Genomic DNA, 180,395 nt, shown 5'->3' with positions numbered 1-180,395 from the left:
CCCCGAAGGACCCCACCGGCGCGTCGCGCATCAAGCGCCCACACTTATCGGCTGTTAATTTTTAAAGATCGATTCCGCATTCACCACCAAACCGGTACCGCGCTGTTGACATCCCAACCACCCGGCACCGCTTCGTTCTGCGTCGCTGCATCAGCAGCAGAGAAACGAGATTATGAAGAACTTTCGCTACGCCGTCAACAGGTTTTTCCAACTTCCTGAACCTGCCCGCTTCGCTGAAAGCCTTGCCACTGCTGGCTCTCCCGCCTCCCGCGCCCCGTTCTCCGAGGCACGAAAGAGCGAGATTCTAGCGACCCGCACCCCGCCTTGCAAGCGTTATCTGGAATTTATTCAAGGCACCTTTTTTACGGGGCCCGGCTCATCGACAACAAGCGCCTTCACGTCGGGCGTCAAGGCGCGCGCAGCCGGCGCGCCGATCGTCCAGTCGTGGAGCACGGTATATGCGACCGCCAGCAAAGTCGGTCCGATGAAAACCCCAAGGAAGCCGAACGCAAACGCACCGCCCAAGATACCGAGCATCACGAGGATCAGCGGCATGTCGCTATTCTTGCCGATCAGGATTGGCTTGATGACATTGTCCGACATGCCGACCGCCAGCACGCCCCACACCACCAGGAAGATCGCCCATCCCGTCGCGCCACCGTGGTACAGCCAGATTGCCGCGGGCAACCAGACGACAACAGGACCGCCCGGTATCACCGACAGGAAGAATGTCGCCAACCCCAGCAGCGCCGGCGCCGGAACCCCGGCGATCCAGCAGCCGAAACCGGCCAGGATACCTTGAACGAGCGCCGTGCCGAGAATTCCATAGACAACACCTTTCACCGTGCTGCCAGCCAGTGCCAGCAGATAATCGGCACGCTCGCCGGCAATACGCCGCATGCCCGCATTCAGCCAGGCAGCCGCTCCCTCTCCCCCTGTATAGAAGAAGAAAGCCAGCACGATGCTCAACGCCAGCAGCCCGAGACCATGCGTAACAGCAATCGCGGCCGCCAGAATCCACTTGCCGGCAGGCGCCGCGAGCGTACGCAATTGCGCGATCAGTTCCGAATTGCTACTTGTGAGCCGCTCCCAGAATGCCTCGATGTTCGAGCCCACCAGCGGAATTCGGGCAACCCACGGCGGCAAATCCGGCAAGCCGGCCTCGAAGAGCCGCTGCACCAGCGCGACGATCTCGTGCACGTGCGCCCCAAAGGCAAAGCCCGCGTAGACGAACGGTCCAAGCACCACAATCAGAATGATCAATACGATCAACGTGGCGGCCCCTTTGCGACGGCCGCCCAAGGCTGCGGTCAGCCGCCGGTACAAGCCCCACGAGCTATAACTGAGAATCGCGCCCCACAGCAGCGCGGTCGTGAAAGGCGCCAGCACCAGCAGCGACCCGCCCACCAGAATAATTAGCGCGAACACTGCGGCAAGACGTTCGATCAGTTGGTCCGATTTCACGATGAATCTCCTGTTGCACCAAACTCCGGTGTCGAGCGGACGTAAGTTTGTAGAGCGCTTTCTGAAAGGGTCAGTATAGAAGCGAGGCATGCGCCCGGGGCGTCTTATATCATCAAGCCAGGTCGCCTAGCAAAGGCCCGACGGGTCCGCTCAATAGTGCTGATTTTCCCTGTAGAAACGTCCCAATTCATCCGGCATTGCCGGCCAAACAATATGGCGGCATATAAAAGACTAGAATATAAGGTTCTGTGCACCCCAATATCCGGATTTATGCGCTCGCGAATCGCCAAACGTCTCCCCCCCGATGCCGACAAGCTTGTCGGTCTCTCGCTCGCGCTTTTCGCGTCGGGCAGCCGCACCGAGGACCGCTTCTGGGAAGCGAAGCTCGATGCGCTGCTGGCCAAAATCGTCCGCAACGCCAACCAGACTACGCTGGACGCCGCGCTCGATCATCTGCAGCAAAATCATCCCGATGCCTACGGCGCGCTCGCCGATATGGCGGAAACCCATAGTGAATCGTTCACCGTCGAACATGAAGGCGTGCCTTACGAGGCGCTGCTGATCGCCGCGCCCGTGCTCGCCTGGACGCGCTACATGATCCCGTCGGGCCCGCTCAAGGCCGACGCCGCCGACGCCCTGCGCGCGCATCTGCAGGCGCATGTGCTCGCGGCCAACACGCGGGTCGCCATGGCGCCGTTCCTGTACAGCATCGATCAACTGCCGCGCCATCATGTCGAAACCTGGCGTATCGCCCAGCAGCTCGCGCAGGCAGCGATGGCTGGCGGCAACGCCAAACTGAATTTCGGCGAGTTGCCGGAAACCTCGCCGATTCTGGCCGACCCGCGCTTCCTGCTGGCCGTGGTCGCGTCGCCGGTCGGCGAACCCACGTTCCGCTGGCAGGAAGAAGAACACGGCAACCGGATTGAACGCGGGCAATGCCTTGAACAATGGGCTACGCAAGGTGGCGCCAATCTGTCGCTGGTGTTGCCGGGCTGCGAGTTCGAGTGCCTGCTGCCAGATGCCTATTACTCGGCCTGCCGCGACGCCGACGAACGCGTGCGTCCTCACACGGTGCGCACTGCCGTGCGCTATCTGTTCGACACGATCGGCGCGGCGCCGCAGGAGTTGCGCGCCGTTGTCGCAGGCTTCGGCGAGCGCCGCATCGACGAATACCGCGTCGGCTTCACGCGCCGCGGCAGCAATGATGTGATCTACGGCGTCGTGTGGCCGCTGTACGGCCGTGAGAACGGCGAACCCGGCATCGACGAAGAGCCGCAGGAAACCGCCGCGTCGGACGATCCGCTCGAAGAAATCGTCGCGTTGCTCAAGGAAACCGGCGTGACCGAAGTGCGCCGCCATGCAGGCCGCTTCGAGCCGGAATATTGCGACGACTGCGGCGTACCGCTGTATGCCGATCCGCTCGGCGAAATCGTCCACGCCGAAATGCCGGAGGACGCGGAGCCCGCGCAACCGCACTTCCATTGACCATCTTCGCCGGCGCATTTTGCGCGTCGGAGTCGACTAAAAAAGCCTCGCCGTGCGCGGGGCTTTTTTGTGCCCGTTCAGTTTTACGTCATTCCTCTTATGCCTTTTGGACAGGCCGTCAAACTGAAGAGAATTTGTCATCATAGGCATGGCCGCGCATCACAAACGCATCCGGCTCTCACGCGCCGTGCGCACACATCGCGCCACTTCGCCCGACTCATCTGGAGACATGCATGCGATTCTCGATACTCAACTCAGACGCCGAACGACGTGACGGGCTCAAAGCACTGCTGCGGCAAATCGACCGTTTGGCGCGCTTCAACGAGGCACAAGACTGGCGTCAGGTCGAACGCACGCTGAAGCGTCAGCGGCCCGATCTGCTGCTGGTCGACTGGCAGGACTGGATGTCCATCGCGGATGTTCGCCATCTGCTCAGCCATTACCCTGATCTGCGCATTGCCGTGCTCTCCGATCAGATCTCGCCGGCCGCCGTGCGAGACCTCATGGACGAAGGCGTGCTCGGCGTCGTGCCGCGCGACACCGATCCTTGTTTGATCGTGCGCGCGTTCGAAATGGTGCTGCTGGGCGGGCACTACGTACCGCCTGGCGCACTGGCGCTCGATCCTCCGCTGCCGCCGGACATCACTATCCGGCCGTTCGACGAAAAAAGCCCCCCGCCGCGCCGCGCCAGACTGGCCAACGTACTGTCGCCCCGTCAGCAGCAGATCATGCGCTGCGTCCATATGGGGAGCACCAACAAGATGATCGCGCGCACGCTCGGCATCAGCGAAGGCACCGTCAAGATCCATCTGACCAGCATATTCCAACAGCTGGGCGCGCCGAATCGCGCGGCCGCGGTCGCGCTCTATAACGGTTGGCTGTCGAACCATCTGCAAGTGCTGCGCAATGGCGGTGACGGCCCGGTGCGCCCAATCATGGGCCAGCCCGGCGTAGTGCCGTTACGGCGTCGCGCGCGGCGGCGCTTTCAGTATCCGTTGCCGGCTAACGACACCGCCGCACTGTTGCCCATGGCGGCAGAACCAGGGGCATCGTATGGCGACACACCGTCCACCGGGCCCGCATCGGACCCGCTCGCACAAGGTCCTGCATGAACACAGCCGGCGCGCGCAACAGAATCCGGGCGAGCACTTTCCGGCAGCGTTTGCGGCTGCTGGCATGGAATCCGCTCACACCTTTTGTCGTCCAACGAGTAATATGAGACTCATGGGTTTCCTCTACACACCGCTTCCGTTCTGGGTCGCTGTCGGTGGCTGGATCGCCACTGCGATAGTGGTCGCGCTCGCGCTGTGGAAAAATCCTTTCAAACGACTTCAGGACGGCACACTGCAGCATGTCTGGCTTGCGATCATCGTCGCAGTGTCGGTGCTGTGGGCAAGTAATGCGTGGCTCGACGACGGCACGGTCATGCATCTGCTCGGCGCCACGTTAGTCGTCACGTTGTTCGACTGGGCGTTGGCGCTGATCGCCATGGCGGTGGTCACGGGTCTTGCCGCCGTAGTCTTCGATGCGCCATGGCAGGGCCTCGCACTCACGTTCCTCGTGTACGGTGCATTGCCGGTCGGCATTTCCACTTTGCTCCAGCGAATCAGCATCGCGTGGCTGCCACGCAATCTGTTTATGTTCATCCTCGGCCAGGGCTTTGTCTCGCCTGCCATCGCCGTGTCGCTCACGGCAGCCGCCGCCCTCGGCATTCATATCGCGCTCGCCGACGGTTCGATGACCGTGGTGCCCGCCGGCTACGCGTTCAGCGTGTTCCTGCTTGCCACCGGGGAATCCTGGTTCACCGGCATGTCGACGGCGTTGATCGCGGTCTACCGTCCTGCGTGGGTCACCACTTATGATGTGCGGAGATACCGACTGGGCGGACCACGCACCTGACACTCACGCGGGCCGAACGCGTACTAACGGCGATCGGCGGCTCGGCCACGTCGAGCCGCCCGTGCCCACACACTACCAACGGGACAAAATATTTGTGTCAGGATTGAACTCCACCCTCTTGCCGGGCATCTTACGTGCCTCATGTCTGATTAGCGTCTAACTACCTAGATGGATCGCACCAACGTACCGCGCCGATTGCTGCGGATGGTCGGCCGGTTGGCAACATGTGCGGCGAGTCTCTCGCTCATATGCTCTGCTCCCGCATTCGCCGATCAACTCGAACAGCACAACGATCTCGTCAACAGATTTGTCAATGACCTGCACGCGGACCCGCTCGTTGCGGACTGCGCGGCTCATGGCAACTTTGTCGCCAGCACGTCGACCGCCTTCGACCATGTCGAATTTCCACCTAGTTCGTTCGACAGCGCGCATGCGTCGGTCACGCCGTGGAACGATTCGTTCGACGAAGGCAAGCAGCGCGTCAAGGTAGACAATATTGTCACCGTCGAAGGGCTCGGCATCCGCCAGAGCGGCGGCGGCGATCCTGCCGATCTCAAGTTCCGCTGCGGCTACGTCGGCGCGCAGATGCTGGCGTTCAGCTGGAACGATCCGGTGCCGCCGGCCCGTGCGCGCAGCTCGGAACCTTCGGGGTCGCATGCATCGTCGGGCAAACATAAGAGCGCCAAAGGCAAGCATTCGGCGAGCGGCAAGACGACCAGGAAAGCCACCACCAAGTCCTCCAAACCGAGCTCGGGCAAGTCGTCGCGAACAAGCTCGAACAAAGCAACTGCCAACAAGACACCGGCGAAGAAGAAAACTCAATAGCGGCTCGCGCTTGCGGCAGCCCCGCCAGCGCGGCAGATCAACCACGCGCCCCAATGAAAACGAGGCACACACCGTGAAGTGTGTGCCTCGTTTTTATGTGCAGCGACGTTCAGGCAAATGTTTCCACGTGCCGCAAGATCGCCTGCAGCATCGCCGCGCCGAGCGCCGCGCTGCGCTCGCCGTTCCAGCCTACTCGTTCGTCGGGCAGATTGGCGTTGTCTTTGAACGGCATCTCCAAAGTCAGCGACAGGCAGCCGAATTCGTTGCCGATGTACTTCGACGCCAGCTTCAGTGCGTCCTCGCGATACTTGCTCGCAGCGTAGCCATACTTGTCCTGGAAATCAGGGCTCGCCTGCTTGAATGCTTCGATGAACGCTTTCTGCTCCTGCCCTTGCCGTTCGGTGAAACCGGGCAGCATTTCGGAGCCGGCCACGAACACATAGGGCAGCGCCTCGTCGCCGTGGATATCGAAGAACAGATCGCAACCAGTGGCATGAATCGCGTCGCGCACCGCCAGCACCTCGGGGCTGCGCGCGGCATCCGGCTCCATCCATTCGCGATTCAGATTCGCGCCGGCCGCATTCGTGCGCAGATTGCCGTGCACGCTGCCGTCCGGATTCATGTTCGGCACGATGTAAAAGACCGCGTGATCGTAGAGCTTGCGCGCGACCGGATCGCCCGCCCAATCGCCCCAACCTGCGAGCCGCTTTACGAGACCCTCGATAAACCATTCGGCCATCGTCTCGCCTGGATGCTGGCGCGCGATCAGCCAGATCTTCTTCTTGGGCGTGTCGCCAGTTTGCGGCGTGCCGAGTGTGAGCAGCGACATGGGCCGGCCTTCGACGGTCGTGCCCAACTCGGTGAGCGTGGCCTGCGGCATCTGCTGCACCGCGCCGAGAAACTCCGAGTGACGCTCTTCGCTGTACGGCTCGAAGTACGCGTAGTAAATGCGGTCGAAATCCGGCGTGTGATCGATCGTCAGCACGCGCCCGTCGTACGAGGTAGGCACGCGAAACCAGTTCACGCGGTCGTAGCTCGCCACTGCCTGATAGTCGCGCCAGCCTTCGGCAAAGGCACACGCGGCCGCATTCTCGAAAGTCATCACGCAGCGTTCGCCAGCGGCGCCCGACAAGCGGAAATAAAACCATTGCGCGAACTCGGCATGGCTGTCCGGCCGCACGCGTAAGCGGATGTTGCCTGCTTCTTCGCAGGAGAGCACTTCGATCGCACCCGCGTCGAAGTTGCTTGTAATCGATAACGTCATGATGTTCTTCCCTGCTTGTCCGCGCGGCGACGCTTATTCAGCGACGCGGCGGCGGAATACGTAAGTGGAATCGTTCGAGGCTTCGGCGTCGAACGCGTAGCCGTCGGCGTCGAAGTCCTTCAGTTGTTCAGGCCTGTCGAGGCGGTTTTCCACTGCATAGCGCGCCATCAGGCCACGCGCGCGCTTTGCATGGAAGCTGATGATCTTGTAGCGGCCGCCCTTCCAGTCTTCGAAAACGGGCGTGATGATCGGCGCTTCGAGCAGCTTCGGCTTGACCGATTTGAAATATTCGCCCGATGCGCAATTCACCAGCACGCGCGACGCGACCGTGTTCTTCTTCAATTGCGCATTCAACGCCTGCGTGATCCGCTCGCCCCAGAACGCATATAGATCCTTGCCGCGCGGATTAGCGAAACGCGTACCCATTTCGAGCCGGTAAGGCTGCAGCAGATCGAGCGGACGCAGCAAACCGTACAGGCCGGACAACACGCGCACGTGATTCTGCGCATAGTCCAGATCCGCCGACGACAGCGTCTTCGCGTTGAAGCCCTCGTACACGTCGCCGTTGAACGCCAGCACCGCCTGCTTGGCGTTGTGCGTGCCGAACTTGGGCGACCACTCCGCGTAACGCTGGCAATTGAGGTGCGCGAGCTGATCCGAAATGTCCATCAGGGAGGCGATCTGCTGCGGCGACAAACGGCGCAATCCGCCGATCAATTCGGCCGCGTCGTCGACAAAATCGGGGATCGTGTGCTTTTTGACGTGAGGCGGGGTTTCGTAGTCGAGCGATTTCGCCGGCGACAGAACGATTATCATAGAGGCTTGCAGGCACGCCGTGCCTGGCGGTCAAAGACGAAAGCCAGATTGTAACGAATGCCCGGTTCCCATGCCTCACCCGACGCTTTGCGCGTCGTCCTCGATTCCAATGTGTGGATCGACATTCTCGTGTTCGACGACCCGCACACGCGGCCGATCGTGGCCGCGCTCGAAAGCGGCGCGCTGACCGCGCTGATCGACGCGCGCTGCCTCGCCGAATTGACCTACGTGCTCGACTACCCGCAATTCGTGCATCGGAATGTGGACAAGGCCGTGGCATTGGCGGTCGTTTCACGGCTCGCGCAGCTGGTCGAACCCGAGGTGCAAGCGGAAGATGCCAAGCCCCTGCCCAAATGCAAAGACCGCGACGACCAGAAGTTCCTCGAACTAGCGCACGCCGCGCGGGCCGACTGGCTGGTCTCGAAAGACCGTGCCGTATTGAAGCTGGCCAAGCGGATCGCGCGTGACTTCGGCTTTCAGATCGCCCAGCCGGCGCCGTTCGTTGCCGCCGTCGGCATGGCCCTGAGCGCCGCCGGCGAGCCTTTAAGCGCATGACCCTCGAGCCGCATGGCCCTGGCCAGACGGCTAACGTGAACTCCGCGGCGCGCACACGGCGCCGCGATTCCCTACAATCAGGCTTCGCCCGTTTCAAACGACGCCTTCGTCTAACCCATTTGCCCACGCTCCGGACAGCGCCATGAATGCACCGCACGACACGCCATCGAGTCCGACGTTTCCGTCTCGCCTGCCGGACGTCGGCACGACGATTTTCACCGTGATGAGCGCGCTCGCCGCCGAAAAAGGCGCGGTGAACCTGGGTCAGGGCTTTCCCGATTTCAACTGCGATCCGCGGATCGTCGATGCGGTCGCGAACGCCATGCGCGACGGCCACAACCAGTACCCGCCGATGGGCGGCGTCGCGCCGCTGCGTCAGGCGATCTCGGACAAGATCGAGAGCCTGTACGGCCGCCGCTACAACGCCACCACCGAAATCACGGTGACAGCGGGCGCGACGCAAGCGTTGCTGACCGCGATTCTCTGCACAGTCCATCCGGGCGACGAGGTGATCGTGGTCGAACCGACCTACGACAGCTACTTGCCGTCCATCGAACTGGCCGGCGGCAAGCCGGTGTTCGTCACGCTCGACGCGCCCGACTACGCGATCCCGTTCGACAAGCTCGCTGCCGCGATCACACCGAAAACGCGGCTGCTGCTGATCAACACGCCGCACAATCCGACCGGCACGGTCTGGCGCGCGGAAGACATGCGCAAGCTCGAGGAGATCGTGCGCGGCACTAACGTGCTGATCCTGTCTGACGAGGTGTATGAACACATGGTCTACGACGGCGCGCCGCACGAGAGCGTGGCACGCTATCCGGAACTGGCGCAGCGCAGTTTCGTGGTGTCGAGCTTCGGCAAGACGTATCACGTGACGGGCTGGAAGGTCGGCTATGTAGCCGCGCCCGCCGCGCTCACCGCCGAGTTCCGCAAGGTGCACCAGTTCAATGTGTTCACAGTGAACACACCGATGCAGATCGGCCTCGCCGACTACATGAAAGATCCCGCTCCGTATCTCGATCTGCCGGCGTTTTATCAGAAAAAGCGCGACTTCTTCCGCGCCGGCCTCGCGAACTCACGCTTCAAGCTGCTGCCATGCACGGGCACGTACTTTCAGTGCGTCGACTATTCGGCGATCAGCGACTTGCCCGAAGCCGAATTCGCGCAATGGCTGACCGGCGAGATCGGCGTCGCCGCCATTCCGGTTTCGGCCTTCTATCACGAGGCCCATGAATCGGGCGTGGTGCGCTTCTGCTTTGCCAAGCAGGAAAGCACGCTGGCCACCGCACTCGAACGGCTGGCGCGCCTCTAGCATGTCCCGCGCGATGCTGCGAACGAACCAACGTTCCTCGCCATCGCGCGCAGCGGCCCCGGCGTGCGCGGCACGCCCCGGTCCGCCTGCTTCCGGGCAGCGCCCGTCAAGCCGGGCGCGACGCCGCGATATACGCCTTGCGGTCCTCGGTCACACGCTGCGCGGCCGGCCTCGCGTTGATCGCTTTCACATAGCTCTTCCAGTCGATCCCGGCGTCGAGCAGAAAATCACTGCCGTAGATGGTCTGCGTCGCCATGCCCACCAGCGGCAAGCTCACATAGCCGGCCGTATCCGCGACGCTGAAGCGCTCGCCCCTCAGATACGGCCCGAACTTCGCGATCCGTTTGAAGCCGGCAATGTGATGCCTGAGCAATTTCTCGACACGCCCTTTGGTCGCCTCGGTCACGGTGCCGCCAAAGAATGCCTCCTTGTAGAGATTGCGCACAGTCAGTTCGAGATGCACGTCGACGAACATGATCAGTTCACGCTCCTTGGCCGCTTCCCAAGGGTCGGCGGAAAAAATCGCCTTATCGGGAAAACGCGCCGCCAGATACTCGACAATGCATTGCGATTCGCACAGATCGCCGTCTTCAGTTTGAAGATAAGGCACTTTGCCGAGCGGCGAGTGCTCGAGCATGGCCTCGTCCTGGCTGGGTTTCACGGACACTTCCTCGAATGGAATGCCGTGTTCGAGCAGCACGAACTTCACTTTGTTGTAATAGTTAGAGAGCGCGAAACCGCACAGCTTGATCATTGGGTGTCTCCTTCCTTCGAGTTGTATGCGACCGCTCATCGACTTCACAGCAGCGGCCTTCGATCAATCATCCAGTAAATTGCACGATCGTGCTATTCTAAAATAACCATGGAGTCGAGCCTTCCAATGACCTCTCGCAATTTCAGCATCGAGACTATCGGCATTGTCGGAACCGGAGCAATGGGCCGCGGCATCGCCCAGATCGCCGCGCTGGCCGGCCTCACCGTGCGCCTGTACGACACCAACCCTGCCGCGATCGGCGCCGCGCGCGACTACCTCGCCGAGACTTTCGCCAAATTGACCGCCAAAGGCAAGCTCGAGCACGCCCGCTCGCTCGCGGCGCTCGCGAACGTGAGCGGTGCGCAGAGCATCGGCGAGTTGGCTGGCTGCGATCTGGTCGTCGAGGCGATCGTCGAGAAACTCGACGTGAAGCAGGCGCTGTTCCGCGAACTCGAGACCGTCGTGAGCGGTCACTGCGTACTGGCCTCCAACACGTCTTCGCTGTCCATTACGGCGATTGCCGCCGGCTGCAGTGACCCGTCGCGCGTGGTCGGCTATCACTTCTTCAATCCCGTGCCCTTGATGAAGGTCGTCGAAGTGATCGACGGTCTGCGCAGCGACCCCGCAGCAGGCGACGCGCTGATGGATCTCGCGCGCCGCATGGGACACACGCCGGTGCGGGCGAAAGATATGCCCGGCTTCATCGTGAATCACGCGGGCCGCGGCATGAATACCGAAGGCTTGCGCGTGGCCGGTGAAGGCGTGGCGAGCTTCGCCGACATCGACCGCATCATGCGCGAGCAGGCGGGCTTTCGCCTCGGCCCGTTCGAGTTGCTCGATCTGACGGCGCTGGACGTCTCGCATCCGGTGATGGAGTCGATCTACCACCAGTTCTACGAAGAGCCGCGCTTCACGCCGTCGCCCATCACCGGTACGAGGCTCGCGGGCGGACTGATCGGCCGCAAGACGGGCGAAGGCTTTTATCGCTACGAAGACGGCAAGCAGCAAGTGCCTGCCGAAGCGCCCGCGCCGACCGAGTTGCCGGTCAGCGTGTGGGTCAGCAAGCGTTATCCGCAAGCTCACGACGCGGTCGTGCAACTCGTCGAGAAAGCCGGCGTGAAGCTCGACGACGGCGCCGCGCCCGCGACGAATTCGCTGATCGTCGTCACGCCGTTCGGCCACGACGCGACCACGGCCGCAGTCGATGAAGCGCTCGACGCAACCCGCGTCGTCGCAATCGATGCGCTCTTCCCGCTCGTCGGCGCACAACGCCGCACGCTGATGACAACGCCCGCCACCACGCGCAGCGCGCGTGACACGACGCATGCGCTTTTCGCCGCCGACGGCGTGCCCGTCACCGTGATCCGCGACTCGACCGGCTTTGTCGCGCAACGCGTGGTGGCGACCATCGTCAACATCGGCTGCGACATCGCGCAAAAACAGATCGCCACACCCGAAGACATCGATCTCGCCGTGACACTCGGCCTCGGCTATCCGCGCGGCCCGCTAGGCCTCGGCGACGCGCTCGGCTCGACGACCATTCTCACGATCCTGCGCAACATGTTCAGTGTGCTTGGCGATCCGCGCTATCGTCCTTCGCCTTGGCTCGCGCGGCGAGCGCAACTTGGCATGTCGTTGACCCAACGCGATGCAGCCGACATCGAAACGAAGACTCAGGAGACACAACAATGAGCGCCGAACTGCTGACCTCGCGCCCTACCGAAAGCGAATCGACGCTGGTCCTTACGCTCTCGAACCCCGGCGCACGCAACGCTTTGCATCCGGACATGTACGCCGCCGGCATCGAGGCGCTGGACTCGGTGGAACGCGATGCGTCGATTCGCGCCGTCGTGATCACCGGCGCGGACAACTTCTTCTGCGCGGGCGGCAATCTGAACCGCCTGCTGGAAAACCGCGCGAAAGATCCGTCCGTGCAAGCGGAGAGCATCGATCTGCTCGGCGAATGGATTTCCGCGGTGCGTCTTTCGTCGAAGCCGGTGATCGCCGCGGTCGATGGCGCCGCCGCCGGCGCGGGATTCTCGCTCGCGCTCGCGTGCGACCTGATCGTGGCCGCGGACGAAGCCAAATTCGTCATGTCGTATGCACGCGTCGGCCTGACGCCCGACGGCGGCGGGTCATGGTTTCTTGCTCAAGCCCTGCCGCGTCAATTGGCCACTGAAGTGTTGATCGAAGGCAAACCGATCGGAGCCGCACGTCTGTATGAGCTCGGTGTCGTCAACAGACTGGCGAAGACCGGCGCCGTGCGCGACGCCGCAGTCGCCTGGGCCGACGAACTCGGCAAGATTTCGCCCAACTCGGTCGCGCGCATCAAGGGGTTGATCAGCGCAGCCGGCGCGCAGCCGCTCGCCGATCATCTCGTGGCGGAGCGCGACAGCTTTGTCGCCTCGCTGCATCATCGCGAAGGGCTGGAAGGGATTTCAGCATTCCTCGAAAAACGCGCACCGGTCTATAAATGAACGAAGGGACGATGCCTGACTATCAACTGCCCAAGCGCCGCCGCATCTTTCTGATGCGTCACGGCGATGTCACCTACTTCGACGACTCCGGCCGCGCGATCGATCCCGAAACCGTGCCGCTGAACGCTAACGGCCGCGAGCAGGCCAGCGCGGCAGGCCGCGTGTTCGCCGAACAGCAGGTCCGTTTCGACCGGGTGATTGTGAGCGGCCTGCCGCGTACCATCGAAACCGCTCGGCGTGTGTTGGCCGAGACCGGCCAGCAGATCGAATTCGAAATCGAGCCCGCCTGGGAAGAGATTCGCGGCGGCAAGCTCAGCAATATTCCGGTGCAGGATATCGAAGCCGCGTTTCTCGGCGTGTTCGACGGCATCGTGCCGGAAAGCACGCGCTTTCTCGACGGCGAGACCATCGGCGCGCTGTTCGATCGCGTCTTGCCCGCGGTCGCGGCGCTGCGCGAGGACACGTCGTGGGACACTGTGCTGCTCGTTCTGCATGGCGGCGTGAACCGGGCGATCCTGTCGCATGCGCTCACGGCCGGCGGCCGCACGTTCTTCGGCCATCTGGCGCAAGCCACCGGCTGCATCAACGCGCTCGACGTGGGCGCCGCGCCGCGCGACTGGGTCCTGCGCACGATCAACTATTCACCGCCGTCGCCGCTGCATCGCGACGTCCGCAACACCACGATGGAAATGCTCTACGCGCAATTTACCCAATACAAGCGTAGCTGAACCCCGAACTGGAGGAGACAGATGGTGCAAGCCACACAGACCGGCGAACCAGAACATCAGCCGGATTATTCTGATTTCGAAGGCACGCGCCCCGTCAGCGAGCGGCAACGCTTCAACGCCGACGCGCTCGCCGCCTGGCTGACCCAGCATGTCGATGGATTTTCCGGACCGCTCACGCTGGAGCAATTCGCCGGCGGCCAGTCCAATCCCACGTTCAAACTGCTCACGCCATCGCGTTCCTATGTGATGCGCGCCAAGCCTGGACCGGCGGCAAAACTGCTGCCGTCGGCGCACGCCGTCGAACGCGAATACCGCGTGATGCACGCGCTCGCCGACACCGACGTGCCGGTCGCGAAAATGCTCGCCCTGTGCGAGGACGAAAGCGTGATCGGCCGCGCGTTTTATGTCATGGAGTTCGTCGAAGGCCGCGTGCTGTGGGATCAATCGTTGCCCGGCATGACGCCCGCCGAACGCGCCGTCATCTACGACGAAATGAACCGCGTGATCGCGGCGCTGCACAGCGTCGACGTCGCGGCCGTGGGTCTCGCCGACTATGGCAAGCCAGGCAATTATTTCGCGCGCCAGATCGGTCGGTGGAGCAAGCAGTACATCGCATCCGAGACCGAACCGATCGACGCAATGCAGCGCCTGATCGAATGGCTGCCGCAGCATATGCCGGCCGAAACGGGCGAACGCGCATCGGTCGTGCATGGCGACTATCGGCTCGACAACCTGATCTTTCACCCCGAGGAACCACGCGTACTTGCCGTGCTCGACTGGGAGTTGTCGACGCTCGGCGATCCGCTCGCCGACTTCGCGTATCACTGCATGGCTTGGCACGTCGACCCGGCGCAATTCCGTGGCATCGCAGGCCTCGATTGGGCGACCCTCGGCATTCCGGACGAGCAACAGTACGTCGCGCGTTATTGCCAACGCACCGGCTTCAAGATTCACGGCGACTGGAATTTCTACCTGGCCTACAACATGTTTCGCATCGCCGCGATCCTGCAAGGGATCATGAAACGCGTCGTCGACGGTACAGCAGCCAGCGCTCAGGCGCTCGATGCCGGCCGCCGCGCGAAGCCGATGGCCGAGCTCGCCTGGCGCTACGCGCAGAAAGTGCGCTGACTGGCATCGCGTGCTGAATCGCGCGTCCGGTTGTGCGTTCTGCCGCGCTTTGAACAAACGTCGTCCGTTACCCGTCATCCGCGAGGTCTTATATGAATTTCGATTACACCCCGAAGGTTCAAGCGTTGCGCGAGAAACTGCTCGCATTCTTCGACGAGCACATCTATCCGAACGAGCAAGCGTTCTACGCCGAAATCGCACGCAATCGCCATAGCGGTAACGCCTGGCTGCCGACCGAACTGATCGAACAGCTCAAGCAGAAAGCGCGCGACGCCGGCTTGTGGAACCTGTTCCTGCCCGACTCCGTGCGCGGCGCCGGCCTGACGAATCTCGAATATGCGCCGTTGTGCGAGATCATGGGCCGCGTGCCCTGGGCGCCTGAAGTATTCAATTGCAACGCGCCCGACACCGGCAACATGGAAACGATCGAGCGCTACGGCAGCGACGACAACAAGCGTGCGTGGCTCGAACCGCTGCTGCAAGGTCAGATCCGTTCGGCGTTTCTGATGACGGAGCCTGAAGTGGCGTCGTCGGATGCGACCAATATCCAGACCAGCATCGTGCGCGACGGCGATTACTACGTGATCAACGGCCACAAGTGGTGGTCGTCCGGCGCGGGCGATCCGCGCTGCAAGATCTATATCGTCATGGGCAAGACCGATCCGGAAGCACCGCGCCACCAGCAGCAGTCGATGATCCTCATTCCCGCCGACGCCACCGGCATCACCGTGCATCGTCCGCTCACCGTGTTCGGTTACGACGACGCGCCGCACGGGCACATGGAAATCACGCTCGAGAATGTGCGCGTGCCGGCCGGCAACATGCTGCTCGGCGAAGGCCGCGGCTTCGAGATCGCGCAGGGCCGGCTCGGGCCGGGACGCATCCATCACTGCATGCGTCTGATCGGTCTTGCTGAACGCGCGCTCGAACTCATGTCGAAACGTTCGCTGCAACGTGTCGCGTTCGGCAAACCGGTCGCTGCGCAAGGCGTCACGCAGGAACGTATCGCCGAAGCGCGCTGCATGATCGAGCAGGCGCGTCTTCTCACGCTGAAAACGGCTTACATGATGGACACCGTCGGCAACAAGGGCGCGCGCGGCGAGATCGCGATGATCAAGGTCGTCGCGCCGAACATGGCGTGTCAGGTGATCGACTGGGCGATTCAGGCTCACGGCGGCGGCGGTGTCAGCGACGACTTTCCGCTCGCGTATGCCTATGCGTCGGCGCGAACGCTGCGTTTCGCCGACGGTCCCGACGAGGTGCACCGCAACGCGATCGCCAAGCTCGAACTCGCGCGTTATATGGATGCGGGCGCGGCGGCTCGTGTGGAGACGCCGATCACGCGGGTTTGATGCAGAGCTGAGCCGAGCCCAGAAATTCAGCCCGGCGCCGCGAGGTCGCGACTGACTCGCAGCGCCGCAAGCAGCATCGTGCGATCTATGCTCTAATTTTCGTTAACAGCGGCGCCCTTCGAGGCGCCGCTTTCACGAGACGAAGGAACTACGATGATCGATGTCTATAGCTGGGCAACCCCGAACGGCCACAAGATTCACATCATGCTCGAGGAGACGGGCCTCGCGTACAACGTACACGGTGTGAATATCGGCGCGGGCGACCAGTTCAACCCCGAGTTTCTCGCCATCAGCCCGAACAACAAGATCCCGGCAATTGTCGATTCCGAAGGCCCCAAGGGCGCAGACGGCCAGCCATTTGCCCTGTTCGAATCCGGCGCAATTCTGATTTATCTCGCCGAGAAAACCGGCAAGTTTCTCCCGACCGATCCGGCTGCGCGCTATTCAACACTGCAATGGCTGATGTTCCAGATGGGCGGTCTCGGTCCGATGCTCGGTCAAACGCACCACTTCCGCAATTACGCGCCGGAGCAGATTGAATACGCGGTCAACCGTTACACGAACGAGACGAAGCGCCTGTATGGCGTGATGGACACGCAACTCGGCAAGACGCAATATCTCGCGGGTAACGACTATACGATCGCGGACATCGCCGCCTTCCCGTGGACACGCTCGTGGCAAAACCAGGGCTTGGAACTCGACGCGTTTCCGAATGTGAAGCGCTGGCATGAAGAGATCGCCGCGCGTCCTGCGGTCGTGCGCGGTGTGGAAGTGCTGGCGTCCGCGCGTCAACCGCTCATGGACGACAAGGCGAAGGAAGTGTTGTTCGGTGCGACGCAATACGCGAAACATTGAATTCGCAGCTACGGCTGAATCTGACACTGCTTCTGTAGAAAGCGCGAGCCGGCATGAATGCCGCTCGCGCTTTTTTCTCCCTACGCCGCGGCTAGAAATAATGCCGCGTGATGAACTCCGCGACACACACCGGCCGCTCACTGCCCTGCCGCTCCAGCGTCACGTTCCACACCACTTGCACGCCGTTGTTATCGACTTCCATAACGGACTCGACCGCGAATTTAGCGCGCAACTGTGAGCCGACCGGTACCGGCGATGTAAACCTCACGCGATTCAATCCATAATTGACGCCCATGCGCTGCTCGAGCGCCACCGTCTTACCGAGTAGCGCCGGGATCAACGATAGCGTCAGGAAACCGTGCGCCACCGGAGCGCCGAACGGCGACTCGCGCCGCGCCCGCTCCGGATCGACGTGAATCCATTGATGGTCACCGGTCGCTTCGGCGAAACGATCGACGCTCGCCTGATCCACCGTCAGCCATTCACTCACGAGCGGCTCGCCGCCCACCAACGCGCCCAAAGCCGCAGCGCTGCGGAAGATTGCGGCGGGCGCCGCGTTGCCCGTCATGCCGCGGCGCCTGGGTTGCGCAGCCCGAACAGTCCCTTCGAGCGCACCGTGATCACCGTTTCGCCATGCTGATTGATGCCTTCCCACTGCGTCGACACGATGCCGCGATCCGGCTTGCTCTCCGAGATGCGCTTGTCGAGCACGGCGTTCATCATGGTGATCGTGTCACCGACACGCACCGGCTTCAACCAGCGGATATTGTCGATACCGGGTGAGCCCATCGACGTGGAACCCGCGAACGCGTTGCGCACCAGCATGCCCATCATGACCGAACAGGTATGCCAGCCACTCGCGACCAACCCGCGGAACGGCGACTCGGCGGCTGCGGCTTCATCCAGATGGAACGGCTGCGGATCGAACTTCTGTGCAAACTCGACGATCTCTTCGCGCGTGAACGTGTGCTTGCCGATTTCAGTGCTTGTGCCGACTATCAAGTCCTCGTAACTCAAACCCATCGTCGCGCCTCCTTGTATCCGATTCGAATGTCTGATCAGGCTTCGGCAGTCACGAAGCCGGGTAGCGCGGCGAACCGCGCGAGATGGTGATCGACATCGCCTAACGTGGTTTCGATGATAGCAAGCCGCTTGAACAGATGCGCCGCGGCCACTTCGTTCGTGACGCCCATGCCGCCATGCAACTGAACCGCCTGCTGGCCAACGAAACGCGCGGCCTGACCGACCCGTGCCTTCGCGGCGGAAACCGCGCGGCGACGTTCGTCCGCATCCATGCTCGTGTAGCGCATCGCGGCCAGATACGTCACCGAGCGCGCCTGCTCGGCGTGGATCAACATCTCGACCATGCGATGCTGCAAGGCCTGAAACCGCGCGATCGGCTGGCCGAACTGCTGACGCGTCTTGGTGTAATCGACGGTGGCGAGGTTCAAGGCGTCGAGCGCGCCGATTGCCTCAGCACACAAGAGCACCGTGCCGTAATCCGCGATATGTTCGAGCGCGGCCGCACCGGCGTGTTTGCCGGCAAGCCGGCGCGCGGGCGTGTTGTTGAATTCGAGTGTGGCGGCACGTTGGCCGTCGATGGTGCGGTAGTCCGTAATCTTGACGCCCGCCGCATTGCGCGCCACGACGAAGAGCGCGATCTCGCCGTTCAGCCGAGCCGGGACGATCCAGTGATCCGCTTGCGCGCCGTGCTGCACCACCGACTTCGTGCCGCTCAGTGTCTGCTGCTCGCCCTGCCCGCTCGCGCTTGTCTTGACCGCAAACAGATCGTAACGTGCATGCGGTTCGTGAAATGCCACCGCCAGTTTGATCTCGCCCTGAGCAGCGCGTTCGAGCAGCGACGCGTCTTCGCCCTGGTCGCTACCCGCGAGGCGCAATGCCTCGATGCCGACCGCAGTCGCCCAATAAGGCTCGACGACCAACGCGCGGCCGAGTTCCTGCATGACCACCAGCATGTCGATCGGGCCGCCGTTGAAACCGCCTTGCGCTTCCGGCACCGGCAACGCTGTCAGACCCAGTTCGGCAAACGCGGCCCAATGCGCGTCCGACACGCCGGTTTCCGATCGCACAACCGCCTGGCGCGCTTCGAACCCGTAGCTCTTGTCCAGATAGCGGCGCAACGCGTCGGCGAATTGCTGCTGTTCGTCGTTGAAAGTGAAGTCCATGCGCCGCTCCTCAGAGTCCGAGAATCATCTGCGCGATGATGTTCTTTTGAATTTCGTTCGAGCCGCCGTAAATCGACGTCTTGCGGAAGTTGAAGTAATACGCGGCGAGAGGCGCGGCGTCGTCGTCGCCGGCGAGGCTGTGTTCGCGTTCACCTTCGAGGAACGGAACGTCGAACGGTGCTGCAAGCGGCCCGACTGCTTCGAACATTAGCTCGGTCAGCGCTTGCTGGACTTCCGTGCCCTTGATCTTCAGCATCGACGCTTCCGGTCCCGGTCCGCGTCCGCCTGTCTCATTGGCGACGACGCGTTGCACGGTGACTTCGAGCGCCATCAACTCGATCTCGAGGCTCGCGACTTTCGCGGCGAACACCGGCTCTTGCAGCAGCGGCTTGCCGTTCTTTTTCTGATTCAGCGCAAGGCGTTTCAGAAAAACGAGTTCGCGCTTCGACTGGCCAACCCGCGCGATGCCGGTGCGCTCGTGACCGAGCAGATATTTCGCGTAAGTCCAACCGCGATTCTCTTCGCCAACCAGATTGTCGACCGGCACCTTCACGTCTTCGAAAAAGACTTCGTTGACTTCGTGGTCTTCGTCGAGCGTAATGATCGGCCGCACAGTGATGCCCGGCGTTTTCATGTCGATCAGCAGGAACGAGATGCCCTCCTGCTTTTTGGCGCCGCTGTCCGTGCGCACCAGGCAGAACATCATGTCGGCGTATTGGCCGAGCGTGGTCCAGGTTTTCTGGCCGTTGACCACGTAATGGTCGCCGACGCGCTCGGCGCGTGTGCGCAACGAGGCCAGATCCGAACCCGAGCCCGGCTCGGAATAGCCTTGGCACCACCAGTCCGTACCGTCGAGAATGCGCGGCAAGTAGTGGCGCTTCTGCGCCTCGTTGCCATACTTCATCAGCACGGGCGCCACCATGGAAACGCCGAAAGGCAGCACGGACGGCGCGCCGATGCGCGCGCACTCTTCGTCCCAGATGTGCCGCTGGGTCGCATCCCAGCCCGGGCCGCCGTATTCCTTCGGCCACGCGATTACCGACCAGCCACGCGTGCCGAGCAGTTTATGCCAGCCTGCGTAGTCTTCGCGGGCAAGACGCTTGTGATTGAGTACCTTGTCGCTCAGCTCGCGTGGCAGATTCGCTTCGAGCCAGGCGCGGATGTCTGCGCGGAACGCGTTATCAGCGGGGGAATAGTCCAGATCCATGTGTCGTGCCTCCTGGCCGCCACCACCCGCCGCCAGTGAGCCACTGCGCTATTGCAGCGGTTCCTTCAAGGCAACCGGGACCGGCAGCGGCATCACTTCGATGCCTTCTTCGACCAAGGCTTTCGCGTCTTCCGGTGTCGTGACACCGCGAATATTGCGTGCGGGCGCTTCATTGTAGTGAATGCGCCGTGCTTCCTCGGCGAAGCGGTCGCCCACGTTCTCGGTCTTTTCCAGCACCTCGCGCAAGGCGCGCATTACACGCGCCTGCATTTCCCCTGCGCCCGCTGGCGCTTTCGTTTCGGTCGCACCCGACAGGTTCAGGCGCGGGGCCGACGGCAAACGGCTCACCTCGTTCGCACCGCAGATCGGACATTCGACGAGCTTGCGGGACTGCTGCGATTCGAAGTCATCAGCCGAAGCGAACCAGCCTTCGAACCGATGGCCATGCGGACACTGTAAATCGAGGACCTTCATGTGGAATCAGGGCTTGCGTGCCAGTTTAGCGCAAAACATAAATTTGTGAACGGTCGTTCGTAAATTTTTACGGACGAAGGTACCGACGCCGGAAGTTGCTGACAATTCGAACGCGGTGGGCGATTTTAACGCTTTGCGCACACGCTTGCCGGCGGTGCTCCGGGAGGCGAACAGGCCTGCCAATCACATACGCTTGCGCCGCTTCGCACGCTGCATGCCGCACTGTGTCTACGCGACAAGACGCTCCAGTTGACGGCCAAGCCGTGGCTCGAGTTCGCGTGCCTCTTTCGCGAGGTTGATCTGCTTGACCGCTCTCGCAATGTCGAACACGTCTGCCTTGATTTCATAGCCGCCGCGCGCAGCGAGCCAGTCAAGGACGTCCGACAGATGCCACACCGACGCACTGCCCTCGTGGACCGGCGGCGGAAAGTCGATTGCGTGGCTCAGCATGAGCTTGCGCATGTTTTGCCGCGACACGCCGGCGACTTCGGCGACGTCGGTCAGGCCGACGAAATCGGGGCCGGCCTCGACAAGACGCGCGGATGGCACCACCCCTTTGACGTCCCGCAGAGCGCTGAGCAGCGCCTCGAATGCGGACGAGCCTTCGCGAGTGAAAAACAGCGCGATGCGGCCCGGCTGCCCGATACCAACGGTGGCGTCGTCGCACCCGGCTTCGCCCAGACGCTCGACGATCGCGTCAAGATCGCAGTCTTCAGCCGCGAGCCGGTATTTCAACGTGAACACATATTCCATAAGTTACTCCTGCCCTCATTCAGTCCCAAGGCTTTCGCCGAAAGAACGGATTTGCTACCGCCGCGCCGTGCAGTTGTCGACGATGCGCCGCAGATGTCTGGCGTGGTTGCCGGGATTCTTCGGCGTGCTCCAGACGCTCGATATGCAGAACTCGCCGCACCGACATTCCGCGTCTTTATCAGGACAGTACATTTTTCCCCAAGCGTGACCTTTGCCACCGCCCTGAACACGCCAGCCATTTTTCTCGGCATACGCCAACGCCGCCTCGACCTCTTTCTTAGAATGGGTTCCTCGAACCATCTAATGCCCTCCAATTTAGCGAGTGGCGATCTGGTTGTCAAGTGACAACTCGCTCGCCACCCGTAATCAAATGCGGCCGCCACAACTTCGTCATCCGAAACAAAACGAGTAGTGGCAGTCGCTCTCAAAGGTCGATACTAGAGGGACAAAGGCCGCGGGGCGAGACTGTCGAATGGCATAAGGCAAACGACACACTTTTGAGACGTCGGCCAACATGCCAGCAACTGCCCGATTTCGCACGCGTCGCAATGAGAAAAGCCCCTGCCGGTCTTAGACCAACAAGGGCTTTTCTCAGACTTCCTAAGCGGCACGCAGCGCGCGCACCCTCTTCGCTGCCAGCGCTATTCGGGCTCCGCCAACGGCCACGCACCCGACAACACCTTCTCCAGCCAGAACGTGCCGATCACTGTCTTGACATCAGTGACCTTGCCAGTGCGCACCCACTCGGACATCTCCGGCACAGTCGCCGTGAACAGTTCGAGAAATTCGCCTTCGTCAAGCTTGCGCTCGCCGGCGGTCAACCCCCGCGCGAGGTAGATATCGATGAATTCGGTGGAGTAGGAAATAATCGGGTGAATGCGCGTCAGATAAACATACTCGCGGGCGGTATAACCCGTCTCTTCCCGCAACTCGCGTATCGCGCAAGCCAGCGCGCCTTCGTTCGGATCGAGCTTGCCGGCCGGATACTCGACCATGACCTTGCCCATCGGATAGCGATACTGGCTTTCGAGCAGCACGCGGCCGTCGTCGAATAATGGAATCACCATCACGGCGCCGGAATGCTGAACATATTCGCGCGTGGCGTGCTTACCGTCCGGCAGGCGAACGGTATCGCATTTGAGCGTCAGAAACGGTCCCTGATGGATCGTTTTGCTCTCGATGCAGGTCTCTTTGAGCGCGGCGTCGTGATCGGGAAGTTCAGCCATATGCGGACCTTGGGGACAGGGTGCGCCGACGGCGAGACGCCGTCAGCGGCGTTTGACAAGATACTGGAAGGTGAAGCCAGGGAACGCAAACACCACGAACAGCGCAAACGTGATCGCGTAGAACTGCCAACCCTGTTCGAAGCGGTTACCCGCGCGCGCTTCCAGCAGAAAACCAAGCGCGCCGACCACGAAGTACAGCACGATCAATTCGGCAATCCGGATCCAGGCGCTTTTCTTCACCGCTTTCAACGGCACGGCGGCGAAGAGGCGCTGATTCAGGAACGGCAGGTTGGCGCCGACCAGCGCCAACAGCACGATAAACCAACCCGCAGCGGACATCAGAGCAGCAGCGTGTGCTGGATCGCCTGCAGGCAGGCCTTCAACAACGGATCCGGCACGATACCGAGCACCAGTACGGCCACACCGTTGAACGCGAGCAACGCACGCGTGCTGGTGTCGGCGAGAATGGGCGACTTGTCTTGCGGATCGTCGAAATACATCAGCTTGACGATACGCAGGTAGTAAAACGCGCCGAACAGCGAGGTGATCACGGCCAGCACCGTCAGCCAGGTCAAACCGGCGTTCATGGTGGCCTGCAGCACCGCGAGCTTCGCGTAGAAACCGACCGCGGGCGGAATGCCGGCGAGCGAGAACATCATGATCATCATCACGAACGCGAACACCGGGCTGCGCTGATTCAAGCCCTTGAAGTCCTCGAGCGTGTCCGCTTCGAAATCGCGGCGCGCCAGCAGCATGATGACGCCGAACGTGCCCATCGTCGTGATCAGGTAGACGATGCTGTAGTACATCGCCGAGCCGTATGCGTTAGCCGCGCCCGTGGTCTTGCTGTCGACCACGCCGGCCAGCAGACCCAGCAGCACGAAGCCCATATTCGAGATCGCCGAATACGCGAGCATGCGCTTGACGTTGCGTTGCACGATACCGGTAATGTTGCCGACGATCAGCGACAGTGCAGCAAGGATCACCAGCATTTGCTGCCATTCCACCGCCAGCGGCAGCAGGCCCATCACCAGGAAACGCAGGCCCCAGGCGAACGCGGCAACCTTCGGACCGCCGCCCACCATCAGCGTCATCGCCGTCGGTGCGCCTTGATAGACATCGGGCACCCACATGTGGAACGGCACCGCGCCCATCTTGAACGCCACGCCCGCCACGATGAAGATCACGCCGAACAGCAACACGCTCGGGTCGTAGTGGCTCGTACCGATCGCCTTGAACACTTCGTTCAGGTCGAGCGAACCGGTCGCGCCGTACAACATGGAAATGCCGTACAACAGAAAGCCGGAAGCCAGCGCGCCGAGCACGTAATACTTCATGGCCGCTTCGTTCGACGGCGCTGCGTCACGACGCAGGGCGATCGCGCCATACAGCGACAGCGACATCAGTTCCAGGCCGAGATACAGCGTCAGGAAGTTGTTGCCGGAGATCATGACAAGCTGGCCAAGCAGCGAGAACATGCCCAACAGGAAGAATTCGCCGCGGAACAGACCGCGATCTTCCAGGTAACGTCGCGAATACACGATCGACACCGCGTAGCCAAGCGTCACCACCGCTTTCATCACGTTGGCGAACGAATCCACCACGTACATGTGGCCGAAGTAGTAGCGCACTTGCGGATCGAACGCGTTCATCGCGAACCAGACGCCGGCGACCAGCGTCGAGAAGAACGCGATGAAGTACGTGGTACGGCGACCGGCCTGGCCGACGAACGTATCGTTGAGCCACGCGACGACAACGGCGAGCATCACCAGCGCGTCGGGCAACAGAGCAGTCATAGGGGCGTTTTGCATGGTCTTGAATTCCTCGCTCTGCGTTACTGAGGCAACGGCAGCTTTGACTGCGCAACGTGGGCGAGGAGGTTTTCCACGGATACGTGCATCACATCGGTAAAGGGCTTCGGATACAGGCCCATGAACAGCGTCAGTGCGGCAAGCACTGCCAGCATGAAAAATTCGCGACGGTTGATGTCGAGCAGGCCCTTCACGTGATCGTTGGCGATCGCGCCGAAGTACACGCGCTTGTACATCCACAGCGTGTAGGCCGCGCCGAGAATCAGCGTGACCGCCGCGCCGCCCGCGATCCAGAAGTTGTACTGGACAGCAGCCAGAATCACCATGAATTCGCCGACGAAACCGGAGGTGCCCGGCAGGCCGCAATTCGCCATGGAGAACAGCATGACGAACGCCGCGAACTTCGGCATCACGTTGACGACACCGCCGTAATCGGCGATCTGGCGCGAATGCATACGGTCGTACAGCACGCCGATGCTCAGGAACATCGCGCCCGACACGAAACCGTGCGAGATCATCTGCACGATCGCGCCTTCCACGCCGAGTTGGTTGAAGATGAAGAAGCCGAGCGTCACGAAACCCATGTGCGCGATCGACGAATACGCGACCAGCTTCTTCATGTCCGTCTGCACCATCGCGACGAGACCGATGTAGATCACCGCGATCAGTGAAAGCGTGACGATGACCGGCGCCAGAAAGTGGCTGGCGTCCGGCGTGATGGGGAGCGAGAAGCGCACGAAACCATATGCGCCCAGCTTCAGCATGATCGCGGCCAGCACGACCGAGCCGCCGGTCGGCGCTTCCACGTGGGCGTCAGGCAACCACGTGTGAACCGGCCACATCGGCACCTTCACGGCGAAGGCCATGAAGAACGCTATGAATATCAGCACCTGTGGCGTCATGGCGATCTGCGCATGCTGCCACGTGGCGAGGTCGAACGTGCCGGTCTCGATGTACAGGTACAGCAACGCGACCAGCATCAACAGCGAGCCCATCAGCGTGTACAGGAAGAACTTGAACGCCGCGTAGACGCGGTTTGCCCCACCCCATACGCCGATGATGATGTACATCGGAATCAGCGTCGCTTCGAAGAACACGTAGAACAGCATGCCGTCGGCCGAACTGAACACGCCGACCATGATGCCCGACAGGATCAGGAACGCGGCCAGGTACTGACCCACTTTCTTCGTGATTACTTCCCACGCGGCGATCACGACGATCACCGTGATCAACGCGGTCAAGACGACGAACCACATCGAGATGCCGTCGACACCCAGGTGGTACGTAATGTTGAAGCGCTCGATCCAGTTCGCCTTTTCGACGAACTGCAGATCGGCGGTGCTCGAATCAAAACCGGTAATCAGCGGGATCGTCACGAGGAAGCTGACGACCGAACCGATCAGCGCAATCCAGCGCGCGGGAGCCGGGTTCTGGTCGGAACCGATGGCCAGGACCAGGAGGCCGACGAGGATCGGCAACCAGATCGCAATACTGAGAATCGGATAAGCGTGCATTAGTGTCCCTCGCCTTATTTGCCGCCGAGCGTTACAAACAGGGTCAGGAGCCCCAGCATGCCGATAATCATGGCGAACGCGTAGTGATAGATGTAGCCGGATTGGAGGAAGCGGATCACGCCGGCGAACCAGCCGATAAAGCGTGCGCTGCCGTTGACGATGCCGTCGATCACCACGACGTCGCCTTCCTTCCAGAGACCACGGCCAATCGCCACGGCGCCCCGTGCAAACACGACTTCGTTGATCTTGTCCATGTAGTACTTGTTATCGAGCAGCGTGTAGATCGGACCGAACGCGCGCTTGATGACAGCAGGCAAATCCGGACGAACCAGGTACAGGAACCACGCGACCACCACGCCCGCCAGCGCCAGCCAGACCGGCAGGCCCGCGACCGAGTGCAGACCCATCGACGCCCAACCCCGGAACTCTTCGGCCATCTCATGCAGCGCCGGATGGTTTTCGCCGATGAAGATCACCTTGTCGAAGGCCACGCCATGCTGGAAGAAGTCGCCGTACAGCATCGGACCGATGCCGATCGCGCCGATCACCACCGACGGGATTGCCAGCAGCACCAGCGGCAGCCACACAACCCACGGCGTTTCGTGCGGCTCGTGAGCGTGGTCGTCGTGACCGTGGCCGTGCGCATCGTGACCGTGACCATGTGAATCGTGGCCATGCGCGTCATGTGCATGCGCGGCCGCTTCGATGCCCATCGGCGATTCCGGATGCTTCGGACCACGGAAGCGCTCCTCGCCGTGGAACACCAGGAAGTACATACGGAACGAATACAGCGCGGTCACGAAGACGCTCGCCACCACTGCGAAGTACGCGAAGCCCGCACCCGGCAGATGCGACAGCTTCACCGCGTCGATGATCGAGTCTTTCGAGTAGAAGCCCGAGAAGAACGGCGTACCGATCAGCGCCAGCGAGCCGACCAGCGACGTGATCCACGTGATCGGCATGTACTTGCGCAGGCCGCCCATGTTGCGGATGTCCTGATCGTGATGCATGCCGATGATCACCGAACCTGCGCCGAGGAACAGGAGCGCCTTGAAGAACGCGTGCGTCATCAGATGGAACACGGCGACCGAGTATGCCGACGCGCCCAGCGCGACCGTCATGTAACCCAGTTGCGACAGCGTGGAATACGCCACCACGCGCTTGATATCGTTCTGGACGATCCCGAGGAAGCCCATGAACAGCGCGGTAATCGCACCGATGACCATGACGAACGACAGCGCCGTATCCGACAGTTCGAACAGCGGCGACATGCGCGTGACCATGAAGATACCGGCCGTCACCATGGTTGCCGCGTGAATCAGTGCGGAAATCGGCGTCGGGCCTTCCATCGAATCCGGCAGCCAGACGTGCAGCGGGAACTGCGCCGACTTACCCATTGCGCCGATGAACAGGCAGATACAGGCGACCGTCAGCAGACCCCAGTCCGTACCCGGAAAGCTCAGTGCCGCGAGTTCGGTGCGCTTTGCGAACACGTCGCCGTAGTTCATCGAACCGGCGAATGCGAACAGCAGGCCGATACCCAGCAAAAAGCCGAAGTCGCCGATGCGGTTCACGATGAACGCCTTCATGTTGGCGTAAATCGCCGTGGGACGGGTGAAGTAGAAGCCGATCAGCAGATACGAGACCAGACCCACCGCTTCCCAGCCGAAGAACAGTTGCAGGAAGTTGTTGCTCATCACGAGCATCAACATCGAGAACGTGAACAGCGAGATGTACGAGAAGAAGCGCTGGTAGCCGTCTTCGCCGGCCATATAGCCGATCGTGTAGATGTGCACCATGAGCGACACGAAAGTCACCACGCACATCATCATGGCCGTCAGCGAGTCGACCAGGAAGCCGATCTCGAACTTCGTCTTGCCGATTGACATCCATTCGTAGACGGTCGCGTTGAAGCTCGCGCCGTTCAGTACCTGGAAGAAGACGATGGCCGACAGGATGAACGAGATCGCGACGCCGAGGATCGTGACCGAATGCGCACCGGCTCGCCCTACCGCTTTTCCGGCCAGACCGGCAACCAGACAGCCGGCCAGCGGTGCCAGCGGGATCGCCAGCAGCAGGTTTTCATTGAGTATCGTGGACATAACCGCTTTTCCTGAAATTAACCTTTGAGCTGATCGAGATCCTCGACATTGATCGTGTCGAGACTACGGAACAGGGTCACCAGAATCGCGAGGCCGATTGCCGCCTCCGCTGCTGCAACCGTCAGCACGAAGAAGACGAAGATCTGGCCATGCACGTCGCCGAGGTAATGCGAGAACGCGACGAAATTGGTGTTCACCGCGAGCAGCATCAGTTCGATCGCCATCAAAATGATGATGACGTTGCGACGGTTCAGGAAAATGCCGACGACGCTGATCGCAAACAGGATCGCGCCGAGGACAAGGTAATGGGCAAGGGTCAACATGATTTCTATCTCCTGTCCGCTCAGCTGTTCTTAGCCGGCGCCGAGTCGGCCGCTGCTGCTGCCGCTGCCGCGGCTTCTTCCGCCGCGACGGTTGCCGCGGTCTTTTCCGATTTCATCTTCACGACGCGCACACGGTCTTGAGCACGCACCTTGACCTGCTCGCTGACGTTCTGACGCTTGCTGTCTTTCTTGTGGCTCGTGGTCAGCGCAATCGCGGCGATGATCGCCACCAGCAGCACCAGGCCGGCCACTTCGAACGCGAAGATGTAGTCGGTGTAGATGACCTTGCCGATCAGGCGCGTGTTCGACCAGTCGCCCATGCCGTTCGCGGCGGCGGTCGTGTCGCGCAGCGCCGTGGCGGTCGCGCCGTAACCGTGCCAGAGAATCAGCGCGGTTTCGATCACGATGATCGCGCCCACCAAAGTGGCCATCGGCACGAAACGTTTGAAGTCTTTACGCAGCACGTCGATGTTGATGTCCAGCATCATCACGACGAACAGGAACAGCACCATCACCGCGCCGACGTAGACCAGCACCAGCAGAATCGCGAGGAACTCGGCCTGCAGCAGCATCCAGATCGCGGCTGCGTTGAAGAACGCCAGCACCAGAAACAGTGCGGACGACACCGGGTTGCGCGAGGTGATCACCTTCAGCCCTGAAACCACCAGGAGCAGCGCGAAGATGTAGAACAGTACGGTCGTGAATTCCATGATTACCGGTTCATCGTTAGGCCATCGTCAGGCATTGTTCTTTGGCACTTGTGATGCCGTACAACTGGCGTATTGCCAGCACAGCCACACAGGTGCGCCGTACCGCGGCGTTCAGGCCGCGGCGCCCGGCCTGACAACAGGCCGTGATTGCTGCTTTTACTGCCGCATTGACTAATTTATTAACTGAAGCGCTTCAACGATACGGTGCGTCCGCTGCCTTGTTCGCCGCGATCTCCGCTTCATAGCGATCGCCCACGGCCAGCAGCATGTCTTTCGTGAAGTACAGGTCGCCACGCTTCTCGCCGTGATACTCGAGAATGTGCGTTTCGACGATCGAATCGACCGGGCAGCTCTCTTCGCAGAAACCGCAGAAGATGCACTTGGTCAGATCGATGTCGTAACGCGTGGTGCGGCGGGTGTTGTCCGCGCGCGTTTCCGACTCGATGGTAATGGCGAGCGCCGGGCACACTGCTTCGCACAGCTTGCAGGCAATGCAGCGCTCTTCGCCGTTTTCATAGCGGCGCAGCGCGTGCAGCCCACGGAAACGCGGCGAAATCGGGGTCTTCTCTTCCGGGAACTGCACGGTCACCTTGCGCTGGAACGTGTAACGTCCGGTCAGCGCGAGGCCTTTGAGCAGTTCCGTGAGGAAGAAGGTCTTGAAAAAGTTTTGGATTGCGGTCATAGGTTCATCCGCCCTTTATTTCCAGATGTTCAACGGCGACATGATCCAGAAGCCGACCACCACCAGCCATACCACGCAGACCGGAATGAAGATCTTCCAGCCCAGACGCATGATCTGGTCATAGCGATAGCGCGGGAACGTGGCACGCGCCCAGATGAACACCGACAACAGGAAGAAAACCTTGGCGACGAGCCATACGATGCCCGGGACGAACGACAGGAAGCCGAACGGTGCACTCCAGCCGCCGAGGAACAGTGTTGCAGCCAATGCCGAGATCACGATCATGTTGATGTACTCGGCGAGGAAGAACAGTGCGAACGCCATACCCGAGTAATCGATCATGTGGCCCGCGACGATTTCCGACTCCCCTTCCACCACGTCGAACGGGTGACGGTTCGTTTCGGCGATGCCCGAGATGAAGTACACGACGAACATCGGCAGCAGCGGAAGCCAATTCCACGACAGGAAGTTCAAGCCGTACGAGGCGAAGATGCCGTGTTCCTGCGAAGCGACGATGCCCGACAGGTTCAGCGTGCCAGCGGTCATCAGCACGACGACGAGCGCGAAGCCCATCGAGATTTCGTACGAGACCATCTGTGCCGCGGCGCGCATCGCGCCGAGGAACGCGTACTTCGAGTTCGACGCCCAGCCGGCCAGGATCACGCCGTACACGCCAATCGACGAGATCGCCATCGCGTACAACAGACCCGCGTTGATGTCGCCGAGCACCGCGCCTGCCTGGAACGGAATCACCGCCCAGACCGCGAAGGCCGGCACCACCACCATGATCGGCGCGATCAGGTAGATCCAGCGGCTCGCCTGCGCCGGCTGAATCACTTCTTTCAGCAAGAGTTTCAGCACGTCGGCGATCGGCTGCAGCAGACCTGCGGGGCCGACGCGGTTCGGGCCGAGACGCACGTGCATCCAGCCGATCAGCTTACGCTCCCACAGAATCAGGTAAGCCACGCACAGCAGGATCACGACGGCCACCACCAGGATGCGCACCAGTGCCCACACCGTGGGCCATGCCACACCGAGAAGCTGGGTGCCGCCCGAGTTGATCGTATCGAACAAGCTCATTTACGCCTTCTCCACCACCAGTTCACCGAACAGGCTGCCCAGCGCTGCACCGGCAGGCGTAGCCGCCGATACGCGGACGACCGTCTCCGCAAGATTCGCGTCGCGCACGGCCGGCAACTGCACCGATTGCTCGCCCTGGCGCACGCGCACCGCGTCGCCTTCCTTCAAACCCAGTTTGTCGAACAGACCGGCCGGCAAACCGACCGAGTTCGCCGCACGTGCCGCCGCGGTCAGATGCAATGATTCGGCGCGACGCACCAGCGCATCGGCGTGATAGATCGGCACGTTCGCAATACGCTCGAACTTGCCTTCCACCGCCTTCGCCGCCTTGCCGCGTGCAACCGTGGCGCTCGTCTTGTTCGACAGACGCGAGTTCAGTTCGCCGTCGCCGAGAGCGGCCGCGCGCACTTCTTCCGAGGTGTCGAATTCGAAGCCGGGCAGGCCCAGCAGGCTGCCCAGCACGCGCAACACTTTCCACGCCGGACGCGTGTCGCCGAGCGGACGCACGACGCCGTTGAACGTCTGCACCGTACCTTCGGCGTTGACGAACGTGCCGGCCGTTTCCGTGTACGGAGCGATCGGCAGCAGCACGTCGGCGTATTCCGCACCGGTCTGGAACGGCGACATCACGACAACCATTTCAGCCTGCTTCAGCGCGGCCAAAGCCTGCGCCGGATTGGCCGTGTCGAACTCCGGTTCGACGTTAAGCAGCACATAACCCTTGCGCGGTTGCTCGAACACTTCGCGAGCGTTCAGACCGCCCTCGCCCGGCAACGCGTTCACGAGATGCGCGCCGACCGTGTTGGCCGCTTCGGTCAGGAAGCCCAGCGTCGCGCCGGTCGCGTCCGCGATCCATTGCGCCGCGGCGTGAATGACGGCGAAGTCCGGATGACGGACCGCGCTGTTGCCGAGTAGCACGAGGCGACGTTCGCCCGTGGCGAGCGACTTCGCGACTTTCTTGTTGGCGTCCGTCGGCTGCGTGCCGGCGAAAGCTTCCGGCAGTGCCACGCCGCTGGCTTCCGACACAGCACCCGCGATACCTGCCAGTGCGTCAAGCCATGCCGACGGCGCTGCCACCACGCGCTCCGCTTGCGGAATCAGCGCGTCGTCGCTGGTGGACTGCACGAGCGTGAGCTTCGCGCCGCCCTTGGCGGCTTGACGCAGACGAGCGGCGAACAGCGGGTGATCGCGGCGCAGATCCGAACCGATCACCAGTGCGGCGTCGACGTTCGACAGATCGGCGATCGCAGTGCCGAGCCACGGCGTACCGTTGACCGGTGCCGAGAAATCCGACTGACGCAGACGGAAGTCGACGTTAGGCGTGCCGACCGCTTGCGCCAGTTGCTTCAACAGGAACAGTTCTTCGACGGTGCTGTGGGCGCTGCCGAGTGCGGCCAGCGCATTCGCGCCGTGGTCGCCCTTGATGCCCTTCAGCCCCTTCACCACGTATTCGAGCGCGGTTTGCCAGTCGGTCTCGACCCACTTGCCGCCTTGCTTGAGCATAGGCTGAGTCAGACGCTCGGGGCTGTTCAGGCCTTCATACGAGAAGCGGTCCTTGTCCGAAATCCAGCATTCGTTGATGGATTCGTTTTCGAACGGCAGAACGCGCATCACGCGATTGTTCTTCACCTGCACCACGAGGTTCGCGCCGACGGAATCATGCGGGCTCACCGACTTGCGGCGCGACAGTTCCCACGTGCGGGCGCTGTAGCGGAACGGCTTGCTGGTCAGCGCGCCGACCGGGCACAGATCGATCATGTTGCCCGACAGTTCCGAATCCACCGTCTTGCCGACGAACGACGTGATTTCCGAATGCTCGCCGCGGCCCAGCATGCCGAGTTCCATCACGCCGGCCACTTCCTGGCCGAAACGGACGCAACGCGTGCAGTGAATGCAACGCGACATTTCTTCCATGGAGATCAGCGGGCCGACGTTCTTGTGGAACACCACGCGCTTTTCTTCGCTATAGCGCGATCCCGACTTGCCGTAACCCACGGCCAGATCCTGCAACTGACACTCGCCGCCCTGGTCGCAGATCGGGCAATCCAGCGGGTGGTTGATCAGCAGGAATTCCATCACGGCTTGCTGGCCTTTCACCGCCTTGTCCGACTTGGTGCGCACGATCATGCCGGCCGATACCGGCGTGGCGCATGCAGGCACCGCCTTCGGCATCTTTTCGACATCGACCAGACACATCCGGCAGTTGGCCGCAATCGACAGCTTCTTGTGATAGCAGAAGTGAGGAATGTACGTGTCGACCTTATGCGCAGCCTGGATCACCATGCTGCCTTCAGGCACCTCTACTTTCTTGCCGTCTATTTCAAGTTCAACCATGATGGTCAATCTTCCTTAACCTGTTACCGCTCAATCGTTCGCCCGTTCATCGCCCGTTTCAGGCGATGAATCCCGCGGATGACGTGTTCTTTTTGCGTGCTTATCTGCTTATCGATTCGCAGACTCAAGCCGCTACGGTTTCCGACGCCGCCGCTGCGCCGGCATGACCGCCGACGAGGCAATGCTTATGGGCGACGTGATACTCGAATTCGTCCCAGTAGTGCTTGAGCATGCCGCGAACCGGCATGGCCGCTGCGTCGCCGAGCGCGCAAATCGTGCGGCCCATGATGTTTTCAGCGACCGAGTTCAGCAGATCCAGATCTTCCGGACGGCCGAGCCCGTGCTCGATACGATGCACGACGCGGTACAGCCAGCCCGTGCCTTCGCGGCAAGGCGTGCATTGACCACACGATTCTTCGTAATAGAAATACGACAGACGCAACAACGAGCGCACCATGCAACGCGTCTCGTCCATGACGATGACCGCGCCCGAACCGAGCATCGAGCCGGCTTTGGCGATCGAGTCGTAGTCCATGTCGGTCTGCATCATGATGTCGCCCGGAATTACCGGTGCCGACGAGCCGCCAGGAATCACGGCCTTGATCTTCTTGCCACCGCGCATGCCGCCGGCGAGTTCCATCAGCGTGGAGAACGGCGTGCCGAGCGGAATTTCATAATTGCCCGGACGTTCGACGTCGCCTGCGACCGAGAAAATCTTCGTGCCGCCGTTGTTCGGCTTGCCGATTTCGAGGTAATTCTGCGGGCCGATCGCGAGCAGGAACGGCACGGCGGCGAACGTCTCGGTGTTGTTGATCGTGGTCGGCTTGCCGTACACGCCGAAGCTCGCCGGGAACGGCGGCTTGAAGCGCGGCTGGCCTTTCTTGCCTTCCAGCGATTCGAGCAACGCGGTTTCTTCGCCGCAGATATAGGCGCCGTAACCGTGGTGCGCATGCAGTTCGAATGAGAAGCCCGAACCCATGATGTTTTCGCCGAGGAACCCGGCGCGGCGAGCTTCGTCCAACGCCTGTTCAAAGCGTTTGTAGACTTCCCAGATTTCGCCGTGAATATAGTTGTAGCCGACCGTGATGCCCATCGCATACGCGCCAATGGCCATGCCTTCGATCAGCGAATGCGGATTAAAGCGCAGGATGTCGCGGTCTTTGAACGTGCCCGGCTCGCCTTCGTCCGAATTGCAGACGAGGTACTTCTGGCCGGGGAATTGACGTGGCATGAAGCTCCACTTCAGACCGGTCGGAAAGCCTGCACCGCCGCGGCCACGCAGACCCGACGCCTTGACGTCGGCAATCACCTGCTCGGGCGGAATCTTCTCTTCCAGAATACGGCGCAGCTGGGCGTAACCGCCGCGCGCCACGTAGTCTTCGAGATGCCAGTTGTCGCCGTTCAGGCCGGCAAGAATCAGCGGTTTGATGTGACGATCGTGTAAAGACGTCATTTCGAAAGTTCCTCGAGCAGCTGGTCGATCTTCGCGCGGCTCATGAAGCTGCACATGCGATGGTTGTTCACCAGCATCACCGGCGCGTCGCCGCACGAACCCATGCACTCACCTTCTTTCAGGGTGAACTTGCCGTCGGCCGTGGTTTCGCCGAAGTCGATGCCGAGCTTCTGCTTCAGGTATTCAGCAGCGCTGTCCGAGCCGCCGTCCGGGCCGAGCTGGCACGGCAGGTTGGTGCAGAGCGTGATCTTGTATTTGCCGACCGGCGAGGTCTCGTACATCGTGTAGAAGGTAGCCACCTCCTGCACGGCGACTGCCGGCATGCCGAGATAGTCCGCGACGAACTGCATGAGTTCGGGCGTCAGCCAGCCATGCTCTTCCTGAGCAGTGGCCAACGCCGACATCACGGCGGACTGTTTCTGATCGGCGGGATACTTCGCGATCGCGCGATCGATTTCTTTCAGGCCTTCAGCTGAGATCATTTTCAGACACGACTCTTTCAATTCCTACCGAACGAAAACCTGTCGCGCGCTGCATGATGCGACAGACCCGGCGTTCCTTTGCTTGACGCGCGCTTCGGTGCATTCTGAAGGCGCGCTCTGATGAATACGTCCTAGCGATCCACTTCGCCGAACACGATGTCCTGCGTGCCGATGATCGTCACGGCGTCGGCGATCATGTGACCGCGCGCCATTTCATCCAGCGTGGACAGGTGTGCGTAGCCCGGCGCGCGGATCTTCAGGCGATACGGCTTGTTGGCGCCGTCGGAGATCAGATAGATGCCGAACTCGCCCTTCGGATGCTCGACCGCGGCGTATGCCTCGCCTTCCGGAACATGGAAGCCTTCCGTGAAGAGCTTGAAGTGGTGAATCAGCTCTTCCATGTTCGACTTCATACCCACGCGCGACGGCGGCGCAACCTTGTGATTGTCGATCATCACGGGGCCGGGATTCTTACGCAGCCACTCAATGCACTGTTTCACAATGCGTGTGGACTGGCGCATTTCTTCGACGCGTACCAAATATCGGTCATAACAGTCGCCGTTGACCCCCACCGGGATGTCAAAATCGAGCTTGTCATAGACCTCGTACGGTTGCTTCTTGCGCAGATCCCATTCGATACCCGAACCACGCAGCATCGCGCCGGTCATGCCGAGATTCAGCGCGCGTTCCGGGCTGACCACGCCGATACCGACGAGACGTTGCTTCCAGATCCGGTTATCGGTAAGCAGCGTTTCGTATTCGTCGACGCACTTCGGGAACCGCGTGAAGAAATCGTCGATGAAGTCGAGGAGCGAACCCTGACGGTTCTCGTTCATCTTCGACAATGCCTTGGCATTGCGAATCTTCGACGCTTTATATTGCGGCATTGCGTCAGGCAGATCGCGATAGACGCCGCCCGGACGATAGTAAGCCGCGTGCATCCGTGCTCCGGACACCGCTTCGTACACGTCCATCAAGTCTTCGCGCTCACGGAATGCGTACAGGAACACCGCCATTGCGCCGACGTCGAGCGCGTGCGCGCCGATCCACATCAGGTGGTTCAGCACGCGCGTGACTTCGTCGAACATCACGCGAATGTATTGCGCGCGCACCGGCACTTCGATGCCGAGCAGCTTTTCGATCGCCATCACATAGCCGTGCTCGTTGACCATCATCGACACGTAGTCGAGACGGTCCATGTACGGCACCGACTGGATGAAGGTTTTGGTTTCGGCGAGCTTTTCAGTCGCGCGATGCAGCAGACCGATGTGCGGATCGGCGCGCTGAATGACTTCGCCGTCGAGTTCGAGCACGAGGCGCAGCACACCGTGCGCTGCCGGGTGCTGAGGGCCGAAGTTGAGCGTGTAGTTCTTGATCTCTGCCATGGCGTTCTCTTAGTGTTTCAGACCGCCATAGCGATCTTCGCGGATCACGCGCGGCGTGATTTCTCGCGGCTCGATCGTCACAGGCTGATAGACGACGCGCTTCTCTTCCGGGTCGTAACGCATTTCGACATAACCGGAGACAGGGAAATCTTTGCGGAACGGGTGACCAATGAAACCGTAGTCGGTGAGGATGCGGCGCAGATCCGGATGGCCTTCGAAGACGATGCCGTACAGGTCGAATGCTTCACGCTCGTACCAGTTGACTGAATTCCAGATTTCGACGACAGACGGCAGGATCGGCACTTCGTCGTCCGGCGCGAACACGCGCAGACGCAGACGCCAGTTGTTCTGCACCGACAACAAATGCAGCACGGCCGCGAAACGCGGACCGTCGTAAGCGCCTTCAGCGTAAGTCTGATAGTCGACGCCGCACAGATCCACACATTGCTCGAAGCCGAGCGAGCGGTCGTCGCGCAGACGCGTTGCCACGTTGAGGTAGTCGCTAGCCTTCACGACGATCGTCAACTCACCGATTGCTTCGCTGAGGTTCAGCAGGAGGCCGCCAAAGGCCGCCTCGAGGTTCGCTTTCAGGGTCTCGAGTTTGCTTGCCATATTGTGGGGGAGGCGTTGGCCTTATTGACGGGCGATTGTGTTGGTGCGGCGAATCTTGGCCTGGAGCTGGATCACGCCGTACACCAGCGCTTCCGCAGTGGGCGGACAACCCGGCACATAGACGTCGACCGGCACGATCCGGTCACAGCCGCGCACCACCGAATACGAGTAGTGGTAATAGCCGCCGCCGTTCGCGCACGAACCCATCGAGATCACCCAGCGCGGCTCGGCCATCTGGTCGTAGACCTTGCGCAGAGCCGGCGCCATCTTGTTGCACAGCGTGCCGGCGACGATCATCACGTCCGACTGACGCGGACTCGGACGAAACACCACGCCGAAACGGTCGAGGTCGTAACGGGCAGCACCCGCATGCATCATCTCGACCGCGCAGCACGCAAGACCGAACGTCATCGGCCACAACGAGCCGGTGCGCGTCCAGTTGATCAGTTTGTCAGCCGTGGTGGTGACAAACCCTTCCTTCAAGACCCCTTCGATACTCATTTGCTTTCCACTCCAGACGGGGCGGCAAGCCTTGGCCACCCACGCAAACCGGCGATTAATCCATCATTCCCAGTCGAGGCCGCCTTTCTTCCAGATATAGGCGAAGCCCAACAGGAATTCGAGCAGGAAAATCATCATTGCCATGAAGCCAGGCCAGCCGATGTCGCGCAGGGCAACGCCCCACGGAAACAGGAACGCGGTTTCAAGATCGAAAATGATGAAAAGAATGGCGACGAGGTAATAGCGCACGTCGAACTTCATGCGCGCATCTTCGAATGCTTCGAAGCCGCACTCGTACGGTGCGTTTTTCTCGGTATCGGGCTTGTTGGGACCGAGGATCTTGCCGATACTGACCAGTGCTACGCCTAAACCGGTGCCCACAACGAGGAACAACAAGACGGGGAAATAGGCTGCGAGGTTCAAGACTATCCTCAATCGGTTGGTTCTGAGTGCCGTCAGGAGCATAGCACTCCTGACGCGAAATCACTTCCGAAACGCACATGCCGCAAGCCCAACGCAAGCCGCACGCCAGAAGTGAAAATGCCAGCCGAAGCGAAGCAAGCGGCTGGCATTTAGATAACATTTTGGTGCCGACGGCGAGACTCGAACTCGCACAGCTTTCGCCACTACCCCCTCAAGATAGCGTGTCTACCAATTTCACCACGTCGGCACTGCATGCAATCCGGGAAAACAACTTATAAAACCCGCGAATCGCTTCAAGACTTAGATTGTAACTGGTCTAAACAGATTGTTCAACGCACAAAAGCACGTTTGAACGAAAATTTATTTCGGCACGTCGGTTGCCGGGACGGACGCAGCCGAGGCAGGCAAAACAGCCGAACCAGCTGCCGGTGCGGACGCAGCCGAAGCCGCGACCGGTGCAGTGACAGCCGCGCCCAGCACGCCTGCGGAAGGTTTCGCACGATACGCGCCGAGGTAAGTGAGCGTCAGCGTGGTGACAAAAAACACCGCTGCGAGCACAGCCGTTGTACGCGACAAAAAGTTCGCCGAACCGGTCGCGCCGAACAGACTGCCCGACGCGCCGCTACCAAAAGCCGCGCCCATATCGGCGCCTTTGCCGTGTTGCAGCAAGACGAGGCCGATCACCCCGAGTGCCGACAACAGCTGAACGACGATAATCAATGTTTTCAAATACAGCATCACACTCACCTGAGTCTTTATTTAACCGCGCTACACACTGCGTGTTGCGCGGGATGGGGTCATCCTCGCCAAGGCGCCCTGCTTAACCGGCGACGCTCGTTGCGGCCGCCGCCTTGCAGATCGCCAGGAAATCCTGGTCTTTCAACGACGCGCCGCCGATCAGGCCACCGTCGATATCCGGCTGGCGGAACAATTCTTCCGCGTTCTCCGGTTTCACACTACCGCCGTACAACAGCGGGACATCCGCCACCGCCGCGCCCTTTGCCGCCAGACGCGCACGCAGAAACGCATGGACCGCCTGCGCCTGCTCCGAGCTCGCGCTCTTGCCGGTACCGATCGCCCAGACCGGCTCGTACGCGACGACAAGCCGCGCCGCCTCTTGCACCGACAATTTCGCCAGCACTTCGTCCAGTTGCGTGCCGACCACCTGCTCGGTCGAACCAGCTTCGCGCTCTTCAAGCGTTTCGCCGACACAGACGATCGGCGTCAAGCCTGCTTCCAGCGCGCGCTGCGTTTTCACCGCAACCAGTTCAGCGCTTTCGCGATGATAGGCACGGCGTTCCGAGTGCCCGACGATCGCGAGCGTGGCGCCGAAATCCACCACCATCGGCGCGGCCACTTCACCGGTATAGGCGCCATGCGTGAACGCAGACACGTCCTGCACGCCCCATACCACCCGGCTGCCTTCCAGCAACGATTGAGACTGCGCGAGATACGGACTCGGCACGCAGACGCCGACGCGCACGTCGGCCGGCAATTCGCCCGCGCCTTGCGCCACCGCTTGCAGCAGCGTGGCATTTTCGGCGAGGCGCCCGTGCATCTTCCAGTTACCGACTACCAGCTTGGCTCGTTGTTTCGACATCGTCTCGTCTTGTCTTGGCGGCGGACTTCGTTTGCGCTTACAGTCCGCCTTTCGGTTTCATGCGGCGTGCGCAAAACGCGCAATTTTACTGCGTGGGGTGGATCGGGTCAAACCGACCGTGTCAAGCGTCCTGACCCCAAGACAGTACGATCTTGCCGACATGCGTGCTGCTCTCCATCAGCGCATGCGCGTCGGCAGCCTGCGCCGCCGGAAATACGCGATGCACCACTGGCTTGATGCGGCCAGCTTCGAGATGTGGCCACACGTGCTCTTTCAACTGCGCGGCAATCTTCGCCTTGAATTCGATCGGCCGCGGACGCAGCGTCGAACCGGTCACCGTCAAACGGCGGCGCAATACTTCGTTCAGATTCAGCTCCGCTTTCGCGCCGCCAAGCAACGCGATCAGCACGATGCGCCCACCGTCCGCCAACGCCGTCAGCTCGCGCGACACATAACTGCCGGCCACCATGTCGAGGACCACGTCGACACCGCGATCGTTGGTCAGCGACTTGATCACTTCGACGAAATCTTCAGTCTTGTAGTTGATCGCGCGTTCGGCGCCCAACGCTTCACACGCGCGGCACTTCTCGTCCGAGCCGGCAGTCGCGAACACGCGAAAACCGAGCGCATGCGCAATCTGGATCGCCGTTACGCCAATGCCGCTCGAGCCACCCTGCACTAGCAGCGTTTCGTTCGGGCCGCCTTCGCCCTTGCCGAGTTGCGCACGGTCGAACACATTGCTCCAGACCGTGAAGAACGTTTCGGGCAGCGAAGCAGCTTCGACGTCAGACAAACCGGCCGGCACCGGCAGACATTGCAGCAACGGCGCGACCGCGTATTCCGCGTAGCCGCCGCCGGCCAGCAACGCGCACACGCGATCGCCTACCTTCAGACCGAACGGGTTGTTCTTCTCGTCGATCGACCCTTCGACGATTTCGCCCGCCACTTCAAGCCCTGGCAGATCCGACGCGCCCGGCGGCGGCGCATAGCCGCCTTTGCGCTGGAACACGTCCGGACGATTGATGCCGGATGCGGCCACCTTGATCAGCACCTCGCCTGCTTTAGGCTGCGGCGTGGGCCGCTCAGCCAGTTTCAGGACGTCCGGCGCTCCGAATTCGGTGATTTCGATCGCTTTCATCTGCGTCAACTCCAAGATTGGATTGCGTTGCATGCCGGGATGAACAAGTAGAGTACCCGTTTCTAATTACCTGCAACGCAATCCACCCTGAACCCTTCATAAAAAACGGCCGGCGCGCATTCGCGCTGCCGGCCGTTGTCCTGCTACCGCATTACTGCGGCGTCGGCTCGCCTTGCGGCGCGCCGCTTGCGCCATTCGCGCCTTCGTTCAGCAACGCCTTGGCCGACAAACGCACGCGGCCCTTTTCGTCCGTCTGGATGACCTTGACCTTCACTTGCTGGCCATCCTTCAGGTAGTCGTTGATGTCCTTGATACGCTCGTTGGCGATTTCGGAGATGTGCAGCAGACCATCCTTGCCCGGCAGGATGTTCACGATCGCGCCGAAATCGAGCAGCTTGAGCACGGTGCCTTCGTACACCTGCCCCACTTCGACTTCCAGCGTGATGTTTTCGATACGCTTCTTCGCTTCGGCCATGCCTTCGCTGCTCGTGCTGGCGATGGTGACGACGCCGTCGTCCGAAATATCGATCGTCGTGCCGGTTTCTTCGGTCAGCGCGCGGATCACCGAACCACCCTTGCCGATCACGTCGCGGATCTTTTCCGGATTGATCTTGATGGTGATCATGCGCGGTGCGTAGTCCGACAGCACCGTGTTCGCGCCCGAGACCGCCGAGGTCATCTTGCCCAGGATATGCAAACGGCCTTCCTTCGCTTGAGCGAGGGCGACCTGCATGATTTCCTTGGTGATGCCCTGAATCTTGATGTCCATCTGCAGCGCGGTCACGCCTTGTTCCGTGCCCGCCACCTTGAAGTCCATGTCGCCGAGGTGATCTTCGTCGCCGAGGATGTCGGTCAGCACGGCGAACTTGTTGCCTTCCAGGATCAGGCCCATGGCGATGCCGGCGACGTGCGCCTTCATCGGCACGCCGGCGTCCATCAGCGCGAGGCAGCCGCCGCACACCGAAGCCATGGACGACGAACCGTTCGATTCCGTGATTTCCGACACGACGCGAATCGAATAGCCGAATTCGTCGGCGCTCGGCAGGCACGCAGCCAGCGCGCGCTTGGCCAGACGGCCGTGACCGATTTCACGGCGCTTCGGCGAACCGACGCGGCCCGTTTCGCCGGTCGCGAACGGAGGCATGTTGTAGTGGAGCATGAAGCGTTCGCGGTACTCGCCTTCGAGCGCGTCGATGTTCTGTTCGTCGCCCTTCGTGCCCAACGTCGCCACCACCAGCGCTTGCGTTTCGCCGCGCGTGAACAGTGCCGAACCGTGAGTACGCGGCAGCACGCCGGTACGGATTTCGATCGGGCGCACGGTGCGCGTGTCGCGGCCGTCGATACGCGGCTCGCCGTTCAGGATCTGCGTACGGACGATCTTCGCCTCGATATCGAACAGCACGTTGCCGACGGTTGCCTTGTCGGCCGCCACCGTGCCGCTTGCTGCAGCGTCTTCTTCCAGCTTGGCCGACGTCGCTGCGTAGACTTCCTTCAGCTTGGCCGAACGGGCTTGCTTGTCGCGCAGCTGGTATGCCGCGAGCAGGTCGGCTTGCGCCAGTTCCGCCACGCGTGCGATCAGCGGCTCGTTCTTCGCGGCCGGCTTCCAGTCCCATTCCGGCTTGCCGCCTTCACGAACCAGATCGTGGATCGCGTCGATCGCGATCTGCATTTGCTCATGACCGAACACCACGCCGCCGAGCATGACTTCTTCGCTCAGCTGCTGCGCTTCCGATTCCACCATCAGCACCGCGCGTTCCGTACCGGCGACGATCAGGTCGAGCGCCGATTCCTTCATTTGCGGACGCGTCGGGTTCAACACGTATTCGTTGTTGATGTAGGCCACGCGTGCTGCGCCGACCGGGCCGTTGAACGGCAGACCCGACACGGCGAGCGCCGCCGACGCGCCGATCAGCGCGGGGATGTCAGCGGGAATTTCGGGGTTCAGGGACAGGACGTGGATCACGACCTGGACTTCGTTGTAGAAGCCTTCCGGGAACAGCGGACGCAGCGGACGATCGATCAGGCGCGAGATCAGCGTTTCGCCTTCCGACGGACGGCCTTCACGGCGGAAGAAGCCACCCGGAATCTTGCCGGCGGCGTAGGTCTTTTCGAGGTAGTCGACGGTCAGCGGGAAGAAGTCCTGACCCGGCTTGGCCGTCTTGGCGCCGACCACGGTGGCCAGCACCACGGTATCTTCGACGTCGACGATCACGGCACCGCTCGCCTGGCGAGCGACTTCGCCGGTTTCGAGGCGAACCTTATGTTGTCCCCACTGAAATTCTTTGACGATCTTATTGAACATAGTCATTGCTTTTCCTCATCGTTATGCCGCGCGGACCAGAAGCGGCGCGGCAACGCCAGGACCGGCGCCGCATGGGAAGAGTAGTGTTATGCCATTCCAGAGAACCACGCCTTACGATAAGTACGCGCGCGAACCGCTGGAATGACACAAAGCTCCGCCCCTGAAGCCCGGCCATGAATCTCTTCTTTACTGCTTGCTCTACTGCTTGATTACTGCTGCTTGATTCCTACTACCTGCTCCCGCCGCATGAACCGGCCACGCCACTGCGGGGAACAGCCGGCGCGCATCACATGAAGCGCACCGTGCAAAAACAAAATGCCTGTATCAGTGGAACTGACACAGGCATCTTGCTGAACGACTGGCCGATTACTTACGCAGACCCAGCTTCTCGATCAGTGCGCGGTAACGATCCGCGTCCTTACCCTTCAGGTAGTCGAGCAGCTTACGACGGCGGCTCACCATGCGCAGCAGACCGCGGCGGCTGTGGTGATCTTTCGTGTGTGCCTTGAAGTGAACGGTCAGTTCGTTGATGCGGGTCGTGAGCAGCGCGACCTGAACTTCGGGGGAGCCGGTGTCGTTAGCTGCGCGTGCGAATTGCGCAACGACTTCGGACTTCTTGCTTGTTTCAACTGCGGACATGTCGATTTCCTTAAGAACTAGACAGGCGGTCACGGAAGAAAGGCCGTGCCGTGGGTTACCCGTGTGCTTTAAATATTGCCGACGCACCTCTGATACAGGTCCGCCTCACAACGGGACGCGTATTGTAGCACAGCCGATTCTGGCCGCGAAGCCCGCTGCACCGGGCGATGACGCGCGCCGCCCGCGTCAGGGCCGCTTCATCTTGCAGACCGTCGGCAGGGCCGTGCGCTCGGGCGGCAGCGCCAGTACCGTGCGAAAACCGTAGCCGGAGCCTTCGTTATCGAAATGCACACCCGGCGTACCGGCCTTGTCCATCTCCATCACGTAAAGGGGCTGAATCAGTTGATGGTCGTCGGCGCGCATCCGCGAGGCGTGGAAGCCGTTGTCGAAACGGATTCCTTCGAGGGCTTTCGCTACCGCCGTCGGGTCGGCGCTGCCGGCGCGGGTCATCGCCGCGGCCAAGGTCTCGATCATCAGCGGCATGCGCAGCACCGGGTAATCGTCCTGCGCGGCCGGGAAACGGGTCCGGAAGGCGGCGTACCAGGCGTCGGATTGCGCGCCGCCGGCGTTCGGGTGCCAGTCGGCCACGGCGATCACGTGGCCGACGCCGGCGTCGCCCAACGCGGCGGGCGCGCCGAGGCTGTTGCCGTAGAACGTGTAGAACTTCGTGTCCAACCCCTGTTCGCGCGCGGCCTTGACGAGCAGCGTCAGGTCGTTGCCCCAGTTGCCCGTGATCACGGCGTCCGCCCCGCTCGCGCGGATCTTCGCGATGTACGGCGCGAAGTCCTTCACGCGCCCGATCGGATGAAATTCGTCGCCGACCACGGCGATGTCCGGACGCTTCGTCGCCAGCGTCGAACGCGCGAGGCTGCTGACGTCGTGGCCGAAGCTGTAATCCTGGTTCAGCAGATAGACCTTCTTCACCGCCTTGTCGCGCTGGATCACGTCGGCCAGCGCATCCATGCGCATGCCCGCGTGCGCGTCGAAGCGGAAATGCCAGAAGCTGCAGTTGGCGTTGGTCAGCGCGGGGTCGTCGGCGGAATAGTTGAGAAACAGTTCGCGGTTGCCCGGTTCGCGGCTGTTCTGCTTGTCGATCGCGCCGATCAGCGCGGCGGCGACCGCCGAACTGTTGCCCTGCATGATGTAGCCGATATGGCGGTCGGCGGCCGCGCGCAGTTGCGTGAGCGCTTCCTCGGTGCCGCCCTTGCTGTCGAGCACGACCAGCTCGAACGGATGCGCGCCGTCGGCCAGTTTCACACCGCCATGCGCATTCACCTGCTCGATGCCGAAGCGCAAGTTGCGCTCCACGGCGGCGCCCGCGTTGGCGAACGGGCCGGACATCCCTTCGATCAGCGCCAACTGGATCGGCGCGCCGGTGGGCTTGCTCGCGGACTTCGCCGCCGCTTTAGCTACGAGGTTAGGCGCCAGGCTAGTTGCCGGGCTAGCTGCGGGGTCGACCACGCGATTAGTCGCGGTCGCACCAGGCTCGCTCGCTGCATACGCTACCGCGGCCACCGCCGCCATCGACATCGCCGCCAGCGCCACTGCCGCGCTCCGTTGCCACTTCGCCATCGTCATCGCCCCACCTGTTAGATGAAAGCGCGGATCATAGGTCGTTCATGACGGAATAAGCAAGCCGGCGCGGGCGTTATCGTAGTGCCCGGCCGGCTCTTCACGAAGCGCAAATCTTTTGCCACAGCGCGTGTCAAAATAATGCGTCTCGATGATAAAAACCGCTACTCAAACGCCATCGGAGGAATACATGTTCAACCGCCATCACACCACGGCGGCCTCGATCGGAGCGCCTGCCGCAGGGCGCCTGCGCCGCGCGGCGCTCGTCTGCCTGGGCGCGCTGGCGCTCGCCGGCTGCGCGCAGCCGTGGCAGCAATACCAGCAAGGCGCGGACGAATCGACCATTGTTGCGCGCCTCGGTCCGCCGCGTGAAAGCTACGACTTGCCGAACGGCGGCAAGCGGCTGATGTGGCCGACCCAGCCGATGGGCGAAACCACCACCGCGGCCGACATCGACTCGGCCGGCAAAATCGTCAACGTGCGCCAGGTGCTGCAGCCCAACGAGTTCTATCGTGCGGAAATCGGCAAATGGACCAAGAGCGACGTGCTGGTGAACTTCGGCCGTCCGGTCGAAACGTCGTACTTCCCGTTGATGAAGCGCGAAGTCTGGACCTATCGCTATCTGGAAGACAATGTCTGGTACATGATGTACAGCTTTTATTTCGACGAGCAGGGCATCGTGCGTCTTACGCAAAAAACGCCCGACCCGTTGCACGATCCGGATCGCCGCAGCCTGTTCTGAGCGCCATTCAAGCCGTTTCGCATATGTCTACAAAGCCGCCTTCCCAAGCGGCTTTTTTTTATTTATTGCGCATGACGGCGAATTTTATTTCGCGCACAGCGGATTTATTTTTTGATAGAAAGGCATTCGTAAGGATTGATTCGGTGCTGGCCTCCCATGAGGCCGCACGCGCGTAGCCGTGAATTCGACGCCGAATGAATTCGCCACACTTACGGAGCCACTATCGATGAACCGTCCCAAACGCCTGCTGGTCGCCAACGTCGCCTGGGCGCATGAAACCGCCGTGCGCAATCCCGAGTTTTTTCGCGATCTGGTGCGAGGTCAAAATCCCCACGTACTGTGGATCGGCTGCTCGGACAGCCGCGTGCCGGCCGAGACCATCACCCACTGCGAGCCAGGCGACCTGTTCGTCCACCGCAATATTGCCAACCTTTTTCAGCCCGACGACGACAATTCGGCGAGCGTCCTCGAATATGCGGTGAAGGTGCTGAAGGTCGGTCATGTGATTGTCTGCGGCCACTACGGGTGCGGCGGCGTGCGCGCCGCGCTGCTGCCGCCCGAGCCGAGCCTGCCGCACGTGAATCGGCGGATCGCACCGCTTTGCACGCTCGCCAAAGCGCATCGGGAAGAACTGCAGGGTCACGAGGGCGAGCGTGAGCGCGTCAACCGTCTCGCCGAACTGAACGTGCTTGAACAGGTGCGCGGGTTACGCGCGCACCCCATCGTGCGGGACGCCGAAGCGGCGCCGCTCGTGCACGGCTGGATCTTCGCGCTCGAAGACGGGCGCATCAAGGTCCTCACGTCCGGCTACGACGCCGACGACGCGATGACCTGCGCGACCGCCGCCCACAGCGCCGCCTAGCACGACACTGCGGCGACACTTCGGCGACACCTCATGCGAATCCGATCCGGTTCAGCTTTCGCCGCATTCCAGGCCCCACTCCTCACGGCACCGACACCATGAACCTTCGAGCTTTCTTCTCCACGTTTCAGCGCGACCTGCTTGCGGGCACGGTCGTTTTTCTGGTGGCCCTGCCGCTCTGTTTAGGCATCGCCAACGCATCGGGCGTCGAACCATTTGCCGGGCTCGTCTCGGGCATCGTCGGCGGCCTGGTGGTGGCCGTGCTGAGCGGCTCACGCTTGAGCGTGAGCGGGCCGGCGGCGGGCCTCGTCGTGATCGTCGTCGACGGGATCGCGCAGCTCGGCAGCTTCTCCGCATTCCTGCTGGCCGTGCTGCTGTCCGGCGCGATCCAGTTCGGCTTCGGCATGCTCAAGGCCGGTCGTTTTGCCGCCTATGTGCCGTCGCCGGTGATCAAGGGCATGCTCGCGGCCATCGGCGTGCTGCTCATCGTCAAACAGTTTCCGCTCGCGCTCGGGTTATCCGGCGTGAATTCGGTGTCGGGCACGCAAAGTGTCGCGCAGGCGGCCGGCGCGGTCGCCACGCCATTCGGTTCGATCTCGCTGGCGGCCTGCGTGATCACCTTGCTATCGCTAGCAATTCTGATCGGCTGGGAAACCCGCGCATTTCGACGCTTCGCACTGGTGCGCCGCGTACCGGCGCCGCTCGCGGTCGTTCTGCTAGGAATCGGCGCGACGTTGCTGCTCAGCGTGCTGGCGCCATCGCTTGCGCCGCTCGCCGAACATCGGGTCGCCCTGCCGCCGCTGGAATCGTTCGCCGCGTTGCAACTCGCACTGGAGTGGGCCGACTTCGGGCCGCACTTCGCACAGCTCGTCAATCCCGATGTCTGGCGCGTCGCGATCACGCTGGCCATCGTCGCGAGCCTGGAAACGTTGCTGAGCCTCGAAGCCGTCGAGCAGATCGATCCCGAACGACGCGCCGCGCCGCCGGATCGCGAACTGAAGGCGCAAGGCGTGGGCAATCTGATTGCCGGCGCAATCGGCGGATTGCCGATCACGTCGGTGATCGTGCGCAGTTCGGCCAACGTGCACGCGGGCGCGCAAAGCCGGCTCTCGGCGATCATTCACGGCGTGCTGCTGCTCGTCAGCGTGTTTGCGCTCACTAGCGTGATCAACCTGATTCCGCTGGCCTGTCTCGCGGCGATTCTGATTTTCACGGGACTGAAGCTCGCCAAGCCGTCGCTGTTCGTCGCCGTCGCGAAACAGGGTTTTGCGCCGTTCGCGCCGTTTATCGTCACCCTCGTCGGCGTGCTCGCGACCGACCTGCTGATCGGTATCGTGCTCGGCATTCTGTGCAGCGTGCTGCTCGCGCTGTATGCGAATCTGCGCAGCCCGATCGTGCTCGCGCAACACGGCGATCACTATCTGCTGTCGTTTCGCAAGGACGTGTCGTTTCTCGGCAAGGTGCCGCTCAAGCACTACCTGCAGCAGATTCCCGACGGCGCCACCTTGATCGTCGATGCAACGCGCGCCGATTTCGTCGACCACGACGTGCGCGAACTGCTCGACACGTTCGTGGCCGATGCGCCGCGGCGCGATATCGCCGTCGAAGTGCGGCACCAGGTCCAGGCGCAAGCGCGCGCGTCACGTGGCTGGACGATGCGACGCACGGCAACGGAATAACGCCGCTCACAATGAACAAAGCCCCGCGCCAATCAAGGCACGGGGCTTTCTTAACTCATACGACAACGGTGAACGGTGGCCACGCAGCCGCGCCGTCAGCGCGCTGCGACTGCGCCACTTACTCCGAACGTTGCGGATTCAGCTTGTCCGCGTTCGAATACAGCTTGTTGAGCGCCGAGATATACGCCTTGGCCGAAGCGGCGACGATATCCGGATCGGTGCCCACGCCGTTGACGATACGTCCGCTTTTCGACAGACGCACGGTCACTTCGCCTTGCGCCTGCGTACCGGTGGTGATCGCGTTCACCGAATACAGCAGCAGTTCCGAGCCGCTGCCCACTTCCGTTTCGATCGCGTTCAGCGTGGCGTCGACGGGACCGTTGCCACGCGCTTCGCCGGTCACTTCCTTGCCTTCCACCGAAAACACGATTTTCGCGTGCGGCTGCTCGCCGGTTTCCGAGTGTTGCGACAGCGACAGGAACTTGTAGTGCTCCCTCTCCTGCGCCTCGGCCGACTCTTCCGTGACGATCGCGATAATGTCTTCGTCGAAGATTTCCGACTTGCGGTCGGCCAGTTCCTTGAAGCGCGCGAACGCCGTGTTCAATTCCGCTTCGCTATCCAGCGCGATACCCAGTTCCTGCAGACGCTGCTTGAACGCGTTACGGCCCGACAGCTTGCCGAGCACGATCTTGTTCGCGCTCCAGCCCACGTCTTCGGCGCGCATGATTTCATAGGTGTCGCGCGCCTTCAGCACGCCGTCCTGGTGAATGCCCGACGCGTGCGCAAAAGCGTTCGCGCCGACCACCGCCTTGTTCGGCTGCACGACGAAACCGGTGATCTGCGACACCAGCTTGGAAGCCGGCACGATCTGCGTGGTATCGAGACCGATATCGAGCCCGAAGTAATCCTTGCGGGTCTTCACGGCCATCACGATTTCTTCGAGCGACGTGTTGCCCGCGCGCTCGCCGAGCCCGTTGATCGTGCACTCGACTTGACGCGCGCCGCCGATCTGCACACCGGCCAGTGAATTCGCCACCGCCATGCCGAGGTCGTTATGGCAATGCACCGAGAACACCGCTTTATCCGAGTTCGGAATGCGCTCGCGCAGCGTTTTCACGAGCTGGCCGTACAACTCCGGCACGCCATAGCCAACCGTATCCGCGATATTGATGGTGGTCGCGCCTTCGGCGATCACCGCTTCCAGCACGCGGCACAGGAAATCCATATCCGAGCGGCTGCCGTCTTCCGGCGAGAACTCGACGTCGTCGGTGAATTTTCGGGCGAAACGCACGGCCAGCCTGGCTTGCTCGAACACCTGGTCCGGCGTCATGCGCAGCTTCTTTTCCATGTGCAACGGCGAGGTTGCAATGAACGTGTGGATGCGGAAGTGATCGGCGGGTTTGAGCGCGTCGGCCGCGCGCTGAATGTCCTTGTCGTTCGCGCGGGCGAGCGAGCAGACGGTGCTGTCCTTGATCAGGCCCGCGATCGTGTGAATCGAATCGAAGTCGCCGTTCGAGCTTGCCGCGAAGCCCGCTTCGATCACGTCCACTTTCATCCGTTCGAGTTGCTTGGCGATACGGATTTTTTCTTCCTTCGTCATCGACGCGCCGGGCGATTGTTCGCCGTCTCGCAACGTGGTGTCGAATATGATCAGTTTGTCGGACATGTCGGGTCTCCTGCGGAGTCGTTCAATTGTGGGGATGGGATATTGGAATCTGGCTGTCTGCGCCACCGCTGGCGACGCTCGATCACGGACGAGGTGAACCGAGGGTAAAAACGATCAGCGTGGCCAAAAGCGTGACGGTCGGCGCGACGATCCGCGCGGCAGACGCTCCAGCATTGGCACGCTCCGCGGCTCGCCGCCTGTCGAGACTTGTTGCGCGGCTTGGCAAGGAACGTGAACGCATTGATCCAACGACTATAGCGACATTCCCGCCGCCGTGCAATTAGCGCCGGACCTGCCTGCGACGGGCCGCAGGGTGCCGCCGGACGGGCTCGCCGAATGAAAAAACGGCGGCCCGAAGGCCGCCGTTTTTTATGTCGTGCCTGGCAGCGCAGACAAACGAACCGCTACCTGTCTACCGACACCGATCTAGCCGGATTCGCCCTGCCCCGCACCGCCTGATAACCCCAGAAAACGTAGCCGGACAGGCCGTACAGCACGAACAGGCCGAACAGCATCAACGGCGGGTCGGAGGACACCAGCACGAACGCGACCACCACCAGCAGAATCACGCCGAACGGCACGCGATGCCGCACGTCGAGCGCTTTGCCGCTGTAGAACGGCGCGTTCGACACCATCGTCACGCCGGCGTAAATCGTCAGCACGAAAGCGACCCACGGCAACCACACCAGCTTGAGCGGCACGCGGTTGTCCGTAGCGAGCCACACGAAACCAGCGATAAGCGCCGCCGCGGCCGGGCTTGGCATGCCCTGGAAGAAACGCTTGTCGACCACGCCGATGTTCGTGTTGAACCGCGCGAGACGCAATGCCGCGCCCGAACAGTAGACGAACGCCGCGAGCCAGCCCCAACGGCCGAGGTCCTTCAGAATCCACTCGTACATGACCAGCGCCGGCGCCACGCCGAACGACACCATGTCCGACAGGCTGTCGAACTGCTCGCCGAACGCACTTTGCGTATGCGTCATGCGGGCGACGCGGCCGTCCATGCCGTCGAGCACCATGGCTACGAAGATCGCGATGGCCGCGACCTCGAAACGCACATTCATGGCCTGCACCACGGCAAAGAAGCCGCAGAACAAGGCGGCCGTGGTGAAGGCGTTCGGCAGCAGATAAATGCCGCGCTTTCTCAGGAACTGCTGACGCTGCGCACGCCGGCTGTCTACCGCCGCCTCCGTCACCATCGGCTTGTTGCGGCGGAACGGACGCGGAAGCGGTCCGCTATTACGGGGTCGACGCGGTTTGAATGCGGCCATTCGGAAAACCTCCTTGGTGCCGCTTTATAGTTCAGCGAGGATCGTGGACGACGCCGAAACCTTCTCGCCGATCGACACACGCGGACGGCTGCCCACTGGCAGATACACGTCGACGCGCGAACCGAAGCGGATAAATCCGTAACGTTGACCACGGGTAAGCGGCTCACCTGCCCGTACGTAGCAAAGAATGCGCCGCGCGATCAAACCGGCGATCTGCACCGAAGTCACCGTCTGGCCGCCGGCCATTTCGATCACCACCGCATTGCGCTCGTTTTCGGTCGAAGCCTTGTCCACGGCGGCATTCAGGTACGCACCCGGAAAATATTCGACCTTGGAGATCGCGCCATCCACCGGCGAACGTTGCGAGTGGACGTTGAACACGTTCATGAACACGCTGATTTTCAGCGCTTCACGATTGGCGTACGGATCATGCGCGGTTTCGACAGCGACGATGCGGCCGTCGGCCGGGCACAGCACGGCATTCGCCTGCGTGGGGATCGGGCGCGCGGGATCGCGGAAAAATTGCACGACGAAGATCAGGAGGAGCCAGAACAGCCATGAAAAGCCGAACCCCGCGATGAAGTGAACCAGCAGTGCAACGACGGCCGCGATGGCAATGAACGGCCAGCCTTCTCGCGCGATGATCGGATGAGGGTAATTCATGAATGGCTTCTGTGTTTTTGTAAAACCGTAGGATAGCAAAAGCCGCCCAGGGTTCAGCACCCTTGGGCGGCTTTTTGATCTGTCCGGCTGTTACGGCATGACGCCGCACCGGACATCAGCTACAAGCAGCTTAGTTCTTCGACTGGTCGACCAGCTTGTTCGCGGCGATCCACGGCATCATCGAACGCAGCTTTGCACCGACCGTTTCGATCTGGTGTTCAGCCGTCAGACGGCGGCGCGATTGCAGCGTGGGTGCGCCAGCCTTGTTTTCGATGATGAAGCTCTTCGCGTACTCGCCCGTCTGAATGTCGGTCAGCACGGCCTTCATCGCCTTCTTCGTTTCAGCCGTCACGATACGCGGACCCGTCACGTACTCGCCGTATTCGGCGTTGTTCGAGATCGAGTAGTTCATGTTCGCGATGCCGCCTTCATAGATCAGGTCGACGATCAGCTTCAGTTCGTGCAGGCATTCGAAGTACGCCATTTCCGGCGCGTAGCCTGCTTCCACCAGCGTTTCGAAGCCGGCCTTGATCAGGTCGACCGTACCGCCGCACAGCACGGCTTGTTCGCCGAACAGGTCGGTTTCCGTTTCTTCGCGGAAGTTGGTTTCGATGATACCGGCACGGCCGCCGCCGTTCGCTGCTGCGTACGACAAAGCGATGTCACGTGCTGCGCCCGACTTGTCTTGCGCGACGGCGATCAGGTGCGGCACGCCGCCACCTTGCGAGTAGGTGCCGCGAACCGTGTGGCCCGGCGCCTTCGGCGCGATCATGATCACGTCGAGGTCGGCGCGCGGAATCACTTGACCGTAGTGAACGTTGAAGCCGTGCGCGAAGGCCAGCGCAGCGCCTTGCTTGGCGTTGGCGTGCACTTCTTTCGCATAGACTTCGGCGATCTGCTCGTCCGGCAGCAGCATCATGACCACGTCTGCGCCCTTGACGGCTTCCGCCACTTCCTTGACTTGCAGGCCGGCGTTCTCAGCCTTGCTCCACGATGCGCCGCCCTTGCGCAGACCGACCGTGATGTTCACGCCGCTTTCCTTCAGGTTCAGCGCGTGCGCATGGCCTTGCGAGCCATAGCCGATGATCGTGACTTGCTTGCCCTTGATGAGGGAGAGGTCAGCGTCCTTGTCGTAGAAAACTTTCATGTCGGTTCCTTGGCTAAATTCGATGATTCAATGAAATTCAAATACTGCAAATAGTGTGTTGCTTGGCCGGGTTGGTGCAGGCACGGCCCGGCCTGGATCGAGACGGTTGAGCGCTCGCGCGTTACACCTTCAGAATGCGCTCGCCGCGACCGATACCCGAGCCGCCCGTGCGGACCGTTTCGAGAATCGCCGTAGCGTCGAGCCCTTCGATAAAGGCATCGAGCTTGTCGCTCGCGCCCGTCAGTTCGATCGTGTAGGTCTTTTCGGTGACGTCGATGATGCGGCCGCGGAAAATATCCGACATCCGTTTCATCTCCTCACGTTCCTTGCCGACCGCCCTCACCTTGATCAACATCAGCTCGCGCTCGATGTGGGCGCCCTCGGTAAGGTCGACCACTTTCACCACCTCGATCAGGCGGTTCAGATGCTTCGTGATCTGTTCGATCACGTCGTCCGAGCCAATGGAGACGATGGTCATGCGCGACAGCGAACGGTCTTCGGTCGGAGCCACCGTCAAGGTTTCAATGTTGTAGCCGCGTGCCGAGAAGAGACCAACCACGCGTGATAACGCGCCCGGTTCGTTTTCCAGCAGGACGGAAATGATGTGTCTCATGATTCGCTTCTTCCAGATGTTTTGTCGATGTCCACGAACGGCTTCGCGCCGCTTGGTCCGCCCTCGCCTTTCATGAAGGCGCGCATGACGAAGCCGGCACCGATGCCGTCGTTATAGATCTTCCGAACCCATGAGCATCTCGGTGATGCCCTTGCCGGCCTGGACCATCGGCCAGACGTTTTCGGTCGGATCGGTCTGGAAATCGAGAAACACCGTGCGATCTTTCAGGCGCAGCGCTTCCTTCAGCGCCGGCTCCACATCTGCCGTACGCTCAATACGCATGCCGACGTGGCCGTACGCTTCGGCGAGCTTCACGAAATCCGGCAACGCATCCATGTACGAATGCGAATAGCGCTTGCTGTATTCGATCTGCTGCCACTGGCGCACCATGCCCAGATAGCGGTTGTTCAGCGAAATGATCTTCACCGGAGTCTCGTACTGCTTACAGGTGGAGAGCTCCTGGATGCACATCTGGATCGAGCCTTCGCCCGTGATACAGAGCACGTCGTCGTCCGGGTGCGCCATCTTCACGCCCATCGCCGCCGGCAGGCCGAAGCCCATCGTGCCGAGACCGCCGGAATTGATCCAGCGGCGCGGCTTGTTGAAGCGATAGAACTGCGCCGCCCACATCTGATGCTGGCCGACGTCGGAACACACGAAGGCATTGCCGTCGGTCAGTTCCCACGCCTTTTCCACCACGTACTGCGGCTTGATGATGTCGCTCTTGCGGTCGAACTTGAGGCAGTCTTTCGCGCGCCAGGCTTCGATGTCCTTCCACCAGTCGGCGAGCGCCGCGGTGTCCGGGCCATGCTCGGCCGTTTGCAGTTGCTCGATCAGTTCCTTCAGCACTTCCTTCACGTCGCCGACGATCGGAATGTCGACCTTGACGCGCTTGGAAATGGAGGAAGGATCGATGTCGATATGGATGATCTTGCGCGGACGCGACGAGAAGTGCGCCGGGTCGCCGATCACACGGTCGTCGAAACGCGCTCCGATCGCGATCAGCACGTCGCAGTGCTGCATCGCCATGTTGGCTTCGTACGTGCCGTGCATGCCGAGCATGCCGAGGAATTTCTTGTCGCTCGCGCGGTAGCCGCCCAGGCCCATCAACGTGTTGGTGACGGGATAGCCGAGCAGATCGGCGAACTGGTTCAGCTCACGCGATGCATCCGCGAGAATGATGCCGCCGCCGGTGTAGATGTACGGGCGCTTGGCCGACAGCAACAGCGAGACCGCTTTGCGGATCTGGCCGGAGTGGCCCTTCGTGACCGGATTGTACGAGCGCAGCGAAACGGTCTTGAGCGGTTCGTACTGGCAAGGCGCTTTCGACACGTCTTTCGGAATGTCGATCAGCACCGGGCCGGGACGGCCGGTACGGGCAATGAAGAACGCTTTCTTGACGGTAGCGGCGAGGTCGCGCACGTCCTTCACGAGGAAGTTGTGCTTCACGCAAGGACGCGTGATGCCGACCGTGTCGCATTCCTGGAACGCATCCTGGCCGATCGCGGCAGTCGGCACCTGGCCGCTGATCACCACCATGGGAATCGAATCCATGTACGCGGTGGCGATGCCGGTCACCGCATTGGTGACGCCGGGGCCGGAGGTCACGAGGCACACACCGACCTTGCCGGTGGAACGCGAATAAGCGTCGGCGGCGTGGACCGCGGCCTGCTCGTGGCGCACGAGGATATGCTGGAACTTGTCCTGCTTGTACAGCTCGTCGTAAATGTAGAGTACCGAGCCGCCGGGATAGCCCCACACAAACTCGACGTCTTCGTCGGCCAGTGCCTTCATGAGCACGGTGGCGCCGATAGAGTCAGCTTCGGGATGGGGTGTCGTATCCGACGTGGAGAATTCCGCGCTGGGCATATTCATTAATTCACCTTTCGAAATTTCGGCAAAAATTTGATCGGGTGCTCTCTGCCGGGCTTGTGGCTCGGGTTCAAGCGGCGCGTCCAGTTGACAGGTGAGCTTCTTGGGCCACACCTCAATTGAGACAAGTCACTTATGTTGCGAACCAGCGACGATATCTGCAGACGCCCGCGCGGTCAAGCAAATATTGCCGTGGCGCCATCAGCCAAATCTGGCCAACTAGCCGAAAGCGACCGAAAGCTTGTTATAAAGATGCAAGGTGCATCACGTTTCGCCCCAGCGGCGCAAAAGTTTGTTAGCATCCGCGAGTTTTACGACATTTTTCGACCGATTACGCGCACGCTCGCTGCGCCGACCCCCAACGGATGGCATCAGACAAGGAACTCGCCGATTTTCTGGCGGGCGTCGAAAGGCGCGCATTCAAGCAGACGGTCTACGCCGTGCGGGACGACGACGCCTCGCTGGATATCGTGCAGGACGCGATGATCAAGCTCGCCGAAAAATACGGTGACCGTCCGGCGGCCGAACTTCCGCTGCTGTTTCAGCGTATTCTGCAGAATGCGATGCACGACTATTTCCGTCGTGCCAAAGTACGCAATACTTGGGTCAGTCTGTTCTCCTCGCTCGGCAACGCCGACGACGAAGATTTCGACCCGCTCGAGACCTTCGAGGCCCAGCAGGGCTCGGCGGGCTCAGAGAGCAACGAACAGAAGCTCGAACGCGAACAGGTCCTGCAGTTAATCGACGACGAGATCCAAAAGTTACCGGCACGTCAACGGGAGGCGTTTCTCATGCGTTATTGGGAAGATATGGATGTCGCCGAGACTGCCGCCGCCATGGGCTGCTCCGAAGGCAGTGTGAAAACGCACTGCTCGCGGGCTACCCACACGCTGGCGCAAGCGCTCAAGGCCAAAGGAATCACGCTATGAGCTCCCTAGAAACCAAAGAACTCGAGTTCGCCCGCCAGGTGCGCCGCGCGCTCGACGAAAACGCCGCCAGCATTCCGTCCGCCGCCGTCGATCGACTCGCCGCGGCGCGCCGTGCCGCGCTTGCCCGCAAGAAGCCCGAAACCGTGAGCGCGCCGGTGTTCGTGCCGGCCTTCGCCGGCGCGGGCATGGCAACCGGCATGCCGCCGGTCGAACTGCCTCAGCGCCGCCGTTCGCCGCTGCGCCGTTTCGCGCTTGCGTGGCCGCTGGCCGCGCTGGTCATCAGCCTCGTGGGTATTGCCTACTGGGAAGACCAGCAACGCACCGCTGAACTTGCCGATATCGATGCCGCCATGCTAAGCGACGACCTGCCGCTCAATGCCTATCTCGACCACGGTTTCAACGCGTACCTTTCACGCGCCCACTGAGCGGGAGATTCTTCGGGTGAGTTACAAGCGCGGCCTGGCCGTTGTTTTCGGATGCACGATCGCGGCCCTGGTGTCGTTTGCCGCGACTTATCCGCGCTTTTATCCGAGTCCGTCGCCCGTCAGCGCGCGTGCCCCGGGCGCCAACGTGACCGCCAAGGCGCCCGCGCCGACGCTCGCCGTCGAATTGCCCAGCCTGCCCGGCAGCAACAGTCCGATGGCGTGGTCGCGACTGACCTCAGCCGAGCATATCGCGCTCGCGCCGTTCGAAGCGCAATGGGATTCCTTCAGCGAGGAACGCAAGCGAAAATGGGTCAAGATCGCGTCGCGTTATCCGAAGATGTCGGCAGATGCGCAAAAACGCTTGCATGACCGGATGACTGAGTGGACCCGTATGACGCCCGATCAGCGGCGCGTCGCGCGTGAAAACTATCAGGTGTCGAAGGAATTGCCGCGCGAAGCCCGCCAGAACGCGTGGAAGGCGTATCAGCAGTTGCCCGAAGAGCAGAAGGAACGGCTCGCCGCCAGCGAACGCAAGCGCCGGCCCAGTGTGGTCAGCGCGCCGCCTTCGGGCCGCAGCGAGATCAAGGGGCTCGATCGTCTCGTCAATGCGCGTGAGCACGGCGCAAGCGGCACGGCAGCGGCCAGCGCCGCAGCCGCGGCTTCATTGCCGAGCCCAGTCGTCGCGCCGTCGATTCCCGCCGCCGGCAGCTTCGTGCCCGCTACGCCGCTGCCGGTTTCGCCGGGCGAAGCGCCGTCGATCTTCAACGGCTCCTGAGCCCGGCGCCGCCGCCGTGTCCCAACCGCTCGCGTCCCATGCCATCGCTGCCGACAGCAACAACGGCAACGCACCCACCGTCCGGCGGCGCCTCGCTGCGCTGCTCTACGAAGCGCTGATCCTGTTCGGCGTGGTGTTCGTCGCGGGGTATCTGTTCAGCACGCTGACGCAGCAACGCAACGGCTTGACCCATCACAACCTGCTGGCGACATGGATCGGCCTCGTGGTCGGCGTGTACTTCGTCTGGTTCTGGACCCACAGCGGCCAGACCTTGCCGATGAAAACCTGGCGCCTGCGCGTGGTCGCCGCCAACGGCGCGCCGCTCTCCACCGGCCGCGCGATCGCCCGCTACGTGCTTGCGTGGCTGTGGTTTTTGCCGCCGCTGGCGCTACATCCGCTACTCGGGCTCAAACTGCCGCAAACGCTCATGATCGCCGGCATCTGGTTCGTGTTGTGGGCGGCTACCGGTCGCTTCGATCCGCAGCGCCAATTCCTGCACGACCGCCTTGCGGGCACTCGAGTCGTCAGCGTTTCGCGCTGAGCTGTCGCGCCTCAGCCGGTCGTTTATTTCGCCCTCCTGCCGAGTAGCCATCGTTTCCCGCGGGCCTCGCCAGACGCGCTGCCGCACTAGCCGCCAAATTATTTCGCGCCGCTGTAGGGCCGCTACCACACAACGTGCCTCACGCGATCCGCGGCTTAGGTGACCTCTCAATTACTTCGCCCTACCGTCGGTCCGTCACCAATCCGCGCGAGTCAAGCCTGTCGCGGGCAATCTGCGTTCCGAGCTCCGCCCTTCACGCCGACCAGATCCTCTCCCGCCCCCCCGTAGTAATAAGAACTTCTCATGACTGTCACGGCACAGTCACGCACACTTGGCCCAATACGGGCACCGCAACTCGACGCGTGAGCCATGGACCCCAAAACGTCCGCGACTTCCCTGTTCCGCCAGACCGGCCCGAGCGTCGACCCAGTCGCGTTCCGCCCGGAACCCAACCACAGTCACGGCTTGCCGTTGCCCGTGGCGCCACTGCCGCTCGACGCCAACGCCAGTCATCACGACGACGATCACGCCGAGCCGCATCGCTACCGCACCATCTGGCTGTCCGACATCCATCTCGGCTCGAGTGGCTGCCAGGCGCCCTATCTGCTCGACTTCCTGCGTCACAACGAGTCGGAGTATCTGTACCTGGTGGGCGACATCATCGACGGCTGGCAGTTGAAGAAAGGCTGGTACTGGCCGCAGGCCCACAACGACGTCGTGCAGAAGGTACTGCGCAAGGCGCGCAAAGGCACGCAAGTGATCTATGTGCCCGGCAATCACGACGAAGCCGCGCGCCAGTTCTGCGACCTCGCGTTCGGCGACATCCACGTGCGCGGCGAGGCGTTTCACACCACGCTCGCCGGCAAGCGTCTGTGGATCGTGCACGGCGATCTGTTCGACGGCGTGATTCAGCACGCCAAGTGGCTCGCCTATCTCGGCGACACGCTCTACACGATGATCCTGATCCTGAACCGCTGGTTCAACCGGATCCGCAGCCGGCTCGGTTTTCCATATTGGTCGCTGTCGCAGTACCTGAAGCACCAGGTGAAGAACGCGGTCAATTTCATTTCCTCGTTCGAACGCGTGATGACCGACGAAGCGCGCCGCCGCGGCTGCGACGGCGTGGTCTGCGGGCACATCCATAAAGCCGAGATACGCGATATCGACGGCGTCCTGTATTGCAACGACGGCGACTGGGTCGAAAGCCTGTCGGCCCTCGTCGAGACGTATGAAGGCGAACTCAAGGTGATCTACTGGACCGTGATGCGCTCTCCGGAAATGGGCGTGCAAAAGGCCCGGGCGACCGCGTAGTCCCTGCTTGTCAACTCCTCTTATGGGCCGAAACCGATGAAGATCATGATCGTCACCGACGCATGGGAACCGCAGGTCAATGGCGTCGTGCGCACGCTGAAAAACACCACGCGCGAACTCAGCGCGCTCGGCCATCACGTCGATCTGCTGACGCCGCTCGAATTCAAGACGATCCCTTGCCCGACTTATCCGGAGATCCGCCTCTCGCTGCTGCCGCGCCGCAAACTGCGCGAGCGTATCGACGCGTTCTCACCCGACGCGTTGCACATCGCCACTGAAGGTCCGCTCGGCATGGCCGCGCGCGCCTACGCGATCCAGCACAAGCTGCCGTTCACCACCGCTTATCACACGCGTTTTCCGGAGTACGTGCAGGCGCGTTTCGGCATTCCGCTCGCCGCGACCTACAAGTTCCTGCACTGGTTTCACAAGCCGTCGCTGGCCGTGATGGCGCCCACGCCGGTCGTCAAGAGCGACCTCGAGAAATTCGGTTTCACCAACGTCGTGCTGTGGACGCGCGGTGTCGACCTGGACATCTTCCATCAGATGGACTCGAAGGTGCTCAATAGCGCGCGGCCGATCTTTCTGTACGTCGGACGTGTGGCAGTCGAGAAAAACGTCGAGGCGTTTCTGAAGCTCGATCTGCCCGGTTCGAAGTGGGTCGCAGGTGAAGGTCCGGCACTCGCCGAACTGAAGTCGCGCTATCCGCAAGCGAATTATTTGGGTGTGCTGACGCAGGCCGAGTTGGCGAAGGTCTATGCGGCGGCGGATGTCTTCGTGTTCCCGAGCCGCACCGACACGTTCGGGCTCGTGCTGCTCGAAGCGCTCGCCTGCGGCACGCCGGTCGCGGCGTATCCGGTCACCGGCCCGATCGATGTGCTCGGCGACGGCGGCGCGGGCGCGATGCATGAAGATCTGCGTGAAGCCTGCCTCGAAGCCTTGAAGATCGATCGCAACCATGCGCGCGCGTGGGCCGAACGCTTCTCGTGGGCGGCGGCCTCCGAGCAATTCGCCGCGCATCTGAAGCCGCTGCCGCGCGCCTCGTATCGCGAGGAAAGCGCCGCCGCGTGATGCGGCGTGCCGAGCCGTCCATGCGAACCAGACCATCCACCGTGGGACGCGCGTCGAACGGCGCGCTGCGTGCCGTCGATACCGACAACGACAACCACACCGCGAGCATCGAACCGTTCGACGACGTACACGAGCCAGGCACGCCGAATCATGCAGATCACGCGCATGGTTTGAACGGCGCGAATGGGGCGAACGGGGCGAGCATTGCGAACGGCACGCAACACGACACGCAGAACGAACCCCTCAGTCCCGACGATCCGCTCGCGCCGCTGCCTTTCAATCCCTACAAAGGCAATCGCGGCCTCACGCGCGCCTGGCACGCGATGAAAAATTCGCTCGCCGGCTTTCGCGTCGCGATCCGCGAGGAAAGCGCATTTCGCCAGGAACTCACGCTTGCCGCGATCCTGATTCCTTGCGGTGTGCTGGTGCCGGTCGAGCCGGTGTCGCGCGTGTTGCTGCTCGGTTCAGTGCTGCTCGTGCTGATCGTCGAGTTGCTGAATTCGAGCGTGGAAGCGGCCATCGACCGGATTTCACTCGAACGCCATGAACTCTCGCGCCGCGCGAAGGATCTCGGCAGCGCGGCCGTGATGGTCGCGCTCGGCATGTGCCTGATGACGTGGCTGCTGATCGTCGGGCCGCTCGTCGTGCACTGGGTCGAGGCATGGCTGTGAAGGCGCGCGGCAGGCTGTTTTAGCGCCGTACGAGCGCATTCGATCAGCGCGCGAAAGCGTCGCGAGGAATGAAAACCCTGACTATCCGCTTGGTATTAGAACGCTCGGTTTATAATCGTCCGATACACCAACCGCGTCCGGGCGGATCACGCAAAGAGCGGCATGCCGCCGTGTGCCCCAGCCCGGCGTAACCAGGGCCGGACGACATGGAAGCCAAACCTCCCCGCCGCACGCGCGAACGGATTCTTGAGCTGTCGTTGAAGCTGTTCAACGAAATCGGCGAGCCGAACGTCACGACGACGACGATCGCCGAGGAAATGGAAATCAGTCCAGGCAACCTGTACTACCACTTCCGCAACAAAGACGACATCATCAACAGCATCTTCAGCCAGTTCGAGCAGGAGATCGAAAAGCGTCTACGTTTCCCCGAGGACCATCGCGCGACCATCGACGAAATGTGGTCGTATCTGCAGTACATGGTCGATTTCACCTGGCGTTATCGTTTCCTGTATCGTGATCTGAACGATCTGCTGGCGCGCAATCGCACGCTCGAAACGCACTTCAAGCAGATCATCAGCCACAAGGTGCGTTTCGCAAGCCAGTTCTGCGAACAACTCGTCGCCGACGGCGAAATGGTCGTCACGCCGGAAGAACTGCATGTGATCGCCACCAACGTCGGCGTGATCGGCACGTACTGGCTCTCGTATCAGTTCGTGATGAACCCGCGCAAATACAACGAGCAGGAAGCGATTCGCGCGGAGCTGCATCAGGTGAGCGTGCAGATCGTGTCGCTGATGGCGCCTTATCTGCGCGGCCGCTCGCGGCAGATTTTCGACGACCTCGTGTCGGGCAAACTGCCCAAGCGCGAGTTTTACGACTACCTGCCGCCCAAGGAAGGCGCCGCGCCCCGCAACGAACCGAAGGACGTTTGAGCATGAAGTCGGTGTGTGTGTATTGCGGCTCCTCCAACGGAGCTAAACCGTTGTATGCGGAAGCGGCGCGCGCCTTCGGCCGCGCGCTGGTGCAAGCCGATCTCGCGCTGGTGTACGGCGGCGGCAAGGTCGGCTTGATGGGCGTGATCGCCGACACGGTGATGGCCGAAGGCGGCCGCGCGATCGGCGTGATTCCCGAGCTGCTGGTTAACAAGGAAGTCGGCCATAACGGCCTGACCGAATTGCACGTTGTGCCCGACATGCATCATCGCAAGAAGATGATGGCCGACCTGTCCGACGCGTTCGTCGCGATGCCGGGCGGCGCGGGCACGCTCGAAGAGCTGTTCGAAGTCTACACGTGGGCGCAACTCGGCTATCACCAGAAAGCGGTGGCACTGCTGAATATCGACGGCTTCTACGATCCGTTGATCAACATGCTTCAGCACACGGTCGACGAAGGTTTCATGCGCCAAACCTATTTCGACATCCTGCAGATCGACGCCGATCCCGCCGGGTTGATCGGCAAGCTGCAACGCTACCAGCCGCCCGTCAGCGACAAGTGGGCGATCAGGCGCGACGCGGTCTGACTTTTCCGAACCTAGAGGTTGCTGAGGTTGCGATGACGAAAGCCGTTCTGATCACCGGTGGCAGCCGCGGCATTGGCCGCGCGACCGCGCGTTTGCTGGGTGCGCGCGGTTGGTCCGTCGGCGTGAATTACGCGCGCAATCTCGCTGCCGCGCAAGACACCGCCGCTGAAGTGGAGCGCGCCGGCGGCCGCGCGTTGACCATCGCCGGCGACGTCGCGAATGAAGCCGACGTGCTCGCCATGTTCGACGCGCTTCAGCAGAAGTTCGGCCGGATCGACGCGCTCGTCAATAACGCCGGGATCGTCGCGCCGTCCAGCCAGCTTGCCGACATGGACCTCGCGCGCCTGAAGCGCATGTTCGACGTCAACGTGCTGGGCGCGTACCTGTGCGCGCGCGAAGCCGCGCGGCGCATGTCGACCGACCGCGGCGGAGCGGGCGGCGTGATCGTCAACGTGTCGTCGGCGGCTTCGCGTCTTGGTTCACCGAACGAATACGTCGACTACGCTGGCTCGAAAGGCGCTGTCGATACGATGACGCTCGGCCTCGCCAAGGAACTCGGCCCGCGAGGCGTGCGCGTGAACGCGGTGCGCCCTGGCCTCATCGACACCGAGATTCATGCAAGCGGCGGCAAGCCCGAGCGCGCCGCGCAACTCGGCGCGACCACGCCGCTGGGCCGCCCCGGCACGGCCGACGAAGTGGCCGAGACCATCGTATGGTTGTTGAGTGATGCCGCCTCGTATGTGACGGGCGCGCTGCTCGACGTGTCTGGCGGACGCTAGGCGCCCGCCCGCTTCTCGCTTTTCCCGTTAGAACCGGCGGCATGCATGCACGAGCGGCCGCTTTGCCTTTCGCGAGTGACGCGAACGAACCGGCGTGATTTGCGTGCTTACGCCGAGGGCCGCGAGAGCGGTGATCGACGAATAGTACGGGCGCCGCGCGCCTAGAACGATGAGCCGGGCGTGCGCAGAAAAGCGATTTCTTCAGCCGTCGAGGTACGCCCGAGCGTCGCATTGCGATGCGGAAAGCGCCCGAAACGCTCGATGATTTCCGCGTGCCGCACCGCGAACCGGTAATACGATTTACCGCCCGGCTCCGCTTTTAACTGTTCGAATAGACGCAGCGACTCACGCTGGCTCTCAGGTGTTTCGTCGTGCTCGAACGGCAGATAAGCGAACGCACGATGATGCGCGGTAGGCAACAAGCGGTCAGCCCCGCTCGCAATCATCTGCTGCGCGATACGCAAGGCTTTCTGGTCAGCCGCAAACGCGCGCGCCGTATTGCGATGACAATTGCGCGAAAACTGATCCAGCACGATGACGAGCGCCAGCGCGCCGAGCGGTGTTTGCGTCCAGCTATCCAGCATGGATTCGCGCGCCATGTCGATCAACGCACCGAAGCGTTCCCGCAGCATCGCGTCGAAGGCCGCATTGCGTGAAAACCAGATTTTGCGCTCGGTGTCGTACTCCGGCGTGCCGGGTACACCGAACCAGCAGTCGAGAACCTCGCGCGCTTCCTGAGGCAAACTAGCGTACTCAGCGGAAAGCTGAGCCGAGTCCAACCCGTTAGCCATTCCGGTTGCGCATCCAGTCAGCCGTTTCGAAGAACGAGCCGAGCAGGCGCTCCCTCAGCGGCTCATCGAGACCGACATCTTGCATCGCCCACGCCATGCATCTGAGCCACTGATCGCGCTCGCTGGACGCGATCGCGAACGGCAGATGCCGCGCGCGCAAACGCGGATGACCGAAGCGGCTGATGTAATGATCGGGGCCGCCCATCCAGCCGCACAGAAACCAGAAAAACTTGTCGCGCGAACCGTCGAGCGATTCGGGATGCAACGCGCGGATTCCGGCGAAGTCCGCTTCGAGATCCATCAGATCGTAAAAGCGGTCGACCAGTTCGCGCACACGCGCTTCGCCGCCCACCAGTTCGAAGGCCGTCGGCTGCACCGCGGACACCTCGTCGTTCAAATCACTCATACCTGCTCACCAACCGATAAGAAAAAATTCACGCGTCCCGCAACGATTGCAACGCCGGCCGCGCCAGCACATGCCGCAAGCTCAGCCAGCCACCCACACCGGCACACGCGATGCCGGCGGCAATGCCCGCCGGCAACAACCAGGGATCGAAACTCAGATAGAACTCGAACACGCGCGTCGCCAGCACATAGCCGATGGCCTGCGCGCCGGCCGCCGCCATCAAGCCCGCCAATGCGCCCACCGCGACGAACTCGGCGATCTGCACCGCCCGCACCTGGCGATGCGATGCGCCTAGCGCGCGCAGCAGCGCGGATTCTCGCATACGCTCATCGCGCGTGCCGGCGAGCGCCGCGTACAGCACCAGCACGCCCGCCGCGAGCGTGAACGCAAACAGGAATTGCACCGCGCCGATCACCTGCTGCAACACGCGCTGCACCTGCGCGAGAATCGGACCGGTGTCGATGGCCGTGAGGTTCGGATAGGCGGCGATCAGGCCGTCAATGGTCGACTGTTTTTCCTGCGGCAAATGGAAACTCGTGATGAACGTCGCCGGGAAATCCTGCAGCGCGGCAGGCGGCATCAGCACGAAAAAGTTGACCTTGAACGAACCCCAGTCGAGCTTGCGCACACTCGTGACCGGCGCATCGATCTGCAAGCCGGTCACGTCGAAACGCAGCATGTCGCCGGGCTTCACGTTGATCAGCTTGGCGAGTCCCTGCTCGATCGAAATTTGCGGCGTTTTCGTGTCGCCGTACCAGGTGCCGGCTGCGAGGCGGTTGTCGTCGGGCAGCTCGGTCGTGTACGACAGATTGAATTCGCGATCCACGAGACGCTTGGCGTCGTCGCCCTTGAACGAATCGGGGTTGACCGGCTTGCCGTTGATCGCGGTCAGCCGGCCCCGCACCATCGGCGCGAGCACCGTGCCGGGCACGCCGTGCGTGTTCAGATACTGCGTGACGGCGTCGCGCTGGTCGGGCTGGATGTCGATGATGAATTCGTTCGGTGCATCGGGCGGCGTCGATTTGCGCCAGCCGGCCACGAGGTCGTTGCGCGTCATCGCGATCAGCAACAGGCACATCAGGCCGATGCCGAGCGCGGTGATCTGCAACGCGCTCGCGCTGCTGCGCCGTTCGAGCGACGCCAGCGCATAACGCCAGCCGATGCTCGCATTCACGCGCTCGCTGCGCACGATGCGCGCCGCGCCCCACAGCGCCAGCCGCGCGATGCACGCGAATACCAGCATCCCGCCCGCAAAGCCGCCCGCCACGATTCCGCCGAGCTTCAACTCGCCCGCCGCGATGATCAGCAGCGCGGCGAACAAGGCGATGCCGAGCGCGTAGGCCGCCCACGCCGTGCGCCCCGCTTCGCCCCATTCGCGGCGCAGCACGCGCACCGGCGGCACGCGCGTGAGCGGCAACAGCGGCGGCAATGCGAAGCCAAGCAGCAGCACGAGACCGGCCGCGATGCCTTCGAGTGCCGGCCACGCCGTCGGATAAGGGAGCGCGACATCGATCAGACTGCCGAGCCACGTGAGCAACGCGAGATGCCCCAGAAAACCGAGCGCCACGCCAAGCGCGCCGCCGATCAAACCGAGCCCGACGAATTCGAGCGCGAAGAGCGCACGCAAAGTCGACTGGCTGACGCCGAGGCAACGCATCGCGGCGCAGCCGTCCAGATGCCGGCGCATATACCGATGCGCGGCCATCGCAATCGCCACGGCCGCCAGCAACGCGGTGAGCAGCGAGACGAGCGTGAGGAAGTGGCTCGCGCGATCGAGCGTCTGGCGCACTTGCGGCTGGCCGTCCTGCAACGATTCGAGCGCGACGCCGCGCATCTTGCCGCCGTCCACACGCTCATGCGCGAACTGCGCGAAGCGCGCCACCGACTCGTCCGTGCCCGCGACCAGCAAGCGGTACGTTACGCGGCTGCCGTAGGTGACGAGGCCGGTGGACGGCACGTCGTCGGCACGCAGCATCAGGCGCGGCGAGAAATTGACGAACGAGAAACCGCGGTCGAGTTCGCGCGTAATCACCGCGCCGATCGTGAAGTTGCGACCGCCGACTTTCACGCTATCGCCGACACGCACCTTCAACGCATCGAGCAGCGCCTGATCGACCCACACGACGCCCGGCGGCGGAATCGACTGCGCCGGGTGGTCCGCCGCGCCCGGCGCCGACGCAATGCGCAACGCGCCGCGCAACGGATAACCAGGCGACACCGCCTTGATGGCGGCGAGCCGCGAGGCCGGCTGCGCGCCGGTCGAATTGATCATGCTGGGAAAGATCGCCGTGTTGGCGGTATTCAGGCCGAGCGCCTTGGCTTGCCCGGCGAATTGCGGATCGACCGGATGATCGGCTCGCACGATGAAGTCGGCGGCGATCATGCGCCGCGCGTCGCGCTCGAGCCCTTGATGCAGACGGTCGGCCAGAAAGCCGACACTCGACAAAGCCGCCACGGCCAGTACCAGCGCCAGTAGCAGCATCGTCAGCTCGCCCGCGCGCCAGTCGCGCGACGTCATGCGAATGGACTGGCGCACCAGATCCATGCCGCCAAACCGGCGCGTCGTCGTCGGTAAAGCTCTGCGCGCCGTGGAACCCCGTACCGTATCGCTCAATCGTGCCTGCTCCTGGCGAAGCGCGACACCATGTGCGTCGCCATGCCGCGAAAACCGCCCTGCACCCCACGCCAAAGCCGCGGCAACGCCCAGCCGGCCAGCATCAGGAAACCGATCATCAACACCAGAAAAACGAGCGGCACGAAGAGCGCGAGCAGCATGCCGCCGAACACGAGTCCGTCTTCAGCGGTCGAGGTCACCACGTTCGACACCGGTTCCGGCGACAGATTGATCAACGCGCGTGTGCCCGCTTTCGCGAGGTGCGCGGTGCCCGCCAGCGTGCCGCCCGCGAGCGCGGCCACTGTCAGCAGCGCCGGATCGGCATGGCCTAGCGCTCCGGCTGCCAGCACGGCACCGGCCGGAATACGGATGAAGGTATGGACCGCGTCCCACAGCGAATCGAACGCGGGGATCTTGTCGGCGAGAAATTCGGTGACAGTGAGCACGCCCGCCACGCCGATGACCCACGGCGAGGACAACGCGGACAGCGTATCGGGAAGATGGACAAGGCCGAGCCGGGCGAACACGCCGGCCAGCAGGACCGTCAGGTAGAGGCGCAGGCCGCTGCCCCATGAGAGGCCCGCCGCGAGCGAAAGTGATTCAAGCATGGCCGCCTCCAGGCGCGCTGTGCGTGCCGGGCGCTTCGACGGGCCACGAATGGGGCCGCGCATCGAAGTCGTCAGACCCGCGCCAAGCCGGTCGCGCCAAATGGGCCGCGGACAATTTCAGGTTGGATTCGATCTCATTATAGCCACCTTAATTCGCAGAACGCAGAGCGGCGAATAAATGGGCGGCTTGAATGGAGGCGCGAGCCGGGCGCACGCGGATTGGGTAAAAGACGCCCGGCAACGGGTTGAAATGCGGGGCTCAATGCCCGGAAGACAGCTTCAGGCCGATCAATCCGATCACGATCAGCGCCGCGCTGGCGACTCGCGCGACGGTCAACGCCTCGCCCATCATCACGATTCCGAAGATGAACGCGCCGACCGCGCCGATCCCCGTCCATACCGCGTACGCCGTGCCGAGCGGCAGCTGACGCATGGCCATGGCGAGCAGCACGAAGCTGCCGAGCGCCGTCACGATCGTGAATACGGACGGCCACAGGCGGGTAAAACCTTCGGAGGTTTTGAGACCGGCCGCCCACGCGACTTCGAGCAAACCGGCAATCAACAGAAGAATCCAGGACATGAGACAGCTCCATGGTCAGATGGGGCCGTCCCCGTTTGTGAAACCGCAAGGTCGTCCTTACGAACTGTAATTATAACAAAACAGCTCCAGGCCGCCGTCGGGCGCTCGCTGCCAGGACGCGCGTCGCGGCGCGGCGAATTGCCGCCAGGTGCTCAAACCGCGCCCACCAGCCGGTATCCGACACCCGTTTCCGTGATGATGTGCTCCGGTTGCGCCGGGTCGCGCTCCAGCTTGCCGCGCAGATGCGCCATATAGATGCGCAAATAGTGATGGCTCTCGACATGTGACGGCCCCCACACCTCGCGCAGCAACTGGCGATGCGTCAGCACGCGGCCGGCATGACGCACCAGCGTCGCGAGCAGCCGGTATTCGATCGGCGTCAGATGGACGACCGCGCCCTCGCGGCTCACCTGCCGCAGGGCCAGATCGACGGTCACCGTGCCGAAGCGCACCTGCGGCGTTTCGTTGGCGCCGCCCTGATTGCGCCGCCGCATATGCGCGCGAATCCGCGCCAGCAACTCGGACACGCCGAACGGCTTGGTGAGGTAGTCGTCCGCGCCGGCATCGAGCGCGGCGACTTTTTCGCTTTCCTGGGTACGCGCCGACAGCACGATCACCGGCAATTCGCTCCAGCCGCGCAGTTCGCGGATCACGTCGAGACCGTCGGTGTCGGGCAGGCCGAGATCGACGATCACCAGATCGGGCTTGCGCGTCGCGGCTTCGACGAGACCCTGCTTGCCGGTTTCGGCGTCGTGCACGACGATGCCCTCGCCTTCCAGCGCCGTTCGCACAAAGCGGCGAATCTGCTTTTCGTCTTCGATCAGGACGACGGTGATGCTCGGGTCACTCATGGCTAGGCTTGGAAAGCGGGTTAAGAGTTGAATCGCCGCCGGTGTCGGCGTGGGTCAAGGAATCGGCGCCTTCGTTTTCCAGTGCATCCGGTGCGTCAGGCGGCGTGTCCACCGGCAGCGTGAACCAGAAGCGCGCGCCTTCGACACGGCCGTCCGCCGACATGCGATTGAGCGCGCCGATTGTACCGCCGTGCGCTTCCACGATCGCGCGGCAGATCGCCAGTCCCAAGCCGATGCCCGGCTTGGCCGACTCCTTCTCGCCGCGCGTGAATTTCTCGAACACGCGCGCTTCCATGCCGGCGGGCAGACCCGGGCCGCTATCGTCGACGGTCACGCGAACGAACGACTTGCCGTCCGCATCGAGACGCTGCGCGCCGATGGTCAGCGGCGTGGCCGGCGCGGTGTATTTCGCGGCGTTCTCGAACAGGTTGGAGAAAAGGCGTTCCATCAGCACGGCGTCGAGCTGCAGGAGCGGCAGATCCGCGGGCAGTTTCACCTGCACCGGATGATTCGCCAGCACGCGTTTGCAAGCCCGCAACGCGGCGCCTACCGTCTCTTCGAGCAGCGTCCATTGCTGGTTCAGTTGCAGACTGCCCGCCTGCAGACGCGCCATGTCGAGCAGATTCGTGACGATGCCCGTCATGCGCAGCGCTTCCTCGTGAATCGCTTCGACCAGCTCGCTGTTGGGCTGCGCCTCGGGCGCTTGTGCGAGCATCGACGAGAAGCCGACGATGGTCGTCAACGGCGTGCGCAGATCGTGCGAGATCGCCGATAACAAAGAGTTGCGCAGGCGCTCCGACTCCATGTTGACGAGCGCATCGCGCGCGATGTCGACGTAATGCACCCGCTCCAGCGCGAGCGCGATCTGCGCGGCGAACGCGTCGAGCATGCGCTGCTGCTCGGGCACGTCGAGTTCGCCCTCGTCGCGCATCACCACAGCGAGCACGCCGCGCGTGCGCATCGGCGCCTTGAGCGGCAGGTAGAGCGCGGCGGCGGCCGGCAGCGTGTCGGTGCCGTGGCCGGCCGGCTTCTGCTGGTCGTAGACCCATTGGCCGACATCGCTATCGAGCAGTTCGCCTTCGAGCGTGATCGTCGCGTCGGGATCCTCGATCTTCTGCTTCACCTGATCGGCGCTGTCCGGCAACAGAATCGCGACACGCGCGCCGAACACCTCGCTCACATGCCGGCTGCCGATACCGACGATCTGTTCCATGGTCAGCGCCGCGGCCAGTTCGCGCGCCATGGCGTACATCGCGCCTGTGCGCTGTTCGCGACGCCGCGCCACGCTCGCCTCGCGGCGCAGGCTCGAAGTGAGATGGCTGATCACCAGCGAGGTCAGCAGCATGCCCAGAAAGGTCAGCAGATATTGCGTATCGGAGACCGACAGCGACATGCGCGGCGGCACGAAGAAGAAATCGAACGCGGCCACGCTCAGGAACGACAACACCACGCCGGGCCCGCGCCCCAGCTTCACCGCGGCGAAGATCACGCCGAGCAGATACAGCATGACGAGATTGGTCAGATCGATATGGTCGATCAACTGGCTCGCCAGCAGCGTGATGGCCGCGCAGATCAATAGGGCGAAGCCGTAGGCACGCGGCGGCGAGCGGCGTTCGCGCGCCGCGCTCAGCGCCTCGCGCCATGCATTTGCCGTGGTGTTCAACAGATGGCGATGCTCGCCGCCGTCGCGCTCGGAGGACGCGCGAATCAGCGTGAGATCGAGATCGGCCGCCTTCTCGGCGATCCGTTCGCCGAGCGGACGACGCAGCCAGCGCTTCACGCCCGTGCGTGCCGACGCGCCGGCCACCAGCTTCGACACGTTGCGGGCCTGCGCGTAGCCGATCAACGCGACGGCCGCGTCGGCGGCCGCGAGCGTCGCGGTTTCGGCGCCGAGTTCTGCGGCGAGCTTCAACGCGTTCAGCGTGCGTTCGCGACGCGCGTCGGGCAGACGCTGCAGCGCCGGCGTCTCCACATAGACGGCGATCCAGTCGGCCTTCAGGCTGGCGGCGAGGCGCGCCGCCGCGCGCACCAGCATCGGTGCTTCCGGGCCGGGGCCGACGCACACCAGCAAACGCTCGCGCGCCTGCCAGATGCGCTGGATCGAACGGTCCGCCCGGTACTCGTGCATTTGCGCATCGACGCGATCCGCGGTGCGGCGCAACGCCAGTTCACGCAGCGCGATGAGATTGCCTTTGCGAAAGAAGTTGCGCACCGCGCGCTCGGCCTGCTGCGGCATGTACACCTTGCCGTCGCGCATGCGGTCGAGCAGTTCCTCGGCGGGCAGGTCGACCAGCGTGACTTCGTCCGCGCGATCGAACACGCGGTCCGGCACCGTCTCCCAGACACGAATGCCGGTGATCTGGCCGACCACGTCGTTCAGGCTTTCGAGGTGCTGGACGTTGACCGTGGTATAGACGTCGATACCCGCGTCGAGCAGTTCATACACGTCCTGCCAGCGCTTCAGATGCCGCGCGCCCTGCACGTTCGAATGCGCGAGTTCATCGACGAGAATCAGTGCGGGCTTGCGGGCCAGCGCGGCGTCGAGATCGAACTCGCCGAGCTTGCGGCCGCGATATTCGATCTGCGCGAGCGGCAGCACGTCGAGACCGTCGAGCAGCGCCGCGGTTTCAGTGCGGCCATGCGTTTCGGCGATGCCGACCACCACGTCCGCGCCTTCGTCGTGACGGCGGCGCGCGGCCTGCAACATCGCATAGGTTTTGCCGACGCCCGCCGACGCGCCGAAAAAAATCTTCAGCCTGCCTCGCTGACGTTTTTCTTCGTCGCGTTGCAGCTTGTCGAGCAACTCATCGGGATCGGGGCGGTTCATGCTCAATGGTTTTCATCGTTGGGCGAGCTTCGGTTTCTGCATGGTGGCACGGCGGCGGGCCGGCCGCAAATGACGGCACTCTTGCTTATATTGCGTCGCGCCGTCAAAAGGCAAAGGCGGAGTCGCGTGGACGCCGCCTTTGCGAAGCGAAGCGCTACTGCGTTTCGTCGATCAGCCGTGCTTCATCTCGTCCAGCGCCAGGTTCAGCTGCAGCACGTTCACGCGCGGCTCACCGAGAATGCCGAACTGACGGCCGCTGGTATAACGATCCACCAGCGCCTGCACGTCGTTCGCTGCGAGCTTGCGTGCCTTGGCGACGCGCTCGATCTGATAAGCCGCTGCGGCGGGGCTGATCTCCGGATCGAGACCGCTGCCCGACGACGTCACCAGATCCACCGGCACCGGCTTCGACATATCCGTGCCGGCCGCTTTCAACGCTTCGATTCGGCCTTTGATTTCATCGAGCAACGCCGGGTTGGTCGGGCCGAGATTCGAACCGCTCGAACCCTGCGCGTTGTACGGCATCGGGCTGGTGGCCGACAGGCGGCCCCAGAAGTACTGCGGCGCATCGAACTGCTGGCCGATCAGTTTCGAGCCGACCACCTTGCCGTCCTGTTCGAGCATGCTGCCGTTGGCCTGATTGCTGAAGGCCGCCTGACCGACGGCGGTCATCACCGCGGGATAGGCAAGCCCGGTCACGGCGGTGAGCACCGCGAAAATGACGATCAACGGACGGAACAGATTTTTCATGATGAATGATTCCTTGTGAACTGGCGCACTGGCGCACTGGCGCTTAAACCCAACCGAATGCGGCCAGCACCATATCGATCAGCTTGATACCGATGAACGGCACGATGATCCCGCCCAAACCGTAGATCAGCAGATTGCGGCGCAGCAGGATCGCCGCGCCCAGCGCGCGATAACGCACGCCCTTGAGCGCCAGCGGAATCAGCAGCACGATGATCAGCGCGTTGAAAATCACCGCCGACATGATCGCCGAGGCGGGCGTGGCCAGATGCATCACGTTCAGCGCGTTCAGTGCCGGATAGGTCGTGGCGAACGCGGCCGGAATGATCGCGAAGTATTTGGCGACGTCGTTGGCAATCGAAAACGTGGTGAGCGAGCCGCGCGTCATCAGCATCTGCTTGCCGATCTCGACGATCTCGATCAGCTTGGTCGGATTCGAATCGAGGTCGACCATGTTGCCCGCTTCCTTCGCGGCCTGCGTGCCGGTGTTCATCGCCACCGCGACGTCTGCTTGTGCGAGCGCCGGGGCGTCGTTGGTGCCGTCGCCGGTCATCGCCACGAGCCGGCCTTCAGCCTGGTGCGCGCGGATCGTGGCGAGCTTCGCTTCCGGTGTGGCTTCGGCGAGGAAATCGTCCACGCCGGCTTCCGCGGCAATCGCCGCCGCCGTCAAGCGGTTGTCGCCCGTCACCATGATGGTCTTGATGCCCATCTTGCGCAGTTCGGCGAAACGTTCCTTGATGCCGCCCTTCACCACGTCCTTCAGCTCGATCACGCCGAGCACGCGCGCGCCCTGCTCGCCTTTCTCGGCGACCACCAGCGGCGTGCTGCCGCGCCGCGCGACTTCGGCCACGGCGTTGCTCACTTCATTTGGGAAACGGCCGCCGTTGGCCTCGACGTAGTTCTTCACCGCGTCGGCCGCGCCCTTGCGAATTTCGCGGCCCGGCAGATCGACGCCGCTCATGCGCGTTTGCGCGGTGAACCCGAGGAACGTGGCATGCAGCGAGGCCATGTCGCGTTGACGAATGTTGAAGCGCTGCTTCGCCAACACGACAATGCTGCGGCCTTCCGGCGTTTCGTCGGCGAGCGACGATAGTTGCGCGGCATCCGCGAGCGCTTCTTCCGTCAAACCCGGCGCCGGCACGAATTGCGAAGCCTGGCGATTGCCGAGCGTGATGGTGCCGGTCTTGTCGAGCAACAGCACGTCGACGTCGCCGGCCGCTTCCACGGCGCGGCCCGAGGTGGCGATCACGTTCGCCTGCATCATGCGGCTCATGCCGGCCACGCCGATCGCCGACAACAAACCACCGATGGTCGTCGGAATCAGACACACCAGCAGCGCGACCAGCGCGGTAATCGTCACCACGTGGCCCGCTTTCGCGGCTTCGACCGAGAACATCGAGAACGGCAGCAGCGTGGCGGTGGCGAGCAGCATCACGATCGTCAACGCAACGAGCAGAATGGTCAGCGCGATTTCATTCGGCGTCTTCTGACGCTTTGCGCCTTCCACCATCGCGATCATGCGGTCGAGGAACGCTTCGCCCGGATTCGCGGTGACACGCACCACGATCCAGTCCGACAGCACGCGCGTGCCGCCCGTCACCGACGAAAAGTCGCCGCCCGACTCGCGGATCACCGGCGCGGATTCGCCTGTGATCGCCGATTCGTCGACCGACGCGACACCGTCGATCACGTCGCCATCGGCAGGAATCACATCGCCGGTTTCGACCAGCACGACGTCGCCCTTGCGCAAATCGGAAGCCGTCAGAATGCGGATCGGCGACTTCGGATGCGGCTCGTTCAACTTCTTGGCCATCACGTCTTTCTTCGCGCTGCGCAGCGACGCGGCCTGGGCCTTCGAACGGCCTTCGGCGAGCGCTTCCGCGAAGTTGGCGAACAGCACCGTGAACCACAGCCACAAGGTGACCGCGAGAATGAAGCCCGCGGGCGCCTCGGCCTGGCCGCCGAGCGCGGCGATCCAGAGAATGGTCGTGAGAATGCTGCCCACGTACACGCAGAACATCACCGGATTGCGGAACTGCGTGCGCGGCGTCAGCTTCTTGAAGGAGTCCACGATCGCCGGGCGCAGCAGCGCTGGGTCGAACATGGACCGGGTTGCATTATGTTCAGTCATTGAATCCTCGAATTTCCCGTTTGCGCCTGGTCAGTCATGGGTCGCTTGTGTCATCTCATTCGGTCATCTCATTCGGTCATCTCGTTGGGCCGCCTCAATGGGCGCCCATCATGATCAGATGTTCGACACCAGGACCGAGCGCGAGCGCGGGCACATAAGTCAGCGCGCCGACCAGCAACACCGTGCCGAGCAACAGCACGACGAACAGCGGTCCATGCGTGGGCAACGTGCCGCCCGTCACGCCGATGCGCTTTTTCGCGGCAAGCGAACCGGCAATCGCGAGCACCGGAATGATCGTGCCGAAGCGGCCGAACCACATCGCGATCGCGGTGAGCCAGTTGTAGAACGGCGTGCTCACAGTGAGACCCGCAAACGCGCTGCCGTTGTTATTGGCTGCCGAGCTGAACGCGTAGAGGATTTCGGAGAAACCGTGCGCGCCGGGGTTGGCGATGCCCGCCTTGCCCGCGTCGCTCAACACGGCGATCGACGTGCCGACCAGCACCAGCAGCGGCGTCAGCAAAACGACGATCGACACCATCTTCATCTCGTACGCTTCGATCTTCTTGCCGACGTATTCCGGCGTGCGGCCGATCATCAGCCCCGCCACGAACACGGCCAGCATCGCGAACACGAGCATGCCGTACATACCGGAACCCACGCCGCCGAAGATCACTTCGCCGAGTTGCATCAGCAGCATCGGATAGAGACCGCCGATCGGAGTCAGCGAGTCGTGCGTGTTGGCAACCGCACCGCACGAAGCCGCGGTGGTCGCGACCGTGAAGATGCCCGACTGCGCGATGCCGAAGCGCGTTTCCTTGCCTTCCGCATTGCCGCCCGACTGCAACGCATTCGCCGACTGATCGACATGCAAGGCGGCGACGGCCGGATTGCCGGTCTGCTCGGCGCCAATCTCGCCGAACACGCAGACGGCAAACGCGATCGTCATGGCGGCGAGCACGGCCACGCCCTGCCTGCGGTCCGCGATCATGCGGCCGAACACCAGCGCCAGCGCCGCGGGAATGATCAGGATCGAGAAGATCTGCAGGAAGTTCGAGAACGGCGTCGGGTTTTCATACGGATGCGCCGAGTTGCCGTTAAAGAAGCCGCCGCCGTTGGTGCCGAGCATCTTGATCGCTTCCTGCGACGCGACCGGGCCCATGGCGAGAGTCTGCGTCTTCACGGGCGTATCGACCGTCACCGGATTGCCCTTGGCGTCCTTCACCGGGTTGCCTTGCGCGTCGAGCTTCGGCGCGGCGTACGTGGTGGTTTGCAGCGTCGGCACGTCCTGATAGGCCTTGAAGTTCTGCACCACGCCCTGGCTCATCAATAGAGCCGCGACGATCGCCGACATCGGCAGCAAGACGTAGAGCGTCACGCGCGTGAGATCGACCCAGAAGTTGCCGATGGTTTGCGCGGTGTGACGCGCAAAGCCGCGAATCAGCGCGATCACCACCACGATGCCGGTGGCCGCCGAGAAGAAGTTCTGCACCGTGAAGCCGAGCATCTGCGTCAGATAGCCGACCGTCTGCTCAGGCGTGTAATCCTGCCAGTTCGTGTTGGTCACGAAACTGACCGCGGTATTGAACGCACCGTCCACGGTCATCGGGCCGAACTGCTGAGGATTGCCCGGCAGCCAGCCTTGCACGCGCAACAGCACATACAGGAACGCCACGCCGAGCACGTTGAACGCGATCGTGGCGATCGCGTAGTGCTTCCAGCTCATTTCCTTCGACGCGTCGACGCCCGCGATGCGATACAGCAGACGTTCGACGGGACCGCCGAAGCGGACCACGCGCGAGCTGCCGTCCATCACGGCGCTGAGATAGCGGGCCATCGGCACCGCGGCTGCCAGCAGCACGACGATGAAGAGGCCTGCTTGCAGGACATTGTTCGAGTTCATTCAATGTCCTCCGCGCGCAACAGCGCATAGACCAGATAGGCGAACAGCAGCGCGGTGGCCGCGCCCGATAACCACAGAATCCAGTTCATGAGCGCGCTCCCTGGCCACGACGGAACTGCATCAACTTCTCGCAGCCGGCAATCAATGCAAAGGTCAGCGCGGCAAACAGCACCAGCCCCCCGACATACAGCACATCCATTTTTGTTCTCCATTACACGGACTTTGGATAGCCGCAACGTTATGCCGAACCGTGTAAAGGCCTGGTCAAAGATGGAGTGGCGGATATAAAAATCGCGTAAACGGACGAAGCCGTTCCATCCTGCAATGGAACGGCCTCGGGTTGGCTGGGCCTCGTTTTGCGGCGTGCGGCGCCGGTTTGACTACGGCTTTGGCGCGTCCTTCAATGAGCTTCGTTTTTATACGGCCGTCACTGTCGCGCTCAGGCCATCGTTGTGCGTTACGGCAGGAGCACCGTCGAGCCCGTCGTGCGGCGCCCTTCGAGATCCGCATGCGCGCGGCCGACGTCCGCCAAAGCGTAGCGCTGATTGATGCTCGTCTTGACCTTGCCCGACACCAGCACGTCGAACAACTCGGTGGACGCCGCCTCGTAGTCGCTGCGTTTGGCGATGTAGGTAAAGAGCGTCGGGCGCGTGAAGAACAGCGAACCACGTCCGGCGAATTCCGACGAATCGATCGGCGGCAACGGCCCCGACGCGTTGCCGAAGCTCACGAACAGGCCGAGCGGCGCGAGGCAATCGAGCGAGCCCGTAAACGTGTCTTTGCCGATCGAGTCGTACACCACCGGCACGCCCGCGCCGTTGGTGATCTCGCGCACGCGTTTGGTGAAGTTCTCGCGCGTGTAGACGATCGCGTGATCGCAACCGTGCGCCGTGGCGATCTCCGCTTTCTCATCCGAGCCGACCGTGCCGATCACCGTCGCGCCGAGCGCCTTCGCCCACTGGCACACCAGCAGGCCGACGCCGCCCGCCGCGGCCTGGATCAGGATCGTGTCGCCCGCTTTCACGGGATACGTGCGGCGCAGCAGATAATGCGCGGTCAGGCCTTGCAGCATCACCGAGGCGGCCTGCTCGTCGCTCAACGCGTCGGGTACTTTCACGACTTGCGCCGCCTGCAGCACGCGTTCCTGCGCATACGCGCCGGGCGGACGTCCCACGTACGCGATGCGATCGCCCACTTTCAGACCGGTCACGCCCGGGCCGAGCGCCGTCACTTCGCCGGCCGCTTCCATGCCGAGGCCGCCGGGCAACGGCAGCGGATAGAGACCGGTGCGGAAGTACACGTCGATATAGTTCAGCCCGACCGCCGTCTGCCTGACACGGACCTCGCCCGCGCCCGGCTCACCGACTTCGACGTCGACCCACTTCATCACTTCGGGACCGCCGGTTTTATCGAATCGGATTGCTTTGGTCATCACGTCTCCTTAAGATTGGTTTTGATTCAGGCGTGCCGGGAGCGAAAGCTCAAACCTGTTGCGTGAGTCGCAAGGTCAGCGAGTCGAGCACCATGCGCGCCGTCGAAATGTTGGTCGCGCACGGAATGTTGTGCACGTCGCACGCGCGCACGAGCGCGTTGATGTCCGGCTCGTGCGGCTGCGGCGTCATCGGGTCGCGCAGGAAGATCACCATGTCCACGCGCCCTTCCGCGAGCTGCGCGCCGATCTGCAGATCACCGCCGTGCGGGCCGGACAACATCCGCTCGACCGCGAGGCCGTGCGCGTCGGCAATGCGCCCGCCGGTCGTGCCGGTCGCCACGATGTCGCAGCGCCTGAGCGTGTCGACGTATTCGCCGGCCAGTTTGACGATATCGTCCTTCTTATGATCGTGTGCGATCAGCGCGATGCGGGTGGTCATGACGTAAGACTCCTGAAACCGTTGTGATTGTCGTTGTTGTGGTGATGCTCGATTATGGGCCGCTCAGAACGTGCCGGGATAGGCGCCGCCGTCGATCAGCCAGTTCTGTCCGGTGATATAGCCGGCATGCACGCTGCACAGGAAGGCGCAGGCGGCGCCGAATTCCTCGCGCGTGCCGAAACGGCCGGCCGGAATCGTCTTCGTGCGCTGCTTGCGCGCCTCGTCGACGGAAATGTTTTGCGCCTTGGCTTGCGCCTGGAAAGTGACGCCGATGCGGTCGGTGTCGAACAGCCCCGGCAGCAGGTTGTTGATAGTCACGCCGGTGGGCGCGACCTTGCGCGCAAGTCCCGCGACGAAGCCGGTCAGCCCCGAACGCGCGCCGTTGGACAAGCCGAGCACGTCGATCGGCGCCTTCACCGCCGAGCTCGTGATATTGACGATGCGCCCGTAACCGTTTGCGCTCATCGAGTCGAGGGTCGCGCGTATCAGTTCGATCGGCGTGAGCATGTTGCTCTCGAGCGCACGGATCCAGTCTTCATGCGTGAAGTCGCGGAAGTCGCCCGGCGGCGGGCCGCCCGCGTTGTTGACCAGAATGTCCGGCTGCGGACAAACGGCGAGCGCCGCCGCGCGGCCTTCCGGCGTGGTGATGTCGCAGGCCACCGTCTTCACTTCCACGCCGCTTTGCTTGCGAATCTCCGCCGCGGTCGCCTCGAGCGTCTCGGCGGTGCGCGCGACGATCGTCAGATTGACGCCTTCGGCGGCGAGCGCTTCCGCGCAGCCGCGCCCCAGACCCTTGCTGGCGGCGCAGACCAGCGCCGTGCGTCCTGCGATTCCCATGTCCATCAGTGTTCTCCTCGTGAAGTTATGCCTTGTGGGAAACGCCGGCCCGCCGCAAGTTTTCTACGTTCCTCAGAACCCTGGCGCAAAGCAACAGGTCTGGCGCAGCATTCTCGAGAAACCGCGGACCGCCTCGAACGCTCTCCCCTCGGCCTGGATCCCGGCGACAAATCCAGGGCCCTCCCGCGGCAAAAGTTTCCCCGATTCTAGAAGAATCGGTGCCGGACTGTGCCGGGCCTGTGCAATCTCCGGTATCTTCGGGCGGCACTCTTTCGGTAAACTTGCGCCGTGGCGCGTCCGCCAGCCAGCCGGTTCTCCGGCCGTGCGGCGCGCCGAACCGATCCCTCTAGCCGCCCCGTGCGCACCCGCCATGACCCAGGACAGCCGTTTTCCCAATCTCTTCATCCTCGATCACCCGCTGATCCAGCACAAGCTGTCGCATATGCGCGACCGGGACACCTCGACTCGCACGTTCCGCGAACTGCTGCGTGAAATCACGCTGCTGATGGGCTACGAGATCACCCGCAACCTGCCCATGACCACGCGCCGCCTGACTACGCCGCTCGTGGAGATCGACGCGCCGGTGATCGCCGGCAAGAAGCTGGCGATCGTGCCGGTGCTGCGGGCCGGCATCGGCATGTCGGACGGCCTGCTGGAACTGGTGCCGTCGGCGCGGGTGGGCCACATCGGCGTGTATCGCGCCGAAGACCATCGGCCGGTGGAATATCTGGTGCGCCTGCCCGACCTCGAAGACCGCGTGTTCATTCTGTGCGATCCGATGGTCGCGACCGGCTACTCCGCCGTGCACGCGGTCGACGTGCTCAAGCGCCGCAACGTGGCCGGCGAAAACATCATGTTCCTCGCGCTGGTCGCCGCGCCCGAAGGCGTGCAGGTGTTCCAGGACGCCCATCCGGACGTCAAGCTGTATGTCGCCTCGCTCGATTCGCATCTGAACGAGCACGCGTACATCGTGCCGGGTCTCGGCGACGCCGGCGACCGTCTGTTCGGCACGAAAAACTGAAAGCGGCCTGAAAAGCGCGCGACGGCGTGCGCCAGCCGCCGTCGCCACGCACTTTTCGCGGCGTTCGCCGCTATCTCGTCCTCTGCCGCCCCCCTGCGGCGTGATAAAATTCGAATCCGCTCAAAGAGCGGCTCAACTCGCATCACCGTTGACCACACCGCCTGGCGCATCGCGCCTTTCGCGGGGCCTGGCAGGCCGGCGCGGCGTTTGCCGCGTGCCACCCGCACCGCCCCGTCCCAATCGCGCTGCCGACTCGCGGTCCCGCCAGCCGGGCCCGGCTGGCCGTGATCAGGCGCGAGACGCTCTACGGGCGGTGGCCACGAACAGTTGAGCTGGACAGTCAGGCAGCGGGCGGTTTGACAGCGAGGCGCACAACACCGCGAACGCGCGCACGGGTGCGCGAACACGGGCAAGCGCCCGACATCGCAACGACAATTGCACAATGCGTGCGCCCCAGCGGCGCGCGCGATGGAGAACAGGTATGGCGGGTCATTCGAAATGGGCCAACATCAAGCATAAGAAAGCAGCGGCCGACGCCAAGCGCGGCAAAGTCTGGACGCGGCTCATCAAGGAAATCCAGGTCGCGGCGCGCATGGGCGGCGGCGACATCGACTCGAACCCGCGCCTGCGGCTCGCCGTCGAAAAGGCGTACGACGCCAACATGCCGAAAGATAACGTCAACCGCGCGATCCAGCGTGGCGTGGGCGGCGTGGACGGCGCAAGCTACGAAGAAATCCGCTACGAAGGCTACGGCATCGGCGGCGCGGCGGTGATCGTCGACACCATGACCGACAACCGCACGCGCACGGTGGCGGAAGTGCGTCACGCGTTCTCGAAGAACGGCGGCAACATGGGCACGGACGGCTCGGTGTCGTTCATGTTCGATCACGTCGGCCAGTTCCTGTTCGCGCCGGGCACGGCGGAAGACAAGCTGATGGAAGCCGCGCTCGAAGCCGGCGCCGACGACGTCGTCACGAACGAAGACGGCAGCATCGAAGTGCTGTGCCCGCCGAACGATTTCCCGAAGGTGAAGTCGGCGCTGGAAGCCGCCGGCTTCAAGGCCGAACTGGCCGAGGTGACGATGAAACCTCAGACGGAAGTCGAGTTCACCGGCGAAGACGCCGTGAAAATGCAGAAGCTGCTCGACGCGCTGGAGAATCTGGACGACGTGCAGGAAGTCTATACAAACGCCGCGATCGCCGACGAATGAGCGTGCCCCGGCGGCGCGTGCCGCGTGGCGCATGCACTTGCATCGCACCACGCCCGCGCCGCCGGCCGGCCCTCGCGTCGTTGCTGAGCGGGCGTGCGTGTTGCCTCACGCCGCGCGACCACTCGGGTTCGCACTGTGCCCTGCGCGCCGCCACCGGCTGCTGCGGGCCTCATGCGAACCTTGCTGTCTTTCCACGGCTGAGCGTGCTGCGTCAGCCGTTTATGGTTTTTAAGTCTCGGGGATTCACATGAAGTTACTCGTCGTCGGTTCCGGCGGTCGCGAACATGCACTCGCATGGAAGCTCGCGCAATCGCCGCGGGTTCAGCTCGTCTACGTTGCTCCGGGCAACGGCGGCACCGCCCAGGACGAGCGTCTGCGCAACGTCAACATCACCGAGCCTGCTGCGCTCGCCGATTTCGTCGAACAGGAACAGATCGCCTTCACGCTGGTCGGGCCGGAGGCGCCGCTGGCGGCCGGCATCGTCAATCTGTTCCGCTCGCGCGGTCTGAAGATTTTCGGGCCGACCAAAGAAGCCGCTCAGCTGGAAAGCTCGAAAGACTTCGCCAAGGCGTTCATGAAGCGCCATGCGATCCCGACGGCCGAATACGAAACCTTCGCCGACGTCGCCGCCGCGCACGCCTATCTCGACGCCAAGGGCGCGCCGATCGTCATCAAGGCCGACGGCCTCGCCGCGGGCAAGGGCGTGGTGGTTGCGCAAACGCTGGAAGAAGCGCACGCCGCGGTCGACATGATGCTGTCGGACAACAAGCTCGGCGACGCCGGCGCGCGTGTCGTGATCGAGGAATTCCTCGCCGGCGAGGAAGCGAGCTTCATCGTGATGGTCGACGGCAAACATGTGCTGGCGCTCGCGTCGAGCCAGGATCATAAGCGTCTGCTCGACGGCGACCAGGGTCCGAACACGGGCGGCATGGGCGCCTACTCGCCCGCGCCGATCGTCACGCCGCAACTGCACGCCCGCGTGATGCGCGAAATCATCCTGCCTACGGTGCGCGGCATGGAGAAGGAAGGCATCCGCTACACCGGTTTTCTGTACGCCGGTCTGATGATCGACGCGCAAGGCAACCCGAAAACGCTCGAATTCAACTGCCGCATGGGCGACCCCGAAACGCAGCCAATCATGGCGCGTCTGAAGGGCGACTATTCGAAGGTGGTCGAGCAGGCCATCGCCGGTACGCTCGATACGGTGGAACTGGAGTGGGACCGCCGCACCGCGCTCGGCGTCGTGCTCGCCGCGTACAACTATCCGGACACGCCGCGCAAGGGCGACCGCATCAACGGCATTCCCGCTGAAACCGCGGATTCGGTCACGTTCCACGCGGGCACTACGCTGGCGGACGGCAAACTGACCACCTCAGGCGGCCGCGTGCTGTGCGTGGTGGGCCTGGCGGATTCGGTGCGCAGCGCGCAGTCGGTCGCGTACGAGACGATCAACCAGATCTCGTTCGACGGCATGCAGTATCGCCGCGACATCGGCTACCGTGCGTTGAACCGCAAGCACGACGTCAAGACGGACGGCAAGCACTGAGGCACGCCCCCACTCGCCCGCGTGCGGCGCCAACGGCGCTACACTGCGGGTTTTGCGCCGCGTTTTGCATCGGTGGCCGCGCCCGCCGCAGGAGGCGGGCCGATATGAACCGACGCGAGCCCAACGTGGCCTGACCAAAGCCCTCGCGGCGGCAGTTGTCCGCCCGAAGCGAAAAACCGTATGGCCGCGCCTTCGCAGGTTTCACCCTGACGCGGGCCCGGCCGTCGCTCTTCACGAAGAACCTGCGGCACGACAAGCGTGCCGCCCTCAGCATCTGCATTCATGACCGATTCGAGCTACGACGCACAGGCCGTGCGCAGCTGGCTGCAAGGCCTGCAAACGCATATCGCGGACACGCTCGGCGCGTTCGACGGCACGCCGTTCGCCACCGACGCATGGCAGCGCGCGCCCGGCGAGAAGCTGCGCGGCGGCGGCTACACGCGGATTCTGGAAGGCGGCAAGTTCTTCGAGCGGGCCGGCATCGGTTTCTCGGACGTCGCGGGCGACGCGCTGCCCGGCTCGGCGAGCGCGGCCCGTCCGCAACTGGCCGGTCGCGGCTTCGAGGCGATGGGCGTGTCGCTCGTGCTGCATCCGCACAATCCGCACTGCCCGACCGTGCATATGAACGTGCGTCTGCTGATCGCGACCAAGCCCGGCGAAGAGCCGGTGTTCTGGTTCGGCGGCGGCATGGATCTGACGCCGTACTACGGCTACGAGGAAGACGCGCGGCATTTCCATCGCACCTGCCGCGACGCGCTGCAGCCTTATGGCGCGGACCTCTACCCGAGTTTCAAGCGTTGGTGCGACGAGTATTTCTTCCTCAAGCACCGCAACGAAGCGCGCGGCATCGGCGGAATTTTCTTCGACGATTTTTCGGCGCCGGGCTTCGATCAATCGTTCGCGATGCTCAGAAGTGTGGGCGACGCGTTCCTCAAAGCGTACCTGCCGATCGTCGAAAAGCGCCGCAACATTCGGTACGGTCAGGCCGAGCGCGATTTCCAGGCATACCGGCGCGGGCGCTACGTCGAGTTCAATCTGGTCTTCGACCGTGGCACACTGTTCGGGCTGCAGAGCGGCGGGCGCACGGAATCGATCCTGATGTCCATGCCGCCTGTGGTGAACTGGCGCTACAACTGGCATCCCGAACCGGGCACGCCGGAAGCGCGTCTTTATAGCGATTTTCTCGTGCCGCGCGAGTGGGTGTGAGGCTCAAGGCCGCACCACACCGCGCATCGTCACGACAAAGGATCTTCACCTGAAGCCGAACGCTCATCCTGTTGCCCTGCCTCGCCGGATCGGACTGCTCGGCGGCACTTTCGATCCGATCCACGACGGCCATCTCGCGCTCGCGCGGCGTTTCGCGCACGTGCTGAAATTGACCGAACTCGTGCTGTTGCCGGCCGGCCAGCCGTGGCAGAAAGCGGACGTCTCGCCGGCCGTGCATCGGCTTGCCATGACGCGGGCGGCGGCAAGCGAACTCGTATTGCCGGGCGCAACCGTGCGTGTCGCGACCGACGAAATCGAGCACGACGGCCCGACTTATACGGTCGATACGCTGCAACGCTGGCGTGAACGCGAAGGCGAGGACGCCTCGCTTGCGCTCCTGATCGGCGCGGATCAACTGGTGCATCTCGATTCATGGCGCGACTGGCGGCGCCTGTTCGACTATGCGCATATTTGCGCGGCCACGCGGCCCGGCTTCGACCTCGCGTCGATTCCTCCTGTGGTCGCAAAAGAAATCGACGCGCGCCGTGCCCGCGCCGACGTTCTGCAAGCCACGCCCTGCGGCCACTTGCTGATCGATACGACGCTTGCGTTCAACGTTTCGGCCACCGACATTCGCGCCCATCTGCGCGAACAGGTGAGCCAGCGGCTCGCCCTTGCAGGCGACGAACAGCAAGACCAGGCGGCGAGCCATGTCCCCACCGCGGTGTGGGACTATATTCTTCAACATCATCTGTACCACCGGTAACCTCAATGGATATTCGCAAACTGCAACGCGTGATCGTCGACGCTCTCGAAGACGTCAAAGCGCAAGACATCAAGGTGTTCAACACCAGCCACCTGACCGCGCTGTTCGATCGCGTGATCGTCGCGAGCGGCACCTCCAATCGCCAGACCAAGGCGCTCGCTTCCAGCGTGCGCGAGAGCGTCAAGGAAAACGGCGGCGACATCGTCAGTACCGAGGGCGAGGACGTCGGCGAATGGGTGTTGGTGGATTGCGGCGACGCGATCGTGCACATCCTGCAACCGGCGCTGCGCCAGTACTACAACCTCGAAGAAATCTGGGGCGAGAAGCCGGTGCGCATCAAGCTGTCCACGCCGGATCCGTTCGGCGGTGCGCGTTCGAGCGAACCCGATGAAGACGAGGACGAAGACGAAGACGAAGCAGCGCCGGCCGTGAAGAAGCCCGCGCGCAAGACGGCCGCACGCCGCAAGTAAGTCGGTCAGTCAGTCGGCGGGCTGCGGGCGCTTCACAACGCTGTGGTCCGCGATGACATTCGCGTTTTTCGATCCGTCATGAAACTGCATATCCTCGCCGTCGGCCACAAGATGCCGGACTGGATCGCCACCGGCTTCGACGAATACGCGAAGCGCATGCCGCCCGAGCTGCGCATCGAGTTGCGCGAAATCAAACCCGAGCAGCGCTCGTCGGGACGGCAGGCGGACAGCGTGATGGCCGCCGAGCGGCTGAAAATCGAAGCCGCGTTGCCGAAGAACGCGCGCATTGTCGCGCTCGACGAACGCGGCAAGGACTGGACTACCATGCAGCTCGCCGGCGCCCTGCCCGGCTGGCAGCAGGACGGCCGCGACGTGGCGTTCCTGATCGGCGGCGCCGATGGGCTCGATCCTCAGTTGAAAGCGCGTGCCGATATGCTGCTGCGCGTCTCAAGTCTGACCTTGCCGCACGCGATGGTCCGCGTGCTGCTTGCCGAACAGCTTTACCGCGCGTGGACCATCACGCAAAATCACCCCTATCATCGCGTGTGAGCGAACGAGGCGGCGCGGAGAATGCGCGGGCGCGGGTTGCTGGTTGCGACGTCAAGTCGCGTCTCGTCGTGGCGTCTCGTCGTGGCGTCTTGTAGTCGCGTGTCCTGGTCGCGCCTTGTATCGCACGTTTGAATCGCGCCCTGTCGCCGTGTTTTTCGGATCGCATTTGCGGCGCTGAGTGACGCGCATGCTGGCGTGCACAACGGCGTGCGCGCAGTACACGTCGTCATGCTCGCACCGATGATTTTCCCATCGCACTGATCAACGCCCGACACCCGTCGCGCCCTCACGCAATCCGCTTCATCGAGACCTGTTCATGTCCACGTCCGCCGCTTCGCTGCATCCGTTCGTCTACCTCGCTTCGCAGAGCCCACGCCGCCAGGAGTTGCTGCAACAGCTCGGCGTGCGTTTTGAATTGCTGCTGCCGCGCCCCGATGAAGACGCCGAAGCGCTCGAAGCCGAGCTGCCCGGCGAGCGCGCGCACGACTACGTGCAGCGGGTGTGCGTCGCCAAGGCGCATGCGGCGCGCGCGCGCCTCGTGGCCGGGGGCTATGCCGCGCGGCCGATTCTGGTTGCGGATACAACCGTCACGATCGACGACGCGATTCTCGGCAAGCCCATCGATGCCGACGACGCCGTCGCGATGCTCAAGCGCCTCGCCGGACGCGATCACGAAGTGCTGACGGCCGTGGCCGTGGTCGATGCCGAGGGCGCGTTGCTGCCGGCCGCGCTATGCGTGTCGAAGGTGCGTTTTGCTGCACTGCACGCAGACGCGATCCGCCGCTATGCGGCGAGCGGCGAGCCGCTCGGCAAGGCGGGCGCGTACGGTGTGCAGGGGCGCGCCGCGGAGTTTATCGAGCATATCGACGGGTCCTATTCAGGTATCATGGGTTTGCCGCTTTTTGAATGCGCTGCCCTCCTGCGTGCAGCGCGCATCGACTTCTAAAATAACACCATGAATGAAGAAATCCTGATCAATGTCACGCCGCAGGAAACGCGCGTCGCGCTGGTCCAGCAAGGCGCCGTCCAGGAACTTCACGTCGAACGAACGCTGTCGCGTGGCCGCGTCGGCAACGTCTATCTCGGCAAGGTCGTACGCGTGTTGCCGGGCATGCAATCGGCCTTCATCGACATCGGTCTCGAACGCGCCGCGTTCCTTCACGTCGCCGACATCTGGCACCCGCGTATTGCCGGCGAGCCGCAGCATCAGACACCGCATCAGCCGATCGAGAAAATCGTCTTCGAAGGCCAGACGCTGATGGTGCAGGTCGTGAAGGATCCGATCGGCACCAAGGGCGCACGGCTATCCACGCAAGTGAGCATTGCCGGGCGTACGCTCGTGTATCTGCCGCAGGAGCCGCATATCGGCATCTCGCAGAAGATCGAGAGCGAAGCCGAACGTGAAGCCGTGCGTGCGCGTCTGACCGCCGTGCTGCCCGCGGATGAGAAAGGCGGCTACATCGTGCGCACCATCGCGGAAGATGCGACCAGCGAAGAGCTGGCCGGCGACGTCGCGTATCTGCGCAAGACGTGGGCGACGATTCTGTCGCAAGGTCAGCGCATGCCGCCTACTAGCCTGCTGTATCAGGATCTGAATCTCGCGCAGCGCGTGCTGCGCGATTTCGTCAACGACGAGTCGTCGCGCATTCAGGTCGACTCGCGCGAGACGTATCAGATGCTGGCCGATTTCGCGGCCGAGTTCACGCCGGCGGTGTCGTCGAAGCTGCACCACTACACCGGCGAGCGGCCGCTCTTCGATTTGTACAACATCGAGGCGGAAATTCAGCGCGCATTGTCGCGCCGGGTGGATCTGAAGTCGGGCGGTTATCTCGTGATCGACCAGACCGAAGCGATGACGACCATCGACGTGAATACCGGCGGCTACGTCGGGGCGCGCAACTTCGACGATACGATCTTCAAGACCAACCTCGAAGCCGCGCACACCATTGCGCGGCAATTACGTCTGCGCAATCTGGGCGGCGTGATCATTATCGACTTCATCGATATGGAGAATGTCGAGCATCGCGATCAGGTGTTGGGCGAATTGAAGAAGGCGTTGTCACGCGATCGCACGCGTGTGACGGTGAATGGGTTCTCGCAGCTCGGGCTCGTGGAGATGACGCGCAAGCGTACGCGTGAGTCTCTTGCTCATGTGTTGTGCGAGCCTTGCCCTGTTTGCCAGGGCAAGGGGCAGGTCAAGACGCCGCGTACCGTGTGTTACGACGTGCTGCGCGAGATTCTGCGCGAGTCGCGGCAGTTCAATCCGCGCGAGTTTCGCGTGGTGGCGTCGCAGCAGGTGATCGATCTGTTTCTCGAAGAAGAGTCGCAGCATCTGGCGATGCTGATTGATTTTATTGGCAAGCCGGTGTCGCTGCAGGTGGAGTCGAATTTGAGTCAGGAGCAGTACGATATTGTGCTGATGTGAAAGTTTGGGCTGGAGTGGATCGCCGAGACTTCGTCGTCCGGAGTTCTGAACGGCATCGAGTCCGCGCTTCTGTCGGCCTTCAATGACACGCGGACGCGTTCATTCGCACGTCGACTCTTGTATTACGTCGCCCCCCAGTTCGACTGGTAAATATTGGCTCAAAGGTGCGGGGTGACCGCTGCCCTACCCGATGAGAATGAGGATTCTCCGGTGACCGTAAATTTTGAACGGGTCGCTGCACTGGACTTTGAGGTCAATGCCACCGACCGACATGACGCGATTTACCTAGCCTCCGAATTCGCGAGGCGATGGGCCGCTCGCTTGTCGCCCGTACTTGATGTTGATCTGTATGAAAACGCTAACCAAGTGTGTGGGTAATTCACCCCGAGCCTGGCACACATGAGAGGGTGTCGCGTGGCGCGCGTGTAAAAACTCCAAGCGCCTTCCCCGAAAAAGGTAAAAATTGTCCACCTGGCAGTTGTTCTGAGACTGGGGCAGCGGCACTGGTAAGATCTCGAAATCTTTCGGAGCCTTACCAGTGCCAGCTCAACAAATCAGCTCGCTGACGTCGTTGCGGTTTTTCGCTGCAGCCATGGTTGTTGTTTTTCACACGCGACGTGAGTTCGGTTATTTCGGCCTTGCTGGTCACTTGGCGCTCACACAAGCCGTGTCCCTCTTCTTTGTTCTGTCCGGGTACATCCTCGCCCACACTCACAGAATGATCGTCTCAAGGGCTGGCCTCTGCACCTTCTATCTCAAAAGGTTTGCCCGAATTTGGCCCCTTCATCTCGCCGGCGCTGCCGCGGCCGCGTGGCTGATCCACTATGAAGGTGGCTCGATCAAGGGCGCCACAGTGATCCTCAATGTGCTGCTGATGCATGCTTGGTCATGGGACGTCACCACTTACTTCTCATTGAATGGAGTCTCGTGGAGCTTGTCCGATGAGGCCTTTTTCTATGCGGTTTTCCCATTACTGATTTGGCGCGTGAACACCACTTGGGCAGTCAAACTCGCGGGCACAATACTCGTCACGGCTGTAATGCTGGTTGCCTTTAAGAACATGGGACGCCCACTGATGCTGTGGTCCGCGTACATTTCGCCCGTCACCAGGCTGAGTGAATTCATGATGGGTATAGCAGCCTATCAATTACGGGACGAACTTCGTAACACCATTAAAAGTGGTTTACGCGCGAGCGTGTTCGAGATTGGCACCGCACTGATTGTCGTCTCAGCGATCTGGGCCGCCGACCTCAAGTTCGTCTCGGATCTACCGTTCCACCCCAACAAGCCAGTCGCAATTTGGCTATCGAACTGCGGCGCGGGCGTTGTATTTGCCCTGTTGATAGCCGTGTTCGCGCTGGAGGAAGGGGTGCTCTCTCGCCTTCTTAGAGCGCGATCCCTCATATATCTCGGAGAGATCAGTTTTTCTCTGTACATGGTGCATCAACTTGTCTTGCGCTATGCCGAGGACCACGGCTATATGGCCCAAGACTATCCGGTTGCAGCTAAAGCAGCGCTGTACTGGATAGCCGCCATCGCGGTCGCAGCGGCCGCCCACCATCTGATAGAACTCCCCGCCCAGAAACTGATCATGTCGCGTCTAAAAATCCAGCGGAGCGCAGCGGCCTGATCCGCCGCCGCTTGATCATTCGGAAGGCTCAAGGGCGGGAAGTCCCGACTGCATCGCAGGAGGAAAGCTTTATAGAAGCTTTCATACCGTGCGTCGGTGACATCTATTTCGCCTTGATACGGCCACAGGCCCGAGTCTTGAGTACTTGAGAAAACTGCGGTGATGGTGCTTTCGGAACCGTCAGTGAATGCAACGAACATGTTCGTCTCCTTCAGAGTTCGTGCGCGTTGACACTCACGGTGGACCCTGGCGTCCCCGCGCTTGACTCGGCAACATCGCCGCCCTCATTGCCAGATGTAGACGTGGCAAGTCGCCGTTCCCTCCATTCGTATACTGGCGCCCCCCTTTTTGAGTGGGATGAGGCAGCGCTCGTCTGCCTTAAGCTGCGTAGCCGATCCGAATGCCCACACGCTCGAGTCACGCGGCGCGGATGAAACCGATGTTCGGTGCGGGAGGTCGCGCAGGCTTCCAGGACGCACATGCCTGTGCGGTGGGTAATACCTGACGAAGCTTCCGTTCTGTGCGCCCGGCGCCCGGGCGACCGCCGGCGGGTATGTCTCGCTGCTGGGCGCTACGTTGCAATATTTCGCCGCACCGCGAGCCAAACAAGGGAGACCTAGATGTCAATGAAACCATTGCGTGCAGTCGCTTGCGCCATGCTGATTGCTTCTCTGCCGAATGTCCACGCGCAGACCGTGAAGAGCGCCCCCATCCGGGTGACCGTCGACAATTTCCCGCGCAGCGAATCTGACCGCTACTTCAGCCTGACAGTAAAGCGCGGCGGCTTCGGCAAGTTCTTCCATGGGCGCGAGTTCGTGCCTGTGGGCGGCAAGACCGTGGTCCGCCCGAACCGCGATACGCTGTACTCAAGCGCGGTATTCGACCTCGATGCCGGGCCAGTCACCGTGACCCTGCCCGACGCCGGCGCCCGGTACATGTCGCTCGCAGTGCTGGACGAAGACGGCCACGTCTTCGGCGTGTACCACGGCGGCGACAGCCATACATTCAACAGAAAAGACATCGGGACCCGCTACGTCCTGCTGGGTGTCCGTACGCTGGTCGATCCCGACAAGTCCGACGATGCGAAGCAGGCATGGGCACTGCAAGACGCCATCCGGGTCGAGCAGCCCAACGGTCCGGGTCGCTTCGAGGTTCCTGGCTGGGACACCGCGAGTCAGGACAATATCCGCAAACTGCTGATCGCCCTCGGTACGACCATTCCTAACTCCCGGCGGATGTTCGGCACGGCCGCCGAAGTCGACCCGGTGCGACACCTGATCGGAAGTGCCATCGCATGGGGTGGGATTCCGGAAAAGGACGCGTACTACCAGCTTGTCACGCCGGAACGAAACGACGGCACGACCGCTTATCGCCTCGACATGTCGAATGTGCCGGTGGATGCCTTCTGGTCCGTCACCGTGTATGACGCAGCCGGCGACCTGCATCCGAACCCGGACAACGCATACTCCATCAACAGCCTGACCGCCAAAAAATCGCCGGGCGGTTCGACGACCATTCGCTTCGGCGATTGCACGGCTAGCGCAACCAATTGCATCGCCATCATGCCGGGCTGGAACTATATGGTCCGCTTCTATCGTCCTCGGATTGAAATTCTCGATGGGAAGTGGACGCTGCCGGAGGCAAAGCCCATCTCGTAGGTGGCGAGGTTTCCTGCAGATCTATCTGTCGAACCGGGTCAACGTCAGTACACTGTCCCAGAATGGTAGTCAATCGTCCAAGCGGAGACACAAGATGACACGAGTTCGCGTTAACGGCTTCACCATCTCCCTCGATGGCTACGGAGCAGGCCCAAACCAGGACATCGACAATCCGCTCGGCATCGGCGGGACGGATCTGCACCAGTGGTTGATTCCAACACGCACGTTCCAGCGGTCCTTGTTCGGCAAGGACGGCGGCACGACCGGGGTTGACGATGACTTCGCCGCTCGTGGCTTTGAGAATGTCGGGGCCTGGATTCTCGGGAGGAACATGTTCAGCCCCGATCGCGGGCCTTGGCCGGACATGAGCTGGAAAGGCTGGTGGGGGGACAATCCGCCGTATCACGTTCCGGTCTTCATCATGACGCATCATGCGCGTCCACCCATCGAGATGGAAGGCGGCACGACATTCCATTTCGTCACGGGCGGTGTTCGGGAAACGCTTGAAAGGGCACGCGAGGCGGCCGGTGGAATGGACGTGCGCATCGGCGGCGGACCGAACACCGTCCAGCAGTATCTTCGCGAGAGCCTCATCGATGAACTGCACATTGCTATCGCACCGGTGCTGCTCGGTCGAGGAGAACGGCTGTTCGAAGGCGTTGACTTGCGGGCTCTGGGATACGAATGCGTCGAATTCGTAGCATCGGAGAAAGCCACGCACGTCGTCTTACGGCGCGAGAGGCGCGCGGACGCTTAACGACGGGTTGCAGCGGCCGGCGTCATGCGTCGCCCCTCGCACTGCGGGTCGTCTCCTTCGCCTAGCCGAACGCCCGCTCCGCGAACCGTTCGATCCAGAGCGCCAGGCGGTCGGCCGCAAAACTGGCAGCGCGTGTGGCGGCGCGGCAGACGACGGTGTCGCCTTCTCGCACGCATCGCAGGGCGCCGCCGGCTTCTTCCAGCCACAGCAGGCAAGCCAGCCAGCCAGCGTGCTCGGCCGATACAGTCTGAGCCACGGGCCGGGTGAGGAACTCGCTCAACGTGGCCGGCGAAGTCCAGATCAGCGCATCGCCATCGCCGCGCGCGGCGGCGCCGAGAACTTCAGTGAAAACCTGCACCGCCTCGGCAGCACTACGCCCCGCATTCTGCGTGCGCAACTCCGACAGGCGGGTGCTGACCGCATGGCCGAAACTGCCGCTGCCTTCGCTCTCGACACGCACCAGGTCGGCGTAGTCCATACGCTGCCAGTCCGGCTCCACATTGCGCGTACCAGCCAGGTCGGCACCGGCCAGGTAAGTCTCCACCGGCTGGAAGCGGCCCGGGCCGATCAGGCTGGTGCACAGCGTCTGCACGATGCCGATGCGGGTGGCCACAGTCTGCGTCTGCAGCACGCTCAGCTTCTCGCGCACGAGCTGGTCGCGTTCCTTGCGCAGTCCCGACAGCTCCAGCGCCTGCTTCATCTCCATGCGCAGCGCGCTGATGTCCCACGGCTTCTTGATATAGCGGTGTATCTGGCCCTGGTTGACGGCCTCGACGGTCTGGTCCAGTTCCGAATAGGCTGTGGTCAGAATCCGGACGATGTGCGGATAGCGCTCGCGTGCGTAGCGCAGAAGTTCGTTGCCATATTCGCCCGGCATGCGCTGGTCGGACACCAGCACGGCGAGGCTGGCGGCGTGGGCATCCAGCATTGCCTTGCCGTCCTCCACGGAGGCGCCCGTCACCACCGGCGCGATTGCGCCGATGGCGCGCTCGAAGTATTTGACCGCGTTGGCTTCGTCATCAACGAACAGAATCGCCGGAGGCGGTGTCTGGTTGGCAATCGTATCGCTCATGGGTAACTCCTGACTCGATCTTTCAAATTTGGGAATTCCAGCGTCACGGTCGTGCCGGCACTGGGCGCGGATACGATCCTGATCCTCCCGCCGAAGGACTGCATGACGCGGTTGCAGAAAATCATGCCGCAGCCACCCACGCCGGCGTTCGTGACAACCGGACCGACCCGCAAACGCTGCGTCATTTCGGGCGCGATGCCGTGGCCGTTGCCGCTGACGCCAGCACCTCGCGCACCGTGGCCACGCCTAGCGGCTTCTCCAGGATTCGAAACACCTCGCCGGAATTGACCGTTCCCAGCAGCGCGTGGTTATCCGCGTAGGCTGTCACCAGGATCCGCACGATATGCGGATACTCCTGGGCGACCTGCCGCAGCAGGTCGTCGCCATGCCGGCCCGGCATGCGGAAGTCGGTCAGCAGAATCGTCACGCGCGCACCTTCGCGGCGCAGGATCGACATGGCCTCGTCCGCGTCGCCGGCGAGCAGCACCTCATAGTCACGGCCGGCCGAGCGCGCAAAGTACTTGCGAGCCAACTCCTCGTCGTCGACATACAGGACGGTGGGCCTCGCTTGTTGGGTCTCTCTCATCTCGACATCACTCCAGACGCGGCAGATCGAAGTTGAACGCCGTCCACTCGCCCAACTGGCTTTCCGCAAACAGTGTGCCGCCGTGCCGCTCCACCACCGCATAACTGATCGACAGGCCAAGGCCGAGGCCCTGGCCGACTTCGCGGGTAGTGAAGAAAGGTTCGAACACCCGCGCCAGATTCTCCGCGGCGATCCCCGGGCCGTTGTCGCGCACATTCACGTGCAGCCGGTCGTCCCGCCATTGCGCCGTGACATGGACCTGCGGCGATACGGTGCCGGCCTTGTGCATCGCCAGAGCGGCATTCGAGAACAGGTTGATGAGCACGCCGATGATGGCGGCTTCGTCGCCCAGCACAAGGGTATCGCCGGGCAGCTCGCGCGTGACGCTCACGCCGCGCAGTTCATGTGCGCTCAGCCGGATCGACGAGTCAAGTGCCTTCTCGAACAGGAACGGCACGTCGTCCGCCGCCGCGCCGGGCTTGCGGTAGGCAAAGGTCTTCAGGTCCGCCACGATATGCTGGATGCGGTGCATGCCCTGCTTGACGTCCGTCAGGCACTCCTGCAGCGACGCGCTGTCCTTGACCTGCGGTTCCTCCATGGCTATTTCGATGGCCATCAGGCAGAAGTTCACCGGGTTGTTGACCTCGTGGAGCAGCCCGGCGGACAACGTGCCGATTGCGGCCATCTTCTCCTGCTGCAGCAACTGGCCCTTGATCTGCGCGAGGTTTTCATTGGTCAGGGCGAGCTGGTCGTTTTTGTGCGCCACCTCGTCCTTTAGCCGGAAAAGCTGGAAACGGCCCTTCTCGTTGAAGTAGGTGTAAATGGAACTGGCCAACGCGCAGAAGAAGATCAGGATGAGCTGGAACTGAAACTTGCTTGGGTTCTGTATGCCGCCCGGATGTGCCGCGCAGGCGACGTAATAGAGCAGGACGGTGGCCAGGCCGAATGCCAGCGTCTGCCAGTAGCCGGAGGGGAACAGGATCCCGACCGCGAAGATCGTCAGCATGAGCCCGGCATAGAACAGCGACTCCCCACCCTGGGTGACATAAATCATCCACGAGATCATTGCCTGCGGCAGCAGCAGCCAGAAGAAGGTGATGACCTGCACGTGGCGTTTGCCCGTTTGCGTGTAAAGCGAGAGCAATGCCAGGCCGATGGCCGCGCTGGTCAGCACCCGAACAATGGCGAAGCGCTTCTGCTCGGCCGGATACACGACATAGTCCAGCGCCACGCCCATCAGCACAAGCACAATCACGGTCAGGCCGCCAGCCTTGCTGCACAGCAACCGGTAGTCGCGCAATTCTTCACGATAGTTCGAACGTAGCCCAGCCAGCGATGTCGTCATCTCAGGCTACTTGCTGCTGGCCGATCACCACCTCGGCGAACACATTCACGCCGGTCGCGTCCGTGTACAGGCGCGGCTCGCCGCAGTTCTCCGGCATGATTTCGGCCATCTGTGCCTCGTTGCGATAGATCAGGTACCACTCCAGCACGTGCTCCATGCTGAAGCGCTCCGGGTTGTCGGCGTGGACATTGGTCACCAGCAGGCGGCCGCCCGGTCTGGTGCGGCTGGCGAAATGCTGGTTCAGCCGGGCGCAGACCTTGTCAGAGAGGTAGTCGAACAGGCCGGCGCAATAGACCGCGTCGAACTCGCGAACGTCCGGTGCGTCCGCATCCATCCGGCGCTTGAGCAGGTGGTGGACCGAATCATGGGTATAGCTAACGGTCATGCGCCTCGACGTTTTCTGCGCAATGGCGCCCAGGCGGTCGCGCGTCCAGTCCAGGGTCTCCTGACTGAAGTCGAGCAACTCGAACGTCAGCCACTCCGGTTCATCGTATTCATGCATGAAGCGCTGGATCTCCTGAGCGGGGCCGCAACCCACGTTCAGGACCCGGAAGGGCCGCCGCGCGGCGCGCGCTTCATTGGCGAGCCGGGTCAGGTAGTCCACCAGCAGCTCCACGCGATTGCGGTGCGCGCGTGCCACGGCTGTTTGCAGAAAGGCCGCGTTGACGATCTGGAAATACGTGCTCGGGCCCTGGCGGGGATCGTCGAGCATCTGGTTGACCATCTGGTAGTCGCCGGCATAACCCAGCGGCTTGGTGAACGTGCGGAACACAAAGGGCGAACGCAGCAGCAGCGGATGTAGCGCGGCCTGGGCAAAGGCACGGTGTGCCGGCGCCAGTTCTTCGTCGACCAGGCGTGCCTCGCCTTCGAACTCGTCGAAGTAGACCTTGGTCCTTTCCATCAGCGGCGATGCCAGTTCGAGGAAGAAGTCCTCGCGCAGGCTTTTGCCTTCCTTCGGCATGGTGTCGGCCAGGTCCGCCTGCTCGACCCAGCGCGACATGTCCGAGAGAAACGCCCGAATCTGGTTGACCGCGATCTGGTAGTCCCGGCGGATTTTGAAGCGCTCGGCCCAGTCCTGCGAGAAGCGGCGGGCTTCCTCCCCGACCGCGCGCGCTTCCAGCGTGCCGCCGCTCAGCTCCCGCCACTCGGCGATCAACGTCACCGAGACAATGGCTGTCAGGCCGGTGTTGACCATACTGATCACGACCGCCTTGCCCGAATAGGCGTGCTCCACGCCCATCTTGACCGACAGGTCGCTCAGCACCTCGCTGACCTGGACAATCGAGTACGGGTTGTAGACCTCCATCACCAGGGACTTTCGCTGGAGATTGATGATCGTGCCCCGCACCTGCTCGCCTTGCGAGTTGAGGAAGCTCACTACCGGATCGATTTGCGTTTTGGAATACACAGTATGGCGGCCAGGAAAGTACCACGAGAAGTTGGTTTGAAATCTGGTGCTATACGAGGCCGGCAGGCGGCCGGTTCAGCGTCGACGGTGTCCTCAGGTCCAGGTGACGAAGCGTCGCCATCGGTATTTCAGTTGTCGCCGCAGCAACCCGTTCTTTGGGTGGCGTACCACTTCCTCCCGAACTGCGTCGACCGGACAAGCCATGCGTTTGACCTGCCCGCATCATCTCGCGATAGCACGTGTGTTACGGCGTCACGGTTTTAACGAGACTCGTAAGCCCGGTAGGCCTGAAGGGCCGGTCCGGAGCAATACGGCCCTTTGCGATTGCAGCATTCTACTGATAAAAAAGAATGCTGTGGTCCCACCTGGATTGTGGCGCGTGGGGCCAGAGGGACCTCAGCTCGAAAATGAAGGACCAGCAGCCCGCCAGACTCTTCGCCGGCGCCCGTTGCCTACGGCAAACCCCGAACGAACCCCCAATTTCCTTCTTGACCGCGCTCCGCCGCGAGGCGTATAACCATCCCATTGGATGTTAATTGGATGGTCTACAGATGGCTTCCGGAGTGCAGATGTCAAAACTCAAACTCATCGACACCTCACGCCCCAAAGGCGGCGAGACCGAAAAAATCACCATCAACCTAGGCCCGATCGACCTCGGCCAGATCGATTTACTGGTCGAAGAAGGCTTTTACTCGAACCGAACCGACCTGATCCGCACGGCGATCCGCAACCAGATCGCGGTGCATGCTCAGGTCGTCGCGGAGACGGTGACGCGGCGCGCCATGGTGCTGGGCATGCAGCACTTTTCGCGGCAGGACCTCGAGGCGGCTCAGGCCGCGCACGAACAACTCGACATTCACGTGCTAGGCCTCGCCAGCATCGCAGCCGATGTGCCGCCCGAACTCGCGGCGGCCACGATTGCATCGGTGGTGGTGCTCGGCGCCTTTCATGCGTCGCCGGCGGTCAAGGCGGCGCTTACCGGCCGCATCAGCTAGGCGCGACGTTCGACTCATTACCGTGGCTGAAGCGGCGACGCATCAGTCGGCTCGCTCGCCCACGCCCCACACAGGTCAATGCAACTACCATGAAGATGAACGAAGATTTCCTGAAGTCGATGACAGATGCCTTCGAGCTATTGCGCACGAAGGGCCCGCAGGAAGCCACCGCGGCGGTTCAGCGCGCGCTCGCGGGCGGTAAAGCGAACGAGGCCCACGCGAACCACGTACCGACATCGAACACGCCGTCGAATGCGAGCGAATGGGCGCAAGCGTGGACGCAGATGCGCACCCAAACGCAAGCGCAAGCCCAGGCGCGCCCCGCTCCGCACGCCCCTGGCGCGCCGACTTTCGACGCCGACTCGCCAGGCACCTTCAGTACTCACACGTTCAGCAACGCAACGGGACAACGCCAGTACAAGCTCTACGTGCCGGCCGTCTACAACAGCGAACCATTGCCGCTGATCGTCATGCTGCACGGCTGCACGCAGAACGCCGACGACTTCGCCGCCGGCACGCGCATGAACGAAATGGCCGAGCGTCATGGCTTCATCGTCGTGTATCCGAGTCAGGCGCAAGCGGCCAATCATTCGAAATGCTGGAACTGGTTCAAGCCTGCCGATCAACTCCGCGACCAGGGGGAGCCGTCGTTGATCGCCGGCATCACGCGAGAAGTGATGGGCCGCTATCGTGTGGATCCCGCGCGTGTGTACGTCGCGGGTCTGTCGGCGGGCGGTGCGATGGCGGACATCATGCTGAAGACGTCGCCCGATCTCTACGCCGCGGCCGGCGTGCATTCGGGCCTCGCCTACGGCTGCGCGAAGGACTTGCCTTCGGCGCTCGGCGCGATGAAGGGCGGCAAGGCACAACGCAAACGCGCGCATGGCACGCCGCAACGTCCGCTGATCGTATTTCATGGCGACGCTGACACGACGGTCCATCCGTCGAACGCGGCCGAGATCGTCGCGGCTTTCGACGCCGGCACCACCACCGTCAGCCAGCAATCAGGCGCTGCAAGCGGCCAGCGTGCTTATACGCGGCAACGGCATGTGGCGGCGAACGGCGTGGAAGCGGAGTCGTGGTCGATTCACGGCGCAGGTCACGCGTGGGCCGGCGGCAGTCAGCGCGGTTCGTACACGGACCCGTCCGGCCCCGATGCCGCCGCGGAAATGGTGCGATTCTTCCTCGCCCATCCGCGCCTGAGATGAGCCGGCACATCGGCGTCGAGCCAAACCGATCGCGTTCAACATGAATGACCGGAATCTGGCTGTAGAGACGGCGGCCTGATTACACGAAACGCCTCGCGCGATAACAGCGCAGACGGACAGTAAAAGGCCCAGCTAAAGACAGCGCCGCAACCTAAGCCGCCACCTAAGCCGCAACCGGGCAACCGGCCTGTTCGAGCGCGGCCTGCGCGTGCTCGTGCAGGTCGCCGCTGGTCAGCGACGCGTCCGGCGTGCGGACCCACGCCGCGATGCGCAGCGTCGCGCCGCCATCGTCCGGATAGTCCGCGACCGTCACGATCGGTGCGAGCGTGGCGCCGCTCAGCACGCGCGGTTCGTCGGCGACGAGTTTCTTCAATTCGCCGATCGCGGCATCGACGTCCTTGCGCTGCGCGAGGCCCACTTCGACCTCGATACGCTGCGTGCCGCCGCTGCTGTAATTGATCACCGGATTGCTCCAGATCTGGCTGTTCGGCACGAACACGGCATTGCCGTCGCCGCGTTCGATGCGGGTGGTGAAGAGCCCCACTTCGCGCACGATGCCCGCTGCCGCGCCGCTGCCTTCGATCACATCGCCGACGCGAAACGGCCGCAGCATCAACAGCATCATGCCGGCCGCGATATTTTGCAGCGTGCCTTGCAGCGCGAGTCCGATCGCGAGACCGGCGGCGCCCAGCACCGCGAGCACGCTCGCGGTCGCGATGCCGACTTCGCTGAGCGCCGCAATGAACACGAGCACCCGCACGGCCCAGGTGCCCATGGCCGCCAGCATCGGCGCGAGGGTCGGGTCAGCATGTGTGCGCGCTAGCGCGCGGGCGAACATGGAGCCGACGCGGTTCGACAGCCACCAGCCGACCACGAGGATCAGCACGGCCAGCACGATATGAAGAGCGTCGTGCGTCAGCGTGACGAGCAACGACGGCTGGAAGTGAAAGAGTCGGGTGAGGAGATCGTTCATCTTGAGTCTCGTTCCGTGACGGTATAGATATCCTGACGCATCGAAGCAGGATACGTTCCCACCCTTTACATTTCATGCGCGAAGGCACGCGGCTTGCTCGCCTACGCGGATATTCGAATGGCCCCTGTGGAGCGTCACATGTCCCAACATCTGAAGCCTGGCGACCGTGTCAGTTGGAACACGCCGCAAGGCGTCACGCACGGTAAGATTGTGCGCGTCATTTCTAACCATACAACCGTGGATGGCAGAACCGTCGACGCCTCCAAATCCGACCCACATTACGAGGTCCAAAGCGAGAAAAGCGGCAAGCATGCCGTTCATCGCGGCGACGCGCTGCATCGATTGAAGAATTGATATGGATGGCTAAGCACACCCGGGCGCACGACAGTCTCTGCCTCCGGCACCCAGGCTTCAGACAGTGCCCAAAGGCCTAAGCAGATTACGCAGTGCTGCAACAGTAATCGGTCGCGAGAACCAGAAGCCTTGCGCTTCATCGCAACCGAGCGCTTCGAGTTGCGCGGCCTGCTCGGCCGTTTCGACGCCTTCGGCAGTCACGCGCAGTTTGAGCGCGTGCGCCATCGCGATGATGGCGCCCACCAGTGCCGCACACTGCGGATCGGTGCTCATGCGCATCACAAACGAGCGGTCGATTTTCAGGCGATTCAGCGGAAAGCGCGTCAGATAAGCGAGGCTCGAATAGCCGGTGCCGAAGTCGTCTACCGCCACCTCCACGCCCAGATCGCGCAATGCAAAGAGCGTCTGCAAAGCCTGTTCGGTATCACCGAGCAGCACGCCCTCGGTGATTTCCACTTCGAGATAGGACGGGTCGAGCGCGGCATCTTCCAACGCCTCGCGGATGGTTTCGAACAGATTGTGCCGCTGGAACTGCTGCGGCGAAACGTTCACCGCGAAGCGCGGCAAGTTGCCCGTTAGCCGCAGCAACTTGCCAGCATCGCGGCACGCAGTCCGGATCACCCACTCGCCGATCTGCTCGATCAAACCCGCCTCCTCCGCAACCGGCACGAATTCGACGGGACTGATCAGGCCGCGTTGCGGATGGTTCCAACGCAGCAGCGCCTCCACCTGCGCGATATGGCCGTTGGAGAGCGTGACCTGCGGTTGATACACGAGATGCAGTTGCTGACGATCGATTGCGTCGCGCAACATGGTCTGCAGTTCGAAGCGACGCGCGGCCTGGCCTTCGAGCGCGGTGGAAAACCGCCGCACCGCATTGCCGTTCACCGCCGAAGCCGCCGACAACGCCACGCCCGCGCGACGCATCAGCGTAGGCGCATCGCCGCCGTCGGCCGGATAAGCGACGATGCCGATGCTCGCGGTAATGTTCAACGCGGTGCCGGCGTAATCGATCGCCTCGGCGATGCGGCCTAGCGCTTCGGCGGCGAACGCATCGGCCGCCGGGCCGGTTTCGTTGACTAGCAGCGCGAACTGCGTGCCGCCGATCGAGGCGATCGTGCCGTCGTTCGGAAAGAGACCGCGCAACCGTTCACCGACGATCTGCAGCACGAGTTCAGCCGCGTGCAACCCAAGCGCGTCGCGCAGTTTGCGCAGATGATCGAGCTCGGCGATCAACACGGTAAAACCGCTGCCGCTACGCTCGCAACGCGCAATCGTGAGTTCCAGCCGTTCGGTGAAAAGCGTTTGATTCGGCAGGCGGGTCACGCCGTCGTGATGCGCGACGTACCAGAGACGCGCTTCCGATTGCGCGTAACGCGTCATGTCGATGGCGATGCCCACATACAGCGCGGGACAAGTGGTCGGCGCGGGCTCGGTGACGAGCGGCGCCAACGCCAGCACCACGCGAACCGGCGTGCCGTTGCGCCGCAAAAAGCTCCACTCGCCTTCATAGCGCGAAGTCACCGTGGCAAGCGGCGGCAGTTCGGCGCGGCGCTTGGCCAGTTCGGCCGGATCGAACAAAGACTCGAAGGTGCGCCGGCCGATCAGTTCTTCAGCCGCCAGTCCCGTCAGCTTTTCGAAAGCGGCGTTGATGGAGTCGAACGTGCCGTCCGCGGTGCAGGTAAACATGCCGTAAGGCGCCGACGCAAGCGCGGCATCGCGCGTACGCATTTCGGCGTAGAGGGGGACTTGCATCGCGCCGGCCTTTTGATTTTCCTGAGTAGTGAAAGCGATCGAGCGTGTTCTTGACGCGTGGGCGCAACCAGTAGAGCCCCGAAATTCCGGTCCGATGTTTCGGGCAACCGTGCGTATGATAACGGCTTTCGCGACCCCGCCGAATTGGCCGCCCCGCAATCTTCGCGGCAATCGTTTCCCTTGGTGTAATCCCCAATCTGCCCGACCGGTGCGCTTGCGCATCCTCGCGGCACACAAAGCCCGCGATTGCCGGGATATTCGATCCTTCATGAGCCCGCGCGCAACGGTGCTATATCCGTGGATATATTTCGTTGACCGTCGGGCGAGTAAAACACGCCGTTTCGCGGCACCGTTCCAGACGGATTCTCACGAGACAGCGCCCTGCGTTTCATGTCCAAGGAAGTCATCTGCCTTCGCTGTTATACGCAAGCCCGAGATACGGACACACGATGTTGCCGTTCTCGAGCCATCCCTGGCTGAGCGGCGCGCCGCGATACGGGCGGATGTCCCGCGAACTCACCGGTCGGCCGTTCGAGCGGAACACCACGAGCGGTTCGTCGAGCAGCGTCACGCCGATGGGTTCGCCGGTGACTTCGGCGGCGAACGCCACCGGATGCCAATAGCGGCTGAGCATCTCTCAGTCGCGGCTATCGAAAGTGCAGTCGTGGGGTAAGGCGGGGGAACGTTGAAATATCAGCGGGCTGGCGGTGGCAGTTGCAGTGGCGGAACTCATGCATCTCTACAAAACCTGTTGGGGTTCGTCGCGCACATGAGCTGTCTCGAGCGCGTTGGAGAGAACGATAGCGGGATGAGGTCCGCCGACCCATCCCTGAACCGCATTGACTCTATGTACGGAAAAACATACGGTGCCGCAGCACCGTATGCTCGGCTTGTTAAGCGGCGCGCGGCAGCGCCGCTTCGATAAACACCGCGCACAGTGCTTCCATGCCCTTCGCGTCTTCTTCGTCGAAGCGCGCGACGCTCGGGCTGTCCACATCCCACACGCCGATCAGCGTGCCGTCCGGCGCAACGAGCGGCACGACGATTTCCGATTGCGAAGCCGAATCGCAGGCGATATGGCCGGGAAACTCGTGCACGTCGCGCACCACCTGCGTTTGCCGCGTCTGTGCAGCCGTGCCGCAGACGCCCTTGCCGAGCGGAATTCGCACGCACGCCGGCTTGCCCTGGAACGGTCCGACGACCAGTTCCTTACCATCGTGGAAATAGAAGCCGGCCCAGTTCAGATCGCTGAGCGAATGAAACACGAAGGCGGAAAAATTCGCGGCGTTGGCGATCCAGTCGGTTTCGCCGGCGAGCAGCGAGCGCGCCTGCGCAACCAGTTCTTCATAGTGCGCGGCTTTGGGCAGATGCGAGGCGGAGGAGACTTCGAACATGACGGCGTCCGTGATGAAAGCGGAAAGAGAAGCAGCGAGTCGTGCAGTTTAAAGCAAGGCGCCGTTTCCTTCACGGCGCGCGCCCGCGCCGCGCGGCGACGGGCACACAGTAAAGCCCTCTTTCGTTCCGGTTCCGTCAGGCCCACCGGCCTCGGAACCGCACGACGCTACACGACGATTACTGATCGACGCCGATGATCACGCTCGACGCCTTGAAGATTGCCGTCGCCGCTTTGCCGTTCGCGAGGCCGAGGCGATCGACGCTCTCATTGGTGATGATTGCCGCGATCTGCGCGCCGCCGGCGCTGATCGACACTTCGGAATTCACCGCGCCCTTCGTGAGCGCCGACACCGTACCGGCGATGCAATTGCGCGCCGACACCTGCTCCTTCGCGACATCGACCATCACGATTACCGACGAAGCCTTGACCAGCGCAAAGGCTTTCTTGCCCACCGCGAGGCCGAGCGACGTCGCGCTGCCATGGGTGATGATCGAGACGATCTCGAGGCCGTCCTGGGTGCGCAGCGTGACTTCGTCATTCACGGCGCCGTGTTTGAGTGCGGTGACTTCGCCGGCGAATTGATTGCGTGCGCTGGTTTGCATGTTGTTCTCCTTGATCAGGCGGCCTGATGCGAACGTTGTTTCGAGGCCATGCGTTGGGTTGAGCATTGAGTGTAATGAAACACTCGCCGGCTGCGGCAGCCTGCGCGTGAAGCGCGGTATCGCGCAGCCGCTATGGACGATGCGAACCTCCAATGGATCCATATAAGCATTATGCATGGGCGTGTACAACGCAGTGCCGCTACAACGTGCTGCACGACGCGCCGACACCGTATCATCGTGCCCTGGACCTTCTTCGCCGAACCTCATGCCCGTTGCCGTTCTATCCCGCGTTGCCGCCGTCTGGCCGAACGCCTGCCGTGCCGCCGCGCTGTGCGCCGCCCTCGCGGCGATCACCGCCTGCAGCAACCCGTCGCCGACGCACGACGCCCACGCGCCGCTCGACAACGTCACGCTGTTCCCCATCGCACACTACGATCAGAACGTCGACCACTGGCTCGAACCGGAGAGCCCGAGCTATGACCAGCCCTTCCTGAGTCCGGCGGATCAGCAGGCGCACTTCAAAGCGCTCTACGCGCGCTATTTCGGCACCGGCACTGCGGCGCCCTCGCCGTGGAATGCCAGCTACGTCACGACGCGCGTCTATCGCCAGCAAGGCGCGGACGTTGCCGCATTGCAGCAGCGGCGCATCGGCAGGTTCGATAACACCGGCAAGAGCGGCGCGGACATCGGCTACGGCGAAAATTTCCGGCCGCACGACAAGGCGTGGATCGACGCCATCGCGCAAAACATGAATGTCGCGCAGTTCACGCAGACGACCGTTTATCAGCCGCAGCGCCGCGCGATCGCCACCGGCAACCTGATGGTGCGCGAACTGCCGACCACCGATCCGTCGTTCTACGACCACCATCTGGCCGGCGAAGGCTATCCGTTCGACAACCTGCAGATCTCGGCCGTGCGTCCCGGCACGCCGCTGTATGTGCTCGGCAGCAGCGTCGACGGCGCGTGGCATTACGTGCAGACGCCCGACGTGCAGGGCTGGGTGCGCAGCGACGGCGTCGGCATGGCCGACGATCGCTTCGTCGATACATGGCGCGCTGCAACGGGCAAATCGCTCGGTGCGGTGATCGTGGCGTCCGCGCCGGTGCGCGACAGCCGCAGCGTGTTCCGCTTCGACGCGCCGGCCGGCACGCTGCTGCCGATCGTGCCCGCCAACGCCGCCCGGCCAGCGCAAGCCAAGCCCGCCGCGAGTGACATTGGCGCCGTAGCCGAGCCGGCAGCCGCGCGTCAAATACTCGTCCCGGCTCGCGACGCCGACGGCCGGGCGCTGATCCGCAGCGCCGCCCTGAGCGACGCGCAAATCGCGCCGGCGCCGCTCGCCGCCACGCCGCGCCACCTGGCGATGCTGATGAAAACGCTGATCGGCCGCCCCTACGGCTGGGGCAATAGCGGGCTCTACAACGACTGCTCGTCGGAACTGCAAAGCATTTTCGCCGCGTTCGGCGTCTGGCTGCCGCGCCATTCGTCCACGCAGATGAGCGCCGGCCGCTTGATCGACCTGTCGTCGTCCATGCCCGCGCAGCGGCTCGACTATCTGGCGCAGCACGGCGAACCGTTGCGCACGCTGATCTACATCGGCGGCCATGTGATGCTGTATATCGGCAACACCACCCGCAACGGCAGCGCGGTGCCGGTCGTCTATCAGGACGTATGGGGCTTGCGGCCCGCCGACAACAGCCGGCGCGCGGTGATTGGCGGCTCGGTGATTCTGCCGCTGTTCGAACACATTCCCGAAGACGCCACGCTGCAATCGCTCGCGGCGACGCCGACGTTCCAGATCAGCATTCTCGGCGCGCCGGCGCCGTCCGCCGCACCGCCGGACGAGGACAATGCGGCCGGTTGAGAGGCGCATCAATAAATATTTTTTCCGGAGTGTCGATTCAACGGTCATGTACTCGTCGTACTGTGGAATACCTGACTCGACGAGTCGGTGTTTCAACTCACGAACCTGTTACTTCAAGGAGTCGCCGTCATGTCCAGCAACGCTGTCAAACCGATCCCCGAGGGAATGCACTCGCTAACCCCGTATCTGATCTGCGCCAACGCCGCCGAAGCCATCGCGTTCTACACGAAAGCCTTCAACGCAGTCGAACAGGTCCGCCTGCCGGGCCCGAACGGCAAGGTCATGCACGCCACGCTGAAGATCGGCGATTCCATGCTGATGCTGACCGACGAGTGGCCCGAGCACCAGTCGTTCGGCCCGAATACCCTGAAAGGCACGCCCGTCACGATTCACCACTATGTGGAAGATGTCGACGCCAGCTTCAAGCAGGCCGTCGAGGCCGGCGCGACCGTCGTGATGCCCGTCACCGACATGTTCTGGGGCGACCGTTACGGCCAGGTGAAAGACCCGTTCGGCCATAGCTGGTCGTTGGCCACGCACAAGCGCGACCTGAGCCCGGAAGAAATCCAGAAAGCCATGATGGACTGCATGAAGTAAGGCGCGGTCCGCCCGGTGAGAAGGAGGAGAAACGTCATGCAAAAGATTGCGCCGTGCCTGTGGTTCGACGGCAATGCCGAAGAGGCCGCACGCTTCTACACGTCCGTGTTTTCCGATTCCCGCATCGCCACCACGATGCACTACACGGATGCCGGACCCGGGCCGGAGGGCGACGTGCTGGCCATCACGTTCGAGATCGAGGGCCAGGAGTTCATGGCCCTGAACGGCGGCCCGCAGTTCCCCTTCACGCCGGCGATTTCGCTGTTGGTGCACTGCAAGTCGCAGGAGGAAATCGACCGTTACTGGACGAAACTCCTCGACGGCGGCAAGGAGTGGCAATGCGGCTGGCTTCAGGACCGCTTCGGCGTCTCGTGGCAGATCGCACCCGACGTACTCGGCGAGATGCTGCGCGACCCGGACACCGTCAAGGCGAGCCGCGTGATGAAGCAGATGATGAGCATGGTCAAACTCGATATCGCGCCGCTCGAAGCGGCCTATCGTGGCGCTTGAAGTCCGCCCCTGACCGCGCGCCGGCGTCGGCGCGCGGTGAGCTTGCAGTGCGCTGAGCACTCACAGCGCAGCAAGCCGCCAAGGACGCGACAGCGCCATCTTTGATAGGATCGGTCTCGACCCATTAACGGCGAGACATGAACGGTGCGCGTCAACCATCAGGCTTTCTTCTGCTCGCTGTTCGTCGCGCGTCTCGCCGATCAGGTCCTGCTGTTTCTCGTGCCGCTCGTCGTCTTCCAGACCACGCATCAAGTCTCGTGATCGGGCCTCGCGTTCTTTATCGAAACGCTGCCGCGCTATCTGGTGTTTCCTTTCTTCGGCGCCTTGTGCGATCGCATCTCGCCGCTCAGGTTGATGCGCATCAGCCAGACGGTGCGGGCGCTGGCATGTTTCGGCGGCATACTCGCGTATGCGTTGTTCGGCGGCATCGGCTGGTTGATCGCACTCTCGGCGGTGTGCGGCGTGTTGACGAGCCAGGGCCTGGTCGCACGCGAAGTCATGCTGCCGCAAATCTTCAGCACGCAGCAGTTTCAGCGCGTGCTCGCCTACTCGCAATTGGCCGACCAGTTGGGGTTCGTGCTCGGTCCGATGCTCGCCGCACTGCTGCTCGGCTTGTGGCGTTGGGAATGGGTCGTCGGCGTAACCGGCATGCTGTTTCTCCTCGCCGACGCCGCACTGCTGCTGTGGCACCGCACCAGCGGTTTTCGCGCCGCCGAGCCGCCGCCCCCGCCGCCCGGCCACTGGACGCTGCCGTTGCGCATCGCGCTGCGTCATGTGCTGGTGCTGCCGGGCCTGAAGAAAGTCGTGCTGCTCGCCGCCGCCGAAAATCTCGTGATCGGCGTGACGCTCGCGACGTCCGCCGCCATGGTGACCGGCCTTCACGCGCAGTCGAATCACTACTATGCCGGACTGCAAACAGCCGGCGCCGTGGCCACGGTGCTGATTCTATTGACGATCGCACGCGCTGCATGGCCCGCGCGCACTTTGGGACTGGTCGCCTTCGTCTCGATCTGCGCGGGCGGCGTGATCGCCGGCGCGAGCTCGGCGCCGTGGGGCTATGCGCTCGGCTTCCTGCTGATCGTCGGCTTCGACAAGATGTTCAACGTCTACATCCGCAGCGCGCGGCAACAAATCATTCCACCACAAGACTACGGCAAGACGACCGGCGTGGTGATCCTTCTGAACAACATGACGCAGCCGCTCGCCGGCCTGCTGGTCAGCGTATTCTCGTCGCGCACGCAGACCGGGCCGCTGATCGTCATTCTTTCACTGACGATGGGCGGTATCGGTGCGGCGGTGTCGATCGGCGCAGCGCTGGTACGAAGGAGGAAGCGCGCACTGGCGCTCGGGGAGTGAAGCCGCGTTCGTCGCTCGGTGCCGTGATTCATATCGGACGCTGGGCGCGCCACTACATCGACTTTCTCGCCTACGCACGTTTCAATAGGCCAATCGAAATTTCTTAAAAAATTCGATTTGCATAATTATGCATTCGCAATTGCCACCACTCTATAGTCACGCAAAATTATCAATTAGAAAAAAATACCGCATTTAGGTAATTTCCCCGACCATCATTCAGAACAAATTTCTCGCCCCCTCCTCAAGATCCAATCACGGCGCGCCTCTTACGCGGAATTCGATATCAATTCATTACGCAATAATTTGTACGATCCAGAAAGTCTGTGTAGACTAATTTTCACCAATCCTATTGACTACTCACATAACGCGATTATCCAGCACGGCATTTTCAGTAATTCATCCCGTTATCTGGCGGGTTCGATTCTAATGACCGCGCAATGACAACCGGTGTTTCGTAGGCCCGAGAGAGAGGTAGCGTGATGAAACAAAAATTGCTGTCATCCAGCTTGATCGTCGCCTTGATGTTCGGCTTGCCTTTGCAGCTCGCGCACGCCGCGGTTTATTCGAACGGCACCGCAGTCACCACCTTTACCGTCACGCTCACGCTCAACGCCAATTGCTCGATCAGCGCCAACCCGCTGAACTTCGGCACGAACGGCGTGCTCGCCACCGCCATCAACCAGCAGACCACGGTTGCCGTGACCTGCACCAACACCACGCCGTACAACGTCGGGCTCGACGCCGGCACTGTCACCGGCTCAACCGTGACCAATCGCCTGATGGCCGGCACCGCCACCGGCAACACGTCCACTACTGTCGGCTTCCAGCTGTATCAGGACGCCGGCCACACCACGGCGTGGGGCAACACCCAAGGTACGAATACCGTCAGCGGCACCGGCACCGGGTCGGCGCAATCGATTGTGGTGTACGGTCAGGTGCCCGCGCAGACCACGCCGAAACCTGACACCTACCAGACCACCATCACCGCCACGGTCTACTTTTGACGCGTCGTGCGAGCGCCATGAGCGCGCCTCGCCGGCTCCTGGCGGCATGCGCCTGCGCGTGGTGTCTGAGTCCGACATTCGCGCACGCGGCCACGCTGCAGATTTCGCCCGTCATGGTCGACATGGCGGCCGAAGCCAACGCCACCGGCATCACGCTGAAAAACCCCGGCGAGAAGCCGCTGTTCGGTCAGGTGCGCGTGTTCCGCTGGGATCAGGCTAACGGCGACGACACCCTCACGCCGACACAGGACCTCGTCGCCAGCCCGCCGCTGATCCAGATCGCCGGCCATGCCGACCAGTTGGTGCGGCTGGTGCGCACCGCGCCAGCGCCATCCGCATCCGAGCAGGGTTATCGCGTGCTGATCGACGAGTTGCCGGAAGCCGACGCCGCGCCGACCAGCGGCGTGACGATCCGCCTTCGCTACTCGGTGCCGGTGTTCGTCGAACCGGCCGTCGACGTCGGCCAGCCCAGGCTGTCGTGGCATCTATCGCGCGGCACCGGCGGGCAAGCCTGGATGCTGCGCGTCGACAACACGGGCCGTAGGCGCGCGCAAATCGCCGCGGTGCAATTGATCGACAACGCCGGCAACGCCTACCCGATCAACAAGGGACTGCTCGGCTATGCGCTTGCCGGGCGTCAACGGCACTGGCCGATCACGCTCCCCGACAACGTCGCGCAGAACGGTCCGCTGAAGGTGCGCGCCGCTGTCAACTCTTTGCCGGCTGAAGCCAGCGTGACTGTCGAGTAAACATGCGAGGGCATAACGCAGCCGGCGAGCACACGCCGCCGGCCACGAGCGCGCCCCGGCCATGGGGAACGGACACGATCGACCGCCATTCAACCAATGAGAATGACACGACGGCGAATACGTCATGGATGGAAACCGCATGCCATCGCGCTCGCAACCACGTTGTGCATGCTGGGCATGGACCGGGCCGAAGCGCAGCCTTCACTGCAGTTCGCGGATACGGGCGTCGATGCGCGCACCGACTCGGACGTGGACATGGGCGGCCGTCACGCCGATGCCCGCGCGCCCACGCCAGCCGCCAACGTGGACAGCGCAAGGTCTGTCACAGCGAAGCCCGCGCAAGCTTCCGCTGCGGGCCGTGATCTGTATCTGGAAGTCATGCTGAACGGCCAACGCACTTCTTTGATCGCCCACTTTCGCGAAAGCGACGGCCGGCTCAGCGCGACGGCCAGGGATCTGAGCGACATCGGCGTCGCCACGGAGAAGCTCGGCGCCGCCGACACCGCCACGCTCGAACTCGACCAGATCCCTGGCCTGCGCTATCACTACGACGCCGGGCGTCAGAGCATCGACCTGCAGGTGCCCGACGCCATCCGCAAGCCATACACGTTCGACACGCGCGAACTGGCGCAGACGCCGAACGCCACTGCGTCGCGCGGCTTTCTGATCAACTACGATGCGTTCGCGCAAACCGACACCAACGCGCAGTTCGCACTGTGGAGCGAGCAACGCTACTTCGACCCGGCCGGTGTGTTGAGCAACACCGGCATTGCGTATCTATATCGCGATCTGCATCGCTACGTGCGATACGACACGTCGTGGAGCAGGTCGAATCCCGCGGCGCTCAGCACTACCCAGTTCGGCGACACCATTTCGTCATCGCTCGACTGGAGCCGCTCGATTCGCATCGGCGGGTTTCAGTGGCGCAGCAACTTCGCGCTGCGCCCCGACCTCGTAACCTTTCCCGTGCAGGCGCTGTCGGGCACGGCCGTGGTCCCGTCGGCGGTGGACCTGTATATCAACAACGTGCGCCAGTTCAGCGGCAACGTGCCGAGCGGACCGTTCATCGTCAACAACGTGCCGGGCATCACCGGCGCGGGCGAAGCCACCGTGATTACGCACGACGCGCTCGGCCGCACCATTTCGACTTCGCTGCCGCTCTACGTCGATACGCGCATGCTGGCCGCGGGCCTGTCGAGCTATTCGTTCGAAGCCGGCTTCCTGCGCCGCGCATACGGCATCGATTCGTTTTCCTACGATCCGCGTCCCGCCGTCAGCGCCACCGCGCGCCGCGGCATGAGCGACACGCTGACGCTGGAAGGCCATGCGGAAGCGACCGGCGGACTCGCCAATGCGGGCGCCGGCGCGCTGGTGCGCATAGGCATGGCGGGTGTGATCAATGGCTCGGTGTCGGGGAGCGCGGGTAAGCTGAACGGCATCCAACTCGGTCTCGGCTATCAACTGATCGAGCCACACTTCTCGATCGACGCACAGACCTTGCGCGTGTACGGCAACTACGGCGACCTCGCCGCGCGCGACGGCACACCCGTGCCCACCGCCACCGACCGCGTCACGCTGGCGTTGCCCTTCTTCAGCCGCCAGACGCTGTCGCTCAGCTACATCGGCTACCGTTATCCCGGCGTGCCGGCGTCGCGCATCGGCTCGCTGTCGTACACGCTCAACTTCGGCAATCTCGCCTCGCTCACGCTCAGCACCTACAAAGACTTTCTGCAGCACAACGCGCAAGGCGTGTTTCTGACCGCGAGTTTCGGGCTCGGCAACAACACCGCGATCAACGCGAGCGTGGGCCGCCAGAACGGCCAGTCCACCTACAACGTCAACGCGCAGCGTCCACCCGATTACGCCGGCGGCTGGGGTTGGGGCGTGCAGGCGGGCGGCTCCGGCGCGGTGCCGTACCGTCAGGCGCAGGCGCAATATCTCGGCAGATATGGCCAGGTGACGGCACTTGCGCAGGACATCGACCGGCATGCGGGCGCCTCGCTCGACGTCACCGGCGCGATCGTGCTGATGGACCGCACCGTGCAACCGGCGCGCCGGATCGACGACGGCTTCGCGCTGGTTTCCACCGACGGCGTGGCGAGTGTGCCGGTGCTGCACGAGAACCGCGTGATCGGTACGACCGACCGCGGTGGGCATCTGCTGATTCCCGATCTGAACGCGTACCAGCACAACCAGGTGGGGATCGACAGCATGAATCTGCCCGCCGACGCGCGTATCGCCACGACCGCGATGGACCTCGTGCCGAAGTCGCGTGCCGGCGTGCTGGCGAGCTTCCGCGTGTCGCGCTATAGCGCGGCCTCGGTGATTCTGTGCAGCGCCGACGGCCACCTGATGCCGCCGGGCACGCGCGTGCACCACGTGGAAAGCGGGGTGGACACGATCGTCGGCTACGACGGCCTGACTTTCATCGAGAACCTGCAGCACGACAATCATCTGGAAGTCGAGAACGGCTCCGCGACGTGTAGCGTCGAATTCATCTACGAGCGCCCTGCTAACGGCTCGTTGCCGACCATCGGACCGCTGACCTGCGGCGCGCGTGGTTCCAACGCGGCAGCGGATGCAATGTCGGCCGCTGCGACGAATGCAGCGATGAATGCAGCAGCGAATGCAGCAGCTAATGCAGCGGCAACCGCAGCAATGAACGCTACAGCGAATGCAGCGGCGAATGCAGTCACGGATGCCGCGACAAACGTGAAGGCAGCGCGATGAGGCGGTCTCTTTTTGCCCTTCCTGCAACGCGTTCTGCTCGACAGCCTGCTGCCGCACGCAAGAGCAGCGCAATGAAACGGCTCCTGCTGCTCCTCGCACTATGCGCCCTGCTCGGCATCATGCCTCGCCACGTTAGCGCGCAGACCTGCACGGCGAGTCCGTCGGCGCTAAGCTTCGGCAACGTGAGCCCCATCAGCCTCAGCGCCGTGGCCGCAACCGGCAGCGTCACGGTGCAATGCACGTGGCCCGCAGTCACGCTGACGCCGAGTGTGCAGGTGTGCCTGAACATGGGCGGCACGACGCCGCGCCATCTGAGCGCCGGCAGCAACCAGCTGCAATACGATCTGTACCAGGACGCGGCGCATTCGCTCGCATGGGGCTCGAGCACGCTCGGCACGACGCCGATATCGCTGACGCTGGAGAAACCGGTGAGCGGCACGACCGCCTCGGCGACGGTCAATTTCTACGGCCAGATCGCCGCCAATCAGCCGGCCGTGCCGACCACAGGTAACAGCAGCACCAGTTATTCGCAGACGTTGAGCCAAACCTCTCTGACCTACGCCTTCTTTCTGCTGCTCGGGCCGACATGCGCCTCGCTGACGACGAGCGCCGGCAGCTTCGGTTTCACCGTCAACGCAACGGTCGTCAACAACTGCCTGATCAGCGCGACGAACATCGCGTTCACGTCGACGGGCGTGCTCAGCTCCGCACTCAACGCGACTGGCGCGATCACGGCGCGCTGCACCAACGGCGACGCGTACCGGATCGCGCTCAGCAGCGGCTCGAGCGGCAACGTCGCGGCCCGGCAGATGCAGCGCTCAGGCGGCGGCGGCACGGTGAATTACCAGCTCTACACGGATTCAGGCCACACGAGCGCCTGGGGTGACGGCACGGCCGGCACCACGATGGCCACCGGCACGGGTAGCGGCAATGCCCTATCGATCAACGTGTATGGCCGCGTGCCGGCACAGAGCACACCCATGCCGGGCAGCTACAGCGACACGATCACCGCGACGATCACTTTCTGAGGAAAGCCCGATGCGAGGAAACCACTAGAAGTTGACGGTCCAGACGGTGTGTTGCGTGTCGTGGGTGGCGACGAATTCGACTGGCTGCGTCGCGTTGCGTGCCGTGTCGGCTGGCGTGCCGGGATCGAACCCGGCCTGCGTGATCTGGAACGGCGCCCCGTGGATACAGGACACCTCCGGCTGATTCGCCGTACTGATCTGCGCGTCGGCGGACTGCACGAGGCAGGCTTCCTGCACGGTCAAACTTACCGGGATCGAAGCGAGCTCCAACGGCGCAGCCTGCAAAGCATGCACCGACGGCATGGCGAGCAGAATGACTGCGGACGTAGCGGCTAAAGTGCGGAACATCATGCTGTTGACAGATCAGTTCGTGAAGCGGGTGTGGATGCCGAACATGTCGGCATTTCACGTCTGAAACTTTAGATCTTTATCCGCCACGCAGCTACACAGCCTCGCACACCACCGCGAATTTCAACAGCTGCGTGGGCCCGAACGCATTGCTGAGCGCCACGTCGGCCGCGTCGCGTCCTCGCGCCATCAGCACACGCCCCGTGCGCGGCGCGTTGTTGCGCGGATCGAACGTTTGCCAGCATCCGCCGACATAGGCTTCGAACCACGCGGCGAAATCCATCGGGGCGTACGGCGGCGGCAGGCCGACGTCGCTGATATAACCCGTGCAATAACGCGCCGGAATATTCATGGCCCGGCATAGCGCCACGGCCAGATGCGCGAAGTCACGGCACACGCCTTTGCGCTCCTGCCAGGCCTGCCACGCGGTCTTGGTCGAACGCGCAAAGTCGTAGCCGAACACGATGTGGTCGTGCACGTAGTTGCAGATCGCATCCACGCGCCCGCGGCCGAGCGGCAGCTTGCCGAAGGTCTGCCACGCGAATTCGGAGAGCAGATCGGTTTCGCAATAGCGGCTGCCGAGCAGAAAGACCAGCGTGTCGTCGGGCAGCATTTCCACCGGATGCTGTTCGGTGTACGGCGGCCGCATCTCCGGCTCGGACGATACTTCAAGCACCGCGCTCGTCGAAAAGGAAATCTTTCCCGGCGGCGCCACCAGCCGGCTGCACAGATTGCCGAACGAGTCGCGATACTGGCTGATCGGCACCGGCGGATCGACCACCAGCAAATCGGGATTCAGCACTTCTTTCGCATGCGAATAGTGGGTGTTCAACATCAGCATCATCGGCGTCGGTTGCACGCACTCATAGACCAGCTCGTAGCCAACGCGCAATTTCATCGCGGCGCCCTCTTCCAGTTGAAACATTCAATTGACGCGCACGGCGAGCCGCCTCAAGCGCCACTCCCCGCAAACACGTTTCGATTCGACACGCCGTGACTTTCGGCGCGCGTTCATTCGCTCCCGATCGCCCTTACTCGCCCTTGCTCCCCTTATTCGCCTTGCTTCGCCGTCATTCGCCTTCGGTCACGCTCACGTCCACCTGCAAACCGCGAAACGAATGCGGCGCGCCATGCCATGTGCCCCACAAGGGCAGCGCCTGATCGGCGTTCCACGCCACCGCCACGCGAATCAGATGGCGATTGCCGACGATGCTATTGGTCGGATCGAAATCGACCCAGCCGGCGCCCGGCAAATAGATCTGCAACCACGCGTGCGTCGCGCCGCCGCCTTGCGTCGCGTCGTGCTCGGGCACGAATATGTAGCCGCTCACGAAGCGCGCCGCGAGGCCGAGCGAGCGCACCGCGTCCATCATCAGCACGGCAAAATCGCGGCAACTGCCGCTGCGGCTGCGCAACGTGTCGCCGGGACGGTTCACGCCTTTTTCCGTGCGCCGCACATAGAAAAACGTGCTCTTGATTTCGAGCGTCATGGCGCGCAGGAGCGCCATCGTGCCACTGCTCGCGGCGCCGCGTTTGCTGCCTGCAGCGCTCTTCGCAGCGACACCCGCGGCCGGCGCGAAACGGCGCGCCCATTCGTCCACGTCGCTGTCCGGATACTGACGGCTGCGCGCGTTCACGAGATCGGAAGCTTCCTCGTTGGTGTAGGCGAACGGCCAGTTCACCGCATACGGTTCGAGCGCGTAATCGGGCATCGGCGCTTCGAAGTGTTCGAGTGTCACTTCGCTGTCGAAGCGCAATTCGCTCGCCTTGTCCGCGAAACTCGCGACCGCCACCGAGTTGTCGAACACGTCGTGCAGCCAATGCAGCCGCGACGGCACGGGCGTGATCACCAGCTTGTTGGTGACAAGACGCAAATCGTGGCTCGCGCGCGGCCGGAACATCATGCGATGTTCGCCGAAGCGCACGGGTTCCGAGTAACGGTAGACGCTGACGTGGCGCACCGTGAAACGCTGCGGCTCATTCATCCGGCCGCCAGATGGATGCTGCCGGGTTCATCCTGTCCATCGCGTTCACGCTTGTAAAGAAGCCGCGGCCACAGCGGGCAAAAAGCGCGCAGCGCGGTTTTAATCCTCAATGAGCCACGGCCGGGTTGCGGTGTGGTCGAGTGCTCTCAAACAGAAACTGACGGGTTGAGCATACACCCGCCATATTGGTTGAAGACACTCATTTGACTGCGGCGTCGCGCGTTCGGAGTTATCAACAGAATCTGTTCAAAAATCTGTGCATAACTGTTCGGCAAAAACTGCAACCCGTTGATGCGGTTGCCATTTCTACCGCAACGTCTAAGTTGGGCAGCACGCGTACCTGGCGCACGTCATTCGCGCACCGTGCCGCGCGCCGCGTCGTCGGCAACGTGCGCGTGACGGGCCTCTTCCCGCCATTGCTGACGCGAGCGAACCATTCTGCGCACCGCGAGCCGCGCCATCTTGGCCCAGCCCGAAGGCCGCGGGTCGGCCAGCATGCTCAGCGCTCGCGCGTAGTCGAGCGTGAGGCCGGGTGTCCATGCCATCGTCGCGGCGCGCTTGCGCACTTGCGCGGCGACCCACAGTTCCGGCGTAGAGATCACGCGCAGAAACGGCTGCCAGCCGCCGAGATTGCCCCACACGCGCGACGAGGCGCCTTCGATCGCCGCTTCCAATGCGCGCGAGACACTGCTCGAACAGTTGCGATGCGTGAGGTTGTAGGTCGTGTTCTGTCGATATGTTTCCCAGAAGCGGCCCAGGCGGACCGGATCGTAGTTGCGGATGCGCACCTGAACCGTCGACGGACACCACGCCTTCGATTCAGTCGGGTAATCGGGCTGGAATAGCCCCGGCACGTCGTTCTCGCGCGTGGCACGCAGAAGCCGCGCGAAATCGTCCGGCGAACGATCGATCTCGACGCCCGGATACAGGCTGATATAGACGCCCTCGGGCGATTCGAGCGCGGCATGCCCGGTCGATATCACGCCGTTGCGATCCACCGCCGCGATATAGCGGTCCACGATCAATTGCCGGCGCGCTTCGCCCTTGGCAGAGCCGACCGGCGTCCACACATGCACGGTCAACGCGGCTTCGTCGGCGGCGGGCGGGCCGTCCCACTCGTGCGCAATCACACGGCTCGCGGCCAGCGCGCTCGCGGCGGCAATGCCGGCGTCCGCCGCGGAATCGCCCGTGGCGACCGCGGGGTTCGACGCGAGCCGCCGCACTCGAGCGCTCAGCAGGATCATGTTCCATCCGCCAAAGATCAGGCCGAGTCCGACACAGTACGGCACCGTGCCCACGTAGTGCGTCGGATAGGGTTGATAGAAGAAAATCGCCAGCGCGATTTCGACGGCGCCGCCGATCATCGCAAGCCGCCATGTGCGAAAGCGGACCACTTTCGCCGCGACGATCTGCAAGAGGCCATCGGCGAAAAAGAGCGTGCCGAAGATCATCGACAGAATGAAATTGCCGTGCTCGTGGCCGATCAGAATCAGCGCCGCCGCGGTGGTGAACGCGATGCCCTTCACATAGCGCAGCGTGCGCTGCCCGCCCATGCCGGTCCAGGCGACGGCCAGCGTGGCAAGGCCTTCGAGCAGCAGCAACGAGACGAACGGGGTGATGGGAAAATAGAGCGCGCTATCGAGCGCGTCGATGAATACGAAGACACCGAGCAGAAAACTGATGCAACCGACAATCCGCAACGAGCGCCAGCGCGTGCGCAGATAATCGACGCCCAACAGAATCATGACCAGACGAACCATTGCAAGTCCTCCGTGACAGATGCGTTCTGCTGAGCGCCATCTTAACCAGTTTCGCGGTGCGGGCATGCGAGGCTCCGGCGTGACCCACGAAGCGACAGCGCACATTCACCACGCCTCGCTCGAGTATCTTTGTGCCGCTCACGCCGATGCGCTTTCGTGCTTAGATCGTACGGCCATGAAAAAGGCCGGCGCGGAAATGACTTTCACGCGCCGGCCTGCAACGAACATAAAACCAGAAGCTGCTTACGCCGCCTTGGCTTGCGGCATGGCTTCGCCGCCCTGCTCGCCACCCAACGCATCGAGCAGATCGCTCAGCATGCGGTCGAGTTCGGCGGTCATCAGCGTGACGTCGGAGTCGAAGCGTTCGTCGTCGTTTTGCGCGGTGGGATCGCTGGCTTCCTTCAGCACGTCGAGCGGCGCGATACGCTTGATCGTCAGCGAAGGCGTCAGCACGAACGACACGCGATCGTTCCACGTCATCGCAAGCCGCATGCATTGCTTGCCGGCTTCGATATGACGGCGCATATCTTCGGCATCCAAAGTATGTCCGACATAGCGCACTGTGGCGTTGCCTTCGGTGGGCGAGCGCAACTCGGTGTCCTGGTCGAGTGTGAAGCCGGCGGGGCCCTCGCCTGAGAGCAGCCATTCGGTCATGGCCGCGACCGGCGAGTGCGTGACGCGCACCGTGCCGAGCGGCAATTGATCGATCGACTTGACCAGCAGGCCGCGCACTTCATCGGCGACCGCTTGCGAAGCCGCGTCGATCACGAGCCAGCCGTTCTTGCAATCGATCCACACGCGCGTGTCGCGGCGAATGCTGAAAGCGCGCGGCAACAGTTCGTCGGTGACCTGTTCCTTGAGTTCGCGCATCTGCTTACGGCCGGGTTTGAAGCCCTGCTGATCCTCGAGCTCGAGCGCGCGTTCCTTGGTCACCTGCGTGACGACCGAGGCCGGCAGCAGTTTCTTTTCGGCGCGAAACACCAGCAACATCTGGCCATTGAGCGAGTACACCAGCGAGTCGTTATCACGCGGCGATGCCCAGCCATGGCTTTGCATCTCGACGCTATTGCCGGGCGCGAACGCGTGCGGCGCGAGCCACTTCTGCATCTGTTCCGGGGTGACGGACCACGGAGCGGGAAGACGGTGAAGCTGAAGGTTTTTGAACCACATGGGCAGTGTCGTGTACGGGCAAAGCGCACCATTCTATCTGACGACAGACGTCGCGCGGGCGGCTGGAAGGACTCTGTTACTTCGTCGCCCGAGCGTTCGCGGCGCGGTCGTCATTTTCAAATAAAACCCGAAAATCCTTTAGCCGACAAACCGATTATCAAATGCGGTCTTACGCTGGAGAATGCGCTTCATCCACCTCAACCCTTTGTCTGGAGCGCGCCATGTCCACCTCTTCTCTCTCCCGGATCACCCGTCATATGCTGGTCGCCGCGAGCCTCGCCGGCGCCTTGAACGCCCACGCCGCAAGCGACGCCGACCTGCCCGTGCCGCACCACGTCGCTGTCGCGTCGAACTCGGCGGAAAGCGCCGAAGTCGTGCGGACCGCCCGCTGCTACGCCGCCTTCTGGAACACCGGCGACGAAGCCTACGCGAAGCTCGCACTGTCGCCCGCCTTCATCGACCGCACCTTGCCGGATGGACGCCCGCAGGGTCCAGACGGTCCGCTGCAGGCGTCGAAGGGTTTTCGCGCGGCGGTGCCCGACCTGCACGCGGAAATCGACGACCTCGTGGTAGCCGGCGATCGCGCCTCGGTTCATCTGCATTTCCATGGCCATTTCACCGGGCAATTCCAGGACCTCAAAGGCAGCGGCCAGACCGTCGACTTCCAGGCCTTCGATCTGTATCGCGTGAAAGACGGCCGCATCGTCGAAAACTGGCACCTCGAAGACAACCTGGCGCTGCTCAAGCAAGTCGGCGCCATCAAGCCGTAGTGGTTTAGCCGTAGCCGTTTTGAGCGCGCTTCACGTTGAAATCACCTAGACTTTTTGACAAGCACGTGACGAGACGGAGGCGGCCATGGCCGATCAAACCGCAGCCTGGCAGATGGTGGAATACGAGGGATTCGAGATTCACGTAGCGCCGTTTCTGAAGAACCCACGGAGCGAAGGGCATACGCCGACCGCGGCGAATCAGCGCTACACGTATATTGGCTACGTTTGTCATCCGGGCGCGGACCCGGCCATTCCCGGCCGGGCGGTGCCGTTTCATCCCGACGGCGAAGAGAGCTTCGCGGGCGAGGACGAAGCCGTCTATGAAGCCGTGCATGTGGGCCGCAGCATCGTGGACGGCACGCATCCAGACTTGACGGTGTTGCCGCTGGTGACCGGCGGCGTGTGAACCCTGGGCTTGCGCTTCAGCGAGGCTCGAGCACGCCCGACGGCGAGCCCTGCTTCGCCAGCAGGCGCAACGCCAGTTCCAGCATCCGCTGATTGGCGCGCGGAGGCGTGAAGGTCTCGACCTTTTGCAGCGCGGCTTGCGCGACGCTGCGGCGCAGTTCGGTGTCCGTCAGCAGGCGTTCCATGGCGAGCGCCATGGCGTCCACGTCGCCGACCGGCACCAGCAGGCCGGCCTTGCCACCTTCCAGCATGTCTCGCGGACCGGTCGGGCAATCCGTCGACAGCACCGGCGTGCCGAGCGCCATCGCCTCGCCGAGCACCACGGCGCAACCCTCGTAGCGGCTGCTCAGGACGAGCATTTCTGCCTGCCGGATATAGGGCAGCGGGTTCGCACAGAAGCCAAGAAACTGCACCGATGCGCCGATCCCCAGTTGGTCAGCGAGTTGCTCCAACTCGCCTCGGTCGCGCCCGTCGCCGATCAGGACGAGCGCCGCCTCGCAGCGTCCGCGCTCGCGCAACTGGGCGTAAGCTCGCAACAAGGTCTTGTGGTCCTTCTGACCTTCGTCCAGACGCGCCACGGAAACGATGAATGACTCAGCTGGGCGTTTGATCTCCGCGCGCGCCGCGGAGCGCAGCGCGTCGACGTCGATCACATTCGGCAACTCGACAATGTCCATGTCCACGCCGGTTGTCGAAAAGAGTTCCCGCGCCTCGTGCAGCATGGCGGGGATCAGCACGGTGATCGCCGAATAACGCGCGTAATGCCTCACACGCCGCGCGATGTATCGCGCGCTCTTGCTGCCAAGCCGTGCCGCGAGGCTGAAATGGTTCACGCCGAACCAGGGCACATTGCAACTGCCCGCCATATGGCGCAGCGAAAAATCGAAATCGCAGACCAGATCGTGTTGCTTGACCACATGCCGCATACGCAGCGCCAGCAGCGGCCGGATCGCGCCGTAGGTCAACAGCTTGTGCAATAACTTCTCGCCTGTGCCCAGCTTGCGCCGGCGCGCCGCCTGATGCAGCGCGTACATCCATTTCGACGAGGCGAGTACGTGGACGGGAACGTCTTCGGGAATCGACTGTGCGCGCCAGAACGTCAGGTCGTCGGTCGGATACGCCACCGACAGGCTCGGCGCGAACTGGCGCCGGTCGAGCGTCTTCAGCCAGGAGAGCAACGCGGTCTCGGTGCCGCCTTTGCCGAAATCGTTGATATGAAACAGGATGCGCAGCGGGGTACGGTCAGCTTCAGTAGAGTGAGGATTCACGTTTGTCATCTCGGTTATTCGCCCAACTCCGCCGTTGGCGCTTCGCGCCGCTGTTCACTGCGCGCAACCGTGGATTGCCCACGTGCAGTCCCGCTCGATGCTGCGCCCGGCGCGCGAGCCTGTTCCGCGCAGCCTAGCAGCAGGCCCGCAAAAGCCCAGAATGCGAGCATGGTGGTCTGCCACATGAAGTCGTCGGTCGAATTTTTCGCGATCATGCCGGCCACCAGCGCGATGCCCGCAGCGCACAGCCAGGGCTTGACATGCCGCAGCCGCCAGAAACGCAGGACGAGGCACAGCAACAGCACGGTCTGCAGCACGACGCCGACGAATCCCGTCTGCAACCACGTGTTGATGAACAGATTGTGCGCATGCGTCAGTGCCTGCGGTTCGACCGCCAGCAAACTGGCCGGCATTTCGCTGCGATAGACGATACCCGGCAGCGGCTTGCCGAAGCCCACGCCGACCCACGCGTGGCGCTCGGCCTCGCGGATATAAAACGCCCATAGCTTCGGACGCGTGTCGGCGGATACCGTGTCGCCTATCGCGGAGAGCGAACCTGGCACATAGACCTGATGACCTTCGATCGCCAGATCGTGCGGCTGCTGCACGGAAGGAGGCAGAGCGGCCGTGCGCAGACGGGAACTCAGCTCAAGCGTGCCGACGCCGGCCGCGCCCACCACGGCGATGACCAGCAACGCCAGCGGCAGACGCCGCCGGTACAGCGGGAATAGTGCGACCAACAGCGTCGCGGCGGCCGCCGGCCAGAAGAACCGGTTGAGCGTTGCGAGGCCAATGAAGAGGCACAGCACGATACCGCTCGCGCCGATCACGCGCCAACGCGGCCGCAGCATGAAGCCCGCGAACAGCGTCATGGCAAATACCGCGAGCGTGCTCGTGTGGCCGACGCGGTGATAGAAATGCATGGGGAAGGTGTTGGCGGTGGGCGGCTGCAAATGCCCCCAGTTGAGCGCGCTGATCACGGCGACCGCCAGGCAGGCGATCCAGTTGGCGGCCACCACGGGCTCGGGCCGCCGCAGCTGCGTGCCGAATAGCCAGAAGCCCCAGAACGACACCAGCGGATAGAGCACTTCGTCGCACCACGCGTGCAGACTGATCATCGGATACATGGACCACGCGACCGAGGCGAGGCTCCAGCCGGCCCAGCCCGCGATGGGCAGCGCCAGTGGCCAGCGCCACAGCGGGGGCCGCTCCGGCGACCAGGCCGCCGCCGCCACGCCGAGCGCCATCAGGGCGAGCGCGTTGAAGACGATCGCCGTCATGTGGCCGAACATGACCACGAACAGAATGACCGGACAGGCAACCCAGAACACGCGCTCCACTCGCGCAGCCGTGTGAGTCATTACACTTTCACCAGAACATTTTGCAATGCGTTGTATACCGACTCGACCGACAGCCGGCCCATACAGTCGGCATGGTCGCCGCGCCACGCGACGCAGGTCGTCTCGTTGCGATCACAGCGTCGCACCCATGCTACCTCCCGGCGGAAAATAAAAGGCTGATCGCGGCACGGCATGTCGGCGATCGTAATCGGCACGAAGGGCACCTCGCGCCAATAGCGGCCCGCGCCGTGAATCAGCGCGTTGCCCGGCCCGAACAGCGCGAGGGTGGGCACCCCAATCAGACGCCCCAGATGCGCGACGCCGGTATCGGGACAAACCACGGCTTGCGCGCCGGCAAACAGATGCCATAACTCGCCGAGACCGAGCCGCGCCGCCAGGTTCGGATGATGCGGGTCCGGGTCGATCGCGCGAATCAGTTCCGCTTCGCCCGGACCGCCGGTCCATACCGGCAGATAGCCGAGTGCTTCGACGCGTTGCGCAAGCTCGCGCCAGCGCGCGTTGGGCCAACGTTTGACGCTCGTGCTCGCGCCCGGATGCAGCACGACGTAAGGCTTTGTCAGCAGCGAGGCCTCGGGCAACGCCGCGTACTGCGGAGCGCTCCAGTCGGCCGGGCGATAAGCGCGCGGCGGCGGCCCGTCGATCAGCTCGGTGGCGAGGTCGGCCCAGGCCGCCGCCGTGTCGGGATACGGCAGGCTGCGGTTGAGTGGCCAGTTTTTCCAGGCCGGCCGATCGCCCGAGTGCCCGACGATCCAGCGGCAGCCCGCGCCCAACGCTAGCCAGCTGTGACGATTGTCGCCGAGCACCATGCCGAGGTCGTAAGGTCCGGAAAGCAAAACGTTTCGCACGGACTTCGAATCACGCGGATCGAACGGCAAGGCCGTGACGTCGAAAGGCCGGCCGGCATACAGCGGCACGATCGCCTTCGGACAGGCAAGAACGATCTGCGCCTGGGGGTATTGCTCGCGCAGTTTGGCGAGCAACGGCGTGAGCAGCAGCGTGTCGCCCAGCAATAGATGATGCGCAATCAGGATACGGCGCGGGTGCCGTGGCTCGCGGCGCAATGGCTTGATCAGCAGTTGCGGGATGGCCCGCGCAAAAATACGAAGACGCCCGGCAAGCCGACTCATAGGCTCATCGGCGCGTGGGTTCCCGCCGCGATCTTGCTGTACGCCGATACCCGGCGTGAGGTCGCGTTCGCCATGCACAATCTCCAGCGGTATTCTTCCCGAAGGCCTCCAGTGCAGCGGCGACGGCCCCGTCACAGCGGGCTGGCGCAACTCGGACGCGGCGCCTCTCGCCCGCCGCCTGTCCAGGCCGGCATGGAAAGCTCGATGAAATAAATGGGGTGTTCGGCTCGAATTGAGTTCGAGCATTGATAGCGCAAAATTATAACATGTGGCCCTGCCGCCGAACGACGCAAAACCGCGCCAGCAGGGCCGCCCGCGCCTTACTCGGCAACCCTGCGGCGGCTCCTAGCGCGCGGCGTCGATCTGCCGCGCCAGCGTCAACAGCGCGCTTGCGTGAGCGGCCACGCTTGCGTCGTAAAACACCGCGTCGCGGGCAAGTTCGGACGGCGCGCGACGCGTGCCATCGCGATGCGCGCGCACCGCCCGCTCGAGGGTGGCGCGCAGGTCGGCGAGGTCGTGCGGCGCGAAAACGAACTTCGCGTGCGGCGCGATCGCGTCGCAGCAGCCGATGCTCGACGGAAAAATAACCGGCGTGCCGCACATCACCGATTCGATGCCGACCAGGCCGAACGGCTCATACGTCGATGCGAGGATCGTGAAGTCCGCGGCCTGATAGCACTCCGCGAGCTCTTTCACATAGCCGATGTAGCGCAGCCGTTCGGATGTGTGAGCGGGCGGCCGCCCCGCCACGGCCACCACCACGGGCAGCGACGTGTCACGCAGCGCGGCTTCGATGAGCGGCAAGCCCTTGCGCTCATGGCTGCTAGACGGAAACAGCAGGACGATTTCGTTGTCGGCGAAACCATATTTATGGCGTAAGGCGGCGCGTGTGGCGGCGTCGGTCGGCGCGAAGCGTGTGGCATCGACGGGGGGATACAGCACGCGGATCTTCGCTTCGTCGACGTCGTATAGTTCGCGCAGTTCGTCGTGCATCAACTGTGAATGCGCCACCACGACTTTCGAGCGCTCGTACTGGCGGCGCTCCAGCGCGATCTGCCAATCGTCCGAGCGCTTCCGCTCGCGGCCCGTGGCCTGTAAGAAGCCGAGATGCGTGCCGCCGCAAATCGCCAACTCCGACGAATCGACACGGTTGCAGCCGATCAGCACATCGACCTGCGCCGTGCGCCGCGCCGCCCGCAAGCGCCACGAAAACCAGCGATCGCGCAGCTTGCCCGGCAGGAACGAGACGTTGATACGGTGCGGCTCGACCAGCTTGAATTCGGGCAACGACGCGTCGAAACGGCGCGCGAAGAAAGCCGGCTCGACGCCGAGCGCAGCGAAGCCACGCACCAGATCCATGGCGTAGCGCTCGAGCCCGCCGCTGTGCCGCAGGGCGTTACTGGAGAGTCCAAGTTTCTTCATTCAGACAGCGCGCGCCTGCGCCTCGTCAAATATTAAGGGGGAAGTCATGCGCGGTCCGGCTGACGGACCGCGTGAATGGAAACCCGAATCGCGGATCGACGTGTCGTGCGCTTCAGGCCGCGGTCTGCTGGAACTGGATGCGGTGCAGGTGCGCGTACAGCCCGTCTTTCGCCAGCAATTCCCGATGGCTGCCGCTCTCGACGATCCGCCCCGCTTCCATGACGAGGATCCGATTAGCGCGCTCGATGGTCGACAGGCGATGCGCGATGACGAGTGTCGTGCGGCCCTTCATCAAGGTTTCCAGCGCGGCCTGCACGTGGCGCTCGGACTCTGAATCCAGCGCCGAGGTCGCCTCGTCGAGGATCAGGATCGGCGCGTCCTTGTAGATCGCGCGCGCGATCGCCAGACGCTGCCGCTGGCCGCCCGAGAGCATCAAGCCGTTGTCGCCGACCAATGTGTCGATGCCTTTCGGCATCGCCTCGACGGTGTCCCACAGGTTGGCCGCGCGCAGCGCCGCCTTGACCTTCTCGGGGTCGGCGGTCTGGCCGTAGGCGACGTTATTGGCGACCGTGTCGTTGAACAGCACGACGTCCTGGCTCACCATCGCGATCTGGCTGCGCAGCGCGTGCAGATCGTATTCGGGGATCGCCACGCCGTCGACCAGAATCTGGCCGGCGGTCGGATCGAAAAAGCGCGGCAGCAGATTCACCAGCGTGGTCTTGCCGCTGCCCGACGGGCCCGCGAGCGCGACCATTTCGCCCGGCGCCACCTTGAACGACACCTGGTCGAGCGTGTGGCGGTTGTGCGTGGCGTTGGCGCTGTAGTTGAACGAGACGCCGCGGAATTCCACTTCGCCGCGCGCGCGCTCGAGCGGCTTGCCGCCGCCTGCCGGCTCGGACGGTTCGTCGATCAGACCGAAGATCAGTTCGCACGCCGTCATGCCGCGTTGCAGCGGCTGGTTCACGTCCATCAGATGCTTGAGCGGCGAGATGATCAGCAGCATCGACGTGACGAAGGCGACGAAACCGCCGACCGTGGTCTGATCCGACGACGACTGCACCACCGCGATCGTAATCACGACGGCGAGCGCAATCGACGCGAGGAACTGCGTCAACGGCTGCGCGAGGCCGCCGGACACGGTCATGCGCATGGCGTAGCCGCGCAGACGCTTGCTCATCGACTCGAAGCGGTCCATCTCGTACTGCTCGCCGTTGTGCACCTTGACGACCTTATAGCCGCCCACGGATTCTTCGACGATGTACGAAAGCTCGTTGGTGAGCAGTTGATGCTCGCGGTTCAGACGGCGCAAGCGGCGGTTGATCTTGCCGACCAGCCAGCCGATGGCCGGCAGCAGCACCGCGACGATCAGCGTCAGACGCCAGTTCAGATAGAACAGATAGCCGAGCAGGAAGACCACCGTGAGCGAATCGCGCACCAGCGTGACCAGCACGCTCAGCAGCACGTTGAGAATCTGGTTCACCTCGAAGACGATCGCATTGATGACCGTACTCGCGGTTTCGCGCTGGAAGAACGCGACGCTCGTGTGAATCATGCGGCTGAACATCTTCAGGCGCAGGTCGAGCAGGATCTTGTTCGTGACGTACGCGAGCAGATAACCGGACGCGTATTGCGACAGGCTGCGAACCAGGGCGAGGCCGATCACCGCGGCCGGCACGAACCACTTGGTCTTGTCGTTGGCGTGCGCGCCGAAGCCCTTGTCCAGCAGAGGCTTGAGCAAGGCGGGGATCGCCGCGTCGGTGGCGGCGCTGACGGCCATTGCGACGATTGCGCCGAGGAGAACCCAGATCAGCGGCTGGATATACGGCCAAAGCCGTTTAAAGACGACGGCGGCCGACGACGCCTCGCCTGAGCCGATGGGTTTGCTTAACGTTGGCTTCGCGCTCAAGGAATCCTCTGAGAAGGCGGAACGGCTGCCGCGCAGCGGACGGAATGCCGGCCGGGCGGAATATCGAAAAGGAGCATTGTAAACGCTTGGGGGTGAGCGTCGGCGGTTGGAAGCCGGCTGTGTATACTCCCGATGCGGCTCGTTTCGCGCGGCTTGCCTGCGCGCTTCGCTCCGTCACTCCGCCCTCACGCTACTCACGTATGCAAGAAACCACCCTCGGCGTCGCCATCATCACTAAAAACGCGGCGGCGCGGCTGGCTGAATGCCTGCAAGCCGTGGCCTTCGCCGATCAGATCGTCGTGATCGACGGCGGCAGCACCGACGGCACCGCCGAGATCGCCCGCGCGCACGGCGCTCGCGTAATCGAACAGACCGATTGGCCGGGCTTTGGGCCGCAAAAGAATCGCGCGGTCGACGCGCTCAGCACGAGTTGGATACTTTCGATCGACGCCGATGAAATCGTCTCGCCGGAACTGGCCTCCGCGATTCGCACCGCGATTACGACTCCCACCGCGGAGGTCTACGCGGTAGACCGTTTGTCGAGCTTTTGCGGCCACTGGATTCATCACAGCGGCTGGTATCCGGACTGGATTCCGCGCCTCTTCAAACGCGGCGCCGCGCGATTCTCCGACGACCTGGTGCACGAGCGGCTGGTGTTCGATACGCCGGCGCAGCGACTCACCGGCAAGCTGATGCATTACTCCTACGAGGACTTCGAAGGCGTGTTGCGCAAACTCGACGCGTATTCGACAGCGGGCGCCCAGCAACGTCATGCGGCGGGTCAGCGCGGCAGCTTCGGCAAGGCGCTTGGGCGCGGTGCGTGGGCGTTCGTGCGGACCTACTTGTTGCGGCGTGGTTTTCTGGACGGCCGCGCCGGTTTCATGATCGCGATGTTCAATGCGGAGACGGTGTACTACCGGTTTTTGAAGCTGGCGCGACTGGACGAGAAGGCGCGGCGGTAGGTCTTGGGACGTAAGCCGCGCAGGCCTCCTGGCCGGTCAATAGACGATCTCGATCGAACTTCCCGCGAACTCACCGCGCAGCGCTGCGAGCAGTTCGTCGGTCGGCTTCACGCGCCATGCGTCGCCCAGACGCATTTCGCCTTCCGCATTCTGGCTGCGATAGACCACCTGCACGGCAAGCCCGTTCGGGATCTGTACCGCCTGACGCTGGCCACCTCCGCCATAACCGCCGCCATTACGGCCGCCGCCGTTGCCCCCGCCATTTCCACCTCGCGATGAAGCCGCCGGTGCCGCGACTGCTTGCGGTTCGTCCTTGCCCGCGCTGTGCGCTTCGAGCACGCGACGCAACGCCAGCGCGTCCGCATTGCCGTTCATCTGCACTTTGACCGCTTCCGCGTAACGGCAGCGCGCACGGCCGAGGTCCATGACCGTGTCGACAGTGAAGCGGATGCCGCCCGTGAACGCATCGTTACGCGCCTGGCCCTGGACGACCAGCAGTTCGTCTTCCTTGAACAGCTGCTTGTGCGCTTCGAACGTCTCGTTGAACACCGTGACTTCGCATTGGCCGGTGCCGTCGTCGAGCAGCGCGATCAGCATCTTGCCACGCTGGGTCATCTGCGTGCGCAGCGATGCGATGACACCCGCGACCAGCTTGTCGCGCCCTTCCTTCAGTTCGCCGATCTTCTGACGCACGAAGCGGCGCACTTCGTTCTTGTAGGCGTCGAACAGATGGCCCGACAGGTAGAAGCCGAGCGCGGCCTTCTCTTCCTGCAGCTTTTTCTTTTCCGGCCACTCCGATTCGTCGACCAGTTCATGTCCTTGCGAGGGCGCGTCGCCCATGTCGAACAGACCCGCCTGCAACGCGTTGGCGCTCGCCTGCTCGGCGGCTTCCATGGCGAGTGAGACCGAAGCGATCAGTTGCGCGCGATTCGCATGCAAGGTGTCGAACGCGCCGGCGCGGATCAAAGCTTCGACCGTGCGGCGATTGACGATGCGGCGATCGACCCGATTGCAGAAATCGAAGATGTCGATGAACGGACCTTCTTCGCGCGCGCGCAGGATTTCCTCGATCGCGTTCTGGCCGCTGCCCTTGATGGCACCGAGGCCGTAGCGGATCGTTTTCGAACGCTTGCCGTCAGGCTCGGCAACCGGTTCGAAGCGGTACGCGGACAAATTCACGTCAGGCGGCAGCACCGCCATCTTGTTCGCGAGGCAGTCTTCGAACAGGATTTTGACCTTGTCCGTGTCGTCCATGGCGAGCGACATATTCGCCGCCATGAATTCCGCCGGATGGTGCGCCTTCAGCCACGCGGTGTAGTACGCGAGCAGCGCATACGCCGCCGCGTGCGACTTGTTGAAGCCGTAGCCCGCGAACTTCTCCATCAAGTCGAAGATTTCGTCCGCTTTTTCGGCGGTCAGACCGTTCTTCGCGGCGCCCTGGCGGAACAGCTCGCGATGCTCGGCCATTTCCTCGGCCTTCTTCTTACCCATCGCGCGGCGCAACAAGTCGGCGCCGCCCAGCGAATAGCCGCCGATGATCTGCGCCATCTGCATGACCTGCTCCTGGTAGACCATGATGCCGTAGGTCTCTTTCAGAACAGATTCGACACGCGGATCCGGATACTCGACCACTTCACGGCCGTGCTTACGCGCGCAGAAGCTCGGGATCAGGTCCATCGGGCCCGGACGATACAGCGCGACCAGCGCGATGATGTCCTCGAAGCGGTCGGGCTGCGCGTCTTTCAGCATGCCTTGCATGCCGCGGCTTTCCAGCTGGAACACGGCGACCGTATTCGCTTTCTTCAGGATCGAGAACGACGCCGGGTCGTCGAGCGGCACCTGCCCGAGCGACCAGTCCTGCTTCGACGGATCGAGGCGGCGGATATAGCGCTCGGCCCAGTCGAGAATCGTCAGCGTGGTCAGACCCAAAAAGTCGAACTTCACGAGGCCGACGGCTTCGACGTCGTCCTTGTCGTACTGGCTCACAACGCCGCTTTCATCGCCCTGCGTATACAGCGGGCAGAAATCGGTCAGCTTGCCTGGCGCGATCAGCACGCCGCCCGCGTGCATGCCGACGTTACGCGTCAGCCCTTCCACCCGCTGCGCGAGTTCGAGCAGCTGATGCACTTCGTCTTCGTTGTCGAAGCGCTCCTGCAGGAGCGGCTCCTCTTTCATCGCGTCGGCAATCGTGACGTGCTTGCCTGGTTTGAACGGAATCAGCTTGGCGATGCCGTCCGTGAACATGTAGCCGAGGTCGAGCACCCGGCCGATGTCGCGCACCGCCGCCTTCGCCGCCATCGTGCCGAAGGTGGCGATCTGCGACACCGCGTCCGCACCGTACTTTTCCTTCACGTACTGGATCACGCGATCGCGACCGTGCTGGCAGAAGTCGATGTCGAAGTCGGGCATGGACACCCGCTCCGGATTCAGGAAACGTTCGAACAGCAGGTTATAGCGCAGCGGGTCGAGGTCGGTCACGCCGAGCGCGTACGCGACCAGCGAACCCGCGCCCGAACCCCGGCCCGGACCGACCGGCACACCGTTGTTCTTCGCCCAGTTGATAAAGTCCGCCACGATCAGGAAGTAGCCGGGAAAGCCCATCTTGATGATCGTGCCGCACTCGAATTCGAGGCGCGCGTAATACGTTTCGCGTTGCGCTTCCCGCTCAGCGGCGTCTGGATATAACTGTTCGAGACGCTTTTCGAGCCCCTCTTTCGACAGCTGCACGAGGTAGTCGTCGAGCGACATGCCGTCGGGCGTGGGGAACAGCGGCAGCTTGGGCTTGCCGAGTTCGAGCGTGAGGTTGCAACGCTTGGCGATTTCAACCGAGTTGGCGAGCGCCGACGGAATGTCCGCGAACAGCGCCGCCATCTCTTCCTGAGTGCGGAAGTACTGCTCGGACGTAAAGCGCTTCGAACGGCGCGGATTGGCCAGAATGTCGCCTTCGGAAATGCACACGCGCGCTTCGTGCGCGGTGAAGTCGTCCGGCGTCATGAACTGCATGGGATGCGTGGCGACCACCGGCAATTTCAGCGACGCCGCGAGCGCGACCGCCTGCTGCACGTACTGCTCGCCGCCCGGCTGGCCGCTGCGCTGCAACTCGATATAGAAGCCGCCCGGGAACACCTTCGCCCAGCGCAACGCGTTGCGTTTGGCCGCTTCCTCATTACCCGCCGCAAGCGCGAGGCCGACGTCGCCCTGCTGCGCCCCTGACAATGCGAGCAAGCCTTCGCCGAGACCAGATTCGAGCCAGCCGGCTTCGACCTCCGCGCGACCTCGGTACTGATTGGTGAGCGATGCCTTGCTGAGCAGTTCGCACAGATTCAGATAGCCGCGCCGGTCTTTGACGAGCAGCAGCAAACGGGAAGGCTTGTCGCGGTCGTCCGGATTGGTGATCCAGACGTCGCAGCCGGCAATGGGTTTGACCCCTTTGCCGCGGGCTTCCTTGTAGAAACGGACGAGGCCGAAGGCGTTGCCGAGATCGGTGAGGGCGAGCGCGCCCTGACCGTCTTTGGCCGCAGCCTTGACGATGTCGTCAAGACGCACGATGCCGTCGGCAATCGAGAATTCGGAGTGAACGCGGAGGTGAACGAAGCGGGGATCTGACATGGGCGACATTGTAACGCCACCCGTCCGGACTTTTCAGGCCGAAACCGCGCGTTGGCCGATCGGCTTAAGACACAATTGCGCAAGCCGCGCGCACAGGCGCTTCTACGCCTGCCAAGCACGCGAACGGACGATCGCGCAGAGCGAATCGACAGCAAGTTGACGAACGATTTGCGCTACCGCAACCCGTTGGCCATTCGGCCGAGTCCGGGGAAGCGCCGGGTTGAGGGATAATACGGGTTTCGCTCTATTCGACGTGACCGCGCCGTATGGCGTTTGAAGGCGGGCAGCCCAATGCGCCCCCGTTTTCCGCAAGGCCGTCACTTCTTACTGCTGGACACTCATGAGTATCGTCAATCTCTCTTCGTATCATTTCGCGACTATCGAAGACACCGCCGCATGGCGCCCGTTCGTCACGGAACGTTGCAACGCGCTTGGCCTGAAGGGCACCATTCTGCTCGCGCCGGAAGGCATCAATCTGTTCGTCGCCGGCACGCGCGAAAACACCGACGCCTTCATCCACTACATCCGCCACGACACGCTGTTCGAAGGCAAGTTCGCCAATCTGCAGTTCAAGGAAAGTCTGTCGGACAAGCAGCCGTTCACCCGCATGCTGGTCAAGCTCAAGCGCGAGATCATCACGATGAAAAAGCCGGCCATCCGGCCGGAGCTCGGCCGCGCGCCGTTCGTCGACGCGCCTACGCTGAAACACTGGCTGGACCGCGGTCACGACGACCAGGGCCGCCCGGTCGTGATGCTCGACACGCGCAACGCGTTCGAAGTCGACGTCGGCACGTTCGACAATGCGCTCGACTACCGCATTACGAAATTCAGCGAGTTTCCCGAGGTGATCGAGCAGAATCGCGCCGACCTGGAAGGCAAGACGGTGGTGTCGTTCTGCACGGGCGGGATTCGCTGCGAGAAGGCCGCGATCCACATGAAGGAAGTCGGCATCGAGAACGTGTATCAGCTCGAAGGCGGCATTCTGAAATACTTCGAGGAAGTAGGCGGCGCGCACTATCACGGCGACTGCTTCGTATTCGACTACCGCACCGCGCTCAATCCGCAACTCGAGCCTAGCAAGACCACGCAATGCTTCGGCTGCCGCGCGGTGGTTCCGCCAGAAGCGCAAGAATCGCCTCTGTACGTAGCCGGCAAGACGTGTCCGGAATGCCATCCGGACAGCAAGGCGGCGCGCGCCGCGTGATGGTGGCGGCGCACCACGCCACCACTCGGCCATGACCTACCGCGGACGCTTCGCGCCCTCACCCACCGGGCCATTGCACTTCGGTTCGCTGGTCAGCGCGCTCGCAAGCTGGCTGGACGCGCGTGCGCATCGCGGCGCATGGCTCGTTCGCGTTGAAGACATCGACGGCCCGCGCACCGTGCCGGGCGCCGCCGAAGACATCCTCGCCACGCTCGAACGCTTCGGCATGCACGCGGACGAACCGCCTGTGTGGCAAAGCGCGCGGATGGCGCGCTATCAGGAAGCGCTGGAGCAATTGAAAGCGAACGGCGTGATCTATCCGTGCGGCTGCACGCGCAAGGAAATCGCCGACTCGCTGCTCAACGCGCACACGCGCAATACGACCCTCGCCTATCCGGGCACCTGTCGCGATGGCCTGCACGGCAAACCGGCACGCGCATGGCGCCTGCGCGTGCCCGACGGCGACAGTGCGGTCATCACGTTCGAAGACCGCTGGCAAGGCAAACAGACGCAGAATCTGGCCACCGAGGTCGGCGACTTCGTACTGAAGCGCGCGGACGACCAATGGGCGTATCAACTGGCCGTGGTCGTCGACGACGCGGACGCGGGCATCACGCACATCGTGCGCGGCGCGGATTTGATGGACTCAACGGCACGGCAGATCTATTTGCAGCGCTGCCTGGGCGTGCCGACACCTGAATATCTGCATGTGCCCGTCGTCACGAATGAAGAGGGTGAAAAACTCAGCAAGCAGAACGGAGCCACGGCACTGGACAGCGAGAAGCCGCTCGAAGCGCTGAGCGCGGCGGCACGGCATCTCGGGCTCGATCTGGAAAACGCTGCGGCCCATACGACGCTAAACGGCTTTTATGCTGCCGCCACGGCGGCATGGGCAAAACGGATGGGGTTGCCAGCAGCGTGAGCGCGATTCGCGTTTGAAAATGATCTCGGCGGGCGCGGCGTGCATTGCGCAGACTGGCTGCGGCAGCCGGCGTGGGGTGTGGTACGTGGTGCGATAACGTGCGGCATGAATTTTCGAAGCGCCCCGAATCTTGCTGCGCTTCAGGGGGCGCCCCGCTTGCGGCCGAACCCGGTCCCCTGAGATAAACCGAGCCGCGCCAGCAAACTACAAATCAGGTAGACGAGGACGACTTCCGCGGCATCCCAAACCCGCCCAGCAGCGCTGCCAGCGGCTGCTTGGACGCCGGTTTTTGCGGCGCGGCCGAAGCAGCAGCTTCCTCGATCTTGCGAACCGAAGAAGGCGACGGCTCATAAGGCTTCAGGAAAAAATCATCCACGGGCTGCGCGCGATGATGATGCGGCCGGTCGTACGAACCCGACGACGACGCACCCGTACGGCGACGGCTGCCACGGTCCTCACGACCCTCGCTGCTACGCTCGCGACGCGGCGCGCGTTCTTCATGATGATGCCGCACCGGCGCTTCCACCGTCAGGCGCTGCACGTCCAGCGGACGCTTGATCAGCTTCTCGATGTCGGCCAGCTGCTTGCGCTCGTTCGGGCTGCACAGCGACAACGCATCGCCCGAAGCACCCGCGCGGCCGGTGCGGCCGATCCGGTGTACGTAGTCTTCCGCGTTGAACGGCAGGTCGAAGTTGATCACCGCCGGCAGTTCGGCGATGTCCAGGCCGCGCGCGGCGACGTCCGTCGCCACCAGCGCTTCGATCTCGCCGCGCTTGAACGCGTCGAGCGCCTGCATCCGCTCATTCTGCGTGCGGTCGCCGTGAATCGCGGTCGCAACCACGCCGTCGCGCTCGAGGCTGCGCGCCAAACGGCTCGCACCGATCTTGCTGTTGCAGAACACGATCACCTGCTTGAGGCCGCGTTCGCGAATCAATTGCACGACGGCGCCGGTCTTGTCGCCCTCCGCGACTTCGTACACGACTTGCGTCACGTTGGTCGCGGTCGAGTTGCTGCGCGCGACTTCGATGGTCTGCGGGTTGCGCAGATATGTGGCGGCCAGCTTCTTGATTTCGCCCGAGAACGTGGCTGAAAACAGCAGCGTCTGACGCTCTTTCGGCAGCAGGTTCAGAATGCGCTGCAGATCCGGCAGGAAGCCCATGTCGAGCATCCGGTCGGCTTCGTCGAGCACGAGAATCTGCACTTGGCCGAGATTGGCCGTTTTCTGTTGCACGTGATCGAGCAGACGGCCCGGCGTGGCGATCAGAATCTCGACGCCGCGGCGCAGTTGCTCGGATTGCGGATTCATATCCACACCGCCGAACACCACCGCGCTGCGCAGCGCGGTGTGTTTCGCATACGCCTGCACGTTCGCGGCGACCTGGTCGGCCAGTTCGCGGGTCGGCGTGAGGATCAGCGCGCGCACCGGATGGCGGGCGGGCGAAGCGCTCGTGCTGGCCTGCGGCAGCAAACGCTGGATGATCGGCAAGGAGAAGCTCGCGGTCTTGCCGGTGCCGGTTTGCGCGGCGCCCATCATGTCACGGCCGGCCAGCACGACAGGGATCGCCTGCTCCTGGATCGGCGTGGGGACGGTGTAGCCCGACTCTTTGACGGCTTTCAGGATGTCGGGCGCGAGGCCGAATTGATCAAAAGTCGCAGTACTGGGCGTGACGGCTGTGTCGGACATGGTGGCTTTCGCTAAAAATGCGCTTCGCGCGTGCGCGCGGCAGCGGTCGGAACCGCAGAGGGCATTGTGATGAAGGCGGAGCCACGGCGTTCCGCACGGGACCCGTTGGTACTGTCGGTACGGCGGGAAAAATTGCGGCCGGCTCCGGCCGGCGGAAACACCCGCCGGAAAGGCCGGTATTGTAGCACTTCAGCAAAAACACTCATGGCGCACGTGCCGGCTTTCTGCTTACGTCCGCGAAAGGCGGGTGCCGGCAGGCGGCGCACCCGCCGGCAAATCGCGGCAAAGCACCGGCGCGCCTCGCTCGCAGCGTAGTTCGTGAAGACGACAGTTGCGTGACAGCGCGTCTCACCACGTCTCGCGCATCACCATCAAGCGCAGCTCGGTCATGTCCTCGATCGCGTAGCGCACGCCTTCGCGCCCCAGCCCCGAATCCTTCACGCCGCCATACGGCATGTCGTCGACCCGGAACGACGGCACGTCGTTGATCACCACGCCGCCCACGTCGAGTTCGTCCCACGCGCGATGCGCATGCGCGAGAGAATCCGTGAACACGCCCGCTTGCAGGCCGAAGTCGCTGTCGTTGACGGTCGCGAGCGCCGCGCCGAAATCGTCGAAGCGCTCCAGAATCGCCACCGGTCCAAAGGCTTCCTTGCGATACAGATCCGTGTCGCGTTTTACGCCTTCGAGCAGCGTCGCCTCGAACATCGCGCCATCTACCTTGCCGCCCGCGACGATTTTCGCGCCCGCCTGCACCGCGCTGTCCATCCAGCCGGCGAGGCGTTTGGACTCGGATTCGGAGATCATCGGCCCGACGAAGGTCTTTTCGTCTTTCGGATCGCCCATCACCAGCGACTTCGTTTTCGCGATCAGCTTCTCGCGCAGCGCATCGTAGATTTTCGTGTGGACCAGAATCCGCTGCACGCCGATACAGCTCTGCCCCGATTGATAGAACGCGCCGAACGCGAGCCGATCGACCACATAGTCGAGCTTCTCGCCCTGATCGCCGTCCACAATCGCGGCCGCGTTGCCACCCAACTCCAGGATCACCTTCTTCTTGCCCGCTTTCTTCTTCAGATCCCAGCCCACCGCGGGCGAGCCGGTGAACGACAGCAATTTGAAGCGCTCGTCCGTAGTAAACAGATCCGCGCCGTCGCGATGCGCGGGCAGAATCGAGAATGCGCCTTTCGGCAGGTCGGTCTCCGCCAGAATCTCGCCCATGATGAGCGCGCCGACCGGCGTGCGGCTCGCCGGCTTCAACACGAACGGCACGCCCGCCGCGATAGCCGGCGCGACCTTGTGCGCGGTCAGGTTCAGCGGGAAATTGAACGGCGAAATAAACGAACACGGGCCGATCGGCACACGCTTCACATAGCCGTGATAGCCCTTGGCGCGCGGCGAGATCTCCAGATTGACGATCTCGCCGTCGATGCGCACCGATTCCTCCGCCGCCACCTTGAACGTATCGATCAGGCGCGTGACCTCGCCTTTCGAGTCGTTGATCGGCTTGCCGGCTTCGATGCACAGCGCAAGCGCCAGTTCGTCGTAGCGCTCGCGAAAGCGTTTCACGCAATGTTCGAGCACCGCCTGGCGCTTGAACGGCGGAAAGGCGCGCAAAGCGGGCATGGCGTCGACGGCATGGCCGATCGCTTTGTCGATCGCGGCGGCGTCGGCCATCGCGACGCGGGTGGCGACTTCGCCGCTGAATTTATCGGTGACTTCGAGATCGGTGTTGGCGGCCACCGCAACGTTAGCCAGGTAGTACGGGTAAGTCTTTTGCAACATGACGCGTCTCCTTGATTCCGATGCCTTCACAGTTGCGCCGAAAGCCGCTTGATTTCGCGATTCAGCACGCGCTCGTTGTCCGAATAGTCGATCGGCAGATCGATCACATGCACGCCGGGCGTCGCGAAACATTCGCGCAGCAACGGCGCGAACTCCGCCGCCGTTTCGATGCGATGCCCCTTCGCCCCGTAGCTCTCGGCATACGCGACGAAATCCGGATTGCGCAGCGTCATGCCGTAGTCCGGGAAGTTCATGTTTTCCTGCTTCCAGCGGATCATGCCGAACGCGTCGTCGCGCACGATCAGGATCACCAGATCCAGTTTCAGACGCACCGCCGTTTCCAGTTCCTGCGAGTTCATCATGAAGCCGCCGTCGCCGCACACGGCCATGACCTTGCGGTCCGGGTGCACGATCTTGGTGGCGATCGCGGACGGCAAGCCCGCGCCCATCGATGCCAGCGCGTTGTCGAGCAGCAGCGAATTCGGTTCGTGCGCGCGGTAGTAGCGGGCGAACCAGATCTTGTACATGCCGTTGTCCAGACACACGATGCCGTCCACCGGCGTGGTCTCGTACACGTCGTTGACGACGCGCACCGGATACATGGGAAAGCGGTCGTCGTGCTGGCCTTTGGCCAGATGCGCCTCGAAGTGCTCCTTGATCTCCTTGAAGCGTGTGAAGTCCCAATGCTCCTGCCGCTCCTTGAGACTTTCCTTGAGTTGCCACACCGCGTTGGCGATATCGCCGACCACTTCGATCTGCGGGAAGTACACCGTATCCACTTCCGCGCCGAGAAAGTTGACGTGAATCACCGTTTTCTCGCCCGCGTCGCCGCTGCGCATGAAAAACGGCGGCTTCTCGATCACGTCGTGACCGACGTTGATGATGCAGTCCGCGTGATCGATCGCGCGGTGCACGAAGTCGCCGTCGGAGAGCGTCGCATTGCCGAGCCACATGGGATGCGATTCGTCGATCACGCCCTTGCCCATCTGCGTCGTGAAGAACGGAATGCCGATCTGGTCGACGAATTCGCGCAGCATTTTGGTGGTGGTCTTGCGATTGCCGCCCGCGCCGATCATCAATAACGGATGCTTCGCGCCGGTGATCGCCTCGACCGCGCGCGCCACGGCTTTTTCCTCGGCGACGGGACGGCGGCTGAAGCTCTTCGGAATCGGCTTGCCGTCGCCTTCTTCATGCGCGACGTCTTCGGGCAATTCGAGGTGCGTGGCACCCGGCCGCTCTTCTTCCGCCTGACGAACCGCCTCGCGCACCATCGCCGGGATATTGGCGATCGAGACGATCTGCCGCGTGTACTTGGTGAGCGGCTCCATCATGCGCACCACGTCGACAATCTGGAAATGCCCCTGCTTGCTCGACTTGATCGGCTTTTGCCCGGTGACCATCAGCATCGGCATGCCGCCGAGTTGCGCGTACGCCGCGGCGGTCACGAAGTTGGTCGCGCCCGGCCCGAGGGTGGCCAGACATACTCCGGTGCGGCCGGTGAGACGGCCGTACGTGGCGGCCATGAAACCGGCCGCCTGTTCGTGACGCGTGAGGATCAGACGGATTTTCGAGCGGCGCAGCGATTCGAGCAGATCGAGATTTTCTTCACCGGGAATGCCGAACACGTACTCGACACCTTCGGCTTCCAGCGATTTGACGAACAGGTCCGATGCTTTCATTGAGGGTCTCGCTTGATGATACGGACGCGGGCCGTGAGCCCAACGCTCGGGCTCCGGAAACGGACGATCGAAAACGACGACGGCCACGCCGGCAGCGCCCGGCATGACTACGATGGCAGGACGCGGAGGCACGGCGGCAATGCCATGCGGGACAGCTTACTACTCGAATGGAAACGGTGTGCGCTGGCGAGCAATGCTGCGAGGCGCAAGGCAGGGGTCGAAAGAAGAAGCGGCGGCATGGGAAGGGAAAGCCGCCGCATCGCGCTCAGCGATTGATGGTGATGCAGTCGGAGAGCATGGGCGGCGCGTTTTCGCCGGCCATGGCGTCGTACAGGTCGGCGCGCGGGCCCTTGGTCCACCACGTGTAGCTGCCGGCCTGATATTTCGCGCCGGACGCCGACAGCGTGTTGACGAACAGCAGTTGCTTGCCCTTCACCGGCACGAGCGCGAAGCTCTGGCCATTCGCCGTGTTCCAGTAAGTGACGTGCAGGATCTTGCCGGTCGCGCAGGTGTATTTGTGCGTCTGACGGTTTTTGGTCTGAATCTCGGAGAACTGCAACGGCGCGGCCCACGCCTCGCCGCATAGCGCCGCGAAACCCGCCGCCGTGGTGACTGCAACAAGCCATTTCTTCATGAGATGCCTCGATCGTTGCTACCAATCAAACGCGGGTGACGCGCCGCACGTTGCGGCTGAACGAGTGGCGACGGACCGGTTACGGATCGATCACGTCGGCGCACGCGTCAGTCGGCGCGGCGGCGACATGTCCGACCAGCGGCACGATCTTCAAGCCTGCCGACGCGACCCGGCACGGCGCAGCCGCGAGGCCGCATCCGGTCAACCCGGCGCACAGCGCGAACAACACGCCGAGTGCGCCGAGTCGGCCGGTCCAACCGCGCCGCGTGGTGTTGCGAATGTCCAGCGCCATACGTACCTCTACTCCGGTAGGCTCGACGAGCCCAAGCACTCAGATTGCACGCGCGGCGATGACGCCGGACACGCGGGGTGAGCGGTGCACGGCGAATCGCTTCGGCTACCGCGAGTCGCTGCGTTGCGCCGTCACTTACTTTGCCGACACCGGCCGCACCGCCGCCGCGGCCTGCTTCGCGCGCGAACGGGCTTCGTCGGTGTTCTCGCCGGTGGCGAGCGCCACGCCCATGCGGCGCCTGGCGAAACTCTCCGGCTTGCCGAACAGCCGCAGGTCCGCGTTCGGTACCGCCAACGCCGCGGCCACGCCTTCGAAGGCAATGCCGGCCTCGTCGAGCCCGCCATAAATCACCGCCGACGCACCCGGCGCCCGCAGCGACGTATCCACCGGCAACCCGAGGATCGCGCGCGCGTGCAATTCGAACTCCGAAAAGCGCTGCGAGCACAGCGTGACGAGACCCGTGTCATGCGGACGCGGACTCACTTCCGAAAACCATACGTCATCGCCGCGCACGAAAAGTTCCACGCCGAACAGGCCGCGCCCGCCGAGCGCGGCCGTCACCTTGTGCGCGACTTCGCGCGAACGTTCCAGCGCGAGCGGGCTCATGGGCTGCGGCTGCCACGATTCGACGTAGTCGCCCGCCACCTGCACGTGGCCGATCGGGTCGCAGAAATACGTGCTGACCTCGCCGCTCGCCGGGTCGATGGCACGCACGGTCAATTGCGTAATTTCGTATTCGAAGTCGATAAAGCCTTCGACGATCACGCGGCCGTGATTGACGCGGCCGCCGGCCAGCGCGTATTGCCATGCGGGTTCGACGTCGGCGTCGCTGCGCAGCACCGACTGCCCCTTGCCCGACGACGACATGACCGGCTTCACCACGCACGGATAGCCGACCTTGGCGATGCCCGCGCGCAGTTCGTCGAGCGAATCGGCGAATGCGTACGGCGAGGTCGGCAAGCCGAGCTCCTCAGCGGCCAGACGACGGATGCCTTCGCGATTCATGGTGAGTTGCGTGGCGCGCGCGGTCGGAATCACTTCGGCGAGACCGTCGCTTTCGATGGCGGCGAGCGCGTCGGTGGCGATCGCCTCGATCTCGGGGACGATCAGATGCGGCCGCTCCTGTTCGACCAGCGCGCGCAACGCGGCGCGGTCGGTCATGTCGATCACGTGCGCGCGGTGCGCCACCTGGTGACCCGGTGCATTCGGGTAACGGTCGACGGCAATCACTTCGACGCCCAACCGCTGCAGCGCGATGATCACTTCCTTGCCGAGCTCGCCGGCGCCGAGCAGCATGACGCGCGTGGCGGATTCAGAAAGGGGCGTGCCGATCCGTTGGCCGATCTGCATGAGGTCTCCAGATAAAAGTCGGATGAGGGTGGGATTGGATAGAGCACGATGTTAACATGCGGGCCCCTCGCCGCGCCTTGCTCGCGGCGGCCGCACCATGATTCGCGCGTGCAGGGCAACGGCGTGGCGCGAAGGCGGCGCGCAAGGGCGCCGCGGCGCTCCGAATCGGCGCTTTCGCGTGCCGTTGCTCTCGCGTGCGGCGAGCTTAGTGCGTTACCCTTACGCCTTCGCCAGTTTGAAGAGGAACGACGCCATGCTCCAAAGCTCCTCCGCGCGACGTGTTGCGCGCTTCACCCCTTGCTTGAACCCTTATCTGCGCACCGCCATTGCCGCGTTGAGCGTCGCCGCGCTGTTGAGCGCCTGTGCGATCCCGAAACATCCCGACGAGCAAGCCGCCGCCCCCGACCCATTCAATCCCGCCGCCGCGCAACTGCTCGACGACACCAGTTGGGTGCTGAGCGCCTGGAAACAGGCCGACGGCACGACGCGCGCAATCCCGGCCGCCGATCAGGGCAAGCCGATCACGTTGACGCTCTCCACCTCGACCGGCCAGCGCCACGCCAGCGGCTTTTCCGGCTGCAACCGTTACATGGGCTCGTACGCGTTGAAAGACGGCAAGCTGAGCTTCGGCACGCTCGGCGGCACGCGCATGGCATGCGCGACGCCGGGCGGACAGATCGAAGGGGCGTATCTCAATGCGCTCACGCACATCGACCGCACCGGCGTGCAGATGCGCGCGCCGCAGCAGATGCAACTGGTGCTCGACAACGGCGACACGCTGACCTTCGACAGCAGCACGAAATGAACGCGTCGCGGATCGTCCCTTCGATGCGCTGGCGCGCTGATGAGCGCAGCGGACTGCGCACAGCGGCGCCGCGATCCGGACGGTCCGTATGACGGGTGAAGGCTGTCCCGACAGCCGTTGTTTTTCACCGACGGCAGACCGCGCGCCGGTCTGTTTTCCAATTGGACGCAAGCATACTTGCGTCTGCCTTCGAAGCATCGGGCTTCGCCGGTTAAACTCGACGGATTGCGTTTTCGCGCGTCCGTCATTCGCTGATGTCTAGTATGCACACGGTAGTTTTCGGCTGGTTCGGCGGGTCAGCCGTCTGGTTCATTCCTCTTTTGTGGCGTCTCGTGAAGTCGGCTCTGCCGGGCGGCGCGGGCCTGCGCGGCCCCGGCACGATCCGGCTGTGGCTCGGTTTCGTCTGCGTGCTGGTGGCGAGCTGCACGCTCGAGGCGTCGCTGATCGCCGTAGCCGGCGTGAATGGCTTTGGCCATGCGCTGGCTGCGGGCTTCGGCCATCTGCTTGGGCATATCGGCACGCCTCTCGCGGCGCTCGCGCTGCTTTTCATCAGCCTGCCCTGGCTGATCGATTTCCGCTGGCGCGATTTCGCCGCCTGGGCCGACGGCGCGTTCGGTCTCGGCCTGTCGCGCGGCTTGGCCAAACGCGACGAGGAAGCGCGCCGTCATCGCAGCGTCGACGATGGTTTGCCGTCGCATGTTTCGCCGGCCGCCAATACGATGGCGCCTAAAACCAATGGCCGTTATGCGCGCCCGACGGTCTGGCGTCCGCCAGCGCGTGGGCGCGACGCGGCTGCGGCTGGCGCTGCGGCGAGCGTGGCGGGCAAGGATGCGGCGGCGCGTGGCGCTGCGGCGAGCTGGCGCGCGAGCGCGACAACACCACGCAGCCAGGCGAAGCAGGCTGAGCCGGTACTGCGCACGGGCGCCGCCACGACACCGCCGCGGCATGTGCCGATGCAGACGCAACCACTCAAAGCGGAGAAGGCTGCGTGGATGCCGGCTGAGCCAGTTGCGCCGGCTGGTTGGTTGCGCGAGTCCGGGCCGCGCGCGACTGCGCCGGGAGCGGGATCGATGGCGGGCTCAGTCTCAGGTTCGGCAGGTGGGTCGGGGGTGTCTGGTGCTTCCGCTTCTGCTTCCGCTTCTGCTTCCGCTTCTGCTTCCGCTCGCGTTGGCGCGTCGCAGGTTGGACGTCGTTCGGCTGGCGAGCAACGGCCCGTAGGATCGGCGGGAGCCGGCGCGGGGTTGGCGGCCGGGGGCGCATTTGTTCCGGGTGCTGCGGGTGCTGCGGGTGCTGCGGGTGCTGCGGCCAAGGTAGCTCAGGCAGCGGTGCACACGTCAGCGACGGCGCGAGCCCTGTCGGGCAGCGCGGGTTCTCATTCCGCCATAGGCCCAGTTGGAGCCGCAGCGGCCGGCGCGAGCCGCCCTTCGACGACGGCCCAAGGTGCGGCGGCCTCGGCGGCTTCCGTCAATCGCACGCCGGCGCCCCGGCAAGCTTTCTCGCCTGCCCCGCGTTCGAACGACGCCACGCCGACGCCGGCATCGAGCCGTCTGGCGCCCAGCTACACGCGTCCGATGCCGGCGACGCAGAAAGTCACGCCGCCTGCCAGCGTCCAGGAGACCCTTCGCAGCATCGCGGAAAACGCCGCACGCTGGACCGATATCGCGGGCGTGAGCCTCGCGCGCAGCACTGGCTCGGAAAACGCGAAGGTGACGAGTGCACCGAACGCGGCGCCGTCGTTCGAGCCCGAGCAGTCGACTGTGGATGTGTCGCGCGCAGATGCGGCTGAACCGGCTTTGACGCCAGATGCGCATCATCCTTCGCTTGAAGTTGCGGACGGCGCGCCGGTCAATCACGTGACAAAGGCGCCGGTCGATGCGCCGCGCGTGGAAGCCGCGTTCGAAGTGCCGCCCGAAGTCAGCCACGAGCCCGTCGTGCAGTGGCCGATCGAGCCGCCAATTATTCAACCGCCGTTGACGGCGGCGCCGGTGGTTGAGCACGCGCTGATTGCTGCGCCTTCGCCTTCGCCTTCGCCTTCGCCTTCGCCGGCATCGCAGTTTGTGCCGCCGGTCGCCACGCCGACGCCGTTCCAAATTTTCGCCGCGCAGTTGCAAGCAAGCGAAGCGCACGAGGATGAACCGCCGTTCGAAGACGATCCGACCGTATCGACAACTCACGCCGATCATCACGCGAGCCCGAGCGTTGAAACGGCACAGACGCTCGGCCAGCCTGCGCACCATTCAGAAGTCATCGCACCGCGCGTCGCCGAGTACACCACTGCGCCGGCCATTGCCGAACAAGCGAAAGAAGCCGCACCGTTTGTCGAGCCGCAAGCCGCCGCGCCCGCGTCGGCTGCTGAAGTGGTGATCGATAAAACGCTCGCGCCTTGGGAAGCCGAACTCGATGCGGTACTGGCGCAACACGCCGCGTCGTCATCGAGCGTGCCGGCTGTCAGCCGCGTCGTTGTGTCGAGCGCAACCGGCCCGACGCCTGACGCCGCCATGCCATCGCTGAGCATCGCCCGCGCTGGCGAGTCCGCCACGCCCGTCGAAACGGAAACGGCGGACGCCCCTGCCCTGTCGGATGTACCTGAAGCATCGGACTCGCCGACCGCTGCGCACGCTGCAAACATCGCCGCCGCAATGCCGCCGCAGCATGTCGCGCCGCATGTCTCGGAGACATTGGCCACCGCACATGCGGCGAACATAAGCACCGCAGCGGCGCCGCAAAGCACGACACCGCAGACGCCGGACTCGTCGGCTAACCCGCACGCTTCGAACCTGCCCATCGCGGTGCCGCCGCAGAACCTCGCGCCGCAAGCATCAAACGTGGTTCGCTTTCCGGGCTTCGCGGTTCAGACAGCGCCCGCGGCATCCGATGTCGCCGACGACGAATCTTTCGCCGTTGAAGAACGTCCGAACGAAGCCGCCATGCCGCCGCTGGCGCCGGCAACACCGGCATCGCTCGCGGCACCATTTACAACCGCGACCCCGTCCGTAGAGGCAACTGAGGCAACCGAGCCCACCGAACCCGCCGTCCAGCCACGCCCTCCCCTGCGCGGCCACAGCCCCGCCAACGGCTTCGAGTTCCGCGCGCCCGCGGCATCGATGGTCGAATTGCCCACGCTCGACCTGCTCGCGCCCGCGGACATCGACGTCGAACCGGTCTCCGAAGAAAAGCTCATCGAAACCGGTCTGCTGATCGAACAGCGTCTGCAGGAATTCAAGGTGCCGGTGACCGTCGTCGGCGCATCGGCCGGCCCGGTCATCACGCGCTTCGAAGTCGAACCGGCGCTCGGCGTGCGCGGCAGTCAGATCGTCGGCCTGATGAAGGATCTGTCGCGCGGCCTCGGGCTCACGTCGATCCGCGTGGTCGAGACGATTCCCGGCAAGACCTGCATGGGCCTCGAATTGCCGAACGCCAAGCGCCAGACTATCCGCCTCTCCGAAATCCTCGAAGCCAGCGTCTACCAGAACTCGCATTCGCAGTTGACGCTCGCCATGGGCAAGGACATCACCGGCCATCCGGTCGTCGCCGATCTGGCGAAGGCGCCGCATATGCTGGTCGCCGGCACGACCGGTTCGGGCAAGTCGGTGGCGATCAACGCGATGATCTGCTCGCTGCTCTACAAGGCGACGCCGGAAGAAGTGCGCCTGATCATGATCGACCCGAAGATGCTGGAGTTGTCGGTCTACGAAGGCATTCCGCATCTGCTCGCGCCCGTCGTCACCGACATGAAGCTGGCGGCCAACGCGCTCAACTGGTGTGTCGGCGAAATGGAAAAGCGCTATCGCCTGATGTCCGCGGTCGGCGTGCGCAACCTGGCCGGCTTCAACCAGAAAATCCGCGATACCGAGGCCAAGGGCAAGAAGCTCGGCAACCCGTTCTCGCTGACGCCGGAAGCGCCCGAACCGCTCGCGCCATTGCCGCTGATCGTAGTCGTGATCGACGAACTCGCCGACCTGATGATGGTGGCCGGCAAGAAGATCGAAGAGCTGATCGCGCGCCTCGCGCAGAAGGCGCGCGCCGCCGGCATCCACTTGATTCTGGCGACGCAGCGTCCTTCGGTGGATGTGATCACCGGCCTCATCAAGGCGAATATTCCGACGCGCGTCGCCTTCCAGGTATCGTCGAAGATCGACTCGCGCACGATTCTCGATCAGATGGGCGCCGAGTCGCTGCTCGGTCAGGGCGACATGCTGTTCCTGCCGCCCGGCACGGGCTATCCGCAACGCGTGCACGGCGCGTTCGTCGCCGACGAGGAAGTGCATCGGATCGTCGAGTATCTGAAGCAGTTCGGCGAGCCGCAGTACGAGGAAGGCATTCTCGACGGCCCGGCCACCGATGGCGGCGCGGCCCAAGACCTGTTCGGCGAATCGCCGGATGCGGAAGCCGACCCGCTCTACGACGAAGCGGTCGCCTTCGTGGTGCGCACCCGGCGTGCGTCGATCTCGTCGGTGCAGCGGCAGTTGCGCATCGGTTATAACCGCGCGGCGCGGCTCGTCGAGCAGATGGAAACCGCGGGCCTCGTGTCGGCGATGGGCATCAACGGCAGCCGCGAAGTGCTGGCGCCCGGGCCGGCGGAATAAGCGGCGAATGGCCGGTGAACGCCGCTGATTGCAGCTGATCGCCGGCGCTTCCGAGGGACGCAGGACTCAAGCGCAAACAACCTCGCCGCGAAATCGACCACAAAAAAGAAACGGGCCGCTTCACAAACGCGGCCCGTTTTTTCATCCCGCGCGCGGCGCATCGACATCACCCGCCTCGTCTTTCACCGCGTCGTCGGCATCTCGTGTTACGACGGCGAGACCAGCTTGAAGTCCACCGGCGCGCCGAGCTCGAAATGTTTCGGATTTGCTTCGAGCAAACCGCTCTGTTGATCGCGCTTGAACACATATACGGTATCGCTGTTCTGATTGCCGACGATCAGCCAGTTGCCGGTCGGGTCGATCGCGAACTCACGCGGCGACTTGCCCATGCTCGATTGACGGCCGATCTTCTTCAGGTGCCCGTTGGTTGGGTCGACCGAAAAGATCACGATGTCGTTGGCGTCGCCGCGATTGGTAGCATACACAAAGCGCCCGTCCGGCGACAGATGAATCGCCGCCGCGCCCACCGCGCCCTTGAAGCCAGGTTCGGTCAGCGACAGCGTTTGAACCTGCGTGAGCTTGCCGTCGTTATAGTTGAACGTGCTGACCGTGGCGGCCATTTCGCTCGTCAGATATGCGTGTTTGCCGTCGGCGCCGAACACCAGATGGCGCGGACCCGAGCCGGCTTTTTCCTGGTTGTAGCGCCAGTCGGTCGGGCCGAACAGGCCGCGGCTGCCGTCAGGCGTGTAGCGATACGAGTACAGCTTGTCCGCGCCGAGATCCTGCGCGAACAGATAGTGGCCGTCCGGCGAGAACACGGTGGAGTGAACATGCGAGTTGTCCTGACGGCCCTTCACCGGACCGCCGCCTTCGTGATGCACGGTGAGCACCGACGCGCCGACCTGGCCGTCGTCCTGCAACGGGAACACCGCGAAGCTGCCGCCGGGATCCGCGGCCACGGAATAGTTCGCGGTCAGCAAATACTTGCCGTCCGGCGACAGGCTCAAATAGCAGGGGTCGTTGCCGTCCGAAGAGACCTTGTTGAGAAACGTCAACTGGCCGCTCGCGGCGTCGAAACGGAACGCGCTGATGCCGCCGCGTTGCGTGGCCGGGCCGTTGTCGCCGGGCATTTCGTTGACCGCGTAGACGAAGCGGCGGTCGCGGCTCACCACAAGGTAGGACGGGTTGACCGTCTGCGCGGCCGAAACGCGCGTCGCTTCACCCGTCTTCGTGTCGAAGCGATAGACGTACAGACCTTCGCTCTTTGGGCCGGTATAAGTGCCGACCAGCATGTCATACACGCCGTCGGCGGGAGCCGGGCCGGAATCTTGCGCAAATGCATGCGAAGCAACAATCGAGACCATGAGCACGAAACCTTTTATTATCGAGCGGGCAGAGCGCAATGGACCACGCGCGACGCGCCATGAAGTGGAATCAGCAGCAGAAGGCAAGCGGGAATCCGCAACGGCACGCATCGCGGCGGCTCGGTGACGACGAAGCATATGACCTCCTCGGACAGCGGTTATTTGATTGAATCGGTTGTCATGGTGTCGCTGGTCTGCCGCGCAATCGGTCGAGCGTTGTTCTTATCGAAAGAAGTATAAAAGCGTTGTCTCGGATCATGCAGCGATTCCGTCGACCCGCGCCGGATCAGCCGGTAATCGACAATCGGCGGCATGAGCAGCAATTGTCCCGCCTGACGGGGCGTTTTTTCAATCGCGTCTCACACTACGGAGTCTTCATGAACGTCACACTCAGCCTGGGCCCGCTGGTTTCGTTGATCGCCGGCATTCTGATTCTCGTCATGCCGCGCCTGTTGAACTACATCGTCGCGCTCTATCTGATCATCATCGGCATCATTGGGATCTTCGGCGTGGGGTCGTCGCACTTCTGAGCGGCGGCGGCAAGCGCTTACGCAAGGGTTACGCAAGCATGGAACGCGCGGCCGGGCGCAGCGCCGGCCCGGCTGCGCCCCGCATGGAGGCAGGACATGAGACGTGCAAAAGCTTCACGCGCCGATGGCCGTGAAGCTTGAGGCAAGCGATAAAACCGGAACGGCATGGCGAAGCAACGTCGTTCGCCCGAAGCATGGTGAGTTTGCGGTCAGTGCTGTGAAGTCACCATTCCGTGTGCATGAAGCGCCGCCGGTTAACCGTTCGAAAGCTGGTCGAGACGCAGCCGTCCCTGCAACGACAGCGCGCCGACGGCATAATGGCCGTCGCCTGCCTGATAACGGCGAAAGCACGCCCGTTCGACCAGAAAGGCGGCAGCGGTCAACAAGCCGTTGCGAGTCAGGCCCAGGCGGCCATGATCGAGCGGCAACATCGAATCGTCGGCAAGTTCGCTGGCGGCCGAGAGAATCGTGATGCAATCAGATTTCGACGGGTTCAGCATAGCTTTGGTCCTCGGAAACGGCGTCTGTATGCGCCATGGGCGGGGCCGGTTCATAATCCGGAAAGCTCCTCCGGGCGTCGGCATGAAATCTGATTGTAGGCATTGATTTGACATTTACCAACCCGCGTTTTTGCGTCGCGTGATGAACCAAAACGCATCGCGCCAGTCGGGTAAAGGCAACCACACTTCAACGACATCTCGCGCAGCGCGACTCGCCGCGCGCACTACTGACCCGCTCCCATGCCCGCACTCATCGAAGACTATGCGCTCATCGGCGACGGCCATACGGCCGCGCTAGTTTCCCGCGATGGATCCGTCGACTGGCTCTGCTGGCCGCGCTTCGATTCGGGCGCCTGCTTCGCCGCCCTGCTCGGCACGCCCGAAAACGGCCGCTGGCTGATCTCGCCGGTCTCGGACACGCCGCCGACCATCACCCGCCGTTATCGCGGTGAAACGCTGATCCTCGAAACCGACTTCGAGACGTGCGAGGGCGCCGTCACGCTGATCGATTTCATGCCGCCGGGTAACGGCTGGTCGGAAATGGTGCGGCTCGTGGTCGGCAGACGCGGCACCGTGCGCATGAAAATGGAACTGGTGCTGCGCTTCGATTACGGCTTCTCCGTGCCGTGGGTCGATCGCCTGAAGCACGACAGCGGCATCAAGGCGATCGTCGGACCGGACACGGCCGTGTTGCGCACGCCGGTCGAGTTGCGCGGCGAAGACATGAAGACGGTCGCCGAATTCACTGTCAGCGCAGGCGAACGGGTGCCGTTCTCGCTTGCTTATGCGGCCTCGCATCTGCGCATTCCGCCGGCGCGCGACCCGCACACCTCGCTGGCACGCACCGAGAATCACTGGCTCGAATGGTCGGCGCGCAGCACGGTCGAAGGACGCTGGGCCGAACCGATCCGCCGTTCGCTGATCACGCTGAAGGCGCTCGCTTATGAGCCGACCGGCGGCATCGTCGCCGCGCCCACTACTTCGCTGCCGGAGCAGCTCGGCGGCACGCGCAACTGGGACTACCGCTACTGCTGGCTGCGCGACGCCACCATCACGCTGCTCGCGATGATGCGCGGCGGTTACTACGACGAAGCGCGCGCGTGGCGCAGCTGGCTCGGCCGCGTGATGGCCGGTGCGCCGGATCAGTTGCAGATCATGTACGGCATCGCCGGCGAGCGGCGTCTGCCCGAATTCGAAATCGACTGGCTGCCGGGCTATCAGGACGCGAAACCGGTGCGGATCGGCAATAACGCGGTCGGCCAGCGCCAGCTCGACGTCTATGGCGAAGTGATGAATGCGCTCCATCTGGCGCGGGTCGGCGGCCTGCAGGCGGACGACACCGCATGGAACGTGCAACGCGCACTGCTGAAGCACCTCGACACGATCTGGCAGGAACCCGACGAAGGCATCTGGGAAACACGCGGCGGCCGCCAGCATTTCACCTTCTCGAAAGTCATGGCGTGGGTCGCCTACGATCGCGCGATCAAGTCGGCGGAAATGTTCGAGCTCGAGGGCCCGCTCGACGACTGGCGCGCCACTCGCGCGCAAATCCACGCGGAAGTCTGCGAGAAGGCCTGGAATCCCACGCTCAACGCGTTCTCGCAGTGCTACGGCACCGACCGGCTCGACGCGAGTGTGCTGCTGATGCCGCTGGTCGCCTTCCTGCCGCCGAACGATCCGCGCGTGAAAGGCACCGTGGCCGCGATCGAACGCGACCTGATGCACGACGGCTTCGTGATGCGCTATCGCACAACCGAATACGACGACGGCCTGCCGCCGGGAGAAGGAACGTTTCTAGCGTGCTCGTTCTGGATGGTGGACAACCTGGCGCTGCAAGGCCGCCTCGACGAAGCGATCGCGATGTACGAACGGCTGCTCGCGCTGTGCAACGATGTCGGTTTGCTCGCGGAGGAGTACGATCCCGCTGCGAAGCGTCTTGTCGGCAATTTTCCGCAGGCGTTTTCGCACGTGGCGCTCGTGCACACCGGCCTGAACCTGATGAAACATGAACAGGCCATGGCGCAGGCGACCGGGCAACCGCCCCATAACGGCACCGGAGCAACGGAACTTGATGCTGCTGCAACCCCCGATAGCGGCGCGGCAACATCGCCAGTAGCATGATTTAATGACAGTTTGCGTGCTAGCCGCGCGCAAAATGCTGCATTGCACAAGTACGCTTTGTTCGATATGATCGACGAGAATGTCGGCCGAAAAACAATGTGCCTACAACCAATTTGGCCCGCTGCAACGCCACACGCGTGTTTGCGAAGCCCCATGCGAACCGCTTAAAACGGAGCACCCATGCTCTACCAACTGCACGAATTCCAACGGGCGATGTTGAGCCCCCTCACCGCCTGGGCTCAGGCCGCGTCGAAATCCTTCGCGAATCCCGCCAGCCCTTTGGCCTACGTGCCCGGCGCCACGCGCCTCTCAGCCGGTTACGAACTACTCTACCGGCTTGGCAAAGATTACGAAAAGCCTGAGTTCAACCTTCATCAGATTGTCAAAGACGGCCACAACATTCCGATCATCGAACAGACGATCATCGAAAAGCCGTTTTGCCGCCTGATGCGCTTCAAGCGTTTCGCGGACGACAGCGACGCTGTCACCCAATTGAAAGATGAGCCGGTCGTGCTGGTGTGCGCACCGTTGTCAGGACACCACGCCACGCTGCTGCGCGACACCGTTAAAACGCTGCTGCAGGATCACAAGGTCTACCTGACCGACTGGATCGACGCACGCATGGTGCCGCTCGAAGCCGGCCAGTTTCGTCTGGACGACTACGTCGCCTACATTCAGGAGTTCATCCGTCACATTGGCGCGAAGAATCTGCACGTGATCTCGGTGTGTCAGCCGACCGTGCCGGTGCTCGCCGCCATTTCGCTGCTGGCGAGCCGCGGCGAAGACACGCCGCGCACCATGACGATGATGGGCGGCCCGATCGACGCGCGCAAGAGCCCGACCTCGGTCAACTCGCTTGCCACGCAGCACTCGTACGAGTGGTTCGAGAACAACGTGATCTTCACGGTGCCGCCGAATTATCCGGGCGTGGGCCGTAAGGTTTACCCGGGCTTTTTGCAGCACACCGGTTTTGTGGCCATGAATCCGGAACGCCACGCGGCGTCGCACTGGGATTACTACCAGAGCCTGCTGCGCGGCGACGAAGACGACGCGGAAGCGCACCGCCGCTTCTACGACGAGTACAACGCCGTGCTCGACATGGACGCGGACTATTACCTCGACACGATCCGCGTGGTCTTCCAGGAATTCAGCCTTGCCGAAGGCACGTGGCACGTCTCCGGCGAACGGGTGAAACCGCAGGACATCACGAAGACCGCGCTCTTCACGATCGAAGGCGAGTTGGACGATATCTCCGGCGACGGCCAGACCTATGCCGCGCACGAGCTGTGCACCGGCATTCCGTCGGAGCACAAGCAACACTTCACAGCGGAAAAGTGCGGGCACTACGGCATTTTCTCGGGGCGCCGCTGGCGCACCATCATCTACCCGCAGTTGCGCGACTTCATCCTCGCGCACAACAAGGCGCCGAAGGTAGCGAAGGAAAAAGTCGAAGCCTGAGCTTCGCACGCATAGTCGATAAACAACGGCCTCTTCGGAGGCCGTTGTCGTTTATGAGGATCCCGAAGCCTCGGTGCCCAGCGCGCGACGCGAGGTTACTTCCGCAACAGGTAGGCGAGCAGCAACTCGGTGTTCATCTGAATCACTTCACTGCGCTCGCTCGCGCTGCTGAAATCGCGGCCGAGGGTGGCCTCAAGCGTGAAGCGGTTCGACACGATGTAATAGCCCATGCCGGACAGCGTGACATAGAAGCGCAGCGGGTCGACATTGGTGCGAAACAGCCCCGCGCGTTGACCGCGCTCCAGAATGCCGCCGAGCGTGGCGACGATAGGCGAGATCATTTCGCGGATGCGCGTGGACTTCTGCATATAGCGCGCTTCATGCAGATTCTCGTTATTGATGAGACGCAGCAACTCGGGATGATCGCGGTAGTAATCCCAAACAAAATGCGCGAGACGCGTGATGGCCTCGACCGGGGCAATGCCATTGAGTTCGAGCGTGCGCTCCGCTTCGTTGAGCGCGCTGAACGCGTGCTCGAGTACCGCGGTGAAAAGCTGTTCCTTGCTACCGAAGTAGTAATAGAGCATGCGCTCATTCGTTTCCGCGCGGCGAGCGATCTGATCGACGCGCGCGCCGAATAGCCCACCATTTGCAAACTCTTCGGCCGCCGCAAGCAGAATGCGGCGCCGTGTGCCTTCAGGATCTCTTTTGATTTTCGGCTGATTCATGGTGGCATCGTCTTCGTGAGCCGCGTTATCCGGATCGCGCCGCCGGCCTCTCCTCGGGCCTTGCACCGACAGCACTGAACGGGCTGGTTGGGGGAATACCCTTCTGCGGTCTTTCGAAAAAGCGCTTCGATTATGGCACATGGATTGCGGATGGCAATTGGGGAAATCGGCGATAATGTGCTATTTAGTTCAAGCTGTGCGGCCGCAAGCCAAAGCACCAGTCAGAGCCCCACGCCGTGACCGTGACCGATACCAGAACACTCGCAGACCGCATCGAAGATCTGCTTCCCCAGACGCAATGCACCAAGTGCGGTTACCCCGCATGCCGTCCCTATGCCGAAGCCGTTGCAAGCGGCGAGGCCAATTACAACCAGTGCCCGCCGGGCGGTGCCGAAGGTATTGCCCGGCTTGCCGTGTTGCTCGGCAAGCCGGTGATTCCGCTCAATTCCGCCAATGGCGTCGAAAGGCCGCGCCCGCTGGCGGTTATCGACGAACAAGTTTGCATCGGCTGCACGTTGTGCATGCAGGCCTGTCCAGTCGATGCAATAGTTGGCGCACCGAAACAGATGCATACGGTGATCGTCGAGCTTTGCACCGGTTGCGATTTGTGCGTGCCGCCCTGCCCCGTCGACTGCATTGCGTTGCCGCCGGTCACGGGTGAAGCAACCGGTTGGGATGCGTGGAGCCAGGCGCAGGCCGACGCCGCGCGCGCACGCCACGACCGGCGCGAAACGCGTCTCGCACGCGAGCGCGAGGCTGCCGAAGCACGTGCTGCAGCGCGGCGAGCAGGCAGCGCTGCCACTGCTCAGGTTACCGAAACAACTGCGGCCACCGACGCGGCGCCATTGGCCGCACCTACCGCTGACGACGCCGAAGCCAAAAAACGCGCGATCATCCAGGCCGCGCTCGAACGTGCTCGCAAGAAAAAAGAGGAACTGGCCGCCAAGGGCCAAGGCCCGCTGAACACCGAGCGCGTGAGCGCGGATGTGCAGGCGCAGATCGATGCCGCCGAAGCACGCCGCCGCCGTCTCGGCCTCGCCGCGGACGACACCGGCACGCCGTCCGACAAGCGCTAACCGCACCGTCACGCCCAGCATGAACGCGAACAAACGCCGCGCCATCTACGAGGCGCTTCAGAGTCTCAATCCTCATCCGACAACCGAACTCGAGTACACCACTCCGTTCGAACTGCTGATCGCCGTGCTGCTGTCGGCGCAGGCCACCGACGTGTCGGTCAACAAGGCCATGCGCAAGATGTTCCCGGTCGCGAACACACCGCAGAAGGTTTTCGATCTGGGCGAAGAAGGCGTGACTGGCTACATCAAGACCATCGGCCTCTATCGCACCAAGGCGAAGAACGTCATCGCGACTTGCCGCATTCTGCTCGACCAGTACGGCGGCGAAGTGCCCGAGGATCGCGAAGCGCTCGAAAGTCTGCCGGGCGTCGGCCGGAAAACGGCCAATGTGATTCTGAACACGGCATTCGGTCATCCGACCATTGCGGTGGACACGCACATCTTTCGGGTTGCGAATCGAACCGGTCTTGCGCCCGGCAAGGACGTTCGCGCGGTCGAAGTGGCGCTGGAGAAATTCACGCCCGCCGAGTTCAAGCAGGACGCACACCACTGGCTGATCCTGCATGGCCGTTATGTGTGCAAGGCGCGCCGGCCTGAATGCTGGCATTGCGTGATCGAGCCGCTGTGCGAGTTCCGGCCGAAAACGCCGCCGCCGGATCTGTAGGCGCAACCGGCGCCGCTTGAAGCGCCGGGGCGCCGCCAGCAGCCCGCGCCGCCCCGGCGTAAAATGACGCCCTGCCTCGTCCGCTCGTCCGCTTCACGAGTTGACGCTTCACAGGCTCACGTCCAACGCCCCACTCAACGCACCGGTCTTACGATGTTCAATCCCAGCCGCGACGAAGTCCGTCTCTTCTTCACCGACACCTGGCGCAAGCAGCGCAAAGGCGAAATTCTGACGCCGCTGGAGGCGATTGCCGCCGACTGGATCGTCGAACATCCCGAATACCACGCCGACCTGACCGACGGCGACGCCGCCCAGGCTCAGGACTACTCACCCGAACGCGGCCAGACCAATCCGTTTCTGCATCTGTCGATGCATCTGGCGATCACCGAACAGTTGTCGATCGACCAGCCGCCCGGCATTCGCGCGGCGCATGAACGGCTCGCCGCACGCCTCGGCTCGACCCACGAGGCGCAGCACGCGATCATGGACTGCCTCGGCGAAACCATCTGGGAGGCGCAGCGCACGGGCACGCCGCCGGACACGGACGCGTATCTGCAACGCATCGAGCGACGCGCCACGCGCGACTAAGGCCTGCGTCGCGCGCACACGGGCGAGCGGGCAAAGACCGCGGCTCCAAAAGCACAACACCCCGCCGAAGCGGGGTGTCGTTCAATCCGAAAGCGGCGCGAAGGACGTGCGACGCGCTTATTTCTTCTGCACCAGATCGCCGTTCAGCGATTCGACATAAGCGGCGATGTCTTTCATATCGCCTTGCGACAGACTTTGCACCTGCGCCTGCATGATCGCGTTATTGCGGCCGAAATGCGGGTTGCCGTTGCCCATCTGATACTGACGCAGCGCAAAGTAGACATAGTCGGAATGCTGCCCCGCGAGCTTCGGATATTCCGGGCTCACCGGCTTGTTCAGATTCACGCCGTGACATGCCGCGCAGTTGTGGCTTTCAGCTAGCACCTTGCCGTTGCCGGCGTCGGCGGCATACGCGAGGTTCGCTGCAACCAGACCGATCACTGCCGCCGACGCGCATGCAGCCTTGAACACCGTGTGGAGTGCCTGTTGGGGCTTATTCATGAATTCTCCTATCCCGCGAATTTATTTGCCGAGTGACTGGATGGACGAGCCGCAGCCGGTCACTTGTCGGGATTGCTCTTCGAAGAGGAATTTTGCGCTGCGTAGTAGGCCGCGATGTCGGCGATATCCTGATCCGACAGCGACGCGGTGATGGCGCGCATTGTTTCGAAATGGCGGTCGCCCTTCTTGTAGCCATGCAGGGCGTTCTCGAGGTACGCCTGGTTCTGCCCGCCGAGCATCGGCACGCGGTAGACCTCAGGGTAAGCCGTGCGGTATTCAGGGATGCCGTGGCAGCCAATACACATCGCGACCTTGCCTTGGCCCGCCTTCGCGTTGCCGACGACATCCGCTGCCTGCGCACTGGCCGTATAGCCCGCGAGCACCGACAGCGCTGCGATCACGACGTTTTTGCCAACGAATTTATTCATAGCATGTAACCTGGCTTGAGGGGAAACGGGCGACCAAAAGGCAACGGCCCGCGCCGTTATTCTTATAGGGTAGCCACGCAGGCCAAAAAAATCGGGCTAATTGTACCGCGACGCCGCGCCGAACGTCCACCGCGCGGGGCCGCGGCGCATCCGGCCGCTGCAAAGCCACGGCTAGCGCCGCTTTGCTCGGCCGCGCCCGATCCGCAGGGCATGGCGGCCGCCGTCGCATACGGGCCGCTCGCGCTGATTGCACCCGTTCGACTCCGCGGCCAGCGCGGCAACCGACGCCGCATTCAGCCCGCTCGCGCCCGGCGCGCCCGCCCACCGGGCCCGCCGGGCGAGCCTTCGGCCCGTTCGCCGACGCCGCATGCGCACTCGCTGCACGCCACGGCACCGCGGATGACACCTTACGCGAGGCGGTTTCAAGCCAACAGGTCTTCTGACTTATACTGGGTTTTTTCCCGAAAAAGAGCATCTCGCCATGCGTTTCGAAGGCTCATCGCAGTACGTCGCCACCGACGACCTCAAGCTCGCGGTCAACGCCGCGATGACGCTCAAGCGCCCGTTGCTGATCAAGGGCGAACCCGGCACGGGCAAAACGATGCTCGCCGAAGAAGTCGCCGCCGCACTCGGCATGCCGCTCCTGCAGTGGCACATCAAGTCCACCACCAAGGCGCAGCAGGGTCTGTACGAGTACGACGCGGTCTCGCGCCTGCGCGATTCGCAGCTCGGCGACGAGCGCGTCAAGGACATCCGCAATTACATCGTCAAGGGCGTGCTGTGGCAGGCGTTCGAGTCGGACGAGCAAACCGTGCTGCTGATCGACGAGATCGACAAGGCCGACATCGAATTTCCGAACGATTTGCTGCGTGAACTCGACCGCATGGAGTTCTACGTGTACGAGACGCACGAGCTGATCCGCGCGAAGCAGCGCCCGCTCGTGATCATCACGTCGAACAACGAGAAGGAACTGCCGGACGCGTTCCTGCGCCGCTGCTTCTTCCACTACATCAAGTTCCCCGATCCGGTCACCATGCAGCAGATCGTCGAGGTGCACTATCCGGGCATCAAGAAGGATCTGCTCGCGGCCGCCATGCAGAGCTTTTTCGAACTGCGCAACGTCGCCGGATTGAAGAAGAAGCCGTCCACCTCGGAACTGCTCGACTGGCTCAAGCTCCTGCTCGCCGAAGACATTCCACCCGAAGCGCTGCGCTCGTCCGACCAGAAGCAGACCATTCCGCCGCTGCATGGCGCGCTGCTGAAAAACGAGCAGGACGTGAGCCTGTTCGAGCGGCTGATCTTCATGAACCGCAATAACCGTTGATTGAGCGCTGATTGGGCGCTGATTGAGCGCTCACCGGACGTTCAATGAGCGCGTATTGATCGTGACCAGGAGCCGGATGGTCGCGAGGCCGCCGCTGAAAAGCGCGCCGCCCCGACCAACCGCCGCCGCGGAGGACCCAGCATGCTGATCGACTTCTTTTACTCGCTGCGCGCCGCCAAACTGCCGGTGTCGGTGAAGGAATACCTGACGCTGCTCGAAGCGCTCAAGGCCAACGTGATCGCGCCGTCGCTCGACGAGTTCTACTATCTCGCGCGCATGACGCTGGTCAAGGACGAGCAGTATTTCGACAAGTTCGATCAGGCGTTCGGCGCGTATTTCAAAGGCGTCGCGCAAGCGTCGGAGCTCGCCTTCGACATCCCGCTCGACTGGCTGAAGAAGAAGCTGCAACGCGATCTGTCGCCCGAAGAAAAAGCGCAGATCGAGGCGATGGGCGGCCTCGACAAGCTCATGGAGCGCCTGAAGGAACTGTTCGACGAACAGAAAGAGCGCCACGAAGGCGGCAGCAAGTGGATCGGCACGGGCGGCACGTCGCCGTTCGGCAATGGCGGCTACAACCCGGAGGGCGTGCGCATCGGCGGCGACGCGGCGGGCAACCGCACCGCCGTCAAGGTGTGGGAAGCGCGCGCCTATCGCGATTACGACGACCAGGTGGAAATCGGCACGCGCAACATCAAGATCGCGCTGCGCCGCCTGCGCCGGTTCGCGCGCGAAGGCGCCGCCGAAGAGCTCGATCTGCCCGACACGATCCGCAGCACCGCCGCGAACGCCGGCTGGCTCGATCTGAAGATGGTGCCCGAGCGGCACAACAAGGTGAAAGTGCTGATGCTGCTCGACGTGGGCGGCTCGATGGACGATCACATCAAGCGCACCGAGGAACTGTTCTCCGCCGCCAAAGCCGAGTTCAAGCACCTGGAGTTCTACTACTTCCACAACTGCGTGTACGACTTCCTGTGGAAGAACAACCGCCGCCGTCACGCCGAGCGCATGCCGACGTGGGACGTGTTGCACAAATTCACCTCCGACTACAAGCTGATCTTTGTCGGCGACGCGACCATGAGCCCGTACGAAGTGCTGCAACCGGGCGGCTCGGTGGAGTACAACAACGCCGAAGCCGGCGCGGTATGGCTGCGCCGGCTCGCCGATCATTTCCCGCATCACGCGTGGCTCAATCCCGAACCGGAAGGCTTGTGGGCGTACCGGCAGTCGGTCAGCGCGATTCGCGAAGTGCTCGGCCATCGCATGTATCCGCTCACGCTCGCCGGCCTCGAGGCCGCCATGCGCATGCTGAGCAAATAGCCCGGTCAGGTTTTACCTTCGTTTTACCTTTAGCGATAAGAAAGCATCTGCATGAGTCCGTCTTCCACGCCCGATTTGTCCCCTGCCGTCACGCCGCCCGGGCGCCTCAATCCTTTCGCCGACACTTCGCTGTCCGCCATCGTCGCCGGTTTCGTCGCGATGATGACCGGCTACACCAGTTCGCTCGTCCTGATGTTCCAGGCGGGCCAGGCGGCGCATCTATCCGACGCGCAGATTTCGTCGTGGATCTGGGCCTTGTCGATCGGCATGGCCGTCTGCACGATCGGCCTGTCGCTGCGCTTTCGCGCGCCGATCGTGATCGCCTGGTCGACGCCCGGCGCTGCGCTGCTGGTGTCCTCGCTGCCGCATGTGGCGTACGCGGAGGCGATCGGCGCGTTTATCGTCTGCGCGCTGCTGCTCACGCTGGTCGGCCTGACCGGCTGGTTCGACACGCTGATGAAGAAGATTCCCGCGGGCATCGCCTCGGCCTTGCTGGCGGGCATCCTGTTCGAGATCGGCATCGAGATATTCCGCGCCGCGCAATTCCAGACCGCGCTCGTGCTGACCATGTTCTTCACCTATCTGATCGTCAAACGGCTCGCGCCGCGCTACGCGATCGTCACGACGCTGATCGTCGGCACGATGGCTGCCGGCGGGCTCGGGCTGCTCGACTTCAGCCGTTTTCATGTCGCGCTGGCGCATCCGGTGTTCACGATGCCGGCGTTTTCGGTGGCGGCCGGCGTCAGCATCGGGATCCCGCTTTTCGTCGTGGCAATGGCGTCGCAGAACGTGCCGGGCATCGCCGTACTGCGCGCGGACGGCTACACCACGCCCTCGGCGCCGCTGATTTCGACCACCGGCATCGCCTCGCTGCTGCTCGCGCCGTTCGGGTCGCACGGCATCAATCTTGCGGCAATCACCGCCGCGATCTGCACCGGCCCCGAAGCGCACGAAAACCGCAGCAAGCGCTATATGGCCGCGGTGTGGTGCGGCATCTTCTACCTGATCGCCGGGGTTTTCGGCGCAACCATCGCCGCGCTGTTCGCCGCATTGCCGAAGGCGCTGGTGGTGTCCGTCGCGGCGCTGGCGTTGTTCGGCTCGATCATGAGCGGGCTCGCCAATGCCATGCAGGACCTGAAGCAGCGCGAGGCGGCGCTGGTCACGTTCATGGTGACGGCGTCGGGGCTGACTTTGCTGTCCATCGGCTCGGCTTTCTGGGGGCTGGTGGCGGGTGTGCTGACGCAGGTGGTGTTGAATGCGCGGCGCGCTTGATGCGATTGCTGTGCGAGGCGGCGGCTCGGTGTTCTGGTGGCGGATTCAGCCGCGCTGACGCAAGTGGTGTTGAACGCGGCGTGCTTGATGCGCCTGCAGCCCGAGACGGCGGCCCGGTGCTCTAGTCGCGGCTGACAGCCGCGCCGACGCAAATGGTATAGAACGCGCCGCGTGCCTGACGGGCCTGCAACGCGAAGCAACGACTCGCGGTCCCGCTACTGATTGCTGGCAAAATCAGGGCGGCGAACTGCTCGGCAGAATCGGTCAGTGCCGGATCAATCGGCGGAAAATGCCGCCTGAACTTGGTGTGAACGAATCGCCGTGGGCAAGTGTCAACACTGCATCGGCCGATCCGCCATAGAATAGAAGCATCCGGCAGCGCTTTCCGTCAAAATTCCCCGGCAGGATGACGGGCAGCGCTGCAGCGTGACCCGCGGCCGCCGGATCTGGTTTGCGTTTCAGACCGGTGGCAACCTCATTTCTCCTGAACCATGGCGCGCACGCGCCCTGAAGGCCCGAACATGACAACCGCACTCGATCAACTCAAGCAATACACCACCGTCGTGGCCGATACCGGCGACTTCCAGCAGCTTGCCCAGTACAAGCCGCAGGACGCGACCACCAATCCGTCGCTGATTCTGAAAGCGGTGCAGAAAGACGACTACAAGCCGCTGCTCGAAAAGACCGTCAAGGCGCACGCGTCGAAGCCGGTCGGCGCGATCATCGACCAGTTGCTGATCGCCTTCGGCACCGAAATTCTCAAGATCATTCCGGGCCGCGTTTCGACGGAAGTGGACGCGCGCCTCTCGTTCGACACCGAAGCTTCGATCGCCAAAGGCCGCGAACTGATCTCGCTGTACAAGGAGCACGGCATCGGCCGCGAACGCGTGCTGATCAAGCTGGCTTCCACCTGGGAAGGTATCCGCGCGGCGGAAGTGCTGCAGAAGGAAGGTATTCACTGCAACATGACGCTGCTGTTCTCGCTGGCTCAGGCGGCGGCCTGTGCCGAGGCCGGCGCGCAGTTGATCTCGCCGTTCGTCGGGCGGATTTACGACTGGTACAAGAAGAATGCCGGCAGCGCGTGGGATGAAGCGAAAGATGGCGGCGCCAATGATCCGGGCGTTAAATCGGTGCGCCGCATTTATGCGTATTACAAGAAGTTCGGCTACAAGACCGAGGTGATGGGCGCGAGTTTTCGCACGCCGGGGCAGATTCTCGAACTGGCTGGGTGCGATCTGCTGACTATCAGTCCGGATCTGCTGCAGAAGCTGCAGGAGAGCACGGAGAAGGTGGAGCGGAAGCTGTCGCCGGATAGCTCTAAAGATGCGGATATTGAACGCGTGCCGGTTGATGAAGCGTCGTTCCGGTTTCTTGTTAATGATGAGGCTATGGCGACTGAGAAGCTCGCTGAGGGGATTCGTGCGTTTGCTGCTGATGCGGTTAAGTTGGAGAAGTTGATCGAAGCATTGCGGTAAGACTCGCTCGCGCTGCTTTTAGCCGGCGCTTCATACATGCGGCCTTGGGCTTTAGGGTTCAGGGCCGTGCGTCGTTTACGTGCCTGCTTCGGGCGCTTGCCGTTGAGTTTGGAGCGCATCGGGTGGCGCTGGGCTTACGATATTTAGTCACTGTTGCTTTCCGGTGGACGACTAGAATCTTTTTGCAAGGGCCTTTCTCGGTGGTCTATTAGCGTCGCCCCTGTGCGGGGCGGCACCTACTTTCTTTGCCGCGGCAAAGAAAGTAGGCAAAGAAAGCCGCTTCACACCGCCAGCACATAAGCGGGCCCCCCGCACAGTCGCGGTAGTGGTGCATCTGGAATCTGTGTTCTCGCACATTCCGCTTTCGTGACAAGGCGCTCATTCTTCCGGGGGCGCTGCGCGCGCCGGCGCGGTACTTCTTCAAACCGTGGGCTCTTGCGGGATGTCGCGCTGCTCACCCCTTCCGGAGACGATCATGGTCGTTCAACCTTACGTATTTTTTAATGGACGCTGCGAAGAAGCGCTCGACTATTACTGCGCTAAGCTCGGCGCTCAGGTGACTTTCAAGATGCGCTACAAGGAGGCGCCGCCCGATCCGCAAAATCAGCCGCGACCCGGTCTCGAAGAAAAAATCATGCACGCCAATGTGCGCATGGGCTCGACCGACTGGATGGCCTCCGACGGCCATTGCGATCCCGCCGCCACCATGAACGGCTTCAGCCTCTCGCTAACCGCCGACGACGCCACGTCCGCCGAACAGTTCTTCAATGCGCTCGCCGACGGCGGCCAGGTAACACTCCCATTTCAACCAACCTTCTGGAGCAAAGGCTTCGGCATGGTGGTCGACCGCTTCGGTCTCATGTGGATGGTGACAGTGCCCGAAGGTTGAGCGCAACGGCGCAGCGGACCACAGTGCGCGTGCCCGCAAGCGGCGATTGCAGCGATTACAGCGATTGCAGCGATTGATGCGGTTGCAGCGATTGATGCGGTTGCTGCGGTTGCTGCGGTTGCCGCAGTTGCCGCAGTTGCCGCAGTTGCCGCAGTTGTCGCAGTTGTCGCAGTTGTCGCAGTTGTCGCAGTTGTCGCAGTTGCCGCAGTTGCCGCAGTTGCGGCGATTGCGGTGGCTGCGGCAGTTGCGGTGGTCACCGCGCTCGGTTCGGTCAGCCCGCCGCGCCGCCCAGGAGCGGGCGCCGACCCACTCAAGCCTTCAACAAAGGCCACGCACGCCGTTCGATGTTCCAGTTCGGCTCGGTTTCCAGTAACCGCTCGCGCAGGCGGTCCACCTGTTCGGCAAGCCGTTGTCCGAGCCAGTACGGCCCCTGAAATTCGGGTGGCAGCTTCAGCGCCGCGTCGCCGTGCCTCTGCGCCAGCGCCGACGCGGACGGAATGCCGAAGTGCGTCGCCCGGCCAAAGCGCAGGCCGCGTGCCATCGCCAGCAGAATCGCGCGCACGGTGCGCACCTCGGCGCCGCATTGCTCGGCGTACGCGGCGCGCGCCGTGGCGTCGGCGTGCATCAGCGGACCGGTGGCGAGCAACTCCAGCGAACTGAGCACCGAGCGGTGCAGCCGCTGAATCTCCTCGAGCTTCGACTGCGGCACCTCGATTTCTTTCGCTACCGAAGGCATCAGCGAACGCAATTGCACAAGCCGCTTGTTGATCGCCAGAAAGCGCCTGACCTGCTCTTCCTCACTAATCGTCTCGCCCTCCAGCAGCCGCGCGTAGATGCGCGCGCATTCGCGCAGATTCATTGCAAGCCCGTAGCGCCATGAATAAGTGGCATGCAGCGGCAGCGCAAACGAAAACGCCAGCGCGATCACGATGCCGATCAGCACATTCGCCGTACGCCACAGGCCCACGTCGATCTGGTTGTCGCCGTGGCCCGCGACGATACACATGGTGATCGCCGTCAACAGCCCGATATAGCCCGACGAGCCGATCGCGAACCATGCGCAGATGCCCGCGACGATCGACATCAGCACGTAAGTGAGCGGTGGCGAGTCGGTCAGGTTCTGCAGCACGATCAGCGCAAGCCCGATCGATGCCCCGAGCAGCGTACCCGCCGCCCGCTCCGCCGCCTTCTTGCGGATATTGCCGTGATGCTGCAAGCCGCCGATCACCACCAGCAAAGTGACCGAAGACCAGATGCCGTGCGGAATGTCGATGCCGGTGGTGGCCAGAATCGACACCAGCATGGCCAGCCCGACACGCAGACTGTGCAGCACCTTGGCGTGGCGATAGCGGTAGTAAGGCGACGTAACCGCGCGGACCATCCGGCTGAGCGCCGAGCGGCGTGGAATCACGGTGCGGGAATCGGCAGAAGCCATGGCGGCGCGCTCGATACGGTGAAGGACGGTTCCGCTATCCTGCCCTGGAGTGCCTCATCAGGACAAACGCCCGCACATTGTGGTGTGCGGGCGTCGCGGTTTTCAGGCTGTCGCACCCCGTGGAGCGGCACGACATGAAGCAGCCGTGATCAGCTTTCGACCACGTCCAGATAGTCTTCCGGACGGGTACGGTCTTCGGCGCGCTGCATGCCGAACGCACGCACCAGCAGACTCACCACCACCGCCACCACCAGATTCACGATCAGCGACCACACCGCAGCGTAGCCCGGAATCGCCATGCCGAACAGGTGGATCGTGAAGATCGAGCCGGCCAGCTTCAGCGAAATCGCCATCCACGTACCGGTTGCAATGCCGACGGCCCAGCCGACCAGCAGGCCGCGGTAGTCGAGCACACGCGTGTACAGACCCAGCACGATCGCCGGCAAGGTCTGGATGATCCAGATACCGCCGAGCAGTTGCAACTGGATCGCGTACGTGAGCGGCAGGCCGAGAATGAACGCCACGGCGCCGACCTTGACGATCAGCGAGACCAGCTTGGCGACATTGGTCTCCTGCTCATGCGTCATGTTGCGATTGACGAACTCCTTGTGGATGTTGCGCGTATACAGGTTAGCGGCCGCGATCGACATGATCGCCGCCGGCACCAGCGCGCCGATGCCGATCGCCGCGAACGCCACGCCGACGAACCACGACGGGAAGTAATGCAGGAACAGCGCCGGCACCGCGAAGTTCGGGCCGAACGCCTTGAAGTACGGCGCGAACTCCGGCATGTCCTTCACGCCCGAAGCCAAAGCCATGAAGCCGAGCAGCGCGAGCAGGCCGAGCACCAGCGAGTAAGCCGGCAGCATCGCCATATTGCGACGGATCGTGTTGCCCGACTTCGACGACAGCACCGCCGTGATCGAGTGCGGGTACAGGAACAGCGCGAGCGCCGAACCCACCGCGAGCGTCGCGTAGGCGCTGTAGCCGTTCAGGCTCGAGACGTCCGGCGCCTTCAGCAGCAGCTTGGCCGGCGGCACCACGCTGAAGATGTGACCGAAGCCGCCCAGTTGCGGCGGAATCACGATGATCGCGGCGAAGATCGTGATGTAGATCAGCACGTCCTTGACCACCGCGATCATGGCCGGCGCGCGCAGACCCGAGGTGTACGTGTAGGCCGCCAGGATCGCGAACGCGATGATCAGCGGCAGATCGCCGACAAAGCCCTTGGTGTCGAAACCGAGCGCGCCGATCACCACTTCGATACCGACCAGTTGCAACGCGATGTACGGCATGGTCGCGACGATGCCGGTCACCGCGATCGCCAGAGCGAGCATCCGGCTGCCATAGCGCGCCGACACGAAGTCCGCCGACGTCACATAGCCCTGGCGTTTGGCGATGCTCCACAGTTTCGGGAACACCACGAACGCGAACGGATAGATCAGGATCGTGTAAGGCAGCGCGAAGAAACCCGTTGCGCCCGCACCGAACACCAGCGCCGGCACGGCGATGAAGGTGTACGCGGTGTACAGGTCGCCGCCCAGCAGGAACCAGGTGACGATGGTGCCGAAGCGCCGGCCGCCGAGGCCCCACTCTTCCAGATGCGCGAGATCGCCGCGCCGCCAGTGGGCCGCGATAAACCCGAGAATCGTGACGCCGATGAAAAACAGAACGAAGACGAAAGTTGCTATGGCGTTCATTATTGTGCGCCCCCCTGCGGACGGCCGCTGGAGCGCGTCTTGGTCTTGAAGTACACGATCGCCGTGATGACTGCGCTGATCAGCACCCACAGGAGCTGATACCAGTAGAAGAACGGAAAGTCGAACAGCACCGGTTCGACCTTGTTATATGACGGCACCCAGATCATCGCGATCCAGGGTAACAGCAGCAACCAGAGCCAGTGCTTGCTGGCCTTGTTCGCGTCGGCGTCGTGAGCCATGACGTCTCCTCTTCCCTATTATTGAAATGTTGGCCCGTGTTTGACGGGTGGTGGATCCCATAGCGGATGGCCACGGGCGCCCCGAAAGCTTCGAAAGAGTATAGGAGCGGCGAGAGCGCGGTCAAGCAGGGACGACCCCAGCACGCCCGTGCTTTCAGGGTCAGCGCGAAGGCGTTTCAGCAAGAGGAGTTGAAGCGCTGCGGCGAGGCGCATCAGGGCGTGCCGCTTGGGTCTGACAGGCCGGCCCGCTTCGCGAGGAAGAAGACCGGCTGTTCAATGCACGATGGATGAAGGCGGCGAACGTCGCGTGGGCGCAACGGCGCGTGGCGCGCCGTCCGGGACATTCAGTCCATGCACTGCTTTGGACCGGGCCGGCTGGCGAGGTCCGACCGCATGGGTCGTTGCAATCAGATCGCGAACGAGTCGCCGTTCTGCCCGGTCGATTCCTGCAGACCCTTGATCCATTTATGCGCGGGCAGACCGAGTTCCGCTTCGATCAGCCTGGCGCGTGCTTGCAGCGCCGTGAACGGCACCTCGAGCGCCGGACCCGAGAACGCGATCGCGATGCGGTTGCCGTCGTGCACTTCGGGCAGCGCGAGCACGCGGCCGTCGAAGGCTTCGTTCAGACGCTTCATGTTGCGCACGAAGCTCGGATGATCGCCGAACAGATTCACCGTCACCACGCCCGCGTCGGTCAGGCACGCGCGCACCGCGCGATAGAAGCCGACGCTGTCGAGCACCGGACCGCGCGCGGTCGCGTCATAGACGTCGATCTGCAACGCGCCGATCGTGCCGTGGTTGGCGCGGTCGTTGACGAAGTCCCACGCATCGGTTTCGTGCACCGTCAGACGGGCATCGTCGTGCGGCAGTTCGAACATCGTGCGCGCGGCCACCACGACCGCCGGGTTCACTTCCACCGCCTCGACCTTCGCGCGCTTCAGGAAGCGGTGCGCGAACTTGGTCAGCGCCGCGGCGCCCAGACCGAGCTGGACGATGCGCTTGGGCGTTTCGATAAACAGCAGCCAGGCCATCATCTGCTGCGCGTATTCGAGTTCGATGTGATCGGGCTTGCGCAGACGCATCGCGCCTTGCACCCACTCCGTGCCGAAATGCAGGAAGCGCACGCCGCCCTCTTCCGAGAAAGTGACCGGCGCGAAACGCGGCTTGCGGGGCGCTTCGATTTGCGGCGCGTCGTGCAGACCGTCGTCGTGCGAAACGCGGGTTTTGTTGCGCGTGGCGTTCTGCGATTTATGCGGCTTTTGTTTGCCACCGGCGACGTCAGCGTCGCGGTTGCGGAAGGCACGCGCTTCAGCGGAAGCGCGCTTGATCAAATTCGTCATGTAAGGATGTCGCGCCAAAGACGCAATTTTTGGTCGAACGAGAGCATAGCATTCGCCGGACTCGACGAAGGCAATACGAGGGTGGCGTAGCCCGCCGCGCCGATCACCGGCGCAAAGCGGCCCGCCGTCTTGCCGTTGAAGCAGACTTTCGCGAGCTTCGGCGCGTGCGCGCGCAACGAAGCGAAATCATTCGGGCTGGCATTGCGGATCGCGGCGTCGAGACTCCCTTCGCGCGTGCAGGCGGCGAGCACGTCCCATACGCCGATGCCATGCGCGAGCACGCGGCGCAAGCGCTCCTCGTACGTGAGTTCGGCGAGCGGTTCGTCGAGCACGGAGCCGAGCAGGCGCCAGAACTGGTTGCGTGGATGCGCGTAGTACTGCGTCGCGGCAAGCGACGCCTCGCCGGGAAAGCTGCCGAGAATCAGCGTATGCGTATCCGCGGCGGCGACCGGAGGAAAACCGCGCAGCATCAGCGGCTCCGTTCGTCGGACGCACGCGTCGCCGGATGCGCGCGCGATGCGGTGTGTTCGAGCGCACGGCCGTGTTCGCGCATCCGGGGATGGGCGAGCCAATCGTCCGATCGGCTCGCGCCTGACAAGCTCGCCAGATGTGTCCATAACGCCGGCAACATGCATTCGGTGACCATCAGCGGCGCGCCGTGGCGCTCGAACACCGAGCGGCGCGCGACCAGCGCGTGTGGCGGCAACCCTTCGATTTCACGCGCAGCCAGACGATAGAGCGCATGCCGCGCGGTCAACCTGCGGCTCACCAGCGACGACCGCGCCACACTGCTATCGCTATACAGCAACTCGGCCAAGGGCCGCGTGCGCAGACGCCGTATGGCCTGCCACACGCCGGCGCTCGCGGCTAGCGGCGCGACGCTATGCGCCGCCACGAACGGCACGCCGTCGACTGATAGCGCGACTTCCCGAACCCAGACCGGCGCACGCGGCACGAGACCGAGCGCAGCGCTCTCGTCGGCCCACGGCAGCGCGACGCCTTCGTGCGTGACGCGTACCGCGACGGCGCCGAGCGCACGCAGATGCGCGGTCAGTGAACCGCCGCGGGTCAGCCAGTCTTTCTCGGCGGCGGTGAAGCCGGGTAAGGGCGCGACGCGCCAGTGGGCGTCGGCGGCATCGAAACGGATGGACATGGTGTCGGATTATAACGGCGCAGCTGTCGGACCATTCGCCAACGCGCAGGTCTCGCCCTTCAGCAGATTCCATCGACTACGACAGCGGTGGTGAAGCACTTCCACTGGCGTGTCGATTTCAGATAGTTCCGATTCTCCGCGGCTCGCGTCGCGCGATAAAACCTCCGTGCTTTGCAAAGCCGGCCGCCGCGATCCACGGCGCGCCACATGAACGCACAATCAAGGAAAAGACACGAAGATGAAGAACATTCTGAGCACAACCGCATGCGCGATCTCGGTCCTGCTGGTGACAGGTTGCGCGGCGCAACTGAACCGCGACACGGAGACGTCGCTGAACAAGGCTGTCGGTATCGAAGTGGCGCCGGTCGCCGGCGGTGTCGCGGTCAAGCTGCCCGAAACCGCCCTGTTCGATTTCAACAAATCCGACGTGCGCAGCGACGCGGCCGCGGTCATCGATCGCTCGGCCGTGCTGCTCAAGCGCAGTAAGAAACCGATTGTCGTCGAGGGCTACACCGACAATGTCGGCACGCTCGAATACAACCAGCATTTGTCCGAGGCGCGCGCGAGCGCGGCGGGTTACGCGCTCGTGGCGCGCGGCATCGCCATGGACCGCATTCGCACGAAGGGCAACGGGTACAACAATCCGGTGGCGAGCAACGATACGCCCGAAGGCCGCGCGCTGAACCGTCGCACCGAGATCGTCGTGCGCGGTGAGACGATGGATACGTTGATGGGCAAGAAGTAGCCGACGGCCATTCACGGCCGCCTTCAACCGAAAAACCGGGCGCGTGTGAGGCGTCCGGTTTTCAGCCAGCGACAAAATCGCGCAATGCTCGTGCGACCTCGTCGAGCACCGTATCCCAACGCCCCAACTCACGCTGTCTGAACAGTCGCGCGGACGGATACCACGGACTATCGTCGCGCTCCGTCAGCCAGCGCCAGTCGGTGAACGTCGGCACCAGCACCCACACCGGCGTGCCGCATGCGCCGGCCAGATGGGCAACCGCCGTGTCCACCGTAATCACCAGATCGAGCGACTGCACGATCGCCAGCGTGTCGGCAAACGTGTCGATCTCCGGATCGAGAGCGTGCATGCCGATATCCGCACGCGACGCCACCGCCTCGTTCTGCGTCTCGCCCTTTTGCAGCGCGAACCAGTGCACACCGGTCTGCTGCAAAACCGGCAGCCATTGGCGCAATGGAATCGACCTATAACGATCGAGCTCATACGCCGGGTTACCGGCCCAGACGATGCCGACGCGTTTTCGAGGCGCATCGCGTGCATCGGTTGCACAGAATGCGTCGAGCCGGCTCCGCCAACGTTGCACCTGTGCGGGTTCCGCTCGCAGATACGACGTCGAGAGCGGCAACATCGGCAGGGCCAGCTTCATAGGCTCCGGCATGCTGAGCATGCGGCACCAGTAGTCGTACGGTCCGGGCGGCGCGGTCGTCCACGCGGCACGCACGCCGGCCGCGCTTCGCGCCACTTCGCCAAGCGGAGCCTCGACCCAGACGTCGACCTGGGCGCCGCGCTTATTCAACCAGTCGGCCATACACAAGAACTGCAGTTGATCGCCCAGCCCCTGCTCGCCGACTAGCAGAAAGCGGCGGCCCGTCACGCGCTCGCCTTGCCATTCCGGATAAGCCGGGCGAACCAGGTCGTGATTTTCCGGCAGGGCTTCGTGCCATCGATATTGCTTCCAGCCGTTTTCGTAGTCGCCGGCACGCAGTTGCGCGGCTGCAAGGTTGAACTGCATCAGCGGATGATCGGGCATCAGCCGCGCGGCTTCGACGGCATGCACATGCATGGCCGGGAAGTCGCCCAGCATGTTGAACGCAAACGACGCGTTGTGATGCAGCCAGCCGTTGCGCGGATCGACGCCGAGCGCTTCGATGGCGACGCTGATCGCATCGCTGAAACGCTCCGCGTCGTTCAATGCGAAGGCCACCTGTTGCAACGCGGATGCGTCGGCGGCGAAGCGAATGCGCAGTTCGGCAAGCACGCTGTCGATCCCCTCGCCGCGCTGTGCTCTCGACAACGCAGTAATCAGGTCGAGCGCGTCCGGCAGATGCGTCGGGTCGAGCGCCCATGCACGCAGCCAGTAGTCTGCTGCGTCCTGATAGCGTTCGAGCTCGGTACTGACTCGTGCGAGCGAGCGAACGGCGTGATGCAACGTCGGTTCGAGCTCAAGCGCCTTGAGGTAGTGGCCGCGTGCTTCGACGAGGCGCTTCGACAGCTTCAGGCAATCGCCCAGATTCCGATGCAGGCTCACGGTGCCGCCACCGAGGCCCACTGCGCGATGGTAGAACGCTTCGGCCGCGATCAGCTCGCCGTCCAGCGCGGCGATCAAGCCACGATGTTCCCAGATATCCGCGCGCTCAGGCGCGACGTTCAATGCCTGATCGAAATGCTCGCGCGAACGGTCGGGCCGATCGACGCAAAACAAGGCGAGGCCGAGTCGATGGAGCGCGTGTACGTTGTGCGGCTGTTCGGCAAGAACGCGCTGGTAGTCGGCAATTGCTTCGTGATGGCGCCCCGCGGCGAAGCAGGTGTCGGCATGTGCGGCCATCGCGCCGAGATCGTTGGAGACGCTGGCGGGGAATATTAATTCGTGTTCGTGCATCGAAGTCGATCAGTTGCGTGAGTTGCTCTCAACCTGGCGCGGTTTGCGCCGCTCAGGCTGTCTGGTGCGGCGCCAGCACCGTCTTCAGGCGCGCGGCCACCCGCTCGACCACCGGCGCCCATTGCGCGGGCTGCGGCTGACGGAACAGCTCGACCGAGTCGTACCAGGGCTGCGCTTCTTCGTTACCCCACGACCAGTGGGAAACGTGATCGAGCATTGCCAGCACGCTATGCCCTAACGCGCCGCCGAGATGCAAGGGCGCGCTGTCTATCGTCACCAGCGCGTTCAACGCGGTGAGATGCGCCGCTACGTCGTCGAAGCCGTCTTTGTAATCGCCAGTCAGATCGCACAGGCGATATCCCTGCGCGGCGAGCACCGTCACATCGGCGTGGCGTCCGGGCGTGAGCGGATGGAAGACGACATCTGGAAGCGCCAGCAGCGGCGCCAACGCGGCAAGCGAAATCGACCGCTTGGCGTCGCGCCGATGCGTCGGGCTGCCCGACCACACGAGACCGACGTGCCACGTCGCATCGGGCGCGTGCGCGCTGATCCGTTCGCGCCAGGCCGCCGCCTTCGTTGTATCGGCCTGCAGGTAGGGCGAGCCGCGAACCTGCGGAGGCTCGACACCGAGCACGAGCGGCAGGCTCATGAGCGGCAACGCGTAATCCGGCGAGCCGAGCGGGCCTTCTTCGATCGACACGCAATTCGCATAGAAACGCGCAAACAGCGGTTGCAGCGCGCGACGCACGGCAAGCACCAGCCGTCCGCCTTCGTCACGCACGCGTGCCGCCAGCCGAGGAACGAAGCGCACCATCTGGATGTCGTCGCCGCTGCCCTGCTCGCTGTGCACGACCAAGGTCTTGCCGGAGAGCGCTTCGCCACGCCAGCGCGGGCACAAACGTGTCATTACGCTGACGACGTTGTTCTGTTCGCGGTCTTCGCGCGCGAGACGCGCCTCGAAACGCGGCCACGCGCTCGACCAATCGCCGCGCCGCAGTTCCAGGTCCGCCAGATCGACCGCGGCCTGCACCGCTGACGGATCGATCGCGAGCGCCGCTCGCAGCGCCGCCTCGCTGTCCGCGTAGCGTGCCTGCTCGTTCAGATACATGCCGATCGCCGCCAGCACGTCCGCATTGCCGGGCGCGACGGCGTCCACGGCGCGCATGGTGGCCTCCGCCGCGGCTGCGTCGTTGCACTGCCATTGCGCGTGACTGAGTTGCCACGCGATCTCCGCATCGGCGGGATTGCGCGCAAGCCTTTCGCGGCAGATACGTTCGACCATCGGCCAATCGCGCATCTCTCGCAACGTCAGCACGAGTTGCAACGGCAATGCCGGATCGATCGCGGGGTCGAGCGCATACGCGCGCAGCAGCGCCGCGCGACGCTCGTCCCGCGCGCTCGCCTCCGGCAGCGTCGTCAACGCGATCGACAACCACCACGGCGCGCGCGCGTCCTGCGGCGCTCGCCGCTCGTAGGCACGCAAGATTCGCGCGGCCGCCGAATGGGCGCCGCACGTGTCGATCAGCCACGCTACCCAGTCGATCGTTACCTCGATCGGCTGCGCGGCCACCGCCCGCTCGCTGTTGCGCTGTGCGGCGCCGGCGTAGCCAAGCGCGTCGGCGAACAGCGCGACCCGCGCATGACGCGCTCCGTTCGCACACGCTTGCGCCTGCGACGCGCTGTGATACGCCTCTTCGAAACGCCCGGCGCTCGCGCATAGGTCGGCGTGCAACTGCGGCGTCCCGCCTGCCACGGCGAATTCGACTGCGCGACGCGCGGCGGCTTCAAAACCTTGCTCGCGCAGGATGGACCACAGGAGATGAACGGAATCGAGAGGTACTGCCAGAGCGGAATCGGACATGGGAATTCAGAGCGTTGTTGTTGTCATGCGCGAAGGCGTAATCACAAAAATGGGACCCGGTGCTTTCAATGCTTAGAGATTGGAAATAATCCTTCAAGCCTCCGAATAAAAATCGCGCGAGCATAAGACAAAACCGCGTTTTTACATCTCATAAACTAATCTCAATTTAATACGATTGATTCTATTTAGTTAGTTAACCATAATTAATTTCAATCGACTACGCGCAACTCCCCTTAGTCGACCAGATCAATCAACTACAACATGGAGCAAGCTTTGAACACTGGAAAATCGAAGGAAACATCCGACAGCATCGCTCATCTGGCTGCGGTCGTTTTACGGCGCGCGGGCGTCGCGCAACTGGAGAAAGAACTGGCGGGCTCAGCTCTGGCGCAACACCACACGTCGAAACAGACCAGCAAGGCGATCGGCAGTCTCGCCGCCAAAGTGCTGGCCGATCACACTTCATGTCACGAGGCCAAGGAATTGGCCGGTAGCGTGCTCTCGCAAGTGCGTCATCTGGAGGGGCCGGCGTCAGCGCGTTAAGCGCTCGGCAGGAAGAGGCCAAAGCGGAGTCAGCCGCGCTTCGCTGAATCACGCCGCGCCGCGCCGCGCCAAAAGGCAAAAAAAATGCGCTGCCGAAGCAGCGCATTTTTCAACCTCAAGCGTCAGAACGACGCCGTGGGGCATCAAGCTCGACCCGCGCTCAGTTCGCGCGCGCAAGCAGCAGCGCATTGGTGCGCTTCACGAAGCTCGCCGGATCGTCCAGCGCGCCACCTTCGGCGAGCAATGCCTGATCGAACAGCAGATGGCACCAGTCGTCGAAGTTCGCGCTGTCCGCGTGCAGGCCCTTCACCAGCGCGTGCTCCGGATTCACTTCGAGAATCGGATGGAACGACGGCGCCGTCTGGCCCGCGGCCTTGAGCATGCGCTGCAGATAGCCGCTCATTTCACCGTCGTCGGCAACGAGGCAAGACGGCGAATCGGTCAGGCGGAACGTGAGACGCACGTCCTTGGCCTTGTCCTTCAGCGCTTCCTTCATCTTCTCGACGAGCGGCTTGAACTCTTCGCCGACCTTTTCCTGGGCCTGTTTTTCTTCGTCGTTCAACGCGCCCAGATCGAGATCGCCGCGTGCCACGCTTTGCAGCGGCTTGCCTTCGAATTCGTTCAGGAACGACAGGATCCACTCGTCCACGCGATCGGTCAGCAGCAGCACTTCCACGCCCTTCTTACGAAACACTTCGAGGTGCGGGCTGTGGGTCGCCGCCTGCCAGGTGTCGGCGGTCACGTAGTAGATCTTGGTCTGCTCGGGCTTCATGCGCGCGACGTAGTCGGCCAGCGACACGGTCTGCTCGGCTGTCTCCGTATGCGTCGACGCAAAACGCACGAGCTTCGCGATCCGCTCGCGGTTGGCAAAGTCTTCGCCGATGCCTTCCTTCAGCACCTGGCCGAATTCCTTCCAGAACCCGGCGTACTTTTCCTTGTCGGCTTCGTTATCCGAGTTGGCCAGCTCTTCGAGCATGGACAGCGAACGCTTGGTCACGCCTTCGCGGATCGCCTTGACATCGCGGCTTTCCTGCAGAATTTCGCGCGACACGTTCAGCGGCAAATCCGCCGAATCGACCACGCCCTTCACGAAGCGCAGATACGCGGGCAGCAGTTGCTCGGCGTCGTCCATGATAAACACACGCTTCACGTACAGCTTCAGGCCGCCGCGATAATCGCGATTGAACATGTCGAACGGCGCGTGGGTCGGCACGTACAGCAATTGCGTGTACTCGCTGCGGCCTTCCACACGGTTATGCGTCCACGTGAGCGGATCTTGATGGTCGTGCGAGAGGTGCTGGTAGAACTGCTTGTACTGCTCGTCGGTGATCTCGTTCTTCGAGCGCGTCCACAGCGCGCTGGCCTGATTGACGGTCTCGTCCTCGTCCTTCGTGACCATCTCGCTCTTTTCCGAGTCCCACTCTTCCTTCTGCATCAGGATCGGCAGCGCGACGTGGTCGGAGTACTTCTGGATAATCGACTTCAGACGATGCGACGACAGTAGATCATCTTCATCCGCACGCAGATGCAGCGTGATGGTCGTGCCGCGCGCGGCACGCTCGATCTGCTCGACGGCGAAATCGCCTTCGCCAGCGCTTTCCCAGCGCACGCCTTCCGAGGCCGGCAAACCGGCGCGGCGCGTTTCGACCGTGATCTTGTCCGCGACGATGAAGCCCGAATAAAAGCCCACGCCGAACTGGCCGATCAGCGCCGCATCTTTCTGCTGGTCGCCGGAGAGCTTGCCGAAGAATTCCTTGGTGCCCGAGCGGGCGATCGTGCCGAGGTTGGCGATCGCTTCGTCGCGACTCATGCCGATGCCGTTGTCGTCGAGCGTGATGGTGCGCGCGGCCTTGTCGTACGACACGCGAATCCGCAGGTTCGGATCGTTTTCGTACAGCCCACTGTTTTCGATCGCTTCGAAGCGCAGCTTGTCGGCCGCGTCGGAAGCGTTCGAAATCAGCTCGCGCAGGAAAATTTCCTTGTTGCTGTACAGCGAATGAATCATCAGGTGCAGAAGCTGTTTCACTTCTGCCTGAAAGCTCATGGTTTCTTGTGCCATGGTCGGACTTCCTCTCTGTTGCGAATGGGGGTTCAAGTCGGGCGCCGCGCCGCGCGTTGCGGTTCGCCGGCGACGTCGGCTTGCCGTCGGCCTGTCGCCGGCGTCACGCCGGTGGGCCGGCGCTGGGCCGAAGCGTCGGCCGCCGGATGCGTAGGCCGCCGGATCGTCCGCCTAGCTGGGGGCAAGCCGGCGCGGTTTCAAGAGGCGCGGCGCGCCACACTGTCGAGATAGCGGCACAAAAAGGTGGCCAGTTCCGGATCGCCGCAGTTGGAAATATTGAAGCGCATCCAGGTGGTCGACGATTGCTGCGGGGAAAACAGGCTGCCGGGCGTCAGCAGAAAGCCGGCTTCGTGGCCGGCGGCCGCCAGCGCGTCGGCGTCGACGCCCGTGTCGGCCCACAAAAACATGCCGGCCATGGGCGTCAGGAACAGCTTCAGGCCGGTCTTCTCCAGCATCCGCGCGGACTTCTCGCGCACGCCGTCGAGCCGCACGCGCAGCCGTTCGACATGCCGCCGGTAGTGGCCTTCGGTCAAAATCTTGTACAGCACACGCTCGTTCAGTTCCGGGCTCGTCATGCCGACCAGCATTTTCTGGTCGCTGACCGCCGTCGCGACTTCGGGCGCGCAGGCAATGAAACCGACGCGCAGATTCGGCGCGAGCGTTTTCGAAAAGCTGCCGAGATAGATCACGCGTTTCAACTGGTCGAGACTCGCGAGGCGCGTGCCCGGATAGCTCGGCGGACACAGATCGCCGTAAATATCATCCTCGACCACGATGAAGTCGTACGCTTCGGCGAGGCGCAGAATGCGGAACGCCTGGGCCGCCGTGAGCGACGTGCCGGTCGGGTTCTGCAGCACCGAATTGATCACCAGCATTTTCGGCCGCCAGGTTTGCACCAGCGACTCGAGCGCGTCGAGATCCGGGCCGTCCGGCGTGTACGGCATGCCGACGAGCCGCGCGCCCTGCGACGCGAAACGCCCGAACATCTGAAACCACGCCGGATCGCCGACGATCACCGCATCGCCCGGCTTGACGTAGATGCGCGAGATCAGGTCGATCGCCTGCGTGATGCCGGACACCATCACGATCTGATCCGGCGACGCACCGATCTCCAGTTCCTCGAGCCGCGTCTGCAATTGCTGACGCAGCGGCAGAAAACCCTGCGGCGTGCCGATGCCGAGCATCTGCGCGCCGCTTTGCCGGCCGAGCGTGCGCAGAGCGTTGGTGATCAGGTCGCCGTCGAGCCAGCGCGCCGGCAGATAACCCAGCCCAGGACTACGCTCGGGACGCGCGCCGGTGTGCAGCATGTTGCGCAGCAGCCAGACCACGTCGATCGTGGCCGGCGCCGGCGCCGCCGCGGTGAGCGGATGAATCTCGGCGGCAGCACTGGCCGCGCCGCCCAGCCGTTCGCGCACATAGAACCCGGAGCCGCGCCGCGACTCCAGAAAACCCTGCGCCACCAGCCGTTCGTACGCCTCGACCACCGTGAAGCGCGACACGCCCTTGTCGAGCGCCAGCTTGCGGATCGACGGCATGCGCATGCCGGGGCGGAACACGCGCTCCTCGATACGGCGGCGCGCCCACTGGACGAGCTGCTCGACCAGCGTCAGCGACGCGGTGTCGTGCGGAGTGGGAATCTGGGCAAGCGGGACGGACATGACGGGCTCCAACTGTACCGAACAGTATCGAATTGATTGTACCGTTACTGTGCCGGTCGGCGTCGCTACATTTGAGATAAGTAAAGGATGGGATGGCGGCACGGCGAGTTTCACCACGCTCCACACGCTCTCCGGCAAAACCCTGCCGAACACCATCCGCATGGCCCGCCGATCCGGCAAACGGTTATGCTTACGGCCCCGGCAGCGTTGCCGCGACACCCGGTCCGCTCCGGTTCACCGCAGAAAACCGTTTCCCCGCTCCGTCATGACTGCTCACCCGCTCCGCCTCGATCATCTCGTGATTTCCGCCCGCACCCTCGACGAGGGTACGCAGTACGTCGCCGATACGCTCGGCGTCGCGCCGGCCGGCGGCGGCGCGCATCCGCTGATGCGCACGCATAACCGCCTGCTGAACCTGTGGGGCGGCGTGTATCTGGAAGTGATCGCGATCGATCCGCAAGCCGCAGCCCTTGACAATGCGCCCGCCGACAGCAGCGCGCCGCGCCCCCGTCTGTTCGCGCTCGACGACCCGGCAACACACGCGCGGCTCGAAAACGGGCCGTATCTGTCGCACTGGGTCGCCCGGGTCGAGCGGCCGAAACACCTGCCGACGTGGCAAGCGCAGTATCCGCAGCGCATTCCCCCGGTCGTGCCGATGACGCGCGGCGATTTCACGTGGGGCCTGACCGTGCCGGACGACGGCGCGTTCCCCGCCTGGCAAGGCATCGGCGACGGCGTGCTGCCCTCGCTGATTCAGTGGGACACGACGAAGCATCCGTCCACGTCCTTGCCGGAAACGGAGATTTCGCTGAAAGCCTTGAAAGGCGCGCACCCACAAGCCGACACGGTCGCGGCGCAACTGCATTGGCTCGGCGCGGCGCATCTGATCGGGTTGCAGCCTACGGAAGGCGCGCCGGCGCTCGTCGCCGAGTTCGAAACACCCAACGGTCTACGGACCCTTAAATAAGCAGCGCGCGCGGGTCGCCGACTCGCGCGATAATCGAAGTTTTGACCGGTTCCAGTACCAGCAGAGGAGACCATGGACCAAAGCGACTTGAAAGCCCCCACGTGGCAACTGTCCGGACGCGCACGCAAGCTCACGAGCTCGGCGATTCGCGAGATTCTGAAGGTCACGGAGCGGCCTGAAGTCATTTCGTTCGCGGGCGGCCTGCCCTCGCCGGCTACGTTCCCGGCCGAACGCATGCGCGCCGCGTCAGACCGCATTCTGCGCGACGAACCCGCCGCGGCGCTGCAATACAGCGCGACCGAAGGTTTCCTGCCGCTGCGTGAATGGATCGCGAAGCGCTATTCGGTGAACGGCGCGCAGATCCGTCCGACTCAGGTGCTGATCACCACCGGCTCGCAACAGGCGCTCGACCTGCTCGGCAAGGTGCTGGTATGCCCGGGCAGCCCGGTGCTGGTCGAAACGCCGACCTACCTCGGCGCGCTGCAATCGTTCTCGATGTACGAGCCGCGTTACGTGCAAGTGCCGACCGACGAACACGGCCTCGTTCCCGAAGGCCTCACGCCCGAACTGACGGCCGGCGCCCGCCTGCTCTACGCGCAACCCAATTTCCAGAATCCCACGGGCCGCCGCTTGCCGGTCGAACGCCGCCGCGCGCTCG

Annotated in this window: 167 protein-coding genes, 1 tRNA gene and 1 pseudogene (1 of these 169 running past the window's edge); 72 read left to right on the top strand and 97 right to left on the bottom strand. The window is 63.1% G+C overall.

The window, feature by feature from the left end; translation table 11 throughout:
• A partial coding sequence (locus tag B0G75_RS41035) for a hypothetical protein (protein ID WP_219908284.1) occupies positions 1 to 219 on the top strand: 219 nt, incomplete at its 5' end.
• Positions 220 to 348: 129 nt separating this feature from the next.
• Here the strand turns inward: B0G75_RS41035 and B0G75_RS15530 are convergent.
• Positions 349 to 1,464, bottom strand: coding sequence for an AI-2E family transporter (locus B0G75_RS15530; RefSeq protein WP_181309278.1), 1,116 nt, complete (start codon positions 1,462 to 1,464; stop codon positions 349 to 351).
• 270 nt (positions 1,465 to 1,734) lie between these two features.
• On the opposite strand from B0G75_RS15530, the gene B0G75_RS15525 reads away from it, so the two are divergent.
• The 4 genes from B0G75_RS15525 to B0G75_RS15510 all read left to right on the top strand — a co-directional run bounded on the left by B0G75_RS15525 (position 1,735) and on the right by B0G75_RS15510 (position 5,673).
• Positions 1,735 to 2,949 (top strand): DUF2863 family protein, encoded by a 1,215-nt coding sequence (locus tag B0G75_RS15525; protein WP_106306839.1) that lies wholly within the window; start codon positions 1,735 to 1,737, stop codon positions 2,947 to 2,949.
• 233 nt (positions 2,950 to 3,182) lie between these two features.
• The gene (locus B0G75_RS15520; protein ID WP_106306836.1) at positions 3,183 to 4,061 is read left to right on the top strand and encodes a response regulator transcription factor; all 879 of its coding nucleotides are present in this window, start codon (positions 3,183 to 3,185) and stop codon (positions 4,059 to 4,061) included.
• A 112-nt stretch (positions 4,062 to 4,173) separates the two neighbouring features.
• Positions 4,174 to 4,848, top strand: a complete 675-nt coding sequence (locus B0G75_RS15515; protein ID WP_041758346.1) for an energy-coupling factor ABC transporter permease — start codon at positions 4,174 to 4,176, stop codon at positions 4,846 to 4,848.
• Between the two features lie 168 nt (positions 4,849 to 5,016).
• Positions 5,017 to 5,673 (top strand): BspC domain-containing protein, encoded by a 657-nt coding sequence (locus B0G75_RS15510; RefSeq protein ID WP_106306833.1) that lies wholly within the window; start codon positions 5,017 to 5,019, stop codon positions 5,671 to 5,673.
• Positions 5,674 to 5,782: 109 nt separating this feature from the next.
• On the opposite strand, the gene B0G75_RS15505 is transcribed toward B0G75_RS15510, so the two are convergent.
• Both B0G75_RS15505 and yaaA read right to left on the bottom strand, forming a co-directional pair.
• Positions 5,783 to 6,937 (bottom strand): M14-type cytosolic carboxypeptidase, encoded by a 1,155-nt coding sequence (locus B0G75_RS15505; RefSeq protein WP_106306830.1) that lies wholly within the window; start codon positions 6,935 to 6,937, stop codon positions 5,783 to 5,785.
• Positions 6,938 to 6,970: 33 nt separating this feature from the next.
• Positions 6,971 to 7,753, bottom strand: coding sequence for a peroxide stress protein YaaA (gene yaaA, locus B0G75_RS15500; protein ID WP_106306827.1), 783 nt, complete (start codon positions 7,751 to 7,753; stop codon positions 6,971 to 6,973).
• 57 nt (positions 7,754 to 7,810) lie between these two features.
• Here yaaA and B0G75_RS15495 point away from each other — a divergent pair, with 57 nt between their 5' ends.
• Together B0G75_RS15495 and B0G75_RS15490 are read left to right on the top strand one after the other, a co-directional pair.
• Entirely contained in the window at positions 7,811 to 8,308 is a 498-nt protein-coding gene (locus B0G75_RS15495; RefSeq protein ID WP_106306824.1) for a putative toxin-antitoxin system toxin component, PIN family, read from the top strand.
• A 142-nt stretch (positions 8,309 to 8,450) separates the two neighbouring features.
• Entirely contained in the window at positions 8,451 to 9,623 is a 1,173-nt protein-coding gene (locus B0G75_RS15490; RefSeq protein ID WP_106306820.1) for a pyridoxal phosphate-dependent aminotransferase, read from the top strand.
• Positions 9,624 to 9,729: 106 nt separating this feature from the next.
• Here the strand turns inward: B0G75_RS15490 and B0G75_RS15485 are convergent, their stop codons facing one another.
• Entirely contained in the window at positions 9,730 to 10,377 is a 648-nt protein-coding gene (locus B0G75_RS15485; protein WP_106306817.1) for a glutathione S-transferase family protein, read from the bottom strand.
• A 126-nt stretch (positions 10,378 to 10,503) separates the two neighbouring features.
• Between B0G75_RS15485 and B0G75_RS15480 the strand changes: the two genes are divergently transcribed.
• The 6 genes from B0G75_RS15480 (at position 10,504) to B0G75_RS15455 (ending at position 16,917) form a co-directional block, all read left to right on the top strand.
• Complete coding sequence (locus B0G75_RS15480; protein WP_106306813.1) at positions 10,504 to 12,069, top strand: 3-hydroxyacyl-CoA dehydrogenase; 1,566 nt, start codon at positions 10,504 to 10,506, stop codon at positions 12,067 to 12,069.
• Positions 12,066 to 12,854, top strand: a complete 789-nt coding sequence (locus tag B0G75_RS15475) for an oxepin-CoA hydrolase, alternative type (protein WP_106306810.1) — start codon at positions 12,066 to 12,068, stop codon at positions 12,852 to 12,854. The genes B0G75_RS15480 and B0G75_RS15475 overlap by 4 nt, the downstream gene beginning before the upstream one ends.
• An 11-nt stretch (positions 12,855 to 12,865) precedes the next feature.
• Positions 12,866 to 13,582 (top strand): histidine phosphatase family protein, encoded by a 717-nt coding sequence (locus tag B0G75_RS15470; protein ID WP_106306912.1) that lies wholly within the window; start codon positions 12,866 to 12,868, stop codon positions 13,580 to 13,582.
• 21 nt (positions 13,583 to 13,603) lie between these two features.
• Positions 13,604 to 14,710: a phosphotransferase gene (locus B0G75_RS15465; protein WP_106306807.1), complete on the top strand. Its 1,107-nt coding sequence runs from the start codon at positions 13,604 to 13,606 to the stop codon at positions 14,708 to 14,710.
• Positions 14,711 to 14,802: 92 nt separating this feature from the next.
• On the top strand, positions 14,803 to 16,062 hold the full coding sequence (locus B0G75_RS15460; RefSeq protein WP_106306804.1) for an acyl-CoA dehydrogenase family protein: 1,260 nt from the start codon (positions 14,803 to 14,805) through the stop codon (positions 16,060 to 16,062).
• Between the two features lie 153 nt (positions 16,063 to 16,215).
• Entirely contained in the window at positions 16,216 to 16,917 is a 702-nt protein-coding gene (locus B0G75_RS15455) for a glutathione binding-like protein (RefSeq protein ID WP_106306800.1), read from the top strand.
• A gap of 91 nt (positions 16,918 to 17,008) precedes the next feature.
• Here the strand turns inward: B0G75_RS15455 and B0G75_RS15450 are convergent, their stop codons facing one another.
• From B0G75_RS15450 to B0G75_RS15305, 30 genes are all read right to left on the bottom strand, one after another.
• Positions 17,009 to 17,485 carry a MaoC family dehydratase gene (locus B0G75_RS15450; RefSeq protein ID WP_106306797.1) on the bottom strand — a complete coding sequence of 159 codons (477 nt, stop codon included), beginning with the start codon at positions 17,483 to 17,485 and terminating at the stop codon, positions 17,009 to 17,011.
• Entirely contained in the window at positions 17,482 to 17,940 is a 459-nt protein-coding gene (locus tag B0G75_RS15445) for a MaoC family dehydratase (RefSeq protein WP_106306794.1), read from the bottom strand. The genes B0G75_RS15450 and B0G75_RS15445 overlap by 4 nt, the downstream gene beginning before the upstream one ends.
• A 35-nt stretch (positions 17,941 to 17,975) precedes the next feature.
• The gene (locus B0G75_RS15440; RefSeq protein WP_106306791.1) at positions 17,976 to 19,103 is read right to left on the bottom strand and encodes an acyl-CoA dehydrogenase family protein; all 1,128 of its coding nucleotides are present in this window, start codon (positions 19,101 to 19,103) and stop codon (positions 17,976 to 17,978) included.
• Positions 19,104 to 19,113: 10 nt separating this feature from the next.
• The gene (locus B0G75_RS15435; protein ID WP_106306788.1) at positions 19,114 to 20,310 is read right to left on the bottom strand and encodes an acyl-CoA dehydrogenase family protein; all 1,197 of its coding nucleotides are present in this window, start codon (positions 20,308 to 20,310) and stop codon (positions 19,114 to 19,116) included.
• Between the two features lie 48 nt (positions 20,311 to 20,358).
• Positions 20,359 to 20,784 carry a DUF1178 family protein gene (locus B0G75_RS15430; RefSeq protein ID WP_106306785.1) on the bottom strand — a complete coding sequence of 142 codons (426 nt, stop codon included), beginning with the start codon at positions 20,782 to 20,784 and terminating at the stop codon, positions 20,359 to 20,361.
• Between the two features lie 228 nt (positions 20,785 to 21,012).
• On the bottom strand, positions 21,013 to 21,537 hold the full coding sequence (locus B0G75_RS15425) for an AlpA family transcriptional regulator (RefSeq protein ID WP_106306782.1): 525 nt from the start codon (positions 21,535 to 21,537) through the stop codon (positions 21,013 to 21,015).
• A 54-nt stretch (positions 21,538 to 21,591) separates the two neighbouring features.
• Positions 21,592 to 21,837, bottom strand: a complete 246-nt coding sequence (locus B0G75_RS15420) for a hypothetical protein (RefSeq protein WP_106306779.1) — start codon at positions 21,835 to 21,837, stop codon at positions 21,592 to 21,594.
• A 341-nt stretch (positions 21,838 to 22,178) separates the two neighbouring features.
• Positions 22,179 to 22,763 carry an NUDIX domain-containing protein gene (locus tag B0G75_RS15415; RefSeq protein ID WP_106306776.1) on the bottom strand — a complete coding sequence of 195 codons (585 nt, stop codon included), beginning with the start codon at positions 22,761 to 22,763 and terminating at the stop codon, positions 22,179 to 22,181.
• A 42-nt stretch (positions 22,764 to 22,805) separates the two neighbouring features.
• Complete coding sequence (locus B0G75_RS15410) at positions 22,806 to 23,102, bottom strand: DUF2818 family protein (RefSeq protein WP_054034952.1); 297 nt, start codon at positions 23,100 to 23,102, stop codon at positions 22,806 to 22,808.
• Positions 23,102 to 24,574 (bottom strand): NADH-quinone oxidoreductase subunit NuoN, encoded by a 1,473-nt coding sequence (nuoN, locus tag B0G75_RS15405; RefSeq protein ID WP_106280378.1) that lies wholly within the window; start codon positions 24,572 to 24,574, stop codon positions 23,102 to 23,104. Before nuoN ends, B0G75_RS15410 begins: the two co-directional genes overlap by 1 nt.
• Before the next feature lie 23 nt (positions 24,575 to 24,597).
• Positions 24,598 to 26,088: an NADH-quinone oxidoreductase subunit M gene (locus tag B0G75_RS15400; RefSeq protein ID WP_106306773.1), complete on the bottom strand. Its 1,491-nt coding sequence runs from the start codon at positions 26,086 to 26,088 to the stop codon at positions 24,598 to 24,600.
• Positions 26,089 to 26,102: 14 nt separating this feature from the next.
• On the bottom strand, positions 26,103 to 28,190 hold the full coding sequence (gene nuoL / locus B0G75_RS15395) for an NADH-quinone oxidoreductase subunit L (protein WP_106306770.1): 2,088 nt from the start codon (positions 28,188 to 28,190) through the stop codon (positions 26,103 to 26,105).
• A gap of 17 nt (positions 28,191 to 28,207) precedes the next feature.
• Positions 28,208 to 28,513 (bottom strand): NADH-quinone oxidoreductase subunit NuoK, encoded by a 306-nt coding sequence (gene nuoK, locus B0G75_RS15390; protein ID WP_013339863.1) that lies wholly within the window; start codon positions 28,511 to 28,513, stop codon positions 28,208 to 28,210.
• Between the two features lie 20 nt (positions 28,514 to 28,533).
• Positions 28,534 to 29,223, bottom strand: a complete 690-nt coding sequence (locus B0G75_RS15385; RefSeq protein ID WP_106306767.1) for an NADH-quinone oxidoreductase subunit J — start codon at positions 29,221 to 29,223, stop codon at positions 28,534 to 28,536.
• Positions 29,224 to 29,416: 193 nt separating this feature from the next.
• On the bottom strand, positions 29,417 to 29,905 hold the full coding sequence (gene nuoI, locus B0G75_RS15380) for an NADH-quinone oxidoreductase subunit NuoI (RefSeq protein ID WP_012432383.1): 489 nt from the start codon (positions 29,903 to 29,905) through the stop codon (positions 29,417 to 29,419).
• 15 nt (positions 29,906 to 29,920) lie between these two features.
• Complete coding sequence (gene nuoH / locus B0G75_RS15375; RefSeq protein WP_106280370.1) at positions 29,921 to 30,985, bottom strand: NADH-quinone oxidoreductase subunit NuoH; 1,065 nt, start codon at positions 30,983 to 30,985, stop codon at positions 29,921 to 29,923.
• Entirely contained in the window at positions 30,986 to 33,319 is a 2,334-nt protein-coding gene (gene nuoG, locus B0G75_RS15370) for an NADH-quinone oxidoreductase subunit NuoG (RefSeq protein WP_106306765.1), read from the bottom strand.
• A 124-nt stretch (positions 33,320 to 33,443) separates the two neighbouring features.
• Complete coding sequence (gene nuoF, locus B0G75_RS15365; RefSeq protein WP_106306762.1) at positions 33,444 to 34,772, bottom strand: NADH-quinone oxidoreductase subunit NuoF; 1,329 nt, start codon at positions 34,770 to 34,772, stop codon at positions 33,444 to 33,446.
• Positions 34,769 to 35,254, bottom strand: a complete 486-nt coding sequence (gene nuoE, locus B0G75_RS15360) for an NADH-quinone oxidoreductase subunit NuoE (RefSeq protein ID WP_012432379.1) — start codon at positions 35,252 to 35,254, stop codon at positions 34,769 to 34,771. The genes nuoF and nuoE overlap by 4 nt, the downstream gene beginning before the upstream one ends.
• A gap of 131 nt (positions 35,255 to 35,385) precedes the next feature.
• Positions 35,386 to 36,639, bottom strand: coding sequence for an NADH-quinone oxidoreductase subunit D (locus B0G75_RS15355; protein WP_012432378.1), 1,254 nt, complete (start codon positions 36,637 to 36,639; stop codon positions 35,386 to 35,388).
• 9 nt (positions 36,640 to 36,648) lie between these two features.
• Positions 36,649 to 37,251, bottom strand: coding sequence for an NADH-quinone oxidoreductase subunit C (locus B0G75_RS15350; RefSeq protein WP_012432377.1), 603 nt, complete (start codon positions 37,249 to 37,251; stop codon positions 36,649 to 36,651).
• Between the two features lie 21 nt (positions 37,252 to 37,272).
• The gene (locus B0G75_RS15345; protein ID WP_006052903.1) at positions 37,273 to 37,752 is read right to left on the bottom strand and encodes an NADH-quinone oxidoreductase subunit B family protein; all 480 of its coding nucleotides are present in this window, start codon (positions 37,750 to 37,752) and stop codon (positions 37,273 to 37,275) included.
• Between the two features lie 63 nt (positions 37,753 to 37,815).
• Complete coding sequence (locus B0G75_RS15340; RefSeq protein ID WP_013339872.1) at positions 37,816 to 38,175, bottom strand: NADH-quinone oxidoreductase subunit A; 360 nt, start codon at positions 38,173 to 38,175, stop codon at positions 37,816 to 37,818.
• A 162-nt stretch (positions 38,176 to 38,337) separates the two neighbouring features.
• A tRNA-Leu gene (locus B0G75_RS15335) sits at positions 38,338 to 38,422 on the bottom strand.
• A gap of 113 nt (positions 38,423 to 38,535) precedes the next feature.
• Entirely contained in the window at positions 38,536 to 38,913 is a 378-nt protein-coding gene (gene secG, locus B0G75_RS15330) for a preprotein translocase subunit SecG (RefSeq protein WP_012432375.1), read from the bottom strand.
• Between the two features lie 82 nt (positions 38,914 to 38,995).
• Positions 38,996 to 39,775, bottom strand: a complete 780-nt coding sequence (gene tpiA / locus B0G75_RS15325; RefSeq protein ID WP_106306759.1) for a triose-phosphate isomerase — start codon at positions 39,773 to 39,775, stop codon at positions 38,996 to 38,998.
• A gap of 121 nt (positions 39,776 to 39,896) precedes the next feature.
• Positions 39,897 to 40,913 (bottom strand): NAD(P)H-quinone oxidoreductase, encoded by a 1,017-nt coding sequence (locus B0G75_RS15320; protein ID WP_106306756.1) that lies wholly within the window; start codon positions 40,911 to 40,913, stop codon positions 39,897 to 39,899.
• Between the two features lie 151 nt (positions 40,914 to 41,064).
• Positions 41,065 to 43,221, bottom strand: a complete 2,157-nt coding sequence (gene pnp / locus B0G75_RS15315) for a polyribonucleotide nucleotidyltransferase (RefSeq protein WP_181309277.1) — start codon at positions 43,219 to 43,221, stop codon at positions 41,065 to 41,067.
• A 360-nt stretch (positions 43,222 to 43,581) separates the two neighbouring features.
• Positions 43,582 to 43,854, bottom strand: a complete 273-nt coding sequence (gene rpsO, locus B0G75_RS15310; RefSeq protein WP_011487489.1) for a 30S ribosomal protein S15 — start codon at positions 43,852 to 43,854, stop codon at positions 43,582 to 43,584.
• A gap of 186 nt (positions 43,855 to 44,040) precedes the next feature.
• Entirely contained in the window at positions 44,041 to 45,432 is a 1,392-nt protein-coding gene (locus tag B0G75_RS15305) for a branched-chain amino acid ABC transporter substrate-binding protein (RefSeq protein ID WP_106306753.1), read from the bottom strand.
• A 184-nt stretch (positions 45,433 to 45,616) separates the two neighbouring features.
• On the opposite strand from B0G75_RS15305, the gene B0G75_RS15300 reads away from it, so the two are divergent.
• From B0G75_RS15300 to B0G75_RS15290, 3 genes are all read left to right on the top strand, one after another.
• Entirely contained in the window at positions 45,617 to 46,168 is a 552-nt protein-coding gene (locus B0G75_RS15300) for a hypothetical protein (RefSeq protein ID WP_106306750.1), read from the top strand.
• Positions 46,169 to 46,394: 226 nt separating this feature from the next.
• Positions 46,395 to 47,030, top strand: coding sequence for a carbonic anhydrase (locus B0G75_RS15295; protein ID WP_106306747.1), 636 nt, complete (start codon positions 46,395 to 46,397; stop codon positions 47,028 to 47,030).
• Positions 47,031 to 47,128: 98 nt separating this feature from the next.
• A complete protein-coding gene (locus B0G75_RS15290; protein WP_106306744.1) occupies positions 47,129 to 48,709 on the top strand; it encodes a SulP family inorganic anion transporter in 1,581 nt (526 codons plus the stop codon).
• Positions 48,710 to 48,827: 118 nt separating this feature from the next.
• On the opposite strand, the gene B0G75_RS15285 is transcribed toward B0G75_RS15290, so the two are convergent.
• The 6 genes from B0G75_RS15285 to B0G75_RS15260 all read right to left on the bottom strand — a co-directional run bounded on the left by B0G75_RS15285 (position 48,828) and on the right by B0G75_RS15260 (position 55,944).
• On the bottom strand, positions 48,828 to 50,375 hold the full coding sequence (locus B0G75_RS15285) for a 2-isopropylmalate synthase (protein WP_106306741.1): 1,548 nt from the start codon (positions 50,373 to 50,375) through the stop codon (positions 48,828 to 48,830).
• A gap of 404 nt (positions 50,376 to 50,779) precedes the next feature.
• Positions 50,780 to 51,646 (bottom strand): CDP-diacylglycerol--serine O-phosphatidyltransferase, encoded by an 867-nt coding sequence (gene pssA / locus B0G75_RS15280; protein ID WP_012432366.1) that lies wholly within the window; start codon positions 51,644 to 51,646, stop codon positions 50,780 to 50,782.
• Positions 51,647 to 51,670: 24 nt separating this feature from the next.
• Positions 51,671 to 52,309, bottom strand: a complete 639-nt coding sequence (locus tag B0G75_RS15275) for a phosphatidylserine decarboxylase (protein ID WP_012432365.1) — start codon at positions 52,307 to 52,309, stop codon at positions 51,671 to 51,673.
• A gap of 130 nt (positions 52,310 to 52,439) precedes the next feature.
• Positions 52,440 to 53,456: a ketol-acid reductoisomerase gene (gene ilvC, locus B0G75_RS15270; protein WP_074763518.1), complete on the bottom strand. Its 1,017-nt coding sequence runs from the start codon at positions 53,454 to 53,456 to the stop codon at positions 52,440 to 52,442.
• Positions 53,457 to 53,577: 121 nt separating this feature from the next.
• A complete protein-coding gene (gene ilvN / locus B0G75_RS15265) occupies positions 53,578 to 54,069 on the bottom strand; it encodes an acetolactate synthase small subunit (protein WP_012432363.1) in 492 nt (163 codons plus the stop codon).
• Positions 54,070 to 54,180: 111 nt separating this feature from the next.
• Positions 54,181 to 55,944 carry an acetolactate synthase 3 catalytic subunit gene (locus tag B0G75_RS15260; protein ID WP_012432362.1) on the bottom strand — a complete coding sequence of 588 codons (1,764 nt, stop codon included), beginning with the start codon at positions 55,942 to 55,944 and terminating at the stop codon, positions 54,181 to 54,183.
• 362 nt (positions 55,945 to 56,306) lie between these two features.
• On the opposite strand from B0G75_RS15260, the gene B0G75_RS15255 reads away from it, so the two are divergent.
• From B0G75_RS15255 to B0G75_RS15210, 10 genes are all read left to right on the top strand, one after another.
• Positions 56,307 to 56,870 carry an RNA polymerase sigma factor gene (locus B0G75_RS15255; RefSeq protein ID WP_012432361.1) on the top strand — a complete coding sequence of 188 codons (564 nt, stop codon included), beginning with the start codon at positions 56,307 to 56,309 and terminating at the stop codon, positions 56,868 to 56,870.
• Positions 56,867 to 57,295, top strand: a complete 429-nt coding sequence (locus B0G75_RS15250) for a DUF3619 family protein (protein WP_106306739.1) — start codon at positions 56,867 to 56,869, stop codon at positions 57,293 to 57,295. The genes B0G75_RS15255 and B0G75_RS15250 overlap by 4 nt, the downstream gene beginning before the upstream one ends.
• 16 nt (positions 57,296 to 57,311) lie before the next feature.
• Positions 57,312 to 58,070 (top strand): DUF3106 domain-containing protein, encoded by a 759-nt coding sequence (locus B0G75_RS15245; protein ID WP_106306736.1) that lies wholly within the window; start codon positions 57,312 to 57,314, stop codon positions 58,068 to 58,070.
• Between the two features lie 16 nt (positions 58,071 to 58,086).
• On the top strand, positions 58,087 to 58,611 hold the full coding sequence (locus tag B0G75_RS15240) for an RDD family protein (protein WP_106306733.1): 525 nt from the start codon (positions 58,087 to 58,089) through the stop codon (positions 58,609 to 58,611).
• A 369-nt stretch (positions 58,612 to 58,980) separates the two neighbouring features.
• Positions 58,981 to 59,922 (top strand): UDP-2,3-diacylglucosamine diphosphatase, encoded by a 942-nt coding sequence (locus B0G75_RS15235; RefSeq protein WP_106306730.1) that lies wholly within the window; start codon positions 58,981 to 58,983, stop codon positions 59,920 to 59,922.
• A 36-nt stretch (positions 59,923 to 59,958) separates the two neighbouring features.
• A complete protein-coding gene (locus B0G75_RS15230; RefSeq protein WP_106306728.1) occupies positions 59,959 to 60,990 on the top strand; it encodes a glycosyltransferase family 1 protein in 1,032 nt (343 codons plus the stop codon).
• Between the two features lie 20 nt (positions 60,991 to 61,010).
• On the top strand, positions 61,011 to 61,661 hold the full coding sequence (locus B0G75_RS15225; RefSeq protein ID WP_106306906.1) for a diacylglycerol kinase: 651 nt from the start codon (positions 61,011 to 61,013) through the stop codon (positions 61,659 to 61,661).
• 206 nt (positions 61,662 to 61,867) lie between these two features.
• Positions 61,868 to 62,593 (top strand): TetR/AcrR family transcriptional regulator, encoded by a 726-nt coding sequence (locus B0G75_RS15220; RefSeq protein WP_106306725.1) that lies wholly within the window; start codon positions 61,868 to 61,870, stop codon positions 62,591 to 62,593.
• A gap of 2 nt (positions 62,594 to 62,595) precedes the next feature.
• Positions 62,596 to 63,180, top strand: coding sequence for a TIGR00730 family Rossman fold protein (locus tag B0G75_RS15215; protein ID WP_106306722.1), 585 nt, complete (start codon positions 62,596 to 62,598; stop codon positions 63,178 to 63,180).
• 32 nt (positions 63,181 to 63,212) lie between these two features.
• Complete coding sequence (locus B0G75_RS15210; RefSeq protein WP_106306719.1) at positions 63,213 to 63,959, top strand: SDR family oxidoreductase; 747 nt, start codon at positions 63,213 to 63,215, stop codon at positions 63,957 to 63,959.
• Between the two features lie 161 nt (positions 63,960 to 64,120).
• Here the strand turns inward: B0G75_RS15210 and B0G75_RS15205 are convergent, their stop codons facing one another.
• The 15 genes from B0G75_RS15205 to B0G75_RS15135 all read right to left on the bottom strand — a co-directional run bounded on the left by B0G75_RS15205 (position 64,121) and on the right by B0G75_RS15135 (position 80,128).
• Complete coding sequence (locus B0G75_RS15205; RefSeq protein WP_106306716.1) at positions 64,121 to 64,750, bottom strand: DUF924 family protein; 630 nt, start codon at positions 64,748 to 64,750, stop codon at positions 64,121 to 64,123.
• The gene (locus tag B0G75_RS15200) at positions 64,743 to 65,156 is read right to left on the bottom strand and encodes a group II truncated hemoglobin (RefSeq protein WP_106306713.1); all 414 of its coding nucleotides are present in this window, start codon (positions 65,154 to 65,156) and stop codon (positions 64,743 to 64,745) included. The genes B0G75_RS15205 and B0G75_RS15200 overlap by 8 nt, the downstream gene beginning before the upstream one ends.
• Positions 65,157 to 65,184: 28 nt before the next feature.
• Positions 65,185 to 67,770 (bottom strand): ABC transporter permease, encoded by a 2,586-nt coding sequence (locus B0G75_RS15195; protein ID WP_181309276.1) that lies wholly within the window; start codon positions 67,768 to 67,770, stop codon positions 65,185 to 65,187.
• Positions 67,767 to 68,378 carry a DUF4126 domain-containing protein gene (locus B0G75_RS15190; protein ID WP_012432348.1) on the bottom strand — a complete coding sequence of 204 codons (612 nt, stop codon included), beginning with the start codon at positions 68,376 to 68,378 and terminating at the stop codon, positions 67,767 to 67,769. Before B0G75_RS15190 ends, B0G75_RS15195 begins: the two co-directional genes overlap by 4 nt.
• Positions 68,379 to 68,637: 259 nt before the next feature.
• Positions 68,638 to 68,958 carry a quaternary ammonium compound efflux SMR transporter SugE gene (sugE, locus tag B0G75_RS15185; protein WP_054034983.1) on the bottom strand — a complete coding sequence of 107 codons (321 nt, stop codon included), beginning with the start codon at positions 68,956 to 68,958 and terminating at the stop codon, positions 68,638 to 68,640.
• A gap of 152 nt (positions 68,959 to 69,110) precedes the next feature.
• A complete protein-coding gene (gene kdpE, locus B0G75_RS15180) occupies positions 69,111 to 69,809 on the bottom strand; it encodes a two-component system response regulator KdpE (protein ID WP_106306710.1) in 699 nt (232 codons plus the stop codon).
• Positions 69,802 to 72,636, bottom strand: coding sequence for a DUF4118 domain-containing protein (locus tag B0G75_RS15175; RefSeq protein WP_106306707.1), 2,835 nt, complete (start codon positions 72,634 to 72,636; stop codon positions 69,802 to 69,804). The genes kdpE and B0G75_RS15175 overlap by 8 nt, the downstream gene beginning before the upstream one ends.
• 171 nt (positions 72,637 to 72,807) lie before the next feature.
• Entirely contained in the window at positions 72,808 to 73,386 is a 579-nt protein-coding gene (gene kdpC, locus B0G75_RS15170; protein WP_106306704.1) for a potassium-transporting ATPase subunit KdpC, read from the bottom strand.
• 43 nt (positions 73,387 to 73,429) lie between these two features.
• Positions 73,430 to 75,514, bottom strand: a complete 2,085-nt coding sequence (gene kdpB / locus B0G75_RS15165; RefSeq protein ID WP_106306701.1) for a potassium-transporting ATPase subunit KdpB — start codon at positions 75,512 to 75,514, stop codon at positions 73,430 to 73,432.
• A gap of 94 nt (positions 75,515 to 75,608) precedes the next feature.
• Positions 75,609 to 77,414 carry a potassium-transporting ATPase subunit KdpA gene (gene kdpA, locus B0G75_RS15160; RefSeq protein ID WP_106306698.1) on the bottom strand — a complete coding sequence of 602 codons (1,806 nt, stop codon included), beginning with the start codon at positions 77,412 to 77,414 and terminating at the stop codon, positions 75,609 to 75,611.
• The gene (gene kdpF, locus B0G75_RS15155; protein ID WP_007583461.1) at positions 77,411 to 77,503 is read right to left on the bottom strand and encodes a K(+)-transporting ATPase subunit F; all 93 of its coding nucleotides are present in this window, start codon (positions 77,501 to 77,503) and stop codon (positions 77,411 to 77,413) included. Before kdpF ends, kdpA begins: the two co-directional genes overlap by 4 nt.
• Positions 77,500 to 77,613 (bottom strand): hypothetical protein, encoded by a 114-nt coding sequence (locus tag B0G75_RS15150; RefSeq protein ID WP_007175652.1) that lies wholly within the window; start codon positions 77,611 to 77,613, stop codon positions 77,500 to 77,502. The genes kdpF and B0G75_RS15150 overlap by 4 nt, the downstream gene beginning before the upstream one ends.
• A gap of 258 nt (positions 77,614 to 77,871) precedes the next feature.
• Positions 77,872 to 78,846 carry a quinone oxidoreductase gene (locus B0G75_RS15145; protein ID WP_106306695.1) on the bottom strand — a complete coding sequence of 325 codons (975 nt, stop codon included), beginning with the start codon at positions 78,844 to 78,846 and terminating at the stop codon, positions 77,872 to 77,874.
• 49 nt (positions 78,847 to 78,895) lie between these two features.
• Complete coding sequence (locus tag B0G75_RS15140) at positions 78,896 to 79,285, bottom strand: methylglyoxal synthase (RefSeq protein ID WP_011487459.1); 390 nt, start codon at positions 79,283 to 79,285, stop codon at positions 78,896 to 78,898.
• A 63-nt stretch (positions 79,286 to 79,348) separates the two neighbouring features.
• The gene (locus B0G75_RS15135; RefSeq protein WP_106306692.1) at positions 79,349 to 80,128 is read right to left on the bottom strand and encodes an SDR family oxidoreductase; all 780 of its coding nucleotides are present in this window, start codon (positions 80,126 to 80,128) and stop codon (positions 79,349 to 79,351) included.
• A 364-nt stretch (positions 80,129 to 80,492) separates the two neighbouring features.
• On the opposite strand from B0G75_RS15135, the gene upp reads away from it, so the two are divergent.
• From upp to B0G75_RS15075, 12 genes are all read left to right on the top strand, one after another.
• Positions 80,493 to 81,143 carry a uracil phosphoribosyltransferase gene (gene upp, locus B0G75_RS15130; RefSeq protein ID WP_012432337.1) on the top strand — a complete coding sequence of 217 codons (651 nt, stop codon included), beginning with the start codon at positions 80,493 to 80,495 and terminating at the stop codon, positions 81,141 to 81,143.
• Between the two features lie 481 nt (positions 81,144 to 81,624).
• The gene (locus B0G75_RS15125) at positions 81,625 to 82,353 is read left to right on the top strand and encodes a YebC/PmpR family DNA-binding transcriptional regulator (RefSeq protein WP_106280309.1); all 729 of its coding nucleotides are present in this window, start codon (positions 81,625 to 81,627) and stop codon (positions 82,351 to 82,353) included.
• Between the two features lie 247 nt (positions 82,354 to 82,600).
• Positions 82,601 to 83,899 (top strand): phosphoribosylamine--glycine ligase, encoded by a 1,299-nt coding sequence (gene purD, locus B0G75_RS15120; protein WP_106306689.1) that lies wholly within the window; start codon positions 82,601 to 82,603, stop codon positions 83,897 to 83,899.
• A gap of 282 nt (positions 83,900 to 84,181) precedes the next feature.
• The gene (gene hemF, locus B0G75_RS15115) at positions 84,182 to 85,105 is read left to right on the top strand and encodes an oxygen-dependent coproporphyrinogen oxidase (protein WP_106306686.1); all 924 of its coding nucleotides are present in this window, start codon (positions 84,182 to 84,184) and stop codon (positions 85,103 to 85,105) included.
• A 49-nt stretch (positions 85,106 to 85,154) separates the two neighbouring features.
• A complete protein-coding gene (locus B0G75_RS15110) occupies positions 85,155 to 85,871 on the top strand; it encodes a nicotinate-nucleotide adenylyltransferase (RefSeq protein WP_374956900.1) in 717 nt (238 codons plus the stop codon).
• 5 nt (positions 85,872 to 85,876) lie between these two features.
• Positions 85,877 to 86,341, top strand: a complete 465-nt coding sequence (rsfS, locus tag B0G75_RS15105) for a ribosome silencing factor (RefSeq protein ID WP_106306680.1) — start codon at positions 85,877 to 85,879, stop codon at positions 86,339 to 86,341.
• 78 nt (positions 86,342 to 86,419) lie between these two features.
• Entirely contained in the window at positions 86,420 to 86,890 is a 471-nt protein-coding gene (gene rlmH / locus B0G75_RS15100) for a 23S rRNA (pseudouridine(1915)-N(3))-methyltransferase RlmH (RefSeq protein ID WP_106306677.1), read from the top strand.
• Between the two features lie 316 nt (positions 86,891 to 87,206).
• Complete coding sequence (locus tag B0G75_RS15095; protein WP_106306674.1) at positions 87,207 to 87,836, top strand: nucleoside triphosphate pyrophosphatase; 630 nt, start codon at positions 87,207 to 87,209, stop codon at positions 87,834 to 87,836.
• Positions 87,837 to 87,845: 9 nt separating this feature from the next.
• The gene (gene rng, locus B0G75_RS15090) at positions 87,846 to 89,315 is read left to right on the top strand and encodes a ribonuclease G (RefSeq protein WP_012432329.1); all 1,470 of its coding nucleotides are present in this window, start codon (positions 87,846 to 87,848) and stop codon (positions 89,313 to 89,315) included.
• 538 nt (positions 89,316 to 89,853) lie between these two features.
• Complete coding sequence (locus B0G75_RS15085; protein ID WP_106306671.1) at positions 89,854 to 90,945, top strand: acyltransferase; 1,092 nt, start codon at positions 89,854 to 89,856, stop codon at positions 90,943 to 90,945.
• Positions 90,946 to 91,565: 620 nt separating this feature from the next.
• Entirely contained in the window at positions 91,566 to 92,603 is a 1,038-nt protein-coding gene (locus tag B0G75_RS15080; protein WP_181309275.1) for a DUF1254 domain-containing protein, read from the top strand.
• A 94-nt stretch (positions 92,604 to 92,697) separates the two neighbouring features.
• Positions 92,698 to 93,360, top strand: a complete 663-nt coding sequence (locus B0G75_RS15075; protein ID WP_106306665.1) for a dihydrofolate reductase family protein — start codon at positions 92,698 to 92,700, stop codon at positions 93,358 to 93,360.
• A 61-nt stretch (positions 93,361 to 93,421) separates the two neighbouring features.
• Here B0G75_RS15075 and B0G75_RS15070 read toward each other — a convergent pair whose 3' ends face one another.
• From B0G75_RS15070 to B0G75_RS15055, 5 genes are read right to left on the bottom strand one after another with little or no spacing between them, the layout of a single operon-like run.
• A complete protein-coding gene (locus B0G75_RS15070; protein WP_106306662.1) occupies positions 93,422 to 94,432 on the bottom strand; it encodes a response regulator in 1,011 nt (336 codons plus the stop codon).
• Positions 94,429 to 94,617: an ATP-binding protein gene (locus B0G75_RS42040; protein WP_374956897.1), complete on the bottom strand. Its 189-nt coding sequence runs from the start codon at positions 94,615 to 94,617 to the stop codon at positions 94,429 to 94,431. The genes B0G75_RS15070 and B0G75_RS42040 overlap by 4 nt, the downstream gene beginning before the upstream one ends.
• Positions 94,614 to 95,018: a response regulator gene (locus tag B0G75_RS15065; protein ID WP_374956896.1), complete on the bottom strand. Its 405-nt coding sequence runs from the start codon at positions 95,016 to 95,018 to the stop codon at positions 94,614 to 94,616. Before B0G75_RS15065 ends, B0G75_RS42040 begins: the two co-directional genes overlap by 4 nt.
• A gap of 7 nt (positions 95,019 to 95,025) precedes the next feature.
• Positions 95,026 to 96,363, bottom strand: a complete 1,338-nt coding sequence (locus B0G75_RS15060; protein WP_106306659.1) for a sensor histidine kinase — start codon at positions 96,361 to 96,363, stop codon at positions 95,026 to 95,028.
• A gap of 1 nt (position 96,364) precedes the next feature.
• Positions 96,365 to 97,771 carry a class I SAM-dependent methyltransferase gene (locus tag B0G75_RS15055; RefSeq protein WP_106306656.1) on the bottom strand — a complete coding sequence of 469 codons (1,407 nt, stop codon included), beginning with the start codon at positions 97,769 to 97,771 and terminating at the stop codon, positions 96,365 to 96,367.
• Between the two features lie 569 nt (positions 97,772 to 98,340).
• Between B0G75_RS15055 and B0G75_RS15050 the strand changes: the two genes are divergently transcribed.
• Positions 98,341 to 98,766, top strand: coding sequence for a CopG family transcriptional regulator (locus B0G75_RS15050; RefSeq protein ID WP_106306653.1), 426 nt, complete (start codon positions 98,341 to 98,343; stop codon positions 98,764 to 98,766).
• Between the two features lie 89 nt (positions 98,767 to 98,855).
• Positions 98,856 to 99,974 carry a PHB depolymerase family esterase gene (locus tag B0G75_RS15045; RefSeq protein WP_106306650.1) on the top strand — a complete coding sequence of 373 codons (1,119 nt, stop codon included), beginning with the start codon at positions 98,856 to 98,858 and terminating at the stop codon, positions 99,972 to 99,974.
• 163 nt (positions 99,975 to 100,137) lie between these two features.
• Here the strand turns inward: B0G75_RS15045 and B0G75_RS15040 are convergent, their stop codons facing one another.
• The gene (locus B0G75_RS15040) at positions 100,138 to 100,947 is read right to left on the bottom strand and encodes a mechanosensitive ion channel family protein (protein WP_106306647.1); all 810 of its coding nucleotides are present in this window, start codon (positions 100,945 to 100,947) and stop codon (positions 100,138 to 100,140) included.
• A 138-nt stretch (positions 100,948 to 101,085) separates the two neighbouring features.
• Here B0G75_RS15040 and B0G75_RS15035 point away from each other — a divergent pair, with 138 nt between their 5' ends.
• The gene (locus tag B0G75_RS15035; RefSeq protein ID WP_106306644.1) at positions 101,086 to 101,301 is read left to right on the top strand and encodes a DUF2945 domain-containing protein; all 216 of its coding nucleotides are present in this window, start codon (positions 101,086 to 101,088) and stop codon (positions 101,299 to 101,301) included.
• Positions 101,302 to 101,358: 57 nt separating this feature from the next.
• On the opposite strand, the gene B0G75_RS15030 is transcribed toward B0G75_RS15035, so the two are convergent.
• The 4 genes from B0G75_RS15030 to B0G75_RS15015 all read right to left on the bottom strand — a co-directional run bounded on the left by B0G75_RS15030 (position 101,359) and on the right by B0G75_RS15015 (position 105,054).
• Positions 101,359 to 103,056, bottom strand: coding sequence for a bifunctional diguanylate cyclase/phosphodiesterase (locus B0G75_RS15030; RefSeq protein WP_106306641.1), 1,698 nt, complete (start codon positions 103,054 to 103,056; stop codon positions 101,359 to 101,361).
• 403 nt (positions 103,057 to 103,459) lie between these two features.
• Positions 103,460 to 103,690: a Rieske 2Fe-2S domain-containing protein gene (locus tag B0G75_RS15025; RefSeq protein WP_106306638.1), complete on the bottom strand. Its 231-nt coding sequence runs from the start codon at positions 103,688 to 103,690 to the stop codon at positions 103,460 to 103,462.
• A gap of 259 nt (positions 103,691 to 103,949) precedes the next feature.
• A complete protein-coding gene (locus tag B0G75_RS15020; RefSeq protein ID WP_106306635.1) occupies positions 103,950 to 104,450 on the bottom strand; it encodes a GAF domain-containing protein in 501 nt (166 codons plus the stop codon).
• Positions 104,451 to 104,628: 178 nt separating this feature from the next.
• The gene (locus B0G75_RS15015; protein ID WP_106306900.1) at positions 104,629 to 105,054 is read right to left on the bottom strand and encodes a molybdopterin-binding protein; all 426 of its coding nucleotides are present in this window, start codon (positions 105,052 to 105,054) and stop codon (positions 104,629 to 104,631) included.
• A gap of 265 nt (positions 105,055 to 105,319) precedes the next feature.
• On the opposite strand from B0G75_RS15015, the gene B0G75_RS15010 reads away from it, so the two are divergent.
• From B0G75_RS15010 to B0G75_RS14975, 8 genes and pseudogenes are all read left to right on the top strand, one after another.
• Positions 105,320 to 106,915, top strand: a complete 1,596-nt coding sequence (locus tag B0G75_RS15010; protein WP_181309274.1) for an SH3 domain-containing C40 family peptidase — start codon at positions 105,320 to 105,322, stop codon at positions 106,913 to 106,915.
• 129 nt (positions 106,916 to 107,044) lie between these two features.
• Positions 107,045 to 107,512: a VOC family protein gene (locus tag B0G75_RS15005; RefSeq protein WP_106306632.1), complete on the top strand. Its 468-nt coding sequence runs from the start codon at positions 107,045 to 107,047 to the stop codon at positions 107,510 to 107,512.
• A gap of 36 nt (positions 107,513 to 107,548) precedes the next feature.
• Positions 107,549 to 108,022 (top strand): VOC family protein, encoded by a 474-nt coding sequence (locus tag B0G75_RS15000; RefSeq protein ID WP_106306629.1) that lies wholly within the window; start codon positions 107,549 to 107,551, stop codon positions 108,020 to 108,022.
• A 144-nt stretch (positions 108,023 to 108,166) separates the two neighbouring features.
• Positions 108,167 to 109,378: pseudogene (locus B0G75_RS14995) on the top strand (MFS transporter).
• A gap of 521 nt (positions 109,379 to 109,899) precedes the next feature.
• Positions 109,900 to 110,382 carry a spore coat U domain-containing protein gene (locus B0G75_RS14990; protein WP_049869140.1) on the top strand — a complete coding sequence of 161 codons (483 nt, stop codon included), beginning with the start codon at positions 109,900 to 109,902 and terminating at the stop codon, positions 110,380 to 110,382.
• 17 nt (positions 110,383 to 110,399) lie between these two features.
• Entirely contained in the window at positions 110,400 to 111,131 is a 732-nt protein-coding gene (locus B0G75_RS14985) for a molecular chaperone (RefSeq protein ID WP_106306626.1), read from the top strand.
• A gap of 255 nt (positions 111,132 to 111,386) precedes the next feature.
• Positions 111,387 to 113,861 (top strand): fimbria/pilus outer membrane usher protein, encoded by a 2,475-nt coding sequence (locus B0G75_RS14980; RefSeq protein ID WP_374956899.1) that lies wholly within the window; start codon positions 111,387 to 111,389, stop codon positions 113,859 to 113,861.
• Positions 113,862 to 113,932: 71 nt separating this feature from the next.
• A complete protein-coding gene (locus tag B0G75_RS14975) occupies positions 113,933 to 114,889 on the top strand; it encodes a spore coat U domain-containing protein (protein WP_012432302.1) in 957 nt (318 codons plus the stop codon).
• Positions 114,890 to 114,913: 24 nt separating this feature from the next.
• On the opposite strand, the gene B0G75_RS14970 is transcribed toward B0G75_RS14975, so the two are convergent.
• The 5 genes from B0G75_RS14970 to B0G75_RS14950 all read right to left on the bottom strand — a co-directional run bounded on the left by B0G75_RS14970 (position 114,914) and on the right by B0G75_RS14950 (position 120,152).
• Positions 114,914 to 115,240 (bottom strand): hypothetical protein, encoded by a 327-nt coding sequence (locus B0G75_RS14970; RefSeq protein WP_106306620.1) that lies wholly within the window; start codon positions 115,238 to 115,240, stop codon positions 114,914 to 114,916.
• 91 nt (positions 115,241 to 115,331) lie between these two features.
• Complete coding sequence (locus B0G75_RS14965; RefSeq protein ID WP_106306894.1) at positions 115,332 to 116,135, bottom strand: transglutaminase family protein; 804 nt, start codon at positions 116,133 to 116,135, stop codon at positions 115,332 to 115,334.
• Positions 116,136 to 116,307: 172 nt separating this feature from the next.
• Entirely contained in the window at positions 116,308 to 117,222 is a 915-nt protein-coding gene (locus B0G75_RS14960) for a transglutaminase family protein (protein ID WP_106306617.1), read from the bottom strand.
• Between the two features lie 350 nt (positions 117,223 to 117,572).
• Complete coding sequence (locus B0G75_RS14955; protein ID WP_106306614.1) at positions 117,573 to 118,982, bottom strand: HdeD family acid-resistance protein; 1,410 nt, start codon at positions 118,980 to 118,982, stop codon at positions 117,573 to 117,575.
• Positions 118,983 to 119,225: 243 nt separating this feature from the next.
• Positions 119,226 to 120,152, bottom strand: coding sequence for a recombination-associated protein RdgC (locus tag B0G75_RS14950; protein WP_106306611.1), 927 nt, complete (start codon positions 120,150 to 120,152; stop codon positions 119,226 to 119,228).
• Between the two features lie 221 nt (positions 120,153 to 120,373).
• On the opposite strand from B0G75_RS14950, the gene B0G75_RS14945 reads away from it, so the two are divergent.
• Positions 120,374 to 120,922 (top strand): ester cyclase, encoded by a 549-nt coding sequence (locus B0G75_RS14945; RefSeq protein WP_106306608.1) that lies wholly within the window; start codon positions 120,374 to 120,376, stop codon positions 120,920 to 120,922.
• 85 nt (positions 120,923 to 121,007) lie between these two features.
• Positions 121,008 to 121,328 carry a hypothetical protein gene (locus B0G75_RS14940; protein WP_106306605.1) on the top strand — a complete coding sequence of 107 codons (321 nt, stop codon included), beginning with the start codon at positions 121,008 to 121,010 and terminating at the stop codon, positions 121,326 to 121,328.
• Between the two features lie 16 nt (positions 121,329 to 121,344).
• Here the strand turns inward: B0G75_RS14940 and B0G75_RS14935 are convergent, their stop codons facing one another.
• The 5 genes from B0G75_RS14935 to msbA form a co-directional block, all read right to left on the bottom strand.
• On the bottom strand, positions 121,345 to 122,604 hold the full coding sequence (locus B0G75_RS14935; RefSeq protein WP_106306602.1) for a glycosyltransferase: 1,260 nt from the start codon (positions 122,602 to 122,604) through the stop codon (positions 121,345 to 121,347).
• Between the two features lie 5 nt (positions 122,605 to 122,609).
• Positions 122,610 to 123,956 carry an O-antigen ligase gene (locus B0G75_RS14930; protein ID WP_106306599.1) on the bottom strand — a complete coding sequence of 449 codons (1,347 nt, stop codon included), beginning with the start codon at positions 123,954 to 123,956 and terminating at the stop codon, positions 122,610 to 122,612.
• Positions 123,956 to 125,083 (bottom strand): glycosyltransferase family 9 protein, encoded by a 1,128-nt coding sequence (locus tag B0G75_RS14925; RefSeq protein WP_106306890.1) that lies wholly within the window; start codon positions 125,081 to 125,083, stop codon positions 123,956 to 123,958. The genes B0G75_RS14930 and B0G75_RS14925 overlap by 1 nt, the downstream gene beginning before the upstream one ends.
• 345 nt (positions 125,084 to 125,428) lie before the next feature.
• The gene (locus B0G75_RS14920) at positions 125,429 to 126,505 is read right to left on the bottom strand and encodes a glycosyltransferase family 4 protein (RefSeq protein WP_106306596.1); all 1,077 of its coding nucleotides are present in this window, start codon (positions 126,503 to 126,505) and stop codon (positions 125,429 to 125,431) included.
• A gap of 112 nt (positions 126,506 to 126,617) precedes the next feature.
• Complete coding sequence (msbA, locus tag B0G75_RS14915; protein WP_106306593.1) at positions 126,618 to 128,411, bottom strand: lipid A export permease/ATP-binding protein MsbA; 1,794 nt, start codon at positions 128,409 to 128,411, stop codon at positions 126,618 to 126,620.
• 200 nt (positions 128,412 to 128,611) lie between these two features.
• On the opposite strand from msbA, the gene B0G75_RS14910 reads away from it, so the two are divergent.
• The gene (locus B0G75_RS14910; protein WP_106306590.1) at positions 128,612 to 129,373 is read left to right on the top strand and encodes a glycosyltransferase family 2 protein; all 762 of its coding nucleotides are present in this window, start codon (positions 128,612 to 128,614) and stop codon (positions 129,371 to 129,373) included.
• A gap of 36 nt (positions 129,374 to 129,409) precedes the next feature.
• Here B0G75_RS14910 and dnaE read toward each other — a convergent pair whose 3' ends face one another.
• Complete coding sequence (gene dnaE / locus B0G75_RS14905; RefSeq protein WP_106306587.1) at positions 129,410 to 132,991, bottom strand: DNA polymerase III subunit alpha; 3,582 nt, start codon at positions 132,989 to 132,991, stop codon at positions 129,410 to 129,412.
• A gap of 331 nt (positions 132,992 to 133,322) precedes the next feature.
• Between dnaE and B0G75_RS14900 the strand changes: the two genes are divergently transcribed.
• Entirely contained in the window at positions 133,323 to 134,186 is an 864-nt protein-coding gene (locus tag B0G75_RS14900; RefSeq protein WP_106306584.1) for a sulfurtransferase, read from the top strand.
• A 31-nt stretch (positions 134,187 to 134,217) separates the two neighbouring features.
• A complete protein-coding gene (gluQRS, locus tag B0G75_RS14895; protein ID WP_106306581.1) occupies positions 134,218 to 135,108 on the top strand; it encodes a tRNA glutamyl-Q(34) synthetase GluQRS in 891 nt (296 codons plus the stop codon).
• A gap of 211 nt (positions 135,109 to 135,319) precedes the next feature.
• On the opposite strand, the gene B0G75_RS14890 is transcribed toward gluQRS, so the two are convergent.
• The 6 genes from B0G75_RS14890 to purT all read right to left on the bottom strand — a co-directional run bounded on the left by B0G75_RS14890 (position 135,320) and on the right by purT (position 142,532).
• Positions 135,320 to 136,792, bottom strand: a complete 1,473-nt coding sequence (locus B0G75_RS14890) for a DEAD/DEAH box helicase (protein ID WP_106306578.1) — start codon at positions 136,790 to 136,792, stop codon at positions 135,320 to 135,322.
• 348 nt (positions 136,793 to 137,140) lie between these two features.
• A complete protein-coding gene (locus tag B0G75_RS14880; protein ID WP_106306575.1) occupies positions 137,141 to 138,577 on the bottom strand; it encodes an aldehyde dehydrogenase family protein in 1,437 nt (478 codons plus the stop codon).
• A 26-nt stretch (positions 138,578 to 138,603) separates the two neighbouring features.
• The gene (locus tag B0G75_RS14875; RefSeq protein ID WP_106306572.1) at positions 138,604 to 140,256 is read right to left on the bottom strand and encodes an acetolactate synthase large subunit; all 1,653 of its coding nucleotides are present in this window, start codon (positions 140,254 to 140,256) and stop codon (positions 138,604 to 138,606) included.
• Between the two features lie 265 nt (positions 140,257 to 140,521).
• Positions 140,522 to 140,890, bottom strand: coding sequence for an MliC family protein (locus B0G75_RS14865; protein WP_106306566.1), 369 nt, complete (start codon positions 140,888 to 140,890; stop codon positions 140,522 to 140,524).
• A gap of 79 nt (positions 140,891 to 140,969) precedes the next feature.
• Positions 140,970 to 141,182, bottom strand: a complete 213-nt coding sequence (locus tag B0G75_RS14860) for a DUF6726 family protein (RefSeq protein WP_106306563.1) — start codon at positions 141,180 to 141,182, stop codon at positions 140,970 to 140,972.
• 135 nt (positions 141,183 to 141,317) lie between these two features.
• The gene (purT, locus tag B0G75_RS14855; protein ID WP_106306560.1) at positions 141,318 to 142,532 is read right to left on the bottom strand and encodes a formate-dependent phosphoribosylglycinamide formyltransferase; all 1,215 of its coding nucleotides are present in this window, start codon (positions 142,530 to 142,532) and stop codon (positions 141,318 to 141,320) included.
• 253 nt (positions 142,533 to 142,785) lie between these two features.
• Between purT and B0G75_RS14850 the strand changes: the two genes are divergently transcribed.
• On the top strand, positions 142,786 to 143,337 hold the full coding sequence (locus tag B0G75_RS14850; protein WP_106306887.1) for an META domain-containing protein: 552 nt from the start codon (positions 142,786 to 142,788) through the stop codon (positions 143,335 to 143,337).
• Positions 143,338 to 143,600: 263 nt separating this feature from the next.
• Positions 143,601 to 147,923, top strand: a complete 4,323-nt coding sequence (locus tag B0G75_RS14845; protein ID WP_106306557.1) for a DNA translocase FtsK — start codon at positions 143,601 to 143,603, stop codon at positions 147,921 to 147,923.
• A gap of 206 nt (positions 147,924 to 148,129) precedes the next feature.
• Here the strand turns inward: B0G75_RS14845 and B0G75_RS14840 are convergent, their stop codons facing one another.
• Positions 148,130 to 149,287 carry a lactonase family protein gene (locus tag B0G75_RS14840; protein WP_258194479.1) on the bottom strand — a complete coding sequence of 386 codons (1,158 nt, stop codon included), beginning with the start codon at positions 149,285 to 149,287 and terminating at the stop codon, positions 148,130 to 148,132.
• Here B0G75_RS14840 and B0G75_RS41340 point away from each other — a divergent pair.
• Both B0G75_RS41340 and B0G75_RS14835 read left to right on the top strand, forming a co-directional pair.
• Entirely contained in the window at positions 149,286 to 149,414 is a 129-nt protein-coding gene (locus B0G75_RS41340; protein WP_258194478.1) for a hypothetical protein, read from the top strand. The genes B0G75_RS14840 and B0G75_RS41340 overlap by 2 nt on opposite strands.
• A gap of 250 nt (positions 149,415 to 149,664) precedes the next feature.
• The gene (locus tag B0G75_RS14835) at positions 149,665 to 149,817 is read left to right on the top strand and encodes a DUF3096 domain-containing protein (protein ID WP_007175701.1); all 153 of its coding nucleotides are present in this window, start codon (positions 149,665 to 149,667) and stop codon (positions 149,815 to 149,817) included.
• A 254-nt stretch (positions 149,818 to 150,071) separates the two neighbouring features.
• On the opposite strand, the gene B0G75_RS14830 is transcribed toward B0G75_RS14835, so the two are convergent.
• A complete protein-coding gene (locus B0G75_RS14830) occupies positions 150,072 to 150,317 on the bottom strand; it encodes a hypothetical protein (RefSeq protein WP_106306550.1) in 246 nt (81 codons plus the stop codon).
• A 240-nt stretch (positions 150,318 to 150,557) separates the two neighbouring features.
• Here B0G75_RS14830 and B0G75_RS14825 point away from each other — a divergent pair, with 240 nt between their 5' ends.
• Together B0G75_RS14825 and B0G75_RS14820 are read left to right on the top strand one after the other, a co-directional pair.
• The gene (locus tag B0G75_RS14825; protein ID WP_106306547.1) at positions 150,558 to 152,438 is read left to right on the top strand and encodes a glycoside hydrolase family 15 protein; all 1,881 of its coding nucleotides are present in this window, start codon (positions 150,558 to 150,560) and stop codon (positions 152,436 to 152,438) included.
• Positions 152,439 to 152,618: 180 nt separating this feature from the next.
• Complete coding sequence (locus B0G75_RS14820) at positions 152,619 to 153,896, top strand: polyhydroxyalkanoate depolymerase (protein WP_106306544.1); 1,278 nt, start codon at positions 152,619 to 152,621, stop codon at positions 153,894 to 153,896.
• 95 nt (positions 153,897 to 153,991) lie between these two features.
• Here B0G75_RS14820 and B0G75_RS14815 read toward each other — a convergent pair whose 3' ends face one another.
• Positions 153,992 to 154,624, bottom strand: coding sequence for a TetR/AcrR family transcriptional regulator (locus tag B0G75_RS14815; protein WP_012432273.1), 633 nt, complete (start codon positions 154,622 to 154,624; stop codon positions 153,992 to 153,994).
• Positions 154,625 to 154,866: 242 nt separating this feature from the next.
• Between B0G75_RS14815 and rsxB the strand changes: the two genes are divergently transcribed.
• The 3 genes from rsxB (at position 154,867) to B0G75_RS14800 (ending at position 156,952) form a co-directional block, all read left to right on the top strand.
• Positions 154,867 to 155,700, top strand: coding sequence for an electron transport complex subunit RsxB (rsxB, locus tag B0G75_RS14810; protein WP_106306881.1), 834 nt, complete (start codon positions 154,867 to 154,869; stop codon positions 155,698 to 155,700).
• Between the two features lie 19 nt (positions 155,701 to 155,719).
• The gene (gene nth, locus B0G75_RS14805) at positions 155,720 to 156,364 is read left to right on the top strand and encodes an endonuclease III (protein WP_106306884.1); all 645 of its coding nucleotides are present in this window, start codon (positions 155,720 to 155,722) and stop codon (positions 156,362 to 156,364) included.
• Positions 156,365 to 156,517: 153 nt separating this feature from the next.
• On the top strand, positions 156,518 to 156,952 hold the full coding sequence (locus B0G75_RS14800) for a DUF1841 family protein (RefSeq protein WP_012432270.1): 435 nt from the start codon (positions 156,518 to 156,520) through the stop codon (positions 156,950 to 156,952).
• A gap of 117 nt (positions 156,953 to 157,069) precedes the next feature.
• Here B0G75_RS14800 and B0G75_RS14795 read toward each other — a convergent pair whose 3' ends face one another.
• Complete coding sequence (locus B0G75_RS14795) at positions 157,070 to 157,453, bottom strand: c-type cytochrome (RefSeq protein WP_106306541.1); 384 nt, start codon at positions 157,451 to 157,453, stop codon at positions 157,070 to 157,072.
• A gap of 59 nt (positions 157,454 to 157,512) precedes the next feature.
• Positions 157,513 to 157,881 (bottom strand): c-type cytochrome, encoded by a 369-nt coding sequence (locus B0G75_RS14790; protein ID WP_106280215.1) that lies wholly within the window; start codon positions 157,879 to 157,881, stop codon positions 157,513 to 157,515.
• Positions 157,882 to 158,362: 481 nt separating this feature from the next.
• On the opposite strand from B0G75_RS14790, the gene B0G75_RS14785 reads away from it, so the two are divergent.
• The 5 genes from B0G75_RS14785 to B0G75_RS14760 all read left to right on the top strand — a co-directional run bounded on the left by B0G75_RS14785 (position 158,363) and on the right by B0G75_RS14760 (position 164,158).
• Positions 158,363 to 159,205 carry a MoxR family ATPase gene (locus B0G75_RS14785; protein WP_106306538.1) on the top strand — a complete coding sequence of 281 codons (843 nt, stop codon included), beginning with the start codon at positions 158,363 to 158,365 and terminating at the stop codon, positions 159,203 to 159,205.
• Between the two features lie 141 nt (positions 159,206 to 159,346).
• Entirely contained in the window at positions 159,347 to 160,522 is a 1,176-nt protein-coding gene (locus tag B0G75_RS14780; RefSeq protein ID WP_106306535.1) for a VWA domain-containing protein, read from the top strand.
• A gap of 51 nt (positions 160,523 to 160,573) precedes the next feature.
• Positions 160,574 to 161,794, top strand: coding sequence for a benzoate/H(+) symporter BenE family transporter (locus B0G75_RS14775; protein WP_106306532.1), 1,221 nt, complete (start codon positions 160,574 to 160,576; stop codon positions 161,792 to 161,794).
• A 521-nt stretch (positions 161,795 to 162,315) separates the two neighbouring features.
• The gene (gene tal / locus B0G75_RS14770; protein ID WP_106306878.1) at positions 162,316 to 163,269 is read left to right on the top strand and encodes a transaldolase; all 954 of its coding nucleotides are present in this window, start codon (positions 162,316 to 162,318) and stop codon (positions 163,267 to 163,269) included.
• Between the two features lie 475 nt (positions 163,270 to 163,744).
• Positions 163,745 to 164,158, top strand: a complete 414-nt coding sequence (locus tag B0G75_RS14760) for a VOC family protein (protein WP_106306529.1) — start codon at positions 163,745 to 163,747, stop codon at positions 164,156 to 164,158.
• Positions 164,159 to 164,468: 310 nt separating this feature from the next.
• Here B0G75_RS14760 and B0G75_RS14750 read toward each other — a convergent pair whose 3' ends face one another.
• From B0G75_RS14750 to B0G75_RS14720, 6 genes are all read right to left on the bottom strand, one after another.
• The gene (locus B0G75_RS14750; protein WP_181309273.1) at positions 164,469 to 165,593 is read right to left on the bottom strand and encodes an FUSC family protein; all 1,125 of its coding nucleotides are present in this window, start codon (positions 165,591 to 165,593) and stop codon (positions 164,469 to 164,471) included.
• Positions 165,594 to 165,742: 149 nt separating this feature from the next.
• Positions 165,743 to 167,293 carry a monocarboxylate uptake permease MctP gene (mctP, locus tag B0G75_RS14745; protein WP_106306523.1) on the bottom strand — a complete coding sequence of 517 codons (1,551 nt, stop codon included), beginning with the start codon at positions 167,291 to 167,293 and terminating at the stop codon, positions 165,743 to 165,745.
• A complete protein-coding gene (locus tag B0G75_RS14740; protein WP_106306520.1) occupies positions 167,293 to 167,532 on the bottom strand; it encodes a DUF3311 domain-containing protein in 240 nt (79 codons plus the stop codon). Before B0G75_RS14740 ends, mctP begins: the two co-directional genes overlap by 1 nt.
• A 407-nt stretch (positions 167,533 to 167,939) precedes the next feature.
• Complete coding sequence (locus tag B0G75_RS14730; RefSeq protein ID WP_106306514.1) at positions 167,940 to 168,872, bottom strand: spermidine synthase; 933 nt, start codon at positions 168,870 to 168,872, stop codon at positions 167,940 to 167,942.
• On the bottom strand, positions 168,869 to 169,342 hold the full coding sequence (locus tag B0G75_RS14725) for a DNA-deoxyinosine glycosylase (RefSeq protein WP_106306511.1): 474 nt from the start codon (positions 169,340 to 169,342) through the stop codon (positions 168,869 to 168,871). The genes B0G75_RS14730 and B0G75_RS14725 overlap by 4 nt, the downstream gene beginning before the upstream one ends.
• Positions 169,342 to 170,025: a chorismate lyase gene (locus B0G75_RS14720; protein WP_106306508.1), complete on the bottom strand. Its 684-nt coding sequence runs from the start codon at positions 170,023 to 170,025 to the stop codon at positions 169,342 to 169,344. Before B0G75_RS14720 ends, B0G75_RS14725 begins: the two co-directional genes overlap by 1 nt.
• 238 nt (positions 170,026 to 170,263) lie before the next feature.
• Between B0G75_RS14720 and B0G75_RS14715 the strand changes: the two genes are divergently transcribed.
• Positions 170,264 to 170,770 carry an OmpA family protein gene (locus B0G75_RS14715; RefSeq protein ID WP_106306505.1) on the top strand — a complete coding sequence of 169 codons (507 nt, stop codon included), beginning with the start codon at positions 170,264 to 170,266 and terminating at the stop codon, positions 170,768 to 170,770.
• Between the two features lie 61 nt (positions 170,771 to 170,831).
• Here B0G75_RS14715 and B0G75_RS14710 read toward each other — a convergent pair whose 3' ends face one another.
• Complete coding sequence (locus B0G75_RS14710; RefSeq protein ID WP_106306502.1) at positions 170,832 to 172,649, bottom strand: tetratricopeptide repeat protein; 1,818 nt, start codon at positions 172,647 to 172,649, stop codon at positions 170,832 to 170,834.
• A 52-nt stretch (positions 172,650 to 172,701) separates the two neighbouring features.
• Entirely contained in the window at positions 172,702 to 174,510 is a 1,809-nt protein-coding gene (locus B0G75_RS14705) for a hypothetical protein (RefSeq protein ID WP_106306499.1), read from the bottom strand.
• A 261-nt stretch (positions 174,511 to 174,771) separates the two neighbouring features.
• On the opposite strand from B0G75_RS14705, the gene B0G75_RS14700 reads away from it, so the two are divergent.
• A complete protein-coding gene (locus tag B0G75_RS14700) occupies positions 174,772 to 175,053 on the top strand; it encodes a hypothetical protein (RefSeq protein ID WP_106306496.1) in 282 nt (93 codons plus the stop codon).
• 160 nt (positions 175,054 to 175,213) lie between these two features.
• Here the strand turns inward: B0G75_RS14700 and htpG are convergent, their stop codons facing one another.
• Complete coding sequence (gene htpG, locus B0G75_RS14695) at positions 175,214 to 177,112, bottom strand: molecular chaperone HtpG (protein WP_106306493.1); 1,899 nt, start codon at positions 177,110 to 177,112, stop codon at positions 175,214 to 175,216.
• A gap of 197 nt (positions 177,113 to 177,309) precedes the next feature.
• Positions 177,310 to 178,770, bottom strand: coding sequence for a PLP-dependent aminotransferase family protein (locus B0G75_RS14690; protein ID WP_106306490.1), 1,461 nt, complete (start codon positions 178,768 to 178,770; stop codon positions 177,310 to 177,312).
• Between the two features lie 265 nt (positions 178,771 to 179,035).
• Between B0G75_RS14690 and B0G75_RS14685 the strand changes: the two genes are divergently transcribed.
• Together B0G75_RS14685 and B0G75_RS14680 are read left to right on the top strand one after the other, a co-directional pair.
• Positions 179,036 to 179,737, top strand: a complete 702-nt coding sequence (locus B0G75_RS14685) for a VOC family protein (RefSeq protein ID WP_106306487.1) — start codon at positions 179,036 to 179,038, stop codon at positions 179,735 to 179,737.
• Between the two features lie 72 nt (positions 179,738 to 179,809).
• Positions 179,810 to 180,395, top strand: the 5' portion of a protein-coding gene (locus B0G75_RS14680) for a PLP-dependent aminotransferase family protein (RefSeq protein ID WP_106306484.1). Its footprint extends 611 nt past the window's final position; only the first 586 of its 1,197 coding nucleotides appear in the window; it begins with the start codon at positions 179,810 to 179,812; its stop codon lies off the right edge, out of view.

It is taken from the genome of Paraburkholderia sp. BL18I3N2, from assembly GCF_003001875.1.
GTDB lineage: Bacteria > Pseudomonadota > Gammaproteobacteria > Burkholderiales > Burkholderiaceae > Paraburkholderia > Paraburkholderia phytofirmans.
This window is presented reverse-complemented; position numbering and strand designations above follow the sequence as displayed.

Excerpts from the sequence above, each read along its gene's own strand:
- B0G75_RS14790 (WP_106280215.1), bottom strand. The coding sequence starts at position 157,881 with ATGAATAAATTCGTTGGCAAAAACGTCGTGATCGCAGCGCTGTCGGTG.
- B0G75_RS15410 (WP_054034952.1), bottom strand. The coding sequence starts at position 23,102 with ATGTCCGCTGCGGGTTGGTTTATCGTGCTGTTGGCGCTGGTCGGCGCC.
- B0G75_RS15175 (WP_106306707.1), bottom strand. The coding sequence starts at position 72,636 with ATGAACCGCCCCGATCCCGATGAGTTGCTCGACAAGCTGCAACGCGAC.
- B0G75_RS15515 (WP_041758346.1), top strand. The coding sequence starts at position 4,174 with ATGGGTTTCCTCTACACACCGCTTCCGTTCTGGGTCGCTGTCGGTGGC.
- B0G75_RS15150 (WP_007175652.1), bottom strand. The coding sequence starts at position 77,613 with ATGGATGTGCTGTATGTCGGGGGGCTGGTGCTGTTTGCCGCGCTGACC.
- B0G75_RS14935 (WP_106306602.1), bottom strand. The coding sequence starts at position 122,604 with ATGACAAACGTGAATCCTCACTCTACTGAAGCTGACCGTACCCCGCTG.
- pnp (WP_181309277.1), bottom strand. The coding sequence starts at position 43,221 with ATGACTATGTTCAATAAGATCGTCAAAGAATTTCAGTGGGGACAACAT.
- B0G75_RS15385 (WP_106306767.1), bottom strand. The coding sequence starts at position 29,223 with ATGGAATTCACGACCGTACTGTTCTACATCTTCGCGCTGCTCCTGGTG.
- B0G75_RS15230 (WP_106306728.1), top strand. The coding sequence starts at position 59,959 with ATGAAGATCATGATCGTCACCGACGCATGGGAACCGCAGGTCAATGGC.
- B0G75_RS15445 (WP_106306794.1), bottom strand. The coding sequence starts at position 17,940 with ATGGGTTTGAGTTACGAGGACTTGATAGTCGGCACAAGCACTGAAATC.
- B0G75_RS14750 (WP_181309273.1), bottom strand. The coding sequence starts at position 165,593 with ATGGCTTCTGCCGATTCCCGCACCGTGATTCCACGCCGCTCGGCGCTC.
- B0G75_RS15435 (WP_106306788.1), bottom strand. The coding sequence starts at position 20,310 with ATGGATCTGGACTATTCCCCCGCTGATAACGCGTTCCGCGCAGACATC.
- B0G75_RS15200 (WP_106306713.1), bottom strand. The coding sequence starts at position 65,156 with ATGAGTGATTTGAACGACGAGGTGTCCGCGGTGCAGCCGACGGCCTTC.
- B0G75_RS14795 (WP_106306541.1), bottom strand. The coding sequence starts at position 157,453 with ATGAATAAGCCCCAACAGGCACTCCACACGGTGTTCAAGGCTGCATGC.
- B0G75_RS15220 (WP_106306725.1), top strand. The coding sequence starts at position 61,868 with ATGGAAGCCAAACCTCCCCGCCGCACGCGCGAACGGATTCTTGAGCTG.
- B0G75_RS14960 (WP_106306617.1), bottom strand. The coding sequence starts at position 117,222 with ATGAATGAGCCGCAGCGTTTCACGGTGCGCCACGTCAGCGTCTACCGT.
- B0G75_RS15050 (WP_106306653.1), top strand. The coding sequence starts at position 98,341 with ATGTCAAAACTCAAACTCATCGACACCTCACGCCCCAAAGGCGGCGAG.
- B0G75_RS15345 (WP_006052903.1), bottom strand. The coding sequence starts at position 37,752 with ATGAGTATCGAAGGGGTCTTGAAGGAAGGGTTTGTCACCACCACGGCT.
- B0G75_RS15035 (WP_106306644.1), top strand. The coding sequence starts at position 101,086 with ATGTCCCAACATCTGAAGCCTGGCGACCGTGTCAGTTGGAACACGCCG.
- B0G75_RS15525 (WP_106306839.1), top strand. The coding sequence starts at position 1,735 with ATGCGCTCGCGAATCGCCAAACGTCTCCCCCCCGATGCCGACAAGCTT.
- secG (WP_012432375.1), bottom strand. The coding sequence starts at position 38,913 with ATGCTGTATTTGAAAACATTGATTATCGTCGTTCAGCTGTTGTCGGCA.
- B0G75_RS15045 (WP_106306650.1), top strand. The coding sequence starts at position 98,856 with ATGAAGATGAACGAAGATTTCCTGAAGTCGATGACAGATGCCTTCGAG.
- B0G75_RS15290 (WP_106306744.1), top strand. The coding sequence starts at position 47,129 with ATGAACCTTCGAGCTTTCTTCTCCACGTTTCAGCGCGACCTGCTTGCG.
- B0G75_RS14740 (WP_106306520.1), bottom strand. The coding sequence starts at position 167,532 with ATGGCTCACGACGCCGACGCGAACAAGGCCAGCAAGCACTGGCTCTGG.
- B0G75_RS14900 (WP_106306584.1), top strand. The coding sequence starts at position 133,323 with ATGAGTATCGTCAATCTCTCTTCGTATCATTTCGCGACTATCGAAGAC.
- rsfS (WP_106306680.1), top strand. The coding sequence starts at position 85,877 with ATGGATATTCGCAAACTGCAACGCGTGATCGTCGACGCTCTCGAAGAC.
- B0G75_RS15295 (WP_106306747.1), top strand. The coding sequence starts at position 46,395 with ATGAACCGTCCCAAACGCCTGCTGGTCGCCAACGTCGCCTGGGCGCAT.
- gluQRS (WP_106306581.1), top strand. The coding sequence starts at position 134,218 with ATGACCTACCGCGGACGCTTCGCGCCCTCACCCACCGGGCCATTGCAC.
- B0G75_RS15455 (WP_106306800.1), top strand. The coding sequence starts at position 16,216 with ATGATCGATGTCTATAGCTGGGCAACCCCGAACGGCCACAAGATTCAC.
- dnaE (WP_106306587.1), bottom strand. The coding sequence starts at position 132,991 with ATGTCGCCCATGTCAGATCCCCGCTTCGTTCACCTCCGCGTTCACTCC.
- B0G75_RS14730 (WP_106306514.1), bottom strand. The coding sequence starts at position 168,872 with ATGACGAATTTGATCAAGCGCGCTTCCGCTGAAGCGCGTGCCTTCCGC.
- B0G75_RS14860 (WP_106306563.1), bottom strand. The coding sequence starts at position 141,182 with ATGGCGCTGGACATTCGCAACACCACGCGGCGCGGTTGGACCGGCCGA.
- B0G75_RS15305 (WP_106306753.1), bottom strand. The coding sequence starts at position 45,432 with ATGACGATGGCGAAGTGGCAACGGAGCGCGGCAGTGGCGCTGGCGGCG.
- B0G75_RS14920 (WP_106306596.1), bottom strand. The coding sequence starts at position 126,505 with ATGAAGAAACTTGGACTCTCCAGTAACGCCCTGCGGCACAGCGGCGGG.
- rpsO (WP_011487489.1), bottom strand. The coding sequence starts at position 43,854 with ATGTCCGCAGTTGAAACAAGCAAGAAGTCCGAAGTCGTTGCGCAATTC.
- B0G75_RS14950 (WP_106306611.1), bottom strand. The coding sequence starts at position 120,152 with ATGTGGTTCAAAAACCTTCAGCTTCACCGTCTTCCCGCTCCGTGGTCC.
- B0G75_RS15460 (WP_106306804.1), top strand. The coding sequence starts at position 14,803 with ATGAATTTCGATTACACCCCGAAGGTTCAAGCGTTGCGCGAGAAACTG.
- B0G75_RS15260 (WP_012432362.1), bottom strand. The coding sequence starts at position 55,944 with ATGAATATGCCCAGCGCGGAATTCTCCACGTCGGATACGACACCCCAT.
- B0G75_RS15040 (WP_106306647.1), bottom strand. The coding sequence starts at position 100,947 with ATGAACGATCTCCTCACCCGACTCTTTCACTTCCAGCCGTCGTTGCTC.
- B0G75_RS15480 (WP_106306813.1), top strand. The coding sequence starts at position 10,504 with ATGACCTCTCGCAATTTCAGCATCGAGACTATCGGCATTGTCGGAACC.
- purT (WP_106306560.1), bottom strand. The coding sequence starts at position 142,532 with ATGCAGATCGGCCAACGGATCGGCACGCCCCTTTCTGAATCCGCCACG.
- B0G75_RS14980 (WP_374956899.1), top strand. The coding sequence starts at position 111,387 with ATGGGCGGCCGTCACGCCGATGCCCGCGCGCCCACGCCAGCCGCCAAC.
- B0G75_RS14985 (WP_106306626.1), top strand. The coding sequence starts at position 110,400 with ATGAGCGCGCCTCGCCGGCTCCTGGCGGCATGCGCCTGCGCGTGGTGT.
- B0G75_RS14710 (WP_106306502.1), bottom strand. The coding sequence starts at position 172,649 with ATGCACGAACACGAATTAATATTCCCCGCCAGCGTCTCCAACGATCTC.
- B0G75_RS15235 (WP_106306730.1), top strand. The coding sequence starts at position 58,981 with ATGGACCCCAAAACGTCCGCGACTTCCCTGTTCCGCCAGACCGGCCCG.
- B0G75_RS15300 (WP_106306750.1), top strand. The coding sequence starts at position 45,617 with ATGTTCAACCGCCATCACACCACGGCGGCCTCGATCGGAGCGCCTGCC.
- nuoL (WP_106306770.1), bottom strand. The coding sequence starts at position 28,190 with ATGTCCACGATACTCAATGAAAACCTGCTGCTGGCGATCCCGCTGGCA.
- B0G75_RS15275 (WP_012432365.1), bottom strand. The coding sequence starts at position 52,309 with ATGAATTACCCTCATCCGATCATCGCGCGAGAAGGCTGGCCGTTCATT.
- hemF (WP_106306686.1), top strand. The coding sequence starts at position 84,182 with ATGACCGATTCGAGCTACGACGCACAGGCCGTGCGCAGCTGGCTGCAA.
- B0G75_RS15440 (WP_106306791.1), bottom strand. The coding sequence starts at position 19,103 with ATGGACTTCACTTTCAACGACGAACAGCAGCAATTCGCCGACGCGTTG.
- kdpE (WP_106306710.1), bottom strand. The coding sequence starts at position 69,809 with ATGAGTGACCCGAGCATCACCGTCGTCCTGATCGAAGACGAAAAGCAG.
- B0G75_RS14815 (WP_012432273.1), bottom strand. The coding sequence starts at position 154,624 with ATGAATCAGCCGAAAATCAAAAGAGATCCTGAAGGCACACGGCGCCGC.
- nuoF (WP_106306762.1), bottom strand. The coding sequence starts at position 34,772 with ATGACGTCTTTACACGATCGTCACATCAAACCGCTGATTCTTGCCGGC.
- B0G75_RS15125 (WP_106280309.1), top strand. The coding sequence starts at position 81,625 with ATGGCGGGTCATTCGAAATGGGCCAACATCAAGCATAAGAAAGCAGCG.
- kdpA (WP_106306698.1), bottom strand. The coding sequence starts at position 77,414 with ATGAACTCGAACAATGTCCTGCAAGCAGGCCTCTTCATCGTCGTGCTG.
- B0G75_RS14825 (WP_106306547.1), top strand. The coding sequence starts at position 150,558 with ATGCCCGCACTCATCGAAGACTATGCGCTCATCGGCGACGGCCATACG.
- B0G75_RS15475 (WP_106306810.1), top strand. The coding sequence starts at position 12,066 with ATGAGCGCCGAACTGCTGACCTCGCGCCCTACCGAAAGCGAATCGACG.
- B0G75_RS15255 (WP_012432361.1), top strand. The coding sequence starts at position 56,307 with ATGGCATCAGACAAGGAACTCGCCGATTTTCTGGCGGGCGTCGAAAGG.
- B0G75_RS42040 (WP_374956897.1), bottom strand. The coding sequence starts at position 94,617 with ATGACGCAGCGTTTGCGGGTCGGTCCGGTTGTCACGAACGCCGGCGTG.
- B0G75_RS15010 (WP_181309274.1), top strand. The coding sequence starts at position 105,320 with ATGCCCGTTGCCGTTCTATCCCGCGTTGCCGCCGTCTGGCCGAACGCC.
- purD (WP_106306689.1), top strand. The coding sequence starts at position 82,601 with ATGAAGTTACTCGTCGTCGGTTCCGGCGGTCGCGAACATGCACTCGCA.
- B0G75_RS14865 (WP_106306566.1), bottom strand. The coding sequence starts at position 140,890 with ATGAAGAAATGGCTTGTTGCAGTCACCACGGCGGCGGGTTTCGCGGCG.
- htpG (WP_106306493.1), bottom strand. The coding sequence starts at position 177,112 with ATGGCACAAGAAACCATGAGCTTTCAGGCAGAAGTGAAACAGCTTCTG.
- B0G75_RS14975 (WP_012432302.1), top strand. The coding sequence starts at position 113,933 with ATGAAACGGCTCCTGCTGCTCCTCGCACTATGCGCCCTGCTCGGCATC.
- nth (WP_106306884.1), top strand. The coding sequence starts at position 155,720 with ATGAACGCGAACAAACGCCGCGCCATCTACGAGGCGCTTCAGAGTCTC.
- B0G75_RS14685 (WP_106306487.1), top strand. The coding sequence starts at position 179,036 with ATGACTGCTCACCCGCTCCGCCTCGATCATCTCGTGATTTCCGCCCGC.
- B0G75_RS15075 (WP_106306665.1), top strand. The coding sequence starts at position 92,698 with ATGACACGAGTTCGCGTTAACGGCTTCACCATCTCCCTCGATGGCTAC.
- B0G75_RS15080 (WP_181309275.1), top strand. The coding sequence starts at position 91,566 with ATGTCAATGAAACCATTGCGTGCAGTCGCTTGCGCCATGCTGATTGCT.
- B0G75_RS15505 (WP_106306830.1), bottom strand. The coding sequence starts at position 6,937 with ATGACGTTATCGATTACAAGCAACTTCGACGCGGGTGCGATCGAAGTG.
- B0G75_RS15225 (WP_106306906.1), top strand. The coding sequence starts at position 61,011 with ATGCGAACCAGACCATCCACCGTGGGACGCGCGTCGAACGGCGCGCTG.
- B0G75_RS15520 (WP_106306836.1), top strand. The coding sequence starts at position 3,183 with ATGCGATTCTCGATACTCAACTCAGACGCCGAACGACGTGACGGGCTC.
- B0G75_RS15430 (WP_106306785.1), bottom strand. The coding sequence starts at position 20,784 with ATGAAGGTCCTCGATTTACAGTGTCCGCATGGCCATCGGTTCGAAGGC.
- nuoK (WP_013339863.1), bottom strand. The coding sequence starts at position 28,513 with ATGTTGACCCTTGCCCATTACCTTGTCCTCGGCGCGATCCTGTTTGCG.
- B0G75_RS14845 (WP_106306557.1), top strand. The coding sequence starts at position 143,601 with ATGCACACGGTAGTTTTCGGCTGGTTCGGCGGGTCAGCCGTCTGGTTC.
- B0G75_RS15470 (WP_106306912.1), top strand. The coding sequence starts at position 12,866 with ATGCCTGACTATCAACTGCCCAAGCGCCGCCGCATCTTTCTGATGCGT.
- B0G75_RS14700 (WP_106306496.1), top strand. The coding sequence starts at position 174,772 with ATGGAGCAAGCTTTGAACACTGGAAAATCGAAGGAAACATCCGACAGC.
- kdpC (WP_106306704.1), bottom strand. The coding sequence starts at position 73,386 with ATGAAAAATCTGTTCCGTCCGTTGATCGTCATTTTCGCGGTGCTCACC.
- B0G75_RS15205 (WP_106306716.1), bottom strand. The coding sequence starts at position 64,750 with ATGGCTAACGGGTTGGACTCGGCTCAGCTTTCCGCTGAGTACGCTAGT.
- B0G75_RS15015 (WP_106306900.1), bottom strand. The coding sequence starts at position 105,054 with ATGCAAACCAGCGCACGCAATCAATTCGCCGGCGAAGTCACCGCACTC.
- B0G75_RS15000 (WP_106306629.1), top strand. The coding sequence starts at position 107,549 with ATGCAAAAGATTGCGCCGTGCCTGTGGTTCGACGGCAATGCCGAAGAG.
- B0G75_RS15190 (WP_012432348.1), bottom strand. The coding sequence starts at position 68,378 with ATGCTTGAATCACTTTCGCTCGCGGCGGGCCTCTCATGGGGCAGCGGC.
- B0G75_RS15025 (WP_106306638.1), bottom strand. The coding sequence starts at position 103,690 with ATGCTCAGCCGCTATTGGCATCCGGTGGCGTTCGCCGCCGAAGTCACC.
- B0G75_RS15140 (WP_011487459.1), bottom strand. The coding sequence starts at position 79,285 with ATGACCACCCGCATCGCGCTGATCGCACACGATCATAAGAAGGACGAT.
- B0G75_RS14945 (WP_106306608.1), top strand. The coding sequence starts at position 120,374 with ATGTCCACCTCTTCTCTCTCCCGGATCACCCGTCATATGCTGGTCGCC.
- B0G75_RS14800 (WP_012432270.1), top strand. The coding sequence starts at position 156,518 with ATGTTCAATCCCAGCCGCGACGAAGTCCGTCTCTTCTTCACCGACACC.
- B0G75_RS14760 (WP_106306529.1), top strand. The coding sequence starts at position 163,745 with ATGGTCGTTCAACCTTACGTATTTTTTAATGGACGCTGCGAAGAAGCG.
- B0G75_RS14990 (WP_049869140.1), top strand. The coding sequence starts at position 109,900 with ATGTTCGGCTTGCCTTTGCAGCTCGCGCACGCCGCGGTTTATTCGAAC.
- nuoH (WP_106280370.1), bottom strand. The coding sequence starts at position 30,985 with ATGAGCTTGTTCGATACGATCAACTCGGGCGGCACCCAGCTTCTCGGT.
- B0G75_RS15420 (WP_106306779.1), bottom strand. The coding sequence starts at position 21,837 with ATGGTTCGAGGAACCCATTCTAAGAAAGAGGTCGAGGCGGCGTTGGCG.
- B0G75_RS14910 (WP_106306590.1), top strand. The coding sequence starts at position 128,612 with ATGCAAGAAACCACCCTCGGCGTCGCCATCATCACTAAAAACGCGGCG.
- B0G75_RS14840 (WP_258194479.1), bottom strand. The coding sequence starts at position 149,287 with ATGGTCTCGATTGTTGCTTCGCATGCATTTGCGCAAGATTCCGGCCCG.
- B0G75_RS14725 (WP_106306511.1), bottom strand. The coding sequence starts at position 169,342 with ATGCTGCGCGGTTTTCCTCCGGTCGCCGCCGCGGATACGCATACGCTG.
- B0G75_RS15510 (WP_106306833.1), top strand. The coding sequence starts at position 5,017 with ATGGATCGCACCAACGTACCGCGCCGATTGCTGCGGATGGTCGGCCGG.
- B0G75_RS15495 (WP_106306824.1), top strand. The coding sequence starts at position 7,811 with ATGCCCGGTTCCCATGCCTCACCCGACGCTTTGCGCGTCGTCCTCGAT.
- B0G75_RS15135 (WP_106306692.1), bottom strand. The coding sequence starts at position 80,128 with ATGGACATGGGAATCGCAGGACGCACGGCGCTGGTCTGCGCCGCCAGC.
- B0G75_RS14775 (WP_106306532.1), top strand. The coding sequence starts at position 160,574 with ATGAGTCCGTCTTCCACGCCCGATTTGTCCCCTGCCGTCACGCCGCCC.
- B0G75_RS15350 (WP_012432377.1), bottom strand. The coding sequence starts at position 37,251 with ATGGCAAGCAAACTCGAGACCCTGAAAGCGAACCTCGAGGCGGCCTTT.
- rlmH (WP_106306677.1), top strand. The coding sequence starts at position 86,420 with ATGAAACTGCATATCCTCGCCGTCGGCCACAAGATGCCGGACTGGATC.
- B0G75_RS15020 (WP_106306635.1), bottom strand. The coding sequence starts at position 104,450 with ATGTTCGAAGTCTCCTCCGCCTCGCATCTGCCCAAAGCCGCGCACTAT.
- sugE (WP_054034983.1), bottom strand. The coding sequence starts at position 68,958 with ATGTCCTGGATTCTTCTGTTGATTGCCGGTTTGCTCGAAGTCGCGTGG.
- B0G75_RS15400 (WP_106306773.1), bottom strand. The coding sequence starts at position 26,088 with ATGCACGCTTATCCGATTCTCAGTATTGCGATCTGGTTGCCGATCCTC.
- tpiA (WP_106306759.1), bottom strand. The coding sequence starts at position 39,775 with ATGTCGAAACAACGAGCCAAGCTGGTAGTCGGTAACTGGAAGATGCAC.
- B0G75_RS14850 (WP_106306887.1), top strand. The coding sequence starts at position 142,786 with ATGCTCCAAAGCTCCTCCGCGCGACGTGTTGCGCGCTTCACCCCTTGC.
- B0G75_RS15485 (WP_106306817.1), bottom strand. The coding sequence starts at position 10,377 with ATGATCAAGCTGTGCGGTTTCGCGCTCTCTAACTATTACAACAAAGTG.
- ilvC (WP_074763518.1), bottom strand. The coding sequence starts at position 53,456 with ATGAAAGTTTTCTACGACAAGGACGCTGACCTCTCCCTCATCAAGGGC.
- kdpF (WP_007583461.1), bottom strand. The coding sequence starts at position 77,503 with ATGAACTGGATTCTGTGGTTATCGGGCGCGGCCACCGCGCTGCTGTTC.
- B0G75_RS15210 (WP_106306719.1), top strand. The coding sequence starts at position 63,213 with ATGACGAAAGCCGTTCTGATCACCGGTGGCAGCCGCGGCATTGGCCGC.
- B0G75_RS15060 (WP_106306659.1), bottom strand. The coding sequence starts at position 96,363 with ATGACGACATCGCTGGCTGGGCTACGTTCGAACTATCGTGAAGAATTG.
- B0G75_RS14970 (WP_106306620.1), bottom strand. The coding sequence starts at position 115,240 with ATGATGTTCCGCACTTTAGCCGCTACGTCCGCAGTCATTCTGCTCGCC.
- kdpB (WP_106306701.1), bottom strand. The coding sequence starts at position 75,514 with ATGACTGAACATAATGCAACCCGGTCCATGTTCGACCCAGCGCTGCTG.
- B0G75_RS14940 (WP_106306605.1), top strand. The coding sequence starts at position 121,008 with ATGGCCGATCAAACCGCAGCCTGGCAGATGGTGGAATACGAGGGATTC.
- B0G75_RS14955 (WP_106306614.1), bottom strand. The coding sequence starts at position 118,982 with ATGGTTCGTCTGGTCATGATTCTGTTGGGCGTCGATTATCTGCGCACG.
- upp (WP_012432337.1), top strand. The coding sequence starts at position 80,493 with ATGACCCAGGACAGCCGTTTTCCCAATCTCTTCATCCTCGATCACCCG.
- B0G75_RS14965 (WP_106306894.1), bottom strand. The coding sequence starts at position 116,135 with ATGAAATTGCGCGTTGGCTACGAGCTGGTCTATGAGTGCGTGCAACCG.
- B0G75_RS15415 (WP_106306776.1), bottom strand. The coding sequence starts at position 22,763 with ATGGCTGAACTTCCCGATCACGACGCCGCGCTCAAAGAGACCTGCATC.
- B0G75_RS14890 (WP_106306578.1), bottom strand. The coding sequence starts at position 136,792 with ATGTCCGACACAGCCGTCACGCCCAGTACTGCGACTTTTGATCAATTC.
- B0G75_RS14715 (WP_106306505.1), top strand. The coding sequence starts at position 170,264 with ATGAAGAACATTCTGAGCACAACCGCATGCGCGATCTCGGTCCTGCTG.
- pssA (WP_012432366.1), bottom strand. The coding sequence starts at position 51,646 with ATGGCCGCATTCAAACCGCGTCGACCCCGTAATAGCGGACCGCTTCCG.
- B0G75_RS15145 (WP_106306695.1), bottom strand. The coding sequence starts at position 78,846 with ATGACCAAAGCAATCCGATTCGATAAAACCGGCGGTCCCGAAGTGATG.
- B0G75_RS14780 (WP_106306535.1), top strand. The coding sequence starts at position 159,347 with ATGCTGATCGACTTCTTTTACTCGCTGCGCGCCGCCAAACTGCCGGTG.
- B0G75_RS15215 (WP_106306722.1), top strand. The coding sequence starts at position 62,596 with ATGAAGTCGGTGTGTGTGTATTGCGGCTCCTCCAACGGAGCTAAACCG.
- nuoN (WP_106280378.1), bottom strand. The coding sequence starts at position 24,574 with ATGCAAAACGCCCCTATGACTGCTCTGTTGCCCGACGCGCTGGTGATG.
- nuoI (WP_012432383.1), bottom strand. The coding sequence starts at position 29,905 with ATGACCGCAATCCAAAACTTTTTCAAGACCTTCTTCCTCACGGAACTG.
- B0G75_RS15065 (WP_374956896.1), bottom strand. The coding sequence starts at position 95,018 with ATGAGAGAGACCCAACAAGCGAGGCCCACCGTCCTGTATGTCGACGAC.
- nuoG (WP_106306765.1), bottom strand. The coding sequence starts at position 33,319 with ATGGTTGAACTTGAAATAGACGGCAAGAAAGTAGAGGTGCCTGAAGGC.
- B0G75_RS14875 (WP_106306572.1), bottom strand. The coding sequence starts at position 140,256 with ATGAAAGCATCGGACCTGTTCGTCAAATCGCTGGAAGCCGAAGGTGTC.
- B0G75_RS14820 (WP_106306544.1), top strand. The coding sequence starts at position 152,619 with ATGCTCTACCAACTGCACGAATTCCAACGGGCGATGTTGAGCCCCCTC.
- B0G75_RS14705 (WP_106306499.1), bottom strand. The coding sequence starts at position 174,510 with ATGTCCGATTCCGCTCTGGCAGTACCTCTCGATTCCGTTCATCTCCTG.
- B0G75_RS15070 (WP_106306662.1), bottom strand. The coding sequence starts at position 94,432 with ATGAGCGATACGATTGCCAACCAGACACCGCCTCCGGCGATTCTGTTC.
- B0G75_RS14925 (WP_106306890.1), bottom strand. The coding sequence starts at position 125,083 with ATGAGTCGGCTTGCCGGGCGTCTTCGTATTTTTGCGCGGGCCATCCCG.
- yaaA (WP_106306827.1), bottom strand. The coding sequence starts at position 7,753 with ATGATAATCGTTCTGTCGCCGGCGAAATCGCTCGACTACGAAACCCCG.
- mctP (WP_106306523.1), bottom strand. The coding sequence starts at position 167,293 with ATGAACGCCATAGCAACTTTCGTCTTCGTTCTGTTTTTCATCGGCGTC.
- B0G75_RS14835 (WP_007175701.1), top strand. The coding sequence starts at position 149,665 with ATGAACGTCACACTCAGCCTGGGCCCGCTGGTTTCGTTGATCGCCGGC.
- B0G75_RS15450 (WP_106306797.1), bottom strand. The coding sequence starts at position 17,485 with ATGACGGGCAACGCGGCGCCCGCCGCAATCTTCCGCAGCGCTGCGGCT.
- B0G75_RS15320 (WP_106306756.1), bottom strand. The coding sequence starts at position 40,913 with ATGAAAGCGATCGAAATCACCGAATTCGGAGCGCCGGACGTCCTGAAA.
- B0G75_RS14880 (WP_106306575.1), bottom strand. The coding sequence starts at position 138,577 with ATGTTGCAAAAGACTTACCCGTACTACCTGGCTAACGTTGCGGTGGCC.
- B0G75_RS14785 (WP_106306538.1), top strand. The coding sequence starts at position 158,363 with ATGCGTTTCGAAGGCTCATCGCAGTACGTCGCCACCGACGACCTCAAG.
- B0G75_RS15355 (WP_012432378.1), bottom strand. The coding sequence starts at position 36,639 with ATGGCAGAGATCAAGAACTACACGCTCAACTTCGGCCCTCAGCACCCG.
- B0G75_RS15250 (WP_106306739.1), top strand. The coding sequence starts at position 56,867 with ATGAGCTCCCTAGAAACCAAAGAACTCGAGTTCGCCCGCCAGGTGCGC.
- B0G75_RS14830 (WP_106306550.1), bottom strand. The coding sequence starts at position 150,317 with ATGCTGAACCCGTCGAAATCTGATTGCATCACGATTCTCTCGGCCGCC.
- B0G75_RS14930 (WP_106306599.1), bottom strand. The coding sequence starts at position 123,956 with ATGACTCACACGGCTGCGCGAGTGGAGCGCGTGTTCTGGGTTGCCTGT.
- B0G75_RS15095 (WP_106306674.1), top strand. The coding sequence starts at position 87,207 with ATGTCCACGTCCGCCGCTTCGCTGCATCCGTTCGTCTACCTCGCTTCG.
- B0G75_RS15285 (WP_106306741.1), bottom strand. The coding sequence starts at position 50,375 with ATGTCCGACAAACTGATCATATTCGACACCACGTTGCGAGACGGCGAA.
- B0G75_RS15490 (WP_106306820.1), top strand. The coding sequence starts at position 8,451 with ATGAATGCACCGCACGACACGCCATCGAGTCCGACGTTTCCGTCTCGC.
- B0G75_RS15465 (WP_106306807.1), top strand. The coding sequence starts at position 13,604 with ATGGTGCAAGCCACACAGACCGGCGAACCAGAACATCAGCCGGATTAT.
- B0G75_RS41340 (WP_258194478.1), top strand. The coding sequence starts at position 149,286 with ATGAGCACGAAACCTTTTATTATCGAGCGGGCAGAGCGCAATGGACCA.
- rng (WP_012432329.1), top strand. The coding sequence starts at position 87,846 with ATGAATGAAGAAATCCTGATCAATGTCACGCCGCAGGAAACGCGCGTC.
- B0G75_RS15030 (WP_106306641.1), bottom strand. The coding sequence starts at position 103,056 with ATGCAAGTCCCCCTCTACGCCGAAATGCGTACGCGCGATGCCGCGCTT.
- tal (WP_106306878.1), top strand. The coding sequence starts at position 162,316 with ATGACAACCGCACTCGATCAACTCAAGCAATACACCACCGTCGTGGCC.
- ilvN (WP_012432363.1), bottom strand. The coding sequence starts at position 54,069 with ATGAGACACATCATTTCCGTCCTGCTGGAAAACGAACCGGGCGCGTTA.
- B0G75_RS15425 (WP_106306782.1), bottom strand. The coding sequence starts at position 21,537 with ATGGAATATGTGTTCACGTTGAAATACCGGCTCGCGGCTGAAGACTGC.
- B0G75_RS14690 (WP_106306490.1), bottom strand. The coding sequence starts at position 178,770 with ATGTCCGTCCCGCTTGCCCAGATTCCCACTCCGCACGACACCGCGTCG.
- nuoE (WP_012432379.1), bottom strand. The coding sequence starts at position 35,254 with ATGATCTCAGCTGAAGGCCTGAAAGAAATCGATCGCGCGATCGCGAAG.
- B0G75_RS15005 (WP_106306632.1), top strand. The coding sequence starts at position 107,045 with ATGTCCAGCAACGCTGTCAAACCGATCCCCGAGGGAATGCACTCGCTA.
- B0G75_RS14720 (WP_106306508.1), bottom strand. The coding sequence starts at position 170,025 with ATGTCCATCCGTTTCGATGCCGCCGACGCCCACTGGCGCGTCGCGCCC.